The organism is Rhizobacter sp. Root1238 (genome assembly GCF_001425825.1).
In the GTDB taxonomy this organism is placed as follows: domain Bacteria; phylum Pseudomonadota; class Gammaproteobacteria; order Burkholderiales; family Burkholderiaceae_C; genus Rhizobacter.
In genome coordinates this window covers 57011-264474 of sequence record NZ_LMDM01000047.1, presented here as the reverse complement: position 1 = coordinate 264474, position 207464 = coordinate 57011, and the positions used below count along the sequence as shown (strand labels likewise).

Genomic DNA, 207464 nt, shown 5'->3' with positions numbered 1-207464 from the left:
CCAGCCAGCTCCGGCGCCCCCTCCTTATTGGCGCGCCACAGCCTCCCCACCCGCGCCTTTGCSGGCACCGCTCGCTSTGTTGGGGGGAAAAGATTGAAGTGACCGACGAGCGTGCCGGCGCTCRCGTGCTYGTCGGTCACTTCAATCTTTTCCCCCCAAACAAGCGCGGYGGGTGTTGAGCGGCGGGTGAGGGGATGGGCTGGGGGCGATTTCTGGGGCGACGGAGAAGATCGGCTTTGGGGATGGCGCGCGCAGCGCGCTTCGTGGACTGACTCATCGGCACTGTTTGACCACAGCGAACGAAGTGAGCGGAGGGAGTTTGCCGATGCATCCCCTTGGGGATGGCGCGCGCAGCGCGCTTCGTGGACTGACTCATCGGCACTGTTTGACCACAGCGAACGAAGTGAGCGGAGGGAGTTTGCCGATGCATCCCCAAAGCCGAGCTTCGCAGTGGAGTCGGCCGCCAGGCCGACCGCCCCAGCATGAGCCCCCAGCCCAGCCCCTCACCCGCCGCGACGCGCGCCGCACCGCGCAGGCTACGTAGCCTTCAGCAGCAGCCCATCCACACCGTACAGCCGCGCCAGCTCAGCCAGCTTCGCCGGTGCATTGCGCACCGCGAAGCCCTTGCCGAAGGCCTGGGCCAGCCGCTGGCATTCCAGCAGCACGGCCAGCGCCGCCGAATCGAATTGCGCGAGGCCCGAGGCATCCACCGTCACGGTGGGCTCGGACTGCGTCTTCACTTCCTGCTGCAAGGCCTGCGACAGCATGCGCTGCGTGTCGCGGGCCTCGCGCGTCGTCACGGTGGCGGGCAGCAGCAGCATGCGAACCTCAGCTCTTGCCGCCGCCGGCCGACTTGTTGCGCTCGATCAGCTTGGCGATCAGGCCGTCGATGCCACCGGCACCGATCTCCTGCGCGAAGCTGTTGCGGTAGTTCTCGACCAGCCACACGCCGAGCACGTTGACGTCATAGATCTTCCAGCCGTCAGCAGCCTTCTCGAGGCGATAGTCGAGCTGGATCGGATCGCCCTTGCCGCGGATCTCGGTGCGCACGATCACCTCGGTGTCCGTCGGCGTCGATCGCATCGGCTTCAGCTGCACCGTCTGGTCGCGCACCTGCGCGAGCGCACCGGAATACGTGCGCACCAGCAGCGTCTTGAACTCGTCCTGCAGCTTCTTCTGCTGCTCGGGCGTGGCCTGGCGCCAGTAGCGGCCGACGGCCGAGGCCGTCATGCGCTGGAAGTTGACATGCGGCATCACCTTGGCTTCGACCAGCGCCGAGACCTTCTGCACGTCACCGGCCTGGATCGACTTGTCGGCCTTGGCCGCATCGAGCACCTCGGACGACACCTGCTTGACGAGCTGGTCCGGCGCCTGCTGTGCGAACGTGGCGGCACTGGCCACCAGCAGCGTGGCGGCGGAGATCCATCTGACGATTTGTCGGCTGAGCATCTGTGGTTCCTTTCTGGGAAGAGCCTCGCAACTCGGTGCGGGCACGTTAACCGGAGTTCGCGGCGTCTGCGCCGCTGCCCGGTATGACCTCAACGGCGACGGGTGTCTGCCGGTTGGCCGCCGGATCGTTTCCGGCAGGTGAAGTTCATGGCTTGGGTCCCGACGCAGGCGCCGCCGGTGCAGGTGCGGAAGCCCCGGCAGCCGCGGCCGCAGGCGCATTGGCAGGCACCTCGTCCTGATCGTAGCGTTCGTCCTTCGACTCCGGCACCTCGCCGTCGTAGACGAGGCTGCGTCGGCGCTGCAGGTAGGCATCGCGGATGAAGGTGTACTTGTCGAGTGCAATATCGTCGAGCATGCCGGTCGCACCGAGCAGCGCAGCACGCTCGTTCACGAAGCCGACGCCGACCACGGCGTAGCGGGCCAGGCTGTCGTTGAAAGCCAGCGCAGGCGACACCGAGCGGTCGACCGGCAGCGCGAACGAATCGCGCAGCGTGGACGGCCCGAAGAACGGCCACACCACGTACGGGCCCGCGGGCACGCCCCAGCGGCCGAACGTCTGCCCGAGGTCCTCGTTGTGCCGGTCCAGCCCCATCTCGGTCGCGACGTCGAAGAAGCCACCGAGGCCGAAGATCGTGTTGGTGGTCACGCGCATCACGTCCTGCATGCCGTCGTTGACCTTGCCCTGCAGCACGTTGTTGAACGCCGACCACAGGTCCGACACGTTGCCAAAGATGTTGCTGATGCCACGGCGCGTCGGCTGCGGCACGACATCGCGGTAGGTGGTGGCCACCGGCTTCAGCACCGCGGTGTCGAGCGTGTCGTTGAAGTTGTAGACCTTGCGGTTCCAGCTTTCCCACGGGTCGACGCGCTGCACCGGCTTGCCGTCGGGGCCGGGCGCGGTGGTCGCGCAGCCGGTCAGCAACGCGAGCCACGCCAGCGCGAGGCCGGCGAACGCCAGCCGCAGCACATGCAGCGTGCGCAGGTTCACTTCTTCGCTCCGCTGGCCGGTGCCGCCGCGGCGGCCGGCGCGCCGGAATCGGCGGCCTTGCTGTACAGGAACTGGCTGATCAGGTTCTCGAGCACCACCGCCGATTGCGTCTGGCTGATGACGTCGCCGGCTGCGAGGTTCTTCTCTTCGGCGCCGGCCTCGAGGCCGATGTACTGCTCGCCGAGCAGGCCCGACGTGAGGATCTTGGCCGAGCTGTCCTTCGGGAACGCGAACTTCTTCTGCAGCTGCAGCACGACGCGCGCCTGGTAGCTCTTGTCGTCGAAGCCGATCGACTCGACCCGGCCCACGACCACGCCGGCGCTCTTGACCGCCGCACGCGGCTTCAGCCCACCGATGTTGTCGAACTTGGTGATCACCGTGTAGGTCTCATCGAAGTTCAGGCTCAGCAGGTTGCCGGCCTTCAACGCGAGAAACAACACCGCTGCCGCGCCGATCAGCACGAACAGGCCCACCCACACATCGTGACGAGATTTCTGCATCGTCGCCTCTTTCTTCAAATCGAGAACATCATGGCCGTGAGCACGAAATCGAGCCCCAGCGTTGCAAGCGATGCCATCACGACGGTGCGCGTGGTGGCGGCGGAAACGCCTTCAGGCGTCGGCTTGCAGTTGTAGCCCTGCAGCAGCGCGATGAAGGTGACGGTGAAACCGAAGACGACGCTCTTGATCACGCCGTTGCCGACGTCGGCCCAGACGTCGACCCCGCCCTGCATCTGCGACCAGAACGAGCCTTCGTCGATGCCGATCAGCGGCACCGCGACCAGCCAGCCGCCGATGATGCCGACCGCGCTGAACACCGCCGCCAGGAACGGCATCGCGATCACGCCGCCCCAGAAGCGCGGTGCGAGCACGCGCTTGACCGGGTCGACCGCCATCATCTCCATCGCGGCAAGCTGCTCGCCGGCCTTCATCAGGCCGATCTCGGCCGTCAGCGAGGTGCCGGCGCGGCCGGCGAACAGCAGTGCGGTGACGACCGGGCCCAGTTCGCGCACCAGCGACAACGCGACCAGCAGGCCCACCGCCTCGGCCGAGCCGTAGCGCTGCAGCGTGTAGTAGCCCTGCAGCGCCAGCACGAAGCCGACGAAGAGACCCGACACCGTGATGATCGACAACGAGCGGTTGCCGAGGAAGAACACCTGGTCGCTGACCAGGCGCGGGCGCGCGAAGCTCGCGCTGCCGAGACCGCCGAGCCGGAAGAACAGGCGCGCAGCGTCGCCGATGCCGGCGAGCTTGCTGCGCACCGCGAAGCCGATGTCGGCGGGGTTGTACCAGCTCATCGGGCCGCTCCTGCGCCGAAGTCTTCTTCGACCGACACGGCCGGGTAGTGGAAGCGCACCGGCCCGTCGGTCTGCGCGTTGACGAACTGCTGCACCAGCGGGTCGTCGCTCGCGCGCATCTCGGCCGGAGAGCCCTGCGCCGCGATCTTGCCGTTGGCGACGAACACGATGTGGTCGGCGATCAGGAAGGTCTCGGCCACGTCGTGCGAGACGACGATGCTGGTGACGCCGAGCGCGTGGTTCAGGTCCTTGATCAGCGTCGCCGCGACGCTCATCGAAATCGGGTCGAGGCCGGCGAACGGCTCGTCGTACATGATCAGGTCGGGGTCGAGCGCGATCGCGCGCGCCAGCGCGACGCGACGCGCCATGCCGCCGGACACCTGCGACGGCAACAGGTCGCGCGCACCGCGCAGGCCGACCGCGTTGAGCTTCATCAGCACCAGGTCGCGGATCATCGACTCGCCGAGGTTGGTGTGCTCGCGCAGCGGGAACGCGACGTTGTCGAACACCGACAGGTCGGTGAACAGCGCGCCGAACTGGAACAGCATGCCCATGCGCCGGCGCATCGTGTGCAGGCCCTGCGCATCGAGCGTCGCGATGTCGACACCGTCGAACAGCACCTGGCCCTTGATCGGCTGCAGCTGGCGCCCGATCAGGCGCAGCACCGTGGTCTTGCCCCCGCCCGAAGTACCCATCAGCGCGAGCACCTTGCCGCGCGGCACGCTGAGGTTGACGTTCTCGAGGATGATCCGGTCGCCGTAGCCGCATGTGACATCACGCAGCTCGATCAGGACAGGCACGGCTGGCGCCGCGGTTGGGGGGGTCGACATGGATCGGAACCGGCGGCCCGTTGGGGCGGACGTCTGTAGCGAAGCCGCAATGATAGGGGAAAGCCCGCGCCCCTCGTTTCCGGCCCATTGTCCGGTTTCATCGACAGACGGCGACTTCCGCCTGATGTCCGGCGCCCGCCTTGCAGGATGCACCACAGATAATTTGCGCAGAGGAAGGACCCATGGCCACCACACACCCCAACACAAATTACAGCATGCGACACAGCCGGCGCGCGCGCGGCGTGACCTTGATCGAACTGCTGGTCACCCTGGTGGTCATGGCCGTGCTGGTCACCGTCGCCGCCCCGTCGTTCAGCCGGTTGATCGCATCGAACCGGCTGACGAGCCAGACCAACGAATTCATCCTCGCGCTGAACCTGGCGCGCTCCGAGGCCACGCGGCGCGGGCAGCCGGTGACGCTGCTGGCCACGGCCACTGCCAGCCCGGTGTTCCAGTCCGGCTGGCAGATTTTCACCGACGCCGACGGCGACGGCGCCAAGGGATCGACCGCCACGGACGGCAGCGTGCTCCGCGAAAGCGCGGCAGCGACGGGCAACACGACGATCACGCGCGTGACGAAGAGCGGCTCCACTTACTCCACGGCCACCGCCAGCGACACGCCCGACCGCATGTCCCTGACGTTCAACGCCCTCGGAGGCAAGCTGTCCGGCGCGATCGCCTACTTCAAGGTCTGCGACTCGTCCATCTCGTCGCTGCCGGGCCGCGTCATCCAGGTGTCGCTGGTCGGCCGGGCCTCCCTCTATGCCAACAACGTTTCCTGCCCGTGACAAGGACTGGACTGACATGAAGCTGAATCGCAGCCTCCGCCAACGGCGCCAATCGGGCGTCAGCATGATCGAACTGCTGGTCGCGTTCGTGATCTTCTCGTTCGGCATGCTGGGCCTCGCCGGTCTGCAGAGCCGGACCCTCTCGTACAACCAGAGTTCGCTGTTCCGTTCTCAGGCCACCGCGCTGGCGGACGACATCCTCGACCGCATGCGCGTCGACCGCGACAACGCGCTGGCCCAGCGGTGGAACACCGAACTCGCCAGCACGTCGTCGTCGATCACGCCGCTCACCTTCATCTACCAGACGGACCTGAAGGACTGGAAGCAACAGATCGAAGCCTTGCTGCCGGACGGCAAGGGCCGCATCGCCGTCGCGGCCGATCGGTCGGTGACGATCGAGATCGAGTGGCTCGACAACCGCACCGCGGATTCGCCGCGCCAGAGTTTCACCACCGTGAGCCGGTTTTGAAAGGGCTTCCCATGACATTGCAGACTTCCGCGCCGCCGCGGCTGCGCCAAGCCGGCTTCTCGCTGGTCGAAATGATGGTGGCCCTGACGCTGGGCCTCGTGCTGACCGGCGTGATGACCGCCGTCTACCTGACGAGCAAGAGCGCCACGCGCCGTGTCGACCAGCTGAGCACGCTGCAGCAGAACGTGCGGCTGGCCTTCCAGTTCCTGTCGTCGGACGCGCGCATGGTGGGCTACCAGGGCTGCTTCACGAACCGCACTTCCGGCTTCACGAACTCGCTGGCGGTCGGCCTGGGCACCAACTTCGCGGTCGGCGTCGAAGGCTACAAGTACAACATCGCCGGATCGGCGTTGACGCTGAGCAGCAGCAACCCGGCGGATACCACCACGGCCACCTCGTGGGTGACCAACACCGCCGGGACCAGCAACACCATCCCGGTCACGTCGATCTCCAGCGTCGGCCTGACGCCCGGCAGCGACGTGCTCGTGATCCGGACAGTGTCCGGAGCCCCCATCCGCCTCACCGCCGCAGCCGTGGGTTCGGCCACGTCAGTGAGCATCGAGGACAACGGCGCACCCGGAAAGTGCCGCGACGGCACGACCAGCAAGGTGTCGGGCCTGTGCACCGGCAGCTATGCGTTGATCGCCAACTGTTCGAGCGCCCAGGCGTTCCAGGTCTCTTCCGCCGCAACCACGCTGGGCGTGACCGGCGGCTTGAACGCCAGCAACGTCTATCCGCAGGCCTCCACCGAGGTGTTTCCGCTGCAGACCGTCGTCTACTACGTCAGGAGCTCGGGCAGCGGCACCGGTACGTCGCTCTACCGGCGCACCTTCGACGGCGACCAGACGTCGGTGCCCGGGGTGGATGCCGGCGTCGAGCAGGAACTGATCGAAGGCGTCGAGAACCTGCAGGTGCGCTTCGGCCTGGACACCACGACCGAGCCCGACGGCGTCATCGACGGCACTTACGTGGCAGCGAACGCGGTCGGCGACTGGTCGCGCGTCATCGCGGTGCGCATGAGCCTGTTGACCCACGGCCCTGCTGCCGCGGAAGCCGATGTGACGTTGCCTGCCACCGGCAAGGTGGGCGACGTCACCGTCACCTACCCGACCACCGGAACGCGCTTCGACCGTCGCGTGTTCAGCACCACGGTCGCCGTCCGCAACAAGATCACCTACGCGTCGCCATGAAACTCAAGACCCTGAAGGCCGCCCGTCCCCAGCAGGGCGCGATCCTGATCATCATGATGGTGATGCTGGTGCTGATCACGCTGATCACCGTGTCGAGCCTGCGCTCGACCGCGCTGGACGAGCGCATGGCCGGCAACGCACGCGACCGCAACAAGGCCTTGCAGGCTGCCGAAGCAGCCGTCCGGGCCTGCCTGCTGCAGGCAACCTCGTCGCCGCCCACCTACCCGGCCAACAAGATCCTGCTGCCGACCTCTCCGCCGACGGCGGCCAACTGGGACACCGACGCCACGTGGACCGCCAGCGGCGTCGACGTGACGATGACGGGGGCGGGCCTGGCGTCCGACCCGCGCTGCCTGGTCGAGAACATCGGCGGCGGCACCAGTTTCAGGGTCACTGCACGCGCGGTCGGCGGCTCGGACCTCAGCATCGTGATGCTGCAAGCCACTTATTCGGCGGACTGAGCGCAAGCCCGGTCGCCCCAACGGAGAACGATGATGAAAACCCCTTCCCGCCACTGGATGCAGCCGAAGCGCGTCGTCGCCGCGGTGATCCTGGAAGTGCTGCTGGCGCACGCCGCGTTTCCCGCCTATGCGACGGTCTCGCAGATCCCCGGCATCTATGTGCCGCCGCCGTTGCCCAACGTGATGTACACGCTGGACGATTCCGGCTCGATGACCTCCGACGCGATCCCGGACTTCGTCCGCTGCACCGCCGGCATGCCCAACAGTTCGTCGCTGACCGACAGCTCCAATTGCGGTACACGCAACGAGGCTGGCAACGGCTCGCAGCTGCCGTCGATGTGGAAAAACGGTTCCGGATACCTGGCGACCACCTACTACCGAAGCGACAACGCCATCGCGCGCTACATGCGTTCGTCGTCGGGCAACCCGCTCTACTACAACCCGAAGGTGACCTACCTGCCCTGGCCGGACGCGTCGGACGACACGAAGCGCATGGCCAATGCCAACGTCAAGGCGGTCAACATCGACGCGCTGGATCCGACACAGACCGGCCGCCAGCTCGACCTGACCGTGCAGCGAGGCAACGTCGGCTCCACCAGCCAGGCCGACAGCTACTGGCTCGCAACGTACTACGTCTACACCGACGACGTGGCGAACCCGCTGCCTGCGGCCAACCCGAACACGTCGCTCAACATGGAGACGAAGTTCGTCAAATACGAAGTGAAGCCCGGCGTCGCCGCTTACCCGCGCGACGCCGCGCGCAGCGATTGCAGCGGTGCTACCTGCACCTACGACGAAGAACTGCAGAACTTCGCCAACTGGCTGCAGTACTACCGCAGCCGCATGCTGATGGCCAAGGGTGGCGTGTCGGCGGCTTTCGCGCTGCAAGGCACGAACCTGCGCGTCGGCTTCACGACCATCAACAGGAACAGCTCCGACCCGCGCCGGCCCGTGGCCCAATTCAGCGGCACCAACCGCAGCGGGTTCTACGGCGAGCTCTACAAGATCGGCAACAACGGCAGCACGCCGTTGCGCGAGGCGATGGACAACGTCGGCAAGTACTTCCAGGGCACGGCGACCACGAGCCCATGGGCCGAGGACACGTCCAAGCTGGCGGGAAGCGCGGACTCATGCCGCCGCTCCTTCCACATCATGAGCACCGACGGCTTCTGGAACGGCGACGACGCCAGTTCCCCCGCCAACAACAACAACGACAACTTCACCGGTTCGACGCCGGTGCCGTACGGCGGCACGGTCGGCTACCCCTATACCGACACCGGCACCGCGGGGACGCTGGCGGGCCGCTTCTCGGTCAGCCCGTTCAACGACAACAACACCGCCAACGTCAACACGCTCGCCGACGTGGCGGCGTACTACTGGAAGACCGACCTGCAGACCGGCGTCGACAACCGGATCGCGGCCTCGACCCGTGACCCGGCCTTCTGGCAGCACCTGACCACCTTCACCGTCGGCCTGGGCATCAGCGGGACCGGCAAGGTGCGACCGAAGACCGCCGCGACCGACACCAATGCGCTCGGGCAGTACGTCGTGCCGCTGTCGACCTCGTCGACGTCTCCGTATTACCCGTACCGCGGGCAGACCTGGCTGTCGTCGCAAGGCCTGCGCGACCTGCTGGTGAACGACAAGATCGAGATGATCTGGTCCCACGCGACCGGCGACTCCGCCGAGACCGGCGACGACCTGATCCACGCGTCGATCAACGGGCACGGTCGCTATTTCTCGGCCACCAACCCGACCCAGCTGTCCGCCGGCATCGCGTCGGCGCTGAGCGAGGCCGTCAACCAGCGCCAGACCACCGCGAACCTCGAAACCAGCAGCAGCTCAGCGGCCGCGGGCACCCAGGTGTTCCAGGGGATCTACAACCCCTATGGCTGGGCCGGTCGCCTGTACTCGTTTCCGCTCGCACTCGACGGTACGGTGGACACCGACCCGACGAAGGCGAACTGGGAAGTGTCCAAGGCGATGCCGACGCCCGCCAATCGCAACATCTTCACCTGGAATCCGCTCGCATCGCCGAAGGTCGCCGCGCCGTTCACCTGGGCGGGCCTCAACGGCACGCAGCGCACCGCGCTCGGCAACGACCAGAACGTGCTCGACTGGTTGCGCGGCAGCGACGCGAAGGAGGCACAGAACGGTGGCGGGTTGCGCGACCGCGTGCGCGACACCGCCACCGGCGGCGTGCTGGGCGACATCGTCGGCGGCAGCCCGATCAAGGGCCCCGATGACGGTGGCGGCTACCAACGCATGAAGGCCGGTGTGCCAGGCCAGGACAGCTATGCGGCATTCCGCTCCTCCACGTCGACCGCGCTGGACAACATGCGCTCGACGCTGTTCTTCGGTGCGAACGACGGCATGCTGCACGCAGTCAATACCGCCAACGGCGTCGAGCGCTTTGCCTTCGTGCCCAACTCCGTCTTCACCGTGCCTCGCACGCTGTACTCGGGTAGCGTGCAGACGGTGCAGAAGCTGAAGACGTTGAGCGACCCGTCCTACAGCCACCTGTTCACCGTGAACGGTCCGCCGCAGCTCGCCGATGCCTTCGTCGGCGCCTCCGTCCCGTCGTGGAAGACGGTGCTGGTGGGCTCCACCGGTGCCGGCGCGCGCTCGGTGTTCGGGGTGGACGTCACCAACCCGGCCGTCGGTACCGGCGGGTTCGGTACCAGCAACATCATGTGGGAGTTCTCCGGCGACGACAGCACCAACACGAGCGCCGGCTACATGGGGAGCGTGATCGCCTACCCGCACGTGGCACAGATGCGCGACGGCACCTGGGTGGCGATGTTCGGTAACGGCTACGACAGCGCCAATGGACAGGCGACGCTGTTCCTGCTGAACCTGCAGACCGGTGCGATCGTTTGGCAGCAGCCGGTCGGTGCCACCGGCATCGGCAACGGCCTCAGCCAGCCGAACTTCGTGCTGAACGGGAACCGCGAAGTCACGGCCATCTACGCCGGCGACCTGAAGGGCAACCTGTGGAAGTTCGACGTGGACGATGCGGTCCGCTCCAACTGGAAGGTCGCGTTCAGCGGCCAGCCGCTGTTCGCCGGCAGCGCCAACCAGCCGATCACGGTCATGCCGGAGATCAGTTTCCACACGAGCGCCGGTGGCCAGCTCATCACGTTCGGCACCGGCAAGCTCTACGAAACGGAAGACACCGCCAGCACCGTCGCGACGAACGTCAACCTGAACACCCAGGCCATCTACGGCATCTGGGACAAGCCGGGGGCGACCGCCGGCATCAGCGGCAACTCGACGCTGGTGGCGCAGACCGTGGCGGCGAGCAGCTTCCCCTCATTCCAGGGCACCAGCTCGAACACCGTCGACTGGGCGACCAAGCGTGGCTGGTACCTCAACCTGACCGCAGGAAGCGGCGAACGGGTCAACGTGAATCCGCAGCAGCAAGGGCGCGTGTTGTTCGTGGTCGCCAACACGCCGTCGACCCAGCCGTGCAGTGCCGGCGGCATCGCGCGCATCTTCACACTGGACCCGATCACCGGCCAGGCCCCCACCTTCAGCGTGTTCGACGCCAACCGCGACAACTCGATCAACAGTTCCGATGTGGGCGCGAACGTGCGCCAGGTCGCCGGCGGCATCCTGTCGCTGCCGAAGATCCTCGGCAAGCAGAACGCCACCGGCATCACGCTCGAAGCAGCCACCAGCCGAGGCCAGACCGGCGCCAACCTGGGCGGCGTCGAGGTCAACAAGACCGTGCCGTGCACCGGCGGCGGCACCGGAACGCTGGTGGCCGGCGTCTCCGACACGACCACGGCCAGCGAGAGCGTCAAGACCTGCGACGGGAAGGCCCGCGTGACCTGGCGCCAGATCCGATGAGCCGCCACATCCACAGCACCGAGACTCCAGGGAACCTGATCATGCACCGCTACAGAACCAGCGCCGCCGGCTTCACCTTGATGGAGCTGATGATCACGGTGGCGATCGTCGGCATCCTCGCCGCCATCGCCTATCCGTCGTACTCCGAGCAAGTCGCCCGAAGCCGGCGCTCCGATGCCAAGGCGGCGTTGATGGACGCAGCGCACTGGATGGAGCGCCAGTACACGGTGAGCAGCAGCTATGCCGCCATCACCGATTCGTCGCTGCCGCCGTTGAGGTCGCCGCTGTCGAACTACTACACGCTGTCGCTCGGGACGGCTTCGGCAGCCTCGGCCCCGACCGCCTCCGCCTACTGGCTGCGGGTGGTGCCGAGGGGCACGATGAGCAACGACAGGTGCGGCACGATGTCGATCGACAGCAAGGGCCTGCCCACCGTGTCGGGCACGCCGGGTGTCGACGGCTGCTGGAACCGCTGAAGACACGAGAAGGGCGGAAGGCACTCGACGTGCCTGCCGCCCTCGCTGACGCGCCGACTCTTCCGGCTCAGCGCGGCAGGTCGCTCGTCCCCATCAGGAACTCGTCGACCGCACGGGCCGCCTGCCGCCCTTCGCGGATCGCCCACACCACCAGCGACTGGCCGCGTCGCACATCGCCGGCCGCGAACACCTTTGCGACGTTGGTGGCATAGCCACCGGTGAAGTCGGTGCCGGCGCGCGCGTTGCCGCGCGCATCCTTGTCGACGCCGAATGCATCGAGCACGCTCGCGACCGGGCTGACGAAGCCCATCGCCAGCAGCACCAGGTCGGCCGGCAGCGTCTGTTCGCTGCCCGGCACCTCGGTCATCTTGCCGCCCTGCCACTCGACGCGCACCGCCTTCAGCGCCTTCAGCCTGCCCTTGTCCTTGCCCTCGCCGCCGATGAACTCCTTGGTGGCGATCGCGAACTCGCGCTCGCAGCCTTCTTCATGGCTCGAGCTGGTGCGCAGCTTGATCGGCCAGTAGGGCCACACCAGCGGCTTGTTCTCCTGCTCGGGCGGCATCGGCAGCAGCTCGAACTGCGTGACGCTCTTCGCGCCGTGGCGGTTGCTGGTGCCGACGCAATCGCTGCCGGTGTCGCCGCCGCCGATCACGATCACGTGCTTGCCGTCGGCGCGCAGCTGGCTCTTCAGCTTGTCGCCGGCATTCAGCTTGTTCTGTTGCGGCAGGAACTCCATCGCGAAGTGCACGCCGTCGAGCTCGCGCCCCGGCACCGGCAGGTCGCGCGACTGCTCCGCGCCGCCGGCCAGCACGACCGCATCGAACTGCGCCTGCAGCTCGTCGGGCGTGATGCTCTCCTTCGCCCAGTTGGTCACCTTGCTGCCCTCGGGCAGCTTGCCGACGATCACGCCGGTGCGGAACTGCACGCCCTCGGCCTGCATCTGCTCGACGCGGCGATCGATGTGCGACTTCTCCATCTTGAAGTCGGGAATGCCGTAGCGCAGCAGGCCGCCGACGCGATCGTTCTTCTCGAACACCGTCACGTCATGGCCGACGCGCGCCAGCTGCTGCGCGGCGGCCAGACCGGCCGGGCCGGAGCCGACGATCGCGACCTTCTTGCCGGTCTTCGCCTTCGGCGGCCGCGCCGTGACCCAGCCTTCGGCCCACGCGCGGTCGATGATCGCGTGCTCGATGCTCTTGATCCCGACCGCGTCGTCGTTGACGTTCAGCGTGCAGGCCGCCTCGCACGGTGCGGGACAGATGCGCCCGGTGAACTCCGGGAAGTTGTTCGTCGAGTGCAGCACATCGATGGCATTGCGCCATTCGTTGCGGTACACGAGGTCGTTGAAGTCCGGAATGATGTTGTTGACCGGACAGCCGTTGTTGCAGAAGGGCGTGCCGCAATCCATGCAGCGCGCGGCCTGGATCTTCGACTCGTCCGCCTTGAGCCCGATCACGAACTCGTTGTAGTTCTTCAGGCGCGTCTGCACTGGCGCGTAGCCCTCTTCCAGGCGCTCGTACTCCATGAAGCCGGTGACTTTTCCCATGATCTCTTGCTACTCCGGTGGGTTGGGCTGGGCCTGGCTCAGGCCTTGGCGCCACTCTTGGACTTGGGGGCGCTCTTCTCGACGACCTTCGCCTTCGCGATCGTGTCGTCGGCCTGCTTCGCCGCGTTGATCTCGCCGAGCGCGCGCTTGTACTCGCTCGGGAAGACCTTCACGAACTTGCCGCGCGATTCGGCCCAGGTGTCGAGGATCTCGCGCGCACGCAGGCTGCCGGTCCAGCGGTGGTGGTCGTCGAGCAGCTTGCGCAGCGTCGCCTCGTCGGTCTGGCCGAGGTGCCACACCGCCTTGTCGACCGAGGCCTCCTGCTCGGCGGCCGGCAGCACCTTGTCGAGCTGCACCATCGCGGTGTTGCAGCGCTTGGCGAACTGGCCGTCTTCGTCGAACACATACGCGATGCCGCCGCTCATGCCGGCCGCGAAGTTGCGGCCGGTCCTGCCGAGCACCGCGACCGTGCCGCCGGTCATGTACTCGCAGCCGTGGTCGCCGGTGCCTTCGACGACCGCGGTCGCGCCCGACAGCCGCACCGCGAAGCGCTCGCCGGCGACGCCGCGGAAGAAGGCCTCGCCGCTGGTCGCGCCGTACAGCACGGTGTTGCCGACGATGATGTTGCGCGTCGCGTCGCCGCGGAAGTCGATGCTCGGGCGCACCACCACGCGGCCGCCCGACAAGCCCTTGCCGGTGTAGTCGTTCGCATCGCCGATCAGGTACAGCGTGATGCCCTTCGCGAGGAACGCGCCGAAGCTCTGGCCGCCGGTGCCCTCCATCTGCATGAAGATCGTGTGGTCGGGCAGGCCTTCAGGGTGGCGGCGCACCAGCTCGCCGGACAGCATCGCGCCGACCGTGCGGTTGACGTTGCGCGTCTCCTCCATGAACTGCACCTTCTCGCCGCGCTCGAGCGCCGGCAGGCACTTCTGGATCAGCTTCACGTCGAGCGCGCGTGCGAGGCCGTGGTCCTGTTCCTCGACCTGGCGGCGCGCCACGTCGGCCGGGGCCGTCGGCAGGTGGAAGATGCGCGAGAAATCGAGGCCGCGCGCCTTCCAGTGCGAGATGCCCTTGCGGGTGTCGAGCAGGTCGGCGCGGCCGACCAGGTCGTCGAACTTGCGGATGCCCAGCTGCGCCATGATCTGGCGCGCTTCTTCGGCGATGAAGAAGAAGAAGTTGACGACGTGCTCGGGGCGGCCCTGGAATTTCTTGCGCAGCACCGGGTCCTGCGTGGCCACGCCGACCGGGCAGGTGTTCAGGTGGCACTTGCGCATCATGATGCAACCCTCGACCACCAGCGGCGCGGTCGCGAAGCCGAACTCGTCGGCACCGAGCAGCGCGCCGATCACGACGTCGCGTCCGGTCTTCATCTGGCCGTCGGCCTGCACCCGCACGCGGCCGCGCAGCCGGTTCAGCACCAGCGTCTGCTGCGTCTCGGCCAAGCCCAGCTCCCACGGCGTGCCGGCGTGCTTGATCGAGCTCCACGGCGAGGCACCGGTGCCGCCATCGTGGCCGGCGATCACGATGTGGTCGGCCTTGGCCTTGGCCACGCCGGTCGCGATGGTGCCCACACCCACTTCGGACACCAGCTTCACGCTGATGCTGGCACGCTGGTTCGCGTTCTTCAGGTCGTGGATCAGCTGCGCCAGGTCTTCGATCGAATAGATGTCATGGTGCGGCGGCGGCGAGATCAGGCCGACGCCCGGCACCGAGTAGCGCAGGAAACCGATGTAGTCGGTGACCTTGCCGCCCGGCAGCTGGCCGCCCTCGCCCGGCTTCGCGCCCTGCGCCATCTTGATCTGGATCTGGTCGGCCGACGACAGGTACTCGGCCGTGACGCCGAAGCGGCCCGATGCCACCTGCTTGATCTTCGAGCGCAGCGAGTCGCCCTCTTGCAGCTCGTAATCGGCCTCGATCACCTTGTTCGCGATCACGTCGCTGACCTTGGTGCCGGCACTGATCTTGATGCCCTTCAGTTCGTTGCGGTAGCGCGCCGGGTCTTCGCCGCCTTCGCCGGTGTTCGACTTGCCGCCGATGCGGTTCATCGCGACTGCCAGCGTCGCGTGGGCCTCGGTGGAGATCGAGCCGAGCGACATCGCGCCGGTCGCGAAGCGCTTGACGATCTCGGCCGCCGATTCGACCTCGTCGAGCGGGATCGCCTTGGCCGGATCGACCTTGAACTCGAACAGCCCGCGCAGCGTCATGTGGCGGCGCGACTGGTCGTTCACCAACTGGGCGTATTCCTTGTAGGTGTCGAACTTGTTCGCGCGCGCGCTGTGCTGCAGCTTCGCGATCACGTCCGGCGTCCACATGTGCTCTTCGCCGCGCACGCGCCAGGCGTATTCGCCGCCGGCGTCGAGCATGTTCTCGAGCACCGGGTCGTCGCCGAAAGCGGCGCGGTGCATGCGGATCGCCTCTTCGGCGACCTCGAACACGCCGATGCCGCCGACCTGGCTCGCGGTGCCGCGGAAGTACTTGTCGATCAGCGCCTTGTCGAGGCCGATCGCCTCGAAGATCTGCGCGCCGCAATACGACATGTAGGTCGAGATGCCCATCTTGGACATGATCTTCGACAGCCCCTTGCCGATCGCCTTCACGTAGTTGTAGATGGCCTTGTCGGCCGACAGCTCGCCCGGCAGCTCCTTGTGCAGGCCGATCAGCGTTTCCATCGCGAGGTACGGGTGCACCGCCTCGGCGCCGTAGCCGGCCAGCACCGCGAAGTGATGCACCTCGCGCGCCGAACCGGTCTCGACCACCAGGCCCGCGGTGGTGCGCAGGCCCTCGCGCACCAGGTGCTGGTGGATCGCCGACAACGCGAGCAGCGCGGGGATCGCGACGTGGCCGCGGTCCATCGCGCGGTCGCTGATGATCAGGATGTTGTGTCCGCTCTTCAGCGCGTCGACGCTTTCGGCGCACAGCGACGCGAGCTTCGCCTCGACACCTTCGTCGCCCCAGGCCAGCGGGTAGGTGATGTCGATCACGTGGCTCTTGAACTTGCCGCGCGTGAGCTTCTCGATCTCGATCAGCCGTTCCATGTCGGCAAAGTCGAGGATCGGCTGCGACACCTCGAGGCGCATCGGCGGGTTCACCGCGTTGATGTCGAGCAGGTTCGGCTTCGGGCCGATGAACGACACCAGAGACATCACGACCGCCTCGCGGATCGGGTCGATCGGCGGGTTCGTGACCTGCGCGAACAGCTGCTTGAAGTAGTTGTACAGCGGCTTGTTCTTGTCCGACAGCACCGCGAGCGGCGAGTCGTTGCCCATCGAGCCGGTGCCTTCCTCGCCGGCCTGCGCCATCGGGCTCAGCAGGAACTTGATGTCTTCCTGGGTGTAGCCGAAGGCCTGCTGGCGGTCGAGCAGCGATTCGCCGAATTCGCGCGGCTCGCCGGTCAGCTCGATCGAGTCGAGGCGGATGCGCACGTTCTCGATCCACTGGCGGTACGGCTTGGCGAGCGCGAACTGGTTCTTCAGTTCCTCGTCGTCGATGATGCGGCCCTGGTCGAAGTCGATCAGGAACATCTTGCCGGGCTGCAGCCGCCACTTCTTGACGATCTTGTTCTCCGGAATCATCGGCAGCACGCCGGATTCGGAGGCCATCACGACCAGGTCGTCGTCGGTGACGATGTAGCGCGACGGGCGCAGGCCGTTGCGGTCGAGCGTGGCGCCGATCTGGCGACCGTCGGTGAACACCATCGAGGCCGGGCCGTCCCACGGTTCCATCATCGCCGCGTGGTACTCGTAGAAGGCGCGGCGGCGCTCGTCCATCGTCGCGTGCTGCTCCCAGGCCTCGGGGATCATCATCATCGCCGCATGGGCGAGCGAATAGCCGCTCATCGTCAGCAGCTCGAGCGCGTTGTCGAACGTGGCGGTGTCGGACTGGCCTTCGAACGTGATCGGGTAGAGCTTGTCCAGGTCGTCGCCGAGCACCGGCGACTTCATCACGCCTTCGCGGGCGCGCATCCAGTTGAAGTTGCCCTTGACGGTGTTGATCTCGCCGTTGTGCGCCACCATCCGGTACGGGTGGGCCAGCGGCCATTCGGGGAAGGTGTTGGTCGAGAAGCGCTGGTGCACCAGCGCCAGCGCCGACATCACGCGCGGGTCCTGCAGGTCCTTGTAGTACTTGCCGACCTGGTCGGCCAGCAGCAGGCCCTTGTAGATGATGGTGCGGCAGCTCATGCTGGGCACGTAGTACTCGCGGCTGTGCGTGAGCTTCAGGCGCTGGATCGCGCTCGACGCCGTCTTGCGGATCACGTAGAGCTTGCGCTCCAGCGCGTCCTGCACGATCACGTCGGGACCGCGGCCGATGAAGATCTGGCGCAGCACCGGCTCCTTCGCGCGCACCGTCGGCGACATCGGCATGTCGGCGTCGACCGGCACTTCGCGCCAGCCCAGCACCACCTGACCTTCGGCCCGCACCGCGCGCTCGAGCTCCTGCTCGCAGGCCAGGCGCGACGCATGCTCCTTCGGCATGAAGATCATGCCGACGCCGTACTCGCCGGGCGGCGGCAACTCGACGCCGAGCGCCGCCATCTCGGCGCGGTAGAACTCGTCGGGGATCTGGATCAGGATGCCGGCGCCGTCGCCCATCAGCTTGTCGGCACCGACCGCGCCGCGGTGGTCGAGGTTCTCCAGGATCTTCAGGCCTTGCGCGACGATGCTGTGCGCCTTGTGGCCCTTGATGTGGGCCACGAAGCCGACGCCGCAGGCATCGTGCTCGTGCGCCGGGCTGTACAGCCCGCCCTCGGCCGCGTGCTGCAGTTCAGCGGCGTCGGCGGCTGTTGCGGAAGCTGCCCCACCTTGGTCGGCCTGGGTCATGGCGTTCTCCGTCCGGAAATCTGGAATGGGCCGAAGAATACTGCAGCGCAGCAAGAGCTTCAATCGAATTAAATAGGGTCAGAAACCTTTTATTGAACCAGCATTGAGTGGCAACAATTAAATAGGGGCAGATCAAGCGGACGTTTTAGGGGGGCGTCCGCGGGGCCGCGCCGCCAAGCGACGGCTCGTCAGCTGCGACAGGTCGTCAAGGAAAGCGCCCTCGCCGAGCGGCCAGCCTTGGCTGACGGCACGCCGGAAACGGTCAGCCTCGGCGGACGAAGTGCCTTGCTCGAACCAGGCCTTGTATTTCATCTCTCGATCGAAGGGTGTATTTCCCAGGGCCCAGTAGAGAGGGTGGTCGCTCACTGCGTGATCGATGGCCTGCCCGAGGTGATGGGCCGCGCTCGACGCGCGCAGGTCCGGCGCGACCGACTCGACATAGCGCATCGCGGCCAGCAGATGCGGCTCCCCGTCGATCGGCACGGCGCGGAAGCGGCCGTCCCACAAGCTGCCGGAGCGTGCATGGCGGCGGTTGAAGGCCTGGCCATGCTGGCGGCCGAGCGCCTGCATCAGGCGGCTCAGCGAGTCGGCGGCGGCCGGCGTCGCCAGCAGGTGCACCTCGCCGGCCGCCAGCCCGTAGGCATGGACCGCAACGCCGCTCGCCTTCGCGCCGTCGGCCAGCAGGCGCAGGAAACCCTGCGTGTCCGCCTCGTCGAGGAACACCGGCTGGCCGTTGTGGCCACGCTGCTGCACCAGGTGCGGGTGGCCGGGAATGCACAGCCGGGCAAGGCGCGCCATGGCTCAGTCGAACAGGCGGCGACCCGTCAGCCGTTCATGCTCGCGCAGCGCGTACCGGTCGGTCATTCCGGCCACGTAGTCGGCCAGCTGGCGCAGCCCGGACGGTCGGGATTCGCCCGCCGGGATCCATTCGGACGGCGCTTCGCGGTAGATCGCGAACAGTTCGCGCACCACCCGCTTCGCGCGGTCGGTCGTCGCGACCACCTGCGGGTGCCGGTAGAGGTTGAGCCGCAGGAAGCGCTTCAGCTCGGTGCTGTCGGCCGCCATCCGGGCGCTGAAGCAGATCATCGCCGGGGCCTGGCGCACTTCTTCGACTGTGCGCGGCGCGTGCAGCGCAATCGCCGCGGCGCTGGCGGCGAGCACGTCATAGACCTGGGCCGACAGCATGCGGCGGATGCTCTCGAACAGCAGCCGCTTGCCGCGCAACCCGGGATGCTCGGCCAGCGATTCGGCCCTGTGCCGTGCGAACAGCGGCACCTCGTCGAGCTGTTCGAGCTTCAGCAATCCCGAACGCACGCCGTCGTCCACGTCGTGCGCGTTGTAGGCGATCTCGTCCGCCAGGTTGCACAGCTGCGCCTCCAGGCTCGGGCGCAGCCGCGCGATGAAGCGCCGCGCGACACCGTTCGGCTCCCTTGCTTCGAGCCGCGCGGCGGCCGGGCCGGAACAGTGCTTCAGGATGCCCTCGCGGGTTTCGAGCGTCAGGTTCAGGCCGTCGAATTGCGGGTAGCGCTCCTCGAGCGAATCGACGACGCGCAGGCTCTGCAGGTTGTGCTCGAACCCGCCGCTGCGCGGGTCGGCGTCGAGCAGGCAATCGTTCAGCGCATCCTGGCCCGCGTGGCCGAACGGCGTGTGCCCCAGGTCGTGGGCCAGCGCGATGGCCTCGACCAGGTCCTCGTTCAGCCCCAGGCTGCGGGCAATCGAGCGACCGAGCTGTGCCACTTCGAGCGAGTGCGTCAGCCGTGTCCGGAACAGGTCGCCTTCATGGTTCAGGAAGACCTGCGTCTTGTAGACCAGACGGCGGAAGGCGGTGCTGTGCACGATGCGATCGCGGTCGCGCTGGTAGTCGCTGCGGGTCGGTGCGGCCGGCTCGTGCAGCCTGCGACCGGCGCTGTGCGATGGATCGCAGGCGAAAGCTTGCCATCCGCCCGCCGGAAGCAAAGGCAACATCGTTCAGCCCGCGTGCGCCGCCAGCACCTCGCGCACGACGTCGTCAGACGCGGGCCGCAATGCGGCGCGACCGGGTGCCTCGATCACGACGAAGCGGATTTCGCCCGCTTCGGATTTCTTGTCGCCACGCATCAGTTCGAGGTAGCGGCCGGCACCGAGCTGGGGGCCGCGAACGGGCAGCCTCGCGCGCTCGACCAGACGGGCGATGCGCTGCGCGTAGGCTTCGTCGATCAGCCCGAGGCGCCGCGACAGGTCGGCCGCCATCACCATGCCGCAGCCGACCGCCTCGCCGTGCAACCAGGTACCGAAGCCGAGCCCGGCCTCGATCGCATGGCCGAAGGTGTGGCCGAAGTTCAGGATCGCGCGCAATCCGGTTTCGCGTTCGTCCTGTCCGACCACCCAGGCCTTGATCTCGCATGATCGCTTGACGGCGTAGGCCAGGGCGGGCTTGTCGCGCGCCAGCAGCGCGTCGAGATGCTCTTCGATCCAGCCGAAGAAGGCGTCATCGGCAATCGGGCCGTACTTGATGACCTCGGCCAGGCCGGCCGAGATCTCGCGGTCGGGCAGCGTGTCGAGCGTGTCCAGGTCGGCGATCACGCGCAGCGGCTGGTAGAACGCACCGATCATGTTCTTGCCGAGCGGATGATTGATCGCCGTCTTGCCACCGACCGACGAGTCCACCTGCGCCAGCAAGGTGGTGGGGACCTGCACGAACGGAACGCCGCGCATGTAGCAGGCCGCGGCAAAACCGGTCACGTCGCCGACCACGCCACCGCCCAACGCATAGAGCACGGTCTTGCGATCGGCGCCCGCCCTGAGCAGCGCGCCGAAGATGCGCTCCAGCGAGGCCCAGTCCTTGTGGATCTCGCCGTCGGGCAGGTCGACGACCAGGCACTGGGTCACCGCGGAGCGCAGCAGCGCCTGCAGCCGGTGCGCGTACAACGGAGCGACCGTCGGATTGGTCACGATGACCGCCGTGTGCCCGTGCGGCACACCATCGAGCGCCGTCCGGTCGGCGAGCAGGCCGGCCCCGATGCGGATCTGATAGCTGCGCTCTCCCAGCTCGATCGTCACGTCTTCATGCCGCGAATTCATGGCCGGCAGTTTAGCGCGGCGATCCGGCGTGCTCAGTCGGGTGGCGAAGGCTCGCCCGCGGCGGCGTCCGGCAGCGCGAGGATGCCCGCGAGTTGCAGTTGTGCCAGCACCATGTTCACCAGCGCGTGCACGGTCGGCCGGCCCGTGTCGATGACGAAATGGGCCGTCTCGCGATAGAGCGGATCGCGCAGCTGGTAGAGCTCGCGCAGCCGGGCCAGTGGATCGGCCACCTGGAGCAGTGGCCGCTGAGTGTCGTGGCGCAGGCGCCGGTACAGCTCTTCGGGCGATGAGCGGAGGTAGACGACATCGCAGCGCTCATGCAGCCGGCTTCGATTCTCCGGCCGGAGCACCGCGCCTCCACCGGTCGCGATCACCGCGGGGCCGGCGCCCGACAACTCGCCGATGACCTCGGCTTCGATGTCGCGAAAACGCGCTTCGCCTTCGCGTTCGAAAAAGCTTCGGATCGGCTCTCCGATCCGCGCTTCGATGACTGCATCACTGTCGACGAAGCGGCGCTGCGTTCGCTTCGCGATCTGCCTGCCGGCGGTGGACTTGCCCCCTCCGGGCATCCCGATCAATGCCAGTGGCCTGGGTGTCGGGCCGAGGAACACCGGCGGACCGACTCCGACCAGGCCCGCTCAGGGCTCCACGAACGGGCTCGAAACCGAGACCGAGGCGGTCCGGTTCAGCTTGTCCTTCACCACCACCAGCCCGGGATCCAGGCACACCCCGGTGAGCGAGATCGTGAAGCTGCCCCCAGCTTCGTCGACCTTCGTCTTGTTCACCACGATGGCGTCCGGGAAAGCGTTGTTGACGTAGTACGGCGCCGAGCCACCATACACGAACACTTCAGCCAAAAAACCTGACGCACAGGTTCCTTTCGCATTCTTCACCCCGACTGTCGAAGGCTGAACGTTGAGCGGAGCGGGCGCGCCCGCTTCGTTGTCTTCGCTTCCGCCGCCACACGAGGCGAGAACCGCAACAGAGATCGAAGCCAGAGCAACGCGGTTCAGCAAAGGCAGTTTCATATGGAGCACCTGAATATCCTGGTTGGCGAAGACGGGCGGGCTGCTGGTTGCCCCTCCCGTGATTGCAGACTATTTTTACCGAACCGCAGACCGATCGCTGACCACCTTCGGCGTGATGAAGATCAGCAATTCGGTCTTCTTCGACGACTTCGTCTTGACCTTGAACAGGTTGCCGAGGAAGGGGATGTCGCCGAGGTACGGCACCTTCGTCACGCTTTCCTCGTCGTCCTGCGTGAAGATGCCGCCGATCACGACCGTGCCGCCATTCTCCACCAGCACCTGCGTGCGCACATGCTTGGTATCGATGGCCAGACCTTGCGAGGTAACCTGGCCCACAGTGTCCTTCGTCACGTCGAGGTCGAGGATGACGTTGCCCTCCGGCGTGATCTGCGGCGTGACCTCGAGTTTCAGGTTGGCCTTGCGGAACTGGATGGCCGTCGCGCCGCTGGAAGTGGCGGTCTGGTACGGCAGCTCGGTACCTTGCTCGATCAGCGCCTTGACCTGGTCGGCCGTGATGACACGCGGGCTGGACAGGATCTTGCCCTTGTTCTCGGCTTCAAGCGCCGAGAGTTCCAGGTTCAGGAAGCGATTGGCACCGACACCAAACAGCGAGAGCGCAAACGTGGCCGCGTTGTAGTCGTTCTGACGGACGGCCGGCAGGCTGACGAAGTTGGTGTCCGTGTAGGTCAGCGGCAGCCCCGACTGGCCGGTCTGTGCGCCGATCGCGTTGATGTTGCCGCCCACGCCGACGCGGGTGTTGCCGCCTGCGTTGAATCCAGCGACACCGCCATTGATGCCGCGCAAGTCGGAATAGCCCAGCTTGGCGCCCAGCGACCGGCCGAAGCTGTCGTTGGCTTCGACGATGCGCGCCTCGATCAGCACCTGCCTCACCGGCACGTCGATCTTCGCGATCATCGCCTGCACTTCTTCCAGCTTCGACGGGATGTCGCTGACGAAAAGCTGGTTCGTGCGGGTTTCGAAGATCACGCTGCCACGGGCGGTCAGGATGCGCGTGTTAACCCCGTTGCCACCCGCCGTGTTCTGGCCCGTCAGCCCCTTGGCCACTTCTTCGGCCTTCGTGTAGTTCAGCTGGAACGATTGCGTGCGCACCGGTTCCAGGTTGGCGATCTGCGCCTTGGCCTCGAGGTCGATCTTCTCTTTCGACGCGAGTTCATCCTTCGGCGCGATCCAGATCACGTTGCCCGATTTGCGCAACCCCAGGCCCTTGGCCTGCAGGATGATGTCGAGGGCCTGGTCCCACGGCACGTCCTTCAGGCGCAGCGTCACGTTGCCGGTGACGGTGTCGCTGGTGACCACGTTGAAGTTGGTGAAGTCGGCGATGACCTGCAGCAGCGCACGGACTTCGATGTTCTGGAAGTTCAGCGACAGCTTCTCGCCTGCGTAGCCGGGGCCTTGCACCAGCTTGTTCGGATCCTGCTTCTGCTGGCGCACTTCCAGCACGAACTGGTTGTCGGTCTGGTAGGCGCTGTGATCCCAGGCTCCGCGCGGCTCGACGACCATGCGCACACGGTCGCCGTTCTGGAAGGTCGAGATGCTCTGCACCGGCGTGCCGAAGTCGGTCACGTCGAGCTTGCGGCGGAGGTTTTCCGGCAGGTTGGAGCGCAGGAATTCCACCACCAGGCTCTGGCCCTGCTGGCGGATGTCGACGCCGACCTGGTTGTTCGGCAGGTCGACCACGACCCGGCCCGCACCATCCGGGCCGCGCCGGAAGTCGATGCCCTTCAACGGCACCGGCGCGTCGTTCAGGTTCTCGGCGAACCGCGTCGATTCGCCCGCCACCGGCGACTTGGCCGTCGAGACGGCGCCACCGGCAGGAGCCGACGATTCCATCACCACGACCAGCACCTTGCCTTCGAGCTGGGCGCGGTAGTTCGACGCCGTCTTCAGGTTCATCACCAGGCGCGTGCGGTCGCCCGACTGCGCGATGTTGATCGAACGGATGTTGCCCTGGTTGATGTCCAGGTTCGACTTGCCCATCGCGTTGCCGACACCGGGCAGGTCCAGCGCGATGCGCGGAGGCGTCTGAACCGTGAAGCCGGTGGGCACGGCCGCCAGCGGCTCCGACAGTTCGATGCGCACGACCTCTGCGCCCGCCTGCTGGGAACTGTTGATGGACTGGATGGCGTTCTGCGCCCACGCAGACAAGGACGCGCCGAAGAGCAACGCGAGCGCAACGCTTCGAACTTGCCACTTACCCATGATCTGTTTCTCCTGCATGTTCTTCACCGCGCCCGTTCCTGAAGCTGAAGAGAGCTCGTACGCTCGATCCACTCACCCGCCGCGTCCTGCACGATTTCGCGCAACGAGACGTCCGTCTCGGAAATCTTGGTGACCTTGCCGTAGTTCTGGCCGAGGTAGTCACCGGTCTTGACCTGGTACAGCAGGTTGTCGACCCGCAGCAGCGCATACGGACGCCCCTGCTTGGTCACGCTGCCGACCATCGCCATGCTGTCCAGCGGATAGGCTTCGAGCGGTTCCTTGCGGCGGTTGATTTCCGCGGCCAGCAGCGAATTCGGCTGCCGGGATTCCTGCTTGATCGCCACCGTCAGCTTCTGCGTGCTGAACGGCTCGACACCGGCGCCGGCCAGGTAGGCCTGCGGGTTGAATTTCTTCGGCGGCGACAGCGGCGTCACGTTCGGCTTCACCTCGCGGCGTTGCTGTTCGATCCATTGCTGGAGCTCGTCCTGCGCATCGCCGCAGGCGGTCAGCGCGAGCACCGTGATGGCGCAGGCGCAGGCGGTTGCCGGCCAACGCAAAGTGGTTCCCATCATTTCTTCACCCCCGCGGCCTTGGCTGCAGCCTGACGCTGCGCGGTGACCTCGTTCGGATCCAGGTAGCGGTAGGTTCTGGCCGTCGCGTCCATGCCCAGCAATCCGGTGGCGTCCTTGCCAGCGGCATACGTGATCACCATGTTGTGCAGCGTCACGATCCGCGAGAGGTTGGCCACGTCGGCCGCGAACGCACCGATGTCGTGGTAGCGACCGGTCACCCGGATCGAGATCGGCAGTTCGGCGTAGTACTCCTTCACGAGCACCTGGCCGGGACGGAACAACTCGAACTGCAACCCGCGACCGAGACCGGCCTGGTTGATGTCCGACAGCAACGCATCCATTTCGGCCTTGCCGGGCAGCTGCTTCTCGAGCTGGGTCACGTACTCCTCGACCTGCAGCTTCTGTTTGCGCAGTTCGTCGAGGTTCACGGCCTGCGCCAGCTTGCCCCGGTAGTCCTGCTTCAGCACGGGTTCCTTGTCGCGCTCGGCCTGCAACTGGTCATCGACCCCGGTCAGCAGCAGGAACCAGCCCACCACGACGACCATGACGGCCAGCGCCACCCAGGTCGCAAGCTTGGGAAGCATCGGCCATTGGCCGGGTTCATTCGGATTCAGCCCCCGGAACTGCGAGGCGGCAGCCCCGAAGACCGAGTTCAGATCGACGTTGACGGATTTCGCTTTCGTTGCCATGGCGTCTCGATGGTCAGGGCTTCTTCGCAGCGACGGCAGCGCTCGCCGCGGCTGCCGGCATGGCGGCCGAGGCGGCAGCTGCGGCCGCGTCGACGTCTTGCGGGCGCTTGATGGTCACGCGCATCGAGAAGTCGAACAGGCGCTTCTGCTCGCGGCTGGCCGTCTGCAGGACCGCCGCCTTGATTTCGACCAGCTCCGGCTTCGTCAGCCATTCGGAGTTGTTGCTCGTGTTGCGCAGCAGCTCGGAGACGCGCTCGTTGGTCTGCGCAATGCCGTTCAGCAGCAGCACCTGGCCGTCTTGCTTGATGCTGCTGAAATAGACGCCTTCGGGCGTCTGCTTGACCAGTTCGTTGAGCACGTGCACCGGCAGGTTGCGATCGATCTGCAGGTCTTCGACCGCCTTCTGCCGCGCCTTGAGCGCGTCGATCTCGGCGCGCAGTGTCGCGATGTCCTTGATCTGGACCTCGAGCTTGCGGATCTCGGTCGTCAGAAAGTCATTGCGACGCATCTGGTTCTCGGTCATCTGCTGCAGCACCAGGTACCACAGACCGACAGCGGCCAGACCGGCCGCGGCGGCCAGCGCCAGGCCCAGGAAGAACGCCGCCTTGCGCCGCTTGCGCTTTTCTTCGCGGTGCGGGAGTAGGTTGATCAGAATCACTGCAAGAACCTCCGCATCGCCAGCCCACAGGCCGTGAGGTAGGAAGGCGCTTCACGGCGCAGCTTGCTCTCGCGGACCGCGGAGCCCAGCTTCATGTTTTCGAACGGGTTGACGACCATCGAGGCGAAACCGGTCAACTCGGTGACACGGTCCTTCAGCCCCGGCAGGGTCGCCGTGCCACCGGCCAGCATCACGTAGTGCACCTTGTGGTGCGGCGTGCTGGTGAAGAAATACTGCAACGCGCGGCCGATTTCCTGGGACAGGCTGTCGACGAACGGCACCAGCAGCGACGACTCGTAGTCCTCGGGCAGTTCGGCCGACAGCTTCTTCTGCTCGGCTTCCTCGAACGAGAAACCGTACTGGCGCGAGATCAGCTGCGTCAGCTGCGAACCGCCGAAGGCCTGGTCACGGTCATAGAGCATTTCTTCGTCGCGCAGCACCTTCAGGCTCGTGGTGTCGGCACCGATCTCGAACAGCGCGACCAGCGCATCCTTGCCCTCGTTCGGCAGCGCTTCGATCAGCCGGCCCATCGCCAGGCGCGATGCATGCGACTCGATGTCGAGCACCGCGGGCTTCAGGCCGGCCGCTTCCGCGAGACCCTGACGATCCTGCACGCGGTCCTTGCGGGACGCGGCGATCAGCACCTCGACGTCACCCACCGACGTGGGGCTCGGGCCGATGACGGAGAAGTCAAGACTCACCTCGTCCAACGAGAACGGGATGTATTGATTGGCTTCGGATTCGACCTGCAGCTCGAGCTCCTCTTCGCGAAGGCCGGCCGGCAGCATGATCTTCTTCGTGATCACCGCGGATTGCGGCATCGCGAGAACGACGTGCTTGGTCTTGGTGCCGCTCTTGGTGACCACGCGGCGCACCGCATCGGCCACTTCGTCGAACTTCTCGATCTGGCCATCGGTGATCCAGCCCTTCTCGAAGCTCTCGGAGGCAAAACGCTCGAGCACATATTCACCGGAGGCGCTTTGGCCCAGCTCGACCAGCTTCACACTGGACGAGCTGATATCCAAGCCGACCATCGGTGGATGCTTTCGGCCTAACAACAGGTCTAGGAAGCTCAAGGGGCCATCTCCCAACGCGACACGAATCGACAACCGAATTGGCGGTGAAACGTGCGCTGGATTGTTAAGAAGTTACTTCAATGCTAGCAGTAAAGCCTTTGTGGAACAAAGATTTTTCCTTTTCTTGCAACCCGGCTGCGTTGCGAAAGCGTGACGAATTCTGGCGCCAAAAATTGTCATTTCGGGACAACCCTAGCCCCTCGGCGACCGAAGCTGCCAAGCAGTTCACGGTCGATGCGGACCCGTCAAAGTCGCTTCATATAATCGTCTCGACCACTGTTGGAGTCCCATGAGCGAATCCGAGGGCCTGTCCGAGCGCCCGGCAGCCAGCCCGAACCCCCGATCGTCTTCTTCCGCACCGTCGTCCCTGCCCGCGTGGGCCCGCTGGGCGGGTCGTGCGTTGCTGTGGCTGATGGGAGGCGCGCTGGCCGGCGCGCTGACCGTGCTGCTGCTGATCGGCATTGCGCTGTCGGTGGCCTACCCGAACCTGCCGCAGGTCAGCGGCCTGGTCGATTACCGGCCGAAGCTGCCGATGCGCATCTATTCGGCCGATGGCGTGATGCTCGGCGAGTACGGCGAGGAGCGCCGCAACTTCACGCCGCTGGCCCAGGTGCCCAAGGTGATGCAGGACGCGGTGCTCGCGATCGAGGACGCGCGCTTCTACCAGCACGGCGGCGTCGACTACAAGGGCGTGCTGCGGGCCGGCCTCGCGCAGTTCAACGAGTCGCGCAGCCAGGGCGCCTCGACGATCACGATGCAGGTCGCGCGCAACTTCTACCTGTCCACCGAGAAGACGTTCACCCGCAAGATCTATGAAATCCTGCTGGCGCTGAAGATCGAGAGCCTGCTCAGCAAGGACCAGATCCTCGAGATCTACATGAACCAGATCTTTCTCGGCCAGCGCGCGCACGGTTTCGCGGCGGCCAGCGAGATCTACTTCGGCAAGCCGCTGAAGGACATCACGATCGCCGAGGCGGCGATGCTGGCCGGCCTGCCGAAGGCGCCGTCGGCCTACAACCCGATCGTCAACCCGAGGCGCGCAACGCAGCGCCAGCTCTACATCATCGACCGCATGCTGGAGAACGGCTTCATCACGCCGGAGCAGCACGATGCCGCGCGCACGCAGCAACTGAAGTACCGCGCCGCGCCCGAAGTGGTCGTTCACGCCGAGTACGTGGCCGAGGCGGCGCGGCAGATGATCTTCTCGCAGTACGGCGAAGAGGCGTACACCCGCGGGCTCAACGTCTACCTGACGATCCAGTCGGCCGAGCAGACCGTGGCGTACCGGTCGCTGCGCAAGGGAATCATGGATTACGAGCGCCGGCAGGTGTACCGCGGCCCCGAGGCCTACATCGACCTGCCGGCCAATGTGAAGGACCTCGACGCCCGCATCGCCGAAGCCCTGGTCGAGCACCCCGACAACGACGAGTTGCGCGCCGCCGTCGTGATCGAATCGAGCCCGCGCAAGGTCGTTGCCGTGCTGCAGAGCGGCGAAGCACTGACCGTCACCGGCGAAGGCCTGAAGCCGGCCACCTCGGGCCTGGCCGAGAAGGGCAACCCGAAGACGCAGATCCGCCCCGGCGCGGTGATCCGGCTCGTCAAGCTGCCGAAGGGCGACTGGTCGATCACCCAGCTGCCCGAGGTCGAAGGCGCGTTCGTGTCGCTCGATCCGCGCTCCGGTGCGGTGCGCACGATGGTCGGCGGCTTCGATCATGCGAAGAGCAAGTTCAACCACGTGACGCAGGCGTGGCGCCAGCCGGGGTCGAGCTTCAAGCCGTTCATCTACTCGGCCGCGCTCGAGAAGGGCTTCACGCCGGCCACAGTCGTCAACGACGCGCCGCTGTTCTTCGACGCCGGCACCACCGGCAGCCAGCCCTGGGAGCCGAAGAACTACGACGGCACCTTCGACGGGCCGATGTCGATCCGCCGCGGCCTCGCGAAGTCGAAGAACATGATCTCGATCCGCATCCTGCAGGCGATCGGCCCGGCCTATGCGCAGGACTGGATCACGCGCTTCGGCTTCGAACCCGACAAGCACCCGGCCTACCTGACGATGGCGCTCGGCGCCGGCTCGGTGACGCCGCTGCAGATGGCCTCGGCCTACGGCGTGTTCGCCAACGGTGGCTACCGGATCAATCCGTTCCTGATCAGCAAGATCACCGATTCGCGTGGCCATGTGCTGAACGAAGCCGTGCCGCAGGTGATGGACGAGACCACGCGCACGCTGCCGGCGCGCAATGCGTTCGTGATGGACAGCCTGCTGCAGGAGGTCGCGCGCTCGGGCACCGCGGCCAATGCACAGCGCGTGCTGAAGCGCCCCGACCTGTACGGCAAGACCGGCACCACCAACGACTCCAACGACGCCTGGTTCGCCGGCTTCCAGCGCAGCGTGGTCGGCGTGGTGTGGATCGGCTACGACAACCCGCGCAAGCTGGGCGACCGCGAAACCGGCGGCGGCCTGTCGCTGCCGGTGTGGATCGACTACATGCAGCAGACGCTGAAGGGCGTGCCGGTCGATGAACCGTCAGCGCCCGAGGGCGTGGTCAACATGGGCGGCGAGTGGTACTACGAGGAGTACACGCACGGCAGCGGCGTCAGCAGCCTCGGCCTCGAGGAGAAACTGCCGACGCCGCCCAGCGAAGAAGAGAAAAAAGGGATCCTCGATCTCTTCAAGCGGTGATGACGACCCCTCGGTCGACGGGTACGTCGACCGATCCCCCGAGGGGATGCGGGCCGGCCCTTCGACAGGCTCAGGACAGGCTTGGGGCGGCCCGGCGCTCGGCCCGCCGCGCGTCAAGCGGGCCGCGGGAACACGAGCGGTTGCCCGCCCTGCTCGCTGGCACAGGTGGACAGGTCGGCGAAGAACTCCCGTCCTTCGCGCGTGTCGAGCCAGCGCCCGTTCACATGCTTGTAGTGGTACCCACCCGAGCGGGCCGCGAGCCACAGCTCGTGCAGCGGCGGCTGGGTGTTGATCACCAGCTTGCTGCCGTTCGGAAAGCTCAGCTGCAGCAAGCCGCCGGTGCGTTCGGCATCGATGTCGATCAGGTCGTCCTGCAGCCAGGCGTCGACGCTGGCCTCGATGCTCGACAGGATGGCGCCGGTCAGCGCGTGGAACTGGGCATCGCTCAGGGGCGTGGGGACGATCTCGACAGTCATGGCCGGTAGAATTGTTCGCATGTTTCAGCAGCAGCGCAGTGTAGCGAGACGCCCGTCCACACTGGGCGCATTGGTGTCTTTGGCCGCGGCGCTCTCGCTGGCGGCCTGTGGCCAGAAGGGCCCGCTCAAACTTCCCGCTCCCGCGGCATCGGTCCCGGCCGCAGCTGCCTCCGCCCCGCCCTCCGCTTCCGCTCCCTCGCCATGACCCTGCCCGGCTCGCCCCACATCGCCTACCGTGGCGATGACCTCGCCATCGAAGACTGCGCGCTGAACGACCTGGCGGACCGTTTCGGCACGCCGCTGTACGTGTACTCGCGCAGCGCGATGCTGGCCGCGCTCGACAGCTACCAGCGCGCGCTCGCCGGCCGCGACCACCTGATCTGCTATGCGATGAAGGCCAATTCGAACCTGGCCGTTCTGCAGACCTTCGCGCAGGCCGGCTGCGGCTTCGACATCGTCTCCGGCGGCGAGCTGAAGCGCGTGCTGGCGGCCGGCGCGCCGGCATCGCGCATCGTGTTCTCGGGCGTCGGCAAGACCCGCGCCGAGATGCGCGAGGCGCTCGAAGCCGGCGTGATGTGCTTCAACGTCGAGAGCGAACCCGAGCTGGAACTGCTGTCGCAGGTGGCGGTCGCGAGCGGCCACACGGCCCGCATCAGCCTTCGCGTGAACCCCGATGTCGACGCCGGCACCCACCCCTACATCTCCACCGGACTGAAGGGCAACAAGTTCGGCATCGCGCACGAGCGCGCGGTGGCGACCTACCAGCGCGCCGCCGCGCTGCCCGGGCTCGAGGTCGTCGGCATCGACTGCCACATCGGCTCGCAGATCACCGAAGCCACGCCCTACCTCGATGCGCTCGACCGGCTGCTCGACCTGGTCGAGGCGGTCGAGGCGCAGGGCATCCGGCTGCAGCACATCGATGTCGGCGGCGGCCTGGGCATCACCTACACCGACGAGACCCCGCCCGAGGCCGGCGTGCTGGTCGCGCAACTGCTGGCGCGCATCGATTCCCGCGGCCACGGCCACCGCAAGGTGCTGTTCGAGCCGGGCCGCTCGCTGGTCGGCAATGCCGGCGTGCTGCTCGGCGAGGTGCTGTACCTGAAGCCGGGCGACGAGAAGAACTTCTGCATCGTCGATGCCGCGATGAACGACCTCGCCCGCCCGGCGATGTACGAGGCCTGGATGGCCATCGTGCCGTGCCGCACGCGGACCACGCCACCACTGACCTGGGACGTGGTCGGCCCGGTCTGCGAATCGGGCGACTGGCTCGGGCGCGATCGCCCGCTGGCCGTGCAGCCCGGCGACCGGGTCGCGGTGCTGTCCGCCGGTGCCTACGGCATGAGCATGGCCAGCAACTACAACACGCGGCCGCGCGCCGCCGAGGTGCTGGTGTCGGGCGCGCAGGCCTGGCTGATCCGCGACCGCGAGGATCCCGCCGCCTTGTTCGCGGGCGAGCACCTGCTGCCGGCCGTCTAGATTCTTCCCTCCGCCACGGCGTGGCAGGCGACTTGGATGCCGTTGATCGCCAACAGCGCCGGCCGCTCCGCCCGGCAGCGCTCGTTCGCGTACGGGCAGCGCGGGTGGAACGAGCAGCCGCTCGGCGGGCTCAGCGGGTTCGGCACCTCGCCCTGCACCGGCGTGCGCGCGCGCCCGCTCATCGCGATGTCCGGAATCGCATCCAGCAGCATCCGCGTGTACGGGTGGCGCGGTCGCGCGAAGATCTCGGCCTTCGGCGCCAGCTCGACCACCCGGCCGAGGTACATCACGCCGACCTGGTCGCTGACATGCCGCACGACCGCCAGGTTGTGCGAGATGAACAGGTAGGTGAGCCCGCGGCTGCGCTGCAGGTCCTTCATGATGTTGAGCACCTGCGCCTGCACCGACACGTCGAGCGCCGAGGTCGGCTCGTCGCAGACCAGGAACTCCGGCTCGGTGGCCAGCGCCCGCGCGATCGAGATGCGTTGCCGCTGCCCGCCGGAGAACTGGTGCGGGAATTTCTCCATGTCGGCACTCGCGAGACCCACCGACTGCAGCAGTTCGCCGACCTTGGCCTTCAGCTGCGCCCGGTCGGTGATCAGGCCGTGCTCGGTCAGCGGTTCGCCGACGATCTGGTGCACCTTCCAGCGCGGGTTCAGGCTCGCGAACGGATCCTGGAAGATCATCTGCATGCGCCGGCGCAACGCCGCGGCGTCCTGGCTGGCCAGCGTCAACGCGATGTTCTTGTGACCGAAATGCACCTCGCCGGCCGTCGGCGCCTGCAGGCCGACCAACAGCCGCGCCACGGTGCTCTTGCCGCAGCCCGATTCGCCGACGAGCGCGAGCGTGGTGCCGCGTTCGATCGAGAAGCTGATGCCGTCGACCGCGTGCACCCGCTGCCGGGGCTTGCGCTCGATCACGCGGTTCAGCCACGGGGCCGAGACGTCGAAGGTCTTCACCAGGTCGCGCACTTCCACCAGCACGTTCATCGCGCGGCTCCCGCGGCGGCCGCAGCGGCCGTGTCGTGCAACCAGCAGGCGGCGCGTGTCGCACCGGCCGCCAGCAGGTCCGGCCGCTGCTCGCGGCAGCGTTCGAACACCTTCGGGCAGCGCGGGTTGAAGGCGCAGCCGCGCGGGATCGCGTTCAGCCGCGGCATCGCGCCGTCGATCTGCAGCAGGCGCTCGCGGTCGAGGTCCATCGCGGGGATCGAGCCCATCAGCCCGGCGGTGTAGGGGTGCGCCGGTGCATGGATCACGTCGTTCACCGGACCGATCTCGGCGACCCTGCCGGCGTACATCACCGCGACGCGGTCGCAGGTTTCGGCGATCACGCCCATGTCGTGCGTGACCAGCATCACCGCCGCGCCGTGCTCCTTGCACAGCCGCTTCAGCAGCGAAATGATCTGCGCCTGGATCGACACGTCCAGCGCGGTCGTCGGCTCGTCGGCGACGATCAGCTGCGGGTTGCCGGCCAGCGCGAGCGCGATCACGACCCGCTGGCGCATGCCGCCGGAAAACTGGTGCGGGTACTGGTCGATGCGCGACTCGGCGGCCGGGATGCCGGTCTCCTTCAGCAGGTCGATCGCACGCCGGCGCGCTTCGGCCGCATCGAGCGGCAGGTGGGTCTGGATCGTCTCGACGAGCTGGCGGCCGACGGTGAACAACGGGTTCAGCGAGGTCAGCGGGTCCTGGAAGATCGCGCCGATGTGCTTGCCGCGCATGCGGCGCATCTGTTCGTACGGCAGGTTGTCGATGCGCTGGCCCTGAAAGCGGATCTCGCCGGCGGCGACGCGGCCGGGCGGATCGAGCAGGCCGATGATCGCCGCGCCCGTCAGCGACTTGCCGGCTCCCGATTCGCCGACCACGCCGAGGATCTCGCCGGGCGCGATGTCGAACGACACGTCGTCGAGCGCGACCAGCGTGCCGCGCCGCGTCGGGAACTCGACGCGCAGGTTCTTCACTTCGAGCAGGGCCGGCATGTCAGCGGAGCTTGGGGTTGAGGGCGTCGCGCAGCCAATCGCCGAGCAGGTTCACGCTGAGCGCGATCATCACCAGCATCGCGCCGGGGTAGAGCGTGATCCACCATTCGCCGGAGAACAGCAGGTCGTTGCCGACGCGGATCAGCGTGCCGAGCGACGGCGACGTCGGCGGCACGCCGACGCCGAGGAACGACAAGGTGGCTTCGATCAGGATCGCCGACGCGACCTGGATCGTCGCCAGCACCATCACCGGCCCGGTGACGTTGGGCAGCACGTGGCGGCGCATGATGCGCAGCGTCGGCACGCCGATCACGCGGGCGGCCTGCACGTACTCCTTGTTGCGCTCGACCAGCGTCGAGCCGCGCACCGTGCGCGCGTACTGCACCCAGCCGGTCAGCGAGATCGCGACGATCAGCACCGCGAACGCCAGGCCTTCGTGCGCATTCGGGAACACCGCCCGTCCGACGCCGTCGATCAGCAGGGCGACCAGGATCGACGGAAACGACAGCATCACGTCGCACAGCCGCATGATGAAGGCGTCGGTCTTGCCGCCGACGAAGCCGGCCAGCAGCCCGAGCGACACGCCGACCGCGAGCGACACCAGCACCGACGCGACACCCACCAGCAGCGAGATGCGCGAGCCGTAGATCAACGCCGACAGGATGTCGCGGCCCTGGTCGTCGGTGCCGAGCAGGTACTTCGAGCTGCCCTCGGGCAGCCACGCCGGAGGCAGCCGCGAATCGGCGAGCTCCAGCGTCGCGAGGTCCATCGGGTTGTGCGGCGCGACCAGTTCGGCGAACAGCGCGCAGAAGATGCAGGCGAAAGCGACGACCGCCGCCACCATCGCGGTCGGCGATCGGCGGAAGCTGTACCAGAGATCGCCGTCGAAGAATTGTCGCAAGGTCCGCCGCAGCCCGGCCGTCATTTCACCGTCACCCACTTGTAGGGCATGAAGTTGTCGGGCAACTGGACGATGTCGACGTTCTTCTTCATCGCCGACGCGAGCGCCTGCTGGTGCAGCGGGATGTGGCCGACGTCGTTGGCATGCAGCTCGAATGCCTCCTTGATCATCGCGTTGCGCTTCGCCTGGTCGGTCTCGCTCTGGATCTTCAGCGTCAGCTCGTCGACCTTCGGGTTGCTGTACGAACCGAGATTGAACTGACCCTGGCCCTTGTCGGTGGGCGTGGCCATCAGCGAGGTCAGTGCGTTGTGGGCGTCGTAGGTGCTGGGCGTCCAGCCGAGCAGGTAGAAACTGGTGTCGCGGCGCAGGATCTTCGGAAAGTAGGTGTTCTTGGTTTCGGTCTGCAGGTTGACCTTCACGCCGATGCGCGCGAGGTTGGCGGCCACCGCCTGGCAGATGTCGGCATCGTTGACATAACGGTCGTTCGGGCAGTTCAGCCCGACCTCGAAGCCCGCCGGGTAGCCGGCTTCGGCCAGCAGTTTCTTGGCCGCATCGACGTCGTAGGGCAGCCGCTTGTTCTGCTCCGGCGTGAAGCCGCGGATGCCCGGCCCCACCATCAGCGCCGACGGCAGCGACGCGCCGCGCATCACGCGGTTCTTGATCGTCTCGATGTCGATCGCCTGGTAGAACGCCTGCCGCACGCGCTTGTCCTTGAACGGATTCTTGCCTTTCACGCTCGAGAACTGCAGCTCGTCGCGCTTCTGGTCCATGCCGAGGAAGATCGTGCGCAGCTCGGGCCCCTGCGACACCTTCAGGTTCGGCGACGCCTTGATGCGCTCGATGTCCTGCAGCGGCACCGGCTCGATCACGTCGACCTCGCCCGACAGCAGCGCCGCGACGCGCGTGGGGGCGCTGCCGATCGGCGTGAAGATCACCTCGCCGACATTGCCGTCGATCTTGCCCCAGTACGTGCCGTTGCGAACCAGCACGGTGCGAGCCGACGGCTGGCGCTCCTTCAATCGGAACGGGCCGGTGCCGTTGGCCTTGAAGCTCGCGGTGTTCTCGATGCCCTTGCGGCGATCGACCGGGATCACCGCCTTGTTCTCCTCGCACCACTTCCTGCTCATCATGAAGACGTTGGTCAGCACGTCCGGCAGGATCGGGAACGGCGCGAGGGTCTCGATCTCGATCGTCAGCGGGCCGACCTTGCGCACTTCCTTGAACGGCGAGGTGTAGCTCTGCATGTCGGAGCCTTCGCCGGCCGCGCGCTTCAGCGAGAACACCACGTCGTCGGCGCTGAACGGCGTGCCGTCGTGGAACGTCACCCCCTTGCGCAACTCGAAGCGCCACACCGTCGGCGAAGTCTGCTTCCATTCGGTCGCGAGGATCGGCGCGAGGCCGAGTTTCCTGTCGCGACCGACCAGCGGCTCATAGACGTTGCCGGTGAAGGTGAGCTGCAGCGTCTCGTTCAGCGAATGCGGATCCATCGATTGCGCATCGCCCTGGTTGGCGATGCGCAAGGTCACGGCACCGGCCATGCCGCACGACAGGAACAGCACAGCCGCGAGCAGGGTGGGTTTCAACATCATCGTGGACTCCTTGGGGATGAACGAACGGCGGGCGGGTCGGCGGCTACAGCGGCATCGCGTGCTCGGCGAGCGTCGCGAGCAAGGCGCTGCCGAGCGGCAGGATCTCGTCATTGAAGTCGTAGCGGGTGCTGTGCAGGAAGCAGCCGCCCTCGCCGCCCTGGCCGATGCGCAGGTAGGCGCCGGGGCGCGCCTGCAGCATGAACGAGAAGTCCTCGGCGCCCATGCTCGGCACCAGTTCGCGCACCACCTTGTCCTCGCCGACCAGGCTGGCGGCGACATCGGCCGCAAAGGCTGCCTCGCGCGGCGTGTTGATGGTCGCCGGGTAGACGCGCTGGTAGTCGAGGCTCGCGGTCGCGCCGAAGCCGAGCGCGATCGATTCGGCCAGCCGGCCCAGGCGCTCTTCGATCATGTCCTGCACCTCGCGCTTGAAGGTGCGCACCGTGCCCATCAGCTTGGCCTGGCGCGGGATCACGCTGAATGCGCCGAGGTCGCCGGCCTGCATCGCGCACAGGCTGACGACCGCGCTGTCGAGCGGGTTGACGCTGCGCGACACCAGGCTTTGCGCCGCGGTGATGATGTGCGCGGCGACCAGCACCGGGTCGATCGCCATGTACGGGTGCGCGCCGTGGCCGCCGCGGCCGTTGACGGTGATCTCGACGCGGTCGGCCGCGGCCATCATCGCGCCCATGTTCAGGCCGATGCAACCCGGCTGCATGCTCGGCCAGTTGTGCATCGCGTAGACCGAATCGACCGGGAAGCGGTCGAACAGCCCGTCGTCGACCATCGCCTTCGCACCGGCGAAACCTTCCTCGCCCGGCTGGAAGATCAGCACGACGTCGCCGGCGAACTGGCGGGTCTGGGCCAGGTAGCGCGCCGCGCCGACCAGCATCGCGGTGTGGCCGTCGTGCCCGCAGCCATGCATCAGGCCCGGCGTCGCCGAGCGCCACGGGAAGTCGTTCTCCTCGCGCATCGGCAGCGCGTCCATGTCGGCGCGCAGGCCGATCGACTTCGCGACAGCCGCACCGTTCGAGCCGTTGGCGCCGGCCGCCCGGCTGCCGTGGATCACGCCGACCACGCCGGTCTTGCCGATGCCGGTGTGGATCTCGTCGACGCCGCAGACCCGCAGCGCCTCGACCACCTTGGAGGCGGTGCGCACTTCTTCGAAGCCGAGCTCTGGATGGGCGTGCAGGTCGCGGCGAAACGCCATCAACTCGGACTGCCAGCCGGCCAGCCGCTGGTAGGCGCCCGACGCCGCCAGGGGTGCGGATTCACGCATCATCAGTGCACTCCTGCCGTGCGCTCCACGCGCAGGCGCGGATCGACGGCAAAGTAGAGAAGATCGACGACCAGGTTGATCACGACGAAGATCAACGCGATCAGGCAGAGGTAGGCCGCCATCACCGGGATGTCGGCAAAGGTCACCGCCTGGATGAACAGCAGCCCCATGCCGGGCCACTGGAACACCTGCTCGGTGATGATGGCGAACGCGATCAGCGCGCCGAGCTGCAGCCCGGTGATCGTGATCACCGGCACCAGCGTGTTGCGCAGCGCATGCGAGAAATACACGACCCGGTTCGGCAAGCCGCGCGCGCGGGCGAACTTGATGTAGTCGGCCCGCAGCACCTCGAGCATCTCGGAGCGGACGAGCCGCATGATCAGCGTCAACTGGAAGGCCGCCAGCGTGACCGACGGCAGGATCAGGTGCTTCCAGCCGTCGACGGTGAAGAAGCCCGAGGTCCACGCCCCGAAGGCGACCACCTCGCCGCGCGAGAAGCTGGGCAGCCACTTCAGCGTGACGGCAAAGACATAGATCAGCAGGATGCCGATCAGGAACGTGGGCAGCGACACGCCGAGCAGAGACAGCGTCATCAGCGACTGCGACAGGAAACTGCCGCGTCGCAGTGCAGCATAGACGCCGAACGGAATGCCGATCGCCAGCGCGATCACTGCGGCAGTGAACGAGAGTTCGAGCGTCGCGGGCAGCCGCTCGACGATCAGCGACGACACCTTGCGGCCCTGGCGCAGGCTCAGCCCGAACTCGCCTTGCACCGCATTGCCGACGAAGCGTGCGAACTGGATCGGAAACGGCTTGTCGAGCCCCAGGTCGGCGCGCAGCTGTGCCCGCTGCGCGGGCGTCGCCTCCTGGCCGAGCAGGTTGGTGACCGGGTCGCCGACATACTGGAACAGCATGAAGGAGATGAAGGCCACCGACAGCATCACGACGATGGCTTGAAGGAACCGGCGAATGATGAAGGCGAGCATGCGTGCGTGAAGGGATCCCGCGTGACTTTACTTCCGAAGCAACTTCCGAACCGCCTCGGGCAAACGAGGGGCCCGGCGTCTGCACACGCATGAAAAAAGGGCCGCTCGATGGCGGCCCTGGCTTGCAAAACGCGTCGGAGATCAGAAGCGGTGGCGCAGCCCGATCGTGAAGCCATTGCGCTTCTGGGCGCCGTTGGCCGCACCGCCGGCGCCGTTCAGGCTGACGTTGCCGCTCAGCTTGGTGGTGTCGGCCTCGACGTAGGCATCCGTGCGCTTGGACAGTGCATAGTCGGCAGCGGCTGTCAGGAACTTCGCGGTGGCATCGGCGGACGCCAGCGGCCCGCTCTGCTTCGCATGGAAGTAATGGATGCCGAGGTTCAGCTCGGTCGTGGCCTGGAAGTTGGTGCCGACGCTCCAGATCTGGCGCTTGTCGGCCGCCAGGAAGGCCGCGCCGCCGAAGCCACCGTTGGCGGTGCCGGTCCAGAACGAGCCGAGAACCGCCCTGTCGGTGGCTGTCAGGCCCGGGTCGACCTTGTTCTCGCCCCAGCCGGCATTGAAGTACCACGGGCCTGTCTTGTACGACGCACCGAAGGTCGTGCCCTTCAATTTCTTGCCCGACGCGAATTCATACTCTTCGTAGCCGAGGCCTGCACCGATGCCGCTGTCCGAATAGCGCAGGTAGCCGCCGACAGTCTTCCCGCCGGTGGCCGAGCCCTCACCCGCCGACACCTGCAGCGCGGCGCGCACCGGACCGACTTCGATCAGGTACTTGACCATGTTGTCGGCGCGGGCGCCCAGCGCGAATCCGATCTCCGGCTTGTAGGCCTCGAAGTACGGCGAATAGGGATAGGACGCGTAGGTGCTGGTGACGACGTCGAACAGCACGTTGTATTGCCGTCCCAGGGACACGCGACCGAAGCCGGTCTGCAAGCCGACCCAGGACTGCTGCCAGAACTGTGTGGCGGCTTGCGTGCCGTTGTCGGGCAACAGCCGGTGCTCCAGGTTGACCAGCGCCTTGTTGCCGCCACCAAGGTCTTCGACGGTGTTGATGCCCAGGCGGCTTTGCGACATGCCGCCGCCTATTTCGCGCCACATGCCCTCGTCGCCTCCGGAGTTCTGCTCGTTCGACGTGTGACGCACCGCCACGTCGACGATGCCGTAGATCGTGACACTCGACTGCGCGAATGCCGAAGAACCCATCGCAGCGAGTGCCGCAGTCACCAAGATCGTCTTTTTCACAGTTGTCTCCTGTTGTCGGTAGCGAACGAATTCTTGTTGAATTAATTGTCACGGAAGCTGCACGGTCGTGCGCTTCCTTGTTGCTGCCCGTTCACTGGCGTAAACCTTGATTGCGACAAAGCGCTGATCGTTCTTGTTGTGTCAATTCGTGTCACTCAGGCGACACGCCCATGAAAAAGGCCGCCCGAAGGCGGCCTTTGAACGGTCTGCATCAGCGTGACACGGCAAGCCGTGCCGCTGCGATCAGAACGAGTGGCGGATACCGGCTTCGAAGCCTTGCGACTTCTGGCCAGCCACTGCTGCCGGGGGCGTTGCCACGGTGAAGGCGGCAGCGCCCTTGTTCTTGATCTGGGCGTACGTGCTGTACAGCGCGGTGCGCTTGGACAGGTCGTACTGGTAGCCGATCGCGAACTGGTTGGCGTCGTTGGCATCGATGTTGGTAGCGCCGATCGTGCCCTTGGCATCGACACGGACATAGCCAACGCGGAAGGTGCTCGGGCCGACCGGCACCGAGACGCCGACGTCGATCACGTTTTGCTTGGCATCCAGGAACTTGGCTTGAGAAACAAAGCCCAGGACCTTGACGACACCGAAGTCGTACGAAGCGCCGATGTTGCCCTTCTTGTACTTGTCTTCAGTTGCGTTGGCTTCCGTCGTGCCGTAGGAGCCCGACACGTCCAGCGGACCGGCAGCGTAGCCGATGCGGCCGGCGATGTGCTTCTTGCCGGTGGTGCCTTCACCAGCGGCCACCGACGCGCGGGCATACAAGCCGCCCAGAGCCGGGGTGTAGTAGCTCACCATGTTGTCGGCACGGGTGGCCGTGTCGACCAGCGTAGCGCCGACGGTGGTCGGGTTGTTGAAGTGACCGACGTCGCCGACGCCGTTCGTGCCCATCACGTCGTAGTCGGCAAAGCCCGTGTAGGTTGCGGTCAGTTCGCGACCAGCACGGATTTCACCGAAGTTGCCGAGCAGGCTGACGGTCGAACGACGATGCCAGAAGCGGTTCGTGCTGTTCGTCGAGTTGCCGCTGGTGGTGCCACCGGAGCCCGAATCAGCACCAAAGCTCGTTTCCAGCCAGAAGCCGGCCTTCAGGCCGCCACCCAGGTCCTCGACACCACGAAAGCCGAGGCGGCTGCTGTTGAGGCCGTCCGTGCTAAGCGACTTGACCTTCAGGTCGCCGTTCTTGGTGTAGCGGGCGTTGACGTCGACGATACCGAACAGCGTGACCGACGACTGCGCCGAAGCTGCACCGGCAAAAGCGCCCAGAGCTGCGAGAACGAGTAGAGATTTTTTCATTGCGACGATCTCCTAAGTTGAACAAGAGGTCCCGGTCACCAGAATCCCCGCCGGGGACAGACCGAGCCAACCTCCTCAGTGGAAGTTGCCGTATTGCACCAGAGCGCGGCATGTAAGCAAAGGCTCGTGGCGCTGCATTGGGGCCATTTGTTGTCTGAGCACAACGTGCACGGAATCGACACGAAAGCATGCTTGCTGTGCTGGCGCAGTTCGACGTTCGCGATCGTTCGGTATCCTGCACCCATGGCTTCCTTCCCAACTTCCGGCCGTTCGCTGTCGCGCGTCGACCAATGGCTGGGCGCGGCCGACAGCGCCCTCAGAACCCTGGCGGCATCGACACCCGGCGCCGCATCGAAACCCACGCCGGCGCGCACGCTGCCGACCCTGACGCAGGCCGAACAGCAGTTGTCTGGCGCCCTGATGCGCGTCAACCACGTCGGCGAGGTCTGCGCGCAGGCGCTCTACCAGGCGCAGGCGCTGACGGCGCGCGATCCGGCGCTGCGCACGCACTGCGAGGCCGCCGCGCGGGAAGAGGCGGACCACCTGTCGTGGACGCACCAGCGGCTGGTCGAACTGCAGGCGCACCGCAGCCTGTTGAACCCGCTGTGGTACGCGGGCGCCTTCGGCATCGGCTGGGTGGCCGGCCTGGCCGGTGACCGCATCAGCCTCGGCTTCATCGTCGAAACGGAACGCCAGGTCGAGGCGCACCTGGCGGGCCACAACGAGCAGTTGCCCGCCGCGGACGACGCATCGCGCGCCATCGTGCAGCAGATGAAGGACGACGAAGCTCGGCATGCCGACGACGCGCGCCATGCCGGCGGCGTCGCGTTGCCACGGCCGGTACGCACCGCGATGCGCCTGGCGGCACGCGTCATGACGGCCACCGCGCACCGCATCTGACGCGATCGGGCCGAACGCGGCTCAGGCCTCGACGATCTCGAAACTGGTCGTGATCTCGGCCGTCTCGGCCAGCATGATGGTGGCCGAGCAGTACTTGTCGTGCGACATCTGGATCGCGCGTTCGACGGCCTGCGCCGGCAAGCCCTTGCCGCTGACGGTGAAATGCAGGTGGATCTTCGTGAAGACCTTCGGGTCGACCGGCGCCCGTTCGGCCTGCACCTTCACCTGGCAACCGGTCACCTCGTGCCGGCCGCGCTTCAGGATCAGCACCACGTCGTAGGCGGTGCAGCCACCGGTGCCGGCGAGCACCGTCTCCATCGGCCGCGGCGCGAGGTTGCGGCCCCCACCATCCGGCGCGCCGTCCATCAGCAGCACATGGCCGCTGCCGGTCTCGGCGACCATGCCCATCCCGGTCGCGGGCATCCAGTTGATCGTGCATTCCATCGTTCGACTCCAGCCTTCGGCAAATCGCCCCAGCGGGCGCCCGGCATTGTGCATCCCGTCACGCCGACAGGCGCCGCGCGGCCACCGTTCCCCCTCACGGATATTGCAGCGCAGCATCACTGCGGCTACACTCGCGCAATCGATGTCTTCCGGGACATCACCGTTTGTCTCCTCCACCTCCTCCATTGGTGGATTCAGCCCAAGTCAGCAATGACTTGGGCTTTTTTCTTGGCCGCGCGCTCGACGTGCGGTTGGCGACCACTGACGTATCATCCGGCGCCCCCAGAACAACCCTCCGAGGAGTCTCCCGATGGCTGGCGCCGCTCGCCCGAAGAAATCGCCGCGCCCCGCGCCCGTCAAAGCCGCCGGCTCGCCGCTCGGCCTCTCCGACTACCTGCAGAAGATCCTGACCGCCAAGGTCTACGACGTGGCCGACGAGACGCCGCTCGAGACCGCGCGCAGCCTCTCGAAGCGCGTCGGCAACCAGGTGCTGCTCAAGCGCGAGGACAGCCAGCCGGTGTTCAGCTTCAAGCTGCGCGGCGCGTACAACAAGATGGCGCACCTGGAGCCCGCGGCGCTGAAGCGCGGCGTCATCTGCGCCTCGGCCGGCAACCATGCGCAGGGCGTGGCGCTCGGCGCCCACAAGCTCGGCTGCGCCGCGGTCGTCGTTATGCCGGTGACGACCCCACGCGTGAAGATCGACGCGGTGCGCGCGCTCGGCGGCGAGGTCGTGCTGTTCGGCGACAGCTACTCCGACGCCTACGTGCACGCGCTCGAACTCGAGAAGAGCCGCGGCCTGACCTTCGTGCATCCGTTCGACGACCCGGACGTGATCGCCGGCCAGGGCACCATCGCGATGGAGATCCTGCGCCAGCACCAGGGCCCGATCGACGCGGTGTTCGTCGCGATCGGCGGCGGCGGCCTGGTCTCCGGCATCGCCGCCTACATCAAGGCGGTGCGGCCCGAGATCAAGGTGATCGGCGTGCAGACCACCGACTCCGACGCGATGCTGCGCTCGGTCAAGGCCGGCAAGCGCGTGCAACTGAACGACGTGGGCCTGTTCTCCGACGGCACCGCGGTCAAGCTGGTCGGCGAAGAGACCTTCCGGCTGACGCGCGAACTGGTCGACGACTTCGTGCTGGTCGACACCGACGCAGTGTGCGCCGCGATCAAGGACGTGTTCCAGGACACCCGCAGCATCCTCGAGCCGGCCGGCGCCCTCGGCGTGGCCGCCATCAAGCAGTACGCCGAGACGCACAAGCTGAAGGGCTGCACGCTGGTCGCGATCACCTGCGGCGCCAACATGAATTTCGACCGGCTGCGCTTCGTCGCGGAGCGGGCCGAAGTCGGCGAAGAGCGCGAGGCGCTGTTCGCAGTGACGATCCCTGAAGAGCGCGGCAGCTTCCGTCGCCTGTGCGAGCTGATCGGCGCGCGCAGCGTCACCGAGTTCAACTACCGCATCTCGGACGCGAACCAGGCCCACGTGTTCGTCGGCCTGGCCACCAGCAACCGCGCCGAGTCGGCGAAGATCGCGCGCAGCTTCGGCAAGCAGGGTTTCGCCACCGTCGACCTGACCGACGACGAACTGGCCAAGCAACACGTGCGCCACATGGTCGGCGGGCGCAGCGAACTCGCGAACGACGAGCGGCTGTACCGCTTCGTGTTCCCCGAGCGCCCGGGCGCGCTGATGCGCTTCCTGTCGTCGATGCACCCGGACTGGAACATCAGCCTGTTCCACTACCGCAACCAGGGCGCCGACTACGGCCGCATCCTGGTCGGCATCCAGCTGCCGCGCGGCGACCGCAAGGCCTTCAAGGAATTCCTCGAGGGCCTCGCCTACCCGTGCGTCGACGAGACCGACAACCCGGTCTACCGCCTGTTCCTGCGCTGAGGCCCGCCGTGCTCGCAACGCCCATGCAGTCTAGGGGTGACACGGCATTGCCGCGGCGGCGAACGCTGCCCCACAATCCACGCTCGACAGTCGAAATCGAAGCGAACGAAGTGACGGCGACGCCGGGGCGAATTCCATGACGACCTCTGCGGCACGCCCCAACAACCTGCCCATGTCCGTCAACCGATCACTGATCTCTCCCACGGCCAATCCGCTTCTCGAGCAGGCACTGCGCGAGAAGCTCAAGCGCCGCAGCGAAGTGACCGGCAACCTGGGCGAGCTCGAACCGCTGGCGGTGCGCCTGGGCCTGATCCAGAACACGCTGAAGCCGCGCTTCAGTTCGCCGCAGATCGCGCTGTTCGCCTCCGACCACGGCCTGGCGGTCGACGGCATCAGCCCGGTCGGCCAGCCGTCGACGGCCCGGTTGGTGCAGAACCTGCTGGCCTCGCAGCTGCCGGTGTCGGTGTTCGCACGCATCCAGGGGCTGGAGCTGAGCGTCGTCGACTGCGGCGTCGCCGAGGCGGTGGCACCGCACCCGCGGCTGATGGCCCGCAAGATCGCCCACGGCACGCGCAACGCGCGGGTCAACGTCGCGATGACGCTCGACCAGGCGCATGCCGCGATCCGCGCCGGCATGGAGATCGCCGATGCCTTGCCCGGCAACGTGATCGCCTGTGCCGGCGTCGGCGTCGGCTCGCACGAGAGCGCGGCGCTGGTGCTGTCGGGGCTGTCCGGCGAGCCGATCCGCGACCTGGTGTTCGGTGGCCCCGGCACGCGGACCGACCACGAAGCCCGCTTGCTGATGGTGCTGCAGGGCGCGCAGGGGCGTCACCGCGACGTCACTGATCCGGTCGAGGTGCTGGCGGCGTATGGTGGTTTCGAGATCGCGATGATGGTCGGCGTGATGCTCGTCGCGTCGAGCAAGCGCCACCTGATCATGGCGGATGGCGTGCCGGCCTGCGCCGCGTTGATGGTGGCGTCGCGCATCGCGCCGACCGTCACCGACTACTGCGTCTTCTGCCGCAGCCACACCCACCCGGGCCTGACGCAGACGCTGGGACTGTTCCATGCGCTTGCATTGCTCGAACTCGGCATGGAGAGCACCGACGGCACCGGCGCGACGCTGGCGTGGCCGCTGGTGCGCAGTGCCGCCGCGCTGCTGACGGAAGTGGCCGAGGGCGAAGATCCGGGGCCCTCGCTGCCCGCGGAGTTCGGTCCGCCCAACACGTCGGGGCCGGGCCGCTTCGGCTGAACTTCAGCGGGAGGTCAGCGTGCCGTCTCGCCGGGCTTGGCGTACGGCGGGCGCGGACGCCCCATGCCGCCGCCCTTGGATTGCGATGTCGGCGGCGGCGGCACGCCGCCCTGCACCGCGGGCATCGGCGGTGCCGGCTGCATCTGGGGCGCGGGGGGCTGCATCGGCGCCGGATTCGATTGCATCGATGCGGTGTCCACCGGCGGCAGGCTGCCGGTGGCCGGAGGCGGCAGCGCCGGAATCTCCAGCACCAGCGCCGGGGTGCCCTGCATCGGGCCGATCGATGCAGTGCGCAGGCTCACGGTCTGCAGCACCCAGTTCTCGTCGACGCGGGCACCGGCGAGGAATGCCCGGGCCGGCTTGCCATCGACCGCGATCAGCGCGACACCCGGGGCCGAACCTTCGGGCCCGGTCTTCGCAGCCATCACGCCGATCAGCTTGAAGCGGTTCGCCGCCGGCGACACTTCGGCGACGGCCGCGACCGGCTCGGCGCCGAGCAGGCGTGTCAGGTCACCCCGCAAGCCGACGGAGGTTGCCACCGTCACCGCATTGGAGGGCGCAGGGATCGGCCGCACGAAGAGGCGCATCCCCCAGAACACGATGGATCCGGCCACCAGGGCCCAGATTACGAATGCCGACAATCTCGCAGTCATTCGACGATTATGATTGATCGTTCACCTCCGAACGGTAACGTGATTGTTGCTGACACCTCTGTTGCAGACACGCCTATGACCCGCCCCTCTCTTCAATCCCTTCGCCGCCAGCGCGGCTTCACGCTGATCGAACTGATGGTCGTGCTGGTGATCATCGGCGTGCTGGCAGCGTTGATCGTCCCGAACGTGCTCGACCGCGCCGCCGAAGCGCGCGTCACCGCCGCCCGCACCGACGTCAACAACCTGATGCAGGCGCTCAAGCTCTACAAGCTCGACAACCAGCGCTTCCCGTCCGGCGAGCAGGGCCTGCAGGCCCTGGTCGTCAAGCCGACCGCCGGCACCATTCCGCCGAACTGGAAGCCCTACCTCGACAAGCTGCCCAACGACCCGTGGGGCAAGCCGTACCAATACGCCAACCCGGGCGTGAAAGGCGAGATCGATGTCTACAGCCTCGGTGCCGATGGCCAGGTGGGCGGTGAAGGCAAAGACGCCGAAGTTGGCTCCTGGCAATGACCCGTGCTGCGGCCCGGGGCTCGCGCGCCGGGCGCATGCGGGCGGCTTCACGCTGATCGAACTGCTGGTGGTGGTGACCTTGATCGCCATCGCCTCGGCGGTCGCGAGCCTGTCGATCCGCAATCCAGCCAGCACCCGGCTCGACCATGAAGCAGCGCGGCTGGTCGCGCTGCTCGAATCGGCGCGCGCCGCGTCGCGCGCGTCGGGCATCGCGGTGACCTGGCTGCCGCGCGCGGCCGAACCGAACGCCGCCGAAGGCTTCCGCTTCGTCGGCCTGCCGACCACCAACGACCTGCCGACCAAGTGGCTGACGCCGGAAGTCACGGCCGACATCGCCGGCGCCAAGGCCATCGTGCTCGGGCCCGAACCGCTGATCGGCGCCCAGCGCATCGTGCTGCACCTCGACGACCAGAACGTCGCGCTCGGCACCGACGGGCTCGGCCCGTTCGTGGTGCTCGACAACGAGCAGGTCGCGCAACCATGACCCTCCACCGCGCGCAGCGCGACACCGCGGCCGGCTTCACGCTGATCGAGGTGCTGGTCGCGCTGGCCATCATCGCGGTCACGCTCGGCGCCGGCATCAAGGCCGCGGGCGCGCTGACCAACAACACGCAGCGCCTGGTCGAGGTCACCGCGGCCCAGTGGTGCGCCGAGAACCAGCTCACCGGGCTGAAGCTCAGCCACACCTTCCCGAGCGTCGGCGATTCCGAATTCAGCTGCGACCAATTCGGCGCCAGCTACAAGGGCAAGCAGGCCACGCGGCCGACGCCGAACCCGAACTTCCGGCGCGTCGACGCGCAGATCTTCAACGAGGACGACCAGCCAGTGCTGACGCTCTCGACCATCCTGCCGCGCTGATGGACGCCCGCCACCTGCCCCTCCCCCGCACCGGCGGTTTCACGCTGATCGAGGTGCTGGTCGCGATGACCATCATGGCGATCGTCGCGATGATGTCCTGGCAGGGCGTCGACGGCATCGTGCGCGCGCGCGCCGCGAGCCAGCAGCGGCTCGAGCAGGTGCTGCGCGTCAGCAGCGTGCTCGCCCAGTGGGAGCAGGACCTCGACAACGCGCAGGACAGCGGCGTGCTGCCGAGCGCGATGGCGTTCGACGGCGCGTCGATGCGCGTGTCGCGCCGCGTGCCCGGCGGCATGCAGATGGTGGTGTGGTCGCTGCGCGGCGGCACCTGGCTGCGCTGGGCCGGTCCGGTCGTCACGACGGCCAGCGAACTGCAGCAGAACTGGATGTCGAGCCAGCAGTTCCTCGGCAGCGAGGTCGGCCAGCTGCGCACGCTGACCGGCCTGTCCGACTGGCAGGTGTATTACTACCGCGGCAACGCCTGGACCAATGCGCAGTCCAGCGCCGACCCCACGCAGCCGAACAACGGGCAGCCGAATCCGCCGTCGGGCATCACCACCCCGCTGCCGCAGGGCGTGCGCCTGGTGCTGAGCTTCGGCGAAGGCAGCGGCTTCTCCGGCAATGTCACGCGCGACGTGACGATCGGCCCGCAATGACGCGCCACCGCACGGTCCCGGCCTTCGCGCAGCGCGGCGCCGCGCTGCTGATGGCGATGATCATCGTCACGCTGATCGCGACGCTGGCGGTGTCGATGGTCTGGCAGCAGTGGCGGGCGGTGCAGGTCGAGACGGCCGAACGCTCGCGCTCGCAGTCCGCGTGGATGCTGTCTGGCGCGCTCGACTGGTCGCGCATCATCCTGAAGGAAGACGCCAAGTCGGGTGGCTCCGACAACCTCGGCGAACCCTGGGCGGTGCCGCTCGAGGAAGCGCGGCTGTCCACCTTTCTCGCCGCCGACAAGGACAACACCGACGATGCGCCGGAGGCCTTCCTGTCCGGCGGCATCTCCGACCTGCAGGCACGCTTCAACCTGACCAACCTGGTCGACGGCGGCAAGCCCAGCACGCCCGACGTTGAAGCCTTCCGGCGCCTGTGCGAACGCGCCAACGTCGCGGTGACGGTGGCCGACAACCTCGCCAAGGGCCTGCTGCAGGCGACCCCACCCGTCCCCGGCGCCAGCGCGCCCACCGGCACCGCCAACGCGCCGCTGCTGCCGAAGCGCTTCGACCAGCTGGTCTGGCTGGGCGTCGATCCCGCCGCACTCGCCCGGCTGGAGCCCTACATCACCATCCTGCCCACCCGCACGCCGATCAACGCCAACACCGCCAGCAAGGAAGTGCTGGCCTCGGTGATGAACGTCGATGTGGGCACCGCCGAGCGCCTGGTCCAGGTGCGCCAGCGCAACCCGTTCAAGAGCCCGGCGGATGTCCAGGCGCAGCTGCCCGCCACCTTTCCGCAGCTCAACGGTGCCCAGATCAGCGTGAACACCAGCTACTTCGAGGTACGCGGCCGGTTGCGGCTGACCGACCAGGTGCTCGAACAGCGCTCGGTGGTCGAGCGCCGCGGCACCACCGTGACCCCGTTGTCGCGCGAACGCGTGAGCTCGATGGACAGCGGTAATTGACAAGCATGGGCAGCGCCGCCACGCTGCCGCAGGAACTACTACAACAAGACACCGTAAGTCGTTGATTTGTTAAGGTTTGCGCGCGCCGCATGCCTACAATGCCGCAGCCAACATCGCGCCCCCCATGAGCACACTCGTCATCCAGATCCCGCCCCGCCCCCGGTTGCGCGCCAGCGCCCAGGGCCCGGCCGGCGTGGACGGCACGGGCACCGAGTACGTCTACGCGATGTCGCCCGACGGCCTGTCGATGGCCACCCACGGCCGCTGCGCCGCGTCGCTGCTGCCGAAGGCGAACGTCGTGGTCGCCGTGCTGGCCGACACCGACGTCAGCTGGCACCGCATCACGCTGCCGAAGGCGCCCGCCGCGCGGCTGCGCGCCGCCCTCACCGGCGTGCTCGAAGAAGCCCTGCTCGACGACGCCGAGGGCGTGCACCTGGCCGTCGCACCCGAAGCCGTCGCCGGCCAGCCGACCTGGATCGCCGCGGTCGACCGCCTGTGGCTCACCGGCGAACTGGCCGCCCTCGAAAAAGCGCAGGTCTTCGTCGACCGCCTCGTGCCGGTGGCCTGGCCCGACGATCCACCGACCGGGCACTTCGCCGAAGGTGCCGCCGACCCGCAGGGCGCGCGTGGCGCCGAAGCCATCACGCTGAGCTGGTCGCACCACGACGGCGTCGCGCTCGTCAGCCTGCAGGGCACGCTCGCGCGGGCGCTGCTGCCGCAGCCGCTGCCCGACGGCGCCCGCTGGAGCGCCACGCCGGCCGCGGCGACTGCCGCCGAACGCTGGCTCGGCAACCCGATCACCGTGATGACGCCGGCCCAGCGCGCGCTGCAGGCCTCGCGCTCGCTGTGGAACCTGCGCCAGTTCTCGCTGGCCCGCAAGAACCGCGGCACGCGCGCGCTGCGCGACAGCTGGCGCAAGTTCCTGACGCCCACCTGGCGGCCGCTGCGCTACGGGCTGATCACCCTCGTCGTCGTGCAGCTGCTCGGCCTGAACCTGTGGGCCGCGCACCAGAGTTCGGCGATCTCGGCGCGCCGGCAGGCGATGGTCGCCGTGGTGCAGACCGCCTATCCGCAGGTGCGCGCAGTGCTCGACGCACCGGCCCAGATGCAGCGCGAGACCGACACGCTGCGCGCCGCGGCCGGCCGCCCTGGAGAAACCGATTTCGAGCCGATGCTGCAAGCCGCCGCCGCGGCGTGGCCGCCCGATCGCCCGCCGGTCGAGACGCTGAAGTACGAGCCCGGCAAGCTGACGCTCGCGGCCGCCGGCTGGAGCCCGCCGCAGATCGACCAGTTCCGCAACCAGTTGACCCCCGCCGGCTGGCAGGTCGAGTCGGTCGATGGCCGGCTCACCATCAGCCGCGCCCCCGCCACGACGCCAGGACGCCCGCTGTGAGCACCGCCCGCCCCTCCCGTTCCCCGGGTGCCTCGCGCCTGGCCCTGCCGGCCCCGCTGGCCGCTGCGCGCACCCAGTTCCTCACGATGTGGAGCGGCCTGGCCGCACGCGAGCGCATGGGCGCCGGTGCCGCCTTGATCTGCGTCGGCATCCTGATCGTCTGGATGATCGCGGTCGCGCCGGCACTGCGCGTGCTGCGCGAGGCGCCGGCCACGCTCGATGCGCTCGACGCCCAGCTGCAATCGATGCAGCGCCTGGCCGGCGAGGTGCGCGAGCTGCGCGGCGTGGCGCCGGTGTCGCCGCAGCAGGCGGCCGAGGCGCTCAAGTCCGCCACCGACCGGCTCGGCGACCGGGGCAAGATCTCGGTGCAGGGCGACCGCGCGACGCTGACGCTCACCGGCGTCTCCGGCGAGAAGCTGCGCTCCTGGCTCGGCGAAGCCCGCAGCGGCGCACGCGCGCGGCCGGTCGATGCGCAGCTGACGCGCGGCCCGCAGGGCTACGCCGGCACCATCCTCGTCAGCTTCGGAGGGGGCGCCTGATGGCCACCCGTCCGTTCCTGCGCCCGCTCGGGCGCAACGTGCCGAAGCGCGTCGGCAAGCGCCGCTTCGCCGCCAGCCTGAGCCCGTCGGCCTGGCAGGAATCCACCTTCGCCGAACTGGCCTGGGACCAGTCGCGCGGCGCCGCCACGCGCTGGGGCATCGCCGGCACCGTGCTCGGCCTGCTGTTCGGGCTGGTCGCCTTTGCGCCCGCCAGCTGGCTGGCCGGCGCGATCGAATCGGCCTCCGGCCAGCGCGTGCTGCTGGCCGATGCGCGCGGCACCGTCTGGTCGGGCAGCGCGGTGGTCGTGCTGACCGGCGGCCCGGGCAGCCGCGATGCCGCCGCGCTGCCGGGCCGGCTCGACTGGTCGCTCGGCCTGCGCGGCCTCGGCTTCGAGCTGGTCGCGCGCCAGGCCTGCTGCCTGAACGGCAGCGTCGCGCTGCAGATCAAGCCCGGCTTCGGCCGGCTGTCGATGACGCTGATGCCGCAGGCCGGCTGGACCGGCCAGTGGCCGGGCGCGCTGCTCGGCGGCCTGGGCACGCCATGGAACACCTTGCAGCTCGGCGGCGCGCTGCGCCTGGTGTCGCCGGGGTTGAAGATGGAATGGGTGCAAGGCCGCTGGCTGCTGGACGGCCGGGCCGATGTCGAGCTGATCGGTGCGGCGTCGCGCGTGTCGACGCTCGAGACGCTGGGCAGCTACCGCCTGTCGCTGACCGGCAATGCGGGCGGCGGCCCGTCGCAGCTGAGCCTGACGACGCTCGACGGCGCCCTTCAACTCTCGGGCAACGGCAGCGTGGGCGCCAATGGCGTGCGCTTTCGCGGCGAGGCCCGTGCAAACAGCGGCGACGAAGCCGCACTGAGCAACCTGCTGAACATCATCGGGCGGCGCAACGGCGCCGTGTCCGTCATTTCGATCGGATGAGCATGAAAAAGCGCCACTCCCCTCTGCTCCAGCCGCGACGTCCGCTCGTCGGCGCGCTGGTGGCCGCGCTGTTGACGACCAACCTCGGGGCGTTCCCGGTCGTGCTGGCACAGCAGCCCGCCACGCCGGCGCCGTCGCGCTTCAAGGGCGAACCGGTCACCCTCAACTTCGTCAATGCCGACATCGAAGGCGTGTCGCGCGCGATGGGCGCGATCCTGAAGCAGCAGTTCGTCGTCGACCCGCGCGTCAAGGGCACGATCACGCTGTTCAGCGAAGAACCGATGACGCCGCGCGAGGCCTACCTGAACTACCTGGCCGCGCTGCGCGGCCTGGGCTTCACGGTGGTCGAGGTCGGCGGGCTGTTCAAGGTCGTGCCCGAGGCCGATGCGAAGCTGCAATCGGGCACCGTGTCGGTCGGCTCGGTGTCGCGCCAGGGCGACCAGGTGCTGACGCAGATCTTCAAGCTGAGCCACGAGAACGCGAACAACCTGGTGCCGGTGCTGCGTCCGCTGATCAGCCCGAACAACACCATCAACGCGAACCCCGGCAACAACACGCTGGTGATCACCGACTACGCGGACAACCTGACGCGCATCGCGAAGATCATCGCCGCGATGGACACGCCGAGCTCCGGCGATGTCGAGATCATCCCGCTGAAGTACGCGGTGGCCACCGACCTCGCGACCGTCGTGCAGCGCCTGAGCGACGGCGGCACCGGCGTGCAGGGCGGCGTGCCCGGTGGCGGCGCGACCTCGTCGATCCTGGTCGATGCCCGCAGCAACGCGCTGATCGTGCGCGCGTCCACGCCGGCCCGCATGGCCAACATCAAGGCGGTGATCGAGAAGCTCGACAAGCCGATGGTCGGCGACAACCCGATGGGCAACATCTACGTCGTCTACCTGAAGAACGGCGATGCGGTGAAGCTCGCGACCGTGCTGCGCGCGGCGTTCAGCTCGACCGGCGGCGGTGGCGGAGGCGGTGGCGGCAGCTCGCCGACGGCCGCGTTGTCGCAGGCCGCCAATCCGAACCAGCAAGGGGGCGGCAGCCCGCAGGCGGTCGCGCCGCTCACGCCGTCGGCCGCGCCGTCGACCGGCGGCATGATCCAGGCCGACCCGGCCAGCAACTCGCTGATCATCACGGCGCCCGAGCCGGTCTACAAGCAGCTGCGCGCCGTCATCGACCAGCTCGATTCGCGCCGTGCGCAGGTCTACATCGAAAGCATGATCGTCGAGGTGACCGGCGACAACGCCGCGGAAGCCGGCTTCCAGTGGCAAGGGCTGATCGGCAAGAGCGGCGACTCCACCGGCATCGTCGGCGGCACCAACTTCACGCCGAAGAGCGGCAAGGGCAACCTGGTCCAGATCGACGCGACCGGCGTCGCCGCCGGCCTCGGCGAGGGCTTCAACATCGGCGTGATCCGCAAGTTCGCCGGCCAGTACGGCCTGGCGGCGATCGCCAACCTGCTGCAGAGCCAGACCAACAGCAACATCATCTCGACCCCGAACCTGATCACGCTCGACAACGAGGAAGCGAAGATCATCGTCGGCAGCAACGTGCCGTTCATCACCGGCCAGTTCACCAACACCGGTACCGCGACCACCAGCCCGTTCCAGACGGTGGAGCGCAAGGACGTCGGCATCACGCTGAAGATCAAGCCGCAGATCGGCGAGAACGGCGCGGTGCGCATGACGATCTTCCAGGAGTCGTCCAGCCTGTCCGACAAGGTGGCGCCCGGCACGACCAGCGCCGGCCCGTCGACCAACAAGCGCTCGATCGAATCGACCGTGGTCGTCGACGACGGCGAGATCATCGTGCTCGGCGGCCTGATCGAGGACAAGTACACCGAGACCAACAACAAGGTGCCGCTGCTCGGCGACATCCCGGTGCTGGGCGCGCTGTTCCGCAGCCAGAACCGCCAGAAGACGCGCACCAACCTGATGGTGTTCCTGCGCCCGATCGTGATGCGCGACGCCGCCACCTCGAACGCCGTCTCGCTGGACCGCTACGAGACGATCCGCGCGCAGCAGAAGGCCGAGCAGCCGCGCAACAGCTGGATCACGCCGATCAACGAATCGCCGGTGCTGCCGCCGCTGAACACGCTGCAGGATTCGCCGAAGGCGCTGAGCGCGCCGCCGCCGAAGCCGATCCGCAATCCGGCGCTGCCCGCGACGCCGGCATCGGGCGCTTCGGCCCCCGACGCGGCTGCCAGCGAGCCGGGGCAGTAACACCATGGGCGCACGCCACCCCCTGCCCTACGCCTACGCGAAGGCGCACACGCTGCTGTTGGAAGACGACGGCGAGCGCCTGGTGCTGTGGGCACCCGAGACGGTGTCGATGCCGGCGCTCAGCGAGGTGCTGCGGCTGTACTCGATCGACGCGCTGGAACGCGAGCCGTCCTCGACGCTGGTCAACCGCATCGCCGCCGCCTATGCCGGCGCCGAATCGAGCGCGGCCGTGGTCATCGGCGAGGTCGAGAGCAAGGTCGACCTGAGCCGCATGATGCAGGACCTGCCGGCGATCGAGGACTTGCTCGAGGCCTCGAACGACGCGCCGATCATCCGCATGCTGAACGCGCTGCTGACGCAGGCCGCGAAAGACGGCGCGAGCGACATCCACATCGAGCCCTACGAGCGTTCCAGCTCGGTGCGCTTCCGCGTGGACGGCACGCTGCGCGAGGTGGTGCAGCCGAACAAGGCGCTGCACGCCGCGCTGATCTCGCGGCTGAAGATCATGGCCGAGCTCGACATCGCCGAGAAGCGGCTGCCGCAGGACGGCCGCATCTCGCTGCGCATCGGTGGCCGCGCGGTCGACGTGCGGGTGTCGACGCTGCCGTCCTCGCACGGCGAGCGCGCGGTGCTGCGGCTGCTCGACAAGGGCGAATCCAAGTTCACGCTCGAAGGCCTGGGCATGGGCGGCGACACGCTCGAACGCTTCGACAGGCTGGTGCAGCAGCCGCACGGCATCGTGCTGGTGACCGGCCCGACCGGTTCCGGCAAGACCACCACGCTGTATGCCTCGCTCGGCCGCGTCGACACCAGCAGCACCAACGTGCTGACGGTCGAAGACCCGGTGGAATACGAACTCGGCGGCATCGGCCAGACGCAGGTCAACGCGAAGATCGACCTGACCTTCGCGAAGGCGCTGCGCGCGATCCTGCGGCAGGACCCGGACGTCATCATGATCGGCGAGATCCGCGACTTCGAGACCGCGCAGATCGCGGTGCAGGCGTCGCTGACGGGCCACCTGGTGCTGGCCACGCTGCACACCAACGACGCGCCGAGCGCGGTGACCCGGCTCACCGACATGGGCATCGAGCCCTTCCTGCTGAGCTCCAGCCTGCTGGGCGTGCTGGCGCAGCGCCTGGTGCGCAAGCTGTGCCCGCACTGCAAGAAGCAGGACGCGAAGGGCCGCTGGCACCCGGTGGGCTGCAGCGAATGCGGCAACTCCGGCTACAAGGGCCGCACCGGCGTCTACGAGCTGATGGTGGCCGACGACAAGGTGCGCGCGCTGATCCACAGCCGCGCGGCGGAATCGCAGGTGTTCGTCGCCGCCGAAGCCGGCGGCATGCGCTCGATGCGCGAAGACGGCGAGCGGCTGGTGCGTGAGGGCGTGACCTCGCTCGAAGAGGTCATGCGGGTCACCAAAGAGTAGCGACGATGCCCGCCTACAAGTTCGAGGCGATCGACGCCGCCGGCAAGACCAACAGCGGCCTGCTGGAGGCCGACAACGCGAAGGCCGCGCGCGCGCAACTGCGGGCGCAGGCGCTGGTGCCGCTGGAGGTGACGCAGGTCGCGTCGGCCGGCACGCAGGCGACCGGCCTGAAGATCGTGCGCCGGGTGTTCAGCTCGACCGGGCTCGCGGTGTGGACGCGCCAGCTGGCCGGGCTGGTCGGATCGGGCCTGCCGCTGGAGCGCGCGTTGACGGCGCTGAGCGATGAGGCCGAAGACCCGAAGCAGCGCGAGCTGATCGCCCACCTGCGCAGCGAGGTCAACGGCGGCTCGCCGTTCGCCCGTGCGCTGGGCAGTGCGCCGCGCGAGTTCGACGACGTGTACCGCGCGGTGGTCGGCGCCGGCGAGCAGAGCGGCGCGCTGGGCCGCGTGCTGGAGCGGCTGGCCGACGACCTGGAAGAGCGGCAGCAGCTCAAGTCGAAGATCATCGGCGCGACGCTGTACCCGGCGATCGTCTCGCTGATCGCGGTGGTGATCGTGGTCTTCCTGGTGACCTACGTGGTGCCGCAGGTGGCGTCGGTGTTCATCAGCTCGAAGCGGGCGCTGCCGGGGCTGACGGTCGCGATGCTCGCGATCAGCGCCTTCCTGCGCAGCTGGGGCTGGCTGCTGCTGATCGCGATCGCCGGCGGCATCACCACGCTGCGGCTGATGCTGCGCAACGCGCTGTTCCGCGAGCAGTTCGATGCGAGCTGGCTGACGCTGCCGCTGATCGGCAAGCTCTCGCGCGGCTACAACGCGGCCCGCTTCGCCGGCACGATGGCGATGCTCGCGAATGCCGGCGTGCCGATCCTGAAGGCGCTGCAGGCGGCGGCCGAGACGCTGTCGAACCACGCGATGCGGGCCGATGCGATGGATGCGCTGGTGCAGGTGCGCGAAGGTGCGCCGTTCGCGTCGGCACTGGCGGCGAAGAAGCGTTTCCCTGGAATCCTCGCGATGTTCGCGCGGCTCGGCGAGCAGACCGGGCAGTTGCCGCAGATGCTGGACCGGGCCGCCAAGCAGCTGGGCCAGGAAGTGCAGCGGCGCGCGATGGCGATGGCGACGATCCTGGAGCCGCTGCTGATCGTCGCGATGGGCGCCGCGGTGATGCTGATCGTGCTGGCGGTGCTGCTGCCGATCATCCAGCTCAATACCTGGGTGAAATAGGGCCCCCACGTCGCTGCGCTCCTGCCCCCCGAGGGGGCGCCACCCAAGGGGCCTGGCAAAGCCAGTTCCCCGGGTGTTGCTTGATCACGCTCTGGCATGCGTCGTGCATGGTGGCACCACCAGAACTGGGTGGTGTTCGGGGTTTTCATCGAGTGCTGACTTCCGGACACCTTTGCTTCAATGAACGCCAAGGTCTGCGTCTTCTGGAGGTCTTCGATGAGCGCATCCAAGCAGTTGGTCCCGGTGTCGTCATCCTCGCGAGGCGGCATCCCGATTGCCCGCATGCGCAGTCTCTACCGGGTCGACGACGTCGGCCGCAAACTCGACAAGCTGCCGCACAAGGAGCACGAAAGCCTGCGCTCCACCTACGAGCGCATGCTCGAGAAAGGGCCGGAGCGTTTCCAGGTGAAACCGTCCGGCCTGCCGGCGATGGACCACCTCTACGACGAGCTGCCCAATTTCAGCGAGGTGCTCGACGACGTGAAACGCCAGCTCGCGCTGTGCGAAGACAGCCGCGATGCGCTCGAGATCACCCCGCTGCTGCTGCTCGGCCCGCCCGGCGTCGGCAAGACGCACTTCGCGCGCGAACTCTCGCAGCTGCTCGGCACCGGCATGGGCTTCATGTCGATGAGCTCGATGACCGCCGGCTGGGTGCTGAGCGGCGCCTCCAGCCAGTGGAAGGGCGCGCGTCCCGGCAAGCTGTTCGAGACGCTGGTCGACGGCCAGTACGCGAACCCGGTGATGGTGGTCGACGAGATCGACAAGGCCGGCGGCGAGCACGCCTACGACCCGCTCGGCGCGCTGTACGGACTGCTGGAGCACGACACCGCCGGCAGCTTCGTCGACGAATTCGCCGAGGTGCCGATCGACGCCAGCCAGGTGATCTGGGTCGCGACGGCGAACGACGGCCGCGCAATCCCCGACCCGATCCTGAACCGCATGAACGTCTACGAGGTGCAGGCACCCGACCGCGACGCGGCCCGCCGCATCGCGGCGCGCCTGTACGACGGCATCCGCCGCGACCACGCCTGGGGCGAGCGCTTCGAGGCCGACCCACGGTCCGAGGTGCTCGACCGGATGGGCGAGATGGCGCCGCGCGAGATGCGCCGCGCGTGGATGACCGCGTTCGGCAACGCGAAGCTCGCGCACCGCGACCACGTCGTTTGCGACGACCTGCCCGAATCCGGCGGCAGGAAGTCGACGATCGGCTTCATGCAGTAGCGCGCAGCGGGCTCAGAACAGGTACGCCAGCCCGACGTAGCCCGTCGCGCCAGTCTTCTTCGCGACGATCGGGCTGTTCTTCGCGTCACCGCCCAGCGCCGACACGCCGGCCGACGCCCGCAGCTTCAGGTCGGGCTGCAGCGTGTACTCCGCCCCGATGCCGAGGTCGACCTTGTGCAGGCCGGCCTTCGGCGTGTAGACCGCGTAGCCGCTGGCGGCGGACTGTTCCGGCGTCACGCCGAAGTAGGCCTGCAGGTAGCGCTGGTCGGCCCAGCTGGCGCCGGCCGTGAAGTTCAGCGCGAACGCGTCGGTCACCGGCACCGGCCACGACAGGCCGAGGTCGACCTGTGCGCCGCGGTGGCCGCGATCGCCCAGCGACTTGCGGTAGGTCAGCCCGAGCGGCCCGTAGCCCGCCGTCACACCGGCTTCGGCGCTGGCACGCACCTCGCCCATGCCGCGCAACCGGTCGTCGCCGGCCGCGGGGCCGATGCCGGTCACGTCATGGTCCTTGCGGCCCGGGTCGCCGGTCAACAGCACGCCGGCGCGCCAGGCGTCCTGCTCCACGAAGGTCCAGCCGAGCCCGGTGTGGTCGAGGTCGACGTGGCCCCAGTCCGCAGTGCGGTAGCTGAGCGTCAGGTCCGGCGCGGCCAAGGTGCGGCGGTTCGGGCTGCCTTCGTAGCGCGGCATCGTCGCGACGCAGAGCGACACGCTGCCGCTCAGGCCGGTCGGCGGCGCCGGTGGCGTCTGGCTCTGGGCGCACGAGGGCAGCGTCGTCGCGGCGAGGGCAGCGGCCAGCAGGGCCGGGCGGAACAGGGGGCGAGCGATCAACGGGGTCGACATGCGAGGGGGCCCATGGGGCCGGCGATTGAGAGGGCCGCACTGTGCCTGCCGCCAGCTTAGGGAATGCCCAGGGTCGCCCCACTAGACTCGGCGCCGAGCCACCCCGAACCCGTCCCACCAGCGCACCATGCACCTCCTCCTCGTCGAAGACGACCTCGAACTGGGCACCGAACTGCAGCGCGCACTGGCCGGCCACGGGCTGACCAGCGAATGGGTGCGCAGCGTCGCCCATGCGCAAGCCCTGACGGCCGCCGCCGCGGCCGACGACGCCCTGCCCTTCGCCTGCGTGCTGCTCGACCTCGGCCTGCCCGACGGCGAAGGCCTGCACCTGCTGCAGCGCTGGCGCCGCGGTGGGCTGAAGCTGCCGGTCATCGTGCTGACGGCCCGCGATGCGCTCGATGCGCGGGTGTCCAGCCTCGACGCCGGTGCCGACGACTACGTGATCAAGCCCGCCGCGCCGCAGGAACTGGCCTCGCGCATCCGTGCCGTCACCCGGCGCAGCGGCGGGCACGCGTCGGCGGTGTGGACGGTCGGTGCGCTGCAGATCGACAGCCTGCGCCGCGAGGTGCGGCTGGACGGCGCGCTGACCGCGCTGTCGCCGAAGGAATTCCAGATCGTCGCCGAACTCGCGCGGCATGCCGGCGAGGTGGTGTCCAAGCACCGGCTGGCCCGCGCCGTGATGCCGCTGAACGAGCCGATGGAGTTCGGCGCGCTCGAATGGCACATCCACAACCTGCGCCGCAAGCTTGGCGACGGCTGCATCCGCACCGTGCGCGGCGTCGGCTACAGCCTGGTGGAGTGACGACCATGCTGCGACGACTGCTGGAGCGCTCCGTCACACGGCGACTGATGGTGGCGCTGCTGCTGGCCTATGTGCTGACCTGGGGCGTGATGGTCGTGATCTCGAACCTCAGCCTCTCGGCGGTCGGCTCGGGCGAGTTCGACATGGAAATGGAGGGCGTGGGCGGCGTGGTGACGCAGGCGCTGGAGGACCGGACCCGGCCGGCGGAGGCCGTGCTGCGCGGCCTCTCGCTGAAGATCGTGGCCGACGGCGCGCGCGTGGGGGCGCAGGGTGGCTTCGAGGCCTTCCACGTCCACGATGCGACCGGGCGCCTGCTGCTCGCGGGCGGCATCCCGCTGCCCGCACTGGCCGACGATGGGCGCGAGGGCTTCTTCCAGGTCGGCGAGAGACCGACGCTGCTGCACGTGTACCGACGCTGGGCGGCGGACGGCACGCGGCGCATCGACGTCATCCAGTCGGCGGCGGCACGCACCGAGATGTTGCGGTTCGGCCTGTCGACCCCGGCGACGCTGGCGCAATTGCTGGTCGGGTTCCCTCTGCTGCTGCTGCCGATGTGGCTGGCAGTGCGCACCGGATTGCGTCCGCTGCTGCGCCTGTCGCAGGACCTGGCAGCTCGTCCGCCGGGCGACCTGCGCCCGCTCGGCGAAAACCAGCCCTACCGTGAGCTGCGACCGGTGGTGCGCGAGCTCAACGAGACGCTGGCCCGCCTGCAGGCGCTGCTGCAGCGCGAGCGCGCCTTCCTGGCCGACGCGGCGCACGAACTGCGCACACCGCTGGCGGTGATTGCGGCGCAGTGCGACACGCTGAAGCGCAGCCGCGATGCCGACGAGCGCGAAGCCGCGGCGCAGCGCCTGGAGCGCGGCGTCGCGCGCTCGATGCGGTTGGTGAACCAGCTGCTGGCGCTGGCACGGCTGGAGGCCGGCGTCGAGCAGCGGCTGGAGCGCGTCGACCTGGCCGACCTGGCGCGCGATTGCCTCGCGCTGCATGCCGACGAGGCGCAGGCGCGCGGCATCGAGCTGGGCTATGCCGGCCCCGACAGCCTGCCGATTCAAAGCCCCGGCCATGCGGTCGAGACGGTGCTGCACAACCTGGTCGGCAACGCGATCCGCTACGGCCGGCCGAACGGCCGGGTCGAAGTGAGTCTCGCGCAACACGGCGATGGCGACTGCGTGCTCGACGTCAGCGACGACGGCCCCGGCATCGCACCGGACGAACGCGCCCATGCGTTCGAGCGTTTCCGGCGCGGCACGGCGGCATCGGCCGCGAGCGCCTCGGGCTCCGGCCTCGGCCTCGCGATCGTGGAGGCCGCGGCGCGGCAGCTGGGCGCGCGCATCGTACTGGCGGAGGGGCTGCAAGCGGTTGCTGGCCACCCGGGCCTGTCGGTGACGCTGCACTGGCGCAGCGGCTGACGGCGCGCGGCAACCAACGAAACAGGACAGGGCCGGCGTCGAAACGGCCTCGAATCAATCGGTCGCCATCCTTGCGGGACATTGCAAGGAATCGACCCATGACCCCGCACGACATCCACCTGATCCGCCACAGCTTCAACCTGGTGCAGCCGCACGCGGCCGATACCGCGCAGCAGTTCTACGAGAACCTGTTCGCCGCCGACCCCGGCCTGCGCGAACTCTTTCGCACCGACATCCGCCACCAGGGCGAGCGCCTGATGACGATGCTCGCCGCGGCGATCCGCGTGCTCGACGACCCGTACACGCTGCACGCCGCGCTGCGGCTGCTCGGCCGCCGCCATGCAGGCTACGGCGTGCACACCGAGCACTACGCGACCGTCGGCGGCGCCTTGATCAAGACGCTGCGCGACGGCCTGGGCGATGCGTTCACCGCCGAGGTGCACGACGCCTGGGTGGCGATGTACGGGGTGGTGTCGCGCACGATGATCGAGGCGGCGCGCGAAGGCGCCGTGGCCTGAGCCTCTTCAGTCGCCCCCGAGCGGTGGCCGCGCGCGGAGGAAGGCGATGAGCTTGTCGACCCGCTCCGGCACGAGGTGCCGCTCCCGCCGCAGGAAGCTGATGGGCGCGGCAGGCGCTCTCCAATCGCCCAACAGCTCCACCAGATGCCCCGCTTCGAGCGCGCCGGCGACAAGCCACAGCGGCGCTGCGATCAGCCCGGCCCCCTGGATGCCGGCCAGCGCGGCGGAGGCACCGTCGTCGAAGATCATCGCGGCCTCGGGCACCATCCGGATTTCCTCGCCGTCGCCCCCTGGCCGGCAGAACGTCCATGCTCGAACCTGTCCGTTGTGGGGGTTCCTGAACCCGATCACCCGATGCTGGGCGATGTCCTCGGGGTGCAATGGAAGAGGCTTTCCGCGGAGGTACTGCGGTGCAGCGCAGACCACCCAGGGGAACTTGAACCAGAGGGATTGGAGATGCCCCGGCAGGTCGGACAGCGACCCGCTTCGAATGGCCAGGTCGACGCCGTCCCTCGCGAGGTCGACGAGTTCGTTCGTGGCGCGAAGATCGATCCGGACGGTCGGATGCTCCCGGCCGAACTCCGCGAGCAACGGCGTCAGGACCTCGCGTGCAAAGCCCACCGCCGCCGTGATCCGGATCCAGCCCGAGCTGCCGTCCTGATGGCGCGCCCCCGCGGATTTGCTGAAGACGCTGGCCGCACGCACTGCCTCGCGCGCCGCACTCACCAGCCGCTCGCCGTCCTGGCTCAATGACAGTGCATGCGTGGACCGATGAAAGAGCTTCACGCCGCTGGTCTGCTCCAGCCTCGTGACGGCCTTGGACATGCTCGCCGGGGACATGCCCAGTTGACGGGCCGCTTCCGTCAGCGAGCCGAAATCGACGACCGCGACGAAGCATCGAAGCTGCGAGAGGGAGAGTTCGCTGTCGAGCATGCGGTTCAGGCGATCGCATGTCCCGAAAGGCAACTTTGCCTTGCCCGTCGTGCGGGTTCTCGTGCCCCCCGGCGCCGGGCAGACTTTGCGCATGCCTTGTCCATGGAGATCCACATGTCAGTCCTGATGCAACGACGAAAAGTAACGGCCATCTCTTTGCTTCTGCTTGCCGGTGCGGGTTCGCCGGCGGTTTCGCTCGCCGCGCAATCCATTCCCGCGGGTCCGCCGGCGAAGTCGGATCCGCGCGCGAAGACCTACGAAACCTATCTTTCGGCGTGGGGACCGGTCGACGACGGCAGGCGACTCGCACTCCTGCGGGACAGTCTGTCGGAAGACGTCGTCTTCACCAACCCGATTCAAACACGCCGCGGCATCGCAGAGGTGATCGCACATCTCGAAGCGTTCCAGAAGCGCAGCCCGGGCGGGCTGTTCCGGATGAACGAGATGCTGGGCTGGGAGAACCACGGCCTCGCGACCTGGCAATTCGTCGATGCCAAGGGCGAGGCGGGCTTCTGGGGATACGACGTCGTCGAATTCGACCCGGGTGGCCGCATGCGCACGATCCTTCTCTTCGGACACTCGGAGAAGACGATCCTGAAGTAGCCGGGCGCCAACGCGGCTATGCCACCAGCGCCGCCACCCGCGCCAGCAGATCCGCCTTCGAGAACGGCTTGTCCAGCCCGGTGCAGCACGCCTCCTTCAGGAACTCGCGTGCATCGGGCGACAAGGTGTCGCCGGTCACGAACAGCATGTGCCGCGCAAGCCGCGGGCGGCGCCGGCTCACCTCGCGCCACAGCGCCGCGCCGTCGATGTCGGGCATGCGCAGGTCGGAGACGATCGCGTCGAAGCGCGCCGTCTCCAGCATCGCAAGCGCGACCGCGCCCGATTCGGCGGTCGCCACGTCGTAGCCGGCGCCCTCCAGCATCTCGCGCATCAAGCCCAGCAGCTCGGCCTCGTCGTCGACCACCAGCAGCCGCGCCTGCGCCGGCGCCTCGGCCGGTTCGGCGCGCGGTGCCGCCATCGCCTCGTCGGCGACACCGCTGACCGGCACGCTGAGCCGGAAGCTCGCGCCGCCGTCGGCGCCGGCCGCTTCGAGGATCAGGTCGCCGCCGTGCTCGCGCGCCAGCGAGCGCGACACCGCGAGGCCGAGCCCGGTGCCCATGCCCTCGGCCTTGGTCGTGAAGAACGGCTCGAAGATGCGGGCCGCGAGGTCCGGCGACACGCCCGGCCCGCTGTCGGCAACGCGCAGCCACACGCGCTGCGCGCGGTTGTCGCGCCGCGCCTCGACGCCCGTCTGCACCTTCACGCGCCGGCGCGTGCCTTGCCCGGCCAGCGCCTGCTGCGCATTGATCAGCAGGTTCAGCACCACCTGGCCGATCTGGTCGCCATCGGCATTGATCGACGGCAACGCCGCCTCCAGCTCGGTCTCCAGCTCGATGCCATGCGTGCGGTAGCCGTAGTGCAGCATCTCGACCGCGGCCCGCACCAGGTCGTTGATGTCGACGGTGCCGCGCTGCGGCGGCTTGCTGCGCGCCATGTCGAGGAAGGTGCGCACGATGCGCCCGCAGCGCTCGGCCGCCTCGCGGATGCGCAGCACGTCGGCCTTCAGCGCGTCGTCCTCGCACTTCTCCTCGAGCAGGCTGGCCCGGCCCATCACGATCGCCAGCGGGTTGTTCAGCTCGTGCGCCACGCCGGCCAGCAGGCTGCCCATCGCGGTCAGCTTCTCGCTCTGGCGCAGCGCCTCGCGCTGGCGTTCGATCTGCTCGGCCGCGCCGTGCCGCTCGGTCACGTCGACCATCGACGCGGTGTAGAACGCCGTGCCGCCGACATCGCTGCGCCACAGCACCATCTCGATCGGGAACTCGCGGCCGTCGGCGCGCAGCGCGAACAGCTCCATGCGCCGGCCCAGCACGCGCGGCGCGCCGCCGCCGGCCAGCCGCGCCATGCCGGCGTCGTGCGCCGTACGGTAGCGCTCGGGCATCACGACCTCGCCGACGCGCCGGCCCAGCACCTCGGCGCGGCTGCGGCCGAACATCGCCTCGGCCGACGGGTTGAATTCGACGATGCAGCCCTGCCCGTCGGTCGAGATCAGCGCCGCCAGCGCATGGTCGACGATGGCCGACTTCAGCGCCTCGCTGGCGCGCAGCTGCTCGACCTGGCGGGCCAGCGCCTCTTCGTGCAGCTTCAGTTCGGTGTGGTCGCGCCCGAACACGACGATGGCCTGCACCGGCTCGCCGGCCGGCCCGTACGGCACCATCGTTTCCTGGATGAAGCGCCGCCCGCGCACCGGGTACTCGACCCAGCCCTGCCAGCGCAGCGATTCACCGCCGAACAGCCGCTCGGCCCACGGCAGGTAGCCTTCGTACGACGCGCGGCCGATCACGTCGGCCAGGTGCCGGCCGGCGATCTGCTTCGGCGTCAGCCCGAAGAAGCCGGCCGCCTCGACGTTGGCATAGCGGTAGCGGTGCTCACGGTCGATCACCGCGACGCGCGCGGTGATGTGGTCGAGCAGCGCGCTCATCAGCGCCGGGTCCAGCGCCGCACCGTCCGCCTCGCCGGGGCGCTCGCCCCATCGCAGGTGGCCGGTCCAGCTGAACTCGCGCTGCAGTCCCGTCATGCATCCGCAACGTGGGGCACGAACACGTAGCCCACGTTGCGAACGGTCTTCAGCACTTCCGGCTTGTCGGGGTTGGATTCGATCTTGCGGCGCAGCCGCATCACGCGCAGGTCGATCGAGCGGTCGAACACGTCCCAGCCGCGGTGGTGCGCCTGCTCCATGATCTGGTCGCGGTTCAGCGGCCGGTTCGGGTTGCGCGCGAACAGCGACAGCAGGTCGAACTCGGCGGCACTGATCTCGACCTCGTGGCCGTCGAGCGCGAACAGCCGGCGCTGGTCGAGGTCGAGCTCGCAGGTGCCGAAGCGCACCCGCTTGCTCTGCGTCGGCTGCGACGCGGCGGCCGCGACCTGCGGCGCCAGCCGGGCCAGCGCCACGCGGCGCAGCACCGCGCGGATGCGGGCCAGCAGCTCGCGCATCTCGAACGGCTTGGACACGTAGTCGTCGGCGCCGAGCTCCAGGCCGACGATGCGGTCGACCGATTCGCCGGCGGTCGTCAGCATCACCAGCCCCAGGTGCGGGTGGCGCTCGCGCATCCAGCGGGCGAGCGACAGGCCGTTCTCGCCGGGCATGTTGACGTCGAGGATCGCCAGGTCGGGCAGCGCTTCGGCGAGCATCTCGCGCGCCTGCGCGGCGTCCTGCGCGGTGCGCACGACCAGGCCGTGGCGGCCGAAGTATTCGCTCAGCAGCGAGCGGATCTCCGGTTCGTCGTCGACGACCAGCACGACAGGGATGGCCGCTTGCGCGCCGGACGCCATGGGGAAGATGCCTCGTTGCGGGTTGTCGCGGGGGGTTTGCGGCGGATCATATCGATCCGGCGGCGCAATGCCGGCGCGGTTGGCGCCGCTCAGCACCGCGGTGATCCATTCGGTGGCGGTCGGCGTGTTCATCATGGGCCGCTCACAGGCTCAGGTGCAGGTGGGCGATGTCCTCGCCGAAGGCCTCGCTGCGGAACACCTGCGGCTTGGTGTCGGCGAATTCCAGCCGGTGCGTCTGCGCGAAACGGGCGCGCTGCACCGCGATCCGCGACGGACGACGCACCGGTGTGGCGGCCCGGCGGGAGAACAGGCGTTGCAGCGTGGTGGTGACGAGGGTCGCGGTCATGATGGGAGCTCCGGGCGGTTTTGCGTGTTGGTATGCCGCCAGTGTCGAAGCGGTGGGTATCAACCCCGTTTCCGCAACGCCCGCCATTGTTTCGTTTGTTTCACCACGGGCCGCCCGTATCATCCGGCGATGCCCGCCACCCTCGCCGGCCAGCTCGTCGTGGCCATTTCCTCGCGCGCCCTGTTCGACTTCGAAGAAGAGAACCAGCTCTTCGAAGCCAAGGACGACCGCGCCTACATGCAGCTGCAGTTGCAGCGTGTCGCCGAACCGGCCAAGCCGGGCGTCGCGTTCTCGCTGGTCAACAAGCTGCTGGCGTTCAACGCGGCGTCACCGCAGGCCTCGGTCGAGGTGGTGATCCTGTCGCGCAACGACCCGGTGTCCGGCATGCGGGTGTTCCGCTCGGCCCAGCACTACGGGCTGCCGATCCAGCGCGGCGTGTTCACCCGCGGCGAATCGCCGTGGCGCTACCTGCGCCCGCTGAACGCCCACCTGTTCCTGTCGACCAACGAGGCCGACGTGCGCTCGGCGCTCGACGCCGGCGTGCCGGCCGCGCGCGTCTACCCGCATTCGGCGCGCGCGTCCGACGCGCACCCGCATGAAGTGCGCATCGCGTTCGACGGCGACGCGGTGCTGTTCTCCGACGAGGCCGAGCAGGTGTTCCAGAGCGGCGGGCTCGACGCCTTCCAGGCCCACGAGCGCGACAAGGCGCTGAAGCCGCTGCCGGCCGGGCCGTTCAAGCCGCTGCTCGACGCGCTGCAGCTGCTGCAGCGCCAGGCCTCGCCGGCAATGCGGGTGCGCACCGCGCTGGTCACCGCGCGCAGCGCGCCGGCCCACGAGCGCGCGATCCGCACGTTGATGGACTGGCACATCGAGGTCGACGAGGCGATGTTCCTCGGCGGGCTGCCGAAAGGCGAGTTCCTGCGCGAGTTCGAGCCCGACTTCTTCTTCGACGACCAGACCGGCCACATCGAGAACGCCTCGGCCCACGTGCCGTCGGGCCATGTCGCGGCCGGCGTGTCGAACCTGATCGCGCAGGTGGAGGCGGTGGTCGCCCCGAAGGTTCAGGCCGGGCGCTGACGCCGCCAGCCGAGCCCGGCCGAGGTGCCGGCGCGCGGCCGGTACTCGCAGCCGATGTGGCCGTCCCAGCCGAGTTCGTCGACCACGTCGAACAGGTGGGCGCAGTTCAGCTCGCCGACGTCGGGCTCGTGCCGCAGCGGCACGCCGGCGACCTGCAGGTGCCCGACGCGGCCGCTCGGCAGGTAATGCCGCAGCTTCATCTCGACATCGCCCTCGACGATCTGGCAGTGGTAGAGATCCATCTGCACCTTGAGGTTGGGCCGCCCGAGCTCGACGACGACCGCATGCGCCTCCGACTGCCGGTTCAGGAAGTAGCCCGGGATGTCGCGGGTGTTGATCGGCTCGATCGTCAGCTCGATGCCGGCCGGCGCCGCATGGCCGGCGGCCCAGTCGAGGTTCGCGAGGTAGCACTCGCGCAGCCAGCCGCGGTCGACCTCGGGCGCGGCGATACCCGCCATCACGTGCAGGCGCGGGCAGCCGATCTCGGCGGCCAGCGCGAGCGCGCGCTCAATGCCTTCGCGGAAAGCCGCCTCGCGGCCGGGCAGGCACGCGAGGCCACGCTCGCCTTGCGCGGCATCCCCCGGCGGCGCGTTGAACAGCACCTGCCGCAGCCCGTGGTCCTGCAGCCGCGCCTTCAGCGCCGCAGCCGGCACGTCGTACGGGAACAGGCACTCGACCGCGTCGAAACCGTCGCGCGCCGCGGCGCCGAAGCGGTCGAGGAACTCGTGCTCGGTGTACATCAGGCTCAGGTTGGCGGCGAACTTGGGCATCGCGACACTCCCTTCAGCGACGAGAGGCGCCGTCCTGCGCCTCCATGAACGCGCGCCGGAAGGCCAGCGGCTCCGAGATCCCCTTCAGCGGCGCCTGCGGCGAACCGGCGCCGGAGATCAGCAACGAGCCGAAGTCGAGCAGGCGGCCCATCACCGTCTGGTCGACCTGGATCGATTCCACCTTGTTGATGTTGATCTCGATCGTCTGCCGCGAGATGAAGCCCTGCTTCACGATGACCCGCTTGTTCGTCACCGCGAGCTCGGTGGTCTTGTACATCACGTAGGCGTAGCCCCATGCGATCAGCCCGATGCCGAAGGCTGGCAGCAGCACCAGCCCGACCAGCAGCGGCACCCACAGCGACCAGAGGCTCACGTGGGCGTCGTGCAGCACGCGTTCGTCCTGGGTCAGTGCGCCTTCGATGTAGCTCGACATGGTGGTCCTTGTGTTCCGCGAGAGGGAGGCGCGTGACGATAGCAGCTGCCGGTTGCTACAGTCGGCGCCCCTGCCTGCCGTTCCGCGATGCCGTCCACCATCCGCACCGTCCTGCCGCTGTCCATCGTCACCGCCACCAGCATGCTGGCGATGGACCTGTTCCTGCCGGCCGTGCCGACGCTGCAGGCCTCGCTCGGCATCGACGTCACGCTGGCGCAAGCGACGATCGCGGTGTTCCTGGCCGGGCTGGCCGCGTCGCAGCTGATCTGGGGCGAGGCGATGACGCGGCTCGGTCCGCGCCGCTGCGTGCTGATCGGCGTCTCGCTGCTGGTGCTCAGCGCCTTCGGCTGCGCGCTCGCACCCGACATCGGCTGGCTGCTCGCGATGCGCGCGTTGCAGGGCGCGGCGGCCGGCGCGTCGACGGTGGTCGCGCCGAGCGTCGTGCGGGCGACGCTGTCCGACGAGCATGCGGTGAAAGGCATCGCGTCGATCGCGATGATCGAATCGGCGGTGCCGGCCGCCGGGCCGGTGCTCGGCAGCGCGCTGCTGCTGGCGATGGACTGGCGCGCGACCTTCTGGATCCTCGGCGGCGTCACGCTGCTCGCGCTGCCCTTCGTCGTGCGGGTCACGCCGCGCGAGCTGCCGGGGCTGGACCGCACCGCCGCCGCGGGCTACCTCGCGATCATCGGCAATCGCAAGTACCTGCGCCTCGCGCTGTGCCATGCGCTGTGCTTCGGCGCGCTGCTGAGCTTCGTCGCGAGCGCGCCGCAGCTGATGGTGCACGCCTTCGGATTGGGTGCCGGCAGCTTCGCCGCGCTGCAGCTGATGAGCGTGCTGTGCTTCATGGCCGTGGCCAGCCAGTCCGGGCGCATCAGCCGGCGCTTCGGCCCGGCGCGCGCGGTGCAGTTCGGCTGCGCGGCACACGTGGCGCTGTGCGGCGGCTTCGCGCTGCTGGCCTGGCTCGGCCAGCCGGGATTCGTCGGCGTCGCCGTGTTCTGGTGTGCCTTCTGCGCGGTGCTCGCGGTGCGCGGCCCCGCGGCCTTCAGCGAGGCGCTGGCCTTGCCGCCGGTGCAGATGGGCCGCGCGTCCGCGCTTTTGATGCTGGCCATCCTGGCGGCCGGCGCGCTCGGCACGCAGGGCGTCGCGCCGTTCATGTCGGGCCCGTCGGCACTGCCGCTGGCGCTGGCGATGCTGCTGCTGTGCCTCGCCAGTTTCGCGATGGTGCTGCCGTATCCCCACGTTCGCACTGTCGCTTCACAATCGCCCGCTTCACAATGCCCCCCGTGAACGCCCTCTCGAGATCGGAGATTCCATGTCCTACGTGATGCTCATCGTCGAACCCGTCGAACAGCGCGGCCAGCGCACGCTCGCCGAAGGCCAGGCCGCCTACAACAGCATGCTGGGCTACGCCGAGAAACTGAAGACCCGCGGCGTGCTGAAGAGCGCCGAATCGCTGCTCGCACAGGACCGCGCGGTGCGGGTGCAGAAGCGCGCCGGCGAGAAGCGGCTGGTCGACGGCCCGTTCGCCGAGGCCAAGGAGATGATCGGCGGCTTCTTCCTGCTCGACGTCAAGACGCGCGAAGAGGCGGTGGCCATCGCGGCCGACTGCCCGGCGGCCGAGTGGTGCACGGTCGAGGTGCGCGAACTCGGCCCCTGCTTCGCCTGAGGCCGACGGCAGCTCGATCTGCGGGTTATCCCCAGGTCACTGGCAGCGATGTCGATCCGACGCGTGATCGCCCGTCGTGTGAGCAGGTGCGGACCGTTCGATCCGCCCGTCACACCCAGGAGCCGATCATGCTGAAGTCCACCCTGCTCGTCATCGCCGCCGCGCTCGCGCTGCTGCTGGTCTACGCCGCCACGAAGCCCGACACCTTCCGCGTCGAGCGCAGCCTGCGCATCCAGGCGCCGCCGGAGCGGCTGCACGCGATGATCAACGACCTGCGCAGCTTCAACACCTGGAACCCGTACGAGCGCAAGGACCCGGCGATCAAGGGCAGCTACGGCCCGACCACCGTCGGCGCCGGCGCGCGCTACGGCTGGGAGAGCAACGAGGTCGGCACCGGCAGCCTCGCGATCCTCGAGACCGTGCCGGCGTCGAAGGTCACGATGGCGCTCGATTTCGTGAAGCCGTTCGAAGCCCACAACCAGGCCGAGTTCACGCTGCAGCCCGAGCAGGGCGGCACCCGCGTGACCTGGGCGATGCACGGCCCGGTGCCGTACCTCGGCAAGGTCATGCATGTCTTCATCAACGTCGACCGCATGGTCGGCACCGACTTCGAGGCCGGGCTCGCGAACCTGAAGACCCTGGCCGAGAAAGCGACCTGAGGACCTGGATGGCATCCACAGAGACACACCGTGCGATCGAAGCCGTCTGGCGGGCGGAATCCGCGAAGGTCATCGCCCACGTCGCGCGCATCGTGCGCGACGTCGGGCTGGCCGAGGAGCTCGCGCAGGACGCGCTGCTCGCCGCGCTGGAGCACTGGGGCGACGGCGTGCTGCCCGACAACCCGGCGGCCTGGCTGATGACCACCGCCAAGAACCGCGCGCTCGACCGGCTGCGGCAGGATGCGCTGCATGCCCGCAAGCACGAGGAACTCGGCCACGAGCTGGACGCGATGCAGGCCCACGTGGTGCCGGACTTCGTCGACGGGCTCGACGCGGCGCGCGAGGACGACATCGGCGACGACCTGCTGCGGCTGATCTTCACCGCCTGCCACCCGGTGCTGTCGACCGATGCGCGCGTCGCGCTGACGCTGCGGCTGCTGGGCGGCCTGACCACCGACGAGATCGCGCGCGCCTTCCTGGTGCCCGAGCCGACCATCGCGCAGCGCATCGTGCGCGCCAAGCGCACGCTGAGCGCGGCCCGCGTGCCGTTCGAGGTGCCGCAGGCCGCCGAACGCGCGGCGCGTCTCGCGTCGGTGCTGGAGGTGATCTACCTGGTCTTCAACGAAGGCTATTCGGCGACCGCCGGCGACGACTGGATGCGCCCGGCGATGTGCGACGAGGCGCTGCGGCTCGGCCGCGTGCTGGCCGGCCTGATGCCTGCCGAGAGCGAAGTGCACGGCCTGCTCGCGCTGATGGAGATCCAGGCCTCGCGCACGCCGGCACGCACCGATGCGCAGGGCCGTGCGGTGCTGCTGATGGAGCAGGACCGCAGCCGCTGGGATGCGCAGATGATCGGCCGCGGCCTCGCGGCGCTCGCGCAGTCGGAGGCGCTGGGTGGCGCGCGCGGGCCGTATGCGCTGCAGGCGGCGCTGGCGGCCTGCCATGCGCGGGCGCGCAGCGCCGACGAGACCGACTGGGTGCAGATCGTCGCGCTGTACGACGCGCTGGAGCAGGTGGCGCCGTCGCCGGTCGTCGCGCTGAACCGCGCGGTGGCGGTCGGCATGGCGTTCGGGCCGGCGGCCGGGCTGGAACTGGTCGACGAGCTCGAAGCGGAGCCGGCGCTCGCGAACTACCACTGGCTGCCGAGCGTGCGCGCCGACCTGCTGGCGCGGCTGGGCCGGCATGCCGAGGCACGCGAGGCCTTCGAGCGTGCCGCCGAGATGACGCGCAACGAGCGCGAGCGCGAGCTGCTGCTGCAGCGGGCGCGGGAGCTGCCGGGCTGACCCTCGCCGGTTTTGCTATGGCGAGGGCCCAAAATTTCATTTGTGCCCGACCGAAGCGATGGCTACGCTGTCGCCCCATGACCTGGCCGACCTCCTTGCCGCTGATCGCGATCCTGCGCGGCATCCGTCCCGAAGAAGCCCTGCCCCATGCGCAGGCGCTGATCGACGCCGGCTTCGATGCGATCGAAGTCCCGCTGAACTCGCCGCAATGGCAGAAGAGCGTCGCCGACGTCGTGCAGCGCTTCGGCAGCCGCGCGCTGGTCGGCGGCGGCACGGTGCTGAAGCCGGCCGATGTCGATGCGCTGGTGGACGTCGGCGCCAAGCTGGTCGTGACGCCGAACACCCGGCCGTCGCTGATCGAGTACGCGACGAAGCGTGGTCTGCAGGTGGCCGCCGGCTTCGCGACCGCCAGCGAGGCCTTCGACGCGCTCGATGCCGGCGCACAGGCGCTGAAGCTGTTCCCGGCCACCACCTACGGCACCGGCCACGTGAAGGCGCTGAAGGCGGTGCTGCCGGCCGGCGTGCCGCTGTTCGCGGTGGGCGGCGTCACGCCGGCCAACCTGGGCGAGTACCTGGCGGCCGGCTGCATCGGTGCCGGGCTCGGCAGCGACCTCTACAAGCCGGGCCAGGACGTGTCGCGCACCGGCGAGATGGCGCGCGCCTTCGTCGCCGCATGGCAAGCCGCTCGCGGCTGAAGAACACAAGCGCGCGTCGCCGAGGCGACCCGCACCACGGAGACACGGACAAGATGATCGCCATCGACTGGGGCACGAGCAGCCTGCGCGCCTACCGACTCGACGCCGCCGGCCAGGTGCTCGCGCAACGCAGCAGCCCGGCCGCGCTGCTGGCCTGCCAGGGCCGCTTCGAGGCGGTGCTGGCCGAGCAGATCGACGGCTGGGCCGACCGCCACATCGTGATGGCCGGCATGATCGGCAGCCGCAACGGCTGGCGCGAGGTGCCGTACGTCGCCTGCCCGGCCGGGGCCGACGCGATCGCCGCCGGCATGCTGGCCTTCGAGGCGCCGGCGTTGCCGGGCCGCGAGCTCTTCATCGCCCCCGGCATGAGCGACCGGCCCCCGCAAGGCGCGCCCGAGGTGATGCGCGGCGAGGAGACCCAGGTGCTGGGCCTGCTCGACGACCTGGCCGGCCCGGGCCCGCACACGCTGTGCCTGCCGGGCACGCACAGCAAGTGGATCACCGTCGAGCAGGGGCACATCGCCCGCATCCACACCGCGATGACCGGTGAGCTCTACGCGCTGATGACGCAGCACAGCCTGCTCGGCGCGCTGATGGACAAGGACGCCGGCGACGACGAAGCCGCGTTCGCACGCGGGCTCGAGGCCAGCCGCGGCAGCGGCGGCCTGCCGAACCAGCTCTTCAGCGTGCGGACACTCGGGCTGTTCGGCGAGCTGAGCGGCACGGCGGCGCCGTCGTACCTGTCCGGCCTGCTGGTCGGCCACGAACTGAACGGGCTGGCGCCGGCGAACGGCACGGTCCACCTGATCGGCAGCGCCGCACTGACCCGCCGCTACGAGCGCGCGCTGGCGGTGCGCGGGCTGCAGGCGATCGCCCATGCCGAGGCGCTGACCGCGCGCGGCCTGCACCGGCTGGCCCGCGCGCGCGGGCTGGTCGGCTGAACCCGAAGGAAGCTTTCGATGACCATCCCCCGTTTCGCCCACTACCCGAGCCTCGAAGGCCGCACCGTCTTCATCAGCGGCGGCACCACCGGCATCGGCACCGCGTTCGTCGAGCACTTCCATGCGCAAGGCGCCAAGGTCGGCTTCGTCGGCCGCAACCGCGAGGCGGCCGATGCGTTGCTGGCGGGCATCGCCGCCCGGCCGAACCCGCACGGCGCGCCGGCGCCGCTGTTCATCCCGTGCGACGTGACCGACGTCGCGGCGCTGCAGGCAGCCATCGCGCAGACGCGCAGCGCGTTCGGGCCGATCGGCGCGCTGGTCAACAACGCGGCCAACGACCAGCGCCACCAGGTCGAGGAAGTGACGCCTGAGTTCTGGGACCAGTGCATGAACGTCAACCTGCGCCACCAGTTCTTCGCGGCACAGGCGGTGGTCGACGACATGGCCGGGCTGGGCGGTGGATCGATCATCAACCTCGGCTCGATCAGCTGGATGATCAAGGGCGCCGGCTACCCGGCGTATGCGACGACCAAGGCCGCGATCCACGGCCTGACCCGCTCGCTCGCGAAGGACCTGGGCAAGCGCAACATCCGCGTCAACGCGCTGGTGCCGGGCTGGGTGATGACGGACAAGCAGCTGAAGATGTGGGTCACGCCGGAGTCCGAGAAGGACCTCGACGCGAACCAGTGCCTGCCGGGGCGGCTTCAGTCGGAAGACATCGCGACGATGGCGCTGTTCCTCGCCGCCGACGATTCGAAGATGTGCACCGCGCAGAGCTTCGTCGTCGACGCGGGCTGGTCCTGATCCGCCGGGGTCAGTTCAGGTCGTAGGACGGCTTGAAGCGGAAGCGGTCTTCGACCTCGGTGTCGGCGAAGCCGAACTCGCGGTCCGGGTCGACCACGGTGTCCTGCATGTCGTCGCCATAGCCGGTGTCACCGCGGCTCACGCGCAGCCACAGGCGGTGCAGCAGCTTGGCCACTTCTGCGGTCGACGACTCGGGTGCTGACATCGGATGCCTTTCGCGGGGCCGCACGGGGCGGCGACAGGCTCCAGATGGCAAGTTGCGGACCAGGGGCAGGGTCGGCGCCGCGCCCGGCAGCGGACCTGACGCCGCAGGTCATCCGGTGCGAAATCCGTCACATCGCTGACCGACCTGGTTCAGGACTGCCGCGGCGTGTCAGGCACCGCTGCACGGCTCTACGGCCCGATCAGCGCGACGGTGCGTTCCACATCGCGTTCGAACGCCGCGATCGACAGCTCGGAGATCGACGCATGCAACATCACCGTGCGCGCGACCTCGGCGTTGTCCTCGAACGCGGTGCGCAGCGCGGCGCGCTGATCGGCGGGCAGCACGCGGATCAGCGCCGCCATCAGCGCGTCGATCGCGACCAGCGAGCCCTTCAGGTCGCAGATGCGTTCGGTGGCTTCCTGCAGGTTCTTCATGTTGCGCCTCCAATGAAAAAACCGCGACCGAGGCCGCGGTTTTCAGGGGATGGTACTCCGTGGCGGACGCCGTGCGTCAACCCCAGGCCCGCCCCAGGTCAGTCTCAGACCAGGCCGCTGCGGATCTGCTTGCAGATGTTCTGGCCGGTGAGCGTGATCTGCAACGCGCCGCCGCGCCACTCGAACCAGTCGAGCGCCACGTACTCGTCGATCAGCTTCGCATTGATCTGTTCGGCCTGCCGGTGCTGCAGCAGCTCCACCGTGCCGAGCAACGCGTTGCGCAGCGCCTGTCGTTTGAGTGCCGCGGGGGTCACGGAGGTGGCGGGGGGGCGAGCGGGCGCTTCGGTCGAGGGTCGGCGAGGCGCGGAACGGGTCATGCTCATGAGGCCTTTCGTGAACGACTTTGAACGGCGAACCCTCCGACAGTACCACCGCGGTCCGACATACCTGTGACGATTTCAAGGAGATTTGCCCGCCGCAAGCGATTCAGGGCGGCGGAGCGACGGCCGCCTCGTCGTCGGTCAGCGTCATCAGGATGTCGGCATACCACGCGCAGTTCAGCCCCAGCGATTCATCGTTTTCCAGGTCGCGTCCGCCCATGTCCATGCGCGACGAATGGATCCCGAGCAGCTTCCACGGCAGCGCATCGCCCTGCGAGTGGCGCATCACGACCGGCGCACCGCTGGTGCCGCGGTGGGTGCGCGCGTCGGTCAGGAAGTAGCCCTGCCCCTGGAAGCGCACGCCGAACGACGATGCGATCGCCGCCTGCCGCACCACCGGCAGGTGATGCACCACGTCGTGGAAACCGAGCGGAAAACCGACCACCAGCAGCGAGCTGCCGACCTCCACCTCGTCGAGCGAATGCTGCAGGTGCTCGGGCGTGAACGGCACCATTGCCACGCCGGCGGGCAGCGCCGCGCGCTCGATCTCGAGCACCGCGACGTCGATCTCGCCACCGGCGTCGCGCCCCTGGCGCCAGACGCTCTTGCCGTCGCGGTACAGCAGCATCGACAGCCCGATCGAGCGGGTCAGGTTGACCGCATCGGTGTGCAGTTCGATCTCGACGCGGCTCGGGTAGTGCTTGCTCGGCGCGTCGATCAGCACGTGGCGGCTGGTGACGAGGAAGAGCCGCCCGTCGCGCTCGAAGAAGAAGCCGCTCGCACCGGTCAGCGGGAGGGTGCCGTCGAAGGTGGAGACTCGGGCGCTGGTCAGCAGCAGGGGTTCGATCATGGCCCCGAGTGTGGGGCCTGCCGGAGTCCGCAGAGGGCGCTGACCTAGAATCGACCTTCCGTCTGACCGACAGCCACTGGATCTACACCATGTACCGCTGTGTGATCGCTGCCACCGCAGCCCTCGCCTTCGCCTGCGCCGCCCTCCCCGCTTCCGCCCAGGTCCAGTCCGATCCCCAGGCCCCGGCCCAGGCGCAGCGCCCGTTCCCGCGGAGCGCCTTGCGTGGCGTGATCGCCTTCGACAACCCGCCGCAGGTCACGCTGAACGGCAAGCCGGCACAGCTCGCGCCGGGCGTTCGCATCCGCGGCCAGAACAACCTGCTGGTGCTGACCGGCCCGCTGGTCGGCAGCAAGCTGGTCGTGCACTACACCACCGAATTCACCGGCCTGATCAAGGACGTGTGGATCCTGCGCGACGAAGAGATCAAGGTCGTGCCGTGGCCGACCACGGTCGAGCAGACGCAGGCCTGGAGTTTCGACCAGGGCGCCCAGGTCTGGACCAAGCCGTGACGAGGTCGTGATGGAAGAACGCACCAAGAAGGTCTACATCAAGACCTTCGGCTGCCAGATGAACGAGTACGACTCGGACAAGATGTCCGACGTCATGCACGCGGCCGAAGGCTACGAACCGACGCAGGACCCGGAGCAGGCCGACCTGATCCTGTTCAACACCTGCTCGGTGCGCGAGAAGGCTCAGGAGAAGGTGTTCAGCGACCTCGGCCGCGTGAAGCACCTGAAGGCCAAGGGCGTGATGATCGGCGTCGGCGGCTGCGTCGCGAGCCAGGAAGGCGCGGCCATCATCGAGCGCGCGCCGTACGTCGACGTGGTGTTCGGTCCGCAGACGCTGCACCGCCTGCCCGAGCTGCTGAAGCAGCGCCAGCGGCAGCAGCGGCAGCAGGTCGACATCAGCTTTCCCGAGATCGAGAAGTTCGACCACCTGCCGCCGGCGCGGGTCGACGGCGCGACCGCCTTCGTGTCGATCATGGAAGGCTGCTCGAAGTACTGCAGCTACTGCGTCGTGCCGTACACCCGTGGCGAAGAGGTCTCGCGGCCGTTCGACGACGTGCTGGTCGAGGTGGCGGGCCTGGCCGACCAGGGCGTCAAGGAAGTGACGCTGCTCGGCCAGAACGTCAACGCCTACCGCGGCGCGATGGGCGGCACCGCCGAGATCGCCGACTTCGCGCTGCTGATCGAGTACGTCGCCGCGATCCCCGGCATCCAGCGCATCCGCTACACCACCAGCCACCCGAACGAGTTCACGAACCGGCTGGTCGAGGTGTATGGCCGCGTGCCGCAGCTCGTCAACCACCTGCACCTGCCGGTGCAGCACGGCAGCGACCGCATCCTGATGGCGATGAAGCGCGGCTACACGGTGCTCGAGTACAAGAGCACGATCCGCAAGCTGCGCGCGGTGCGCCCGGACATCAGCCTGTCGAGCGACTTCATCGTCGGCTTCCCCGGCGAGACCGAAGACGATTTCACGAAGATGATGAAGCTGATCGACGACGTCGGCTTCGATTCGAGCTTCAGCTTCATCTACAGCCCGCGCCCCGGCACGCCGGCCGCGGCGCTGGCCGACGGCACCCCGCACGAGACCAAGCTGGCGCGGCTGCAGCACCTGCAGGCGGCGATCGAGGACAACCAGCGGCGCATCGGGCAGTCGCGCGTCGGCACGGTGCAGCGCATCCTGGTCGAAGGGCCGTCGCGCAAGGATGCGAACGAGCTGATGGGCCGCACCGAATGCAACCGCATCGTCAACTTCGCCGGCCCGGCACGGCTGGTCGGGCAGATGATCGACGTGACCATCACGCAGGCCTACCCGCATTCGCTGCGCGCGGAAGCGGTGACGCGGGAAGAAGAAGCGATCGTCTAGCGCCGTCCGGGGCCGAAGCCGGCCCACCACAGCGTCAACGCGCAGCCGGCGACCATCGCCCCATAGGTCGCCATCTTGCCGTCGCGCCCGAGCCAGGCCAGGCCGACGATGGTGACGACGCTGGCGACACCGGCCGACCACAGCCACAGCCGTGCCCAGCGGACGCCGGCCAGCTCACGGCGCCACAGCAGTTTGGTCATCGCCGACGCGATGCCGGTGACGCCGAAGGCGGGGCCGAGGAAGTTCAACAAATGCCACAGTGCGTCCAAGGGTCCCATCGACTGGTTCTCGCAAAAGCTGGCCCGGAAGTTGCCGACAAACCGCTACATTGTGACGAATCGTCAGCGCCTATGACGGTCTTGAGAATCGGCAAACGCCGGGCAGCGCGGCAAATTTTATAATCTGGGAATGAGTGTTTTTGCCCTCGGACTGAACCACACGACGGCTCCGCTGGATTTGCGGGGCCGTTTTGCGTTCACGCTCGAGCAGCTGGCACCGACGCTGCAGGGTTTTCGCGAACGGGTCTCGCGCCCGAGCGGCAGCCCCGAAGCCGCGATCCTGTCCACCTGCAACCGCACCGAGCTGTACTGCGCGGCCGAGCCGGCGCTGGTGCGTCCGGCGATCGACTGGCTGGCCGGCGTGGGCGGCGTCGCGAGCCAGCACTTCATGGACCACGCCTACGTGCTTGAAGGCGGCGCCGCGGCGCGCCATGCCTTCCGCGTCGCGAGCGGCCTCGATTCGATGGTGCTCGGCGAGCCGCAGATCCTCGGCCAGTTGAAGCAGGCGGTGCGCGAGGCCAGCAGCGCCGGCACGCTGGGCACGACGCTGCACCAGATGTTCCAGCGCTCGTTCGCGGTCGCGAAGGACGTGCGCACCTCCACCGAGATCGGCTCTCATTCGATCAGCATGGCCGCCGCCGCGGTTCGCCTCGCGTCGCAGCTGTTCGAAGACCTGCGCGAGACCAAGGTGCTGTTCGTCGGCGCCGGCGAGATGATCGAGCTGGTCGCGACGCACTTCGCGGCCCGGGTGCCACGGGCGATGGCGGTGGCCAACCGCACGCTGGAACGCGGCGAGAAGCTGGCCGGGCGTTTCGGCGCCGAGGCGATCCGGCTGTCGGACCTGCCGGCCCGGCTCGGCGAGTTCGATGCGGTGATCTCGTGCACCGCGAGCTCGCTGCCGATCATCGGCCTGGGCGCCGTCGAGCGCGCCCTGAAGGCCCGCAAGCACCGCCCGATGTTCATGGTCGACCTGGCCGTGCCGCGCGACATCGAACCCGAGGTGTCGCGGCTGAACGACGTCTACCTCTACACCGTCGACGACCTGTCGGCGCTGGTGCAGACGGCCGGCGAGAAGCGCCAGGCCGCGGTCGAGCAGGCCGAGGTCATCATCGAAAGCGGCGTGCAGAGCTTCGTGCACTGGCTCGACCAGCGCGGCACGGTGCCGCTGATCCAGGCGCTGAACGCACAGGCCGACGACTGGCGCGCTGCCGAGATCGCGCGCGCCCGCAAGATGCTGGCGAAGGGCGAGGACCTCGACGCGGTGCTGGAAGCGCTGAGCCGCGGCCTGACGCAGAAGATGCTGCACGGCACGCTGGCCGAACTGCATGCGGCCGACGGCGAACACCGCGCCGCGCTCGCGCAGACGGTGTCGCGGCTGTTCCTGCGCGGCGCGCCGCGCAAGCCCGGCGACCATCACTAGCGACGCCCCGTCATCCGCCGCATCACGGCGGAGCGGGCGCATCCTGTGCGGCTTCGGCCGCGCGCCGGCTCCGCGAACCTTTTCCGGAGCCCCGATGAAAGACACCCTCCGCCAGCAGTTCGAACGCCTCGCGATGCGGCTGAGCGAACTCGACGCGACGCTCGCCGACCCGTCGGTGGTCGGCGACATGAACCGCTTCCGCGCGCTGACGCGCGAGCATGCCGAGGTCGACGGCGTGGTGCAGCGCTTTCGCCGCTACCAGCAGCGCGAGCGTGACCTGCTGGCCGCACGCGACATGCTGGGCGACGCCGACCTGGCCGAGATGGCGCGCGACGAGATCGCCGCCGCCGAGGCCGACCTCGAACGCCTGCAGAACGAACTGCAGACCGCGTTGCTGCCGCGCGATCCGGACGACGGGCGCAACGCCTTCCTCGAGATCCGCGCCGGCACCGGCGGCGACGAATCCGCATTGTTCGCGGCCGACCTGCTGCGCATGTACACCCGCTATGCGGAGCGCTGCGGCTGGCGCACCGAGCTGATGTCGGAGAGCATGTCCGACCTCGGCGGCTACAAGGAAGTGGTGCTGCGCGTCGACGGCGACGACGTGTATGCGCGGCTGAAGTTCGAATCGGGCGGCCACCGCGTGCAGCGCGTGCCGCAGACCGAGACGCAGGGGCGCATCCACACCAGCGCCTGCACCGTCGCGGCGATGCCGGAGCCCGACGAGGCCGAAGAGATCCAGCTGAACCCCGCCGACCTGCGCATCGACACCTTCCGCGCCAGCGGCGCCGGTGGCCAGCACGTCAACAAGACCGACAGCGCGATCCGCATCACCCACCTGCCGACCGGGCTGGTCGCCGAATGCCAGGACGACCGATCGCAGCACCGCAACAAGGCGAAGGCGATGGCGGTGCTGGCCGCGCGGCTGCGCGAGAAAGACCGCAGCGAGCGCGCCGCGAAGGAAGCCGCAACGCGCAAGGGGCTGATCGGCAGCGGCGACCGCAGCGACCGCATCCGCACCTACAACTTCCCGCAGGGCCGGCTGACCGACCACCGCATCAACCTGACGCTGTACAAGCTGCAGTCGGTGATGGAAGGCGAGCTCGACGACGTGGTGGCCGCGTTGCAGGCGGCCAGTGCCGCCGAACAACTGGCCGAGCTCGAAGGGCGCGGCGCGTGAGCGCAGCCACCGTCGACGCCGCGCTCGCCGGCGCACGCGGCGCGGGGCTGGACCGGCTCGATGCGCAGCTGCTGCTGGGCGCGGTGCTCGGCCGCGAGCGCAGTTGGCTGATCGCCCATGGCGACGACCTGCTGGCCGCTGGCCAGGCCACGAACTTCGATGCGCTCGTCGCGCGCCGCATCGCCGGCGAGCCGGTCGCCTACCTGCTGGGTCGGCAGGATTTCCATGGCCTGACGCTGCAGGTCTCTCCGGCCGTGCTGGTACCGCGACCGGACACCGAGACGTTGGTCGACTGGGCACTGGACGTGCTCGGCAGCGAACTGGCGGGCACGGACGCGCCGCAGGTGCTGGACCTGGGCACCGGCTCCGGCGCGATCGCCCTGGCGATCAAGCACCGGTGCCCGCGCGCCGACCTGACCGCCGTCGACGCCAGCGCGGAAGCGCTGGCGGTCGCCGAAGCGAATGCCCGGGCCCTGGGCCTGGCGCTCGCGTTGCTGCGAGGCCACTGGTGGACGCCGCTTCCGGGACGGCACTTCGACCTGGTGGTCAGCAACCCGCCCTACATCGCGGGCGACGACCACCACCTCGATGCGCTGCGGCATGAGCCCCTGCTGGCGCTGACACCGGGCGGCGACGGGCTGGATTCGCTGCGCGAGATCATCGCTGGTGCCAGTGCCCACTTGCGCGACGGAGGCCGGCTCTTGCTGGAGCATGGCCACGACCAGGCCCGCGACGTACAGGCCTTGCTGACCGCGGCGGGCCTGCACGAGGTGACCACCCGCCGCGACCTGGGCGGCAACGAGCGCTGCACTGGCGGCCGTTGGCTGCAGGCCACGCGCTGAGCTTGTTACTGGCAGGACTGCACGCGCTGACGACTGGTTGCCATTGGGTCGCGGGGGAGCGGCCCCCAACGCGGCGCGGCCGGCGTAGCATCGTCTCGAGGCCTTCAGCGGGCCGCAGGTTCGTCTCCCGTCACACCCGTCGCAAGGAGAGTCGCCATGTGGAACCCCAGGTGGAAGTGGATCGGCATCGGCGCCTTGGCGCTCGTCAGCGCACAGGCTGCGATGGCCCTCGATGTCGGCGGCAACGGGCTCGGCTGGCGCAAGCTTCAAGGTCGCATGAGCCTGGGCACCGCCAGCACCAGCCCCGGCCTGCGCAACGACACCCCCGGCTTCGACGCCACCAGCCTGAAGCTCAGCAGCCTGAGCCTGATGGCCGACTACTACCTGATGCCCGCCTTCAACCAGGGCGCGCCCGCCGGTGGGCTGCGTGCCACCAGCGGCGTGCTGTTCGGTCCGCGCTCGTCGCCGTGGAGTGGCCCCGGCACCGGCGCCCAGTTCAGCATCGACCGCCGCGTGAATCCCACCCCCGACGGCAGCACCGACAGCATCACCTCGCCCTACGTCGGCATCGGCTACACCGGGCTGTCGCTGAAGGGGGGCTGGGGTTTCTCGGCCGATGTCGGCGTGCTGGCCGGCCGTTTCGGGCGCAGCCTCGGCCAGAGCCTGGACGACCAGGTGCGCGAACTGCGCCTGCAGCCGGTGCTGCAACTCGGCGTGTCGTATTCGTTCTGACGCCGGGTCCCGGCGTCAGCGAAGTCGCATTTCTGCCGGGGACATGCCGGAGGTCGGCATGGGCCGCCTCCGCTTTGCCGTATAACGTCGGTCCTTCCACCCTGAACTCTGCCGGGCCCGCCGGCGCCAGACCATGAGCGACGTACAGCAACGCATCGATGACCTCGTCAAGCAGAACCGCGTGGTCCTGTTCATGAAGGGGACGGCGCAATTCCCGATGTGCGGTTTCTCCGGCCGCGCGGTGCAGGTGCTGAAGGCCTGCGGCGTGACCGACCTGAAGACCGTCAACGTCCTGGAGGACGAAGGCGTGCGCCAGGGCATCAAGGACTACGCGAACTGGCCGACCATTCCGCAGCTGTACGTGAACGGCGAGTTCGTCGGCGGCTCGGACATCATGATGGAGATGTACCAGGCCGGCGAGCTGCAGCAGGTGCTGGGCGCCAAAGTCTGACGCGCGTGACCGTGCCGCAGCGCATCGTCGTCGGCGTCACCGGCGCCAGCGGCGCGGTCTATGCCGTGCGGCTGCTCGAGCGCCTGAAGACGATCGGCTGCGAAACTCACCTGGTGGCGAGCCCGGCCGGCGTGTTGAACGTGCACCACGAACTCGGCCTCGACCGGCGCGAACTCGAAGCGCTGGCCCACACCGCCTACAACCCGGCCGACATCGGTGCCGCGATCGCGAGCGGCTCGTTCGCGAGTTCGGCGATGGTGATCGCGCCGTGCTCGATGAAGACGCTGGCCGCGGTGGCCCACGGCTTCTCCGACAGCCTGCTGGCGCGCGCCGCGGACGTGACGCTGAAGGAGCGCCGGCGCCTGGTGCTGATGGTGCGCGAGACGCCCTTCAACCTGGCGCACCTGCGCAACATGACCGCGGTGACCGAGATGGGGGGCGTGATCTTCCCGCCGCTGCCGGCGTTCTATCACCGCCCGACCACGATCGACGAGCTGGTGAACGAGACCGTGGAGCGGGTGATGTCGATGCTGGGCGTGGCGTCCGCGATGCCCATGCCGTGGACCGGCCTCTAGCCGGGTTTGTAGTCCCAGTATTTCTTCGCGCCGAACACCAGGTTCGGGTATTCCGGCTTGCCGCGGCTGCCGTTGTAGCGGCCCAGCGCCATGTAGAGGTCGCCGCGTTCGACGTCGAGGTAGTGCCGCATGATCACGCAGCCGAAGCGCAGGTTGGTCTGCATGTGGAACAGCCGGCTCACATCGCCGTTGCCGATCAGCCGCGCCCAGAACGGCATCACCTGCATGTAGCCGCGCGCCCCGACGCTGCTGATCGCGTACTTGCGGAAACCGCTCTCCACCTGCACGAGCCCCAGCATCAACGCCGGCTCCAGCCCGGCGCGCGTGCTCTCGTACCACAGCGTGTCGAGGAACTCGATGCGGGTGACGTGCTCGGCCTTGCGCTTCTTCAGGCGCGTGCTCATCTCGCCGAGCCAGCGCAGGTAGGCCAGCCGGGCCTCGGTGCTGACGAAAACGGGCTTCGGCGGCGCGCTGTTCGCGATCGCGGCTGCCAACGCACCGCGCACCGCATCGGCGAGCGGCTCCTCGACCTGCGCGCCGGCCACGGCCTCGCGCATCGGCCATGCCAGCCACGGGGCCGCGGCGGCAGCCAGCAGCGATCGCCGCCGGATGGCCCCCGCGGCGCGCGGAGCCGCCGCGGGCCACGCGACGGTCATGACGCCAGCTTCGCCTTCACGAAGTCGAGCACCTCGGTGGCAGCGACCGCCGTGGCCTGCGCGTCGGAGCGGCCCTGGTACTCGACCTTGCCTTCCTTCAGACCGCGGTCGGACAGCACCACGCGGTGCGGCACGCCGATCAGCTCCCAGTCGGCGAACATCGCGCCCGGGCGCTCGCCGCGGTTGTCGAGCATCACGTCGATGCCGAGCGTTTCGAGCTGCTCGTGCAGTTGGTCGGCGGCCGCCTGCACCTCGGCCGACCGGTCGTAGCCGATCGGGCAGATCACGACGCTGAACGGCGCGATCGCGGTCGGCCACAGCATGCCGCGTTCGTCGTGGCGCTGTTCGATCGCGGCACCCAGGATGCGGGTGACGCCGATGCCGTAGCAGCCCATCATCATCAGCTGCGGCTTGCCGGACTCGTCGAGGTAGGTCGCATCCATCGCCTTCGTGTAGTTCGTGCCGAGCAGGAACACGTGGCCGACCTCGATGCCGCGCTGGATGGCCAGCACGCCCTTGCCGTCGGGCGACGGATCGCCCTCGAGCACATTGCGGATGTCGGCGACCAGGTCGGGCTCGGGCAGGTCGCGGCCCCAGTTGACGCCTGTGATGTGCATGTCGGGTTCGTTGGCGCCGCAGATGAAATCGCTCATGTTCGCGACGGTGCGATCGGCGACGACCTTGACCGGCTTGCGCAGCCCGATCGGGCCGAGGAAGCCGGGCTTGCAGCCGAAGTGGTCCTCGATCTCCGACGCGGTGGCGAAGCGGTAGCCCGCCTTCAGGCCGGCCAGCTTGCCGGCCTTGACCTCGTTCAGCGAATGATCGCCGCGCACCAGCAGCAACCAGATCGTCGTCTGCTTCAGGTCGCCGGCATCGTCCGTCTCGTCGGTCGCGAGCACCAGCGATTTCACGGTGGTCTGCAGCGGCACGCCGAGCAATGCGGCCACGTCGGCGCAGGTGCTGGCCTTCGGGGTCGGCGTGCGCTGCAGCGCGGCCGTCGCGGCGGCGCGCTGCGCGACGGCAGGCAGCGCTTCGGCGAGTTCGATGTTGGCGGCGAAGTCGGAGGTCGGGCAGTAGACCAGCGCGTCTTCACCGGTGTCGGCGATGACCTGGAACTCCTGCGAGACCTCGCCGCCGATCGCGCCGGTGTCGGCAGCGACCGCGCGGAACTGCAGGCCCAGGCGCTCGAAGATGCGCACGTAGGCGTCGAACATCGCCTGGTAGCTCTTGCGGGCGGAGTCGAGGTCACGGTCGAAGGAGTAGGCGTCCTTCATCGTGAACTCGCGGCCGCGCATCACGCCGAAGCGCGGGCGGCGCTCGTCGCGGAACTTGGTCTGGATGTGATAGAAATTCTTCGGCAGCGCGCGGTAGCTGCGCAGCTCCTGGCGCGCGATGTCGGTGATGACCTCTTCAGAGGTCGGCTGGATGATGAAGTCGCGGTCGTGCCGGTCTTTCACGCGCAGCAGCTCCGGCCCCATCTTCTGGAAACGCCCCGTTTCCTGCCACAGCTCGGCCGGTTGCACGACCGGCATCAGCAGCTCGATGGCGCCAGCCCGGTTCATCTCGTCGCGGATGATGGCCTCGACCTTGCGAATCACCCGCAGCCCCATCGGCATGTAGGTGTAGATGCCGGCGCCGAGCCGTTTGATGAAGCCGGCGCGCAGCATCAGCTTGTGGCTCATGACTTCCGCGTCGGCGGGCGCTTCCTTGAGGGTCGAGACGAAGAACTGGGAGGCTTTCATGGGGATGCGGGGAAGAACGCCGAAAAAGAGCGCTGAAGAAAACAGCAGTCGGCAGGCCTTGAGGGAAAGCCACGGGGTTGATTCCCGTCATGCCGGTGCAATAATGATTTCAACTAAGGAATTTGAGGTTGATTATGCTCGACCGAGAAGGGTTCAGACCCAACGTCGGCATCATCCTGCTCAATACGAAGAACCAGGTTTTCTGGGGCAAACGGATCCGGACCCACTCCTGGCAGTTCCCGCAAGGGGGCATCAAATACGGCGAGACGCCCGAGCAGGCGATGTTCCGCGAGCTTCACGAGGAGGTGGGGCTGACGTCGGACCATGTTCGCATCATCGCGCGCACGCGCGACTGGCTGCGCTATGAAGTGCCGGATCATTTCATCCGGCGCGACGCCCGCGGCCACTACCGCGGGCAGAAACAGATCTGGTTCCTGCTGCAGCTGGTCGGCCGCGACACCGACATGAACCTGCGCGCCACCGACCACCCGGAGTTCGATGCCTGGCGCTGGAACGAGTATTGGGTGCCGCTCGAGGTCGTGATCGAGTTCAAGCGCGATGTGTACCAGATGGCGCTGACCGAGCTCGCGCGCTTCCTGCCGCGCGGGAATCATCACAATCGCTACCTGCGTTCGGGCATGCGGCCGCATCACCGCGACGACGGCTTCGAGGAATCGCGGCCGGCGACCGAGCCGCAGGCACTGGACGACGACCCCGGCGCGCCGAAGGACTGATCAGCCGCGCACCAGGTTGTCGCGGTGGATCATCTCCGGCTCGCCGGTGAAGCCGAGCAGCCGCTCGAACTCGCTCGACGGCTTGCGCGCGATCAGGCGCGCCTCGGAACTCGAATAGTTCGCCAGGCCGCGGGCGATCTCGAGGCCCGCGCCCGAGCGCACCGCGATCACGTCGCCGCGCGCGAACTCCCCATGCACCTCGACCATGCCGATCGGCAGCAGGCTCTTGCCTTCGTCGCGCAACTTCGCGACCGCACCGTCGTCGATCACGACGGCGCCCCGCAATTGCAGGTGATCGGCCATCCACTGCTTGCGCGCGGCCATCTTCTGCGTCGGCGCGTTGAGCGCGGTGCCGATCGCCTCGCCTTGCACCAGGCGGATCAGCACGTCAGGTTCGCGGCCCCAGGCGATCACCGTCGAGGCGCCGCTGCGCGCAGCCCGCTTGGCCGCCAGGATCTTCGTGATCATGCCGCCGCGGCCGAGGCTGGAGCCGGCCCCGCCGGCCATGCGCTCCAGCTCAGGCGCGCCGGCCTGCGCCTCATGGATGAAGGTGGCCGATTCGTCCTTGCGCGGGTCGGCGGAGTACAGGCCCTTCTGGTCGGTGAGGATCACCAGCGCGTCCGCCTCGATGAGGTTGGCGACCAGCGCGCCCAGCGTGTCGTTGTCGCCGAACTTGATCTCGTCGTTGACGACGGTGTCGTTCTCGTTGATGACCGGCACGACGCGCATGCGCAGCAAGGTCAGCAAGGTCGAGCGCGCATTCAGGTAGCGCTCGCGGTCGGCCAGGTCGGCATGGGTGAGCAGGACCTGCGCACTGCCCATCCCGTAGGCGCGCAACTGGGTTTCGTAGATCTGCGCCAGGCCCATCTGCCCGACCGCGGCAGCCGCCTGCAGCTCGTGGATCGCCTTCGGGCGCGTCGCCCAGCCGAGCCGCTTCATGCCTTCGGCGATCGCGCCGCTCGAGACCATCACGATCTCGCGCCCCTGCCCGGCGATGTGCGCCATCTGCCGGCACCAGTTGCCGACCGCCTCGGCATCGACGCCCCGGCCTTCGTTCGTCACGAGGCTGGAGCCGACCTTGACGACGATGCGACGGGCGTTCTTCAGCGCTTCACTCATCTGCTTCACTCGCCTGCATCACTCGTGGGCAGCGGCGGCGGACCCCTGGTCTTGCGCCGGTGCGTCGAAACGGGGATCGGGATCGTCCGGCACGACGTTCTTCAACGCCGCCACATGCTTGTAGATCGCATGCACCAGATGCTCGCAGCCTTCGCGCGTCAGCGCGGAGATCTGGAACACCGGCCCCTTCCACTTGAAGCGCTTGACGAAGTCCTTCACGCGCTTCTCGCGCTCGTCGAGCGGCACCATGTCGAGCTTGTTCAGCACCAGCCAGCGCGGCTTGTCGTGCAGCGACTGGTCGTATTTCTTCAGCTCGGTGACGATGGCCTTCGCCTGCGCGACCGGGTCGACCGCATCGTCGAACGGCGCCATGTCGACCAGGTGCAGCAACAGGTGGGTGCGTTGCAGGTGGCGCAGGAAATAGTGGCCAAGGCCGGCACCTTCGGCCGCACCCTCGATCAGCCCGGGGATGTCGGCGACGACGAAGCTCTGCTCCGGCGCCACGCGCACCACGCCCAGGTTCGGATGCAAGGTCGTGAACGGGTAGTCGGCGATCTTCGGTTTCGCGTTCGAGATCGCGGCGATCAGCGTCGACTTGCCGGCGTTCGGCATGCCGAGCAGGCCGACGTCGGCCAGCACGCGCAGTTCGAGCTTCAGCTTCTTCTGCTCGCCGGGCCAGCCGGGCGTCTTCTGGCGCGGCGCACGGTTGGTGCTGGTCTTGAAGTGCAGGTTGCCGAAACCGCCATCGCCGCCCTTCACCAGCAGCACCCGCTCGTCGGGCACCAGCAGCTCGGCCAGCACCTGGCCGCTTTCGGTGTCGGTGATGATGGTGCCCATCGGCATGCGCAGCACGATGTCTTCGGCCGCCGCGCCGTACTGGTCGGACCCGCGGCCGTTCTCGCCGCTGCGCGCTTCGTGCCGACGCGCATAGCGGAAGTCGATCAGCGTGTTCAGGTTCCGGTCGCCGACGGCGTAGACGCTGCCGCCGCGCCCGCCGTCACCCCCGTTCGGCCCACCGAAGGGGATGAACTTCTCGCGGCGAAAGCTCATGCAGCCATTGCCGCCATTGCCTGCCGCCACATCGATGGTCGCTTCGTCTACGAATTTCATGATCTCGCCCACAGGCCACCGCACCGCCAGAGGCTGCATGGTAGGCCACCGGTCGACCGGCGACCGGAAAAAACAAAAGCCCCGGGTGACCGGGGCTCGGGATCAACGCCAGCTGCGCGAGGCAGCCGCAGCTCACGCTGCCGTCTTGACGCTGACCGTCTGGCGGTTGCGCGGGCCCTTGATGGCGAAGCTGACTTCGCCCTCGACCAACGCGAACAGCGTGTGGTCCTTGCCGATGCCGACGTTCTGACCGGCATGGAACTTCGTGCCGCGCTGGCGGACGATGATCGAACCGGCCGGAATCATCTGGCCACCGAAGGCCTTGACGCCGAGCATCTTGGGTTGGGAATCGCGGCCGTTCCGTGTGGAACCGCCGCCCTTTTTCTGTGCCATGGTTTAACTCCTGGAAGCTTGGGGAAGCAGGTCAGGCTTCGATCAGGCGGAAACCGCGCTGATCTCGATCTCGGTGAAGTTCTGGCGGTGACCTTGCCGCTTCTGGTAGTGCTTGCGACGGCGCATCTTGAAGATGCGCACCTTGTCGTGCCTGCCTTGCGCCACCACGGTGGCCTTCACGCTTGCGCCCGTCACCAAGGGAGTCCCGACTTTCAGGTCTGCGCCGTTTCCGACGGCAAGCACCTGGTCGATCGTGATCTCTTGGCCAACATCCGCAGCAATCTGTTCTATCTTGATCTTTTCGCCTGCAGCAACCTTGTATTGTTTGCCGCCGGTTTTTATGACCGCGTACATATCAGCCCTTTCAATGAATTCCGCCAGGGGGCTCGGCTCTCGATCTGCTCGAGTAGCGGCACCCATGGGCGAACCCTGCAGGAAATGCAGAGCCCGCGAGTCTAGCACGCTCATCCAGCCCCGGGGAAGCCCGGGCCGGCCGGCGTCGCCTCGGCGAAGCCGGCAATCCTGCACAAATCGTTGGCGCGTCCCCGCTTCCTATAATTTGGCGCAAACACCTGAGCCTTCCGTGCAGACCTCCACCCCTCATCCCACCAGTCCCGCGCCAGGTTTTGCGCAACTCATGGCTCCGGAAATGAGCGAGGTCGATCAGGTGATCCGGCAGCGCCTGTCATCCGACGTCGTGCTGATCAACCAGATCTCCAACTACATCATCAGCGCCGGCGGGAAACGGATCCGCCCGATGCTGGTGTTGCTGTTTGCCAACGCACTGGGCTTCCGCGGGCCGGAGCGATTCGACTTGGCCGCCACCGTCGAATTCATCCACACGGCCACGCTGCTGCACGACGATGTCGTCGACGAATCCGAGCTGCGCCGAGGACGTGCCACCGCCAACGCACTGTTCGGCAACGCCGCCAGCGTGCTGGTCGGTGATTTCCTGTATTCGCGTGCCTTCCAGATGATGGTGTCGGTCAACCGCATGCGGGTGCTCGAAGTGCTGGCCGATGCGACGAACGTGATCGCCGAGGGGGAGGTGCTGCAGCTGATGAACATGCACGACCCGGACCTCGCGGTGGAAGACTACCTGCGGGTCATCCGCTTCAAGACCGCCAAGCTGTTCGAGGCCAGCGCGCGGCTGGGCGCGGTGCTGTCCGATGCGCCGCCTCACATCGAGGATGCCTGCGCGAGCTACGGCCGTGCGCTCGGCACCGCGTTCCAACTGGTCGACGACCTGCTGGATTACGAGGGTGCGACCGAGCAACTGGGCAAGAACGTCGGCGACGATCTGCGTGAAGGAAAACCGACGCTGCCGCTGCTGCTGGCGATGGAACGGGGCACGGCCGGACAACGCGCCGTGGTGCGTCACGCGATCGAGCATGGCGAGGTCGCGCGGCTGGCAGAAATCGTCGAGATCGTCCGCCTCACCGGGGCGCTCGATGCCACGCGGCAAGCCGCTCGCGACGAAGCCGACAAGGCGCGCGAAAGTCTCTTGTTGCTGCCTGACTCGAAACACCGCGAAGCTCTGCTAGAATTGTGTTTTCGATCGATCGACAGGTCGTTCTGAGACCCCCGAATCAGAACACTGCGGCTTGTTGTCATCAGGTGCCTCGCGTTGCTCGCGGGTTCGCACCGAAAGATCGGGGTGTAGCTTAGCCTGGTAGAGCGCTACGTTCGGGACGTAGAGGCCGGAGGTTCGAATCCTCTCACCCCGACCAGTTTTTTCCGCAGTCCACCGCTGTCCTTGTCCTCCTGACGCAATCTGTTGCAAGGCATCAGGCTGCTCGGTGTGACTTCTTGACCGCTCCAGGGCCGGCTTCGGTTTACAGTGCCACGTGGATCGGCGATCATCGTTTGATCGTCGACTAGTCTTTTTTGCACGAAACCTGCCTGTGGACACTCTTGCCGAAGCCCCCCAATCTGCACTCTCAGGCGTTGCGCGGGTCCTGGTGCATGCAGGCAAGCTGAATGCGAAGACCGCTGAAGACCTGGTCAAGACGTCGAAGGACAAGAAAGCCAGCTTCGTGGCCGCGGCCATCGCCGCCGGTGCGGTCTCCCCCTCGGATCTGGCCCATACCCTTGCCACGGCACTCGCGCTGCCGCTGCTCGACCTGAATGCGGTCGATCCGCAGAAGCTGCCGAAGAACGTCATCGACGGCAAGCTCACCGTGCAGTATCAGGTGCTGGTACTCGGCAAGCGCGGCAACCGGCTGTTCATCGGCGGTGCCGACCCGACCGACCAGGAGGCCGCCGAGCGCATCAAATTCGCGACGCAGCTGTCGCCGGAATGGATCATCGTCGAGCACGACAAGCTCGCGAAGATCCTCGAAGCGAGCAACACCAGCGCCAGCGAATCCCTCGAGAACATCGTCGGCGGCGAGTTCGAGTTCGACGTCACCGACGAAGACACGACAGCGGCCCCCGAGAGCCAGGAAGTCACGACCGACGTCGAAGACGCCCCGGTCGTGCGCTTCCTGCAGAAGATGCTGATCGACGCGATCAATGCGCGCGCCTCCGACCTGCACTTCGAGCCCTACGAATACCACTACCGCGTGCGCTTCCGCGTCGACGGCGAGTTGCGTGAAATCACGCAACCGCCGATCGCGATCAAGGAAAAGCTCGCGTCGCGCATCAAGGTCATCTCGCGCCTCGACATCTCCGAGAAGCGCGTGCCGCAAGACGGCCGGATGAAGCTGAAGTTCGGCAACAAGGCGATCGACTTCCGGGTCAGCACCTTGCCGACGCTGTTCGGCGAGAAGATCGTGATCCGGATTCTCGACCCGTCCAGCGCCAAGCTCGGCATCGAGGCCCTCGGCTACGAGAAGATCGAAAAGGACCGCCTGCTGAAATGCATCGGCCGTCCCTACGGCATGATCCTCGTGACCGGCCCGACCGGCAGCGGCAAGACCGTGTCGCTCTACACCTGCCTGAACATCCTGAACCAGCCGGGCGTCAACATCTCGACCGTCGAAGACCCCGCGGAAATCAACCTGCCGGGCATCAACCAGGTCAACGTCAACGACAAGGCCGGGCTCACCTTCTCGGCCGCGCTGAAGTCGTTCCTGCGCCAGGATCCCGACGTCATCATGGTCGGCGAAATCCGCGACCTCGAAACCGCCGACATCGCGATCAAGGCAGCGCAGACCGGCCACATGGTGATGTCGACGTTGCACACAAACGACGCTCCCACCACGCTGACCCGCTTGCTGAACATGGGCGTCGCACCGTTCAACATCGCGTCGAGCGTGTTGCTGATCACCGCCCAGCGGCTCGCACGTCGCCTGTGCGAGGTGTGCAAGACACCCGCCGAGTACCCGCGCGAAGCGATGCTGAAGGCCGGCTACGCCGAAAAGGACATCGACGGCAGCTGGAGGCCGTACCGCGCGGTCGGCTGCTCGGCCTGCAGCAACGGCTACAAGGGTCGGGTCGGCATTTACCAAGTGATGCCCATCAGCGAAGAGATTCAGCGCATCATCCTGTCCGAAGGTACGGCGATGGACATCGCGGCACAGGCCCAGAAGGACGGCATCCGCGATCTGCGGCAGTCCGGCCTGATCAAGGTCCGTGCCGGCGCCACGACGCTGGAAGAGGTCATTTCCGTGACCAACGAGTGATGCAATCCGCGCCGCTGGCGGCGCGTGTCGAACAACTATTCAACGGGACGAGGACCGGCGTGTCCTCGCAGGCACCATGGCAACTGCAACTGCGTCGAAGAGCAACGTCCGCGAATTCGTCTTCGAGTGGGAGGGCAAGGACAAGAACGGCAAGATCGTCCGCGGCGAGATCCGCGCGGGCGGCGAGGCCGTGGTCAGCGCCAGCCTGCGCCGCCAGGGCATCCTGGTCAGCAAGGTCAAGAAGCGCCGCATGGGCGGCGGCCGTTCGATCAAGCAGAAGGACATCGCGATCTTCACGCGCCAGCTGGCCACGATGATGCGTGCCGGCGTCCCGTTGCTGCAGGCGTTCGACATCGTCGCGCGCGGCAGTGCCAATCCCCGCCTGACCAAGCTGCTGACCGACATCCGCACCGACGTCGAGACGGGTACCAGCCTGTCATCGGCGTTCCGCAAGCATCCGCTGTACTTCGACTCGCTGTACTGCAACCTGGTGGAGGCCGGTGAAGCCGGCGGTATCCTGGAAGCGCTGCTCGAGCGACTCGCCATCTATCAAGAAAAGACGATGGCGATCAAGAACAAGATCAAGTCGGCGCTGATGTACCCGGTGGCCGTGCTGGTCGTGGCCTTCGTCGTGATCGCCGTCATCATGATCTTCGTGATCCCGGCCTTCGAGGAAGTCTTCAAGTCCTTCGGTGCCGATCTTCCTGCGCCGACGCTCGTCGTGATCGCGTTGTCGAAATTCTTCGTCAGCTACTGGTGGGCGATCTTCGGCTTCCTGGGTGGCGGCATCTACTTCTTCATGGAATCGTGGAAACGCTCCGAGAAGATGCAGAAGGCGATGGACCGGCTGATGCTGAAGGTGCCGGTGTTCGGCGACCTGGTCTACAAGTCGGCCGTCGCCCGCTGGACCCGCACGCTGTCGACGATGTTCGCAGCCGGTGTTCCGCTGGTCGAAGCGCTCGACTCGGTCGGTGGCGCTTCCGGCAATGCGGTCTTCAAGGAAGCCACCGAACAGATCCAGAAGGATGTGTCGACCGGCGCCAGCCTGACGAACTCGATGTCGACCACCGGCATCTTCCCGAGCATGGTCCTGCAGATGTGCGCCATCGGCGAAGAATCCGGCTCGCTCGACGGCATGCTTGGCAAGTCCGCCGAGTTCTTCGAGGACGAGGTCGACGAAGCCGTCAAGGGCCTGTCGAGCCTGATGGAGCCGTTCATCATCGTGATCCTCGGGGTCTTGATCGGCGGCATCGTCGTGTCGATGTACCTGCCCATCTTCAAGATCGGTCAAGTGGTGTGACCGGTCGCGATGGAAAAGGACCTGCTTGACATCTTCCTGACACCCGCTGCACTGGCCGTCTTCGGCCTGTGCATCGGCAGCTTCCTGAACGTCGTGATCCATCGCCTGCCGATGGCGCTGGAGCGTGGCTGGAAAATCGACAGCGCCGAGATGCTCGGCGTCAAGATCGACGTGCCCGAGCCGATCACGCTGTCGAAGCCGCGTTCGCGCTGCCCGTCGTGCGGCCACATGATCACCTGGTACGAGAACATTCCCGTGCTGAGCTGGCTGTGGCTGCGCGGGCGCTGCTCGGCCTGCAAGACACGCATCTCGGCGCGCTATCCGTTCATCGAGATCCTCACCGGCGTGCTGTTCGCTGCCGTCGGATGGCGCTTCGGCGCGCAGCCGGTGGCCCTGCTGTGGTGCGGCATGGTGGCGGTGCTTATCGCGCTGGCCGGCATCGACTGGGACACCACGCTGCTGCCCGACAACCTGACGCTGCCGCTGCTGTGGGCCGGGCTCGTGGCCAGCCAGCTCGGCTGGACGATCCCGTTGCCGCAGGCACTGTGGGGCGCGGTGGCCGGCTACCTGTCGCTGTGGTCCGTCTACTGGCTGTTCAAGCTGACCACCGGCAAGGAGGGCATGGGCTTCGGCGACTTCAAGCTGCTCGCCGCGCTGGGCGCCTGGCTGGGCTGGCAGATGGTGCTGCCGATCGTGCTGGGTGCCTCGGTGCTCGGTGCGGTGGTCGGCATCGGCATGAAGGCGATGAGTTCGCTGCGCGAAGGACGCTACGTGCCGTTCGGCCCCTTCCTCGCCGGCGGCGGCATCGTCGTGCTGCTCGCTGGCCAGCCCCGCGTGCTCGGCTGGCTCGGCTGGGCCTGAGCAGCCGGACACCCGCATGGCCGCGTTGCGCATCGGCCTGACCGGCGGCATCGGCAGCGGCAAGAGCACGGTCGCCGGCATGCTCGCCGACCTGGGCGCGGCGCGGATCGACACCGATGCCATCGCCCGTTCGCTGGCCGCCCCGGGCGGCGCGGCCATCGATGCGTTGCGCGAGCAATTCGGCGCCGACGCGATCGACGCCGATGGCGGCCTCGACCGCGCCCGCATGCGTCAGATCGTGTTCGCCGACCCCGCTGCGAAATCGCGGCTCGAAGCCATCCTGCACCCGCTGATCGGCATCGAGACCGATCGCCAGGCCGCCGCGGCCGGCGAGCGCCCGCAGGTCTTCGACGTGCCGTTGCTGGTGGAATCCGGGCGCTGGCGCGCTCGGGTCGATCGCGTGCTGGTGGTCGACTGCAGCGCCGCGACGCAGGTGGCCCGCGTCACGCAGCGCTCCGGCTGGGGGGTGGCCGCGGTGCAGGCCGTGATCGACCAGCAGGCCAGTCGCGAAGCGCGCCGCGCGGCCGCCGATGCGGTGATCTTCAACGAGACCCTGAGCCTGGCGGAACTTGCGGCCGAAGTGCGCAGTCTGTGGACAAGCTGGATCGGATCGCGCTGAAGCGCCACCCTGTGGAACAATCCGGCGTCACGTTGTCACATTGATCGCCCGGAAAGCCCCCGTTTTGGTCCTGTACGAATACCCGTTCAACGAGAGCATCCGCACGATGCTCCGGCTCGAACACCTGTTCGACCGCCTCGGGCGCCTGCTGCCGCGCGACGAAGCCGTCGACCACCACTACGCACTGGCGACGATGTTCGAGATCATCGACGTCGCCTCGCGTGCCGACCTGAAGTCCGACCTGCTGAAAGAGCTCGAGCGCCAGCGCGGGCTGCTGCAGAGCTACCGCGGCAACCCGGCGATCTCCGAAGGCGCGCTGCTCGAGGTGATGGCGCGTGTCGACCACGCCTTCAACGGACTGAACCAGCTGCCCGGCAAGGCCGGCCACGTGCTGACCACCAACGAATGGCTGATGAGCATCCGCAGCCGCATCAGCATCCCGGGCGGCACCTGCGAGTTCGACCTGCCGGCCTACTACGCCTGGCAGCAGCACGACGCCGCGAGCCGGCGCGCCGACCTGTCCGGCTGGATCGCGACGCTGACGCCGCTGGCCGAGGCCCTGAGCGTGCTGCTCGGGCTGCTGCGCGATGCCGGCGTGCCGCACAAGGTCGTCACGCAGGGCGGGCAGTACCAGCAGAGCCTGCCGGCCGGCCGCGTGTACCAGCTGCTGCGGGTGCGCATCGACAACGGCAGCCGGCAGCTGGTGCCCGAGATCAGCGGCCACCGGCTGATGGTGATGGTGCGGCTGATGAAGCAGGACGCCGAGGGCCGGCTGAAGCCCGCAGCGGTCGATGCCACCTTCGAACTGACGCTGTGCGCATGAACACCGCCGCCAAGCCCCGCCTCGTGCGTTGTCCGACCTGCGGCGGCGACAGCGTCTACGCCAGCGACAACCCGTTCCGGCCGTTCTGCAGCGAGCGCTGCAAGAACGTCGACTTCGGCGCCTGGGCCAGCGAGAGCTACCGCGTCGCCGCGCCGCCACCGCCCGGCAGCGGCGCGACACCGTCTGCGGACGCCGACGACTGACCGAATCCCGGCCCGGCGTGCGAACTGGCGCGCTTTCCCCGCGTTGATCGACCCCACGGCGATGGCCGTTCCCGGTTCAATGGGAAGCCATGTGGAAGCGTGTTGTTCTGGCGCTGGGCTTCATCCCGGCAACCCTCACTCCGTTGCAGACCCGCGCCGCGGCGTTGACGCCGCTGGAGACCCGCTGGATGCAGGCCGCCTGGCCGGTGATCACCTATGCGCGGGCACAGGGACTGCCGCTGGACATCGTGGCCCAGCCGGTGGCCCAGGGCGGCGAGCCGCCGATCGCGATGGGCTATGTCGACGGCCGCTGCAAGCTGGTGCTGACGATGCGCGGCAACCCCGAGGCCGAGTCCACGCTGGACAAGATCCCCGTCGAGCTGCGCGACACCATCGTCGAAGCGATGACGGCGCACGAGCTCGGCCATTGCTGGCGCTACGTGCAAGGGGCATGGCACACGCCGCCGGTGTCCGGCTTCACCGACGCCCTGGACACGAGCAACACCCCGCAGGCCGATCTGGAGCGCGACATGCGCGCGACGCGCTGGGAAGAAGGCTTTGCCGACCTGGTCGGGCTCGCGTGGACCCGCACGCAGCATCCCGAGCGCTACCGCGCGGTGCACGACTGGCTCGAGCAGTTCCGCGCCGACCAGCCGCTGCCCGGCGCGCATCATGACACCCGGGCCTGGTTGAAACGCGCGAAGGACCCGGCGGTGTTCGGCGCGGCGGCCACGCCGTTCGAACAGGCCTTGCCGGTCTGGCGCAGCGAGCCGGACGCGGGCCGTTGAACCCGCACCGGGGCGCTCAGCGCGAGGCACCCCTCGCCAGGCACTCGTCGACCCAGCCTTCCACCGCTGCCGCGTCGGCCGGCACCGGCCCCCACAACGCGCGGTAGATGATCGGCGCGACCACCAGGTCCATCGCCCGCTGCACCTGCGGCACCGGCTCGCCGCGGGCTGCGCCGCGCTCGAAGATGACCGCGATCTGCGCTGCGGTGAATTGCGCGCACTGGCACGACGCGGTGCCTTCGCCATGGGCCTCGGTCGACAGCACGTCCTTCATCATCGCCAGCCCGACCGGCGACGACATCTCCTCATGGAACTGCTGCGCCCAGGCCAGCAGGTCACCGGCCACTGAACCGGTGTCGGCCGGCTGCGCATCCGGTTTCATCCTCTCGACCGACACATCGGCCAGCAGTTCGCCGAGGTCGCCCCAGCGTCGGTAGATCGTCGACGGCGTGACCTCGGCACGCGCCGCGATCATCGGGACGGTCAGTTCGGCGCGCCCGTGCAGTTCGATCAGCTCACGCGTGGCGCGGTGGACCGCGGCTTGGACGCGGGCGCTGCGGCCGCCCGGCCGCGGGGTGGTTGGTGCAGTCATGAAACCATGCTAACGCAAAGTATTTGCTTTAGTTTGAAAGCGGGCTCAGAATCCGCTAACGCAACTTTTTTGCGTTAGCCGAAGGAGCCGACATGACCACCCCTGCACTCGCCACGCCCGCGCCTGGACTGCGCCTCGGCCCCACGGCCTCGCTGTGGCTGACGGTCTCGCTGGTCGTCAGCTTCCTGGCGGCCTCCAGTGCGCCGTCGCCTCTGTACGCGCTGTACCGCGAGGCCTGGGGTTTCAGTCCGCTGGCGCTGACGGTGATCTTCTCCAGCTACGCCTTCGCGCTGCTCGGCGCGCTGCTGGTGTTCGGCGCGCTGTCCGACCACCTGGGCCGCCGCACCGTGATCGTCGCGTCGCTGCTGGTCGAATTGCTGTCGATCGTGCTGTTCTGGTGCGCCGAATCCGCCGGCTGGCTGCTCGCGGCGCGCATCGTCCAGGGCTTCGCGACCGGCATCGCGACCGGCGCGCTGAGCGCGACGCTGCTCGACCTGAGCCCGTCGCGCGGCGCGCTGTTCAACAGCGTGGCGCCGATGTTCGGCATGGCCGTCGGTGCGCTCGGCGCCAGCGCGCTGGTGCAATTCGCGCCCGCGCCGACGCGCCTGGTGTTCGACGTGCTGCTGGCGATCCTCGCGCTGCAGACGCTCGCCGCCGCGTTCCTGCCCGACACCGTGACGCGCCGGCCGGGCGTCTGGCAATCGCTGCGGCCGCGCATCGCGATCCCGCCGGCGGCGCGCGCCACGCTGTGGCGCATCCTGCCGCTCAACACCGCGAGCTGGGCGCTGGGCGGTTTCTACCTGTCGCTCGGACCGACGCTCGCGAAGCTGGTCACCGGCACGCCGGCCCCGCTGACCGGCGGCGCGCTGATCGCGACGCTGGTGCTGGCCGGGGCCGCCGCGATCGGCTGGGTGCGGCTGCGCCCGGCGCGCGCGGTGCTGACCGGCAGCGCGCTGGCGCTGGCGCTCGGCCTGTCGCTGACGCTCGTCGGCGTGCACGCCGGATCGGGTCTCGCGTTCTTCGGCGGCACGCTGCTGGCCGGCCTCGGCTTCGGTGCCGGCTTCAACGGCGCGGTGCGCAGCCTGGTGCCGCTGGCGGCGCCCCACGAGCGCGCCGGGCTGATGGCGGGCTTCTTCGCGCTCAGCTACCTCGCGTTCAGCGTGCCGGCCATCGTCGCCGGCCTGTGCGCCGGGCTGATCGGCCTGCACGCGACCGCGCTCGCCTACGGCAGCCTGCTGGTGGCGATGGCGCTGGCAGCGCTGGTCGCGTCGTGGCGCGCGGCACGCTGAAACTTCAGGGCCGCACCGCGGGCGACTCCATCGTCATGCCGCGGTCGCGCCACGCGAGGTAGGTCGCGAGCGCGGCGAACTCCGGCGACTCCGCCGGCAAGGGCTGGGCGCGCACGCCGGTCATGCAGTTGCGGATGCGCCGCAGCAGCGAACCGACGCCCTGCCACTCCAGCCGGTACAGCGGGTAGCCGTTCGCATGGCCTTGCGGGATCAGGCCGCCGCCGAGCCGCAGCCCGGCCCGCTCGTCGTGGCACTGCGCGCACGACAGGTTCAACTGGCCGATGCGCGCGCGGTACACCGCCTCGCCCCGCTCGCGCCAGGGCAGCAGGCGCGCATCGGCAGGCGGCTCGACGGGCATGCCGCGCGACTGCAGTGCGAGATGGCTTTCCAGCGACAGCAGCTCCTGGCTGTCGGGCGCCCACCGCGACGCGCCCTGGTGCGTCTCGCGGCAGCGGTTGATGCGCGTCGCGAGGTCGATCGGCTGCGCCAGCGCTTCGTCATAGGCCGGGTAGCGCGCCGCGACGCCGCGCATCGATGCGCGCGCCTCGCCATGGCAGCCGGCGCAGGCCGGCACCGACGGCGACGGCGCGCGCGCCCACAGCGCCGCGCCGTCCTGCACCCACAGCATGGCCGGGTTCTGCGCATCGTCGCGCTGCATCGCCTGCGTCGACGGGCTCATGTCGTCGAAGCCGGAGCGGCGCGCCGGCTGCGCCACCGCGTGCAGCGCGACCCCCAGCATCAGCCACAGCAGGTGACGCATCGCCCGGGCCGATCAGGTGACGCTCAGCGACACGGTCTCGGTCTGCGCAAAGCCGTGGTCGCCTTCCCAGCTGAAGCTCAGCGTGCCGCTTTCGGTCGCGACGGTGAAGAACGCGATGTACGGATTGGCGGCCGTTGCCGCATGCAGATCGGCACTGAACACCAGCTCGCCGTTGTAGCGGCAGCTGAAGCGCGTGATCAGGTCGCGCGGCAGCAGCAGGCCGTCGGCGCCCGGCCGGAAGCCGGTTTCCATCGGGTGCGCGATCAGCGTGCGCAGCTCGATCACCTCGCCGCGCTTCGCGGTGGCGGGGGCGGTGATCAGCGTGCGGGCCATCGCGTGTTCACTCCAGACAGGCGGCCAGCGTGACCAGCACGTCGACGCCCTGCGACCAGAACGTGCCGTCGCTCAGCCGCGCCACCGCCACCAGCTGCTGCGAGGTCGCGAGCCGGATCCGCGTCGACACCACCGCGCGGCCGGCGCGCGGCCCCAGCGTGAAGCGCACCACGTCGCGCTGCGGGTTGCGCTCGTTGAACACCGCGATGCCGGTCACGTGCTCGGCGGCGGTCATCGGGCTGTCGACGCTGACGGTGATCGGCACGCCGTTGCCGTTCTCGACCAGCGGCGGAATGTCGAACGTCACCTTGCCCGGCTTCACCGGCGAGCCGGAGGCGTAGTCGGCGATCGCCGATTGCATCTCGAAGCGGGTCGCGCGCGCCGGCCGCACCAGCAGCAACCCGCCGGCGGCCAGGCCGAACTGCAGCACGACCCGGCGATGCATCGAGTTGTTCACTGCAGCGTCACCAGCCACGCGACCACATCCTCGACCTGCTGCGCGTCGAGCACCGCCCGGCCCTGCCACGCGGGGCCGACACGCTGCAGCCCGTCCGTCGCGTGGTACGGCGGCATGATGGTCTGCGGGTTCAGCACGCGCGCGTCGACAATGCGCAGCCGCAGTTGCGCCGCCGACCAACGCGCCCCGGCACCGGCCAGGTCGGGCGCGAGGTTGCCCTGGAAACGCTCCTCGGGGATCGGCGCCGGGTGGCACAGCAGGCACAGCCCGGCTTGCCGGCTCGCGACGATCGCGCGGCCGCGCGCCGCATCGCCGGGCACCGCGGTCAGCGGCTGCGGCATCGCGTCGCGCGGCGGGGGCGCCGCACACGCCGCCACCACCACCGGCAACATCGCCACGAGCGAGCCCATCGTCCGCATCAGGCCTTCTTCAGCGAATGGTTCTTCAGCGGCAGCTCGCGGATGCGCTGCCCGGTGGCCGCGAAGATCGCGTTCAGCACCGCCGGTGCCGCGACCGCGATGGTCGGCTCGCCGACGCCGCCCCAGAAGCCGCCGGACGGCATCACCACCGTCTCGACCTTCGGCATCTCGTCGAGGTGCAGCACCGGGTAACTGTCGAAGTTGGTCTGCTCGATGCGACCGTCCTTCACGGTGCAGCCGCCGTACAGCGCGGCCGACAGCCCGTAGACGAACGAGCCCTCGACCTGGGCCTCGATCTGCTGCGGGTTGACCGCATGGCCCGGGTCGGTCGCCGCGACGATGCGGTGCACCTTCAGCTTGCCGTCCTTGTCGACCGACACCTCGGCCACTGCCGCGACGTAGCTGCCGAAGCCCATCGTCTGCGCGATTCCGCGGAACACGCCCCTCGGCAACGGCTTGCCCCAGCCGGCGCGCTCGGCCGCCGCGTTCAGCACCGCCAGGTGCTTCGGATGCTTCGCCATCAGCTTGCGCCGGAACGCCAGCGGATCCTGCTTCGTCGCATGCGCGAGCTCGTCGATGAAGCACTCGAGGTAGATGGTGTTCTGGTTCAGGTTCACGCCGCGCCAGAAGCCCGGCGGCACATGCGGGTTGCGCATCGCATGGTCGATCAGCAGGTTCGGCACGCTGTAGCCGATCGACGCCTCGGGGCCGGGCGCATTCAGGCCCTGGAACACCACCGGGTCCTTGCCGTCGCGGATGTTCTGCGGAAACACGCCCGCCAGGATCGACTGGCCCGAGATGCGCATGTGCAGCGCGCTCAGCGTGCCGGCCGCATCGAAGCCGGCGCGCAGCTTGCACTGCGTGATCGGGTGGTAGCGGCCGTGCGTCATGTCTTCCTCGCGCGACCAGATCAGCTTGACCGGCGTGCCGGGCATCTCCTTCGCGATCGCGACCGCCTGGTGCACCCAGTCGTGCACTGCACCGCGCCGGCCGAAGCCGCCGCCGAGCAGCAGCTTGTAGACCTCGCACTGGCCGGCCGGCAGCCCGGACGCTTCGACCGTGGCCGCATGCGCCGCCTCGCCGTTCTGCGTCGGCGTCCAGACCTCGCAGCGCGCCGGCACGCCGTCGGACGCCGGCGTGAACTTCGCCGTCGCGTTCATCGTCTCCATCGTCGCGTGGTTCTGGAACGGGTAGGCATAGACCGCCTCGACGACGCGCGCGGCCGACGCCAGCGCGGCCCGCGCATCGCCGTTCGAATTGCCGACCGCCGCTTCCGGCGCATCGAGCCCGGCCGCCAGCGTCGCGGCGATCTCGGCGCTGCCGATCTTCGCGTTCGGGCCTTCGTCCCAGACCACCGGCAATGCTTCGAGCGCAGACTTCGCGCGCCACCAGGTGTCGGCGACCACCGCCACCGCGCTGTCGCCGACGCGCAGCACCTTCTTCACGCCGGGCTTGCCGGCGATGGCCGCCGCGTCGAAGCTCGCCAGCTTGCCGCCGAACACCGGGCAGTCGCGGATCGCCGCATTCAGCATGCCGGGCAGCTTCAGGTCGGAACCGTAGACCTGCGAGCCGTCGAGCTTGCCGCGCGTGTCCAGCCGCGCGAGGCGCTTGCCGGCGAGCTTCCAGTCCTTCGGATCCTTCAGCGCCACGTCGGCGGGTGGCGTCAACCTGGCGGCGGCCAGCGCGACCTTGCCGTAGGTGGTTCTGCGGCCGCTCGCCGCATGCGTGATCACGCCCCGGTCGACCTGGCACTGCGCGGCCGGCACCTGCCAGCCGTCGGCCGCGGCCTGCACGAGCATCGTGCGCGCGATCGCGCCGCCCTTGCGCACGTAGTCGTGCGATTCGCGGATGCCGCGGCTGCCGCCGGTCGAGAAATTGCCCCAGACGCGCTTGCGCGCGAGGCTCTGGCCGGGCGTCGGGTACTCGGTCTTCACGCGCGACCAGTCGCAGTCGAGCTCTTCGGCCACCAGCTGCGCGAGGCCGGTCAGCGAGCCCTGCCCCATCTCCGAGCGGGCGATGCGGATCACGATGGTCTCGTCGGGTTGCACGACGACCCAGGCGTTGATCTCCGGCGTGGCGGCAGCGGGCGTGATGCCCGCCGGCGAGGCCTGCGCGGCAGCCTCGTCGGCGAACGGAATGTGGAATGCGACGACGAGCCCGGTCGCCGCCGACCCGGCAACGAAGCGCCGCCGCGACAGCACGGCGGCGCTCATGTCGTCCTCCCGTCGACGTGCACGATGTGCAGCCCGGCCTGCTTCGGATCGCCGCCGAGCGCTGCTGCCTTGATCGCCGCGCGCACCCGGTTGTAGGTGCCGCAACGGCAGATGTTGGTCATCGCGTCGTCGATGTCGGCATCGGTCGGCCGCGGCTTGGCCTTCAGCAGCGCCGCGGCGGCCATGATCATCCCGGACTGGCAGTAGCCACACTGCGGCACGTCGAGCGCGGCCCAGGCCTTCTGGATCGGGTGCGATGCGTTGACCGACAGGCCTTCGATCGTCACGATCTTCTCGTCGGCCCCGACCGTCGACACCGGCCGCACGCAGCTGCGCGTGGGCACGCCGTCGAGGTGCACGGTGCAGGCGCCGCACTGCGCGATGCCGCAGCCGTACTTGGTGCCGGTCAGTTCCAGCTGCTCGCGCAGCACCCACAGCAGCGGCGTCTCGGGCTCGGCATCGACCTCGCGGACGCTTCCATTGACGTGCAATCGGGGCATCGCTCTCTCCTGGGTTGGCGACGGAGCATCCCTCAGGAGGGCGCCGACCTGAAACCCCTGCTGCCCAAAGGGGACGAAAACCGTAGGATTCTGTGCGGCCCCGAAGATCCGGGCTTCGCGTGGAGGAGACAACCGCATGAGCTTGCAGCACCCCGCCTGGCTGGCGCTCGCGCTGGCCTGGACCGCCGGCGGCGCCATGGCCGCACCCGCGCCGACGGCGGACGAGCTCGCGCTGCGCTCGCTCGCCGCCACCTGCGCCGCCTGCCACGGCACCGATGGCCACCCGCCCGCGGGCAGCGCGATCGCCGGCCTCGGCGGCCGCGACCGTGACGACCTGCTGGCGCGACTCATCGGGTTTCGCGATGGCACCCGCGCCGGAACCGTGATGCCGCAACTCGCCAAGGGCTACACGCCGGACCAACTGTCGCGACTGGCCGGCTGGTTCGCCGCGCAGGCCCGATGAAGCGCCGCGACCTGCTGACGTCCGCCGGCGCGGTCGGCCTCACCGGCATCACCGGCGTGGCAGGCTGCGCCGCACCGGCTCCGCTGCCGACGCGCGCCCAGGTGGTGGTGATCGGCGGCGGCTTCGGCGGCGCCACCGCGGCGCGCTACGTACGGCTGCTGTCGCAGCAGCGCATCGAGGTGGTGATGATCGAGCCACAGCCGCGCTTCGTGTCCTGCCCCGGCTCCAACGGGGTGCTGGGCGGCACGCGCACGCTCGACGCATTGACGCTGTCGTACGACGCGCTCACCTCGCGCCACGGCGTGCGCTGGGTGCGCGACGAAGCCGCCGCGATCGACGCCGCGCGCAAGCAGGTGACGCTCGGGTCCGGCGCCACCATCGGCTACGACAAGCTGGTGCTGTCGCCCGGCATCGAGCTGATGTTCGACGAGGTCGACGGGCTGCGCCGCGCGCACGACGACGGCCGCGTGCTGCAGGCCTGGAAGGCCGGGCCCGAGACACTGGCGCTGCGCCGCCAGCTCGAGGCGATGCCCGACGGCGGCGTGTTCGCGATCACGATCCCCGAGTCGCCGTACCGCTGCCCGCCGGGACCGTACGAACGGGCCTGCGTGGTCGCCGCGTACTTCCGGCGCGCGAAGCCACGCTCCAAGCTGCTGATCCTCGATGCCAACCCCGACGTCGTCTCGAAGCCCGCGCTCTTCAAGGCCGCGTGGCGCGACCTGTACCCCGGCATCGTCGAATACCGGCCGCAGCACAAGGTGATCGGCGTCGATGCGGCGGCCGGCCTGCTCCGCGTCGAGCTGCAGGATGCCGTGCGGGCCGACGTGCTGAACGTGCTGCCGCCGATGCGCGCCGGCGCACTCGCGGTGAAGAGCGGGCTGGCGAATGCGGTGAACCGCTGGTGCCGGGTGAACTTCATCGACTTCGGCTCGACGATCGCGCCGGACGTGCACGTGCTCGGCGACGCGATCCAGATCGCCCCCGGCATGCCGAAGAGCGCCCACATGGCGAACGCGCATGCCAAGGTGGCGGCCGCGGCGATCGTCGCGCAGCTGTCGGGCGTCGCGGTCGATGCGCACCCGATGCTGACGAACACCTGCTACAGCTTCGTCGACGAGACGAACGCGATCCACGTCGCGAGCGTGCACGAGTACGTCGCGGCCGAGTCGACCTTCAAGCCGGTGGCGGGCGCTGGCGGCGTCTCGGCGCAGCGCAACGAGGCCGAAGGCACGTATGCCGCCGCCTGGGCGCGCAACATCTGGGCCGATACTTTGGGCACATGAACCTTCCTGCCGAACTCGACCCCTGGTTCGCCCGCATCGCCGTCGGCGACTACGCCGGCCGGCTCGATGTCGAACTGAACCTGCTCGACCGCGCCCAGGCCACCGAATGGACCGGCTTGCTCACCTACCACCCGATCGTCGGGGCGCTCGGCGGCATCGTGCTCGACGACCCGGAGACCAGCAACCACCACATCTATGCCAGCCGCTCGCCGCTGCAGGGCAGCGTGTTCTACCTGGCCCATGACGACGACTCGCGCATCGTCTATGCGTCGCTCGGCGACTTCCTCGCGGCCGCCGACGAAGCGAAGCGGCGGCAGGCCTGGCTCAGCCAACTGCATCCGGCGTGCTCGCCGGTCGCCGCCGACCAGGCCGGCCTGTCGCGCTGGATCGGCGAGTTGATCGGCAGCCACGCCGGCCACGAGGTCGCGATGGCGCTGGTACCGTCGCTGGACCTGGCCGACACCGCCTTGCTGCGCCGGCTCGTCAACGATCCCGATTTCTTCCTCGGCGAAGCCGTCGCGGTCGAGATCGAAAAGCGGCCGGCGCGTGCGCTCGGGGTCATCGCCGAGCTGTGCACGCTGCATCCGCACCCGCAGGTGGTGAGTGCCGGCCGGCTGGCCGCACGGGCGATCGCGAAACTGCGCTGAAGTGCACTGACGCGGCCGCGTGCCGTCGTCGAGAATCGCAGCCGTGAGCGCCCCTCCCGAGACCGCTGCCCCGACGCCCGTGCGCCGCATCGCCTGCCCGCGCTGCACCGCGCCGATGCGCGTGCTGTCGCTGTCGTCGCACAAGGGGCAGCCGGTCACGGTGGAGCACTGCCCCGGCTGCCGCCTGGTGTGGTTCGACGAGTTCGAATCGGTGCAGCTCGACAGCTTCGGCTGGGTGCGGCTGCTGCGCGAGATGGAAGCGGGCGCCGGCCGGCCGCTGGCCGATGCGCAGGTCGCGCACCCTGCGTGCCCGCAATGCGCCGCGACGCTGAAGCAGGTGCAGAACCGGTCGCGCTTTGGCCTCTTTGCCGCGCTCGAATGCCCGCGCCGCCACGGCCACCTGCACAGCCACAGCGGCCTGCTGGCCGAGCGCGGCCTGGTGCGGCCGCTGGGCGTTGCCGAGCGGCGCGCGCTGGCGCAGGAGCGGCACACGCTGCTGTGCCTGAACTGCGGCGGCGCGGCCTCGGCCGGCGACGAGCACTGCAGCTGGTGCGGCACCGCGCTGGTGGTGATCGACATGCCGCGGCTGGCGCATTCGCTGCGGCTGCAGCTGGACGGCATGGGCGCGTCGCCGCAGGCCATCGGCCGCGCCACCGCCTGGCCGTGCCGCGCCTGCGGGTCGGCGCTCGACCCGGCCCGCGACACGCAGTGCGCGCACTGCGGCCACATCGTCGTCGCGCAGAACCTGCCGGACATCGACCCGCTGCTCGAAGCGGCCGAGGCCGACCTGGCGGCGGCCGCCGCCGTCGAAGCGAAGCGCTTGGCGCGCTACCCCAGCACGCGCCGGCCGAAGCCGACGTCCGCGGGATCGGCATGGCCACCGGCGACCGCACGCCGCTCGGCGCTGTCAGGCTGGACGCCGCTGCTGATCGCGCTGGCGGCAGCGCTGGTCGCCGCGCTGTTCGTCGTCGCCGACCTGCATGCGCCCGGGCGCGACCCGATGGAGGTCCTGCGCGCGCAGCGGCTGGGCGTGCGGCCCGGGTCGGCGTGGGCCTTGCTGCCGGCGTGGCGCGAGCTGGCGCCCGGCGACCGCAACGGCCTGCAGGCGCTGCGCCGCGGGTTGTTCGCGGTGCACCTGCGCCAGCTCGCCGGCGAACCACTGCCGGCCACCGCGACGCTCGGGCAGGTCATCGACGACACGCTGCCTCAGGCCGCGCGCCACCGCGACACCACCCGACGATGGAATGCCGAGCTGTCGCGCAGCCTGAAGATCGACCCGTCTGCCGGCGAACTGCCGCTCGGCGACGAAGCCGCGGAGCTCGGCGGCCGCCTCGCGCCGGCGGCGCCGAACGTGTGGATCCAGTCCCCGTCGCGCACGGCCGCGCTGTGGGGCTTGACGGTGCGCAACAGCGGCAGCTTCACGATCCTCGCCCACAAGCTGGCGGTGCGGATACCGCTCGATGGCCGCTCGGGCGTGAACTGGCGCTGCCATCCGGCGCCGGCGGCGAATCCGGTGCTGGCGCCCGGCACCGGCGTGCCGCTGTTCTGCCGGACGACCGTGCCGCCATCGGCCCAGGAAGACACCTGGCGAAGCGCGATGCAGAAGCTGCGGGACGGCGAAGCGACCGACCTGCAATGGAGCGACGAAGCCTTGCAGACCCCGGCCGGCTTCGAAGCGGCGACCGATCGCCTGGTCGCCGACACGTTGAAGGGCCCCGCCTCCAGGCCGCCCCGGCGCAGTTGGGGCGAGTGGTGGTCGATGCTGACGACGCCGCGCCGGCATGGGCTGCTGCTGGCCGGCGGCGTCGCGGCCTTCGCGGTCTTCTGCATGGCGGCCCGGCAGCTGGGCGAGCGCCGGGCGGTGGTCGCGGCGCTGTCGGCCGCCACCGTCGGCAGCTACCTGGGCGGGCGCGGCGAAGGCGCGGCGTCGGTGCTGCTGGTGGGCATGTACTTGGTGCTGTCGCTGCTGCTGACCTTCGGCTTCGCGTTCGGCGCGCGACTCTACGCGCAGTGGTTCCTGAGGCGCCCCGGTCAGGTCTGAGGCCGTCGGCCTGAGGCCGCCGTGCCCAGCGCACCGAGCACGCCGCCCAGCACCAGCACGTACCACAGCGGGGCAGAACCGCCCTCGCCGCCGATGGCCCACCAGCCGGCCGCACCGGCCACCAGGGCCACCGCGGCGGCCAGCGCCAGCAGCAACAGCGGCACGGCCAGCAGCAGCGTCGGCAGCTTGACCGCCGGATCGCGGCTGCCGGCCACCAACAGCGCGTAGCCGACCAGCGTGAAGAGCGGGAACAGCACCCACAGCGTCAGCCCCGGCGATGCCGCGGACAGGCCCAGTGGCGCCGCGACCAGCGCGACGGCGGACAGCAAACCCAGAGCGGCCAGCACGCCGCCGACGATCGCGATCAACATGGTTCGAACGAAGGGTGAAGGTGCCGAAGGATAGCGTCCGCCAAGCGCATTGCAGGGACATCGCCCCTTGAACCGTCACGCTCTGCCCCTATAATTCTGGGCTGCTAGCACTCGACTCAACCGAGTGCTAACGACATCCAGGCGCCTGCGGGCACCGGTGTTCCATCAGGTCAATGAGCGCCAACTTGCCTCGTTGCCCACCAGAAGTCCCATTTTTGAGACATCAAGGAGAAGTCATGAAATTTCGTCCGTTGCACGACCGCGTGGTCGTCGAGCGCGTTGAAGCCGAAACCAAGACCGCTTCGGGCATCGTGATCCCCGACGCCGCCACCGAGAAGCCCGAGCAGGGCATCGTCCTGGCCATCGGCCCGGGCAAGCGCAACGAGAAGGGTGACTTCATCGCCCTGAATGTCAAGGTCGGCGATCGCGTGCTGTTCGGCAAGTACAGCGGCCAGACCGTCAAGGTCGACGGCAAGGAACTGCTCGTGATGCGCGAGGAAGACCTCTTCGCCGTGATCGAAGCCTGACCCTCGTCCCACTCAAGCAATTCGGAGAAAACACATGGCAGCAAAAGACGTAGTCTTCGGCGGCGAAGCCCGCGCACGCATGGTCGAGGGTGTCAACATCCTGGCCAACGCCGTCAAGGTGACCCTGGGCCCGAAGGGCCGCAACGTGGTCCTCGAGCGCTCGTTCGGCGCCCCCACCGTCACGAAGGACGGCGTCTCGGTCGCCAAGGAGATCGAGCTGAAGGACAAGCTCCAGAACATGGGCGCGCAGATGGTCAAGGAAGTCGCTTCCAAGACCAGCGACATCGCCGGTGACGGCACCACCACCGCCACCGTGCTGGCCCAGGCCATCATCCGCGAAGGCATGAAGTACGTGGCCGCCGGCATGAACCCGATGGACCTGAAGCGCGGCATCGACAAGGCCGTCACGGCCCTGGTCGAGCAGCTGAAGAAGGCCTCGAAGGCCACCACGACCTCGAAGGAAATCGCGCAAGTCGGCTCGATCTCGGCCAACAGCGATGAAACCATCGGAAAGATCATCGCCGACGCGATGGACAAGGTCGGCAAGGAAGGCGTCATCACCGTCGAAGACGGCAAGTCGCTCGAGAGCGAACTGGAAGTCGTCGAAGGCATGCAGTTCGACCGCGGCTACCTGTCGCCGTACTTCATCAACAACCCCGAGAAGCAATCGGCGTTGCTGGACAACCCGTTCATCCTGCTGTTCGACAAGAAGATCAGCAACATCCGCGACCTGCTGCCGGTGCTGGAGCAAGTGGCCAAGGCCGGCCGTCCGCTGCTGATCATCGCCGAAGAAGTCGAAGGCGAAGCGCTGGCGACCCTGGTGGTCAACACGATCCGCGGCATCCTGAAGGTCGTCGCCGTCAAGGCCCCGGGCTTCGGCGACCGCCGCAAGGCCATGCTGGAAGACATCGCCATCCTGACCGGCGGCAAGGTCATCGCCGAAGAAGTCGGCCTGACGCTCGAGAAGGTCACGCTGGCCGACCTGGGCCAGGCCAAGCGCGTCGAAGTGGGCAAGGAAAACACCACCATCATCGATGGCGCCGGTGCCGGTTCCGACATCGAAGCCCGCGTCAAGCAAGTTCGCGTGCAGATCGAGGAAGCCACCAGCGACTACGACCGTGAAAAGCTGCAGGAGCGCGTGGCCAAGCTGGCCGGCGGTGTTGCGGTGATCAAGGTCGGCGCCGCGACCGAAGTCGAGATGAAGGAAAAGAAGGCCCGCGTCGAAGATGCGCTGCATGCCACCCGTGCCGCCGTCGAAGAAGGCATCGTGGCCGGTGGTGGCGTGGCCCTGCTGCGCGCCAAGCAATCGGCTGGCGCCATCAAGGGTGACAACCCCGACCAGGAAGCCGGCATCAAGCTGGTGCTGCGCGCGATCGAAGCGCCGCTGCGCGAGATCGTCTACAACGCCGGCGGCGAAGCCAGCGTGGTCGTCAATGCCGTGCTGAACGGCAAGGGCAACTACGGCTTCAATGCAGCCAACGACACCTACGGCGACATGATCGAGATGGGCATCCTGGATCCGACCAAGGTGACCCGCACCGCGCTGCAGAACGCCGCGTCGGTGGCCTCGCTGATGCTGACGACCGAGGCGATGATCGCCGAGGCGCCGAAGGAAGAAGCCGGCGCCGCCGGCGGCATGCCCGGTGGCGGCATGGGCGGCATGGGCGGCATGGGCATGGACATGTAAGGTCCAGGCACCTCGCCTACCTCGAAAGGGCTGCTTCGGCAGCCCTTTTTCTTTTGAAGAATCCGGATCTAATCTATATACTATTTATATAGCGATTGGAGTTGCCATGGCCCCCGCAGCATCGAGCTTGTTGCTGAAGTTCCGAACCCGCGACACGCAGTTCGGCGTCACCCGCGACACCGTGAAGGCGATGGCCGAGCACTTCGACCTCTCGGAGACCGAGGTGGTGCACATGGCCTTGTCGCGCATGGCCAGGGAGGAGCTGCCGGCGTACGAAGCCGATGACGGGCCGCTGTCGGCAAAGGACATCAAGGCGCTCGGCAAGGTGGCCGCCGCCGCCCTGCCCAAGGGGCGGGTCATCAAGAAGCAGTCGCTGTTCTGATGGGCGCACCCTGGGCGCCGCCGTCGCCAGGCGACATCGTCTGGTGTCATCTCCCCCACCTTCCCAAGCGGGAACCCGGTCCGAAACCTCGTCCTGCACTCGTGTGCGAGGTCACTGAACGCGAGGACGGCGTGGCAGTCACCGTCGCCTACGGAACCTCCCAACACGTGAAGCGACTCCATGCAGGTGAGTTCGCGATCACGAAGCCGGGTCATCGGGCTGCCTATGACAGCGCCGGACTCTCCTTCGACACCAGGTTCGACCTCCGGCAGTCCGTCGAGCTGCCCTGGACCACCGATTTCTTCGCGGTGCCGCCCCGGGCTCCGCATGGCCAGAATCCGAAGCTCGGCAGCCTCCATGCGTCGATGATGCGAGCGGCTCAGGCCGCATCCCGGGCGTTGCGGGACGACGCCTGACGATCGGAGAAAGCAAGCCTCGCGGGTCGCACAATACGGCCCATGCCGACCGCCCCCCTGCTGAAGCGCTTCATCGACGATGAACTGGGCCGCGCGCCCGACCTGGTGGCCCGCACGATGGCGGCGGTGGTCGAGCAGCTGCGCCGCCCGCGCGACCAGCTGCTCGCCAGCGAGCGCCAGCACCACTTCGACCTGGTCGAGCTGCTGCAGCAGCAGGCCGGGCGTTTCCAGCGCAGCTTCGTCGACGCGCTGCGCCAGCGCGTGCTGGCCGACCTGGAGCCCGCCGACAGCGCCGCGGCGGCAGCGTCCTCCGGCCCGAGCAGCCTGTCCGGCCTGCAGCTGATGGACGAAGGCCGCGTTGAATCCGACATCGAGATCTCGCGTGCAGCGCAGCAGATCGACACCGGCACCGAATGGGAGCTGCGCGAGCTGCAGACCTTCACGTCGACGCTGCGCGGCCAGAGCCACACCACCGCCGAATCGAACCCGCTGCGCCCGCTCGCCTATGCGCACGCGCTGTGGGACGCCGCCGGCGACGTGACCGACAAGCCGGTGCAGCAGGCCATCCTGCTGCGCATCGCGTCGACCGCGATGACGCCGCTGCTGCGCATGGCCTGGGCCGCCGCGTGCTCGCGCCTCGAATCGCAAGGGATCGAGCCGAGCATCTACCGCACCGTCGTGTTCGCCCCCGGTGCCGGCGCGGCGCGCAAGCCGGAGGTCGACGTGACGATGCCGGGCGCGCTCGAAGGGCTGGTGCGCAGCATGCCGGGCGGTATTCCGACCGCGGCGTCCCCGCCGGCGGACCGGCCGGCACCGGCCGGCCGCGGCAACGCGCTCGGACCGGCACTCGAACAGGCGCTCGCCCGCATCGAGGCGATGCTGGCGCGCCTGCCGGCCGCCGACGGCGATGCCGCCGGCGACGCGGCCGGCGACGCGGCCGATCGTGCCGGCACGCCGTCGTCGCGGCTGGCCGAGTTCCGCGGCTCGCTGCTGACCGCCGCCGACGAGACGATCGAGCGCCAGATCATCGAGCTGCTGTCGCGGCTGTTCGAGACCATCCTCGGCGACCCGATGCTGCCGCAGCCGCTGCGCGCGCTGATGGCCCGGCTGCAGGTGTCGGCGCTGCGCGTCGCGCTGCGCGACCCGAAGATGATGGAGATCCACGACCACCCGGTGTGGCAGCTGATGGACCGCATCGCCGGCGCCGCGGTCGGCTACCCGCAGGCCGGCGACCCGCGGTTGGCGCAGTTCCTGGCGGTCTGCGACCGGTTGGTCGACGAGATGCTGGCCGAGCCGGTGCAGGACGCCGCGCTGTACCGCCGCAGCATGGCCCGCGTCGACGCCTGCACCGCCGAGCAGCTGCGCGACGCCCAGGTGGCCGCGCGCGGCGCGATCGCGACGCTGGTGATGGCCGAGCAGCGCGAGCGGCTGCAACGCGAGCTGTCGCACCGCCTGGCCGAACAGATGACGGCGATCCGCACGACGCCGCTGATCCGCCGCTTCGTCACCGGCACCTGGGCGCGGGTGCTGGCCGAATCGTTCACGCGGTACGGTGAAGAGGCCGACGCCAGCCGGCTCGCGCTGAAGGCCACCGAGCACCTGCTGTGGAGCCTGCGCCTGCCGGACCATCCGCAAAGCCGGCTGCGCCTGCTGGGGCTGCTGCCCGACCTGTTGAAACAACTGCGCGCCGGCATGGAGATGCTCGAGCTGCCGGCCGACGAGCAGCAGACGGTGCTCGACGCGCTGGTCGAGGTCCACTCCGAAGCGATGAAGCCGCGTGCCCGGACGGGCACGGGCGCCGAGCCCGAGCCGACGCCGGAAGAGATCGTTCGCCGCATGCGCGACGAGAGCGTCGAGCCGATGCCCGAGACCGGCACGCCGTTCAGCGACTCGCTGATCGACCTCGGCTCGATGGACACCGTGCCCGCCGAGTGGCTGCCGAGCGGCCCGGCGTCCGGCGGCGACGATGCGGCCACCTGGGTCCACGCGATGGCGGTCGGCCGGCACTACCGGATGTTCCTGCTCGGCCGCTGGAGCCACCTGCAGCTGCTGTGGCGCAGCGACGGCGGGCAGCTGCTGCTGTTCGCCGGCGAACAGCCCGGCAGCACGCATTCGGTGACGTCGCGGGCGCTCGAACGGCTGCGCACCGCCGACCTGCTGATCCCGCTGGCCGACTACTCGCTGGTGCAGCGCGCGGTCGACGGCATGCTGCGCAGCCTGGCGACGCTGCGCTGAGCGGGCGCCGCGAGCCGGCAGAATGCCGGCCATGACATTCGGAGGCGGGACCCATCGGCGGGCATGGCTGTGCCTGCTCGCACTCATCGGCGGCTCGGCGCTGGCGCAGCAGGCGCCGCCGGCAGGCACGCCGGTAACGGCCCAACCGGCCCAGCCGACCCCACCGGCCCGTCCGCGCATCGGCCTGGTGCTGTCCGGCGGCGGCGCGCGCGGGCTGTCGCACGTCGGCGTGCTGAAGGTGCTGGAGCGCGAGCGCATCCCGGTCGACGTGATCGCCGGCACCTCGATGGGCGCGATCATCGGCGGCCTGTATGCGAGCGGCATGGACGCCGCAACGCTGGAGCGCGAGCTGCTGAAGGTCAACTGGGACGCGGTGTTCGCCAACCGGGTCGACCGCCAGCTGCTGTCGCAGCGGCGCAAGGAAGAAGACTTCGAGATCTCGCCGTTGATCGAGTTCGGCATGCGCGACGGCGAGCTGCGCGCGCCGCTCGGCGCGCTGTCGGGCCGCGGCCTCGAGACGCTGCTGCGGCGCTACACGCTGCCGGTGCGCTCGGTGCGCGATTTCGACCGACTGCCGATCCCGTTCCGTGCCGTCGCCACCGACATGGAAGACGGCCGCGCGGTGATCCTGAGCCAGGGCGACCTCGCGCTCGCGCTGCGCTCCAGCATGAGCGTGCCCGGCGTGTTCCCGCCGACCGAGATCGACGACCGCATCCTCGGCGACGGCGGCCTGGTCGACAACGTGCCGGTCGGCGTCGCGCGCGCGATGGGCGCCGACATCGTGATCGTCGTCAACATCGGCACGCCGCTGGCGCCGCGCAAGACGCTCGGCTCGGTCGGCGGGCTGACCGGGCAGATGATCAACATCCTGACCGAGCAGAACGTGCAGCGCAGCCTCGCGTCGCTCGGCGGGCGCGACCTGCTGATCTCGCCGCAGCTGGGCGACATCACCGCCGGCGATTTCAACAAGACGCCCGAGCTGATCGCGCTCGGCGAGCAGGGCGCGCTGCAGCTCGCGCCGCGGCTGGCCGCGCTGGCGCTCGACGAGACGAGCTACGCGCAATGGAAGGCCGGCCACCCGCGCGAGCCCGCCCCGCAGGCGACGCTCGCGTTCGTCGAATTCGAAGGCAGCGAGCTGACCAACCCGAAGCGCTTCGCGGCGCAGATGGAATCGGCGGCCGGCCAGCCCTTCGACGCCGCGAAGGCCGAGCGCGATGCGCGGCGCCTGGCCGCCAGTGGCGACTACGTGCGCGCCGACTACGAGCTGGTGACGACCGACCGCGGCGACGGGCTGGTCTTCGACCTGGAGGACAAGCCCTGGGGGCCGCACTACTTCCGCGTCGGGCTGGACCTGAACACCGACTTCAGCGGGCGCAGCGCCTTCAACCTGAAGATCAGCCACAACCGCCACTGGCTGGATGCCAACGGCACCGAATGGCGCAACCGCGTGCAGATCGGCGAGGTGCCGAAGCTGTTCACCGAGATCTACCACCCGCTGAACTGGACGCTCGGCATCTCGAACGACTGGTTCGTCGCCGGCTACGGCGAGATCGAGCGCCGCAAGGTGGCGGTCTACAACGGCGTCACCGGCGACGAGCGCGGGCACTTCAACCGCTCGGCCGGCCGCTTCGGCGTCGACCTCGGCCAGCCCTGGGGCCAGTTCGGCGAGATCCGCATCGGTCTGACGCACCTGACGCTGCGCAACGAACCGGAGATCCTGTCGGCCGACTACGTCGGGCCGCGCGACACGGTGACGATCGACGAATCCGGCCTGCGCGTCGGCGTGGTGATCGACCAGCTCGACTTCGCGAACTTCCCGCTGCACGGCTACCGCGTGCAGGGCGAAGTGGTCACCGGCCGGCGCAGCGACAGCGTCACCGGCAGCGACTCCGACCGCTTCACGCGGGTCGAGAGCGAGGGCTCGGCGGTCGGCAGCTGGGGGCGGCACACGCTGAACGCGTTCGCGCGGGTGCAGCATGCCGACCAGCGCTCGATCACCGGGCTGGGCCGCTACACGCTCGGCGGCTTCCAGCAGATGTCGGGCTACCTGCCGGGCCAGATCGAGGGCAACTACCTGCTGTTCGGCCGGCTCGCGTACTACCAGCGCATGAGCTACACGCCGGTGTTCACCCGCGGTCTGTTCGTCGGTGGATCGCTGGAGGCCGGCAACGCCTGGGAGTTCAGCAGCCAGATGAAGCTGAACGACCTGCGCAGCGGCATGAGCCTGTTCGTCGGTGCCGACACCGGCATCGGTCCGCTCTACCTCGGCGTGACCTACGCGCCGCGTGGCGCCGCCGGCCTCTACCTGTTCATCGGCCGACCGTGACGGATGAGGCAGCCGGCCGGGCCGGACTGCCGCGTTCGGGGGGGTGCCAAGCGAAGGAGCGCTTCCTAAACTGGCTGCAAGGGTCAGGCAACAGAGTCAGCGAAGTTCGGCGAGGCGCACATGACAGACAGCGAATTGATGCGGATCAGCGATGGCGGTGTCGAGTCGTCGGAAGGCTGGGCGGTTCACCTCATCGGACCGGAGCTGCTGGAGTACTGCAGCGGGCCGGCCGCCTGCCTCGTCAACGTCGGCTATTCGCCGGCGCACCGGGCACGTCAGATCTACGCGAGCGAGTCGTCGTCGGACCTGTTCCCGATGCTGCGCGAGCACCTGCAGTCGGCGTCGCAACTGCTCGACGGCCGCTACGTGGTGGTGTGACGACCCCTCGCTCGACGAGTACGTCGAGCGGTCCCCCGAGGGAACGCGGGCCGGCTTGGGGCGGCCCGGCGCTCGGCCCGCCTCACCGAACCAACGCCGATTCGATCTCGGCCGCGACCAGCGCCGGCAGCTCGTGCACGATCCAGTGCGTGGCGCCCGGCACGCGGGTCAGCGTCAGCTTCGGCACGAAGGCCTCCAGCCCGTCCAGCAATGACGCCGGCAAGGCCACATCGGCCTCGCCCCACACCACGTGCGTCGGCACCTGCACGGTGACGAACTCGGGTGGGAACTTCAACGCGAGCACCGGTGAATCGGGCCCGGTCGGCGGGCGCAGCGGCGACGCGCGGTAGTAGTTCAGCGCACCGGTCAGCCCGTGGCGCCAGACCGCGCGGTACTGCTCCTTCAGCGCCGGCGTCAGCCAGCCGCCACCGGGGCGCGACGGGTCTTCGGCGCCCATGTGGGCAAACGCCGCCCACAGCCGCGCGAAATCGCCGGCCGCGAGCTCCGCCTCGGCCTCGGGGCGGCTCCAGGCGTTCATGTAGGCACTGGCCGCCTGCTGGTGCGGGTCGGTCTGCAGCGCCTTCAGGAAGACCCCCGGGTGCGGCGAATTGACGATCACCAGCCGCTGCAACGCCTGCGGGTGCTGCACCGCGAAATTCCAGGCGACGGCACCACCCCAGTCGTGCGCGACCAGCGCCGCCAGTGGACCACCGCCTTCGTGGGCGATCAGCGCCAGCAGGTCGGCCACCAGGTGCTTCGCGCGATAGGCTTCCACCTCGGCCGGTGCCGACGAGCGCTCGTAGCCGCGCAGGTTCGGCGCGACGCAGCGGTAGCGGTCGCCGAAATGCCGCAGCATCGCGTCCCAGACGAAGGCGCCCTCGGGAAAACCATGCAGGAACACGATCGCCGGCGCACCGCGCGGCCCGCTGGCCCGGCAGCTCAGCGTGATGCCGTGCGGCAGCACCGCGTCGAAGGTCTCGATCATGGCGCCGGGACGACCCACTCCCGCAGCACGCAGGCCGCGTCGCCGACGCCCTGCTTCTTCAGCGCCGAGAACAGCGAGATGCCGATGTCGGCATGCTCGCTCGTCAGCTCGCCCAGCACCGCCTGCGTGGTTTCCAGCACGGTGGTGGCTTCGCGGCGGTTCAGCTTGTCGGACTTGGTCAGCAGCACCAGCAGCCGCACCTCGCCGGAGCCGACGCGCGGTGCGACGAATTCGAGCAGGTTGCGGTCGAGCTCGGTCAGCCCGAGCCGCGAATCGACCATCAGCACCACGCCCGACAGGCTGCGGCGCACCTGCAGGTAGTTGGCCATCACCTCCTGCCAGCGTTGCTTGGCCGAGCGGGCGACGGCGGCGTAGCCGTAGCCCGGCAGGTCGGCGAACAGCGCGTTCGGCGCGTCTTTCGGGCCGAGCTCGAACAGGTTGATGTGCTGCGTGCGGCCGGGCGTCTTCGACGCGAAGGCCAGCCGCTTCTGCTGCGTCAGCGTGTTGATCGCGGTCGATTTGCCGGCGTTCGATCGGCCGACGAAGGCGATCTCGGGCAGCTCGGTCTGCGGCAGCTGGTTCAGCTGGCTGGCGGTCGTCAGGAAGCGGGCCGTGTGCGTCCAGGCCAGCGCCAGTTTCTCGGCCGCGGCCGCATCGCTGCTCGCGTCAGCGGCCGGCGCACCGGAATTGTTTTCGTCGGTCATGGAAGGCACCAAAAACTTGCATTGTAAAATCGCCGGGTTTTGCACCCTCAAAACGCATCCAGCCACCTCACACCCACACGCCATGATGCCTGTTGCTTCCCTGCTGTCGAGTCTGTTGTTGGCCGCCGCGCTGGTGGCGCCCGCGTCCGCGAACGAGGCGGTCAAGGCCAAGCCCGACGTCGCGAAAGGCCAGGCGATCTCGACCAACGTCTGCGCGGCCTGCCACTCGGCCGACGGCTCGCGCGGCAGCCCGGCCAACCCGATCCTGCAGGGGCAGCACCCTGAATACCTCGTCAAGCAACTGGCCGAGTTCAAGGAAGGCAAGCGCGACAACCCGATCATGAAGGGCATGGCCTCGACGCTGAGCGAAGACGACATGCGCAACGTGGCCGCGTTCTACGCCTCGAAGGACGCGAAGCCCGGTTTCGCGAAGAACAAGGAATCGGTCGCCCTCGGCGAGAAGATCTACCGCGGCGGCATCGCCGACCGGGCGATCCCGGCCTGTTCCGGCTGCCACAGCCCGACCGGCGCCGGCCTTCCGGTCCAGTACCCGCGCCTGCGCGGCCAGCACTCCGACTACACCGAAGCGCAGCTGGTGGCCTTCCGCAGCGGGCTGCGCAAGAACAGCGCGCAGATGATCGGCGTCGCCGCGAAGATGAACGACAAGGAAATCAAGGCGGTGGCCGACTACATCGCCGGCCTGCGCTGAACGCGGCGAATCTCACGCAAGGGCCGGTCGCTGACCGGCCTTTTTCATTCCCGGCCGCGGCGCGCGCGACTATAGTCATCCGACTCGCCACTGCGAACGCCCCCATGCCCCACATCCGACGCGGACCCGACGGACAGATCGACAGCCTGCACCGTCAACCGGGGGCCGGCACCGAGTTCATGGCCGACGGGCATCCGGAGCTGCTGGCCTTCATCGGGCACACCCCGGCCAACAGCGATTTCGGCAAGCTCGACGCCGATTTCGTCCGCGTGATCGAGGACGTGATCGACACGCTGATCGTCCGCAACATCATCAACATCACCGACCTGCCGGGCGAGGCGCAGGCCAAGCTGTTCGCCCGCAAGAGCTTCCGCGAACGCACCGCGCGCAATTCGCTGCGGCTGTTTTCCGACACGCAATTCGGTACGGTGATCGACGACACCAACTTCGGCGAGCTGCCCTGAACCTGCCGGTGGAACCGGCTGTAAGGTCAGCCGCTCCAAGCCCGACTGACCGGCAACGCGCCTGCGGGCGTCCCCAGGAGTTTTCATGCACCACCGCCCGAACCGCGGCTTCGACCACGCCGTCCCGTCCGAGATCACGCCGCGCAGCGTCTACGAACGCCGCCGCGAGCTGCTGAAGCTGATGGCCCTCGGCAGCGCCGGTGCCGCGCTGTCCGGCTGGGCCGCGCGCGACGCGATGGCGCAGGCCGCGCGTCCGAACAAGCTGGCGCCGCTGCCCGGCACGCGCAGCGCCGTCCCCGGTGCGATCACGATGGAAAAGCTCACGTCCTACAACGACGTGACCAGCTACAACAACTACTACGAGTTCGGCACCGACAAATCCGACCCGGCGCGCAACGCCGGCTCGCTGAAGACCCGGCCGTGGACGGTGGCCATCGAAGGCGAGGTCAGGAAGCCCAGGGTCTACGACCTCGACGAGCTGCTGAAGCTCGCGCCGATGGAGGAGCGCACCTACCGGCTGCGCTGCGTCGAGGGCTGGTCGATGGTGATCCCGTGGGTCGGCTATTCGCTGTCCGAGCTGATCAAGCGCGTCGAGCCGACCGGCAATGCGAAGTACGTCGAGTTCGTCACGCTGGGCGATGCGAAGCAGATGCCCTTCCTCGGTTCGCGCGTGTTGTCGTGGCCGTACGTCGAGGGCCTGCGCCTCGACGAGGCGATGAACCCGCTCGCGCTGCTGGCCTTCGGCCTGTACGGCGAGGTGCTGCCGAACCAGAACGGCGCGCCGGTGCGGCTGGCGGTGCCCTGGAAATACGGCTTCAAGAGCGGCAAGTCGATCGTGAAGATCCGCTTCACCGACAAGCAGCCGCTGACCTCGTGGAACCATGCGGCCGCCCAGGAATACGGCTTCTTCTCGAACGTCAATCCGAACGTCGACCATCCGCGCTGGAGCCAGGCCACCGAGCGCCGCATCGGCGAAGACGGCCTGTTCGCGAAGAAACGCGCGACGCTGATGTTCAACGGCTACGAAGCCCAGGTCGGCCAGCTGTATGCCGGCATGGACCTGAAGAAGCTGTTCTGACGGCGGATTGACGATGAAGACCGCCGTGCTGTCGCCCGACACCGCCCCCTCCCCCCGCGCCGCCGTGCCGCGCCGGCGCTCGCCGCTGCTGCACCCGGCGGCCAAGCCGCTGCTGTTCGTTGCCGGCCTGCTGCCGTTCGCGTGGTTGTTCTACGGCGCGCTGATGAACACGCTGGGCGCGAACCCGGCCGAGGCGCTGATCCGCTCGACCGGCGACTGGACGCTGCGGCTGCTGTGCATCACGCTGGCGGTGACGCCGCTGCGGGTGATCGCGCACCAGCCGGCGCTGGCGCGCTTCCGGCGCATGCTGGGGCTGTTCGCGTTCTTCTACGTGGTGCTGCACTTCCTGGCGTATGCGTGGCTCGACATGGGGCTGGACCTCGACGCCATCGTGCGCGACATCCCGAAGCGCCCGTTCGCGCTGGTCGGCTTCCTCGCCTTCGTGCTGATGATCCCGCTGGCCGCCACCTCGTTCAACCGGGCCATCAAGGCGCTGGGCGCGAAGCGCTGGCAGGCGCTGCACAAGAGCGTCTACGCGGTCGTGCTGCTGGGTCTGCTGCACTTCTTCTGGATGAAGGCGGCGAAGAACAATTTCGCCGAGGTCGCGGTGTACGCCGCCATCATCGGGGTGCTGCTCGGCTGGCGCATCTGGCACGCGCTGCGCAAGAGTTGACGGCGCATCGCGAACCTGACGCCTGCGTGTCTGGCGCGGTCGCGCCGGGCCACGCACAATCGGGCCCTCCATGGTCGCCCACGCCTTGCCCTCCCACACCCCCGCCGGCCCCGAGACAGTCGCCAGACGCCTCGTCAGGCTGATCGCCGATTCACAGGCCGCGCACGACGCCGGCCACCACCAGCAGGGCCTCGCTCTGGCCCAACAGGCCCTGGCGGGTGCCAGCGCGGTGGGCGAGCCGCTGGTGATGGCACGCATCCACACGCTGATCGCCAACCACCTGTGGCGGCTCGGGCAGTTCGAGCCGTCGGTACAGTCGGCGCGCGCGGCGCTCGCGCTCTGGAAGGCCGCCGAGCGCATCGACGAGCAGTGCGACACGCTGTGCCTGCTGGCGATCTCGTTCAGCGAGATCGGGCTGCAGGAAGAAGCGCTGAAGCACGCCACCGCGTCGTTCGAGCTGGCCCGCGAGCACGACCGCGGCTTGGCGATGGGTGTCGCGCTGAACCGCATCGGCATTTGCTACGACCGGCTCGGCGATTCGATCCAGGCCGAGAGCTTCCTGCTGCAGTCGCTGGGCATGGCGCGCGAGCACGGCGGCCACGGCGACCGGATGCTGGCGCTGAACAACCTGACCGCCACCGCGATCAGCGCCTACTACCAGGCGCAGCTGCGCGCCGACGACGATGCCAGCCAGCAGGCGATCCAGCGGGCGCGCCAGTACGGCAGCCGGGCGCTGTCGCTGGCGCGCCGCCATGGCGACCTCTACCGCGTTGCCGTCACGCAGGGCAACCTGGGCGAGGCGCTCGGGCTGGCCGGCGACTTCGCCGAGGCCCGTGCGCTGTTGCAGGAGGCGCTGGCGAGCGCCGAGCAGAACGGCTTCCGCGCGGTGGTGCTGCGCATGCGGCACAACATCGCCGAGGTGCTGCTGCGCGAGGGCCGCAATGAAGAGGCCATCATCGAGCTGACCGCGACGCTGCAGTCGCTGACCCAGCTCGACCACGAGACCACCCGCATGCGGGTGCATTCGGCGCTGCACCGTGCCTACAAGGCCACGCGCCAGTTCGAGCCGGCGCTGCTGCACTGCGAGGCGCACCACCAGATCGAGATGCAGCGGGTCGCGCTGCAGAGCAAGGCGCAGGCGCGGCTGATGGTGAACCGCATCGATGTCGAGCGCGCGCTGATGGACGGCGAGCGTTCGCGCCTCGAGGCCGAGCTGCAGCGGCTGCGCACGCAGCAGCTCGAAGCCGAGAAGGAGCTGCTCGAGCAGCGCACCGCCGAGCTGCACCGCGAGACGCTGGAAGACCCGCTGACCGGCCTTGCGAACCGGCGCCATGTCGACGCGACGCTGCCGCTGCTGATCGAGCGTTCGCGCGGCCAGCGCCAGCCGATGGCGCTGGCGATGGCCGACCTCGACCACTTCAAGCAGGTCAACGACCGCCACGGCCATGCGGTCGGCGACGAGGTGCTGCGCACGGTGGCGCGCCTGTTCGGCGACAAGACCCGGGCACGCGACCTGCTGGGCCGCTGGGGCGGCGAAGAGTTCGTGCTGGTGTTCGTCGACACGCCGCGCGAGACCGCGCACGAGATCTGCGAGCGCCTGCGCAGCGCCGTGCAGATCTACCCGTGGGACGCGATCGCACCGGGGCTGCAGGTCACGCTGAGCCTCGGGTTGGCCGTCGCGCAGCCGACTGACAACGCGATCGAACTCGTCGAGCGGGCGGATGCTGCGCTCTACGAAGCGAAGCGGCTCGGGCGCAATCGGTTGGTGGCATCTTCTGCTTGAGGCGGGGAGGCGGGGTACTCGGCTCCGGTCATGTCCCCCGCGGAAGGCCTGCCGCGCGGCAGGCCTTCCGCTCCTCCTTTACTTCCCTGCGCCGAGCACCCCACCTCCCCGCCCGCCACCGACTGTTCTGGGCGGAGACGAATCCGATGGGTGCATGAGGCCATCGGCTCGGGAGGGCGGGGCGCTCAGGGACAGGACGTAAAGGAGGAGCGGAAGGGCAGCCGCCAGGCAGACCTTCCGCGGGGGACAGTCCAGTCCCTGAGTGCCCCGCCCTCCCGAGCACGCCAAGAAAGAAACTCAGCCCCGAGCCAGCACAGGCTTCAGAGCCACGCCGGTGTGGCTCCCGCGGGTCTTCACGAGCAGCTCCGGCACCCCGTTCGCCACCACCGTGCCACCGCGCACGCCGCCTTCCGGCCCCAGGTCGATGACCCAGTCGGCCTCCGCGATCACGTCCAGGTCGTGCTCGATCACCACCACGCTGTGGCCGCCATCGACCAGCCGGTGCAGCACGCGGATCAGGCGCTCGACGTCGGCCATGTGCAGCCCGACCGTCGGCTCGTCCAGCACGTACAGCGTGTGCGGCGCCTTGTTGCCGCGGCGGCCGACGTCGTCGCGCACCTTGGTCAGCTCGGTCACCAGCTTGATGCGCTGCGCCTCGCCACCAGAAAGCGTCGGCGACGGCTGGCCCAGCGTCAGGTAGCCCAGACCGACGTCCTTCATCAGCTGCAGCGGGTGCGCGATGTTCGGCATCGACGCGAAGAACTCCACCGCCTCGTCGATCTCCATCTGCAGCACGTCGCCGATGCTCTTGCCGCGCCAGCTGACCGCCAGCGTCTCGGCATTGAAGCGCTGGCCGTGGCACACGTCGCACGGCACCTTCACGTCCGGCAGGAAGCTCATCTCGATCGTGCGCATGCCCTGCCCCTCGCAGGCCGGGCAGCGGCCGTCGCCGGTGTTGAAGCTGAAGCGCGCCGGCATGTAGCCGCGCGCCCGCGATTCCAGCGTGTCGGCGAACAGCTTGCGGATGGTGTCCCAGAAGCCGATGTAGGTCGCCGGGCACGAACGCGGCGTCTTGCCGATCGGCGTCTGGTCGACCTCGAGCACGCGGTCGATGTAGCCCCAGCCGTCGATCTTCTCGCAGCCCTGCCAGTTCGGCTTGCCGCCCCGCACGTTGATGAACTGCAGGTTGGCCAGCAGCACGTCGCGCGCCAGCGTCGACTTGCCCGAGCCGCTGACGCCGGTCACCGCCACCAGCCGCTTCAGCGGCACGTCGACCGTCACCTGCTGCAGGTTGTGCAGCGACGCACCGTGCACCGTCAGCCGCCGGTTCGCCTCGCCTTCCTTCGCGACCTGGCTCGCCACCGATGCGAGGAAGGCATCGACCTCGCGCCGCGCCTTCAGCGGGTGCACCAGCGGGTTCGCGAGGAAGCGGCCGGTCACCGAATCGGGGTGCGTCGCCAGGTCGGCCGCCGTGCCCTCGGCCACCAGCCGGCCGCCGCGCTTGCCGGCGCCCGGGCCGATGTCGATGATGTGGTCGGCACGGCGGATGGTGTCTTCGTCATGCTCCACCACCACCAGCGTGTTGCCCTTGTCGCCCAGCTTGTGCAGCGCATCGAGCAGGATCTGGTTGTCGCGCGGGTGCAGGCCGATGGTCGGCTCGTCGAGCACGTAGCAGACGCCCTGCAGGTTGCTGCCGAGCTGCGCCGCGAGCCGGATGCGCTGCGCCTCGCCACCGCTCAGCGTCGGCGCCGCACGGTCCAGCGTCAGGTAGCCGAGGCCCACTTCCTCGAGGAACTCCAGCCGGCTCGCGATCTCGGTGACGACATCGCGCGCGATCTCCGCGTCGCGGCCGGCCAGCGTCAGCGCCTGCACCCACTTGCGGGCATCGGCCACCGACCATTGCGCGATCCAGGCGATCGAATGGGTGTCGAAGGTGACGCCGCGCGACACCGGGTTCAGCCGCGTGCCGCTGCAATCCGGGCACGGTTCGTCGACCACGCCTTCGACTTCCGCCTCCTCCGACGGGAAGCTCTGCTCGCGGCCCTTGTTGTCGTCGTCCTGCACCGAATCGTCGTACGCCTTGCGCTGCTCGCGCGTCAGCGCCAGGCCGGTGCCGACGCAGGTGGTGCACCAGCCGTGCTTGCTGTTGTAGCTGAACATGCGCGGGTCCAGCTCGGGGTAGCTGGTGGCGCAGATGGGGCACGCGCGCTTGGTCGAGAACACCTTCACCTCGCCGAGCTTGCGCGTCGGCGTGCCGGCCAGCATCGCGCCGCGCAGCCCCTTCAGCGGGCTCAGCAGGTGCATCACGCCCTTGCCGACGTCGAGCGCCTGCGCCAGCAGCGTGCGCAACTCGGCCTCGTTGTCCTTGCCGATCACCAGGTCGCCGACCGGCAGTTCGACGGTGTGCTCCTTGAAGCGGTCGAGCCGCGGCCACGGGTCGACCGGCAGGAAATCGCCGTCCACCCGCAGGTGCGTGTGGCCGCGCGCCTTGGCCCATTTCGCGAGGTCGGTGTAGACGCCCTTGCGGTTGACGACCAGCGGCGCCAGCAACCCGACGTGCACGCCCTGGTGGTCGCGCAGCAGCTGCGCGGCGATGCTCTCGACGCTCTGTGGCCGCACCGGCGCGCCGTCGTTGACGCAATGCTGGATGCCCAGCTTCACGTACAGCAGCCGCAGGAAGTGCCAGACCTCGGTGGTCGTCGCGACCGTGCTCTTTCGGCCGCCGCGGCTCAGCCGCTGCTCGATCGCGACGGTCGGCGGGATGCCGTACACCGCGTCGACCTCCGGCCGGCCGGCCGGCTGCACGATGCTGCGCGCATAGGCGTTCAGCGATTCGAGATAACGGCGCTGGCCCTCGTTGAACAGGATGTCGAAGGCCAGCGTGCTCTTGCCCGAGCCCGACACGCCGGTCACCACGCTGAACTTGCCGCGCGGGATGCTGACGTCCAGCGACTTCAGGTTGTGCTCGCGCGCGTTGACGATGCGGATCGATTCGTCGCGTTGCACGTCGCGCGCCTTCTTCACCAGGTACTGCAGCGGCACGCCCTCTTCCACCTTGTGCTCGCCCAGGCGCATCGCCACGTCGTAGTCGGCCAGCGCGCGGCCGGTGTGCGAGGTCGGATGCAGCTTCACGTCGTCCGGCGTGCCGGTGCAGACCACCAGGCCGCCGGCCTCGCCGCCTTCCGGCCCGAGGTCGATCAGCCAGTCGGCCGCGCGGATCACGTCGAGGTTGTGCTCGATCACCACCAGCGAATGCCCGGCGTCGAGCAGCTTGCGGAACGCCCGCATCAGCTTCGCGATGTCGTCGAAGTGCAGCCCGGTGGTCGGCTCGTCGAACATGAAGAGCGTGCCCTTCTTCGCGACCGGCTGCCGGCTCGCGGTCGTGGTCTGCGCGGCCTCGGCGAGGAAGCCGGCCAGCTTCAGCCGCTGCGCCTCGCCGCCCGACAGCGTCGGCACCGGCTGGCCCAGCTTCACGTATTCGAGGCCGACGTCGACGATCGGCTGCAGCACGCGCAGCACCTCGCGGTCCTGCGCGAACATCTGCACCGCCTCGCTGACGGTCAGCTCCAGCACGTCGGCCACGCTGAGTTCGCGGGCGACCTCGCCGGGCAGCCGGCGCTCGATCTTCACGTCGAGGATCTCGGCACGGTAGCGGCGGCCGTCGCAATCGGGGCAACGCAGGTACACGTCCGACAGGAACTGCATCTCGACGTGCTCGAAGCCCGAGCCGCCGCAGGTCGGGCAGCGGCCGTCGCCGGCGTTGAAGCTGAACATGCTGGCGCTGTAGCCGCGCTGGCCCGACAACGGCTCTTTCGCGAACAGCTTGCGGATCTCGTCGAACGCGCCGACGTAGCTGGCCGGGTTCGAGCGCGCGGTCTTGCCGATCGGCGACTGGTCGACGAACACCGCATCGGTCAGCCAGTCGGCCCCGAGCAGCCGGTCGTGCTCGCCGGGCGTCTCGGTGGCCTTGCCGAAATGCCGCGCGAGCGCCGGGAACAGCACGTCCTGCATCAGCGTGCTCTTGCCCGAGCCGGAGACGCCGGTCACGCAGACCAGGTGCTGCAGCGGGAACTCGACCGTCACGTTCTTCAGGTTGTGGTCGCGCGCGCCTTCGAGGATCAGCTTCGGCGTCGCCTCGGTGACCAGCCGCTTCAGCCCGCCCAGCCCGACCTGCTTGCGCGCGCCGAGGTAGGCGCCGGTCAGCGTGTCGGCCCGGCGGATCTCGTCGGGCGTGCCGTCGAACACGATGCTGCCGCCGCGCTCGCCGGGGCCGGGGCCCATGTCGATCAGCCGGTCGGCGGCCAGCATCACCGCCGGGTCGTGCTCGACGACGACCAGCGTGTTGCCGGCATCGCGCAGCCGGTGCATCGCCTCGACGATGCGGTTCATGTCGCGCGGGTGCAGGCCGATGCTCGGCTCGTCGAGCACGAACATCGTGTTGACCAGCGAGGTGCCGAGCGCGGTCGTCAGGTTGATGCGCTGCACCTCGCCGCCGCTCAGCGTGCGGCTCTGGCGGTCCAGCGTCAGGTAGCCGAGGCCGACGTCGCACAGGTACTTCAGCCGCGTGCGGATCTCGTCGAGCAGCAGCTTCAGCGCGTCGTCGAGCAGCGTGCTCGGCAAGGTGATGCCGTCGAAGAAGCGGCGGATGCGGTCGATCGGCATCAGCATCAGGTCGTGCACCGTCAGGCCGGGCAGCGCTTCGAGCTGCGGGCGCGACCAGGCGGTGCCTTGCGGCAGGAAGCGCTTCTCGGGCGGCAGCACGCCGTCGGCATCGGCCTGGCTGCCCAGGCGCCACAACAGCGCCTCGGTCTTCAGCCGCGCGCCGCCGCAGGTGGTGCACGGCGTGTAGCTGCGGTATTTCGACAGCAGCACGCGGATGTGCATCTTGTAGGACTTCGATTCGAGGTACTCGAAGAAGCGCTTGATGCCGTACCACTGCTTGTTCCAGTTGCCCTTCCAGTGCGGCGAGCCATTGATGACCCAGTCGCGCTGCGCCTCGCTGAGCTGCGACCAGGCGGCGTCGCGCGGGATGCCGGCCTCGGCGGCGTACTTCAGCAGGTCGTCCTGCGAGTCTTTCCAGGCCGGCGTCTGGATGGTCTTGATCGCACCCGAGCGCAGCGTCTTGCGGTGGTCCGGGATCACCAGCCCCCAGTCGACGCCGATCACGCGGCCGAAGCCGCGGCAGGTCTCGCAGGCGCCCATCGCCGAGTTGAACGAGAACAGCGCCGGCTGCGGCTCGCTGTAGCGCAGGTCGCTGTCGGGGCAGTGCAGGCCGGTGGAGAAGCGCCAGAGCACCGGCTCCGCCTGCTCATCGGTCACATACACGTTGACCCGCCCGCTGCCCCGCTTCAGTGCCGTCTCGATCGCCTCGACCGCGCGCACCTTCTCGGTGTTCTGCAGCCGGAAGCGGTCCGCCACCACGTCCAGCACCTTGCGCGGCCCGGTCGGCGTCGCCACTTCGCGCTCGGCCTGCACGCGGGTGAAGCCGCTGGCCGCCAGCCATTGCTCGATCTCCTCGGGCGTGGTGCCGCCGGGCAGTTCCACCGGGAACGTGACCACCAGCCGCGGATCGCTCGCCGCGGTGCGCGCCATCAACTCCGCGTAGATCGTCTCCGGCGTGTCGTGCCGCACCGGCTGCGCGGTCTGCTTGTCGAACAGCGCGGCCGCGCGGGCGTACAGCAGCTTCAGGTGGTCGTTCAGCTCGGTCATCGTGCCGACCGTCGAGCGCGAGGTGCGCACCGGGTTGGTCTGGTCGATCGCGATCGCCGGCGGCACGCCGTCGACCCGGTCCACCGCCGGCCGGTCCATCCGGTCGAGGAACTGCCGCGCGTAGGCGCTGAAGGTCTCGACGTAGCGCCGCTGCCCCTCGGCGTACAAGGTGTCGAACACCAGGCTCGACTTGCCCGAGCCCGACGGCCCGGTCACCACCGTCATCTCGCCGGTGCGGATGTCGAGGTCCAGGTTCTTCAGGTTGTGCTGGCGGGCGCCGCGGATGCGGATGACGCCGGTCATGTCATCGGGCACGACATCGGACATGGGGGAGGCTTTCGGAATGCGAAGGCGAAGATTCTAGGGAGCCGGGGCGGGCGAGCACGATCGCGGGCCATTGGTCAGTAGCCGTCAGCAACCCCCGCTGACGTGGCGCAACACATCGGACACCGAAGCGCATTGCCCAGACGGAGTCCATTGGCTACCATGCGCGACGCTTCGCGCGTGCCGTTTGCGTGTGGCGTCATGAAAGCACCAGCAGTCCCTCCGCTTCACCCCCTCCCCCCCGACAGCGACCGCGCCACGCGGTTGATCGATGTCGTCGGCGAGGGCGTGTGGGAGCACGAACTCACGCCGGATCGCGCGGCCGGCAGTGCCTGGCATTCGCCGCGCTGCCGCGAGCTGCTCGGCACCGACCTGGCCGACGAGCCGTCCGCCATTCGCACGCGGGTCGACCGGTCCGACCTGGCGCGCTGGGATGCGCTGTGGGGCGCCGCGACGCGCGCCCCGGGCCACACCGTCGACGGGCGCCTGCGCCTGCGCAGCGCCGACGGCAGCTTGCGCTGGTTCCAGGTGCGCATGCGCGCCACCGCCGACGGCACCGCCGCGGCCGGCCGACTGAGCGGCAGCCTGCGCGAGCTCGACACCGACGCCGCGCCCCACCAGGCCAAGGCCACCTTCCTGGCCCACATGAGCCACGAGCTGCGCACGCCGCTGAACGCGGTGCTCGGCATGACCGAGCTGGCGCAGCGCCTGGCCACCCACAACGAGCAGCGCGGCTACCTCGAACTGGCCCGGCAGTCCGGCCAGTCGCTGCTGCGCCTGATCGGCGACGTGATCGACTACGCCCGCGCCGAGGCCGGCGAACTCGCACTGCGGCTCGAGACCTTCGACCTGTCGCAGCTGCTGGCCGAGACCTTCCGCGGCTTCATGCCGCAGGTGCAGGGCCGCAACCTGGCGATGCTGTACGACTACCTCGGCGAGCAGACGCAGTTCCAGGGCGACCCGGCGCGGGTGCGCCAGATCGTCTCGAACCTGCTGGCCAATGCGGTCAAGTTCACCGCGCACGGCCATGTCGCGCTGGTCACCGAGCTGCGCCCGCAGCCTGACGGTCCGTGGCTGCTGCGCATCCAGGTGCACGACACCGGCACCGGCATGGATGCCGCCACCCTCGAACGCGTGTTCCGGCCCTTCGAGCAGGGCGACAACAGTGCGCGCCGCCAGCACGGCGGCACCGGGCTCGGGCTGTCGCTCGCGTGCAAGCTGGCCGCGCTGATGGGCGGCCGCGTGACGGCCACCAGCGTGCCGGGCCGCGGCTCGGTGTTCAGCGTCGAGCTGCGGCTCGCGGCGGCGGCCCAGCCGGCGCCCGCGCCGCACGCGCCCGGGCATGCCTGGCTGGTGGTGCGCAGCGCGACCACTTCGCCATGGCTGCCGCGCCGCATCGAGCGCCTCGGCTGGACCACCGAGCTGATCCCCGACCTGGCGCAGGCCACGCGGCGCGCCCAGCTCGGCGGCCGCGCGCCCGACTGCATCGTGCTGGCCGAAGACGGCCTCGACGACCACAGCGACCTGGAGGCGCTGCGCCGCGCGCTGCCCGACAGCACGCGCGTCACGCTGCTGCTGCGGCCCGACTTCCACCAGCCGGTGCTGCTCGAGCGGGCTGCGCGCAGCCGCATGGCGGTGCTGCTGAAGCCGCTGACGCCGGCCGAGCTGCGCACCGTCGCCAGCGCCGAAGCGCGCCGGGCCCCGGCGCGGACCGAGCCGTCGACGCCGATGCGCCCCGGCATGCACGTGCTGGTGGTCGAGGATAACCCGCTGAACCAGCTGGTCGCGCGCGAGATGCTGATGGTGCTGGGCATGAAGGTCAGCGTCGCCGAGAGCGGCGAAGAGGCGCTGGCGCACTGCCTGCAACAGGCGCCCGACCTGGTGCTGATGGACATCCAGATGCCGGGCATGGACGGCGTCGAGGCGACGCGTCGGCTGCGCGCGCTGCAGGCCGACGGCACGCTGCGGCCGTTCCCGATCGTCGCGCTGACCGCGCATGCGCTGGCCGCCGACCGGCAGTCCAGCCTCGAAGCCGGCATGGACGAGCACCTGACCAAGCCGATGCAGTTCGAGAGCCTGCGCACGGTGCTGGATCAGTGGCGGCCCGATGACCCTGGGTTGACGGGCGACGACGAAGAAGCGCCGACCGCGAACTAAGTCGCGCCGAAGGCGACTGGGTGGACATTTCGTCCACTTGACGCGCGTTTGCGGAGGCGACGTGTGAAAACATCCCGGCCTGCCGTGCGCCGTTGGGACAGCGTCCGTCGACACGGCGACACCATCCAGGGAAAACCGGAGACACCATGAAGAAACTTCTTTGCGTGCTGGCCTTGTCCAGCCTCGCGGCCACCGCGGCCGCCCAGATCGTCATCGGCCAGACGGCGGGCTTCAGCGGTCCGGCCGCCGCCGGTGTCAAGGAGACCACCGACGGCGCGAAGCTGTACATCGACTCGGTCAACGCGCGCGGCGGCATCAACGGGCAGAGCATCGAGCTGGTCTCGATGGACGACAAGTTCGAGCCGAAGCTCGCGGCCGAGAACGCGAAGAAGCTGATCACCGAGAAGAACGTGGTCGCGCTGTTCCTGGTGCGCGGCACGCCGCATACGCAGGCGGTCGCGCCGCTGCTGGCCGAGTACCGCGTGCCGCTGGTCGCGCCTTCCACCGGCGCGATGGCGCTGCACAAGCCGGTCAACCCGTACATCTTCAACGTCCGCGCCACCTACCAGCGCGAGGCCGAGCGCGCGATCCGCCACCTGAGCCTGATCGGCATGGAGCGCATCGCGGTGCTGCACGTCGACGACAGCTTCGGCACCGATGCGGTCGTCGGTGCCACGGCCGGCTTCACCGCGGTCGGCAAGCAGCCGGTCGCCGTCGAGAAGTTCGACCGCACGAAGCCCGATTTCAGCGCGATCGTGCCGAAGCTGGTCAAGGAGAACGTGCAGGCCGTGCTGTTCATCGCCTCCGGCGCCGTCGTCGCCGAAGGCACGAAGGCGTTGCGCGCCGGCGGCAGCGCGGCACAGATCGTCACGCTGTCGAACAACTCCGCCAGCGGCTTCATCACGCTGATGGGCGACAACGCGCGCGGCGTGATCGTCACGCAGGTGTTCCCCTACGAGCGCTCGATCGCATCGCCGATCGTCAAGGAAGCGACGGAGCTCGCCAAGGGCAAGGGCCTCGATGCCATGACGCCCGCGATGATGGAGGGCTATGCCGGCGCGAAGGTGCTGGTGGAGGGCCTGCGCCGTGCCGGCGGAACGCCGACGCGCGACAAGCTGCTCGCGGCGCTGAACAACATGCACAAGTACGACATCGGCGGCATGGAGGTCAGCTACAGCACGAGCGACCACACCGGTCTCGATTTTGCAGATCTCTCCATCATTGGAGCCGACGGCAAGTTCCGTCGCTGAGCGCTTCGCGCACCACGTCACGCCCTTGACGGCGTGACGCGCAGACAGGCGTACTGCCCGCAGGCACGCCCGCCCTGCCCGTGAAACCATGGATTTCCTTGGGTTCACAGACAGAGCGGAGACACGTGATGAAGCAGTACCTCGGTGCGTTGGCCCTGGCGGCCACGATGATGTCGATCGGCGCCCCGGCCGCGGCCCAGCTCCTGATCGGGCAGACCTCCGGTTTCACCGGTGCGGCAGCGGCCGGCGTGAAGGAGAACGCCGACGGCGCGAAGCTCTACATCGACTGGGTCAATGCCCAGGGCGGCGTGCACGGCCAGCCGGTGCAGCTGGTCTCGCTCGATGACAAGTTCGACCCGGCGCTCAGCGCCGAGAACGCGAAGACGCTGATCGTCGAGAAGCGCGTGATCGCGATGTTCCTCGGCCGCGGCACGCCGCATGCGCAGGCCCTGCTGCCGCTGCTGGCCGAGCACCGCGTGCCGATGATCGCGCCGTCGACCGGCGCGATGGCGCTGCACAAGCCGGTACAGCCCTACGTCTTCAACGTGCGCGCCACCTACCAGCGCGAGGCCGAGCGGATGATCCGCCACCTGAGCCTGGTCAGCGTCGACCGCATCGCGGTGCTGCAGGTCGACGACAGCTTCGGCGCCGACGCGGTACAGGGCGCGATGGCCGGCTTCGACGGCATCGGCAAGAGCCCGGTGATGCTCGCGAAGTTCGACCGCAGCAAGCCCGATTTCAGCCGGCTGGCGCCGCAGGTGGCGAAGTCCGGCGCGCAGGCGGTGCTGTTCATCGGCTCGTCCGGCGCGGTGGCCGAAGGCACGATGGCGCTGCGCAAGGCCGGCTCGGCGGCGCAGGTGGTCACGCTGTCGAACAACGCCTCCAGCGGCTTCATCAAGCTGATGGGCGACCACGGCCGCGGCACCGTCGTCTCGCAGGTGTTCCCGTACGAGCGCTCGATCGCGTCGCCGCTGGTCAAGGAAGCGCTGGAACTCGCGAAGGCCCGCCAGCTCGACGGCGTGTCGCCGGCGATGATGGAAGGCTTCGCCGCCGCGAAGGTGCTGGTCGAAGGGCTGCGCCGGGCCGGCCCGAACCCGACGCGCGAACGGCTGCTGGCCGCGCTGAACGGCATGAACCGCTACGACATCGGCGGCATGGAGATCAGCTACAGCACGACCGACCACACCGGCCTCGACTTCGCCGACCTGTCGATCATCGGCCCCGACGGCAGGTTCCGGCGCTGACGGGACCGCAGGGCGTCAGCGCTTCGGCCACCACGGCACGAACGCGCTGGTGCGCAGGATGTAGTCGCGGTACGCCGGGCGGCGCTCGCCGATGTCCTGCTCGAGCAGCGCGACACCGGACACCTTCAGCAGCAGCGTCGTCATCACCAGCGGCGAGACGATGCTCCAGGCGCCGCCGGCCGGCACCGCCATCAGCCACAGCCCCCACCAGGCGCAGGCCTCGCCGAAGTAGTTCGGGTGGCGGCTCAGGCGCCACAGGCCGCGGTCCATCACCTGGCCCCGGGTTGCCGGGTCGGCCTTGAAGCGCGCCATCTGCGCATCGGCCACGGCTTCGAACCCGATGCCGAAGGCGGCCAGCGCGACGCCGATCGTGTCGACCATGCCGAACGGCGCGTGGCCCGCGAAACCGGCCAGGAAGGGCATCGCCACCACCCACGCGATCGCCGCCTGCAGCGCGAACACCAGGTAGAGACTCTTGAATGCGAAGTTCGGCTGGTTGCGCGCGCGGATCGCCTGGTAACGGCGGTCTTCGCCGTGGCCCCAGTTGCGCCAGCTGATGTAGACGGCGAGCCGCAGCGCCCACACCAGCAGCAGCGCGCCCATCCACCCCGCCCGCGCGCCGGTGGCCGGCAGCAGCACGGCATAGGCGAGCACCGCGGCGCCGATCAGCGCCGACCAGAAGCGGTCGACCAGGCTCGCATCGCGAAGCAGCACGCTGCCCGCCCACGCGACCAGCGCCAGCGAGGCGCTCGCCGCCAGCCCCCAGGGCGCGACCTGCAGCAGCGTGCCGACAGAAGGCTCGGCGCCGGTCATGCGCGGCGCTCGAACAGGCAGTGGCTGACGAACCACTGCTGTCCGCCGTCGTGGCCGAACAGTTCGGCACACGACATGAAGAACAGCCGCCAGCGCACCCACCACAACGCCGACTGCCGCGCCCCGTAGCAGCCGTCGAACACCGGCTGCAGCACGGCGCGGCGGGCGTCCATGTTCTGCAGCCAGGCCTCGGCGGTGCGCTGGTAGTGGGTGCCGTCCCAGCGCCAGCGCTGCAGCAGCCGCAGGTCGTCCTGGAAGTGCAGCGCCAGGTCGTCGCTCGGCATCATGCCGCCGGCGAAGAAGTGCTCGCTCATCCAGTCGCTCGCATCGCGCGCGACGAACGCATACGGCGTGCTGCGGTGCACGAACACGTGCATGAAGAAGCGTCCGCCCGGCCGCAGCCAGCCGGCGACGCGGCGGAACGCCCCGGGCCAGTTGCGCAGGTGCTCGAACATCTCGACCGACACCACGCGGTCGAAGCGGTCGACGAGGCCGACGTCCTTCGGATCGAACTCGTTCATGTCCTGCGTGACGACGCGCAGGTTCGACAGCCCGCGCAGCGCTGCCTGGGCCTCGATGTGGACGCGCTGCGAGTGCGAGTTGGAGACCGCGGTGATGCGGCTGCCCGGGAAGCGCTCGGCCATCCACAGCGACAGCGAACCCCAGCCGCAACCGAGTTCGAGCACCTGCTGCCCGTCGGCCAGCCCGGCGCGCTCGCAGGTGACGGTGAGCGCGGCGGCCTCGGCGGCATCGAGCGTCGTGATGGGCGCGTCGGAGGCGTCGCCCCACCAGCAGCAGCTGTACTTGCGGTGGCTGCCGAGCACGCTGCCGAAGAACGCGGCCGGCAGCTCGTAGTGCTGTTCGTTGGCCTTCTCGGGCAGCAGCGCGAGCGGTGCGCTGCGCAGGCCGGCGATGAATTCGGCGCTGAGCGCGGCCGACGCGGCGATGTCGTCGGCGCCGATCTCGTGCAGCCGTTCCTTCAGCAGCCGCCGGATGCCGAGCCGCACGACGCGGTCCGGCACGAGGCCTTGCTCGACCCAGTTGACGACTCGGGCGGTGGACGATGTGGGCATGGGGCAGTCTCCGTGGTGCGGGCGATGGAAACCCTCATACGTGCCCGAAGCCCCATTGGATGCCGGCCGATGTGAAAACCCCTCATTCCCAGGGCAGCATCAGCGTGACCATCAGCAGCTTCTCGAACTCCGGCTCGAAGCGTTCGACGATCGCCTGCGGGTCGTTGCACAGCGCGTCGTCGGTGACCAGCCCGAACTGCACGCCGCCGCCATAGCTCAGGATGCTGACGCCGACGCCGATGTGCCCCGACTGCGGCACCCAGAACATCGTCTGGCGCAGCGTCGAGCCGCAGAACTTCAGCGGCGCGGCCGGCCCCGGCACGTTGGTCATCACCGCGGTCGCCTTCTTCGCGAACAGGTTCAGCAGCGCGTCCTGCGCCGGCTTGATCAGCAGCCCGGCCACCGACAGCACCGCGAACGCCAGCAGCGGCTGGTAGCTGCCCTTCAGGTCGGTCATGCGGGCGCGCACCGCATAGACGCGCTCCACCGGGTTTGCGATGCCGATCGGCAGCACCAGCGGCACCAGCCCGAAGCGGTTGCCGAGCTGGTGCGCCTTCTCGAGCGGGCGCAGGTTCACCGGCACCATCGCGCGGATCTCCTGGCCGTCGGGGTCCTCGCCGCGCGCGCGCAGGTAGCCGCCGATCGCGCCGGCCACGCAGGCCAGCAGCACGTCGTTGACCGAGCAGTTCAGCGCGCGGCCGATCGCCTTCACCTGGTCGAGCGCGATCGGCTCGCCCCAGGCCACGTGCTTGCGGCCGACCGGCGTGCCCTTCAGCGAGGTCGGCGAATCGTCGGGCATCAGCGCCAGCGCCGCCACGTCGCCCAGCACCTGGTACCCGGTGCGCGCCATGTCGAGCGAGCCGAGCAGCGGCTGCTGCGGGTTCGCCAGCATCTCCATCGACTTCGCGATGCCGCCGCCGTACATGCCGATCGCCTTGACCGTCAGGTCGGTCAGCGGCTTGACGACTGCATCGGACAGCCAGTCCGCATCGCCGTCGTCGTCGGCGGCCTTGCCGCGGGCGCGGCGCGGCGGCGGGTCCTGGCCGCCGTCGGTGATCGACAGCATCACCGAGATCAGCGCGATGCCGTCGGCGATGCAGTGGTGCACGCGGGCGATCAGCGCGCTGCCGCCTTCGTAGTCGTCGATCAGGTGGAACTGCCACAGCGGGTGCGCGCGATCCAGCGGTGTGCTGCTCAGCTCGGCGACACGCTCCTGCAGCGCCTGGCGTGCCGACTGGCCACGGGCGCGTTGCAGCGGCTCGTGGAGCACGTGGTGCCGCAGGTCGAAGGCGGCATCGTCGACCCAGCTCGCGCCCATCGCGTCTTCGACGACCTTCTGGCGGAAGCGGTGGTACTTCAGCAGCTTGTCGTCGACGCGCTCGCACAGCGCGGCATGCGTGATGGCCGGCTGCAGCAGCCAGACGCCGACGATCATCATCAGGTTCACGTCGTTGTCCATGCGCAGCCACGCGGTGTCGACGCGGGACATGCGCTGGGCTGCGGCGTGAGCGGTGGGCATCTTCGGGTCTCCTGGGGGGTGCGTCTTGTTCTGCGGGGCACGATGATGGGTAACATTCGCCGCGTCAATGCCGACTTTCACCCACGCATCACCGGAGACATTCATGGCCGACCTCAAGACCCAGTTCGACGCCGCCGTGGCCGATTCGAAGAACCTGCCCGAGAAGCCCGACAACATGACGCTGCTGAAGATCTACGCGCTGTACAAGCAGGCGAGCAGCGGCGACGTCGACGGCAAGCGCCCCGGCTTCACCGACATGGTCGGCCGCGCCAAGTGGGACGCCTGGGATGCGGTGAAGGGCAAGTCGGCCGACGAGGCGATGCAGGAATACGTCGACCTGATCGAGTCGCTGAAGGACTGACGAGGGCTACGCGCCCTTGCCCTTCCTGGCAGCCGCTTTCTTCGCGGCGGGCCTGGGCGCCCCCTTGCTCCCCGCCAGCAACGCATCCAGGTTCTTCTCGATCTCGCCCTGGATCGTGCCGGCGAACGCGCCCATCAGGAAGCCGAGCTTGGCCTGCAGGTCGAAGTGATCGGCCGCGACGACCAGCTCGCCGCTGACGCCCGAGCGCTTGAACTCCACCGTGTCGCTGTCCTCGCCTTCGATCACGGTGCATTCCATCTCGAACTTCTTCTCGGCCTCCTCGGCCCATTTCCACGCGATCTCGCGGGCGCGGGCCAGGCCCAGGTCGTGGTCGCGGTGGATGTGGATGTCGGGCATGTCGGTCTCCTCGGGTCTTGTGATGCTCAGGGGGTCGCCGTGACGGCGGCGGCCTGCAGTGTCGCGCGCCGCTCGTCGTGCGGCAACGCGGCGATGCGGCGCACCTCGGCGTAGAAGCGGTCGAAATCGCGGCCCTCGCGCTCGAACAGCCGCTCGAACTGCGGCACCAGCTCGTTGTAGGCCGCCAGCACGCCGAGCGATGCGTTGTTGGCCCGTTCGAACCAGCCGTCGTAGCCGGCGTAGCCCTGCCACGCGCCGGCCTTCAGCGCGGCGTAGTCGCTGCGCAGCGTCGCCATGCGCCCGGCCTTCGCGCTGCGCTTGTCGGCATCGCTGCGGCCGCTGCGGTAGATCGCGTCGAGGTCGCTGCGCGCCTGCATCGTCAGCGCGCGGAATTCCTGGCGCCGCCGGTCGTAGCGCTCGTACTCGTCGCGCGCCGCCGGGGTCGACCGCTCGACCAGCCAGCGCGTACCGCCGATGCGTTCGACCGCCGTCGCGAACGACTCGTTGAACATCGTGTCGTCCTTCGCGAACGCCACCTGGTGCGCCAGCTCATGGAAGATCAGCCGCGCCAGCTCGCCCTCCGGCCAGCGGATGAAGGTGTTCAGCAGCGGATCGCTGAAGAAGCCGCCTGGCAGCTTGCCGAGCGTCGAATAGGCCGGCACCGCGTAGACGCTGACCTCCAGCCCCTCGGCGCGCAGCTCGTCGCCCTGTCCGTTGGCGGTGGCCTGGTCGAAGTAGCCGCGGTAGCCGACGCAGCCGGTCACCGGGTAGCACCAGGTCTTCAACTGCAGGCTCAGTTCGGGCGCGGCCACCACGTTCCACACCGCGGCGTTGCGGTGCAGGTCGGCATAGCGCCGGTAGCTCGCGTTGTCGGGCAGCTTCAGCTCGCTGACCGCGTAGTCGCGCATGCGCTGCGTCAGCTGCAGGCGCTCGCGCAGCGGTTCGACCGTGGCCGGGTCGGCGATCCAGTCGTCGACCGGCTTCGCCTGGTTCAGCAGGCTCAGGTGACCGCCGACCGATTGCGCCAGGTAGCGGACCGAGCCGCAGCCGCTGAGCGAGCTCAGCAGCACGACCAGGCCCGACACGACCCACCATTTCTTGTTCGCCAGAACTCGCATCGCGCGAGTCTAGTGGCATGACGATCCCCCGAAGGGGATCCCACCCAGGCTCAGCTCACCCGGCGCCCGTTGGCCCCGAGCACCGCGAGGCTGACGTAGCGCGACGCCACGTACGGCGCCGCACCGCCGAAGCCGAGCGACAGCTCGCCCAGGTTCAGCTGCTTCAGCCCGGTCAACGCCTGGCGCAGCTTGTCGCGCGTCACGTCGCGGCCGGCGCGGCGCAGCCCCTCGGCCACCACCATCGCGTTGACATAGCCCTCGAAGCTGCTGGCACCGAATTCCTCGCGGCCGATCGCCCGCATCGCCGCCTGGTAGGCGCGCACCGATTCGAGCTTCGCCGACGTCGCATCCGGAAACACCTGCGACAGCGCGATGCCCTGCGACGCGGCGCCCAGCTTGGCCAGCTCCGACGAGATCACCGACACCGACAGCCCGACCAGCGGCAGCCCGGCCATGCGCGCGCGCATCTGCAGCATCAGCGCCGTGCTGGTCGTGCCCGTCGTGCCGAAGAACACCACGTTGGGCTTGGCCGCGAGCAGCTGCTCGACGACCTGCGCCGCGTTGGAGCCGTCGACCGCCGCCGGCACGGTCGTCACCGCCTGCAGCCCGGCCGCCTGCAGCGCGGCGGTCGCGTCCTTCGCGACCTCCTTGCCGAACGGGTTGTCGAGGTAGACCAGCGCGATGTCCTTCAGGCCCATCGCCACCAGCTGCTGCGTCACGCGCGTCACCTCGTCGGTGTAGCTTGCACGCACGTGGAAGACGTTGCGCTGGCCCGCCTGGCGCAGCGACGACGCCCCGGTGATCGGCCCGACGTACGGCACGCCGGCCTGCTCGATCGCCGGGATGATGGCCGCGTTGTTCGCGGTGCCGATGCACGAGATCAGCGCGAACGCGGTGTTGCCCTCGATCATCTGCTTGACGTTCTCGACGGTGCGCGCCGGCACGTAGCCGTCGTCCTTCATCAGCAGGCGCAGTTCGCGGCCGTGGATGCCGCCGGCCTTGTTGATCGTGCCGATGGCCGCCGAGATGCCGGCGTTCTGGTCGCGGCCCGAGCCGGCCAGGATGCCGCTGAGCGCCGCCGAACTGCCGAGCGTGACATGGCTTGCGCTCAGTCCATCGTCGGCCGCACGCGAGACATGAACCCAGCCGGCGCCGCTCGCCGCCGCCACACCTGTTACACACGAACGCAAGAACGACCGACGCTTCATCGCTACGACTCCAGGCGAAAAGCAGTCACTCTCGGGGTGGCGTCGTCATCCACCTGTCCCGGCCGCGACACCGCCGATGACATCGCGGGAAAACGTGAAGCCCGTCACCGGCCCGGCGGCCGGCCTGCATCATCCGCGCGACACTTCGACCAGGCAGTCGTAGAAGCTGGGCGCGCGCCCGAGGTCGGTCAGGCCCTGGTGGGTCAGTTCGTTGACGTTGGTGCCGCGCGCGCCGAGCTTGCGCCACCAGATGCCCAGGCCGTTGACGACGCCGGGGCGAGCGCGCTGGCTGACCACCGCCTTGCACCAGTACTCGCCGCGATCGTTGAAGACCCGCACCAGCTCGCCGCCGGCGATGCCGCGCGCTTGCGCGTCGTCCGCATGGATCTCCAGCACCGGCTCGCCCTCGATGTCGCGCAGGCTCTGCACGTTGACGAAGCTGGAGTTCAGGAAGTTGCGCGCCGGCGGCGAGATCATCGCCAGCGGGTAGCGCCGCGCGAGCTCGGGCGCCGAGTGGGCCGATTCGTAGTTCGGCACGTGATCGGGCACGCCCCAGCCGGGCGCGTCGATCGTGCAGCGGCCGCTCGCGGTCGGGAAGCCGCCCTCGGCGAACGGTGCCTCCGCGATCGCCAACTTCACCCAGTGCTTCTCGCGCAGTTCGTCGAAGTCGACGACGTCGTGGCGGAAGGCCTGGCGTGCGAGCACCTCGTCGCTGTCGCTGAAGCACGGCGCATCGAAGCCCATGCGCGCGGCAAGCTCGCGGAAGATCTGCGTGTTCGGCTTCGCCTCGCCGACCGGTGCGATCGCCGCCTCGTTGATCAGCACGTAGGTGTGGCCGTAGCTGGTGTGCACGTCGAGGTGCTCCAGCTGCGTGGTGGCCGGCAGCACGTAGTCGGCATGGTCGGCGGTGTCGGTCATGAAATGCTCGAGCACCACGGTGAACAGGTCGTCGCGCCGGAAGCCCTTCACGACCTTCGGCGACTCGGGCGCCACCGCGACCGGGTTGCTGTTGTAGACCACCAGCGCCTCGATCTTCGGGCCGAACGCGGCCGAGCTCTCGCGCAGCAGGTCGTCGCCGATGGTGCTCATGTTGATGGTGCGCGGGCGCCGGCCGTCCAGCAGCCCGGGCCGCTGCAGCGCGGCCTTGTCGGGATGGAACCAGCCCGATGCCGACAGCAGCAGCCCGCCCGCGCGGTGCCGCCATGCGCCGGTCAGACACGGCAGGATCGCCACCAGCCGCACCGCGTTGCCGCCGCCGCGCACCCGCTGCATGCCGTAGTTCAGGCGGATCGCGGCCGGCTTCGTCGTGCCGTAGTCGCGCGCCAGGCCGCGCACCTCGTCGGCGCCGATGCCGCAGGTCTCGGCGGTGCGCTCCGGCGTCCAGGCCATCGCGCGCTCGCGCAGGGCGGCCCAGCCTTCGGTGTGGCGTTCGATGTAGTCGTGGTCCAGCCAGTCGTTGACGACCAGCTCGCGCATCAGCCCGAGCGCGAGCGCACCGTCGGTGCCGGGCAGCAGCGCGATGTGCTGGTGGCACTTGTCGGCCGTCTCGGTCTTGCGCGGGTCGATGCAGACGAGCTTCGCGCCGTTGCGCCTGGCCGCGTTCGCGAAGGTCCAGAAATGCAGGTTCGACGCGATCGAATTGCTGCCCCAGATCACGATCAGGCGGCTCTCGGCGAAATGCTCGACGTGCATGCCGACCTTGCCGCCGTAGGTCGCCATCAGCGCCTCGGCGCCGGCCGAGGCGCAGATCGTGCGGTCGAGCAGCGAGGCGCCGAGCTGGTGGAAGAAGCGCCCGGCCATGCTCTCGCCTTGCAGCAGGCCCATCGTGCCGGCGTAGCTGTACGGCACGACGGCCTCGGGCGCGCGCGACGCGATCTCGCCCAGGCGCGCGGCGATGTCGGCCAACGCCTCGTCCCAGCTGACGCGCTCGAACTGCCCGCTGCCTTTCGGGCCGACCCGCTTCAGCGGGTGCAGCACGCGATCCGGGCTGTAGGTTCGTTCGGTGTAGCGCGACACCTTGGTGCACAACGCACCGTGCGTGGTCGGGTGATCGGGGTCGCCCTGTATGCGAATGGCGCGACCGTTCTCCACGGTCACGCGAATGGCACAGGTGTCTGGACAGTCATGCGGGCACGCCGCCGCAACAGTTCGTGAACTCATCGCGGCACTATTGCACATGCTTCCGGATGTATGTGCCCGCTCGGTCAGGAACCACGCGCTTTGTACCGATATGGACGGATATCCTTACGCCCCAGCAAACGGCCCGCTGAGTCGTAACAAGCTGCAACACATTTGTCAACGGAACTTGCCCCATGAAACGTCGTGATCTTCTGAAAAGCGTTGCCGCCGGCAGCGCCGTGCTGGCGTTGCCTGCGCTGGCTCAAAGTGACCGTCGGCTCGTGCTGGGCCAGTCGGCCGCCTTCACCGGCCCGGCCGCCCAGCTGGGCATCCAGATGAACCGCGGCGCGCGGGTGTTCTTCGATGCCTTCAATGCCGCCGGTGGCGTCAACGGCCACACCATCGAGCTGAAGACGCTGGACGACGGCTACGAGCCGGACCGTTGCAAGGCCAACACCGACCGTTTCATCAAGGACGACGTGTTCGCGCTGTTCGGCTACGTCGGCACGCCGACCTCGCTGGCCGCGCTGCCGCTGGTCAACGAGAGCAAGACGCCGTTCTTCGGGCCGTTCACCGGCGCCGAGGCGCTGCGCGAGCCGTTCAGCAAGTCGGTCTTCCACGTGCGGGCGTCGTACTACGACGAGACCGCGCTGATCGTGAAGAACCTGACCCAGCTGGGCCTGAACAAGATCGCGGTGTTCTACCAGAACGACGCCTACGGCAAGGCCGGCCTCGAAGGCGTGACGCGCGCGCTGAAGCCGCTGAACCTCGCGCCGGTGGCGCTGGGCACCGTCGAGCGCAACACCGTCGCGGTGAGCCAGTCGGTGAAGGACATCGTCGCGAAGCTGCCCGATGCGGTGGTGATGATCAGCGCGTACAAGTCGTGCGCCGCGTTCATCCGCGAAGCCCGCAAGGCCGGCTACGGCGGCACGTTCTACAACGTGTCGTTCGTCGGCACGCAGGCCCTGGCCGACGAGCTCGGCAAGGAAGGCCGCGGCGTGATGATCAGCCAGGTGATGCCGTTCCCGTTCTCGACCACGACACCGATCTCGCGCGAGTACCTGGATGCCGTCGCGAAGGCCGGCGGCGACGCGACCCCCAACTACTCGAGCATGGAAGGCTACCTGGCGGCGAAGGTGTTCGCCGAGGGCCTGAAGCGTGCCGGCCGCGCACCGTCGCGCGAGGCGCTGATCGCCGGGCTGGAGACGATCCAGGGCGCGAACTTCGGCGGCTTCAATGTGTCGTTCGGCGCGAAGGACCACGTCGCGTCGAGCTTCGTCGACGTCTCAATGCTGACCGAAGACGGCAAAGTCAGGAGATAGCCCTCCCCCGAAGGCGCTGCGCGCCTCCCCCTCGAGGGGGCGCCGCCAGTGGCCCGGCGAAGCCGGTTCCACGGCGGCTGCTTGATGGGCTCGGGCGCTGGGCGCCGAGCTTTTGTTCATATCGTTTTGTCTGGAGTTGTTGTGAAGCGTCGTCAATTTCTGAGCCTGGGTGCTGCGTCACCGGTTGCCCTGGCCTTCCCGAAGCTGGCGACTGCCGCCTCCACCAAGATCGTGCTCGGCCAGTCGGCCGCGTTCTCGGGCCCGGCCAGCGCGCTGGGCGAGCGCTTCAAGGAAGGCGCACTGCTCGCGTTCGAACGCGTCAACGCGCGCGGCGGCATCAATGGCCGCACGATCGAACTGCGCAGCGTCGATGACGGCTACGAGCCGGACCGCTGCGCCGAGAACACCCAGAAGCTGCTGAAGGACGACGTGTTCGCGCTGTTCGGCTACATCGGCACGCCGACCTCGGTGGCCGCGCTGCCGCTGGCGACCGCGGCGCGCACGCCGTTCTTTGCGCCGTTCAGCGGCGCCGAGGTGCTGCGCGCGCCGTTCAACCGGATGGCCTTCCACGTGCGGGCGTCGTACAACGACGAGACCGCCGAGATCGTCAAGCAGATCACGTCGATCGGCATGAAGCGCATCGGCGTCTTCTACCAGAACGACAGCTACGGCAAGGCCGGCCTCGACGGCATGACGGCGGCGCTGAAGGCGCACAACCTGGCCGCGGTCGGCCTCGGCACGGTCGAGCGCAACACGGTGGCCGTGGAGGCCGGCGTCGGCAAGATCCTGGCCGACAGGCCCGACGCGATCGTGCTGATCAGCGCGTACAAGTCGTGCGCCGCATTCATTCGCGAAGCCCGCAAGCAGGGCTTCCTCGGCAGCTTCTACAACGTGTCGTTCGTCGGCACGCAGGCGCTGGCTGCCGAACTCGGCCAGGACGCCCGCGGCGTCGCGATCAGCCAGGTGATGCCGCTGCCGTTCAGCGCGACGGTGCCGATCTCGGCCGACTACCTCTCGGCCGGAAAGGCGCTGGGCGCGAAGTTCGAACCCAACTATGGCGGCATCGAAGGCTTCGTCGCCGCGCGCACCATCATCGAAGGCCTGCGCGCGGCCGGCGGCAACGCGACGCCGGAGACGCTGGTGACGGCGCTCGAGAACATGCCCGAGCTGAACCTCGGCGGCTTCTTCATCGACTTCAACGACCGCTCGCATGCCGGCTCGAAGTACGTCGACATGACGATCCTGACGGCCGAAGGCAAGGTGCGGCACTGAGTCCCGGGGTGGCCTCGTAGGAGAAGGGCCCCGAGTAAACTGGATCGCTTCGCACGAGCTGGAGCGTTTCCATGCAGTTGATCGAATCCATCCTGGCCGATGCCGCGGCCGTCACGGCGATCCGACGTGACATCCACGCCCATCCCGAACTCTGCTTCGAGGAAACGCGCACCGCGGACGTGATCGCGAAGGCGCTCACCGACTGGGGCATTCCGATCCACCGCGGCCTCGGCACCACCGGTGTCGTCGGCATCGTCAAGGGCACCGCGGGCACGAGCGATCGTGCCGTCGGCCTGCGCGCCGACATCGACGCGCTGCCGATGACCGAGAAGAACACCTTCGCGCACGCCAGCACCCACGCCGGCAAGATGCACGCCTGCGGCCACGACGGCCACACCGCGATGCTGCTGGCCGCCGCGAAGCACCTGTCGAAGAACCGGAATTTCGACGGCACCGTCTACCTGATCTTCCAGCCTGCCGAAGAGGGCGGCGGCGGCGCGCGCGAGATGATCAAGGACGGCATCTTCGACAAGTTCCCGATGGAAGCGGTGTTCGGCGCGCACAACTGGCCCGGCATGCAGGTCGGCCAGTTCGCGCTGAAGAGCGGCCCGTGCTTCGCGTCGAGCAACGAATTCCGCATCGTGATCCGCGGCAAGGGTTCGCATGCCGCGATGCCGCACAACGGCATCGACCCGGTGCCGATCGCCTGCCAGCTGGTGCAGGGCTTCCAGACCATCATCACGCGCAACAAGCGGCCGATCGACGCCGGCGTGATCTCGGTGACGATGATCCATGCCGGCGAGGCCACCAACGTGGTGCCCGACAGCGTCGAGATCCAGGGCACGGTGCGCACCTTCACGCTCGAGGTGCTCGACCTGATCGAGAAGCGCATGAAGGAGGTGGCCGAGAACCTGTGCGCCGCGTTCGATGCCGGCTGCGAGTTCGAATTCACCCGCAACTACCCGCCGACCATCAACCACCCGGCCGAGACCGAGTTCGTGCGCAGCGTGATGGCCGACGTGGTCGGGCCCGACAACGTGCAGGAGTTCGAGCCGACGATGGGCGCCGAGGACTTCAGCTACTTCCTGCTCGAGAAGCCGGGCTGCTATTTCCTGATCGGCAACGGCGATGGGAGCCACCGCATCGGCGGCCACGGCATGGGCCCGTGCATGCTGCACAACCCGAGCTACGACTTCAACGACGACCTGATCCCGCTCGGCGCAACGCTGTGGGTGCGCCTGGCCGAACAATGGCTCGCGAAGACATGACCGCCGCCATCGACGCGCTGTTTGCCCAGAGCTATGCCGAAGCGCGCGGCAAGTTCCTGGCGGCCGCCGAGGCGGCCGAGCTCGACGTCGAGACCCACGTGCACCCGCTGCTCGGCCGCGACGGCGAGACGCTCGCGATGGACGTGGTACGCGACGGCCCGGCCGATGCTGCGAAGCTGCTGATCGTCAGCAGCGCCTGCCACGGCGTCGAAGGCTTCTGCGGTTCCGGCATCCAGGTGGGGCTGCTGGGCGATGCGGCATGGCGCGCGTCGGCACACGCGGCCGGCGTGGCGGTGCTGTACCTCCATGCGTTGAACCCGTACGGCTTCTCGTGGTGGCGCCGCACGACGCACGAGAACGTCGACCTGAACCGCAACTTCCACGACTTCAGCCGGCCGCTGCCGGCCAATCCCGGCTACGACGAGCTGGCCGGGCTGCTGGTGCCGCCGACCTGGCCACCGTCGCCCGAGGTGATGATGCGCATCGGCCAGTTCGTGCAGCAGCGCGGCATGGAGGCGCTGCAGGCCGCCGTGTCCGGCGGGCAGTACGAGCACCCCGAAGGCCTGTTCTACGGCGGGCGCAACCCCACCTGGAGCCAGGTGACGCTGCGCCACGTGCTGCAGCAGCACGGACAGCGGGCGGCGAAGCTCGGCTGGATCGACCTGCACACCGGGCTCGGGCCGATGGGCGTCGGCGAGCGCATCTTCGCGTGCCGCGACGATGCGTCCGCGCTGGCCCGCGCCCGCGCCTGGTGGGGCGACGGCGTGACCTCGATCTACGACGGCAGCTCCAGCTCGGCGATGCTGACCGGACTGATGTGGAGCGCAGCCTACGACGAATGCCCGCAGGCCGAGTACACCGGCATCGCACTCGAGTACGGCACGCTGCCGATCATGCAGATGATCGAGGCGTTGCGGGCCGACCAGTGGGTCGAGAACCACCCCGAGGCGCCGGCCGACCAGCAGGCGCAGATCAAGCGGCAGACCCGCGATGCGTTCTACATCGACACGCCGCAGTGGAAGCAGCAGGTGTGGGAGCAGGCGCTCGATGCGGCGGGGGCCGCGGTGCGGGGGTTGCACGGCTGAGCGGCGGGGGCAAACCGCCGCCCGTCGCACGGCTCAGCCCTGGTTCAATGTCGATGCCGCAGCGCGCACCCGCTGTTTGAGGTCGCGGGCCCAGGTGCCGTTGCCGTGCGAGAACCTGACGACATCGAGGCCTTGCACGGGCGTCATGGGCGTGGGCATGCTCTTGAACTCGTTCAGCAGATCGACCACAAGCTGGCAAAGTCCCTGGCGCATTGCACCCGTCCCGCAGCAGTCGACAACTTCCATCACGATGGCAGCCTTGAGCAGCCGCGCGTAGTCGGTGTCGGGATACCAGCCGCTCACGTCATCTGCAAGCTGGATGAAGCCCGTCACACAGTGCTGGCTCCATTCGTCGTGTCCTTTTGCCATCAACGACACCAGTGCCACGGCCATCAGTTCGAACCGCCGGTCCGGGCCCAACGGCAGCTTGGACTGAAAGTGCGTCTCGGCACCGCTGATGTCCAACTGACTGTCGACCTCGGCCTGCGCAGGCGGCTCTCGAAGATCGCCTGCGAAGTCCGGCAACAAGCCTGCGCTCCATGCAGCGTCAGTGGCATCCGCAGGAACCGCGAAGTCCGGCACGTTCAGCTCCGGTGCCAGGCCATGCAGCAAAGCCTCCATCGTGTCTCGAGGACATTGCGACAGCACGGGCGCCAGAATGGTTGCGAAGCTCTGCGCCGACTCATGGCCTTCAGGCAAACAGCGAACCAGCAACCGCACTGCGGCCTGCATGTCCATGCCGGGGTTTGCAGACCATTCGTCATGCAGAAGCGCCGCCAGCACGGGAATTCGCAGCGGGCTCGGCATCCACGACCTGTTGCGCGGCGCCCGCTGGGCCACCAAGGCCGCTGCCGAAAAGGAGATGCGATCCATCAGGTTCCACAGCAGCCCTGACACGAAGGCGTCGTACGGCCCGCAGAGCTCCTTCAGCAGGTTTCGGCACTCGAGCCGGCGACCAGACCACGCACGCGCTTCCTGCGCGACGTCGACCACGAAGTCTTCTTGTGGCAACCGTACCAGGCGGCACCACATGCCGAACAGCCGCGCCTCCAGTTGCGGAGAACATCCTGCCTGCGCCGCTTGCTCGCAGACAAAGCGCCTGAGCGGTGTCAGCCGGTGTGCCGACCAACAGCGCCCCGAGTCGGCAGCGCGTTGCAGATCTCCATCGATCTGGTCCAGCAGTGCAGGCAGGCCATCGCTGTCCCATGGTGAGCGCATGAACCGTTGCCACTGGTCGACGACATCCAGCCCGCAACCTTGAAGGAAGGTGCACACGGCTTTCATTTGCCCAGGCGGCAACAGCTGCGGCCGTTGCATGCAGACGGCTGCGTAGTCGACAACAGTCTCGAGGCAGGCCGCAGGGGCCCGCAAGGTGAGTTGCCACTGCCACCCACCCGGCGGAGTGGACAACTCCCAGCCACTGCTTTCCATCGCCACGCGCGCACGGTCGACGGCGGCAAACCCCGATGCTTCGCGTTGGAACGCGCGGCAATCCGCGAGGTGCGCGTCACCAGCTTCGGGAGGACCGCTGTTGAGCCAGAACAGGCAATTTTCCGCCGCTTCCCGGTGATCCAACTCGACGCCCGCCCTGAACGCCTTGGTCAGCCGCTCAGCCGCCTCTGCGGGTGACATGCCGCCGTCATCATCACCGGGTTCAAGGCACAGCCCGAGGTTGTCAACGACCTTCATCAGTGTCTCGGAGCGCAGTTCGATCTGTGCCACCGGCTTGCAGACCGCCGGCAGCTTCTCTTCGAGCGCGTGGAGAAACTGCTTCACCAGCCCGGCATCAATCACCTCGAAATGGCCGTCGACGGCCACATGGTCGTGAAGCTGGTGACCGAGTTCGCGTTCGATGTGAACCTTGCCGTCGCCAAGCAGGGCGGTGCCCTTTTCAACGAGACACCGCTCAAGGCCCGGCCGCGATGCGGGGCAAGCCAACAGCACCAGGGCAATGATCTTCAAGGCCGCTTCCGGATGGGAGGCCTCGAGCTGCTCCGCGACATCCACCAAGCCGTCCACGTCGACAGCGCGCCCCTTCGGAAATGCCTTGCAGACGACCGGCTGCCCTTCGACGACGGCGCTCAGGAATTCGGCATGACACGCCAGCGTGTGCTCGGTGGGATGCGCGCCCCATGTGTTGAGCTTCGCCTCGAGCTGCCCGACATTCGTCGACCCCGTGGGCGGCGCATCCTGGCTGCGCTTCAGCAGAGGCAAGTTTCCGTGCATCGTGAGAACGACCTCAAGAGTCCATGTTGCAGACTGAGTAACGCGATGGCCGAAAACGTTCCTTGTCCTGAACTGATCGACGAGGGTCCGAAATCGTCTCGACGGAATTGCGCTCGATCATCTATGGTTCGGTACCTTCATCAGCCACGCCCGCCATGCTCCAGCTCCGCCCCACCTGCGAACACTGCAACACCGCGCTTCCGCCGGAATCGATCGATGCGCGCATCTGCAGCTTCGAATGCACCTTCTGCGCGCACTGCGTCGACAGCGTGCTCGGCAATGTCTGCCCGAATTGCGGCGGTGGCTTCGTGCCGCGCCCGGTGCGGCCGGTGAACGACTGGAAAGGCGGCAACCACCTGGCCCGCTATCCCGCCGAGACGGCGGCGAAGCACCGCCCGGTCGACGCCGCCACGCAAGCCGCGTTGCGCGAGCGCCTGCGCGGCGTGCCACCCGAGCAGCGATGAACCGCGTCGACGTCGCGATCGTCGTGCCGCCGCGCACGCTGCTGCTCGATGTCGCCGGGCCGGCCGAGGCGTTTCGCCTGGCCGACGCGCACCTCTCGGATCAGGGCCGGCCGGAACGCTTCCGGCTGCGCTTCGTCGGTCCGCAGGCGCAGGCCGCGAGCTCGGTCGGGCTGCAGGTGGCGGGGCTCGAGGCGCTGCCCGTCCGGTTCGATGCGCCGACCTGGCTGATGGTGGTCGGCCAGCCCGCCGCGGCGCTCGGCCGGCCCGATGCGGCCACGCTGGACACGATCGACTGGCTGCGCCGCGACATCGGTCCGCTGCTGGAATCAGGCGACGACCATCGCCTCGTCGGCGTCTGCACCGGCACGCTGCTGCTCGCGCGGGCCGGCCTGCTCGGCGGGCGGCGTTGCACCACGCACCACGCGTTCATCGAGATGCTGCGCCGCCTGGCGCCCGAAGCGCAGGTGGTCGACAACCGCGTGTTCGTGCTCGACGGCGCGCTCGCCACCAGCGCCGGCGTGACGGCCGGCATCGACCTCGCGCTGCACCTGATCGCACTGGCCTGCGGCGATGCGCTGGCGGCGCGGGTCGCGAAGGACCTGGTCGTGTACCTGCGCCGCACACCGAACGACCCCGAGCTGTCGCCGCTGCTGGCGCACCGGCACCACATCCACCCGGCGCTGCACCGCGCGCAGGACGCGGTGTGCGAGCGGCCCGGCGACGACTGGACACTCGCGTCGCTCGCCGATGCGGCGCACGTGACGACGCGCCACCTGCTGCGGCTGTTCGCCGAGCACGCGGCGGTGTCGCCGATGACCTATGTGGAGAAGATCCGCCTGGAGCGGGCGCGCCAGGCCTTGTCGGGCGGCGCGAGCGTCACGCGGGCCGCGGAGCACGCGGGGTTCGCGTCGGACCTGCAACTGCGCCGCGCGTGGGGGCGGCACCTCGAAGGCACCCCACGCACCGCGCGAACCCTTTCATAGCCCGGAGGCCAATCCGGGACCCGGGATGTCACCCGGGCTACGCGACGAGCAGCGGGCCGAGCGCCGGGCCGCCCCAAGCCGGCCCGCATCCCCTCGGGGGATCGGCCGACGTACCCGGCGGCCGAGGGGTCGTCATCACGCCCTGCGTTCAGTGCGCACCAGGCTGGCATTGGCCGCCAGCTGATCGCGCAGCCGCACGATCGTCTGCGGTTCGCTCAGCAGCCGCATCCGGTCGGCCTTGCTCAGGCGCTCGGTGTCGTGATGGGCCAGCAGGCCCTTCATCAGCAGGCGGCGCGCCTTGCCGCGGCTGCCCCAGCTGGTGTTGCGCGGACCCATCGCACTGCGCACCACGTCGAACAGCCACGGGTCGTTCAATGCATCGCGGAACTGGCGCATCGGCGCCGCGCGGCGCGCATGCGCCCATGCACGGCGCAGCACCGTCGGAGCCGAATGCTCTTCCGGCGTCAGCAGCAGCTTGTTGGCCAGCAGGCGCTGGCCCAGCCCGGAGCGGCTCGTCAGCACCACCAGCGGCACCGCCAGCAGCAGCGGCAGGCCCATCGGCGCCAGCCACAGCGTGGCTTGCGGCTGCACCCACAGCACCAGCGCCGACAGCAGCGCCACGCCACCGCTGATGAACATGAAGCGGCGCGCCGCATCCGCCCAGCCGATGTCGCTCGCTTCGCGCGGGGGCGACTTCCAGTCCAGCTTCAGCCCGGTCAGCGCGACCACCACGAACAGCGTGTGCGCCATCATCCGCACCGGCGCCTGCAGCACCGAGAGCCCGCCTTCCAGCACGGCACCCTTGATCAGCGCGGCGATACCGCCATAGCGGCGCTGCTGCCCGGTCATCACGATCGCGGCCACGCCCATCACGCGCGGCATCGCCAGCATCACCGCCGTGGCCAGCCACAGCAGCGCCATCTCGACCGGCAGCTCGCGCGCCGACCCGAACACCGGATGGCCGCCGAACATCCACAGCCCCGCGCCGAGCAGCACGAAGGCCAGCCACAGCGGGGCCGACAGGTAGGCCAGCGCGCCGGTCAGCAGCATCGCGCGGTGCACGCCGTGCAGGCCGGGCTCGGCGATCAGGCGGGCGTTCTGCAGATTGCCCTGGCACCAGCGGCGGTCGCGCTGCAGCTCTTCGAGCAGGTTGGGCGGCTGTTGCTCGTAGCTGCCGTGCAGGTCGTGCACCAGCCACACGTGGTAGCCGGCACGGCGCATCAGCGCGGCTTCGACGAAGTCGTGCGACAGGATCTCGCCGCTCAGGCCGCCGCGGCCCTTCAGCGGCGCGAGGCCGCAATGCTTCATGAATGGCTCGACGCGGATGATCGCGTTGTGGCCCCAGTAGTGCGATTCGCCCAGCTGCCAGTACTGCATGCCGGCGGTGAACAGCCGGCCCGCGACGCGGCCCGCGAACTGCTGCGAGCGCGCATGCACGGTGTCCAGGCCGCAGGCTTGCGGCGCGGTCTGCAGGATGCCGGCGTTCGGGTTGGCTTCCATCAGCCGCACCAGCTTCACCAGGCAGTCGCCGCTCATCACGCTGTCGGCATCCAGCACCACCATGTAGCGGTAGTCCTTGCCGAAACGGCGGCAGAAGTCGGCGACGTTGCCGGCCTTGCGCTTGGTGCGGATGGTGCGCCAGCGGTAGTAGATGCGCTCGGCCAGCCCGCTCTCGGCGCGCAGCTCGGCCCAGGCGGCCAGCTCGGCGGCACGGATTTCGGGGTCGTTGGTGTCCGACAGCACGTAGACGTCGAACAGGCTGGACGCGCCGGTGGCCGCCAGCGATTCGACGGTGGCGCGCAGGCCGGCGAACACGGTCGACACCTGCTCGTTGCAGATCGGCATGATGATCGCGGTGCGGGCGCTCTTGTGGATCGGCTCGTTGCCGACCGACGATGCCGACATCGCATGCCGATCGCCGCGCCACAGCACCCAGAAGCCCATCATCGCGGTGAAGAAGCCGGCCGACACCCACGCGAACAGCAGCGCGTACAGGCCGATCTGCAGGTTGCGCAGCCAGGCGCTGTCATGCGGCGGCAGCACGGTGGCCAGCAGCGCGGTGGCACCGGCGGCCGACAGCGCGACCAGTCCCAGCAGCACGCGGCGGCGCGCCTTCGCGGCGTTTTCCCAAGCGGCGGGCGCCGGGGCCGGCGTGACCGGCACGCCGCGCGCGCCGGGCTGCACCAGGCGGCCCAGGCCGGCCAGCGTGCCGATGAGCAACTCGCCCAGGCTGCGCGTGAAACCACGCCACGGCTGAGCCACCATCGAGCCGCGGTTCATGCGCGGCATGCTGGCGCCCGGTGCGGATCGGTCGGCGCTCACTCGGGTTGAATGATCGTGGTCCATGTTTCGGTCAAGGCGTTGTCGCCGGTTTGGAGAAAGGCTCGCAGCTCGGCGGGTTGCGCGAGCTGGAGGCGGTTGACGCGCACGGTCATGCGCCAGGTGCCGGTCGCGGGGTTGCGATAGGCGTTGCGTTCGACGATCTGGGCGTTGCTGCCGGCGGTGACGACGGCCTTCACCGCCGCATCGGCGGGCAGCGCGCGCAGCGCCGGGCCGTCGAAGTCGACGACGTACTGCACCTCGCGCGGGTCGAGCGCCTTGCTGCGGTCGACGAAGCCGTGGCCGCGGCGGGTCTGCACCGTCCAGCCGGCCGGCGGGCGCTGCTGGCGCTCGCCCTGCCATTGCATGCGGTAGGCGAAGTCGATCGGCTGGCCGGGTGCCGGCACGCTGGCGGGCACCCAGTAGGCGACGACGTTGTCGTCGGTCTCGTCCGGCGTGTGCAGCTGCAGCAGTTCGACGCGGCCCGGGCCCCAGCTGCCTTGCGGCGTGACCCAGACGCTCGGGCGGTGCTCGTACTGCGCCTCGGTGTCTTCGTAGCTGGTGTACGCGCGGTCGCGCTGCATCAGCCCGAAGCCCTTCAGCTCGGCCATCGAGAACGAGGTCACCAGCGTGCGGTTCGGGTTGACCAGCGGGCGCCACAGCCATTCGCCGCCGCCCTTGCCGTCGCCGGTCGCGACCATCAGGCCGTCGGAATCGTGCACCTCGGGGCGGAAGTCTCCGGCCTTCGGCTGGTTCTCGCCGTGCGCGAACATGCTGGTCAGCGGCGTGAGGCCCAGCGTCGCGACGCCGGCGCGCAGGAACAGGCGGGCCTGCACGTCGATCGCGGTTTCCTCGCCAGGACGCAGCGTGATGCGGTAGGCGCCGGTCGCGCGCGGCGAATCGAGCAGCGCGTGGATCACCAGCGTGGTCGCCTGCGGCGCCGGGCGCTCGATCCAGAATTCGCTGAAGCGCGGGAACTCCTCCCCGCTGCCGCCGACGGTGTCGATGCCCAACCCGCGCGCCGACATGCCGTAGTGCTGGCCCTTGCCGAGCGCGCGCAGGTAGCTCGCGCCGAGGAAAACCACCAGCTCGTCCTTGTAGGCCGGGTTGTTCAGCGCGTAGTGCACGCGGAAGCCGGCGAAGCCGAGGTCGCCCCAGCCCTTCTGCGTCAGCTTGTTCTTGCCGTAGTCGAAGTCCGCGCGGTCGAAGGCGACGTGGTTGACGCGGCCGTCGGGCGCGATCTCGTTGATCGACACCGGCTGGGTCTGGAACTTGCCGAGGTGGAAGAAGGCCAGCTCGAACGGCAGGTTCTCGCGCCGCCACAGCGCCTTCTGCGGGTTGAAGCGGATGTCGCGGTACTGGTCGTAGTCGAGGTTCTTCAGTTCGTCGGGCAGCTTGACCGTGACCGGCGTGTAAGCGCGGGTGGCCATCTGGCGGGCGCGCTCGGCCACGTCGTCGAAGCCGAATGCCATCGCCTGGCCGGCGAGGCCAGCGAGGCTGAGCGAAACCAGCGCGCGGATCCATGTCGCGGATCGGCGAATGGCGGGAGCGGTGAACGCGGTGTGACCGGGGGCAGCGAGCAAAACGTGGTTCCTGTCTGGCAAAACAAGGCCGTCGAAAACGGCCGCGATGCCATGACAGCGCAACGCCTGTGCCAGCAAGAAAAGTCGTTTGATATCAACGACTTGCCACGCGTAACGGAGGGTTTCTCCGTATCTGACGCCAAAACAGAGCTCCGGACCGGTCGTTTTGTCGCCGCGCAGCGACAGCGGTCCGGAGCAGCCTCGCCAAGTCCTTGTCGCGCCAGGACTTTTTGCCTGTCACCGGACAGCGACAGCCGGCATCAGCGGTCGCGCACCAGCGTGCCGAGCGGCGTCGCGGCGTCGCCGAGCATGAACACCGTGTAGACCTTGGTCGCCTGCAGGTTGGCCTCGCCGTTCAGGTACAGCCGGGACACCGCGGCCGGCGAGGTCGCCTCCAGCCGGATCGAGTTGCCGACCACCAGGCTCGCGCCGACCGAGGCCTGGCCGAACGGGATGTCGCTGGCGACCAGGCCGTAGTCGGCCGTCAGCGTCACGTTGCCGGCCAGCCCGTTGACGCCGTGCACCAGCCTCACCTTCGCGCTGGTGGCGGCGGCCGGCTTGTTGTTGTCCTGCAGCACGAAGGCGGTCGGCGCGGCCGGCGTGCCCAGCACCAGCAGCGTCACGTCGGCGCCGGGCGGCGCGGTGAAGGCCGGCAGCGCGAGGGCGGCGCCGCCGTTCACCCGCAGTTCGCCGGTCACCGCACCGGCCGGCACCATCGCATAGGGCACGATCGCCGGCGACGCGATGCCGTTCGACAACGTGATGCCGTTCGCCTTCACCGACACCGCACCGCTGGCCGTCGTGCCGGCCACCACGCGCACGCGGGCCGACGGGTTCTTCTGCGCGACCACGTCGGCGCGCTGGTTCAGCACCAGCCCGTGCACCAGCACGCCGCCGGGTGTGGCCGTCAGCACCAGCGTCGCGATCTGCTGGTCGGCCAGCGTCACCGACGGCAGGTCCAGCCGCACGTCGGCCTTGTTGCCGGCGCCGGTCGCGACGACGCGCCACGCGCCCTTCACGAACTCCTTGTACGCACTCAGCGTGTCGACGGCGATGCCGAACCCCGGGTTCTGGTCGGCCAATGCGGCATCGACCGGGAACACGTAGACGTCGAGCGCGCCGGCCTCGACCGCGCCGTTCATCACCCGCAGCTTCGCCTGGCCGGCCGTCGGCGCCGCTTCGCCGTCGTTCATGTACATCGCGCGCAGCGAGGTCTCGGTGCTGTAGGCCACCAGCGTGTGGTAGCCGTCGCTCGCCACGGTGCGGCTCACGCTGGCCGCCGCGGCCGTGGAGCCGCTGCGCTTCAGCGTCATCGCGACCGTGCCCGAGCCGATCTCCGAATAGGCGCCGACCGCGAACGACGCGGTCTCTTTCGTCTGCAGCACGTCGTTGGCGTAGAAGTCGAGCGCCGTGTAGTCGGTGGTCGCGTTGACCAGCCGCACGCGGCCGGGCGAGCCGCCGCCGTCGTCCGAGCCGCCGCCGCAGCCGGGCAGCACGGCGGCCGCCGCCAGCATCGCAACCAGGATCCGGCGGGTGAAGAACTTGTTCATCGAAGCGTTTCCAGTGGATTTCATGAATGTGCAACTTGCACATTCACTGTAGATTCCATGACACACGGTGACAAGCCCCGGGAAATCGGGGATTGCAAAAGCGTGATCAAATGTGCATGTTGCACATTGAAAACATGACAACACCCGACGATACCGAAGCCGCCTTCCAGCAGGCGCTCGAGCGCCTGCTGCTGCCGCTGGCGCAGCTGTGCCTCGACCGCGGCCATGGCTTCCCGCTGCTGGCCGAGGCGATGAAGCGCGCGCTGGTCGCGGCGGCACGCGAGGCGCATTCGGGCGCGCAGGCGAGCCGCGACGTCAGCCGCATCAGCACCACCACCGGCCTGACGCGCCGCGAGGTGACGCGCATCACGCACACGCCGCCGGCCGAGGCGCCGGCGCGCAGTTCGCCGGCCACGCAGGTGTTCACCAAGTGGATGGGCAACCGGCGCCTGCAGGACAAGGACGGCCACCCGAAGGCGCTGCCGCGCCAGGGCAAGGCGCAGAGCTTCGAGGAACTGGCGCGCTCGGTGACGCGCGACGTGCACCCGCGCAGCCTGCTCGAAGAGCTGTGCCGGCTCGGTCTCGCCAGCTTCGACCCGGTGACCGACACCGTGACGCTGGAGCGCGATTCCTTCGTGCCCAGCGCCGACCAGTCGCGGCTGCTCGGTTTCGTCGGCCACAACGTCGGCGACCACCTGTCGGCCGCGGTGGCCAACCTGGCGGCCGGCAGCAGCGGCGAGAAGCCGCCGCACTTCGAGCAGGCGGTGTTCGCCGACGGCCTGTCGGCCGAGTCGGTCGCGCAGCTGCGCGGGCTGGTCACCGAGCAATGGCGCGGGTTGATGGCCGCGCTGGTGCCGCGGCTCACCAAGATGATCGACGCCGACGAGCGCGCGCACCAGGCCGGCGACCCGCCGCCGCGCCGCGTGCGCATCGGCCTGTACACCTTCCATGCCGAAGCGCCCGCGGCGGCGGCACCCTCTTCACCCGACGAGCCCGACCCATCGTGAACACCCGCTTACCGACCCGCCGCCGCCTGACCGCAGGGCTCCTGGCCGCCGCGCTGCTGATCACCCACCTGACCGGCTGCGGCGGCGGTGTCGACAGCGGCGGCACCGGCATCATCGCGTCCGGCCCGATCAGCGGGCTCGGCTCGATCTTCGTCAACGACGTGCGCTTCGACGACGACAGTGCCGAGATCCGCGACGAACAGGGCGCGCTGCTGACGAAAGACCAGCTGAAGCTCGGCATGACGGTGATCGTCGAGGGCGGCACGCTCGACACCCGTGCCGCGCAGGCCACCTCCACCGCACAGGTGATCCGCGTCGTCAGCGACCTGGTCGGGCCGGTCGGCGCGGTGGACGCCGCCGCCGGCAGCTTCACCGTGCTCGGCCAGACGGTGATCGTCGGCGCGCGCACGCTGTTCGACGGCAGCCTGACCGGCGGCTTCAGCGCGCTGGTGCCGGGCATGACGGTGCAGGTGTATTCGCAGTACGACCCGCTGACGCGCCAGTACGCCGCGACGCGGATCGAGCAGCTGCCCGATGCGACGTTCTTCAAGATCCGCGGCGTGGTCGCGGCGCGCGACCCGCAGGCACCCAGCCTGACGCTGGGCAGCGAGGTGATCGGCGTCGGCGGCGTGGCCGGCAGCGCGGTGCCGCCGGTTGACATCGGCGACTTCCTCAGCGTGCGGCTGCTCGCCGAGAGCGGCCAGCTCGCCGCCACCTCGGTGCGCACCGCCGACCTGATGCTCGGCGACCATCCGGTGGCGCGGGTCGAGGGCACGGTGACCGAGATCCTCAGTTCGCGCAGCTTCAAGGTGAACGGCATCGCGGTGGACGCCGTCACCGCGCACTTCGACGGCGACGAGGCCAAGGTCGTGCTGGGCGCGCGCGTCGGCGTGCTGGGCAGCACGCTGGCCGGCACGCTGGTGGCGGCGCGGGTGATCGTGCACGACGACAGCGTGCCGGCGATCGCCAGCTTCGCGCTGGTCGGCGCGGTGCAGGAGCTCGACGCGGTGACGCGCAGCTTCCGCATCCGCAACACGCCGGTGGTGTTCGACGACGGCACCGCGTTCAGCGGTGGGGCGGCCGCCGACCTGGCGAACGGCCGGCTCGCCACGGTGAGCGGCCTGCCGTCGCTCGACGGCACGCGGATCGTCGCGACGCAGGTCACGTTCGCCGCGCCCTGATTCCCCGTAGCCCGGATGCCAATCCGGGTCCCCTCGGCACGAATCCCGGATTGGCATCCGGGATGCGCCAGATGACAGATTTGTCATCTGCATGACAGCCGCCGGCCCGGGCAGCGTCACTAAACTCCCGGGAATGCGCGTCCTGATCATCGAAGACGAACCGAAAACGGCCGACTACCTGCGCCGCGGGCTGACCGAGCAGGGCCACGTCGTCGACGTCGAGCACAACGGCATCGACGGCCGCCATGCGGCGCTCGAAGGCCGGCACGACGTGATCGTGCTCGACGCGATGCTGCCCGGCATCGACGGCTTCGAGATCCTGCGCGACGTGCGCCGCGTGAAGCAGGTGGCGATCATCATGCTGACCGCGCGCGACGGCATCGAAGACCGGGTGCGCGGCCTGCAGGACGGCGCCGACGACTACCTGGTCAAGCCGTTCTCGTTCCTCGAACTCAGCGCGCGGCTGCATGCGCTGTCGCGCCGCAGCCGCCAACAGGAGCCGACCACGATCACGATCGGCGACATGGTGCTCGACCTGCTGGGCCGCAAGGTGCAGCGCGGCGGCGACCGCATCGACCTGACCGCCAAGGAGTTCTCGCTGCTGACCACGCTCGCGCGCCGGCCGGGCCAGGTGCTGTCGCGCACCGAGATCTCCGAGCTGGTGTGGGACATCCACTTCGACAGCAACACCAACGTCGTCGAGGTCGCGGTGAAGCGGCTGCGCGCCAAGCTCGACGGCCCCTACCCGGTCAAGCTGCTGCACACGATGCGCGGCATGGGCTACGTGCTCGAGGCGCGCGACGCGGAGGCCTCGCCGTGACGCGCCGGCTGTCGATGCGGCTCACGCTGATGTTCGCGGGCTGCGCCGCGGTGGTGTTCCTGGTCGGCGGCTGGGCGCTGTACCGCATGCTCAACGGCGGGATGATGGAGCAGGTGCGCGGCGAGATGCGGCTGCGCGCCGGCTGGGCCGAATCCATCGTGCAGCGCGTGCAGGACGAATCGCAGTGGCGGCTGTGGCTCACGCCGAAGTTCAACACCCTCGAGATGGAGCGCAGCGACGTGCGGCTGTGGGTCGTCAGCGACGTGCCGACCTTCCGCTACGGCCCGCGCCGTGCCGACATCGAGGCGCTGGCGATGGCCGGCGGCTACGGCGAACTGGTCGAGCCCGGCCACCCATGCAAGCTGCTGACCTGGTCCCGCCACCTGCCGGCCGACGGCGACCGCCCCGCGGTGACGCTGGTGCTGGTCAAGGACCCGCTGCGCTTCCTGCAGACGCTGGAGGACTTCCGCTTCGCGCTGATCGGGCTGGGCCTGGCCGGCGTGCTGGCGGTGGGCTGCCTTGGCTACGTCATCGCCCGCGTCGGGCTGCGCCCGCTGGACCGGCTGAGCCGGCAAGCGCAGGCGCTCGACCCGAACCACCAGGAGCAGCGGCTGGTGCTGCAGCCGATGCCGGCCGAGCTGGACAACCTGACCGCGTCGTTCAACGGCGCGCTGGCGCGGCTGCAGGCCGCCTACCAGCAGCTGGAGGCCTTCAACGCCGACGTGGCGCACGAGCTGCGCACGCCGCTCACCAACCTGATCGGCCAGACGCAGGTGATGCTGACGCGCGAGCGCAGCGCCGACGAGCTGGAGGACGTGCTGCGCTCCAACCTGGAGGAGATGGAACGGCTGAAGGGCATCGTCAACGACATGCTGTTCCTTGCGCGCGCCGACCAGGGCGCGGCCGCGTCGCGCCATGCCGACACCTCGATCGCCGACGAGGTGCACAAGGTGGCCGACTACCTCGACGCACTGCTCGACGAACGCGGCGTGCGCATCCGCGTGCAGGGCGACGAGCGCGGCTGCGTCGAGACGGCGCTGCTGCGGCGCGCGCTCGGCAACCTGCTGCAGAACGCGATCGAGCATTCGACGCCGGGCGACGAGATCGTCGTCGAGGTCGGGCGCCTGCTCGACGCCCCCGAGCAGATCCGCGTGGCCGTCAGCAACCCCGGCGGCCCGATCGACGACCAGCACCTGACGCACCTGTTCGACCGCTTCTACCGCGTCGACAGCGCGCGCCGCAACCCGGGCGGCAACCATGGGCTGGGCCTGGCGATCGTCAAGGCGATCGCGCTGATGCACCGCGGCTCGGTGTTCGCGCGCTCGCAGGCCGGGCGCAACACCTTCGGTTTCACGCTGACGGCCACATGAACGGCGCCTGACAAAAACGTCATCTGCGCGACAGGGTCCTGTGCGGTCCCGCTTTCTACGATGCCTTCACTCCCAACCACTTCGTGAAAGGTACCGAACCATGAAAGCCACCCTCGCACTGAGCCTCGCCGCCCTGGGCTTCACCGTGCTGTCGCAAGCCGCGCACGCCGACACCGACACCTACGCCGACAAGGCGGTCAGCCAGGCCTACAGCGCACCGTCGACGCTGACCCGCGCCGAAGTGCAGGCCGACCTGGCGCTGTGGCAACGCGCCGGCCTGGAAGCCGCCGCCGGCCGCGAGAGCTTCGACCCGACGCGCCCCGACATCGCCAGCCGCCTGGCGCAGTACAAGCAATGGCGCAGCGGCGCGGAATACCGCACCGAGCTCGCCCGCCTGCAGGACAAGGCGATGACGGCGCAGGCCGCTTCGTCGCGCACGACGAACTGAGCACCCCCGCCTTCGCGGGGTCTCCTTCAAACGAGGAACAAAGGGCTGGATGAACATCCAGCCCTTTGTTGTTGGCGTCGCCACGCTTCGCGAAGAGGCGTTTGCGCAAGCGAAGCGGCAGGTTCGTGTAGGCCCTGGCCGACAAAAAACAAGGCGATTCATCCCCAATATTCGCCAACATTTATCCAAAAATAGTGGCACATTTACGGCACGAGCAAGGTGCTCGACACTCACAAGGGGAACACCATGGCTGAAATCAGAGTTCAGATACCAGACAACGTTCTCGAACCACTCAAGGAGCGGCTGGGATTGAAGAAGAACACAGACGTCATCGAAGAAGCGTTGACGGTTCTGAACTGGGCGGCCGAGGAAGTCGGCAAGGGACGTCAGATCTATTCCGCCAATACAGACGGTCGGGACGTTACCCGGCTGGCGACCCCAGCGCTGACCTATCGCAGCAACGCAGCAACACTGGCGCGCCGCTAGACAATGCTGGGGATGTCGGGTGGCGCCATGCGCCATACCCTGCCGTGACACATGGAGACGCGGAGGCTTGGTGTATGGCAACAAGACAGCCCCAACCAGAGATCGCCAGGCCGCCGGCCGGACCCGTGCCTGTCGTGGGACCGCGTGGGGTACCTGAACCCGTTGCACCCGACGAGATGACACCTCCCCAACTGGATCTGTCGATCAAGCGCACGCTTGAACATCTACCCCCCTTCAATGCCGAGGTGCGAGAAGTTGGTTAGACAAAGAAGGGGATGCGAGGGATGACCACCAGGTCATAGGCTGGAGTTTCCCAAGCCAGAGCCAAGAGGTCGAGCATGGCAACCAATCCGCCGACTGACGATCCTGACGATCCTGAAGAGCCGATGAAGTTGGATCTGGATCCTCCCTCCGACGACTCTGCCCCGACAAGAATGGACGTCCGCACCACAGAGCCGCAGAGGTTGCCTGTAGAAGACATTTCCGGATTGCAGAAGCTCGGGATCCGGCTTGCCTGGGGAGTCCTGGGAGTCATTGCCGTATTGGCGGTGACTCTCATCTCCGTGGTGGCATACGGCGAATACAGCAGCCCTCCAGCGGAAGTTGTCGCGGTGCAGGCAGTGCTGAAACAGGCTGCAGCTCACTACGCGGCGGCAAGCTCGCCAGATGCCTTGCGTGGGGTCAATGACACCGTCGGCAAGCTGGTTGAGATGAAGCGTGCATCGCGCGATTTCTGGACGTCATACAGCCAGCTACTTCTGCTGAACATGCTTTTGCCTGTGCTCACATCGATCCTCGGCTACGTGTTCGGCACGACTCGCAGCAATCCTAGCTAGGGCCTGTTAACACTGCGGGAAGGCTCGCGCCGGCGGCATATCAATGCGTGCCACACACCCTGCGCAACGCGACCAGATTCGGGTCGCGCTGCCTCGCCCGCAGGTAGTTCAACCCGATCTGCTGGCGAACCTGGTAGCGCAACTGCAGCGGTATCAGTTCCACGCGGCCGCCGAGTGCCTCGCGCGCGCGCCCCGGCAGCAACGTGCAGCCGAGGCCGCCGCCGACCAGGTTGATCAGCGTGAAGATGTCGCCGACCTGCATCGCGAGTTTCGGCGTGAAGCCGGCGCCGCCGAACGCTGCATCGAAGCCGTCGCGCGTCGCGAAGCCCTTGCGCAGCGTGATGAAGCGCTCGCCGGCGCAGGCCCCGAGGTCGACAGCGCCGAGGCGCGCATAGCGCGAGCCGACCGGCGCGGCGAAATACATCTGGTCGTCGAACAGCGCGAAGGATTCGATGTCGGGCTCGTCCGGCGGGATCGCCATCAGCGCAGCGTCGGCCGTGCCGGCATGCAACTGCACCAGCAGCTCGGCGTTCGAGCCCATCAGCAGTTCGGTCTGCACCTCGGGGCGCAGCTGCCGCAGGTCGTTGACGAGCCGCGGCAGCGTCTGCACGCCGAGCGAATAGAGCGAGCCGATGCGGATGCGCCCGGCCGACCAGCCGCCGACCGCGCGCGCCGCCTGCACGCCGTCGTGAAGGGCCTTCACCGCAATGCGCGCGGCATCGGCCAGCGCCAGCGCGGCCGAGGTGGGCAGCAGCTCGCGGCCCTCGTGGCGGAACAACGCGCAGTCGAGCGCGTCTTCGAGCGAATGCAGCGCGCGGTGCACGCTGACCGTGCTCACTTGCAGCTGCTCGGCGGCACGCCGCAGGTTGCAGGTCTCCATGTAGGCCAGCAGCATCTCCAGCTTGCGCAGCGTGATCTCTTCCATCAGTGCCATCGCACGGTCTCTCCCCTTGTTTGCGATGGATGCTAGCGGTGGTGATCCTCCCAAACTGCTACGTGATGTTCCGTTCGTTGCAAGGCGCGCGCGGGGTGGGCCGCGGTGGCGGAAAGGCGCCGTCGCAGTGGGGCGGATAAACGAGCAGGGGCAGGTTCAGCAGGTCGTCGGTCCAGCCTGTCCCGTTGCGGGCGCGCAAGTGCGGCCTGCGGCCCCTGGCACGTTCGACCTCCACCTCGCGGCGGCGGCACGAGATCGGATCGATGAAGTACAGGCGCTGCGCATCGGTCTCGATCAGCTCGATGGCGGCGGCGACACGCAGCTGCCACATCAGCGAACCGACACTGCTGAACATCAGGCCGACGTGGGTGATCGCGCGGTGCGTGGGGTTGGTGGCGGGGTGGAGGGTGATGAAGTTGATGAGGAGGTCGGGCACGGGGCACCTGGTTTGGCGAGGGATCGGACGCCGATCGCGAAACTGCCAACGAGCGACTCATGTAGCGAATGTTATCAACTGACACGTGTCTTGAGGCAACGAGAAAGACACAGTCGGCGGCGATGCGACCCAGCCGAAATGACCTCCTCGTCCAAGCCCTGGGCGCCGTTCTGAAGGAACGGCGCAACGAGTTGACGATGACGCAGGAAGGCCTTGCCGCCGCGGCGGAACTGGACCGGCCCTACATCACGATGATGGAAGCGGGCAAGAAGCAGCCGTCGGTGAGCGTGTTTTGGAGGCTGGCGGCGGGAGTGCAACTCAGCGCGGTGGAGTTGGCGGCTCGGGTGGATGAGAAGCTGGCCGCCCTGCAGGCAGTGGCGCGCAGGGCTGGCAAGAAGGCAGCCCCCTCTCGGGAAACAAGCCCTCGCACGTCCAGTAGTTCTTGATTCTCTCGATCAAACCGCCTCAATGGCGACCTCGCTTCACCGCCTCGATCAATCGCCTAAATTCAGAGTTCAGTTGGTCGCCTTTCCACCGATTGGCGAACCGGCAAACAACTTGGAGGTTGTTCGGCTCGTAATGGCCATTGCTGTCGATGCGGTCCAGTGAGCAGAGGAACGCCTTGTCTTTCGATTCTTCGTCGAACTCAAGTTTGAGGTCCGTGATGGCGCACTTGCCATTCTGTCGAGCGATCAGATCGTTGAGCAGTTTTGCAAACTCGGCATCCGACAACTCGGCCTCCTTGACTTTGGAGACGCGAAGGTTGGCACGACCAGATGCGTTTGCTGCCGCGCGCGCCACCGTGATCATTCTCCAAATGGCTGCAGCCTTCCCTTCCTCGCGGGTTATCGCGGGCTCCTTCCGACTCTCGGCGGTCGACAGCTGCAGCGCTCTATGGAAAGAACGCACCACTTCAACGAACGCTACCCAATCAAGAACAGCGTATCGATAGAAGCCTCGGGGGTCTCGCTTCACTGGCAAACGCCGAATGATTTCGCTGATCGCATCGAACAAGCCCGGGGTGCCAAGCTCATCCGGATCCTTGAGATGCAGCGGATGCACGCTGTACTGCTGTGAGTAGAAGAGCGCCTCATTCTTCTTCTGCGAATACAGCTTCAGATATGCACCCTCATTGCCACTCTGCAGTTGGTTCCGAAGTTGGTTGAACGACCACTGCCAGCCCGCATCAACGACGGCTCGCCTGGGAGCCGACCTCTGTTTGACGTTGCTGAGAATGCAGTAAGGGTTGCGGTCGTAGTGCTCCATGTGCTCGCTTGGGCCGTCATCGTGAGGTTTGACCGGCGCACCGCAGAACACGCATCGAAACGCTGGCTTGTCGCGCCCTTCTGACTCCGCGTCATGAAGCATCTTCAAGGCGGTCTGTACATCAACTTCAAACGCCCCTCCTGGGCCATCGACCAAGCAAGTAGCTGCCATCACCATGGATACGCTCCATTTCCCAGTTGTAGGTAGATCGTTGCCGATTCCCCTTCGGACTTTCAAGCGTTACACCTCGCCGGTCAACACACCGCCCACCCGAGCCGTTGGATGCCCCATCAACGACTCCGGATGCGCCCATGCACCCCGTCACACGAATCCTGCCGCGGCTCGCCGCCGCGGCCTGCCTGGCCTTGGCCCTCACCGCCTGCGGTGGCGGTGGTGACGACGGCAGCGTCACGTTCGACATCGGCATCATCGTCGCAGGGGAACCGCTCAGCAGCGGGCACATCCACTCCGGTTCGTCGCAGAGCATCTCGGTCTATGCCGGCGAATCGCTGCAGCTCGATGCCAGCGAGCCCGTCGTCTGGTCGCTGCAGGTCGCCGGCACCTCGGTCGCCGGCAGCGGCACCACGGTGTACTACGGCGGCATCGGCGTCACCATCGACACCCTCAGCGCATCGCGCATCCTCGTCGACACCTTCGACACCCGCTCATTCACAACGCCGGTCGCGCTGACCTTCACCGCCACCTCCACCTATGACTCGGCCGTGGTGGCCGTCGTGACGGTGTACGTCTACTACTGACGACGACACGCTTCGGCCACAACCCTTCGACGGACGGGCCCTCGACAAGCTCGATCCCTGCTCAGGGCGAACGGAGCGGCGCGACACATCGCGCCGATATAGTTGCCCGCTTGTACGCAGCAGACAGGAAGGACGCGGGGCATGCGCCGATTCGAGCTGGTCGAGGGAACATCGAGCAAGTTCTGGGAGGTGGCCGTGGCCGGCAGCGACGTGACGGTGCGCTTCGGCCGCATCGGCACCAACGGCCAGACCAAGACCAAGTCGTTCGCGAGCGCCGCCGCCGCGCAAACCGAGCACGACGCACTGGTCAAGGAAAAGACCGGCAAGGGCTACGGTGAGATCGGCGTGGCCGCCGGTGCAACGCTGGCCGCGGTTGCCGCGCCGGCCGCAGCACCGGCCACACCGAAGGCCGCTGCGGCATCCCCACCGCCCGCGACGCCGAAGACGCCGCCCCCCACCCCGCCCGCCACCGACGCCCCACCGATCGACTGGCCGCACGGCGGCTTCGAATGGAACGATGCCCTGCGCAAGGCCATGCCGGTGGTGCGCGGCATCCACGCCCCCGCGTTTCCCGACGGCCGCAGCCTGCTCGCCACGCCCGTCACCGTGCGGGATCTGCAGTACAGCCACCGCGCGCAGGAGTTCGTTGAGCTGGCCTCGCAGCTGAACCGCGACTGGACGCAGTGGAACGCCGCCACCTTTCCCGGCAAGACCGGGGCCGATCGCCTGGCGCAGGCCGATCCGGACTTCTGGCTGGAGCTGTGCGCACAGTGCATGCACGGCAACGTGCTCCACCAGGGTGATATCTACGGGACCCACGGCCTCACCTGGGCCACCCACGTCGGCATCGCGCTGCACGGCGTGCCGTTCATGATCGAGATCGCACTCGACCTGGCGCGCGGCTCGCAGCCGCACGCGTTCTCGCTGAGCCGCGTCATCAGCTCGCAGTTCCAGCTGCTGCGCGCCGCCATCGCCGCCGCCGATGACGACGTGCACGATGCCGCCATCGCCACGCTCGAGCGGCAAGCCGCTGCCGCGCCGCTCGACCGGATGCTGCGCGCCGTGCTGTGCCCGCACCGCACCGACTGGGCCCTCGCCAGCATGGCCGAGGAGCCCGCGGACCACTACCTCCACCTGCGCGAGACCGTCGTGCCGGCCGATGCGATGCAGCGCTACCTGGCCGCAGCCTCGCCGACGTACTACCTGCTGCAAGGCGCGCTCGCATTGCAGATCCAGCTGCACGATGCCGGCGCCTTCGAGTTGCTGGCCGACCTGCTGCGCCGCGCCGACGACCGAGACAACAGCGAGAAGCTCACCGGGCTGGTGCTGCGCATGCGCGTGCCGCAGAGCATCCCGCTGCTGACCGAACTGATCGAACGCAAGGAGGTGCGCGCCGCACTCGACAAGCTGTCCGAACGCTACCCGGCCGCCACGCTCAACTGCGTGATCGGCCACGCGCTCGCCTCACGCTCGCGGCTCGCCGAAGGCTGGGCGGTGCGGCTCGCGTTGCGCGAACCCGCCGCGCTGGCGCAGGCCCTGCCCACGCTGGCCGACGGCGAACGCGAGCGCTTCCAGGCGCTGCTCGACGCGCTGCAGAGCGCCGAGGCCGCGCCCGACCAGCTGCCGCCGCTGCTGCGCGAGCCGCCCTGGCTGCGCAAGGCGCGCGCCGCCGACCTGCCGACGCTCGACGTCGCCGCCCACGCCACGCCGGACCGCCTCGGCTGGTCGCCCGACGAGCGCGCCCGCCACGCCGCCCACCAGGTCAACCCGTGGCGCAACAAGCAGTCGCCGAGCCCGACCGGGTACGCCCTGAACGAGCTGCAGATCACGCCAGAGGGCCAGGTGCGCGTGATGACCGGCCAGCCGCTGCTGCCCGAGGATTTCAAGATCACCAGGCAGTACTTCTACGGCCAGACACCCGAAGTGGTGCTGCTGTTCCCCGAGCCCGCCGCGCTCGCGCTGTGGAACAGCTACCCGTCGAAGCACTGGTATTCGTACAACGACACCAGCGCGCCGATCCGCGCCATCCTCGCGCGCCACGGCGAGGCCGCGGTACCGGGCTTCGTCGGCTACGTGCAGTCATATCCGGAAGCCGGGCTGCCGATCGCGATCGACGTCGACAGCGCCCAGCTCGCGCCGATCGCGCTGCATGCGCTGCGCAACCTGAAGAAGGCGAAGGCGCCTGCGATGGCCTGGCTGCGCGCCCACGCCGACACCGCGCTGACGCAGGCCCTGCCCCTCGCCTTCGGCACGGATCGAACGCTGCGCGAGAACGCGCAGTTCGGCCTGCGCTGGCTGGTGGCCAGCGGCTTCGAGGCGCGCGCCCGCGAGATCGCCGCGTCGTACGACACGTCGGACGACAACTCCCCGATGCAGCAGGCGCTGCAAGCCCTGCTCGACGCCGACCCGCTGCTGGTGCTGCCCGCGCGCATGCCGAAGCTGCCGGTGTTCTTCGTCGCGCCGGCCCTGCGCCGCCCGGTGCTGCGCGACAGCGGCGAGGCCCTGCCGACCAGCGCGATCGAGCACATCGGGTCGATGCTCGCGATCAGCCGGCTCGAAGCACCCTACCCCGGCATCGCGATGGTCAAGGAGCTGTGCACGCCGGCCTCGCTGGCCGAGTTCGCCTGGGACCTGTTCGAGGCCTGGATCGCCGCCGGCGCACCCAGCAAGGACGGCAGGGCCTTCGCCGCGCTCGGCCTGCTGGGCAATGACGAGACCGCGCGCCGGCTCGCGCCGCGCATCCGCGAGTGGCCTGGCGAATCGGCGCACCAGCGCGCGGTCACCGGGCTCGACCTGCTGGCCGCGATCGGCAGCGATGTCGCGCTGATGCACCTGAACGGCATCGCCGGCAAGGTGAAGTTCAAGGCGCTGCAGGACCGCGCGAAGGAGAAGATCGCCGCGGTGGCCGAGGCGCGCGGCTTCACCGCCGCCGAATTGGCCGACCGGCTGGTGCCCGACCTGGGCCTCGACGAGCACGGCGCGCTGGCGCTCGATTTCGGGCCGCGCCGTTTCTTCGTCGGCTTCGACGAGACGCTGAAGCCGTTCGTGAAGGACGCGCAGGGCGTGCGCCTGAAAGACCTGCCGAAGCCGATCAAGAGCGACGATGCCGCACTGGCCGACGCCGCCACCGATCGCTTCAAGCAGCTGAAGAAGGACGCCAAGGCCATCGCCAGCCTGCAGGTGACGCGGCTTGAGATGAGCATGGTCGAACGGCGCCGCTGGTCGGCCACCGATTTCAAGCTGTTCTTCCTCGATCACCCGCTGATGCGCCACCTCGCGGCGCGCGTGGTGTGGGGCGTGTACGAGGCTCGCGACGGCGATGCGGCCGGCACGTTGGCCAGCGCCTTCCGCGTCGCCGAAGACTGGACGCTCGCCGACGGCGACGACGTGCAGGCCACGCTGCCCGACGATGCGAACGTCGGCATCGTCCACGTGCTGGAGATGCCGGCGCCGATGCAGGCCGCGTTCGGCCAGGTGTTCGCCGACTACGAGATCCTGCAGCCGTTCAAGCAGCTCGGTCGCGAGACCTACCGGCTCACGCCCGACGAATTGCAGGCCACCGAGCTGAAGCGCTTCGCGGCCAGGACCGTGGCCACCGGCAGCGTGATGGGCCTGGTCAACCGCGGCTGGGAGCGCGGCGACGCGCAGGACGGCGGCTGGGTCGGCTGGTTCACGAAGCGCGTCGGCGGCGGGCTGGAGGTCCAGCTCGACCTCGACCCCGGCACCGTGATCGGCGACCTGAGTTACGAGCCGAAGCAGCGCATCCCGCAGATCGTGCTGCGCGAAGCCGGCACCTGGGCCCAGCAAGGCCATGTGAAGTTCGAGCGGCTCGACCCGATCGTCGCGAGCGAGGTGCTGCGCGATGCGGACCTGCTGGCGCCGCTGCCATGAAGAAGGCCCCGCTCGGCCTGGTGTGGCCCGACGGCGGGTTCCAGTGGACGCCGGAGTGGCTGGCGCTGCTGCCGGTGATGCGCGGCGTGCACCTGCCGTCGCCCGCGCCCTCGGGGCCGGAGAACCTGGCCGGCGCACTCGAAGCCGCGTTGGGCGGCACGCTGCCGCAGGCCGACAGCGACTGGCTCGCGCGCTTCGATCCGCTGCGCATGGCGGTCGCCTGCGCCGACGAGGCCGCCCATGAAGGCGCGCTCGCGGTGGCGCAGCGCGGCCGGACGAGCTCGTCGTCGGCCGCGCGCGCCTGCGCCTTCGTCTTCCCGCACCTCGGCGAATGGGCGGCCGACTGGCTGGCCGCCCACGGCAGGGAGATCTACCGGCACGCGGTGCTGTTCGGGTGCGCGATGCCGCCGGCCGACTTTCTGGCGTACGCCACGGCCAACCCCTGGCTCGACCACGCCACGCTGACGAAGGGCGTGCTGCTGCAACTGAAGCTGCACGGCGAGGCGGCGCTGGACGTGCTGGCGTGGTTCATCCGCACGCGGCTCGCATCGCGCGACCCCAAGCTCGGCACGCAGGCCCTCAAGCTCGCGGCGCAGATGCGGGTGCCCGGCCTGCTGCCGCTGCTGGTGGCGCAGTCGGACCACAAGAAGGTGCGCGACGCGCTGGAAAAGCTCGCGAAGACCCATCCGGTGGCCGTGCTGTCCACGGTGATCCGCCAGGCGATGGCCGGACGCGGCCGGGCTGCCGAGACCTGGGCCTTGCGGTTGGCGCATGAGTGGCCGCAGGCCTTGCCGGCGGCGCTCGAGGCGCTGGAGCCCGCGTTGCGCACCCGCTTCGAGGGCGCGGTGGCGGCGCTGAACCCGGTCGAAGCGCCTGCTGAGGCCTTGCCGCCGATCCTGCGTGAACCGCCGTGGCTGCGCACCGATCGGCCGGGGCAGTTGCCGGTGCTGGAGGTTGCGGCCCTCGCGACACCCGAGGCCCTGGCATGGACGCCGGACCTGCTGGAACGTGTGAAGGCCGCGCCTCGCCAGCTGAACCCCCAACGCGATGCGCATGGCTTTCCGGTCGAGCTGAAGCTGACCGATGCCGGCGCGCAGCGCCTGCTGGCCGGGCAGCCGCTGCAGGACGGCGACACCGCGGCGAACTCCGCCTCGATGTCGCTGCTGTTCGACGCGCCGCAGGCCGCGCAGCGGATGCTGTGGAACAGCTTCCCGCCCGAGCGCTGGATGCTCAGCCCCTGGAGCCTCGACGCCGAGCAGGTGCTGGCCCGCCTCGACGTGGCCGCCATCCCCGGCATGGTCGCGGTGCTGTCGACCCACCAGGGCAAGGGCCCGCGCATCGCGCTGCTGATGGACACGCCCTTGCTGGTGCCCCGCATGGCGAAACTGCTGCGGCAGTTCCGCATGCACCGCAGCGCCGCCGCCGAGTGGATTGCGAAGTTCCCTCGCACGATGCTGCTGCAGGCCCTGCCCACGGCATTCTCGGCGCAGCACAGCGCGGAGCGCGATGACGCGCGCTACACGCTGCGCTGGATGGCGGAGCAGGCAGGAGGGCGCAGCGCGCTGCTCGAAGCCGCCGAAGCCTACGGCGACGCGATGACGCACGCCGCCACCGTGCTGCTTGCCACCGATCCGCTGGACGTGCTGCCGGGCGAGATGCCGCCGCTGCCGGCCTTCTGCGACGTGGCCACGATGCGGCGACCGCAACTGCGTGCCGGCGGCGCGCTGGGCACCGCGGCCACCGGGCACCTGGTGCAGATGCTGATGATCGGCCAGCCCGTAGCGCCCTACCCCGGCGTCGCGCTGGTGCAGGCCGCGTGCACGCCCGCGAGCCTGGCCGACTTCGCGTGGGACCTGTATGAGGCCTGGGCCGCTGCCGGCGCGCCGTCGAAGGACGGCTGGGCCTTCCGCACGCTGGGCCTGCTCGGCAACGACGAGACGGCCCGCCGCCTGGTCCCGCGCATCAACGATTGGGCGGGCGCGCCGGGCACGCGCGGCCGCGCCGAATCCGCGCTCGACCTGCTGGCCGCGATCGGCACCGACGTGGCGCTGATGCTGCTGAACACGCAGGCCACCAAGGGCCGGCACAAGCGCGTGCAGCTGCGCGCCGCCGGGATGATCTCGGCGGTGGCCGATGCGCGCGGGCTGACGCTCGACGAACTCGGCGACCGGCTGGCACCGACGCTCGGCCTGGACGAGCCCGAGGCGGCCGTCTTCGACTTCGGCCCGCGCCGATTCACGCTCAGCTTCGACGAAAGCCTGAAGCCGATCGTGCGCGACGCGGGCGGCCAGCGCCTGAAGGACCTGCCGAAGCCGCTGAAGGGCGACGATGCCGCGCTCGCCGGCCCGGCGTCCGAGCGCTTCAAGCAGCTGAAGAAGGATGTCCGCTCGATCGCCAGCCTGGAGATCACGCGGCTGGAGCGCGCGATGCGCAACCGCCGGCGCTGGTCGCCGACCGAGTTCCGGCGCTTCTTCCTGGCCCATCCGCTGATGCGTCACCTGGCGACGCGCCTGGCCTGGGCCACCTACGACGGTGGCGTGCTCGCACAGCCCTTCCGCGTGGCCGAGGACTGGACGCTCGCGGATGCGGCGGACGAAGCGCTCGCACTGCCCGAGGCCGCGCCGATCGGCATCCTGCACGTGCTCGAACTCGATGCGCCCGCGAAGGCGCAGCTCGGCCAGCTGTTCGGCGACTACGAGATCCTGCAGCCGTTCAAGCAGCTGCAGCGCGAGACCTACGCGCTGACGCCAGAGGAGCAGCAGCAGAGCACGATCAAGCGCTTCGAGAACCGCGACGTCGCGACCGGTGCGGTGATCGGCCTCGACCAGAAGGGCTGGCAGCGCGGCGGCGCCGAAGACGGCGGCATGGTCCGCGAGTATTCGCGCGACGCACCCGGTGGCCTGCGCATCGGCCTGCGCTTCAGCCCCGGCATCTTCGTCGGCGGCGGCGTGATGGAGCCGCGCCAGTCGCTCGAGTGGCTCACGCTCGTGCGCCATTCGGCCGAAGGCAGCGTCGAAGCGGTATCGTTCGACGCACTCGACCCGGTGTCGGCCAGCGAGATGCTGCGCGACATCGACCTGCTGAATCCCGCACTCTCGCAGCCCTCGCCATGACCGAACGCACCGACGCCATCCGCAGCCAGCGCCCGCCGGCCGAGCTGCTCTACGCCGACGAGCTGGCCCAGCTCGCGAAGCACGACAGCGGCCCGGTGCCGCCCGGCTGGCGCCTGTCGATGAAGGCGGTGATGCGCTTCATCGGCGGCGCGCCCGGCATCCGCCGCAAGATCGTCTGCGCGCCCGGCCTGCTCGAGCGCGCGATGGTCACGCTGGCCTCGAACCGCGCGCTGCTGCTGGTCGGCGAGCCCGGCACCGCGAAGAGCCTGCTGTCGGAGCTGCTCGCGGCGGCCATCAGCGGCACCAGCACGCTGACCATCCAGGGCAGCGCCGCCACCACCGAGGACCAGATCAAGTACGGCTGGAACTACGCGCTGCTGCTCAACGAGGGCCCGAGCCCGCGGGCGCTGGTGCCGTCGCCGCTGTACCGCGCGCTGCGCGACGGCCGCATCGTGCGCTTCGAGGAGATCACCCGCTGCCCGCCGGAGGTGCAGGACGGCCTGCTGTCGATCCTCTCCGAACGGCTGTTGATGGTGCCCGAGCTGGCCGACGACAACGCGGTGTTCGCCGCGCCCGGCTTCAACCTGATCGCCACCGCCAACACCCGCGACCGTGGCGTCAACGAGATGTCGGCCGCGCTGAAGCGCCGCTTCGCGTTCGAGACGGTGTTCCCGATCGCCGACTACGACGAGGAACTCGCGCTGGTGCGCTCCGAGCTCGCGCGGCTGCTGGCGCAGGACCAGCTCGCGGTGCGGCCGTCCGACGACGTGCTGGAGGTGCTGGTCACCACCTTCCGCGAACTGCGCACCGGGCTCGACAAGGACGGCAACGCCGGCGAGCGCCTGTCGACCGTCGTCAGCACCGCCGAGGCGGTCAGCGTCGCGCATGCGGTTGCGCTGCGCGGCCACTACCTGCGCGGCGACGCCGGCCAGCCGGCCGACATCGTCGAGGCGCTGGCCGGTGCCGCCGCGAAGGACAACGCCGACGACCTGAAGAAGATCCGCCGCTACATCGAGCAGCGCGCGAGCCGCCGCAAGGGCGAGCACTGGCAGGCCTTCCACGCGGCGCGGCACCTGCTGCCGGAATGATGCCGGCCGGCCGGGTCCGCGTGATCGGCGTGCGCCACCACAGCCCCGCCTGCGCGCGGCTGGTGGCGCAGGCGATCGCGCACGAGCGGCCGCAGGCGGTGCTGATCGAAGGCCCGAGCGACTTCAACCCGCGCCTCGGCGAGCTGCTGCTCGACCACGAGCTGCCGCTCGCGCTGTACAGCTACGCGAACGAGGACGGGCGGCCGGCGCAGTGCTGGTTCCCGCTGCTCGACCATTCGCCGGAGTGGGTGGCGCTGCGCGCCGGCAGCGCGGCCGGCGCGGCGGTGCGCTTCATGGACCTGCCGCACTGGCGCTACCGCGCACTGCCCGATGCGCAGCGCCGCACCGCCGCCCAGCACGCCGCCCGCCCGCGTTACGCGCAGGTGGTGGCGCAGCTGTGCCACCGCTTCAACGTCGACAGCGACGACGCGCTGTGGGATCACCTGTTCGAGTCGCTGCCGGCCGATGCGCCGCCCGACGAACTGTCGAACCGGCTCGACCTGTACTTCGCCGAGCTGCGCGGCGACGATCCCGGCACCCCGCAGGACCAGGCGCGCGAGGCCCACATGGCGCAGTGGGTCGCGTGGGCCGCGTCGAACTTCGAACGCGTGCTGGTGGTGTGCGGCGGCTGGCACAAGCCGGCGCTGGAGCGCACGCAGGCCGCAGCGACGCCGGACGAACCCGACGTGCCCCAACCGGCCGACGAACGCGCCGCCGGCTGCTACCTGGTGCCGTTCGAATTCCGCCAGGTCGACGCCCTCGGCGGCTATGCCGCGGGGCTGCCGTCGCCGATGTACTACCAGTGGGTGTGGCAGCACGGCCTGCAGCCGGCCGGAGACCGCGCGGTCGCGCGCATGGTCGCGCGGCTGCGCCGGGCGCAGGTGCCGCTGTCCACCGCCGACCTGCTGGCCTTCGAGCGCAGCGCCGCCGCGCTGGCCGCGTTGCGCGGCCATGCGGTGCCGCTGCGCACCGACCTGCTCGACGCGCTGCAATCGGCCGTCGTGAAGGAAGCGCTGGAGGCACCGGCACCGTGGAGCAACGACCGCCGCCTCGGCACGCAGCACCACCCGGTGCTGCGCGAGGCACTGCTCGCGCTGACCGGCGACGGCGCCGGCCGCCTGCATGGCGACACGCCGCTGCCGCCGCTGCTGCACGACGTGCGGCAGCGGCTGGCCGCGCACGGGCTGCAGGTCGAGCGCACGCCGCACACGCTGGTGCTCGACCGCCGCCGCGCCGACGACGTGCCGCGCGCGCAACTGCTGTGGCAACTGCGCTGCCTGGACATCAGCGGCGTGCAGCTGGTCGACACCAAGGCCCCGCGCGCCGCGCGCGGCCTGGCCCGCGAGCTGAACTTCGAGGAGCACTGGCGGCTGCAGCAGACCGAGCGCTGGCACCCCGACCTGATCGAGGCCGCGGTGCACGGCGCCACGCTCGAATCCGCCGCGCGCCAGGCACTGCTGCGCCAGGTGGCCGATGCGCCCGGCGACGCCGCGGTGCTGACGCGCTGCCTGATGCAGGCGATCCGTGCCGGCCTGCTCGACATGGGCCACGAGTTCGCGCAGCAGCTGCGCCAGGGCATCGGCAGCAGCCACGACCACGGGGCGCTCGCGCGCGCCGCGCAATCGCTGGCCGCGATCGTCGAGGCCGGCTTCTGGGGCGACGACCCGCGCGACCTGCTCGAAGACACGCTGGCGCTGATGGCCGGGCAGCTGCTGTGGCTGCTCGAGGGCCGCGACGGCATCGGCAGCCCGCAGCTGCTGGAGGCCGACGTGCGCGCCGCCGCCGTGTTCGACACGCTGCTGCGGCTGCACCTGCCCACGCTAGACGGCGACTTCGTGCGGCAGACGATGGCCCGCCTCGCGCGCAGCGCGTCGAAGCCGCCGGCGCTGCGCGGCGCGGCGCTCGGGGTCGCGTACCAGCACGAGGCACTGGCGGACAGTGTCCAGGCCGCGCGCGACGAGGTGATCGCGATCACCCGCGCGATGCCGCCGCGCGACGCGCTCGGCGATTTCCTCTACGGCCTGTTCTCGTGCGCCCGGGCGCTCGCGAGCGAAAGCGACGGCATCGTGCGCGCCATCCATGCGGCGCTCGACGGCATGGGCGTCGAGGACTTCCTGGTCGCGCTGCCGGCGCTGCGCTCGGCGCTCGGCTGGTTTCCGCCGCGCGAGCGCGGCGCACTGGCGGCCCACGTCGCGCGGCTGCTCGGCCTGGATGCCGGACAGCGGCAGCGGCTGCTGAAGCTGCACGACGGCACCGAGGCGCTGCTCGATGCGCGGCGCGTCGAGGCGCAGGCGCTGGCGTGGGCCCAGCAGATCGGGCTGCTCGCATGAGGCGGGCCGAGCGCCGGGCCGCTCCCAAGCCGGCCCGCATCCCCTCGGGGGATCGATCGATGTACTCATCGAGCGAGGGGTTGTCATGACGAAGCCGCTGCCCGACCTTGATTCCGCCGAGCGCTGGCGCCTGCTGCTCGGCGAGGCCGCTGACGCGAGCCTCGGTGCGGCCGGCGGCAGCGCGGCCGCGATGGACCGCTCGCTCGCCTGGCTGTACGGCCGCGACGACCCGTCGCAGGACGGCCGCCAGGCCGACGACACGCTCGAGCGCCACGGCGGCAGCGAGGCTTCGCAGCTGACGGTGCCGGAGTGGATCAATGGCATCCACGAGCTGTTCCCGAAGGAGACGATCGAGCGCCTGGAGCGCGACGCGATCGAGCGCTACGGCATCGATGAGGTGGTGACCAACCTCGACGTGCTGGAGCGCGCGACGGCGAACCCGGCGCTGCTGCAGGCGGTGCTGCGCACCAAGCACCTGATGAACCCGCAGGTGCTGGCGATGGCGCGCAAGCTGGTCGACAAGGTGGTGCGCGAGCTGGTCGAGAAGCTCGCGAAGCAGGTGCAGCGCGCCTTCAGCGGCGTGCGCAAGCCGCAGCAGCTGAGCCTGCAGGGCGCGGCCGCCCAGTTCGCCGCGCGCGAGACGCTGAAGCGCAACCTGCGCCACTACGACGTGCAGCGCGGGCGGCTGGTGATCCAGCGGCCGCTGTTCCACGTCAACACGCGGCGCGTGCTGGAGCCCTGGCAGGTGTTCCTGCTGGTCGACCAGAGCGGCAGCATGCTGAACTCGGTGATCCATTCGGCAGTGACCGCGGCCTGCCTGTGGGGCCTGCCGGGCATCAAGACGCACCTGATCGCGTTCGACACCGAGGTGGTCGACCTGAGCGACAGCGTCACCGACCCGGTCGAGGTGCTGATGGGCGTGCAGCTCGGCGGCGGCACCTTCATCGGCAAGGCGGTGGGCTATGCGGCCGAGCGGATCAGCGTGCCGCGCCGGGCGGTGGTCGTGATCGTCAGCGACTTCATCGAAGGCATGCCGGAGCACGTGCTGATCGGCCACGTGCGCGCGCTGGTGGCGCAGGGCAGCACGGTGCTCGGGCTGGCCGCGCTCGACGAACGCGCCGACCCGGTCTATGACAAGGAGCTCGCCGGCCGGCTGGTCGAGGCCGGCGCGCAGGTCGGCGCGATGACGCCGGGGCAGCTCGCCGCATGGCTGGCGGAGAAGCTGAAGTGAGCAGCCCGGCCCGGGACGACCTGCTGCACCTGTCGCCCGAGGCGCTGTCGCATGCGGCGAATGCCGGCATCGTCAAGCGGGCGGTGCGCGAGCTGGCCGGCGGCTACCGGCCGCGGCTGGCGGTGGACGCGCAGGGGCTGCTGGAGGCGACGTTCGACGACGGCGTGTCGTGCCGCTGGCCGGCCGGCGTGGCGATCCAGGATGCGCGCTGCAGCTGCAATGCGGCCGGCGTGTGCCGCCACCGCGTGATCGCGGCGCTGGCGTACCGCGAATCCGCCACGGCGCAGGCGGCCGAGCCGCTGCCCGCCGCCGCGCCGGTGGCCGAGGCGGACGACGCGGCACTGGCCCGCGTCGTGCCGGCCGCGCTGCTGGCGGTGGCCGATGCGCAACGCGATGCCGGCATCAGCATCGAGGTGCGGCAGCGCGGCGGCGGCGACGCCTGCGACACCGCGCGCCTGCCGAGCGCCACCGTGCGCTACTGGGGCGGCGCCGCGCTCGAGGCCGCGCGCTGCGATTGCGTGCGCGCCGCGGCCTGCGAGCACGTCGCGCTCGGCCTGTGGGCGTTCCGCGCCGCGCGGGCGCAGGACGCGGCGGCCCCGCAGCTCACGGTGCGGCTCGGTGTGGCGGGCCGCGCCCACGCGGTCGAGCGGGCGCCCTTCGAGCAGCTGGTGGAAGCGATCGTGCGGCACGGCGTGTCGCAGGGGGCCGACGCGTGGATGCAGGGCCTGTCGACCGCGCGCATCGCATCGGCAGAGGCGGCGTGGCTGTCGCTGCTGCTGGCCGACCTGGAGACCTGGGGCGAGGGCTACGCGAAACGCCGCGCGCTGTACGACGCCGCGCAGGGCGTGGACCTGCTGGCCGAGCTGGGCCTGCGGCTGGCCGCGGGCGGCCTGCCCGGCCATGCCGGCGCGGTGCTGGGCATCGGCCAGGCCGGCGAGACCGCGCTGGACCGGGTCCGGCTGATGTGTCTGGGTGCGCGCACGCAGCGCGACGGCGAGGCGCGCCGCAGCACCCTCGTGATGGCCGACATCGACACCGGCACGCGCCTGGTGCTGGCGCATGCCTGGCAGGTGCCCGAGGCGCGGCGTGCCGACGAGGCGGCGATCCGTGCCGCCGAGCGGCTCGCGCCCGGCGTGCTGCTGGAGGCCCTGGCGCGCGGTCAGCTGCTCGCGCAGCAGGCGGCGCGGCGGCCCGACGGCAGCGTGCGGCTGGCACGTGCGCGCAGCTCGCAGAACAGCGTGCTGCCGCAGGCGGCCGACTGGGCGCAGCTCGGCGCGCCGGTGCGCTTCGACAGCGTGGCGGCGCTGCGCGCCGAGCAGCAGGCGCACCCGACGGCGGCCTTGCAGCCGCGGCATGCGGCCCGGCGTTTCATCGTGTTCAGCCCGGCCGAGGTGGAGCCGCCGGCCTACGACGCCAATGCGCAGGGCGTGGCGGTGCTGCTGCGCGATGCACAGGGCGCGCCGCTGCTGGTGCAGCGCTTCCACGAACGCCATGTGCCGCACGCGCTCGATGCGCTGGCCGCGGCCGCGAGCGGGCGGCACGGCGCACTGCGCCACGTGGCGGGCGTGCTGGGCTGGCAGCACGGCGTGCCGAGCCTGGAGCCGTGGGCGCTGGGCTGCGAGGGCGGGCTGCTGGTGCCGGATTTCGCGGTGGCAAGCGGCGCACTGGGCGCGTTGCCGCTGGGCAGCGCGCAGCCGGCGGGGGCCGACCCGTGCACGCTGCAGCTCGACGCGCTGCGGCAGCACCTGGCGACGCTGCTGCACCACGGGCTGTCGCGCCTGCCGCGCGCATGGGCCGGTGAATCGGCACCGCTCGCGCGCCGGCTCGAGGCGGCCGGGCTGCGCGAGTTGTCGCAACGGCTGCAGGCCCTCACCGGCGAGGCCGCCGCAGCGCAGGCCGGCCCCGGCGATGCGCCGCTCGCGCCGGCGCTGCTGCAGCTGCTGGCGCTGCGACAGTTGCATGAGGATGCGGCGCTGCTGGAGCGCAGCGACTACCAGTCGCCGTAGGTCGCGACGATGCCGCGCAGCAGCGCGTTGCGCTCCGCGCCGAGGTGGTTTCCGCTCGCGTCGCCCGAGGCATCCTTGCCGACCGCGGTGTGCACCACCACCAGCTTCAACGCCGGGTCCACGAGGATCGCCTGGCCGTACACGCCCTGCAGCATGAAGCGGCGCTGCCGGCCCGGCAGCAGCCAGGTCTGGAAGCCGTAGCCGAAGTAGCTGCTGCCGTGGTACTGCATCTGGCCGGGCCGGAAGGCCTCGGGTTGCCGCGCAGGGTCGGTCATGTCGAGCAGGTGCTCGCGCGACACCACCGCGGCACCGTTCACCCGGCCATCGGCGGCCATCATCATTCCGAGCCGCGCGTAGTCGCGCAGCGTCGCGTTGAAGCCGCCCTGCGCGAGCTCCACGCCATCGGCCGGGTTCAGCAGCCAGCTCGCCGCCGCCTGCGCGCCGATCGGCTTCCACAGGCGCTCGCCGACGTAGGCGCACAGCGTGCGGCCGGTCGCACCGCGCAGCACCAGGCCCAGCACCTCGGTCTGCGCGCCGGCGTAGTTGAAGCGCTGCCCCGGCGGGTCGCTGCGCTCGGTGACCTCGCGCACCGCCTGCGCGATGCCGGCGCGGCGCGCCGTGGCATTGAAGCGGGCGCGATCGTCGTCCGCCGTGTAGTCCTCGACGTAGCGCGCGCCGGACGCCATGCGCAGCAGGTCGACCAGCCGCGTGCCGCCGTACAACGTGCCCTTCAGCGCAGGCGCATAGGCCTCGGCCGGGTCGTCGAGCGACTTCACCAGCCCGTCTTCCAGTGCCTTCATCACCGCCAGCCCGGTGATCGTCTTCGCCATCGAGTTCGACAGCATGCGCATCGCCGGCGTGCGGCCGTAGTTGTAGCGCTCGGCGACGATCTCGCCGTCCTTCACCACCAGCAGGCCGGTGGCGCGCTGGTGCTGCATGTAGTCGTCGAGCGTCAGCCGCTGGCCCTGGTAGCGGTAGGTGAACGGCGTCTCGGTGGCCGCGGCCTTCAGTGCGACCGGCTCGTCGGCCGGCGCCAGCATGCACGACGGGTTGAAGCTGTCCATCGCGCTGAACGACCCGACCAGCCACGGCTCCTGATACGCCTGCCGCAACGTGCGGGCCGCAGGGTAGCCGGCGGCCCGGCCGAGCGCCGCCTCGTCGGGCGCCGCGAGCGCGACCAGCGGAGCGAGCAGCAGCCATGGCAGGTGATGTGGACGCATCCGCCGATTGTCGGCCGCGATGGCCGCGCCGTAACGCTTCTTTACGCGCATGTCATGTCAACGCATGTCCTGCGTGTTCGTTCATTACCGCAACTAACAAGACACCAAACAACCTGAGCCGTCATGCCGATCTTCTGTTCGGCATGGGATGGGCGGAGCCTTGTCGGTTGCCCCTCCAACTCTTCTTCATATCATCATGCAACTATCACGCACCCCTTCGTTCCTGTTGATCGCCGGCCTCTGCGCCACGCTCGCCGCCTGCGGTGGCGGTGGCGATGACTGCCCGCCGGCGGCCGACCCGCCGGTCGAGACGCTGCCCGGCGTCAGCGACTGCTTCACGGTCAAGCCCGGCCTGCGCTACACGATCTCCGATCCGGACAAGACCTATGTCGCCAAGTCGGTCTTCTACACCCAGGAAAAGTTCGACGGCGCCGTCCATCCGGTGCAACTCCAGTACTTCGATGTCGAAGGCACCTCGCGCGCCTCCGCGCAGTACTTTTCGGTCGACGCCGACGGCGTGCGCTTCTGGGGCGACTACGACTACACGCCCGAGGGCGTGCAGGCCACGAAGTCGGTCTACACCGGCTTCCTGGTGCCGAACACGCTGGCCCCCCAACAGACGATGACGTTCAAGTACACCGACAACAACTACTTCACCAACGGCGGCTTCCTGGCCGAGGCCGAGCAGGAGACCTGGACCTTCGAAGGCCACGAGACCTTGACGATGGCCGGTCGCACCTTCCCGAACGCCTGCCGCTTCAAGATCCTCGACGACACCCTGCCGTCCTTCGGGACGACCGTGATGTGGGTTGCGCCGGGCTACGGACCGATCCAGTACCAGTTCTTCAATGTCGATGGCACGGACAGGGGCGTGCGCAACCTCGCCACCGTGACCGAACCCTGAGCGGCACGCGGTCATTCGCGTGAAACGTAATGTGTCGGGGCGCCGGGCCGACACACAGGTCTACGAAGAAACCGCGGCGGTGGCGGTGCGCACTCAAGAATCCGCGCACCGCCACTCCGCCCCACCGCCATGAGCCTCCGATCCAACGCCCTCCTCGCCGTCGTGGCCATCGCCGCGACGGTGGCCCTCGTCACGCTGGCCGCACCGCCGGCCAGCGGCAGCCCGGCCGCCACCCACCCGGTGGCGGCGCCCGACTTCCAGGGCATCGCCAGCTGGCAGAACTCGCCGCCGCTGAAGATCGACGCGCTGCGCGGCAAGGTGGTGCTGGTCGACTTCTGGACCTACACCTGCAGCAACTGCCTGAACCAGCTGCCGCACGTGAAGGAATGGCACGAGAAGTTCAAGGACCAGGGGCTGGTCGTGATCGGCGTGCACACGCCGGAGTTCGCGTTCGAGAAGTCGACGCCCAACGTGCAGGAGGCGATCCGCAAGCTGCAGATCAGGCATGCCGTCGCGCAGGACAACGACTACGCCACCTGGCGGGCGTACGGCAACCAGTACTGGCCGGCGCTGTACCTGATCGACAAGCAGGGCCGCATCGTCTACACGCACTTCGGCGAAGGCCGCTATGGCGAGACCGAAGACAAGATCAAGGCGCTGCTGGCCTCCTGAAATCCGTTCGCGTTGAGCTTGTCGAAACGCTCGTGCCAGGGGCAGGGCTTCGACAGGCTCAGCCCGACCCTTCGACAAGCTCAGGGCGAGCGGGTTCAGGCTTCGACAGGCTCAGCCCGAACGGAGATTTGCGACGTTCAGTCGCGCGACTCGACCGCCGACGCGAAGACATAGCCTTCGCTGCGCACCGTCTTGATGTAGCGCGGCTCGCGCGCATCGTCGCGCAGCCGCTGGCGCAGCCGGCTGACCAGCAGGTCGATCGAGCGCTCGAACAGCTCGGCCTCGCGGCCTTGCGTCAGGCTCAGCAGCTGGTCGCGGCTCAGCACCCGCTGCGGGTGGTCGAGGAACACGCGCAGCAGCCGGTACTCGGCACCGCTCAGCGCCACCATCACGCCCTGCTCGTCGAGCAGGTGGCGCGCGACGGTGTCGACCTCCCACTCGCCGAACGCCAGCCGGTGCGACGCCTCGGCCACCCGCATGTTCGGCGGCAGCATGCGGGTGCGGCGCAGCACCGAGCGCATGCGCGCCAGCAGCTCGCGCGCGGCGAACGGCTTCGCGAGGTAGTCGTCGGCGCCCATCTCGAGCCCCAGGATGCGGTCGGCCTCTTCGTTGCGCGCGGTCAGCATCACGATCGGCGTCGCCTTGTACTTGCCGCTGCGCAGGTCGCGGCACAGCGTCAGCCCGTCTTCGCCGGGCAGCATCAGGTCGAGCACGATCAGGTCGAACGGGCCCTGTTCCTCCAGCGCCGCGCGCATGTGCCGGCCGGTCGGCACGGCCACCACGCGCAGGCCGTTCTTGACCAGGTAGGTGGTCAGCAGTTCGCGGATCTCCCGATCGTCGTCGACGATCAGCACATGGTCGCTGGGCTTGGCTTGCATGGCCGTGACTGTAGTGCGGCGGCCGCCCGGACGCAGCCGCTTTGTATGGCAGTGTGTCCGGGTCGCGCACCGCCTACATGCGAATGCAAATCCGGAGGGTGGCCGACACACCGGGGATACAGCGGGCCGTTGCAATACAGGCTCGCTTCAACCACCCCTCGTGAAGGATTCGCCATGCTGCAGAAGATCGCCAACGTTCTCTATACCGCTGCCACCCACACCACCGGAGGCCGCGACGGCGCGGGCCGTTCCAGCGACGGCGCGCTCGACGTGCAGCTGAGCCCGCCCGGATCCGGCAAGCCCGGCACCAACCCCGAGCAGCTGTTCGGCGTCGGCTACTCGGCCTGCTTCATGGGCGCGATGCAGATCGCGGCCCGCCAGCTGGGCATCAAGTTCCCGGCCGACACCGCGATCGACGCCCGCGTATCGCTCGGCAAGACCGCTGGCGACGCGAGCTACGCGCTGGGTGTCACACTGTCGATCAGCCTGCCGGGCCTCGACGCCGACGTGAAGCGCCGCCTCGTCGATGCCGCGCACCAGACCTGCCCGTACTCGGCCGCGACGCGCGGCAACATCGAGGTCGACTTCCTCATCGCCTGACCCGGGGCCGCCCGACCCCACTGCAACGGACCGCCAGCCATGATCAACGTCACCCTGCCGATGCCGCGCTCGCTGTTCGCGCGGGTCACGCTGATCATCGTGCTGGGCCTCGCGATCGCGCAGGGGCTGACCTTCGTGCTGATCCGCTACGAGCGCGGCATGGCGCTGCGCGAGCTGATGATGCTCGGCATCGAGCGCGACATCGCGAGCTCGATCGCGATCCTCGACCGGCTGCCCGCGGCCGAGCGCGACGGCTGGCTCGCGCGGCTGGAGCGCCGCAACTACCGCTTCTCGCTCGGCGGCAGCGCGGACGGACCGGCCCCCGAGGTGCCGATGCTGCGGCAGTTCGCGACGGCGATCGTCGATGCGATGAAGCCGTTCGAGACGGTGCGTGTGGTGCAGGTGCCGGAGCCGGTCGGCGGGTTGCAGATCCAGGTGCGCCTGTCCGACGCCAGCATGGTGATCGTGCATGCGCGCCGCGTCGACATGCCGGTGTCGGGCTGGGTCAACTGGGTGCTGGCCGCGCAGCTGGCGGTGCTGGCGGGTTGCGCGTGGATCGCGGTGCGGCTGTTGACACGGCCGCTGGCGGAACTGGCCGCCGCGGCGGACGAGCTGGGCCCCGACCTGAAGGGCCGCACGCTGCCCGAGCAAGGCCCGAGCGAGGTCGCGCACGCGGCGCGGGCCTTCAACGCGATGCAGCAGCGAATTGCCGGCTACGCGGCCGAGCGGGTCGAGATATTGGCCGCGATCTCGCACGACCTGCAGACGCCGATCACCCGCATGCGGCTGCGCACCGACCTGATGGACGACGGCCCCGACCGCGACAAGATCCGCCAGGACCTGGACGCGATGAACCTGCTGGTGCGCGAAGGCGTGACCTATGCGCGCACGCTGCACGGCGCGACCGAGGCGCCGTGCCGCATCGACGCCGATGCGCTGTTCGAAAGCCTGGTCGCCGACTACGAAGACGCCGGCGAGCGGGTGGCGCTGGAAGGGCGCGCCGGCGCGCCGATCGTCTCGCGGCCGAACGCGCTGCGCCGCATCCTGACGAACCTGGTCGACAACGCGCTGTCGTTCGGCAGCGAGGTCGGCCTGCGGGTGCAAACCGACGGCACGCGGCTGACGCTGTCGGTGCTCGACAACGGACCGGGCATTCCCGACGACCAGCTGGAGGCGGTGCTGAAGCCGTTCTACCGCCTCGAAGGCTCGCGCAACCGCAGCACCGGCGGCACCGGGCTGGGGCTGGCGATCGCGCACCAGCTGGCGATCGCGATGGGCGCGCAGCTGAGCCTGCACAACCGCAGCGCCGGCGGGCTGGAAGCCCGGCTGGTGCTGCCGCTGGGTTGAGCCCTCCAACGCATGACGGAGCGCCCGCCATGCCGACCCTCGCCTCCGCCTGAAGCCGCGCCGATACTCAGCGGCTGAGCTTGATCCAGTTCAGATTCCATCCCCCCTGCAGCGCCTTCACCGCGATCTGCTGCTGCCCGGCGCTCAGCTGCACCTGGTGCGAGACCGTGGTCCAGTTCTGCCAGCCGCCGGTCGCCGGCACGCCGAGGCTGCCGTACACCTGCGTGCCGCCGGCACGCTCCAGTTGCAGCACGCCACCACCGCTCTGGCTCGCGACGCGGTACTGCACCGTCCACGTTCCGCTGCTCGGCACGTTGACGTCCCACACCACCCAGTCGTTGGCGTCGATGTAGCCGAGGTTCTGCCCGCCTTCGGTGCAGGCTTCGGCCGTCATGCCCTGCTGCACCGCGTAGTTCTCGGCCTCGAGCGTGATCGCCGAGCCCTGCAGCAGCGGCGTGCGCGCGAAGGTCGCGTCATTGCGGTCGCCGTCGCTCGAGATGCCCTCGACGTACAGCAGCGAATTGCGGTGGCGCAGGTAGCGGCCGGGGAAGTTCCAGGATTCGAACGAGGTCGCGCCGGCGTTGGCCAGGCCCGCACGCTGGTTGAAGGTCGCATCCTGGCGGAACAGCGTCGAGTTGTCGTTCGCGTCGAGCCAGACCTCGCCGTTGCGGTGGCGCAGGTAGCTGTTCGGGTAGTTCACCGACTGGAACGACACGCCGCCGCCGGCCAGGCCCGGCACCATCGTCCAGTTGCCGTCGGCGATCGGCGACACGCTGCCGGCCGGGTCGATGCGGCCGCGGCTTGCCGCGTGGCGGATCACGTTGCCGTTGATGTTCTGGCTGGTCCAGGCCGCCTGCGTCGTGGTCGTGGTGCCGGGCTGGTAGACCCGCACGTAGTCGACCAGCATGCGCGCCGGCAGCGCGCCTTCGTCGATGTTGAAGCCCGGCCAGTTGCCACCCACCGCCATGTTCAGCAGCAGGAAGAAATCGCGCTGGAACTCATCGGTGCCGCCGGCGTTGTTGCTGATGTCGATCACGTGGTACTGCGCGCCGTCGACGAACCACTTGATGGTGTTCGTGTCCCACTCGACCGCATACACGTGGTAGCTGTTGATGCTGGTGGCCACGTGCCCGCCGTACGACGCGTAGCTGCCGTTGGCGGCCTGCCAGTGCACCGTGCCGTAGACGTCGGCGCCGGTGTTGATCTGCTCCATGATGTCGATCTCGCCCGACGCGGGCCAGCCGACGGTCGAGATGTTGCTGCCCAGCATCCAGAACGCCGGCCAGGTGCCCTGCTTGCCCGGCAGCGCGATGCGCGCCTCGATGCGGCCGAACTTGAAGCTCTTCCTGCCCTGCGTCTTCATGCGCGCCGAGGTGTAGCGCATGCCGCCGAAATCCTCGCGCTTCGCGGTGATGACCAACGCGTCGTTCTCGACCGTCGCGTTCTCGCGCCGGTAGTACTGCTGCTCGTTGTTGCCCCAGCCGCCCGAGCCGGTGCCGGTCTCGAAGACCCAGTCGGGGCTGATGCTGCCGTGGAATTCGTCCTGCCAGACCAGCTGCCAGTTCTGCGCGAACGCGAATGGCGCGCCGAGCAGGCCCAGCAGCAGCGCAAGCAAGGGTCGCAGTTTCTTCATGGGTTGTCCTCCAACGAAATGTGTGTGGCGATCGGCGCGGCTGCCGGGCACTCTGACGGCGCCCATGGCCGGATCCTAGCGGTTTTGCAAGCGGTTTCAGAAGGCACCACTTTGCAACGCGCCGGCCGGGCGGCGCGACGGTGGCACGATGGCGATCCACACCACTCACTCAGGGGAAACACCATGAACGCCACGCACACCAGGTCCGGCATCACGGCCGAGCGCATTGCGAAGAAGTTCCAGGGCCTGGCCCAGGCCAACGGCTGGGCCGACAACGAGGACGTGAAGGCCTTCGGCGCGTTGCTGGAGACCTTCTCGGAAGCGATCGACGGCGAGATCGACGCGCTGAAGATCCAGCTCACCGACGTGGCCGCGCAGGTTCGCAAGCTGACGCCGCCGTCGGCCTGACCTGAAGCGCGACGCCGGCCCGATTGGTGCCCGGCGGTCAACACCGTGGTCCCCGCCGCAGGCCTACCGCGGCGCGCACCCGGCTCCTACGATCTGCCCATTCCGCACTCCGCAGAACCCGGGCACCCCAGCCGCACTGGGGACACGAAGGAGCATGTGATGACCCAACGCATCAATTACGTTCAGCAGGCGCCCGAACTATTCAAGAAGTTCGTCGCGTTCAGCACCGCGGTGCATGACAGCACGATCGAGGAGAAGATCCACGACCTGGTCTCGATCCGCGCCTCGCAGATCAACGGCTGCGGCTTCTGCGTCGACATGCACATCAAGCAGGCGACGATGCACGGCGAGCGCCCGCTGCGCCTGCACCACCTCGCGATCTGGCGCGAGTCGACGCTGTTCGAACCGCGCGAGCGCGCCGCGCTGGCCTGGACCGAGGCGCTGACCACGCTGTCGCCGCAGGGCGTGCCCGACGAGATCTACGAGCGCGTGCGCGGCCAGCTGTCCGAGAAGGAGCTGACCGACCTGACCTACGTCGTGATGAACATCAACGCGTGGAACCGCATCAACGTCGCGTTCCGCACCGTGCCGGGCTCGTCCGACACCGCGTTCGGCCTCGACAAGGCCAAGCTCAGCTGAGCGCCGTCGCCGCCAGCGGGCAGTCGAAGTCGAGCGCACGCATCTCGGTGCTCATGTGGTCGATGAACACCCGGATGCGCGCCGGCAACTGGCGGCGGCTCAGGTAGCACAGGTAGTGGCCGCCGTCGTCCGGTGCCTGGTCCTCCAGGCAGGTCACCAGCTGGCCGCTGCGCAGCAGCTCGCCGGCCTGGTAGGCGGCCACCTGCGCGAGGCCCTGGCCGTCCAGCGCGGCCTGCAGCACCAGGTCGGCATCGTTGAAGGTGTGCTGCGACGGCGGCACCAGCTTGCGCGGCTGGCCATCGACCTTGAACTCCCAGTCCCGCACCCGCCTCGACGCCAGCCGCAGGTTGATGCAGCGGTGCGCCGCCAGCTCGTCGACGCTGCGCGGCAGCCCGTGCTCGCGCGCGTAGCCCGGCGATGCGACCACCGCCAGGCGCATCGGGATCAGCCGTTTCGCGATCACCTGGCTGTCGTCCAGGCGGCCGTCGCGGAAGGCGACGTCGATGCCGTCGGCGGTGAAATCGGCCGGGCGGTCGTCGAGCCGCAGGTCGAGCGCGATCTCCGGGTAGCGCGCCTGGAAGCCGCGCAGCAGCGGCGCCACCACCTTGCGGCCGAAGCCCACCGTCGACACGATGCGCAGCGGCCCGCGCGGCGGGCCCTGGCGCAGTTCGCGCATGTCGTCCAGCGCCTGCTGGATGTGGTCGACGCCGACCCGGCAGTTCGCATGGAACAGCTCGCCCTCGCGCGTCAGCGCCGTGCTGCGCGTGGTGCGGTGGAACAGCCGGGCGTCGAGCTGGGCCTCCAGTTTCTGCACGCTGCGGCTGACCGCCGAGCGGCCGATGCCGAGCCGGTCGGCAGCTTTCGCGAAGCTGCCTTCGTCGACGACGGCGATGAAGGCGACCACGCCGGCATAGCTGGCCGCGAAACTGGCGGCCAGCGTGTCGCCGGCCGGGGGTGAAGCGAGCGGGTTCGAGGTGTCCATGCCTGTAGAACACGCGAGCCCCGGGCCTTGTGACACGCCACCGAAAAAAAAGATTGGTGCGCGGCGGGCAACAGCGTGGTCCCTCCCGCAGGGCTTCCGGCGGCGGGATGCGCTTCCTAGCATCCACCCACCCTTCGCAACTCTGAAAGCCCACCATGAAGATCGTCGTGATCGGCGGCTCCGGCCTGATCGGCAGCAAGCTCGTGCAACGCCTCGCCCGCAGCGGCCACGAGGTGCTCGCCGCCTCGCCCAATTCCGGCGTCAACACGCTGACCGGCGAGGGCCTGGCCGCCGCGCTGGCCGGCGCGAAGGTGGTGGTCGACGTGTCGAACTCGCCGTCGTTCGCCGACGACGCGGTGATGAGCTTCTTCCAGACCTCGACCCGCAACCTGCTGGCCGCGGCCGCCGCCGCGGACGTCGGGCACCTCGTCGCGCTGTCGGTGGTCGGCACCGAGCGGCTGCAGGCGAGCGGGTACTTCCGCGCCAAGCTCGCGCAAGAGGCGCTGATCAAGGCCTCGCCGCTGCCGTACTCGCTGGTGCACTCGACGCAGTTCTTCGAGTTCCTCGGCGGCATCGCGCAATCGGGCACCGAGGCCGACGGCCAGACGGTGCGGCTGTCGCCGGCCTTCGTGCAGCCGATCTCGTCGGACGACGTGGCCGAGGCGATGCACGACGTGGCGCTCGGCAAGCCGCTGCGCACGACGGTCGAGATCGGCGGCCCGGAGCGCATCCGGCTGGCCGAGCTGGTGCAGCGCTTCCTGGTCGCCAAGGGTGACCCGCGCCGCGTCGTCGCGGACGCGCAGTCGCGCTACTTCGGTGCCGAGATCGACGACCGCACGCTGGTGGCGGGCGACAACGCACGCCTCGGCCAGGTGACGTTCGCGCAGTGGTTCGCCGCGCAAGCCTAGGTTGTCACAGAATGGGTCCCTCGAACGTTCTCCTTCGATGGACACCGCCTCGCTCACCTTCAACGGCCTGCGCCCCCGGCTGCGCGGCATCGCCTACCGCATGCTCGGCTCGCTGGCCGAGGCCGAGGAAGTGGTGCAGGACACCTGGCTGCGCTGGCACGAGGCCGACTACGTCGCGCGCGACGACCCGACCGGCTGGCTGGTCACCGTCGCGACCCGCCTGTCGATCAACCGGCTGCGCGCCGCGAAGGTCCAGCGCGAGCACTACGCCGGCCTGTGGCTGCCCGAGCCGGTGCTGACCGATTCGCCCGATTCGCCGGAGCAGATGCTGGAGCGTGCCGACAACCTGTCGGTCGCCTTCCTGCTGATGCTGGAGCGCCTGACGCCCGAGGCGCGCGCCGCCTTCCTGCTGCGCGAGGTGTTCGACGCCGACTACGACGAACTGGCCAGCACCATCGGCAAGAGCGAGGCCGCCTGCCGCCAGCTGGTGCACCGCGCCCGCGTGCAGTTGCGCGAGGAGCAGCCGCGCTTCGAGGTGTCGCCCGACACGCACCGGCGCCTGCTGGGCCGTTTCGCGCAGGCGCTGACCGGAGGCGATTTCTCGGCGCTGAAGGCGATGCTGGCCGAGGATGCCGAGCTGATCGGCGACGGCGGCGGCAAGGTGCCGAGCTTCGGGCGGCCGATGCTGGGCGGCCAGCGCATCGCGCAGCTGCTCTTCTCGGCCAACCTGCGGTGGAAAGACGAGTTGCGCGTCGAGCTCGCGCTGATCAACGGCGAATGGGGCCTGCTGCGCTTCTTCAACGGCGTGCTCGAATCGGCGCAGTCGTGCGAGACCGACGGCGAGCGCATCGTGCGCATCCACGTGCAGCGCAATCCGGACAAGCTGGTGCGGGTGGCGAGGGCGTTCGGGGGGTGCTGAGGCCTTCTTGTTATGTCGCCAAATGCCACATAAGATGGCACGATGGCCAAATCGATCCGCGTGTCCGATGGTGTGTATGACCTTGCCGCAGCAGCCGGCATGGCGGTCCATCGTTCGCTCGCGGAACAAGTCGAGTACTGGGTGAGGTTAGGCGCCGCCCTCGATGCTGCGGGCATCACGATGGAAGAGTCGCTGCTGTTGCTGCAGGGAGATCGCGGCGTGCTGGACCGCATGCTCGCCCATGTGACCTCCCCGCCTGGAAAGACCCGCCGCCGGAAGCGCTACACCGGAGACCCGTCGATTGCCGCCAGGAATGCGCAGCTCGAACGCGAGGTCGAGCGCGGCGAGCGAAGCCCTGAGAGCTTGTTCCTGTTCACGCGCGAGCAGGTGAAGTCGGCCAAGATCACCCAGCGACAGCCCGACAAGCCTGGCAAGGGATGGTGAGCCGCCCACGGCTGCCGCGCTCACCTCACTGCACGCCCGGTGTCACGCTGAACCAGTTCAGGTTCCAGCCGCCACTCTGCGCCTTGAAGCCGAACTTGTGCGTGCCCGCGGTCAGCGTCAGCGTCGCCTTGATCGTCGTCCAGTTCTGCCAGCCGCCGGTGGCCGGCACCGACACGGTCGCATACACCGGTGCGCCGCCGGCCTCCTCGAACGAGAACCAGCCGCCGCCATTCAGGCTCGCGACCCGGAACGCGATCGTGTAGGTGCCGGTGCTCGGCACCGTGATCGGCGTGCCGGCATACGACAGCCAGTCGCCGGCGTCGATGTAGCCGACCGACTGGCCGCCGCCGGCGTCGGAGGTGGCCTCGGTCTGCACGCCGCTCATCTGCGAGAAGGTGCTGGCCTTCACCGTCGCGAGCGGCGTCGACCCGCTGCCGTCGGCCCGCTCCACCTGCAGCCAGTTCAGGTTGAAGCCGCCGGTCTTCGTCGACACGCCGAGCACCTGCTTGCCGGCCTTCAGCGCGACCACGTGCGACACCGTCGACCAGTTCTGCCAGCCGCCGGTGCCGGCGATGTCGACCGTGCCGAACACCGGCGTGCCGCCGCCCTGCTCCAGTTGCAGGCTCGCGCCGCCGGCGGCCGCCGCGACGCGGTACGAGACGCGGTAGTTGCCGTCGGCCGGCACGTCGACCGCATAGGTCATCCAGTCGCCGGCGTCGATGTGGCCGAGGTTGCTGCCGCCGTCCGCATCGGTGGTGGCTTCGACCTGCACGCCCGACATCTGGCACCAGCTCTCGGCCTGCAGCTTCGCCGGCAGCGCGGTGTTGGCGCAGGCGGCCGGCGGCGGCGTGCCGCCCCAGCCCCGCACAATGCTGCGCGCGAGCTTGCCGGACGCGGTCAGCGCCGATTCCGGCCAGCCGCCGGTCGAGCTGGCGCCCGAGGCGAGCGCGGCCGAGCCTTCCGGCGCATCGTCGAGCGCCCAGTTGGCATTGCTCAGGTTGTGGGCCTTCATGAAGGCGACCCAGGCATTGGTCTCGTCGGTGGCGACGCCGCCGTTGCCGTCGGCATTCACCGAGCCCCATTCGGTGACGAACAGCGCCAGGCCGTTGGCCATCGCCGTGCTCGCCTTGTCGCGCAGGAACTGGCCGTGCGTGCCGGCATAGAAGTGCAGCGTGTAGGCGATGTTCGCGTAGCCGGTGATCGGGTCGCGCGACGCCACGTCGGCGTCCTGCGACCAGTTCGGCGAGCCGACGATGACCAGGTTGTCGGGGTCGATCGCGCGGATCGCGCCGATCACCGCCTGCGCATACGGCTTGACGTTGCCGCTCCAGCTCGCGTCGTTCTTCGGTTCGTTGTAGATCTCGTAGATGACGTGGTTGTTCTTGCCGTAGGTGCGCGCCATCTCCTGGAAGAACTCGATCGCCTGCGCCTGGTACTGGTAGGCGTAGTGCGAATGCCAGTCGATGATCACGTACAGGTCGTTCGCGATCGCCGCGTCGACCACCGCCTTCAGGCGCGCCTTGTTCGATGCCGGGTCCTGCAGGTAGCCGCCGGCTTCGTCCACGCCCATCGCCGCGCGCACGACCGTGGCCTTCCAGTCCGACTTCAGCCAGCCCACCGTGCTCGCGTTGTAGAAGCGCGCGCCCGGCCAGCCGTTGTTGCTCCAGTAGTAGCTGACGCCCGACAGGCTGCCGGGCGTGCCGCCCACCAGCAGCTGGTTGCCGCGCACCGACAGCGCCGGCACGTCGGCCAGCGCCGGGCCGGCTGCGGCCACCGACAACAGCGCGGCGGTGAGGACGGCACGCCACGACGACACGGAATTCCTGTTCGACACCATCACGCTCCCCTTCGTTGAAACCGTTTTCAAAAATGAAGGCCGAGGGTAGGCGAGATTCCGCGGGCGAGGTGTCCTGCCCGCGGTAACAGCGGGTTTCAGTGCGCTGGTTTCGGTGAGCGATCCGGTGCGCTAGAGTGCGCGCGATGGTCGATCGCCGCCTCCACGAACCGCTGGTCACGCCGGGCCGGGTCACCTCCACCTTCACGAAGCCGGAGGTGGCTGCGCTGGTCGCGCAGTGGCTCGAGGTCTTCGGCCTCGACCGCTTCGGCGTCAACGCACGCGCCTACCTGTGGCACGTCTTCAGCAACGAGCGCTACCCGAGCGTGTCGGGCGAGGCGGCGCAGGCCGCGTACGACCAGCAGCAGGCGCCCGGCTACATCGTGCTGTCCAACGACCGCGACCTCGCGTTCACCACCGACCAACGCCCGGCGAGGGCGATGCTGCGCGACTACCAGGTCTTCCCGCCGAACCTCGCGTGGACGATGTCGTTCACGCACGAGGACGGCTGGCTCGGGCCGTACTTCGCGAAGCACCCGCAGTACGACAAGCTGAACGCCGCCAACCTGGCGAAGCTGCAGAAGGCGCACGACATCGAGGCCGCGCGGCGCAAGGGCTGGATGTGAGGTTGTGAGCGCGAGGCGGCCGGCAGCGGGCCGCGCGGCGTTCTGCCGCTGCGTCACCAGGTCGATGCCGGCGGCGTCCGGTGCGCCGTCCAGCGCTCGATGACGGCGGCCAGCATCGCGGTGCTGACCGGCTTCGTGACGACGTCGTTCATGCCGGCCTCCAGGCAGCGCTCGCGGTCGCCGTCGAGCGCGTCGGCGGTCAGCGCGACGATCGGCGTGTAGCCGCCCTGCTCGCGCTCCCACGCACGGATATGGCGCGCCGCGTCGTGGCCGTCCATCACCGGCATGTGCAGGTCCATGAAGATCAGGTCGTGCCGGAACACCTGCGCGGCGCGCAACGCGGCGGCACCGTCGGCCGCGATGTCGACCTCGCAGCCCAGCTTCACCAGCATGCTGTGCAGCACCATCTGGTTGACCGGGTCGTCTTCGGCCAGCAGCACGTGCGCGCGCAGCGGGCCGCGCGGCGCGACCGGCTCGGCGGCCAGCGCGGTGGGCGACGGGGCCGGCGTCGCGGTCGACTTCTTCATGGCCAGCTCGACCCAGAAGGCCGAGCCGACGCCCGGTTCGCTGCTGACGCCGATGTCCCCGCCCATCAATTCCACCAGCTGCTTGACGATCGCCAGGCCGAGCCCGCTGCCTCGGTGGCGGCGCGTGCTGCTGCCGTCGACCTGCGTGAATGCATCGAAGATCGGCCCGAGCTGGTCGGCCGGGATGCCGATGCCGGTGTCCTCGACCCGAAAGCGCAGCCGCACCGCTTCGGGCGTGTCGTCCTGCAGCGTGACGACCAGCGCGACGGTGCCGCGCTCGGTGAACTTGATCGCGTTGTGCAGCAGGTTAACCAGCACCTGGCGCAGCCGCACCGGGTCGCACTCGACGACGGCCGGCAGCCCGGCCGGCAGCGAGCAGTTCAGCGTGACCGGCTTGTCGCGGCCGGCGAAGCTCATCAGCTCGACGGTCTCGGCGGCCAGCGCGCCCACGTCCACCGCGGTCGGGTGCAGCGTGAGCTTGCGGGCCTCGATGCGCGACAGGTCGAGCACGTCGTCGATCAGCGCGAGCAGCGCCATCGCCGAGCGGTGCGCCGTCTTCGCATAGCGGTGCTGCTCGGGCTGCAGCGGGGTGGACAGCAGCAGTTCGGTGGTGCCGAGGATGCCGTTCATCGGCGTGCGGATCTCGTGGCTCACCATCGCGAGGAACTGCGACTTCGCGCGGCTCGCCTGCTCGAGGCTGTCGACCAGCTCGCGCGCCGAACGCACCGCGACGCGCATGCGGTTGCGCAGCCGCTCGATCACCAGGCCGGTCACCGCCAGGTAGGCGCCGAGCACGTACATCGTCGCGGCGATCGCCAGCCGGTCGATCCATTGCACCGCGGCCGGCTCGTAGACCCACAGCCACAGCGCGTAGACCAGGTAGGCGACCACCGTGACGTGGTTGAACCAGAACGCGCGCCGGAAGCCGAAGCCGACCTGGTCGGCCACCCGCATCAGCAGCAGGTAGGCGAAGAACAGGTTCGACTTCTCGAGGTAGTGCAGGTTCGCGATCCACACCAGCACGTCGACATGGAACAGCAGCATGCTCAGGTCGAGCCGGCCGGTGCGCTGCCAGCCCCAGCGCAGCGCGATCCAGCCGAGCCAGGCGTAGAGCAGGTTGATGCCGATCAGCGCCAGCTGCGGCGGCGCCAGCGCAGTGCCTTCGCGCCCCGCCTGCAGCACCACCATCAGGCAGACGATCACGAAGCCGATCGTGCGGATCGCCGGGATCTGGACCGTGTAGACGCGGCGCGCGTTGCCGGCCTTGCGCGCAGCCAGCTCGCCGGCCTCGAGCATGAGGCCGGGCTCGTCGCCGGGACCGGGGGCTGTCGTCTCCACGTCGCGCCTTTGCTGCGTCAGCGGTCGCTGGTTTGCGGACGATGGTACGCGTCCTACAGCGCCGCAGGGCAGCGCTTGCGGCGTTCTTGCGACCTTTGGTAGCCTCGTTTGCAGCCGCTCATCCTCCAGAGTGAGGATGAGGCGCCGCCCGGCCGCCGGTGCGTTGACGCGCTGCGACGCCGCCGCTAGGATCGCCGCCTCCCCCACCCTGCCTGGCAGACCGATGCGCCGCTGAGCCTTTCCTTCGAACGCCGTTCCACGCCCCTCATGCGGCGTGGCGTGCCTGCTTCTTCGGAAGCTTCCTCGGAAAGCCAGCCATGTCATCGATCTCCACGGGCCGACGCCCGTCCGGGGCGCATCCGCCCGCCCCTTCTTCTTCGTCCTTCGCTTTTCAGCTGCGCGACCTGCAATGGCGCACGCCCGACGGCCGCTCGCTGTGGTCGGTCCCGTTGTCGCTGGCGATCGGGCCCGGGCGGCTCGGCATCGTCGGGCGCAACGGCGTCGGCAAGAGCGTGCTGGTTCGACTGCTGACCGGCGACCTCGCCCCGTCGGAGGGATGCGTCGAACGCGCCGGCCGCGTGCACCTGGTGTCGCCGCCGTTGCTCGCGCACGACCCGCGTCGCGTGGCCGATGCGATGGGCGTGGCCAGCGCGCTGGCGGCCGTCGACCGCCTGGCCGCAGGCTGCGCGACCGCCGACGACCTGCTGCTCGCCGACGGCCACTGGGACTTGCCCGCGCGCATCGCGCAAGGGCTCGCCGACGCCGGGCTGCCCCAGCTCTCGCCCGACACGCCGATGGCTGCGCTCAGCGGCGGCGAGCGCATGCGCGTCGCGCTGGCCGGCGCGATGGTGGCCGATGCCGACAGCCTGGTCCTCGACGAGCCGAGCAACCACCTCGATGCACCGGCGCGCGCATGGCTGCAGCGCTGGCTGAGGCAGTGCAAGCGCACCGTGGTGCTGGTCAGCCACGACCGGCCGCTGTTGCGTGCGGTCGACCGCATCGTCGAGCTGGGACCGCGCGGCCTGGCGATCTACGGCGGCGACTACGCGCTGTACGCCGCCCGTCGCGACGCCGAAGCGGCGGCGGCCGACGCTGCGCTCGCCCACGCGCGCGCCGAGCGCGACACGGTGCTGGCCCGGTTGCGCCGCGAGCACGAGGCGCGGCAGCGCCGGCACGCGCAGGCACGCGAGAGCGCGCGCGGCGCGAACCTGTCGGCGATCGCGATCAACGGCATGCGCGAAACGTCCGAGGCGACCCAGGCGCGCGACATGAAGCGCGACGCCGGCACGCGCGGCGCGCTCGACGCGGCGGTGCGGGACGCCGCGCGTCGCGTCGCGCACGCGCCGGCGGTGTTCGTCGCGCTGCCCGCCAGCCGGGTCGTGCCCGGCAAGCGGGTGCTGCGCCTGGACGGCCTGCAGCTTCCGCACGGCGATGCGCCGCTGTGCGACGGCTCGGTCAGCGGCCCGGCGCGCATTGCGCTGACCGGCCCGAACGGCTGCGGCAAGAGCACGCTGCTGCGCGTGCTCGCCGGGCTGCTCGCACCGGCCGCGGGCAGCGCCACGCTGCATGTGCCGTTCGCGATGCTCGACCAGGACGGCGCGGCCTCGCTGCCACCGCAGCGGTCGCTGCTGGACCACCTGCGCATGCTCGACTGTCCGCTGCCGCCTGGCGAGCTGCGCACGCGGCTGGCCCAGCTGCGCCTGGATGCGGCGCGGGTCGTGCTGCCGATGGGCGCACTGAGCGCGGGCGAACGCCTGAAGGCCGCCCTCGCCTGTGCGCTGTGGCGCCGCGAGCCGGCCTGCCTGTTGTTGCTGGACGAGCCGACCAACCACCTTGACCTCGACAGCACGCTGGAGTTGCAGCGCGCGCTGCAGGGCTTCGAAGGCGCACTGCTGGTGGCCAGCCACGATTCGGAGTTCATCGAGGCGTTGCGGCCGAGCCACCGATGGCGGTGGCCGGCCTCAGGCGGCGATCACTTGCGCTCCGGATCCGGCGCGGCGCCCGACGCAGCCGGTTCCACCGGCCCGACGGTGCGCGTGACGAGCTCGCGGTAGATGCCGCCGGCCGCGGCGCTGCCGCTGGTCGTGCCCTGCCCTTGCATGCGGGCTTCGCAGTCCTTGCGATCGTCGATCGGCAGCGCGGCGCACCGCCTGGTCGCGTTGCGGGCCAGGCTGGGGTCGACCTCGGGCAGGCGTCCGCCCTGCGACGCCGCGAGCGCGGCGCGCGCTTCCTGCATGCAGGTCGCGCGGTCCTGGTTGGAGCGGCCGCTGTTGCAGACGGCACTGTCCTGCTCGAAGCGGGCACGCGCCGACTGCTGCGCGGCCTTGTCGGCGGCCATCGCCGCGGGAATGCTCAGCATGATCAACGGTGCCAGCGCGAGCGAGCGCATCAAGGTGGCGGTCTTCATCAGCGGCTCCTTCAGTGTGGATCGCTGAAGTCTGTGCAACCGTGGCAAGAGAGTCTGTCGGACGGCGGGCCGAATGCCACGCAGGATCGGCCTACGCCGCGCGTTTACCGCCCACTTACCGGCCGTTGCGGACCGGCACGGCGGATGCGCCAAAATCGCCCGATGCGATACACCACCATGCTCACCGCCACCGTTGTGGCAACCCTGCTGGCCTGCGCCGGCACCGCTGCGGCGGCCACGCCCACCGCCAGCGCCACGCTGCTCGCCCGCTCGACGCTGGTCGGCGTGCAGGCCGCGATGCGCGAGGCCCGGGCCGGCAACAAGGTCGGCGTCGACGCCGCCACCTGCGTGCAAGCGCTGCAGCCCGCGGCGCTCGTGCCGGTCTTCGAGACCGCGGTGAAGGACAACTGGAGCGCCGCCGACGTCGACGCCATCGAGGCCTTCCTCGCGACGCCGGCCGGCCGCAAGTACACCGAACGCAGCGTCGTGCAGGCGCGGCTCGACGCCGGCGAGCCGCTGACGGCGCCGATGCCCGAGTACACCGAAGACGAGCTTGCCGCGCTCAACGGCTTTCGCAAGACGCCGGCCGGTGCGCAGCTGGTGTCGCGCGGCGAGTTCGCGAACGAGCGCTCGCGCAAGGCCATCCAGGCCCGCCTGCTGGAACTGCTGACCGGCTGCCGCGCGGTGCCCTGACGAGGGCTGCGGCGTCAGGTCACTTCGGGCGCTTCAGCACCGCGATGCCGCGTGCCGCGGCCTGCAGCCCCGGCTCGACCTTCGCGAGCTCCACCCGCTCGCTGAAGTGGCGCTGCAGCGGCGTCAGCTCGGCGCGGCGCTTCAGTGCGATGCCGCGCGCGGTCGAGCTCAGCGCATTGAAGATCGATTCGCTGGCCGGGCCCCAGGTCCGCGCGTCCTGCCGCAATTCGCTCGCCGGCAGCTGCGCCGGCGCGCCCGGCAGGCCGGTCGACGCGACGCGCCGCAGCTGGCCGATCCGGGCCGCGAGCGCATCGCTGCGCAACGAGCCGACCACGCTCAGCACCATCAGCGCGTGCTCGTCGAGCCGGGCGGCACCGCTGTCGGGCCGGCCGCCATCGAGCCGGCCATCGACATGGGTCACCTCGAGGTCGCTCTCGCGCAGCCGCAACTCGACGGCCTTCATGCCGCTGCCCGGCAGCACGCGCACCTGGAAGCTCGCATCGCCGGCATGGCAGATGCGGTAGAAGCCGTTGTCGGGCCGGATCAGGTGGCTTTCTTCGGTGACCGACTCGCGGATCCTGCGGACCTGTTCGGCCCAATCGGGGGCAACGCGCAGCGTGAACATCATCGGCCTTTCCCTTTCCACGTCCTTGTCGTACGTCGCTGTCCGGTGGTCGGATGCAAGGTCCCCGGACTGGACCTGCCATTGTGGTGGAGCTTGCGTGACAGATGCGAGAACCCGCCCTTCAGGGTGGGTGCCTCGGCGCCCCCTCCTTGAGGGGGAGTGACAAGCGAATGCGACTTCGTCCTACAGCTCGACGGCCCGATCGGCCCGGATCCGCCGCGCTGCCGCGCCCTATCCTCGTGCGATGAAGACATTGGCTTGCGAACGCTGCGGACTGCGCGTGTTCTTCGAGAACGTGGCCTGCGAGCGCTGCGGCGCCGCACTCGGCTTCGTGCCCGACGAGCGCGAGATGGGCGCCTTCGAGATCGCCGACGACGGCGCGTGGCAGCGGTTGCGCGAAGGTGCCGCCGCGCAGAAGCCCTGCCACAACTACACCAGCGCGCAGGCTTGCAACTGGATGGTGCGGGCCGACAGCGACGACACGCTGTGCACCTCGTGCCAGACCACGCACATCCTGCCGGCGCTCAGCGAGCCGGACAACCTGGTGTCGTGGCGGCTGATCGAGCAGGCCAAGCGGCGGCTGGTCTACAGCCTGCTGTCGCTCGGCCTGCCGGTGCGCAGCAAGGCCGTCGACCCCGAACACGGCGTGTGGTTCGAATTCCTGCAGGAGCTGCAGCCCGGCCAGCGCGTGATGACCGGCCACGACAACGGCACCATCACGCTGAACGTCAGCGAGGCCGACGATGCGCGCCGCGAGCAGGCGCGCACCGAGATGCACGAGCCGTACCGCACGCTGCTCGGCCATTTCCGCCACGAGATCGGCCACTACTACTGGGACCTGCTGGTCGACGGCACGCCGTGGCTGGAGGAGTTCCGCACGCTGTTCGGCGACGAGCGCGCCGATTACGCGCAGGCGCTGCAGGCGCACTACGCGGCGCCGCGCGCCGACTGGCCGGAGCAGTTCGTCAGCGCCTACGCGAGCGCGCACCCCTGGGAGGACTGGGCTGAGTGCTGGGCCCACTACCTGCACGTTCAGGACGGGCTGGAAACCGCGTCGGCCTGGGGCTTGCAGCTCGCGTCGCCGGGCGGCGCGCCGGTGCGCGCGGCGGCGCTGGAGTTGCGCGACGGTGCGCTCGCGCCGGCGCTGGTCGAGCGCTGGCTGCCGATCTCGCAGTTCATCAACGCGATGTCGCGCAGCCTCGGCTCGCACGACGCGTACCCGTTCGTGGTCCCCGAACCGGTGGTGCGCAAGCTCGACTTCGTGCACCGGGTGGTGACGGCGGCAGGGGCAGCGTCCGGCAACGCCGGCTGAGCCCTCGCCCGCCGCGGGGTCATCCGCCCGGCGGGCGGCGAATCCACACTCATGCAACTCATAATGTTGCATGAAACGAGACAGCAAGCTTTCCGGTGTCCTGCACGTGCTGCTGCACATGGCCGAGCTGAAGAGCCCGGCCACGTCGGAGTCGCTCGCCGCGGCGATGCAGACGAACCCGGTCGTCGTGCGCCGGCTGATGACCGGCCTGCGCGAAGCGGGCTTCGTCGCGTCGGCCAAGGGGCATGGCGGCGGCTGGGTGCTGTCGTGCCCGCTGAATGAAGTGACGCTGGGCGACATCCACGCGGCGCTCGGCTCGCCGGCGCTGCTGGCGCTCGGCAACCGCACCGAAAGCCCTGGCTGCCTGGTCGAGCAGGCGGTCAACGCCGCGCTCGACAGCGCCTGCCACGACGCCGAGGCGCTGCTGCTGAAGCGGCTCGGGCAGGTCACGCTCGCCGACCTGTCGAACGATTTCCACCGCCGCATGCTGGCCGGCGGCCATTCACCGAAGGACCTTTCTCATGAGCATTCCCATTGAATCCACCCATGACGCGATCGTGATCGGCGGCAGCTTCGCCGGCCTGTCGGCTGCGATGCAGCTGGCCCGTGCGCGCCGGCCGGTCTGCGTCGTCGACGACGGCGCGCCGCGCAACCGCTTTGCCGCGCATGCGCACGGCTTCTTCGCGCACGACGGTACGCCGCCCTTCGAGCTGATCGCCGCGGCGCGCGAGCGGCTGCGGGCCTATCCGTCGGTGCGCTTCGTCGATGGCCGCGCGGTCGAGGCGCGCGTGATCGACGACGACGCCGGCGGCGACCGGCGCTTCACGGTGTCGCTCGACGACGGCAGCACGCTCGCCGCGCGCCGCCTGCTGCTGGCGGTCGGCGTGCAGGACCTGCTGCCGGAGATCGACGGCCTGCAGGCCCGCTGGGGCGCCAGCGTGCTGCACTGCCCCTATTGCCACGGCTACGAGTTCGGCGGCCAGCGGCTGGGGGTGCTGTACGGCTCGCCCGAGTCGGCGCACCACGCCTTGCTGATCGCCGACTGGGGCCCGACCACGCTGCTGCTGAACGGCAACGCGATCGACGACGCGTCGAGCGAGCTGCTGCGCCAGCATGGCGTCGCGGTCGAGCCGGCCGTGGTCAGCGGCCTGGAAGGCCCGCTGCCGCACCTCGCCGGCGCGCGGCTGGTGGATGGTCGCCTGCTGCCGCTGCAGGCGATGTTCATCGCACCGCGCGTGTGCATCGCCGCCGCGCCGCTGGCGGCGACGCTCGGCTGCGAGATCGTCGACGGCCCGATCGGCTCGATGCTGCGCGTCGACGACCTGAAGATGACCAGCGTGCCCGGCGTCTACGCGGCCGGCGACGCGGCGCAGATGCGGCACAACGCGACGCTCGCCTCGGCCGACGGCGTGCTGGCTGGTGTCGCGCTGCACCGGTCGCTGGTGGCGGGGCTGGGCAGCTGACCGCGGCACGGGCATGTGGATTGCCGCATCGCATGCCCGCTGCCCGGCAGCCTCACCTCAAGGACCACCTCATGCCGAAACCCACCGACCGTTCCGCGCCGCCTTCGTACACGCCGGCCAGCACGCCGACCGCACGCGAAGGCCGCCGCCCGGGCACACCGCCGAAGGACGATGACAACGTGCTGGAGTCGATCGGCAAGGCGGTGAGCCAGCCCGTCAGCGGCGCGGCCGAGCCGGACGAGAGGCAGCAGACGGGGAATGTCAGAAAACCCCGCTGACCCCACGCCGAAAACACGCGGCCCGCTCACCTACGGGGGGGCGTCAAGACTCAATGGGCGTCAGGGTCGTTTTTGTGAGTGTCATTCGGCCAACGAAGATAGCTTCCCAACGACGAGGACGATGACGACGTGCTGTCGCGTGGATCGTCCTGCCAGAGCAAATTGGGTTTCAGCTTGATCGAATTGTTTTTGTGAGCATTCAGATCGTTCCGACCACTCGACTTCGGGATACGCGGCGACGCACGGGTGGTGTCAATTCTCGCAGCCGGGACTTCTGGATCAGAAGGCAGCTTGAAGCCGCTGAAGATGTCCATGTCCGCGGGCTGAGTTCCGCGGGTTGCCGAGTCGCCGCTCTTGCGATCTCGGTGGAATCGATCCGAACTGCGTGTGTCGAGGCCGTTCGATCTGGACCCGTGCGGGCTGGAAGTCCCGGCGGACCGTCGAGCGTTGTCGTAGGCCTCAGGCAACAACACAAACTTCGTTGAACCGCCTTCATCCGGGCAACGGAGCAGCTCTTCGGGAGAAGGCATCACAGGTCGCCGTGGACTGACTTGATCGGCAACTGCGCTGCAAAGATCTCCTGCTCGCTGACGAAAACGTCTGACTTTATTGCCGAGACGTTCCAGCAGATGAGACGCGATTCGCGCGACTCGGCGATCGCCTCGGGCAACATGACCAACACTCATTTCACTGCTCCAACATGATGAAATTCAGGCAAGCGCACTTCGCTCGCCCAGCAACCTGAGTCACAAGCGAGTGCAAACAGTTCACTGTCAAAGCACCCTGAGGCGAACATCAGGGACCGTCCAGAATGCACTCCATCGTCACCTTGCCAGGAGCACCGTGTGCCATTCGAAGATCGTGACTCCCTCGTCTCTCCAGTACGACGCGCATTGGCCACCCTGTGGCAGCAGGCCGGATTGCCGGCCGCAGGGCTCGACCACCTCAGCGTGCCCGGCAACGCACCGGTGCTGCCCAGTTCGTTCGCCGTCGCCGATGCGATCCAGGCCAGCATGGCGGCTGCGGCCGGCGCGGCGGCCGAGTTGTGGCACCTGCACCAGGGCCGCCGCCAGCGCGTGCTGGTGCCGCGCGAACACGCGGTGCTCGAAAGCTGCGCCCACTTCACGCTCGACGGCCGCGCGCCGCAGGTGTGGGACAAGCTGTCGGGGCTGTACCCCTGCGGCCACGGCATCGGCGCACCGGGCTGGGTTCGGATCCACGCCAACTTCGCACACCACCGCGACGGCGCGCTGAAGCTGCTCGGCTGCCCGGTCGGCGAGCGCACCGAGCGCGCTGCGGTCGAGCAGGCGTTGCGCGGCTGGCGTGCCGACGATGTCGAAGACGCCGCGGCGCAGGCCGGGTTGGTCGTCGCCGCGTTGCGCAGCTTCGACGAATGGGACCGGCATCCGCAGGCCCTGGCGCTGGCCGGCGAGCCGACGGTTCGCATCGACCGCATCGGTGGCGCCAGCCCGATAGCCCGGCCGCCGTCCGATGCCACCGATCGCCCGCTGCACGGGCTGCGCGTGCTCGACCTGACGCGAATCCTCGCCGGCCCGGTGGCCGGTCGCACGCTGGCGGCCTATGGCGCGGAGGTGCTGTTGCTGAACGCGCCGCACCTGCCCAACATCGAGGGCATCGCCGAGACCAGCCGTGGCAAGCGGTCAGCCCAGCTGGACCTGCGCGAGCCCACCGGCCGTGAACGGCTCAAGGCCTTGCTCGCCGACGCGCATGTGTTCCTGCAGGGCTACCGGCCGGGCGGCCTGGCGGCGCTCGGTTTCGGACCGGCGCAACTGGCCGCGCTGCGGCCGGGCATCGTCGCGGTGTCGCTGTCGGCCTATGGCGCCAGCGGGCCGTGGGCGACGCGGCGTGGCTTCGATTCGCTGGTGCAGACCGCCACCGGCTTCAACGACGCCGAAGCTCGCGCGGCGGGCGCCGCGAAGCCGCAGGCGCTGCCGCTGCAGGCGCTCGACTACGCGGCCGGGTACCTGCTGGCCTTCGGCACGCAGGCCGCCCTGTGGCGGCAGGCACAAGAAGGCGGCAGCTGGCATGTGCAGGTGTCGCTGGCCGGCGTCGGCCGCTGGCTGCGTTCGCTCGGGCGGGTCGACGCTGGGTTGTCGGTCACCGCACCCGAGATCGCGCCTTGGCTGGTCAGCGAACCGTCCGGCTTCGGCCGCCTGGTCGCGGCGCGGCATGCGGCGCAGTTCTCCGACACCCCGCCGCTGTGGCGCTGGCCGTCGATGCCGCCGGGCACGCACGACGCTGCATGGGCGGCGTGAACCTGCCGCTCACGCGGTCTTGTCGGCCCCGCCGGCGTCGTCCTCGGCCGCCACCTTGAACTGCCCCGGCGTCAGCCCGTTGCGCTGCAGCAGCCGGTAGAACTCGGTGCGGTTGCGGTCGGCCAGCCGGGCCGCATCGGCCGCATTGCCGTCGGTCAGCTTCAGCAGGCCGACCAGGTAGTCGCGTTCGAAGCGCTCGCGCGCCTGCGCATAGGTCAGCACCTCGACCGTCGGCACGCGCAGCGCGCGCTGCACCAGCGTCAGCGGGATCAGCGGCGTGGTCGTCAGCGCGCACACCTGCTCGACCACGTTGTGCAGCTGGCGCACATTGCCGGGCCAGCTCGCAGTGGTCAGCGCCTTCATCGCCTCGGGCGCGAAACCGTTGAAGCGCTTGCCGTATTTCTCGCCCAGCTTCGCGAGGAAGTGGTTCACCAGCAGCGGGATGTCGTCGCGCCGCTCGGCCAGCGTCGGCAGGTGCAGCGACACCACGTTGAGCCGGTAGTACAGGTCCTCGCGGAACTGGCCCTCGGCCATCGCGGCATCGAGGTCGCGGTGCGTGGCCGACAGGATGCGCACGTCGACCGGCACCGCCTGGCTCGCGCCGACCGGCCGCACCGAGCGCTCCTGGAGCACGCGCAGCAGCTTGACCTGCAGCGCCGGCGGCATGTCGCCGATCTCGTCGAGGAACAGCGTGCCGCCGTCGGCAGTGACGAACAGGCCGCGGTGGTTGGCCACCGCGCCGGTGAACGAGCCCTTCACGTGGCCGAACAGCTCGGATTCGAGCAGGGCCTCGGGGATCGCGCTGCAGTTCACCGCGACGAAAGGCTTCGCGGCGCGCGGGCTGGCGCGGTGGATGGCCTGCGCGAGCAGCTCCTTGCCGCTGCCGCTCTCGCCGCGGATCAGCACGCTGGCGTCGGACGCGGCCACCATCTTCGCCTCGCTGAGCAGCTCGGTCATGCAGCCCGAGCGGCTGACGATCGCGGCACGCCACGCGCCGTCGCCGTCTTCGGCGCGCGGCACCGGCGGCGCGAGCGCCAGCGCCTGGTTCACCTTGTCGAGCAGCGCCTTGCCGTCGAACGGCTTGGTCAGGTAGCTGAACACGCCGCGCGCGGTGGCTTCGACCGCATCGGGGATGGTGCCGTGCGCCGTCAGCAGGATCACCGGCAGCGCCGGGTGGCGCGCGCGGATCTCGTCGAACAGCGCGAGCCCGTCGCGCCCCGGCAACTGCACGTCGCTGACCACCAGCTGCGGCCGCGCAACCGCCAGCTGCGTCAGCGCCGCCTCGGCCGACTCGACCGAGGTCACGCGGTGGCCGGCCGCGCCGAGCCGCATCGACAGCAGCTTCAGCAGGTCGGGATCGTCGTCGACGAGCAGGATGTTGGCCATGCGGTGGCGCGTCAGGGCGCCTTCGGGGCGGGTGCGGCGGATGCGGCGGGCGGGGCGGTCGCCGGGGCCGCCGGTGTCGCCGGCACCGCGGCCGCGCCCGGCCCGGGCCGGGTCGTCATGCTGCGCTCGATCGCCTTCAGCGCCTCGAGCTTCTCGTTGAGCTGCTGCAGCGTGCGCTGCTGGTCGCGGCGCTGCGCGGCCTCGCGGTTGAACGCATCCTCGAGCCGGCGCTGCTCGGCGATGCGGGCGAGCAGCAGGCGGGCCATCGGCTGCCACGGCTGCAGCTCGGGCGCGCCGGTCTTGACGACCGATTCGAGCAACTGCACCGCGCGCGGCACGTCGCCGCCGTTGTGCTGCTGCGAGAGCGCGAGCGCCAGCTCGATCACCGCGCCGGTCGGTGCCGCGGCGGTGTTCGCGCTGACGATGGCATTGAGCCGCGTGATCTCGTTGCCGAGGTCGGCGGCCGACATCTGACGCAGCTGCTCGTGGTAGCCGAGGATCTGCCGCGACACCTGGTCGGCCGGTTCGACCGGCGCCGGCACCAGGATCACGACGGCAGAAGCGGCGGGTGCCGCCGGCACCGGGGCGGACGCGGCAGGCGCGGGCGGCGGCAGCTCGACCGGCGGCGTCACGCAGGCCGCCAGCAGGCTGGCCAACAGCGGCGTGGCCAGCCAGGCGGGAGCGCAACGAAGGGCAGGACGACTAACGCGCATGGGGCAATTCGATGTG

At 69.1% G+C, this 207464-nt stretch carries 197 protein-coding genes and 1 tRNA gene (1 of these 198 cut by a window edge); 113 read left to right on the top strand and 85 right to left on the bottom strand.

The window, feature by feature from the left end; all coding sequences use genetic code 11:
* Window positions 1-536 precede the first annotated feature (536 nt).
* The 6 genes from ASC98_RS25285 to ASC98_RS25260 all read right to left on the bottom strand — a co-directional run bounded on the left by ASC98_RS25285 (window position 537) and on the right by ASC98_RS25260 (window position 4564).
* Window positions 537-821 (bottom strand): lipid asymmetry maintenance protein MlaB, encoded by a 285-nt coding sequence (locus ASC98_RS25285; protein WP_056817316.1) that lies wholly within the window; start codon window positions 819-821, stop codon window positions 537-539.
* Window positions 822-828: 7 nt separating this feature from the next.
* Window positions 829-1449 (bottom strand): phospholipid-binding protein MlaC, encoded by a 621-nt coding sequence (locus tag ASC98_RS25280; RefSeq protein ID WP_056817314.1) that lies wholly within the window; start codon window positions 1447-1449, stop codon window positions 829-831.
* 145 nt (window positions 1450-1594) lie between these two features.
* Window positions 1595-2437, bottom strand: coding sequence for a VacJ family lipoprotein (locus tag ASC98_RS25275; protein WP_157598198.1), 843 nt, complete (start codon window positions 2435-2437; stop codon window positions 1595-1597).
* Window positions 2434-2937, bottom strand: coding sequence for an outer membrane lipid asymmetry maintenance protein MlaD (gene mlaD, locus ASC98_RS25270; protein ID WP_056817501.1), 504 nt, complete (start codon window positions 2935-2937; stop codon window positions 2434-2436). The genes ASC98_RS25275 and mlaD overlap by 4 nt, the downstream gene beginning before the upstream one ends.
* Before the next feature lie 14 nt (window positions 2938-2951).
* Window positions 2952-3734, bottom strand: a complete 783-nt coding sequence (mlaE, locus tag ASC98_RS25265) for a lipid asymmetry maintenance ABC transporter permease subunit MlaE (RefSeq protein ID WP_056817312.1) — start codon at window positions 3732-3734, stop codon at window positions 2952-2954.
* Window positions 3731-4564: an ABC transporter ATP-binding protein gene (locus ASC98_RS25260; protein ID WP_056817310.1), complete on the bottom strand. Its 834-nt coding sequence runs from the start codon at window positions 4562-4564 to the stop codon at window positions 3731-3733. The genes mlaE and ASC98_RS25260 overlap by 4 nt, the downstream gene beginning before the upstream one ends.
* Before the next feature lie 182 nt (window positions 4565-4746).
* On the opposite strand from ASC98_RS25260, the gene ASC98_RS25255 reads away from it, so the two are divergent.
* From ASC98_RS25255 to ASC98_RS25230, 6 genes are read left to right on the top strand one after another with little or no spacing between them, the layout of a single operon-like run.
* Window positions 4747-5352, top strand: a complete 606-nt coding sequence (locus tag ASC98_RS25255; RefSeq protein WP_082542217.1) for a GspH/FimT family pseudopilin — start codon at window positions 4747-4749, stop codon at window positions 5350-5352.
* 16 nt (window positions 5353-5368) lie between these two features.
* The gene (pilV, locus tag ASC98_RS25250; protein WP_056817306.1) at window positions 5369-5821 is read left to right on the top strand and encodes a type IV pilus modification protein PilV; all 453 of its coding nucleotides are present in this window, start codon (window positions 5369-5371) and stop codon (window positions 5819-5821) included.
* Between the two features lie 11 nt (window positions 5822-5832).
* Complete coding sequence (locus tag ASC98_RS25245) at window positions 5833-7011, top strand: PilW family protein (protein WP_056820547.1); 1179 nt, start codon at window positions 5833-5835, stop codon at window positions 7009-7011.
* On the top strand, window positions 7008-7472 hold the full coding sequence (locus ASC98_RS25240; RefSeq protein ID WP_056817303.1) for a PilX N-terminal domain-containing pilus assembly protein: 465 nt from the start codon (window positions 7008-7010) through the stop codon (window positions 7470-7472). Before ASC98_RS25245 ends, ASC98_RS25240 begins: the two co-directional genes overlap by 4 nt.
* Window positions 7473-7505: 33 nt before the next feature.
* Window positions 7506-11324 (top strand): pilus assembly protein, encoded by a 3819-nt coding sequence (locus ASC98_RS25235; protein WP_157598199.1) that lies wholly within the window; start codon window positions 7506-7508, stop codon window positions 11322-11324.
* 41 nt (window positions 11325-11365) lie between these two features.
* A complete protein-coding gene (locus ASC98_RS25230; RefSeq protein WP_056817298.1) occupies window positions 11366-11800 on the top strand; it encodes a type IV pilin protein in 435 nt (144 codons plus the stop codon).
* A gap of 67 nt (window positions 11801-11867) precedes the next feature.
* Here ASC98_RS25230 and ASC98_RS25225 read toward each other — a convergent pair whose 3' ends face one another.
* The 12 genes from ASC98_RS25225 to ASC98_RS25170 form a co-directional block, all read right to left on the bottom strand.
* The gene (locus ASC98_RS25225) at window positions 11868-13346 is read right to left on the bottom strand and encodes a glutamate synthase subunit beta (RefSeq protein ID WP_056817296.1); all 1479 of its coding nucleotides are present in this window, start codon (window positions 13344-13346) and stop codon (window positions 11868-11870) included.
* A 38-nt stretch (window positions 13347-13384) separates the two neighbouring features.
* Window positions 13385-18163, bottom strand: a complete 4779-nt coding sequence (locus ASC98_RS25220; protein WP_056817295.1) for a glutamate synthase-related protein — start codon at window positions 18161-18163, stop codon at window positions 13385-13387.
* 132 nt (window positions 18164-18295) lie between these two features.
* Complete coding sequence (locus ASC98_RS25215) at window positions 18296-18961, bottom strand: transposase (protein WP_056817294.1); 666 nt, start codon at window positions 18959-18961, stop codon at window positions 18296-18298.
* A gap of 3 nt (window positions 18962-18964) precedes the next feature.
* Complete coding sequence (locus tag ASC98_RS25210; RefSeq protein WP_056817291.1) at window positions 18965-20128, bottom strand: deoxyguanosinetriphosphate triphosphohydrolase; 1164 nt, start codon at window positions 20126-20128, stop codon at window positions 18965-18967.
* A gap of 3 nt (window positions 20129-20131) precedes the next feature.
* Window positions 20132-21223: a 3-dehydroquinate synthase gene (gene aroB / locus ASC98_RS25205; protein WP_056817289.1), complete on the bottom strand. Its 1092-nt coding sequence runs from the start codon at window positions 21221-21223 to the stop codon at window positions 20132-20134.
* A 32-nt stretch (window positions 21224-21255) separates the two neighbouring features.
* Window positions 21256-21792, bottom strand: a complete 537-nt coding sequence (locus ASC98_RS25200; RefSeq protein ID WP_056817286.1) for a shikimate kinase — start codon at window positions 21790-21792, stop codon at window positions 21256-21258.
* A gap of 69 nt (window positions 21793-21861) precedes the next feature.
* On the bottom strand, window positions 21862-22251 hold the full coding sequence (locus tag ASC98_RS30850) for a hypothetical protein (protein ID WP_157598201.1): 390 nt from the start codon (window positions 22249-22251) through the stop codon (window positions 21862-21864).
* A gap of 75 nt (window positions 22252-22326) precedes the next feature.
* A complete protein-coding gene (pilQ, locus tag ASC98_RS25190; protein ID WP_082542259.1) occupies window positions 22327-24471 on the bottom strand; it encodes a type IV pilus secretin PilQ in 2145 nt (714 codons plus the stop codon).
* Window positions 24472-24494: 23 nt separating this feature from the next.
* Complete coding sequence (locus tag ASC98_RS25185) at window positions 24495-25040, bottom strand: pilus assembly protein PilP (protein ID WP_157598203.1); 546 nt, start codon at window positions 25038-25040, stop codon at window positions 24495-24497.
* Window positions 25040-25732 carry a type 4a pilus biogenesis protein PilO gene (locus tag ASC98_RS25180; protein WP_056817279.1) on the bottom strand — a complete coding sequence of 231 codons (693 nt, stop codon included), beginning with the start codon at window positions 25730-25732 and terminating at the stop codon, window positions 25040-25042. Before ASC98_RS25180 ends, ASC98_RS25185 begins: the two co-directional genes overlap by 1 nt.
* A gap of 13 nt (window positions 25733-25745) precedes the next feature.
* Window positions 25746-26390 (bottom strand): PilN domain-containing protein, encoded by a 645-nt coding sequence (locus ASC98_RS25175; RefSeq protein WP_056817277.1) that lies wholly within the window; start codon window positions 26388-26390, stop codon window positions 25746-25748.
* A complete protein-coding gene (locus ASC98_RS25170; RefSeq protein ID WP_056817274.1) occupies window positions 26387-27424 on the bottom strand; it encodes a pilus assembly protein PilM in 1038 nt (345 codons plus the stop codon). Before ASC98_RS25170 ends, ASC98_RS25175 begins: the two co-directional genes overlap by 4 nt.
* A gap of 331 nt (window positions 27425-27755) precedes the next feature.
* Here ASC98_RS25170 and ASC98_RS25165 point away from each other — a divergent pair, with 331 nt between their 5' ends.
* Window positions 27756-30146: a penicillin-binding protein 1A gene (locus ASC98_RS25165; protein ID WP_056817272.1), complete on the top strand. Its 2391-nt coding sequence runs from the start codon at window positions 27756-27758 to the stop codon at window positions 30144-30146.
* Between the two features lie 113 nt (window positions 30147-30259).
* On the opposite strand, the gene cyaY is transcribed toward ASC98_RS25165, so the two are convergent.
* Window positions 30260-30622 carry an iron donor protein CyaY gene (gene cyaY, locus ASC98_RS25160; protein WP_082542220.1) on the bottom strand — a complete coding sequence of 121 codons (363 nt, stop codon included), beginning with the start codon at window positions 30620-30622 and terminating at the stop codon, window positions 30260-30262.
* Between cyaY and ASC98_RS29840 the strand changes: the two genes are divergently transcribed.
* On the top strand, window positions 30546-30827 hold the full coding sequence (locus ASC98_RS29840; RefSeq protein WP_082542260.1) for a lipoprotein: 282 nt from the start codon (window positions 30546-30548) through the stop codon (window positions 30825-30827). The genes cyaY and ASC98_RS29840 overlap by 77 nt on opposite strands.
* Complete coding sequence (gene lysA, locus ASC98_RS25155; RefSeq protein ID WP_056817270.1) at window positions 30824-32098, top strand: diaminopimelate decarboxylase; 1275 nt, start codon at window positions 30824-30826, stop codon at window positions 32096-32098. Before ASC98_RS29840 ends, lysA begins: the two co-directional genes overlap by 4 nt.
* Here lysA and ASC98_RS25150 read toward each other — a convergent pair.
* From ASC98_RS25150 to ASC98_RS25115, 8 genes are all read right to left on the bottom strand, one after another.
* Window positions 32095-33087, bottom strand: coding sequence for an ABC transporter ATP-binding protein (locus tag ASC98_RS25150; protein ID WP_056817268.1), 993 nt, complete (start codon window positions 33085-33087; stop codon window positions 32095-32097). The two genes, lysA and ASC98_RS25150, sit on opposite strands and share 4 nt — an antisense overlap.
* Window positions 33084-34076: an ABC transporter ATP-binding protein gene (locus ASC98_RS25145; protein WP_056817265.1), complete on the bottom strand. Its 993-nt coding sequence runs from the start codon at window positions 34074-34076 to the stop codon at window positions 33084-33086. Before ASC98_RS25145 ends, ASC98_RS25150 begins: the two co-directional genes overlap by 4 nt.
* Before the next feature lies 1 nt (window position 34077).
* Window positions 34078-35001: an ABC transporter permease gene (locus ASC98_RS25140; protein ID WP_369820480.1), complete on the bottom strand. Its 924-nt coding sequence runs from the start codon at window positions 34999-35001 to the stop codon at window positions 34078-34080.
* Window positions 34998-36566 carry an ABC transporter substrate-binding protein gene (locus ASC98_RS25135; RefSeq protein WP_056820544.1) on the bottom strand — a complete coding sequence of 523 codons (1569 nt, stop codon included), beginning with the start codon at window positions 36564-36566 and terminating at the stop codon, window positions 34998-35000. Before ASC98_RS25135 ends, ASC98_RS25140 begins: the two co-directional genes overlap by 4 nt.
* Before the next feature lie 43 nt (window positions 36567-36609).
* A complete protein-coding gene (locus ASC98_RS25130; RefSeq protein WP_056817262.1) occupies window positions 36610-37845 on the bottom strand; it encodes a M20 aminoacylase family protein in 1236 nt (411 codons plus the stop codon).
* Window positions 37845-38828 (bottom strand): ABC transporter permease, encoded by a 984-nt coding sequence (locus tag ASC98_RS25125; protein WP_056817260.1) that lies wholly within the window; start codon window positions 38826-38828, stop codon window positions 37845-37847. Before ASC98_RS25125 ends, ASC98_RS25130 begins: the two co-directional genes overlap by 1 nt.
* 141 nt (window positions 38829-38969) lie before the next feature.
* Window positions 38970-40109 (bottom strand): porin, encoded by a 1140-nt coding sequence (locus tag ASC98_RS25120; protein WP_369820481.1) that lies wholly within the window; start codon window positions 40107-40109, stop codon window positions 38970-38972.
* A 201-nt stretch (window positions 40110-40310) separates the two neighbouring features.
* The gene (locus ASC98_RS25115) at window positions 40311-41363 is read right to left on the bottom strand and encodes a porin (protein WP_056817256.1); all 1053 of its coding nucleotides are present in this window, start codon (window positions 41361-41363) and stop codon (window positions 40311-40313) included.
* Window positions 41364-41606: 243 nt separating this feature from the next.
* Between ASC98_RS25115 and coq7 the strand changes: the two genes are divergently transcribed.
* Complete coding sequence (gene coq7, locus ASC98_RS25110) at window positions 41607-42263, top strand: 2-polyprenyl-3-methyl-6-methoxy-1,4-benzoquinone monooxygenase (protein WP_056817252.1); 657 nt, start codon at window positions 41607-41609, stop codon at window positions 42261-42263.
* Window positions 42264-42284: 21 nt separating this feature from the next.
* Here the strand turns inward: coq7 and ASC98_RS25105 are convergent, their stop codons facing one another.
* On the bottom strand, window positions 42285-42707 hold the full coding sequence (locus tag ASC98_RS25105) for an OsmC family protein (protein WP_056817251.1): 423 nt from the start codon (window positions 42705-42707) through the stop codon (window positions 42285-42287).
* Window positions 42708-43017: 310 nt separating this feature from the next.
* On the opposite strand from ASC98_RS25105, the gene ilvA reads away from it, so the two are divergent.
* Together ilvA and ASC98_RS25095 are read left to right on the top strand one after the other, a co-directional pair.
* The gene (gene ilvA / locus ASC98_RS25100) at window positions 43018-44598 is read left to right on the top strand and encodes a threonine ammonia-lyase, biosynthetic (RefSeq protein WP_056817249.1); all 1581 of its coding nucleotides are present in this window, start codon (window positions 43018-43020) and stop codon (window positions 44596-44598) included.
* 172 nt (window positions 44599-44770) lie between these two features.
* A complete protein-coding gene (locus ASC98_RS25095) occupies window positions 44771-45850 on the top strand; it encodes a nicotinate-nucleotide--dimethylbenzimidazole phosphoribosyltransferase (protein ID WP_056817248.1) in 1080 nt (359 codons plus the stop codon).
* 14 nt (window positions 45851-45864) lie between these two features.
* Here ASC98_RS25095 and ASC98_RS25090 read toward each other — a convergent pair whose 3' ends face one another.
* A complete protein-coding gene (locus ASC98_RS25090) occupies window positions 45865-46503 on the bottom strand; it encodes a hypothetical protein (RefSeq protein WP_157598206.1) in 639 nt (212 codons plus the stop codon).
* A gap of 75 nt (window positions 46504-46578) precedes the next feature.
* On the opposite strand from ASC98_RS25090, the gene gspG reads away from it, so the two are divergent.
* The 12 genes from gspG to ASC98_RS25030 all read left to right on the top strand — a co-directional run bounded on the left by gspG (window position 46579) and on the right by ASC98_RS25030 (window position 58436).
* On the top strand, window positions 46579-47016 hold the full coding sequence (gspG, locus tag ASC98_RS25085; protein ID WP_056817245.1) for a type II secretion system major pseudopilin GspG: 438 nt from the start codon (window positions 46579-46581) through the stop codon (window positions 47014-47016).
* Complete coding sequence (locus tag ASC98_RS25080) at window positions 47000-47500, top strand: prepilin-type N-terminal cleavage/methylation domain-containing protein (RefSeq protein WP_056817243.1); 501 nt, start codon at window positions 47000-47002, stop codon at window positions 47498-47500. The genes gspG and ASC98_RS25080 overlap by 17 nt, the downstream gene beginning before the upstream one ends.
* Entirely contained in the window at window positions 47497-47874 is a 378-nt protein-coding gene (gene gspI / locus ASC98_RS25075; protein ID WP_056817240.1) for a type II secretion system minor pseudopilin GspI, read from the top strand. The genes ASC98_RS25080 and gspI overlap by 4 nt, the downstream gene beginning before the upstream one ends.
* On the top strand, window positions 47874-48527 hold the full coding sequence (locus ASC98_RS25070) for a prepilin-type N-terminal cleavage/methylation domain-containing protein (RefSeq protein ID WP_056817239.1): 654 nt from the start codon (window positions 47874-47876) through the stop codon (window positions 48525-48527). Before gspI ends, ASC98_RS25070 begins: the two co-directional genes overlap by 1 nt.
* Entirely contained in the window at window positions 48524-49492 is a 969-nt protein-coding gene (gene gspK / locus ASC98_RS25065) for a type II secretion system minor pseudopilin GspK (protein WP_056817237.1), read from the top strand. Before ASC98_RS25070 ends, gspK begins: the two co-directional genes overlap by 4 nt.
* A 124-nt stretch (window positions 49493-49616) precedes the next feature.
* The gene (gene gspL / locus ASC98_RS25060) at window positions 49617-50885 is read left to right on the top strand and encodes a type II secretion system protein GspL (RefSeq protein ID WP_056817491.1); all 1269 of its coding nucleotides are present in this window, start codon (window positions 49617-49619) and stop codon (window positions 50883-50885) included.
* Window positions 50882-51424: a type II secretion system protein GspM gene (gene gspM, locus ASC98_RS25055; protein ID WP_235581389.1), complete on the top strand. Its 543-nt coding sequence runs from the start codon at window positions 50882-50884 to the stop codon at window positions 51422-51424. Before gspL ends, gspM begins: the two co-directional genes overlap by 4 nt.
* Window positions 51424-52344, top strand: a complete 921-nt coding sequence (gene gspN / locus ASC98_RS25050; RefSeq protein WP_082542261.1) for a type II secretion system protein N — start codon at window positions 51424-51426, stop codon at window positions 52342-52344. Before gspM ends, gspN begins: the two co-directional genes overlap by 1 nt.
* Window positions 52341-54569: a type II secretion system secretin GspD gene (gspD, locus tag ASC98_RS25045; protein WP_082542223.1), complete on the top strand. Its 2229-nt coding sequence runs from the start codon at window positions 52341-52343 to the stop codon at window positions 54567-54569. The genes gspN and gspD overlap by 4 nt, the downstream gene beginning before the upstream one ends.
* A 4-nt stretch (window positions 54570-54573) precedes the next feature.
* Window positions 54574-55995, top strand: coding sequence for a type II secretion system ATPase GspE (gene gspE / locus ASC98_RS25040; RefSeq protein ID WP_056817230.1), 1422 nt, complete (start codon window positions 54574-54576; stop codon window positions 55993-55995).
* A 5-nt stretch (window positions 55996-56000) separates the two neighbouring features.
* The gene (gspF, locus tag ASC98_RS25035; RefSeq protein WP_056817229.1) at window positions 56001-57215 is read left to right on the top strand and encodes a type II secretion system inner membrane protein GspF; all 1215 of its coding nucleotides are present in this window, start codon (window positions 56001-56003) and stop codon (window positions 57213-57215) included.
* 216 nt (window positions 57216-57431) lie between these two features.
* Window positions 57432-58436 (top strand): AAA family ATPase, encoded by a 1005-nt coding sequence (locus tag ASC98_RS25030; RefSeq protein WP_056817225.1) that lies wholly within the window; start codon window positions 57432-57434, stop codon window positions 58434-58436.
* A 12-nt stretch (window positions 58437-58448) separates the two neighbouring features.
* Here the strand turns inward: ASC98_RS25030 and ASC98_RS25025 are convergent, their stop codons facing one another.
* The gene (locus ASC98_RS25025) at window positions 58449-59264 is read right to left on the bottom strand and encodes a MipA/OmpV family protein (RefSeq protein ID WP_162249341.1); all 816 of its coding nucleotides are present in this window, start codon (window positions 59262-59264) and stop codon (window positions 58449-58451) included.
* 139 nt (window positions 59265-59403) lie between these two features.
* Here ASC98_RS25025 and ASC98_RS25020 point away from each other — a divergent pair, with 139 nt between their 5' ends.
* The 3 genes from ASC98_RS25020 (at window position 59404) to ASC98_RS25010 (ending at window position 62005) form a co-directional block, all read left to right on the top strand.
* Window positions 59404-60078 (top strand): response regulator, encoded by a 675-nt coding sequence (locus ASC98_RS25020; RefSeq protein WP_056817219.1) that lies wholly within the window; start codon window positions 59404-59406, stop codon window positions 60076-60078.
* 5 nt (window positions 60079-60083) lie between these two features.
* Window positions 60084-61487: a HAMP domain-containing sensor histidine kinase gene (locus ASC98_RS25015; protein ID WP_157598208.1), complete on the top strand. Its 1404-nt coding sequence runs from the start codon at window positions 60084-60086 to the stop codon at window positions 61485-61487.
* 98 nt (window positions 61488-61585) lie between these two features.
* Complete coding sequence (locus ASC98_RS25010) at window positions 61586-62005, top strand: globin family protein (protein WP_056817214.1); 420 nt, start codon at window positions 61586-61588, stop codon at window positions 62003-62005.
* Window positions 62006-62011: 6 nt separating this feature from the next.
* On the opposite strand, the gene ASC98_RS25005 is transcribed toward ASC98_RS25010, so the two are convergent.
* Complete coding sequence (locus ASC98_RS25005) at window positions 62012-62938, bottom strand: LysR family transcriptional regulator (protein ID WP_056817212.1); 927 nt, start codon at window positions 62936-62938, stop codon at window positions 62012-62014.
* 114 nt (window positions 62939-63052) lie between these two features.
* On the opposite strand from ASC98_RS25005, the gene ASC98_RS29835 reads away from it, so the two are divergent.
* A complete protein-coding gene (locus ASC98_RS29835; protein WP_162249342.1) occupies window positions 63053-63541 on the top strand; it encodes a nuclear transport factor 2 family protein in 489 nt (162 codons plus the stop codon).
* 16 nt (window positions 63542-63557) lie between these two features.
* Here the strand turns inward: ASC98_RS29835 and ASC98_RS24995 are convergent, their stop codons facing one another.
* The 3 genes from ASC98_RS24995 to ASC98_RS24985 are packed head-to-tail and all read right to left on the bottom strand — an operon-like array spanning window position 63558 to window position 66656.
* Window positions 63558-65555, bottom strand: coding sequence for a PAS domain S-box protein (locus ASC98_RS24995; RefSeq protein ID WP_056817206.1), 1998 nt, complete (start codon window positions 65553-65555; stop codon window positions 63558-63560).
* Window positions 65552-66445 (bottom strand): response regulator, encoded by an 894-nt coding sequence (locus ASC98_RS24990; RefSeq protein WP_235581388.1) that lies wholly within the window; start codon window positions 66443-66445, stop codon window positions 65552-65554. The genes ASC98_RS24995 and ASC98_RS24990 overlap by 4 nt, the downstream gene beginning before the upstream one ends.
* A 7-nt stretch (window positions 66446-66452) precedes the next feature.
* On the bottom strand, window positions 66453-66656 hold the full coding sequence (locus ASC98_RS24985; protein WP_056817203.1) for a hypothetical protein: 204 nt from the start codon (window positions 66654-66656) through the stop codon (window positions 66453-66455).
* A 129-nt stretch (window positions 66657-66785) separates the two neighbouring features.
* Between ASC98_RS24985 and ASC98_RS24980 the strand changes: the two genes are divergently transcribed.
* The gene (locus ASC98_RS24980) at window positions 66786-67733 is read left to right on the top strand and encodes a 5'-nucleotidase (protein ID WP_056817200.1); all 948 of its coding nucleotides are present in this window, start codon (window positions 66786-66788) and stop codon (window positions 67731-67733) included.
* Here the strand turns inward: ASC98_RS24980 and otnI are convergent.
* Entirely contained in the window at window positions 67718-68503 is a 786-nt protein-coding gene (otnI, locus tag ASC98_RS24975) for a 2-oxo-tetronate isomerase (protein WP_056817198.1), read from the bottom strand. The genes ASC98_RS24980 and otnI overlap by 16 nt on opposite strands.
* 13 nt (window positions 68504-68516) lie before the next feature.
* Complete coding sequence (locus ASC98_RS24970; RefSeq protein ID WP_056817195.1) at window positions 68517-68936, bottom strand: PH domain-containing protein; 420 nt, start codon at window positions 68934-68936, stop codon at window positions 68517-68519.
* An 87-nt stretch (window positions 68937-69023) separates the two neighbouring features.
* Between ASC98_RS24970 and ASC98_RS24965 the strand changes: the two genes are divergently transcribed.
* The 7 genes from ASC98_RS24965 (at window position 69024) to ASC98_RS24935 (ending at window position 74984) form a co-directional block, all read left to right on the top strand.
* Window positions 69024-70223, top strand: coding sequence for an MFS transporter (locus ASC98_RS24965; protein WP_056817193.1), 1200 nt, complete (start codon window positions 69024-69026; stop codon window positions 70221-70223).
* Between the two features lie 25 nt (window positions 70224-70248).
* On the top strand, window positions 70249-70602 hold the full coding sequence (locus ASC98_RS24960; protein ID WP_056817190.1) for a YciI family protein: 354 nt from the start codon (window positions 70249-70251) through the stop codon (window positions 70600-70602).
* A gap of 128 nt (window positions 70603-70730) precedes the next feature.
* Window positions 70731-71261: an SRPBCC family protein gene (locus tag ASC98_RS24955; RefSeq protein ID WP_056817188.1), complete on the top strand. Its 531-nt coding sequence runs from the start codon at window positions 70731-70733 to the stop codon at window positions 71259-71261.
* Between the two features lie 8 nt (window positions 71262-71269).
* Window positions 71270-72544, top strand: a complete 1275-nt coding sequence (locus ASC98_RS24950) for an RNA polymerase sigma factor (RefSeq protein WP_056817186.1) — start codon at window positions 71270-71272, stop codon at window positions 72542-72544.
* Between the two features lie 77 nt (window positions 72545-72621).
* Complete coding sequence (locus ASC98_RS24945; RefSeq protein ID WP_056817182.1) at window positions 72622-73239, top strand: 2-dehydro-3-deoxy-6-phosphogalactonate aldolase; 618 nt, start codon at window positions 72622-72624, stop codon at window positions 73237-73239.
* A 53-nt stretch (window positions 73240-73292) separates the two neighbouring features.
* Window positions 73293-74180 (top strand): 2-dehydro-3-deoxygalactonokinase, encoded by an 888-nt coding sequence (locus ASC98_RS24940; RefSeq protein ID WP_056817482.1) that lies wholly within the window; start codon window positions 73293-73295, stop codon window positions 74178-74180.
* Window positions 74181-74198: 18 nt separating this feature from the next.
* Window positions 74199-74984, top strand: a complete 786-nt coding sequence (locus ASC98_RS24935; protein WP_056817180.1) for an SDR family NAD(P)-dependent oxidoreductase — start codon at window positions 74199-74201, stop codon at window positions 74982-74984.
* Window positions 74985-74994: 10 nt separating this feature from the next.
* On the opposite strand, the gene ASC98_RS30845 is transcribed toward ASC98_RS24935, so the two are convergent.
* The 4 genes from ASC98_RS30845 to ASC98_RS24920 all read right to left on the bottom strand — a co-directional run bounded on the left by ASC98_RS30845 (window position 74995) and on the right by ASC98_RS24920 (window position 76853).
* Window positions 74995-75189, bottom strand: coding sequence for a hypothetical protein (locus ASC98_RS30845; RefSeq protein ID WP_157598209.1), 195 nt, complete (start codon window positions 75187-75189; stop codon window positions 74995-74997).
* 188 nt (window positions 75190-75377) lie between these two features.
* Window positions 75378-75623: a hypothetical protein gene (locus tag ASC98_RS24930; RefSeq protein ID WP_056817179.1), complete on the bottom strand. Its 246-nt coding sequence runs from the start codon at window positions 75621-75623 to the stop codon at window positions 75378-75380.
* A gap of 104 nt (window positions 75624-75727) precedes the next feature.
* A complete protein-coding gene (locus ASC98_RS24925; RefSeq protein ID WP_056817178.1) occupies window positions 75728-75937 on the bottom strand; it encodes a hypothetical protein in 210 nt (69 codons plus the stop codon).
* A gap of 172 nt (window positions 75938-76109) precedes the next feature.
* The gene (locus ASC98_RS24920) at window positions 76110-76853 is read right to left on the bottom strand and encodes a serine protease (protein WP_056817176.1); all 744 of its coding nucleotides are present in this window, start codon (window positions 76851-76853) and stop codon (window positions 76110-76112) included.
* Window positions 76854-76942: 89 nt separating this feature from the next.
* On the opposite strand from ASC98_RS24920, the gene ASC98_RS24915 reads away from it, so the two are divergent.
* Window positions 76943-77362: a hypothetical protein gene (locus tag ASC98_RS24915; RefSeq protein WP_082542226.1), complete on the top strand. Its 420-nt coding sequence runs from the start codon at window positions 76943-76945 to the stop codon at window positions 77360-77362.
* A 10-nt stretch (window positions 77363-77372) separates the two neighbouring features.
* On the top strand, window positions 77373-78725 hold the full coding sequence (gene miaB / locus ASC98_RS24910) for a tRNA (N6-isopentenyl adenosine(37)-C2)-methylthiotransferase MiaB (protein WP_056817173.1): 1353 nt from the start codon (window positions 77373-77375) through the stop codon (window positions 78723-78725).
* On the opposite strand, the gene ASC98_RS24905 is transcribed toward miaB, so the two are convergent.
* A complete protein-coding gene (locus ASC98_RS24905) occupies window positions 78722-79003 on the bottom strand; it encodes a hypothetical protein (protein WP_056817170.1) in 282 nt (93 codons plus the stop codon). The two genes, miaB and ASC98_RS24905, sit on opposite strands and share 4 nt — an antisense overlap.
* Window positions 79004-79133: 130 nt before the next feature.
* Between ASC98_RS24905 and hemA the strand changes: the two genes are divergently transcribed.
* From hemA to ASC98_RS24875, 6 genes are all read left to right on the top strand, one after another.
* Complete coding sequence (hemA, locus tag ASC98_RS24900; protein ID WP_056817167.1) at window positions 79134-80423, top strand: glutamyl-tRNA reductase; 1290 nt, start codon at window positions 79134-79136, stop codon at window positions 80421-80423.
* 94 nt (window positions 80424-80517) lie between these two features.
* On the top strand, window positions 80518-81603 hold the full coding sequence (gene prfA / locus ASC98_RS24895) for a peptide chain release factor 1 (protein WP_056817165.1): 1086 nt from the start codon (window positions 80518-80520) through the stop codon (window positions 81601-81603).
* Entirely contained in the window at window positions 81600-82445 is an 846-nt protein-coding gene (prmC, locus tag ASC98_RS24890; protein WP_056817163.1) for a peptide chain release factor N(5)-glutamine methyltransferase, read from the top strand. Before prfA ends, prmC begins: the two co-directional genes overlap by 4 nt.
* A gap of 156 nt (window positions 82446-82601) precedes the next feature.
* Complete coding sequence (locus ASC98_RS24885; RefSeq protein ID WP_056817161.1) at window positions 82602-83177, top strand: hypothetical protein; 576 nt, start codon at window positions 82602-82604, stop codon at window positions 83175-83177.
* Between the two features lie 133 nt (window positions 83178-83310).
* Window positions 83311-83628: a Grx4 family monothiol glutaredoxin gene (grxD, locus tag ASC98_RS24880; protein ID WP_047500156.1), complete on the top strand. Its 318-nt coding sequence runs from the start codon at window positions 83311-83313 to the stop codon at window positions 83626-83628.
* An 11-nt stretch (window positions 83629-83639) separates the two neighbouring features.
* The gene (locus ASC98_RS24875) at window positions 83640-84203 is read left to right on the top strand and encodes a UbiX family flavin prenyltransferase (protein ID WP_082542262.1); all 564 of its coding nucleotides are present in this window, start codon (window positions 83640-83642) and stop codon (window positions 84201-84203) included.
* On the opposite strand, the gene ASC98_RS24870 is transcribed toward ASC98_RS24875, so the two are convergent.
* Both ASC98_RS24870 and ASC98_RS24865 read right to left on the bottom strand, forming a co-directional pair.
* The gene (locus tag ASC98_RS24870) at window positions 84200-84859 is read right to left on the bottom strand and encodes a lytic transglycosylase domain-containing protein (protein WP_056817158.1); all 660 of its coding nucleotides are present in this window, start codon (window positions 84857-84859) and stop codon (window positions 84200-84202) included. The genes ASC98_RS24875 and ASC98_RS24870 overlap by 4 nt on opposite strands.
* The gene (locus ASC98_RS24865; RefSeq protein ID WP_056817155.1) at window positions 84856-86601 is read right to left on the bottom strand and encodes a proline--tRNA ligase; all 1746 of its coding nucleotides are present in this window, start codon (window positions 86599-86601) and stop codon (window positions 84856-84858) included. Before ASC98_RS24865 ends, ASC98_RS24870 begins: the two co-directional genes overlap by 4 nt.
* 134 nt (window positions 86602-86735) lie before the next feature.
* Between ASC98_RS24865 and ASC98_RS24860 the strand changes: the two genes are divergently transcribed.
* On the top strand, window positions 86736-87335 hold the full coding sequence (locus tag ASC98_RS24860) for an RNA pyrophosphohydrolase (RefSeq protein WP_056817152.1): 600 nt from the start codon (window positions 86736-86738) through the stop codon (window positions 87333-87335).
* On the opposite strand, the gene proB is transcribed toward ASC98_RS24860, so the two are convergent.
* The 4 genes from proB to rplU form a co-directional block, all read right to left on the bottom strand.
* The gene (proB, locus tag ASC98_RS24855; RefSeq protein ID WP_056817476.1) at window positions 87336-88454 is read right to left on the bottom strand and encodes a glutamate 5-kinase; all 1119 of its coding nucleotides are present in this window, start codon (window positions 88452-88454) and stop codon (window positions 87336-87338) included.
* Window positions 88455-88472: 18 nt separating this feature from the next.
* The gene (cgtA, locus tag ASC98_RS24850) at window positions 88473-89564 is read right to left on the bottom strand and encodes an Obg family GTPase CgtA (RefSeq protein WP_056817474.1); all 1092 of its coding nucleotides are present in this window, start codon (window positions 89562-89564) and stop codon (window positions 88473-88475) included.
* 132 nt (window positions 89565-89696) lie between these two features.
* Entirely contained in the window at window positions 89697-89957 is a 261-nt protein-coding gene (gene rpmA / locus ASC98_RS24845) for a 50S ribosomal protein L27 (RefSeq protein ID WP_056817149.1), read from the bottom strand.
* A gap of 42 nt (window positions 89958-89999) precedes the next feature.
* Window positions 90000-90311, bottom strand: a complete 312-nt coding sequence (gene rplU, locus ASC98_RS24840; RefSeq protein WP_056817140.1) for a 50S ribosomal protein L21 — start codon at window positions 90309-90311, stop codon at window positions 90000-90002.
* A gap of 283 nt (window positions 90312-90594) precedes the next feature.
* On the opposite strand from rplU, the gene ispB reads away from it, so the two are divergent.
* The 9 genes from ispB to ASC98_RS24795 all read left to right on the top strand — a co-directional run bounded on the left by ispB (window position 90595) and on the right by ASC98_RS24795 (window position 98177).
* Complete coding sequence (ispB, locus tag ASC98_RS24835) at window positions 90595-91536, top strand: octaprenyl diphosphate synthase (RefSeq protein ID WP_056817138.1); 942 nt, start codon at window positions 90595-90597, stop codon at window positions 91534-91536.
* 74 nt (window positions 91537-91610) lie between these two features.
* Window positions 91611-91687, top strand: a tRNA-Pro gene (locus ASC98_RS24830).
* Between the two features lie 168 nt (window positions 91688-91855).
* Complete coding sequence (gene pilB / locus ASC98_RS24825; RefSeq protein WP_056817471.1) at window positions 91856-93583, top strand: type IV-A pilus assembly ATPase PilB; 1728 nt, start codon at window positions 91856-91858, stop codon at window positions 93581-93583.
* A gap of 76 nt (window positions 93584-93659) precedes the next feature.
* Window positions 93660-94883, top strand: a complete 1224-nt coding sequence (locus tag ASC98_RS24820; RefSeq protein ID WP_056817136.1) for a type II secretion system F family protein — start codon at window positions 93660-93662, stop codon at window positions 94881-94883.
* Window positions 94884-94892: 9 nt separating this feature from the next.
* The gene (locus ASC98_RS24815; RefSeq protein ID WP_056817133.1) at window positions 94893-95744 is read left to right on the top strand and encodes an A24 family peptidase; all 852 of its coding nucleotides are present in this window, start codon (window positions 94893-94895) and stop codon (window positions 95742-95744) included.
* Window positions 95745-95760: 16 nt separating this feature from the next.
* Window positions 95761-96363, top strand: coding sequence for a dephospho-CoA kinase (gene coaE / locus ASC98_RS24810; RefSeq protein WP_056817130.1), 603 nt, complete (start codon window positions 95761-95763; stop codon window positions 96361-96363).
* A gap of 64 nt (window positions 96364-96427) precedes the next feature.
* Window positions 96428-97186, top strand: coding sequence for a cell division protein ZapD (gene zapD, locus ASC98_RS24805; RefSeq protein ID WP_056817127.1), 759 nt, complete (start codon window positions 96428-96430; stop codon window positions 97184-97186).
* Window positions 97183-97389 carry a DNA gyrase inhibitor YacG gene (locus ASC98_RS24800; RefSeq protein ID WP_056817125.1) on the top strand — a complete coding sequence of 69 codons (207 nt, stop codon included), beginning with the start codon at window positions 97183-97185 and terminating at the stop codon, window positions 97387-97389. The genes zapD and ASC98_RS24800 overlap by 4 nt, the downstream gene beginning before the upstream one ends.
* A gap of 89 nt (window positions 97390-97478) precedes the next feature.
* On the top strand, window positions 97479-98177 hold the full coding sequence (locus ASC98_RS24795; protein ID WP_235581387.1) for a hypothetical protein: 699 nt from the start codon (window positions 97479-97481) through the stop codon (window positions 98175-98177).
* Window positions 98178-98193: 16 nt separating this feature from the next.
* Here the strand turns inward: ASC98_RS24795 and ASC98_RS24790 are convergent, their stop codons facing one another.
* A complete protein-coding gene (locus tag ASC98_RS24790) occupies window positions 98194-98769 on the bottom strand; it encodes a TetR/AcrR family transcriptional regulator (protein WP_056817118.1) in 576 nt (191 codons plus the stop codon).
* Window positions 98770-98861: 92 nt separating this feature from the next.
* Here ASC98_RS24790 and ASC98_RS24785 point away from each other — a divergent pair, with 92 nt between their 5' ends.
* Window positions 98862-100058 carry an MFS transporter gene (locus tag ASC98_RS24785; RefSeq protein WP_056817115.1) on the top strand — a complete coding sequence of 399 codons (1197 nt, stop codon included), beginning with the start codon at window positions 98862-98864 and terminating at the stop codon, window positions 100056-100058.
* A 4-nt stretch (window positions 100059-100062) separates the two neighbouring features.
* On the opposite strand, the gene soxA is transcribed toward ASC98_RS24785, so the two are convergent.
* The 6 genes from soxA to ASC98_RS24755 are packed head-to-tail and all read right to left on the bottom strand — an operon-like array spanning window position 100063 to window position 104740.
* Window positions 100063-100818, bottom strand: coding sequence for a sulfur oxidation c-type cytochrome SoxA (gene soxA, locus ASC98_RS24780; RefSeq protein WP_056817114.1), 756 nt, complete (start codon window positions 100816-100818; stop codon window positions 100063-100065).
* Between the two features lie 12 nt (window positions 100819-100830).
* Window positions 100831-101151, bottom strand: coding sequence for a thiosulfate oxidation carrier complex protein SoxZ (locus ASC98_RS24775; protein ID WP_056817111.1), 321 nt, complete (start codon window positions 101149-101151; stop codon window positions 100831-100833).
* A gap of 7 nt (window positions 101152-101158) precedes the next feature.
* Window positions 101159-101608, bottom strand: coding sequence for a SoxY-related AACIE arm protein (locus tag ASC98_RS24770; protein ID WP_235581386.1), 450 nt, complete (start codon window positions 101606-101608; stop codon window positions 101159-101161).
* The gene (gene soxX, locus ASC98_RS24765; protein ID WP_235581385.1) at window positions 101605-102018 is read right to left on the bottom strand and encodes a sulfur oxidation c-type cytochrome SoxX; all 414 of its coding nucleotides are present in this window, start codon (window positions 102016-102018) and stop codon (window positions 101605-101607) included. The genes ASC98_RS24770 and soxX overlap by 4 nt, the downstream gene beginning before the upstream one ends.
* Before the next feature lie 8 nt (window positions 102019-102026).
* Complete coding sequence (locus tag ASC98_RS24760) at window positions 102027-104240, bottom strand: molybdopterin cofactor-binding domain-containing protein (protein WP_056817110.1); 2214 nt, start codon at window positions 104238-104240, stop codon at window positions 102027-102029.
* Window positions 104237-104740, bottom strand: coding sequence for a (2Fe-2S)-binding protein (locus ASC98_RS24755; RefSeq protein ID WP_056817108.1), 504 nt, complete (start codon window positions 104738-104740; stop codon window positions 104237-104239). The genes ASC98_RS24760 and ASC98_RS24755 overlap by 4 nt, the downstream gene beginning before the upstream one ends.
* A 136-nt stretch (window positions 104741-104876) precedes the next feature.
* Between ASC98_RS24755 and ASC98_RS24750 the strand changes: the two genes are divergently transcribed.
* The 4 genes from ASC98_RS24750 to ASC98_RS24735 are packed head-to-tail and all read left to right on the top strand — an operon-like array spanning window position 104877 to window position 109174.
* A complete protein-coding gene (locus ASC98_RS24750; RefSeq protein WP_082542227.1) occupies window positions 104877-105203 on the top strand; it encodes a hypothetical protein in 327 nt (108 codons plus the stop codon).
* Window positions 105200-106486 (top strand): NAD(P)/FAD-dependent oxidoreductase, encoded by a 1287-nt coding sequence (locus tag ASC98_RS24745; protein ID WP_056817106.1) that lies wholly within the window; start codon window positions 105200-105202, stop codon window positions 106484-106486. The genes ASC98_RS24750 and ASC98_RS24745 overlap by 4 nt, the downstream gene beginning before the upstream one ends.
* Window positions 106483-107133 carry a hypothetical protein gene (locus tag ASC98_RS24740; protein ID WP_056817105.1) on the top strand — a complete coding sequence of 217 codons (651 nt, stop codon included), beginning with the start codon at window positions 106483-106485 and terminating at the stop codon, window positions 107131-107133. Before ASC98_RS24745 ends, ASC98_RS24740 begins: the two co-directional genes overlap by 4 nt.
* Window positions 107134-107176: 43 nt before the next feature.
* Window positions 107177-109174, top strand: coding sequence for a zf-TFIIB domain-containing protein (locus ASC98_RS24735; protein ID WP_157598211.1), 1998 nt, complete (start codon window positions 107177-107179; stop codon window positions 109172-109174).
* Here ASC98_RS24735 and ASC98_RS24730 read toward each other — a convergent pair.
* Window positions 109165-109545 carry a hypothetical protein gene (locus tag ASC98_RS24730; protein ID WP_056817101.1) on the bottom strand — a complete coding sequence of 127 codons (381 nt, stop codon included), beginning with the start codon at window positions 109543-109545 and terminating at the stop codon, window positions 109165-109167. The genes ASC98_RS24735 and ASC98_RS24730 overlap by 10 nt on opposite strands.
* A gap of 236 nt (window positions 109546-109781) precedes the next feature.
* Between ASC98_RS24730 and ASC98_RS24725 the strand changes: the two genes are divergently transcribed.
* The 7 genes from ASC98_RS24725 (at window position 109782) to ASC98_RS24695 (ending at window position 117496) form a co-directional block, all read left to right on the top strand.
* Window positions 109782-110072, top strand: a complete 291-nt coding sequence (locus ASC98_RS24725; RefSeq protein WP_056817099.1) for a co-chaperone GroES — start codon at window positions 109782-109784, stop codon at window positions 110070-110072.
* Window positions 110073-110106: 34 nt separating this feature from the next.
* A complete protein-coding gene (groL, locus tag ASC98_RS24720) occupies window positions 110107-111759 on the top strand; it encodes a chaperonin GroEL (RefSeq protein WP_056817096.1) in 1653 nt (550 codons plus the stop codon).
* 106 nt (window positions 111760-111865) lie between these two features.
* Window positions 111866-112141, top strand: coding sequence for a hypothetical protein (locus ASC98_RS24715; protein ID WP_157598213.1), 276 nt, complete (start codon window positions 111866-111868; stop codon window positions 112139-112141).
* A 131-nt stretch (window positions 112142-112272) separates the two neighbouring features.
* Window positions 112273-112557 (top strand): hypothetical protein, encoded by a 285-nt coding sequence (locus ASC98_RS24710; protein WP_235581384.1) that lies wholly within the window; start codon window positions 112273-112275, stop codon window positions 112555-112557.
* Window positions 112558-112599: 42 nt separating this feature from the next.
* Window positions 112600-114792 carry a DUF1631 family protein gene (locus ASC98_RS24705; protein ID WP_056817089.1) on the top strand — a complete coding sequence of 731 codons (2193 nt, stop codon included), beginning with the start codon at window positions 112600-112602 and terminating at the stop codon, window positions 114790-114792.
* A 31-nt stretch (window positions 114793-114823) separates the two neighbouring features.
* Complete coding sequence (locus tag ASC98_RS24700) at window positions 114824-117118, top strand: patatin-like phospholipase family protein (RefSeq protein WP_082542228.1); 2295 nt, start codon at window positions 114824-114826, stop codon at window positions 117116-117118.
* Between the two features lie 120 nt (window positions 117119-117238).
* Window positions 117239-117496, top strand: coding sequence for a hypothetical protein (locus ASC98_RS24695; protein ID WP_056817087.1), 258 nt, complete (start codon window positions 117239-117241; stop codon window positions 117494-117496).
* 82 nt (window positions 117497-117578) lie between these two features.
* Here the strand turns inward: ASC98_RS24695 and ASC98_RS24690 are convergent, their stop codons facing one another.
* Both ASC98_RS24690 and yihA read right to left on the bottom strand, forming a co-directional pair.
* Window positions 117579-118481: an alpha/beta fold hydrolase gene (locus ASC98_RS24690; protein WP_056817085.1), complete on the bottom strand. Its 903-nt coding sequence runs from the start codon at window positions 118479-118481 to the stop codon at window positions 117579-117581.
* Window positions 118478-119185, bottom strand: a complete 708-nt coding sequence (gene yihA, locus ASC98_RS24685) for a ribosome biogenesis GTP-binding protein YihA/YsxC (RefSeq protein ID WP_082542229.1) — start codon at window positions 119183-119185, stop codon at window positions 118478-118480. The genes ASC98_RS24690 and yihA overlap by 4 nt, the downstream gene beginning before the upstream one ends.
* 85 nt (window positions 119186-119270) lie before the next feature.
* Between yihA and ASC98_RS24680 the strand changes: the two genes are divergently transcribed.
* The 5 genes from ASC98_RS24680 (at window position 119271) to ASC98_RS24660 (ending at window position 123892) form a co-directional block, all read left to right on the top strand.
* Window positions 119271-119894, top strand: coding sequence for a cytochrome c (locus ASC98_RS24680; RefSeq protein WP_157598215.1), 624 nt, complete (start codon window positions 119271-119273; stop codon window positions 119892-119894).
* A gap of 104 nt (window positions 119895-119998) precedes the next feature.
* Window positions 119999-120358: a hypothetical protein gene (locus tag ASC98_RS24675; protein WP_056817082.1), complete on the top strand. Its 360-nt coding sequence runs from the start codon at window positions 119999-120001 to the stop codon at window positions 120356-120358.
* Between the two features lie 85 nt (window positions 120359-120443).
* Window positions 120444-121436 carry a protein-methionine-sulfoxide reductase catalytic subunit MsrP gene (gene msrP, locus ASC98_RS24670; protein WP_056817081.1) on the top strand — a complete coding sequence of 331 codons (993 nt, stop codon included), beginning with the start codon at window positions 120444-120446 and terminating at the stop codon, window positions 121434-121436.
* A gap of 13 nt (window positions 121437-121449) precedes the next feature.
* The gene (locus tag ASC98_RS24665) at window positions 121450-122109 is read left to right on the top strand and encodes a sulfite oxidase heme-binding subunit YedZ (protein ID WP_082542230.1); all 660 of its coding nucleotides are present in this window, start codon (window positions 121450-121452) and stop codon (window positions 122107-122109) included.
* Between the two features lie 85 nt (window positions 122110-122194).
* Entirely contained in the window at window positions 122195-123892 is a 1698-nt protein-coding gene (locus ASC98_RS24660) for a diguanylate cyclase (RefSeq protein WP_162249343.1), read from the top strand.
* 297 nt (window positions 123893-124189) lie between these two features.
* Here the strand turns inward: ASC98_RS24660 and uvrA are convergent, their stop codons facing one another.
* Window positions 124190-129928: an excinuclease ABC subunit UvrA gene (uvrA, locus tag ASC98_RS24655; protein WP_235581383.1), complete on the bottom strand. Its 5739-nt coding sequence runs from the start codon at window positions 129926-129928 to the stop codon at window positions 124190-124192.
* A 261-nt stretch (window positions 129929-130189) separates the two neighbouring features.
* Between uvrA and ASC98_RS24650 the strand changes: the two genes are divergently transcribed.
* From ASC98_RS24650 to ASC98_RS24640, 3 genes are all read left to right on the top strand, one after another.
* The gene (locus ASC98_RS24650; protein WP_056817076.1) at window positions 130190-132082 is read left to right on the top strand and encodes a response regulator; all 1893 of its coding nucleotides are present in this window, start codon (window positions 130190-130192) and stop codon (window positions 132080-132082) included.
* A 146-nt stretch (window positions 132083-132228) separates the two neighbouring features.
* Window positions 132229-133332, top strand: coding sequence for an ABC transporter substrate-binding protein (locus tag ASC98_RS24645; protein WP_056817073.1), 1104 nt, complete (start codon window positions 132229-132231; stop codon window positions 133330-133332).
* Window positions 133333-133460: 128 nt separating this feature from the next.
* Window positions 133461-134576 carry an ABC transporter substrate-binding protein gene (locus tag ASC98_RS24640; protein WP_056817070.1) on the top strand — a complete coding sequence of 372 codons (1116 nt, stop codon included), beginning with the start codon at window positions 133461-133463 and terminating at the stop codon, window positions 134574-134576.
* 15 nt (window positions 134577-134591) lie between these two features.
* On the opposite strand, the gene ASC98_RS24635 is transcribed toward ASC98_RS24640, so the two are convergent.
* The 3 genes from ASC98_RS24635 to ASC98_RS24625 all read right to left on the bottom strand — a co-directional run bounded on the left by ASC98_RS24635 (window position 134592) and on the right by ASC98_RS24625 (window position 137981).
* On the bottom strand, window positions 134592-135389 hold the full coding sequence (locus ASC98_RS24635) for a DUF1295 domain-containing protein (protein WP_056817068.1): 798 nt from the start codon (window positions 135387-135389) through the stop codon (window positions 134592-134594).
* Window positions 135386-136462: a cyclopropane-fatty-acyl-phospholipid synthase family protein gene (locus ASC98_RS24630; RefSeq protein WP_056817065.1), complete on the bottom strand. Its 1077-nt coding sequence runs from the start codon at window positions 136460-136462 to the stop codon at window positions 135386-135388. Before ASC98_RS24630 ends, ASC98_RS24635 begins: the two co-directional genes overlap by 4 nt.
* 82 nt (window positions 136463-136544) lie before the next feature.
* On the bottom strand, window positions 136545-137981 hold the full coding sequence (locus ASC98_RS24625) for a wax ester/triacylglycerol synthase family O-acyltransferase (protein ID WP_235581382.1): 1437 nt from the start codon (window positions 137979-137981) through the stop codon (window positions 136545-136547).
* A 103-nt stretch (window positions 137982-138084) separates the two neighbouring features.
* Between ASC98_RS24625 and ASC98_RS24620 the strand changes: the two genes are divergently transcribed.
* On the top strand, window positions 138085-138342 hold the full coding sequence (locus tag ASC98_RS24620; protein ID WP_056817059.1) for an acyl-CoA-binding protein: 258 nt from the start codon (window positions 138085-138087) through the stop codon (window positions 138340-138342).
* A 6-nt stretch (window positions 138343-138348) separates the two neighbouring features.
* Here ASC98_RS24620 and ASC98_RS24615 read toward each other — a convergent pair whose 3' ends face one another.
* The 4 genes from ASC98_RS24615 to ASC98_RS24600 form a co-directional block, all read right to left on the bottom strand.
* Window positions 138349-138699: a polyhydroxyalkanoic acid system family protein gene (locus tag ASC98_RS24615; RefSeq protein WP_056817056.1), complete on the bottom strand. Its 351-nt coding sequence runs from the start codon at window positions 138697-138699 to the stop codon at window positions 138349-138351.
* Window positions 138700-138725: 26 nt separating this feature from the next.
* On the bottom strand, window positions 138726-139817 hold the full coding sequence (locus ASC98_RS24610; RefSeq protein WP_056817054.1) for an aminopeptidase: 1092 nt from the start codon (window positions 139815-139817) through the stop codon (window positions 138726-138728).
* A gap of 50 nt (window positions 139818-139867) precedes the next feature.
* Window positions 139868-141025: an ABC transporter substrate-binding protein gene (locus ASC98_RS24605; RefSeq protein ID WP_056817051.1), complete on the bottom strand. Its 1158-nt coding sequence runs from the start codon at window positions 141023-141025 to the stop codon at window positions 139868-139870.
* Between the two features lie 129 nt (window positions 141026-141154).
* On the bottom strand, window positions 141155-143203 hold the full coding sequence (locus ASC98_RS24600; RefSeq protein ID WP_056817048.1) for a molybdopterin-dependent oxidoreductase: 2049 nt from the start codon (window positions 143201-143203) through the stop codon (window positions 141155-141157).
* 134 nt (window positions 143204-143337) lie between these two features.
* On the opposite strand from ASC98_RS24600, the gene ASC98_RS24595 reads away from it, so the two are divergent.
* The 4 genes from ASC98_RS24595 (at window position 143338) to ASC98_RS24580 (ending at window position 148090) form a co-directional block, all read left to right on the top strand.
* Window positions 143338-144465: an ABC transporter substrate-binding protein gene (locus tag ASC98_RS24595; protein ID WP_056817046.1), complete on the top strand. Its 1128-nt coding sequence runs from the start codon at window positions 143338-143340 to the stop codon at window positions 144463-144465.
* Between the two features lie 141 nt (window positions 144466-144606).
* Window positions 144607-145737, top strand: a complete 1131-nt coding sequence (locus tag ASC98_RS24590; protein WP_235581381.1) for an ABC transporter substrate-binding protein — start codon at window positions 144607-144609, stop codon at window positions 145735-145737.
* A 71-nt stretch (window positions 145738-145808) separates the two neighbouring features.
* The gene (locus ASC98_RS24585) at window positions 145809-147005 is read left to right on the top strand and encodes a M20 aminoacylase family protein (protein WP_056817041.1); all 1197 of its coding nucleotides are present in this window, start codon (window positions 145809-145811) and stop codon (window positions 147003-147005) included.
* Window positions 147002-148090, top strand: coding sequence for a M14 family metallopeptidase (locus ASC98_RS24580; protein WP_056817039.1), 1089 nt, complete (start codon window positions 147002-147004; stop codon window positions 148088-148090). The genes ASC98_RS24585 and ASC98_RS24580 overlap by 4 nt, the downstream gene beginning before the upstream one ends.
* A 33-nt stretch (window positions 148091-148123) precedes the next feature.
* Here the strand turns inward: ASC98_RS24580 and ASC98_RS24575 are convergent, their stop codons facing one another.
* Window positions 148124-150304: a hypothetical protein gene (locus ASC98_RS24575; RefSeq protein WP_157598218.1), complete on the bottom strand. Its 2181-nt coding sequence runs from the start codon at window positions 150302-150304 to the stop codon at window positions 148124-148126.
* 167 nt (window positions 150305-150471) lie between these two features.
* On the opposite strand from ASC98_RS24575, the gene ASC98_RS24570 reads away from it, so the two are divergent.
* Complete coding sequence (locus ASC98_RS24570) at window positions 150472-150780, top strand: DUF1272 domain-containing protein (protein WP_056817033.1); 309 nt, start codon at window positions 150472-150474, stop codon at window positions 150778-150780.
* On the top strand, window positions 150777-151763 hold the full coding sequence (locus ASC98_RS24565; protein WP_056817029.1) for a GlxA family transcriptional regulator: 987 nt from the start codon (window positions 150777-150779) through the stop codon (window positions 151761-151763). Before ASC98_RS24570 ends, ASC98_RS24565 begins: the two co-directional genes overlap by 4 nt.
* Before the next feature lie 135 nt (window positions 151764-151898).
* Here ASC98_RS24565 and mdoH read toward each other — a convergent pair whose 3' ends face one another.
* The 3 genes from mdoH to ASC98_RS24550 all read right to left on the bottom strand — a co-directional run bounded on the left by mdoH (window position 151899) and on the right by ASC98_RS24550 (window position 157215).
* Complete coding sequence (gene mdoH, locus ASC98_RS24560) at window positions 151899-154109, bottom strand: glucans biosynthesis glucosyltransferase MdoH (protein ID WP_082542232.1); 2211 nt, start codon at window positions 154107-154109, stop codon at window positions 151899-151901.
* Window positions 154082-155554: a glucan biosynthesis protein G gene (locus ASC98_RS24555; RefSeq protein ID WP_056817025.1), complete on the bottom strand. Its 1473-nt coding sequence runs from the start codon at window positions 155552-155554 to the stop codon at window positions 154082-154084. Before ASC98_RS24555 ends, mdoH begins: the two co-directional genes overlap by 28 nt.
* Before the next feature lie 371 nt (window positions 155555-155925).
* Window positions 155926-157215 (bottom strand): DUF4397 domain-containing protein, encoded by a 1290-nt coding sequence (locus ASC98_RS24550; protein WP_056817022.1) that lies wholly within the window; start codon window positions 157213-157215, stop codon window positions 155926-155928.
* 134 nt (window positions 157216-157349) lie between these two features.
* Between ASC98_RS24550 and ASC98_RS24545 the strand changes: the two genes are divergently transcribed.
* The 7 genes from ASC98_RS24545 (at window position 157350) to ASC98_RS24520 (ending at window position 163363) form a co-directional block, all read left to right on the top strand.
* Window positions 157350-158222, top strand: a complete 873-nt coding sequence (locus ASC98_RS24545; RefSeq protein ID WP_056817019.1) for a DUF6502 family protein — start codon at window positions 157350-157352, stop codon at window positions 158220-158222.
* Entirely contained in the window at window positions 158219-159403 is a 1185-nt protein-coding gene (locus ASC98_RS24540) for a DUF5666 domain-containing protein (RefSeq protein ID WP_056817017.1), read from the top strand. The genes ASC98_RS24545 and ASC98_RS24540 overlap by 4 nt, the downstream gene beginning before the upstream one ends.
* Before the next feature lie 133 nt (window positions 159404-159536).
* On the top strand, window positions 159537-160223 hold the full coding sequence (locus tag ASC98_RS24535; RefSeq protein ID WP_056817014.1) for a heavy metal response regulator transcription factor: 687 nt from the start codon (window positions 159537-159539) through the stop codon (window positions 160221-160223).
* Complete coding sequence (locus tag ASC98_RS24530; RefSeq protein WP_056817011.1) at window positions 160220-161593, top strand: heavy metal sensor histidine kinase; 1374 nt, start codon at window positions 160220-160222, stop codon at window positions 161591-161593. Before ASC98_RS24535 ends, ASC98_RS24530 begins: the two co-directional genes overlap by 4 nt.
* A gap of 100 nt (window positions 161594-161693) precedes the next feature.
* A complete protein-coding gene (locus ASC98_RS24525; protein ID WP_056817009.1) occupies window positions 161694-162041 on the top strand; it encodes a DUF4148 domain-containing protein in 348 nt (115 codons plus the stop codon).
* A 246-nt stretch (window positions 162042-162287) separates the two neighbouring features.
* Window positions 162288-162527: a hypothetical protein gene (locus tag ASC98_RS30840; RefSeq protein WP_157598220.1), complete on the top strand. Its 240-nt coding sequence runs from the start codon at window positions 162288-162290 to the stop codon at window positions 162525-162527.
* Window positions 162528-162865: 338 nt separating this feature from the next.
* Window positions 162866-163363: a hypothetical protein gene (locus ASC98_RS24520; RefSeq protein ID WP_157598222.1), complete on the top strand. Its 498-nt coding sequence runs from the start codon at window positions 162866-162868 to the stop codon at window positions 163361-163363.
* Window positions 163364-163403: 40 nt separating this feature from the next.
* On the opposite strand, the gene ASC98_RS24515 is transcribed toward ASC98_RS24520, so the two are convergent.
* The gene (locus tag ASC98_RS24515; RefSeq protein WP_056820535.1) at window positions 163404-164297 is read right to left on the bottom strand and encodes a LysR family transcriptional regulator; all 894 of its coding nucleotides are present in this window, start codon (window positions 164295-164297) and stop codon (window positions 163404-163406) included.
* A 58-nt stretch (window positions 164298-164355) separates the two neighbouring features.
* Window positions 164356-164733 carry a hypothetical protein gene (locus ASC98_RS24510; protein ID WP_056817001.1) on the bottom strand — a complete coding sequence of 126 codons (378 nt, stop codon included), beginning with the start codon at window positions 164731-164733 and terminating at the stop codon, window positions 164356-164358.
* A 68-nt stretch (window positions 164734-164801) separates the two neighbouring features.
* On the opposite strand from ASC98_RS24510, the gene ASC98_RS24505 reads away from it, so the two are divergent.
* Window positions 164802-165179 (top strand): helix-turn-helix domain-containing protein, encoded by a 378-nt coding sequence (locus tag ASC98_RS24505; RefSeq protein WP_235582409.1) that lies wholly within the window; start codon window positions 164802-164804, stop codon window positions 165177-165179.
* 19 nt (window positions 165180-165198) lie between these two features.
* Here ASC98_RS24505 and ASC98_RS24500 read toward each other — a convergent pair whose 3' ends face one another.
* Window positions 165199-166176 (bottom strand): hypothetical protein, encoded by a 978-nt coding sequence (locus ASC98_RS24500; RefSeq protein WP_157598224.1) that lies wholly within the window; start codon window positions 166174-166176, stop codon window positions 165199-165201.
* Between the two features lie 134 nt (window positions 166177-166310).
* Between ASC98_RS24500 and ASC98_RS24495 the strand changes: the two genes are divergently transcribed.
* From ASC98_RS24495 to ASC98_RS24465, 7 genes are all read left to right on the top strand, one after another.
* Complete coding sequence (locus ASC98_RS24495) at window positions 166311-166757, top strand: hypothetical protein (RefSeq protein WP_056816994.1); 447 nt, start codon at window positions 166311-166313, stop codon at window positions 166755-166757.
* A 141-nt stretch (window positions 166758-166898) separates the two neighbouring features.
* Entirely contained in the window at window positions 166899-170648 is a 3750-nt protein-coding gene (locus ASC98_RS24490) for a DUF4132 domain-containing protein (protein ID WP_056820532.1), read from the top strand.
* Window positions 170645-173761 carry a DUF4132 domain-containing protein gene (locus tag ASC98_RS24485; protein WP_056816987.1) on the top strand — a complete coding sequence of 1039 codons (3117 nt, stop codon included), beginning with the start codon at window positions 170645-170647 and terminating at the stop codon, window positions 173759-173761. The genes ASC98_RS24490 and ASC98_RS24485 overlap by 4 nt, the downstream gene beginning before the upstream one ends.
* A complete protein-coding gene (locus tag ASC98_RS24480) occupies window positions 173758-174849 on the top strand; it encodes an AAA family ATPase (protein ID WP_056816984.1) in 1092 nt (363 codons plus the stop codon). The genes ASC98_RS24485 and ASC98_RS24480 overlap by 4 nt, the downstream gene beginning before the upstream one ends.
* Entirely contained in the window at window positions 174849-177179 is a 2331-nt protein-coding gene (locus tag ASC98_RS24475) for a DUF5682 family protein (protein WP_157604845.1), read from the top strand. The genes ASC98_RS24480 and ASC98_RS24475 overlap by 1 nt, the downstream gene beginning before the upstream one ends.
* An 85-nt stretch (window positions 177180-177264) precedes the next feature.
* Window positions 177265-178410: a VWA domain-containing protein gene (locus ASC98_RS24470; protein ID WP_056816978.1), complete on the top strand. Its 1146-nt coding sequence runs from the start codon at window positions 177265-177267 to the stop codon at window positions 178408-178410.
* Window positions 178407-180416: a hypothetical protein gene (locus tag ASC98_RS24465; protein WP_056816976.1), complete on the top strand. Its 2010-nt coding sequence runs from the start codon at window positions 178407-178409 to the stop codon at window positions 180414-180416. The genes ASC98_RS24470 and ASC98_RS24465 overlap by 4 nt, the downstream gene beginning before the upstream one ends.
* On the opposite strand, the gene ASC98_RS24460 is transcribed toward ASC98_RS24465, so the two are convergent.
* Window positions 180401-181636 (bottom strand): serine hydrolase, encoded by a 1236-nt coding sequence (locus tag ASC98_RS24460; RefSeq protein WP_056817447.1) that lies wholly within the window; start codon window positions 181634-181636, stop codon window positions 180401-180403. The two genes, ASC98_RS24465 and ASC98_RS24460, sit on opposite strands and share 16 nt — an antisense overlap.
* 196 nt (window positions 181637-181832) lie before the next feature.
* Here ASC98_RS24460 and ASC98_RS24455 point away from each other — a divergent pair, with 196 nt between their 5' ends.
* Together ASC98_RS24455 and ASC98_RS24450 are read left to right on the top strand one after the other, a co-directional pair.
* Entirely contained in the window at window positions 181833-182540 is a 708-nt protein-coding gene (locus tag ASC98_RS24455; protein WP_157598226.1) for a hypothetical protein, read from the top strand.
* Window positions 182541-182669: 129 nt separating this feature from the next.
* Window positions 182670-183212 carry a thioredoxin family protein gene (locus ASC98_RS24450; protein WP_056816970.1) on the top strand — a complete coding sequence of 181 codons (543 nt, stop codon included), beginning with the start codon at window positions 182670-182672 and terminating at the stop codon, window positions 183210-183212.
* Between the two features lie 137 nt (window positions 183213-183349).
* Here the strand turns inward: ASC98_RS24450 and ASC98_RS24445 are convergent, their stop codons facing one another.
* Window positions 183350-184090, bottom strand: a complete 741-nt coding sequence (locus tag ASC98_RS24445) for a response regulator (RefSeq protein WP_056816967.1) — start codon at window positions 184088-184090, stop codon at window positions 183350-183352.
* Window positions 184091-184264: 174 nt separating this feature from the next.
* Here ASC98_RS24445 and ASC98_RS24440 point away from each other — a divergent pair, with 174 nt between their 5' ends.
* Together ASC98_RS24440 and ASC98_RS24435 are read left to right on the top strand one after the other, a co-directional pair.
* Window positions 184265-184690 carry an organic hydroperoxide resistance protein gene (locus ASC98_RS24440; protein ID WP_056816964.1) on the top strand — a complete coding sequence of 142 codons (426 nt, stop codon included), beginning with the start codon at window positions 184265-184267 and terminating at the stop codon, window positions 184688-184690.
* 39 nt (window positions 184691-184729) lie between these two features.
* Entirely contained in the window at window positions 184730-186037 is a 1308-nt protein-coding gene (locus ASC98_RS24435; protein WP_056816962.1) for an ATP-binding protein, read from the top strand.
* A gap of 67 nt (window positions 186038-186104) precedes the next feature.
* On the opposite strand, the gene ASC98_RS29830 is transcribed toward ASC98_RS24435, so the two are convergent.
* On the bottom strand, window positions 186105-187670 hold the full coding sequence (locus ASC98_RS29830) for an AbfB domain-containing protein (RefSeq protein WP_082542235.1): 1566 nt from the start codon (window positions 187668-187670) through the stop codon (window positions 186105-186107).
* A gap of 183 nt (window positions 187671-187853) precedes the next feature.
* On the opposite strand from ASC98_RS29830, the gene ASC98_RS24425 reads away from it, so the two are divergent.
* Both ASC98_RS24425 and ASC98_RS24420 read left to right on the top strand, forming a co-directional pair.
* Window positions 187854-188078 (top strand): hypothetical protein, encoded by a 225-nt coding sequence (locus ASC98_RS24425; RefSeq protein ID WP_056816960.1) that lies wholly within the window; start codon window positions 187854-187856, stop codon window positions 188076-188078.
* 159 nt (window positions 188079-188237) lie between these two features.
* A complete protein-coding gene (locus tag ASC98_RS24420) occupies window positions 188238-188717 on the top strand; it encodes a carboxymuconolactone decarboxylase family protein (RefSeq protein WP_056816957.1) in 480 nt (159 codons plus the stop codon).
* Here the strand turns inward: ASC98_RS24420 and ASC98_RS24415 are convergent.
* Complete coding sequence (locus ASC98_RS24415) at window positions 188710-189699, bottom strand: LysR family transcriptional regulator (protein ID WP_056816955.1); 990 nt, start codon at window positions 189697-189699, stop codon at window positions 188710-188712. The genes ASC98_RS24420 and ASC98_RS24415 overlap by 8 nt on opposite strands.
* 155 nt (window positions 189700-189854) lie before the next feature.
* On the opposite strand from ASC98_RS24415, the gene ASC98_RS24410 reads away from it, so the two are divergent.
* Genes ASC98_RS24410 through ASC98_RS24400 form a run of 3 tightly spaced genes read left to right on the top strand, consistent with a single transcriptional unit; the run spans window position 189855 to window position 191970 of the window.
* Window positions 189855-190607: an SDR family oxidoreductase gene (locus ASC98_RS24410; protein WP_056816951.1), complete on the top strand. Its 753-nt coding sequence runs from the start codon at window positions 189855-189857 to the stop codon at window positions 190605-190607.
* A 37-nt stretch (window positions 190608-190644) separates the two neighbouring features.
* Entirely contained in the window at window positions 190645-191526 is an 882-nt protein-coding gene (locus ASC98_RS24405) for an RNA polymerase sigma-70 factor (RefSeq protein WP_056816948.1), read from the top strand.
* 42 nt (window positions 191527-191568) lie between these two features.
* A complete protein-coding gene (locus ASC98_RS24400) occupies window positions 191569-191970 on the top strand; it encodes a hypothetical protein (RefSeq protein WP_056816946.1) in 402 nt (133 codons plus the stop codon).
* A 25-nt stretch (window positions 191971-191995) separates the two neighbouring features.
* Here ASC98_RS24400 and ASC98_RS24395 read toward each other — a convergent pair whose 3' ends face one another.
* A complete protein-coding gene (locus ASC98_RS24395; RefSeq protein ID WP_056816943.1) occupies window positions 191996-193807 on the bottom strand; it encodes a cellulase family glycosylhydrolase in 1812 nt (603 codons plus the stop codon).
* A gap of 143 nt (window positions 193808-193950) precedes the next feature.
* Between ASC98_RS24395 and ASC98_RS24390 the strand changes: the two genes are divergently transcribed.
* Entirely contained in the window at window positions 193951-194430 is a 480-nt protein-coding gene (locus ASC98_RS24390) for a DUF4275 family protein (protein WP_056816940.1), read from the top strand.
* Window positions 194431-194483: 53 nt separating this feature from the next.
* On the opposite strand, the gene ASC98_RS24385 is transcribed toward ASC98_RS24390, so the two are convergent.
* Window positions 194484-196295, bottom strand: coding sequence for an ATP-binding protein (locus tag ASC98_RS24385; protein WP_162249344.1), 1812 nt, complete (start codon window positions 196293-196295; stop codon window positions 194484-194486).
* Between the two features lie 317 nt (window positions 196296-196612).
* Here ASC98_RS24385 and ASC98_RS24380 point away from each other — a divergent pair, with 317 nt between their 5' ends.
* Entirely contained in the window at window positions 196613-198349 is a 1737-nt protein-coding gene (locus ASC98_RS24380) for an ABC-F family ATP-binding cassette domain-containing protein (RefSeq protein ID WP_082542237.1), read from the top strand.
* Here ASC98_RS24380 and ASC98_RS24375 read toward each other — a convergent pair.
* A complete protein-coding gene (locus ASC98_RS24375; protein ID WP_056816934.1) occupies window positions 198268-198702 on the bottom strand; it encodes a hypothetical protein in 435 nt (144 codons plus the stop codon). The two genes, ASC98_RS24380 and ASC98_RS24375, sit on opposite strands and share 82 nt — an antisense overlap.
* A 162-nt stretch (window positions 198703-198864) precedes the next feature.
* Between ASC98_RS24375 and ASC98_RS24370 the strand changes: the two genes are divergently transcribed.
* Window positions 198865-199395, top strand: coding sequence for a hypothetical protein (locus tag ASC98_RS24370; protein WP_057480089.1), 531 nt, complete (start codon window positions 198865-198867; stop codon window positions 199393-199395).
* A 19-nt stretch (window positions 199396-199414) separates the two neighbouring features.
* Here ASC98_RS24370 and ASC98_RS24365 read toward each other — a convergent pair whose 3' ends face one another.
* Window positions 199415-200023, bottom strand: a complete 609-nt coding sequence (locus ASC98_RS24365) for a hypothetical protein (RefSeq protein ID WP_056816928.1) — start codon at window positions 200021-200023, stop codon at window positions 199415-199417.
* A gap of 241 nt (window positions 200024-200264) precedes the next feature.
* Between ASC98_RS24365 and ASC98_RS24360 the strand changes: the two genes are divergently transcribed.
* The 4 genes from ASC98_RS24360 to ASC98_RS24345 all read left to right on the top strand — a co-directional run bounded on the left by ASC98_RS24360 (window position 200265) and on the right by ASC98_RS24345 (window position 203073).
* The gene (locus tag ASC98_RS24360) at window positions 200265-201332 is read left to right on the top strand and encodes a putative zinc-binding metallopeptidase (RefSeq protein ID WP_056816924.1); all 1068 of its coding nucleotides are present in this window, start codon (window positions 200265-200267) and stop codon (window positions 201330-201332) included.
* A gap of 70 nt (window positions 201333-201402) precedes the next feature.
* Window positions 201403-201870, top strand: coding sequence for an Rrf2 family transcriptional regulator (locus ASC98_RS24355; protein WP_056820529.1), 468 nt, complete (start codon window positions 201403-201405; stop codon window positions 201868-201870).
* A complete protein-coding gene (locus ASC98_RS24350) occupies window positions 201854-202795 on the top strand; it encodes an NAD(P)/FAD-dependent oxidoreductase (protein WP_056816920.1) in 942 nt (313 codons plus the stop codon). The genes ASC98_RS24355 and ASC98_RS24350 overlap by 17 nt, the downstream gene beginning before the upstream one ends.
* A gap of 71 nt (window positions 202796-202866) precedes the next feature.
* Window positions 202867-203073: a hypothetical protein gene (locus tag ASC98_RS24345; protein ID WP_056816917.1), complete on the top strand. Its 207-nt coding sequence runs from the start codon at window positions 202867-202869 to the stop codon at window positions 203071-203073.
* Between the two features lie 50 nt (window positions 203074-203123).
* Here the strand turns inward: ASC98_RS24345 and ASC98_RS30835 are convergent, their stop codons facing one another.
* Both ASC98_RS30835 and ASC98_RS30830 read right to left on the bottom strand, forming a co-directional pair.
* Window positions 203124-203387 (bottom strand): hypothetical protein, encoded by a 264-nt coding sequence (locus ASC98_RS30835; protein ID WP_157598228.1) that lies wholly within the window; start codon window positions 203385-203387, stop codon window positions 203124-203126.
* Between the two features lie 215 nt (window positions 203388-203602).
* A complete protein-coding gene (locus tag ASC98_RS30830; RefSeq protein WP_157598230.1) occupies window positions 203603-203746 on the bottom strand; it encodes a hypothetical protein in 144 nt (47 codons plus the stop codon).
* A 172-nt stretch (window positions 203747-203918) separates the two neighbouring features.
* Between ASC98_RS30830 and ASC98_RS24340 the strand changes: the two genes are divergently transcribed.
* Window positions 203919-205349 carry a CoA transferase gene (locus tag ASC98_RS24340; protein ID WP_082542238.1) on the top strand — a complete coding sequence of 477 codons (1431 nt, stop codon included), beginning with the start codon at window positions 203919-203921 and terminating at the stop codon, window positions 205347-205349.
* A 9-nt stretch (window positions 205350-205358) separates the two neighbouring features.
* On the opposite strand, the gene ASC98_RS24335 is transcribed toward ASC98_RS24340, so the two are convergent.
* The 3 genes in view from ASC98_RS24335 to ASC98_RS24325 are tightly spaced (at most 11 nt apart) and all read right to left on the bottom strand, a layout consistent with a single transcriptional unit that may run on beyond the window.
* On the bottom strand, window positions 205359-206735 hold the full coding sequence (locus ASC98_RS24335) for a sigma 54-interacting transcriptional regulator (protein ID WP_056816912.1): 1377 nt from the start codon (window positions 206733-206735) through the stop codon (window positions 205359-205361).
* An 11-nt stretch (window positions 206736-206746) separates the two neighbouring features.
* On the bottom strand, window positions 206747-207448 hold the full coding sequence (locus tag ASC98_RS24330) for a hypothetical protein (RefSeq protein WP_157598231.1): 702 nt from the start codon (window positions 207446-207448) through the stop codon (window positions 206747-206749).
* Window positions 207438-207464, bottom strand: partial view of a sensor histidine kinase KdpD gene (locus ASC98_RS24325; protein ID WP_056816907.1) — the end only. The gene runs 1398 nt beyond the window's last position; the window shows 27 of its 1425 coding nt (coding positions 1399-1425); the start codon falls outside the window, past its right edge; it ends in the stop codon at window positions 207438-207440. The genes ASC98_RS24330 and ASC98_RS24325 overlap by 11 nt, the downstream gene beginning before the upstream one ends.

Bases quoted from the DNA above. Each gene is read 5' to 3' on its own strand.
- ASC98_RS24525 (WP_056817009.1), top strand. From the start codon at position 161,694: ATGAAAGCCACCCTCGCACTGAGCCTCGCCGCCCTGGGCTTCACCGTG.
- ASC98_RS24885 (WP_056817161.1), top strand. From the start codon at position 82,602: ATGTGGAACCCCAGGTGGAAGTGGATCGGCATCGGCGCCTTGGCGCTC.
- uvrA (WP_235581383.1), bottom strand. From the start codon at position 129,928: ATGTCCGATGTCGTGCCCGATGACATGACCGGCGTCATCCGCATCCGC.
- ASC98_RS25230 (WP_056817298.1), top strand. From the start codon at position 11,366: ATGCACCGCTACAGAACCAGCGCCGCCGGCTTCACCTTGATGGAGCTG.
- ASC98_RS24505 (WP_235582409.1), top strand. From the start codon at position 164,802: ATGTTATCAACTGACACGTGTCTTGAGGCAACGAGAAAGACACAGTCG.
- ASC98_RS25010 (WP_056817214.1), top strand. From the start codon at position 61,586: ATGACCCCGCACGACATCCACCTGATCCGCCACAGCTTCAACCTGGTG.
- ASC98_RS24715 (WP_157598213.1), top strand. From the start codon at position 111,866: ATGGCCCCCGCAGCATCGAGCTTGTTGCTGAAGTTCCGAACCCGCGAC.
- ASC98_RS25095 (WP_056817248.1), top strand. From the start codon at position 44,771: ATGTCCGTCAACCGATCACTGATCTCTCCCACGGCCAATCCGCTTCTC.
- coaE (WP_056817130.1), top strand. From the start codon at position 95,761: ATGGCCGCGTTGCGCATCGGCCTGACCGGCGGCATCGGCAGCGGCAAG.
- ASC98_RS24335 (WP_056816912.1), bottom strand. From the start codon at position 206,735: ATGGCCAACATCCTGCTCGTCGACGACGATCCCGACCTGCTGAAGCTG.
- ASC98_RS24950 (WP_056817186.1), top strand. From the start codon at position 71,270: ATGGCATCCACAGAGACACACCGTGCGATCGAAGCCGTCTGGCGGGCG.
- ASC98_RS24570 (WP_056817033.1), top strand. From the start codon at position 150,472: ATGCTCCAGCTCCGCCCCACCTGCGAACACTGCAACACCGCGCTTCCG.
- ASC98_RS24775 (WP_056817111.1), bottom strand. From the start codon at position 101,151: ATGGCCCGCACGCTGATCACCGCCCCCGCCACCGCGAAGCGCGGCGAG.
- gspG (WP_056817245.1), top strand. From the start codon at position 46,579: ATGACCCGCCCCTCTCTTCAATCCCTTCGCCGCCAGCGCGGCTTCACG.
- ASC98_RS25115 (WP_056817256.1), bottom strand. From the start codon at position 41,363: ATGAAAAAATCTCTACTCGTTCTCGCAGCTCTGGGCGCTTTTGCCGGT.
- mdoH (WP_082542232.1), bottom strand. From the start codon at position 154,109: ATGGACCACGATCATTCAACCCGAGTGAGCGCCGACCGATCCGCACCG.
- ASC98_RS24620 (WP_056817059.1), top strand. From the start codon at position 138,085: ATGGCCGACCTCAAGACCCAGTTCGACGCCGCCGTGGCCGATTCGAAG.
- ASC98_RS24435 (WP_056816962.1), top strand. From the start codon at position 184,730: ATGATCAACGTCACCCTGCCGATGCCGCGCTCGCTGTTCGCGCGGGTC.
- ASC98_RS25200 (WP_056817286.1), bottom strand. From the start codon at position 21,792: ATGCCCGGAGGGGGCAAGTCCACCGCCGGCAGGCAGATCGCGAAGCGA.
- ASC98_RS24500 (WP_157598224.1), bottom strand. From the start codon at position 166,176: ATGGTGATGGCAGCTACTTGCTTGGTCGATGGCCCAGGAGGGGCGTTT.
- ASC98_RS25285 (WP_056817316.1), bottom strand. From the start codon at position 821: ATGCTGCTGCTGCCCGCCACCGTGACGACGCGCGAGGCCCGCGACACG.
- ASC98_RS24860 (WP_056817152.1), top strand. From the start codon at position 86,736: ATGCTCGACCGAGAAGGGTTCAGACCCAACGTCGGCATCATCCTGCTC.
- ASC98_RS24485 (WP_056816987.1), top strand. From the start codon at position 170,645: ATGAAGAAGGCCCCGCTCGGCCTGGTGTGGCCCGACGGCGGGTTCCAG.
- ASC98_RS24930 (WP_056817179.1), bottom strand. From the start codon at position 75,623: ATGAAGAACCTGCAGGAAGCCACCGAACGCATCTGCGACCTGAAGGGC.
- ASC98_RS24750 (WP_082542227.1), top strand. From the start codon at position 104,877: ATGAGCTTGCAGCACCCCGCCTGGCTGGCGCTCGCGCTGGCCTGGACC.
- ASC98_RS25140 (WP_369820480.1), bottom strand. From the start codon at position 35,001: ATGACGGCCGGGCTGCGGCGGACCTTGCGACAATTCTTCGACGGCGAT.
- ASC98_RS24600 (WP_056817048.1), bottom strand. From the start codon at position 143,203: ATGTGCAATAGTGCCGCGATGAGTTCACGAACTGTTGCGGCGGCGTGC.
- prfA (WP_056817165.1), top strand. From the start codon at position 80,518: ATGAAAGACACCCTCCGCCAGCAGTTCGAACGCCTCGCGATGCGGCTG.
- ASC98_RS24945 (WP_056817182.1), top strand. From the start codon at position 72,622: ATGACCTGGCCGACCTCCTTGCCGCTGATCGCGATCCTGCGCGGCATC.
- ASC98_RS25220 (WP_056817295.1), bottom strand. From the start codon at position 18,163: ATGACCCAGGCCGACCAAGGTGGGGCAGCTTCCGCAACAGCCGCCGAC.
- ASC98_RS25240 (WP_056817303.1), top strand. From the start codon at position 7,008: ATGAAACTCAAGACCCTGAAGGCCGCCCGTCCCCAGCAGGGCGCGATC.
- ASC98_RS24820 (WP_056817136.1), top strand. From the start codon at position 93,660: ATGGCAACTGCAACTGCGTCGAAGAGCAACGTCCGCGAATTCGTCTTC.
- ASC98_RS24490 (WP_056820532.1), top strand. From the start codon at position 166,899: ATGCGCCGATTCGAGCTGGTCGAGGGAACATCGAGCAAGTTCTGGGAG.
- cyaY (WP_082542220.1), bottom strand. From the start codon at position 30,622: ATGACTGTCGAGATCGTCCCCACGCCCCTGAGCGATGCCCAGTTCCAC.
- ASC98_RS24480 (WP_056816984.1), top strand. From the start codon at position 173,758: ATGACCGAACGCACCGACGCCATCCGCAGCCAGCGCCCGCCGGCCGAG.
- ASC98_RS24645 (WP_056817073.1), top strand. From the start codon at position 132,229: ATGAAGAAACTTCTTTGCGTGCTGGCCTTGTCCAGCCTCGCGGCCACC.
- rplU (WP_056817140.1), bottom strand. From the start codon at position 90,311: ATGTACGCGGTCATAAAAACCGGCGGCAAACAATACAAGGTTGCTGCA.
- ASC98_RS25135 (WP_056820544.1), bottom strand. From the start codon at position 36,566: ATGATGTTGAAACCCACCCTGCTCGCGGCTGTGCTGTTCCTGTCGTGC.
- aroB (WP_056817289.1), bottom strand. From the start codon at position 21,223: ATGAATTCGCGGCATGAAGACGTGACGATCGAGCTGGGAGAGCGCAGC.
- msrP (WP_056817081.1), top strand. From the start codon at position 120,444: ATGCACCACCGCCCGAACCGCGGCTTCGACCACGCCGTCCCGTCCGAG.
- ASC98_RS24990 (WP_235581388.1), bottom strand. From the start codon at position 66,445: ATGATGAACACGCCGACCGCCACCGAATGGATCACCGCGGTGCTGAGC.
- ASC98_RS24380 (WP_082542237.1), top strand. From the start codon at position 196,613: ATGTCATCGATCTCCACGGGCCGACGCCCGTCCGGGGCGCATCCGCCC.
- pilQ (WP_082542259.1), bottom strand. From the start codon at position 24,471: ATGGGTAAGTGGCAAGTTCGAAGCGTTGCGCTCGCGTTGCTCTTCGGC.
- ASC98_RS24425 (WP_056816960.1), top strand. From the start codon at position 187,854: ATGAACGCCACGCACACCAGGTCCGGCATCACGGCCGAGCGCATTGCG.
- ASC98_RS30840 (WP_157598220.1), top strand. From the start codon at position 162,288: ATGGCTGAAATCAGAGTTCAGATACCAGACAACGTTCTCGAACCACTC.
- ASC98_RS24580 (WP_056817039.1), top strand. From the start codon at position 147,002: ATGACCGCCGCCATCGACGCGCTGTTTGCCCAGAGCTATGCCGAAGCG.
- proB (WP_056817476.1), bottom strand. From the start codon at position 88,454: ATGAGTGAAGCGCTGAAGAACGCCCGTCGCATCGTCGTCAAGGTCGGC.
- cgtA (WP_056817474.1), bottom strand. From the start codon at position 89,564: ATGAAATTCGTAGACGAAGCGACCATCGATGTGGCGGCAGGCAATGGC.
- ASC98_RS24970 (WP_056817195.1), bottom strand. From the start codon at position 68,936: ATGTCGAGCTACATCGAAGGCGCACTGACCCAGGACGAACGCGTGCTG.
- ASC98_RS24440 (WP_056816964.1), top strand. From the start codon at position 184,265: ATGCTGCAGAAGATCGCCAACGTTCTCTATACCGCTGCCACCCACACC.
- ASC98_RS24475 (WP_157604845.1), top strand. From the start codon at position 174,849: ATGCCGGCCGGCCGGGTCCGCGTGATCGGCGTGCGCCACCACAGCCCC.
- ASC98_RS24985 (WP_056817203.1), bottom strand. From the start codon at position 66,656: ATGACCGCGACCCTCGTCACCACCACGCTGCAACGCCTGTTCTCCCGC.
- gspF (WP_056817229.1), top strand. From the start codon at position 56,001: ATGCCCGCCTACAAGTTCGAGGCGATCGACGCCGCCGGCAAGACCAAC.
- ASC98_RS25260 (WP_056817310.1), bottom strand. From the start codon at position 4,564: ATGTCGACCCCCCCAACCGCGGCGCCAGCCGTGCCTGTCCTGATCGAG.
- ASC98_RS24450 (WP_056816970.1), top strand. From the start codon at position 182,670: ATGAGCCTCCGATCCAACGCCCTCCTCGCCGTCGTGGCCATCGCCGCG.
- ASC98_RS25105 (WP_056817251.1), bottom strand. From the start codon at position 42,707: ATGGAATGCACGATCAACTGGATGCCCGCGACCGGGATGGGCATGGTC.
- ASC98_RS25245 (WP_056820547.1), top strand. From the start codon at position 5,833: ATGACATTGCAGACTTCCGCGCCGCCGCGGCTGCGCCAAGCCGGCTTC.
- ASC98_RS30845 (WP_157598209.1), bottom strand. From the start codon at position 75,189: ATGTCAGCACCCGAGTCGTCGACCGCAGAAGTGGCCAAGCTGCTGCAC.
- ASC98_RS24700 (WP_082542228.1), top strand. From the start codon at position 114,824: ATGACATTCGGAGGCGGGACCCATCGGCGGGCATGGCTGTGCCTGCTC.
- ASC98_RS24350 (WP_056816920.1), top strand. From the start codon at position 201,854: ATGAGCATTCCCATTGAATCCACCCATGACGCGATCGTGATCGGCGGC.
- ASC98_RS24920 (WP_056817176.1), bottom strand. From the start codon at position 76,853: ATGATCGAACCCCTGCTGCTGACCAGCGCCCGAGTCTCCACCTTCGAC.
- ASC98_RS24470 (WP_056816978.1), top strand. From the start codon at position 177,265: ATGACGAAGCCGCTGCCCGACCTTGATTCCGCCGAGCGCTGGCGCCTG.
- otnI (WP_056817198.1), bottom strand. From the start codon at position 68,503: ATGCCCAAGTTCGCCGCCAACCTGAGCCTGATGTACACCGAGCACGAG.
- ASC98_RS24565 (WP_056817029.1), top strand. From the start codon at position 150,777: ATGAACCGCGTCGACGTCGCGATCGTCGTGCCGCCGCGCACGCTGCTG.
- ASC98_RS24730 (WP_056817101.1), bottom strand. From the start codon at position 109,545: ATGTTGATCGCGATCGTCGGCGGCGTGCTGGCCGCTCTGGGTTTGCTG.
- ASC98_RS24345 (WP_056816917.1), top strand. From the start codon at position 202,867: ATGCCGAAACCCACCGACCGTTCCGCGCCGCCTTCGTACACGCCGGCC.
- ASC98_RS24935 (WP_056817180.1), top strand. From the start codon at position 74,199: ATGACCATCCCCCGTTTCGCCCACTACCCGAGCCTCGAAGGCCGCACC.
- ASC98_RS25210 (WP_056817291.1), bottom strand. From the start codon at position 20,128: ATGTTGCCTTTGCTTCCGGCGGGCGGATGGCAAGCTTTCGCCTGCGAT.
- ilvA (WP_056817249.1), top strand. From the start codon at position 43,018: ATGGCTGGCGCCGCTCGCCCGAAGAAATCGCCGCGCCCCGCGCCCGTC.
- ASC98_RS24740 (WP_056817105.1), top strand. From the start codon at position 106,483: ATGAACCTTCCTGCCGAACTCGACCCCTGGTTCGCCCGCATCGCCGTC.
- ASC98_RS24725 (WP_056817099.1), top strand. From the start codon at position 109,782: ATGAAATTTCGTCCGTTGCACGACCGCGTGGTCGTCGAGCGCGTTGAA.
- ASC98_RS29830 (WP_082542235.1), bottom strand. From the start codon at position 187,670: ATGAAGAAACTGCGACCCTTGCTTGCGCTGCTGCTGGGCCTGCTCGGC.
- ASC98_RS25145 (WP_056817265.1), bottom strand. From the start codon at position 34,076: ATGCCGGCCCTGCTCGAAGTGAAGAACCTGCGCGTCGAGTTCCCGACG.
- hemA (WP_056817167.1), top strand. From the start codon at position 79,134: ATGAGTGTTTTTGCCCTCGGACTGAACCACACGACGGCTCCGCTGGAT.
- ASC98_RS25255 (WP_082542217.1), top strand. From the start codon at position 4,747: ATGGCCACCACACACCCCAACACAAATTACAGCATGCGACACAGCCGG.
- ASC98_RS30830 (WP_157598230.1), bottom strand. From the start codon at position 203,746: ATGTTGCCCGAGGCGATCGCCGAGTCGCGCGAATCGCGTCTCATCTGC.
- ASC98_RS24745 (WP_056817106.1), top strand. From the start codon at position 105,200: ATGAAGCGCCGCGACCTGCTGACGTCCGCCGGCGCGGTCGGCCTCACC.
- ASC98_RS24495 (WP_056816994.1), top strand. From the start codon at position 166,311: ATGCACCCCGTCACACGAATCCTGCCGCGGCTCGCCGCCGCGGCCTGC.
- ASC98_RS24865 (WP_056817155.1), bottom strand. From the start codon at position 86,601: ATGAAAGCCTCCCAGTTCTTCGTCTCGACCCTCAAGGAAGCGCCCGCC.
- ASC98_RS24375 (WP_056816934.1), bottom strand. From the start codon at position 198,702: ATGAAGACCGCCACCTTGATGCGCTCGCTCGCGCTGGCACCGTTGATC.
- ASC98_RS25090 (WP_157598206.1), bottom strand. From the start codon at position 46,503: ATGACTGCGAGATTGTCGGCATTCGTAATCTGGGCCCTGGTGGCCGGA.
- ASC98_RS24420 (WP_056816957.1), top strand. From the start codon at position 188,238: ATGACCCAACGCATCAATTACGTTCAGCAGGCGCCCGAACTATTCAAG.
- ASC98_RS24965 (WP_056817193.1), top strand. From the start codon at position 69,024: ATGCCGTCCACCATCCGCACCGTCCTGCCGCTGTCCATCGTCACCGCC.
- ASC98_RS24635 (WP_056817068.1), bottom strand. From the start codon at position 135,389: ATGACCGGCGCCGAGCCTTCTGTCGGCACGCTGCTGCAGGTCGCGCCC.
- ASC98_RS24795 (WP_235581387.1), top strand. From the start codon at position 97,479: ATGTGGAAGCGTGTTGTTCTGGCGCTGGGCTTCATCCCGGCAACCCTC.
- ASC98_RS24330 (WP_157598231.1), bottom strand. From the start codon at position 207,448: ATGCGCGTTAGTCGTCCTGCCCTTCGTTGCGCTCCCGCCTGGCTGGCC.
- ASC98_RS24630 (WP_056817065.1), bottom strand. From the start codon at position 136,462: ATGCCCACATCGTCCACCGCCCGAGTCGTCAACTGGGTCGAGCAAGGC.
- ASC98_RS29840 (WP_082542260.1), top strand. From the start codon at position 30,546: ATGCTCGACAGGATGGCGCCGGTCAGCGCGTGGAACTGGGCATCGCTC.
- rpmA (WP_056817149.1), bottom strand. From the start codon at position 89,957: ATGGCACAGAAAAAGGGCGGCGGTTCCACACGGAACGGCCGCGATTCC.
- ASC98_RS24800 (WP_056817125.1), top strand. From the start codon at position 97,183: ATGAACACCGCCGCCAAGCCCCGCCTCGTGCGTTGTCCGACCTGCGGC.
- ASC98_RS25165 (WP_056817272.1), top strand. From the start codon at position 27,756: ATGAGCGAATCCGAGGGCCTGTCCGAGCGCCCGGCAGCCAGCCCGAAC.
- ASC98_RS24675 (WP_056817082.1), top strand. From the start codon at position 119,999: ATGCCCCACATCCGACGCGGACCCGACGGACAGATCGACAGCCTGCAC.
- ASC98_RS24940 (WP_056817482.1), top strand. From the start codon at position 73,293: ATGATCGCCATCGACTGGGGCACGAGCAGCCTGCGCGCCTACCGACTC.
- ASC98_RS24760 (WP_056817110.1), bottom strand. From the start codon at position 104,240: ATGAGCGCCGCCGTGCTGTCGCGGCGGCGCTTCGTTGCCGGGTCGGCG.
- ASC98_RS24520 (WP_157598222.1), top strand. From the start codon at position 162,866: ATGGCAACCAATCCGCCGACTGACGATCCTGACGATCCTGAAGAGCCG.
- ASC98_RS24405 (WP_056816948.1), top strand. From the start codon at position 190,645: ATGGACACCGCCTCGCTCACCTTCAACGGCCTGCGCCCCCGGCTGCGC.
- ASC98_RS24915 (WP_082542226.1), top strand. From the start codon at position 76,943: ATGTACCGCTGTGTGATCGCTGCCACCGCAGCCCTCGCCTTCGCCTGC.
- ASC98_RS24445 (WP_056816967.1), bottom strand. From the start codon at position 184,090: ATGCAAGCCAAGCCCAGCGACCATGTGCTGATCGTCGACGACGATCGG.
- ASC98_RS24955 (WP_056817188.1), top strand. From the start codon at position 70,731: ATGCTGAAGTCCACCCTGCTCGTCATCGCCGCCGCGCTCGCGCTGCTG.
- ASC98_RS24365 (WP_056816928.1), bottom strand. From the start codon at position 200,023: ATGATGTTCACGCTGCGCGTTGCCCCCGATTGGGCCGAACAGGTCCGC.
- gspK (WP_056817237.1), top strand. From the start codon at position 48,524: ATGACGCGCCACCGCACGGTCCCGGCCTTCGCGCAGCGCGGCGCCGCG.
- ASC98_RS24370 (WP_057480089.1), top strand. From the start codon at position 198,865: ATGCGATACACCACCATGCTCACCGCCACCGTTGTGGCAACCCTGCTG.
- ASC98_RS24460 (WP_056817447.1), bottom strand. From the start codon at position 181,636: ATGCGTCCACATCACCTGCCATGGCTGCTGCTCGCTCCGCTGGTCGCG.
- gspN (WP_082542261.1), top strand. From the start codon at position 51,424: ATGGCCACCCGTCCGTTCCTGCGCCCGCTCGGGCGCAACGTGCCGAAG.
- soxX (WP_235581385.1), bottom strand. From the start codon at position 102,018: ATGGGCTCGCTCGTGGCGATGTTGCCGGTGGTGGTGGCGGCGTGTGCG.
- gspE (WP_056817230.1), top strand. From the start codon at position 54,574: ATGGGCGCACGCCACCCCCTGCCCTACGCCTACGCGAAGGCGCACACG.
- ASC98_RS25130 (WP_056817262.1), bottom strand. From the start codon at position 37,845: ATGATGCGTGAATCCGCACCCCTGGCGGCGTCGGGCGCCTACCAGCGG.
- ASC98_RS25170 (WP_056817274.1), bottom strand. From the start codon at position 27,424: ATGGTCGGCTTGGATATCAGCTCGTCCAGTGTGAAGCTGGTCGAGCTG.
- ASC98_RS24390 (WP_056816940.1), top strand. From the start codon at position 193,951: ATGGTCGATCGCCGCCTCCACGAACCGCTGGTCACGCCGGGCCGGGTC.
- gspD (WP_082542223.1), top strand. From the start codon at position 52,341: ATGAGCATGAAAAAGCGCCACTCCCCTCTGCTCCAGCCGCGACGTCCG.
- ASC98_RS24355 (WP_056820529.1), top strand. From the start codon at position 201,403: ATGAAACGAGACAGCAAGCTTTCCGGTGTCCTGCACGTGCTGCTGCAC.
- ASC98_RS24360 (WP_056816924.1), top strand. From the start codon at position 200,265: ATGAAGACATTGGCTTGCGAACGCTGCGGACTGCGCGTGTTCTTCGAG.
- ASC98_RS25225 (WP_056817296.1), bottom strand. From the start codon at position 13,346: ATGGGAAAAGTCACCGGCTTCATGGAGTACGAGCGCCTGGAAGAGGGC.
- ASC98_RS25235 (WP_157598199.1), top strand. From the start codon at position 7,506: ATGAAAACCCCTTCCCGCCACTGGATGCAGCCGAAGCGCGTCGTCGCC.
- lysA (WP_056817270.1), top strand. From the start codon at position 30,824: ATGACCCTGCCCGGCTCGCCCCACATCGCCTACCGTGGCGATGACCTC.
- ASC98_RS25020 (WP_056817219.1), top strand. From the start codon at position 59,404: ATGCACCTCCTCCTCGTCGAAGACGACCTCGAACTGGGCACCGAACTG.
- ASC98_RS24755 (WP_056817108.1), bottom strand. From the start codon at position 104,740: ATGCCCCGATTGCACGTCAATGGAAGCGTCCGCGAGGTCGATGCCGAG.
- ASC98_RS24960 (WP_056817190.1), top strand. From the start codon at position 70,249: ATGTCCTACGTGATGCTCATCGTCGAACCCGTCGAACAGCGCGGCCAG.
- ASC98_RS24980 (WP_056817200.1), top strand. From the start codon at position 66,786: ATGCCCGCCACCCTCGCCGGCCAGCTCGTCGTGGCCATTTCCTCGCGC.
- ASC98_RS25125 (WP_056817260.1), bottom strand. From the start codon at position 38,828: ATGCTCGCCTTCATCATTCGCCGGTTCCTTCAAGCCATCGTCGTGATG.
- ASC98_RS24550 (WP_056817022.1), bottom strand. From the start codon at position 157,215: ATGAACAAGTTCTTCACCCGCCGGATCCTGGTTGCGATGCTGGCGGCG.
- ASC98_RS24610 (WP_056817054.1), bottom strand. From the start codon at position 139,817: ATGCGAGTTCTGGCGAACAAGAAATGGTGGGTCGTGTCGGGCCTGGTC.
- ASC98_RS25280 (WP_056817314.1), bottom strand. From the start codon at position 1,449: ATGCTCAGCCGACAAATCGTCAGATGGATCTCCGCCGCCACGCTGCTG.
- ASC98_RS25185 (WP_157598203.1), bottom strand. From the start codon at position 25,040: ATGGGAACCACTTTGCGTTGGCCGGCAACCGCCTGCGCCTGCGCCATC.
- pilV (WP_056817306.1), top strand. From the start codon at position 5,369: ATGAAGCTGAATCGCAGCCTCCGCCAACGGCGCCAATCGGGCGTCAGC.
- ASC98_RS25215 (WP_056817294.1), bottom strand. From the start codon at position 18,961: ATGGCGCGCCTTGCCCGGCTGTGCATTCCCGGCCACCCGCACCTGGTG.
- ASC98_RS24625 (WP_235581382.1), bottom strand. From the start codon at position 137,981: ATGCCCACCGCTCACGCCGCAGCCCAGCGCATGTCCCGCGTCGACACC.
- ASC98_RS24705 (WP_056817089.1), top strand. From the start codon at position 112,600: ATGCCGACCGCCCCCCTGCTGAAGCGCTTCATCGACGATGAACTGGGC.
- ASC98_RS24545 (WP_056817019.1), top strand. From the start codon at position 157,350: ATGACAACACCCGACGATACCGAAGCCGCCTTCCAGCAGGCGCTCGAG.
- soxA (WP_056817114.1), bottom strand. From the start codon at position 100,818: ATGCGTCACCTGCTGTGGCTGATGCTGGGGGTCGCGCTGCACGCGGTG.
- coq7 (WP_056817252.1), top strand. From the start codon at position 41,607: ATGGCTTCCTTCCCAACTTCCGGCCGTTCGCTGTCGCGCGTCGACCAA.
- ASC98_RS24905 (WP_056817170.1), bottom strand. From the start codon at position 79,003: ATGGGACCCTTGGACGCACTGTGGCATTTGTTGAACTTCCTCGGCCCC.
- gspI (WP_056817240.1), top strand. From the start codon at position 47,497: ATGACCCTCCACCGCGCGCAGCGCGACACCGCGGCCGGCTTCACGCTG.
- ASC98_RS24395 (WP_056816943.1), bottom strand. From the start codon at position 193,807: ATGGTGTCGAACAGGAATTCCGTGTCGTCGTGGCGTGCCGTCCTCACC.
- ASC98_RS24585 (WP_056817041.1), top strand. From the start codon at position 145,809: ATGCAGTTGATCGAATCCATCCTGGCCGATGCCGCGGCCGTCACGGCG.
- ASC98_RS24870 (WP_056817158.1), bottom strand. From the start codon at position 84,859: ATGACCGTCGCGTGGCCCGCGGCGGCTCCGCGCGCCGCGGGGGCCATC.
- mlaE (WP_056817312.1), bottom strand. From the start codon at position 3,734: ATGAGCTGGTACAACCCCGCCGACATCGGCTTCGCGGTGCGCAGCAAG.
- ASC98_RS24455 (WP_157598226.1), top strand. From the start codon at position 181,833: ATGCAACTATCACGCACCCCTTCGTTCCTGTTGATCGCCGGCCTCTGC.
- ASC98_RS24400 (WP_056816946.1), top strand. From the start codon at position 191,569: ATGGCCAAATCGATCCGCGTGTCCGATGGTGTGTATGACCTTGCCGCA.
- ASC98_RS29835 (WP_162249342.1), top strand. From the start codon at position 63,053: ATGTCAGTCCTGATGCAACGACGAAAAGTAACGGCCATCTCTTTGCTT.
- ASC98_RS24995 (WP_056817206.1), bottom strand. From the start codon at position 65,555: ATGACGGGACTGCAGCGCGAGTTCAGCTGGACCGGCCACCTGCGATGG.
- ASC98_RS24695 (WP_056817087.1), top strand. From the start codon at position 117,239: ATGACAGACAGCGAATTGATGCGGATCAGCGATGGCGGTGTCGAGTCG.
- miaB (WP_056817173.1), top strand. From the start codon at position 77,373: ATGGAAGAACGCACCAAGAAGGTCTACATCAAGACCTTCGGCTGCCAG.
- grxD (WP_047500156.1), top strand. From the start codon at position 83,311: ATGAGCGACGTACAGCAACGCATCGATGACCTCGTCAAGCAGAACCGC.
- ASC98_RS24790 (WP_056817118.1), bottom strand. From the start codon at position 98,769: ATGACTGCACCAACCACCCCGCGGCCGGGCGGCCGCAGCGCCCGCGTC.
- gspL (WP_056817491.1), top strand. From the start codon at position 49,617: ATGAGCACACTCGTCATCCAGATCCCGCCCCGCCCCCGGTTGCGCGCC.
- ispB (WP_056817138.1), top strand. From the start codon at position 90,595: ATGGCTCCGGAAATGAGCGAGGTCGATCAGGTGATCCGGCAGCGCCTG.
- ASC98_RS25180 (WP_056817279.1), bottom strand. From the start codon at position 25,732: ATGGCAACGAAAGCGAAATCCGTCAACGTCGATCTGAACTCGGTCTTC.
- ASC98_RS25070 (WP_056817239.1), top strand. From the start codon at position 47,874: ATGGACGCCCGCCACCTGCCCCTCCCCCGCACCGGCGGTTTCACGCTG.
- ASC98_RS24555 (WP_056817025.1), bottom strand. From the start codon at position 155,554: ATGGCATTCGGCTTCGACGACGTGGCCGAGCGCGCCCGCCAGATGGCC.
- ASC98_RS24680 (WP_157598215.1), top strand. From the start codon at position 119,271: ATGCCTGTTGCTTCCCTGCTGTCGAGTCTGTTGTTGGCCGCCGCGCTG.
- ASC98_RS24415 (WP_056816955.1), bottom strand. From the start codon at position 189,699: ATGGACACCTCGAACCCGCTCGCTTCACCCCCGGCCGGCGACACGCTG.
- ASC98_RS25150 (WP_056817268.1), bottom strand. From the start codon at position 33,087: ATGAACGTGCTGGTGGAAGTGCGCGACCTGGTGAAGACCTTCGACGTC.
- ASC98_RS30850 (WP_157598201.1), bottom strand. From the start codon at position 22,251: ATGAAACTGCCTTTGCTGAACCGCGTTGCTCTGGCTTCGATCTCTGTT.
- ASC98_RS24615 (WP_056817056.1), bottom strand. From the start codon at position 138,699: ATGCCCGACATCCACATCCACCGCGACCACGACCTGGGCCTGGCCCGC.
- ASC98_RS24640 (WP_056817070.1), top strand. From the start codon at position 133,461: ATGAAGCAGTACCTCGGTGCGTTGGCCCTGGCGGCCACGATGATGTCG.
- ASC98_RS24785 (WP_056817115.1), top strand. From the start codon at position 98,862: ATGACCACCCCTGCACTCGCCACGCCCGCGCCTGGACTGCGCCTCGGC.
- ASC98_RS24815 (WP_056817133.1), top strand. From the start codon at position 94,893: ATGGAAAAGGACCTGCTTGACATCTTCCTGACACCCGCTGCACTGGCC.
- ASC98_RS24535 (WP_056817014.1), top strand. From the start codon at position 159,537: ATGCGCGTCCTGATCATCGAAGACGAACCGAAAACGGCCGACTACCTG.
- ASC98_RS25005 (WP_056817212.1), bottom strand. From the start codon at position 62,938: ATGCTCGACAGCGAACTCTCCCTCTCGCAGCTTCGATGCTTCGTCGCG.
- ASC98_RS25030 (WP_056817225.1), top strand. From the start codon at position 57,432: ATGAGCGCATCCAAGCAGTTGGTCCCGGTGTCGTCATCCTCGCGAGGC.
- ASC98_RS24665 (WP_082542230.1), top strand. From the start codon at position 121,450: ATGAAGACCGCCGTGCTGTCGCCCGACACCGCCCCCTCCCCCCGCGCC.
- mlaD (WP_056817501.1), bottom strand. From the start codon at position 2,937: ATGCAGAAATCTCGTCACGATGTGTGGGTGGGCCTGTTCGTGCTGATC.
- ASC98_RS24605 (WP_056817051.1), bottom strand. From the start codon at position 141,025: ATGAAGCGTCGGTCGTTCTTGCGTTCGTGTGTAACAGGTGTGGCGGCG.
- ASC98_RS24690 (WP_056817085.1), bottom strand. From the start codon at position 118,481: ATGATCGAGACCTTCGACGCGGTGCTGCCGCACGGCATCACGCTGAGC.
- ASC98_RS30835 (WP_157598228.1), bottom strand. From the start codon at position 203,387: ATGGACATCTTCAGCGGCTTCAAGCTGCCTTCTGATCCAGAAGTCCCG.
- ASC98_RS24410 (WP_056816951.1), top strand. From the start codon at position 189,855: ATGAAGATCGTCGTGATCGGCGGCTCCGGCCTGATCGGCAGCAAGCTC.
- ASC98_RS24595 (WP_056817046.1), top strand. From the start codon at position 143,338: ATGAAACGTCGTGATCTTCTGAAAAGCGTTGCCGCCGGCAGCGCCGTG.
- ASC98_RS25015 (WP_157598208.1), top strand. From the start codon at position 60,084: ATGCTGCGACGACTGCTGGAGCGCTCCGTCACACGGCGACTGATGGTG.
- groL (WP_056817096.1), top strand. From the start codon at position 110,107: ATGGCAGCAAAAGACGTAGTCTTCGGCGGCGAAGCCCGCGCACGCATG.
- yihA (WP_082542229.1), bottom strand. From the start codon at position 119,185: ATGACCGACGAAAACAATTCCGGTGCGCCGGCCGCTGACGCGAGCAGC.
- ASC98_RS24515 (WP_056820535.1), bottom strand. From the start codon at position 164,297: ATGGCACTGATGGAAGAGATCACGCTGCGCAAGCTGGAGATGCTGCTG.